The following is a 230,686-nucleotide window of genomic DNA, read 5'->3' on the forward strand; positions in this document are numbered from 1 at the left end:
AGCCAATCATGTGACTGACCTTTCAGCCTGGATTGAAGACGTAGAGAGTGTTTCAGTGAATGCTGATATTAAAGAGGTGCTTGAGAAATTTAAAAGACAGTCAGACCATTCAATATTACCTCTTGTAGATTGCCACAATGTGCCGGTTGGTATTCTAAGGGAGCAAGACTTCAAAGCTTATTTATATGACCAGTTTGGTTGGGACCTGCTTCATAATAAAAGTATTGGAAATTCTATGCAGCGATTCTGCGTTTCATGCCCTGTCACGGATGTGACTGTTCCAGTGCGGTCATTGCTTGAAATATATTCTCTCGCTGGAGAAGGGGGCGGGGTAGAGGGGGCTGACGGGCTTATCGTGACAGAAAACGGTAAGTATAAAGGGTTCTTAAAATCAGAGGCTTTACTCAGAATTTTCTCTTCCATCACTTTAGCGGAGGCTCGGGACCAAAATCCTCTCACGGGGCTTCCGGGTAACAATGTGATCAATGATCATATTGCAGACTTGCTTCTCACAGGGGAAAGCAGTTCAATTGTTTATTTTGATTTTAATGAATTCAAGCCTTTCAATGATGCTTATGGATTTCGTCAAGGTGACCGTGTCATTATACTATTTTCTGAGCTCTTAAGAAAAAGATTTGGGGCACAGGATGATGTCTTTATTGGCCATGTGGGCGGTGATGATTTCTTTCTCGGTTTCAGAAGAAGGCGCGCACAGGCAATCAAGAATGAAATTCAATTCATTATGGATGATTTCAAAGCTGCCATCGAAAGCTTCTATCAAGAAGAGGATCGAAAGCGTGGAAAGATTGTTATGGAAGATCGCCACGGACAAGTTAGAGAATTTGATCTCTTGAATACTGCGGCAGCTATCGTGGAGTTGGATAGTGAGACCGGCGAGAGTTTTGACTCCCTAAGCCGGAAAATCGTTGAAGCGAAAAATCAGTCAAAAAAGAGAAGAGGTCAAGTCTTCTTGCATGAAGTAAATTCCCCAGAAAACAAACTTGAATTCACGCGCGCTTAACCTAAAGTCACAGCCTAAATCGAGATTCTTTAAGAATCCCCTTTCCCCCTCTTGCACTTGCGAAAACCATGTGCTAGAGGGTGGCTGCGCTTGATGTTCCGTCCATCAAGTGTTTACTTATGTGTACAACGCAGAAAGTAAGGGCTGACGGAGAATTTATTGAGCGATGAACCGAAAAGAATCGCTTATGCTTAGGCAAGAAAAATCGGTTCATTTATGGTTTAAAACCTCTAGTAGACATATGAATGCGATCCCAGCATTTTTATATGTCGCGAGAAAAGGATTACGGCGTGGCATCAAATAAAGCCATCGTGTCAGGTATTTCTGGTCGTTATGCACTAGCACTGTTTGAGCTTGCTCTTGAAGCGAAAGCGCTAGAGGCAACAGAATCTGATCTTGTTTCTCTGAGTAATCTTTATAGTGAGAGCGCAGACTTGCGTGATCTTATCCTATCTCCAGTGTATTCCCGTGATGATGTAGCAAAAGGTGTTTCTGCAGTTGCAGAGAAGGCTGGTCTTTCTGATCTCGTTCAGAAATTCCTCGGTACTCTTGCTATGAACGGGCGTACAAATGTGCTGGAAAACATTATCCGTGATTTTGGTCTTTTGATGGCTGAGCACCGCGGAGAAGTGAAGGCTGAGGTCATTAGTGCTGCTGAGCTGACAAAAACTCAGGTTAATGAAATCAAAAAGAAACTTAAATCGGCTGTTGGGCAAAAAGTGGAAGTTGACGCGCGCGTTGACGAAAGCTTGCTTGGCGGTCTCATTGTCAAGGTAGGCTCTCAAATGATTGATAGTTCTATTAAGACTAAACTCGACAACATCAAGGTCGCTATGAAAGGGGTTCAGTGATGGATATCCGTGCGGCGGAAATTTCCAAGGTCCTAAAGGATCAGATCGCTGGCTTTGGCAACGAAGCAGAAGTATCAGAAGTCGGTACAGTGCTGTCAGTAGGTGACGGTATTGCCCGTGTGTATGGCTTGGACAATGTGCAGGCTGGTGAAATGGTTGAATTTCCAGGTGGTATTAAGGGCATGGCTCTTAACTTGGAAACAGACAACGTTGGTGTGGTGATTTTCGGTTCTGACCGTGGTATCCGTGAAGGAGACACAGTCAAGAGAACTGGCACCATTGTGGACGTTCCTGTTGGTAAAGGTTTGCTTGGTCGCGTTGTTGACGCGCTAGGTAACCCAATTGACGGTAAAGGCCCGCTAGAAGACGTTAAGCGTCAGCGTGTTGAGGTTAAAGCCCCTGGCATTATCCCTCGTCAATCAGTCCATGAGCCAATGATGTCAGGTCTAAAAGCTGTTGACGCTCTTGTTCCTGTTGGTCGTGGTCAGCGTGAGTTGATCATTGGTGACCGTCAGACAGGTAAGACTGCAGTTGCCATTGACACATTTATTAACCAAAAGGCAACCAACGATGCCGCAGCGTCTGAAGGTGAGAAATTATTCTGCATCTACGTAGCAGTTGGTCAGAAGCGTTCTACAGTTGCTCAGATCGTTAAAGCTCTTGAAGAAAATGGTGCTCTAGAATACTCAATCGTTGTCGCAGCGACAGCGTCTGAGCCTGCGCCTCTTCAATTCCTTGCGCCGTATACAGGCACAGCAATGGGTGAGTTCTTCCGTGACGGCGGCATGCATGCTGTTATCGTTCATGATGATCTTTCTAAGCAAGCTGTTGCTTATCGTCAGATGTCACTCTTGCTTCGTCGCCCTCCAGGACGTGAAGCGTATCCGGGTGATGTATTCTATCTTCATAGTCGTCTTCTTGAGCGTGCTGCGAAGATGTCTGATGCGAATGGCTCTGGTTCTTTGACAGCTCTGCCTATTATTGAAACACAAGCGGGCGATGTATCTGCATACATCCCAACAAACGTGATTTCGATTACAGATGGTCAGATCTTCCTTGAGACAGATTTGTTCTATAAAGGTATTCGTCCTGCGATTAACGTTGGTCTTTCAGTATCTCGTGTGGGATCTGCAGCTCAGGTTAAAGCGATGAAACAGGTTGCTGGCTCTATTAAACTTGAGCTTGCTCAGTACCGCGAGATGGAAGCCTTTGCTCAGTTTGGCTCTGATCTAGATGCCGCGACACAGCAGCTGCTGAACCGTGGTGCTCGTTTGACTGAACTTCTAAAGCAGGCTCAGTACAGCCCGCTGACAATGGAAGAGCAAGTTGTCTCAATTTTTGCTGGTGTGAAGGGATATCTTGATGGTATCGCAGTAACAGATGTCAACCGTTTTGAAGAAGCTTTCCTTGCGGAAATGCGGTCAAAACATGCTGACGTTCTGACAGCTGTTCGCACTGAGAAGAAATTGTCTGATGACCTTCAATCTCAGTTGAAATCAATCCTGGAAGGCTTTGCGAAGTCGTTCAGTTAACCGATCAACGGGTAAGGAAAGGGACTAGATATGCCTAGCCTTAAAGACCTTAAAATCCGGATCAATTCCGTCAAGTCGACGCAGAAGATCACCAAAGCTAAGAAAATGGTGGCCGCGTCCAAACTGCGCCGTGCGCAAGAAGCAGCTGAAGCTGCGCGTCCGTATGCAGAGAAGATGGAAAAAGTACTTACAGGGCTTGGTCAAGCTGTTGCTGATCAGCCCGGTGCTTCTCCTCTTCTAGTTGGAACAGGCAAGGACGATGTTGAATTGGTAGTTGTTGGATCCTCAGAGCGTGGTCTCTGTGGTGCTTTCAACGCCAATATCGTCAAAGCTGCTAAAGCGCATATTAATGAGCGTTTGAATGCAGGTAAAACCATTAAAATTCTTTGCGTTGGTAAGAAGGGTCATACCCTGCTGAAGCGTGATTTTGGTGAGTATATCATCGATTTAAAAGACTTGTCCTCTGTGAAAAAGATTGGTTTTGCAAATGCGCAGCCGATCGCAGCTGATATTCTTGCCATGTATGAACGTGGTGAGTTTGATGTTGCGACACTGTTCTATAGTAAATTCCAGTCTGCTCTTGTTCAGATTCCAACCAAGCAACAGCTTATTCCTGCGCCGATGCCAGAAGTGGCAAACGACGAAGAGGTCGCTGATGAACTTGGTGGGGCAATCTATGATTATGAGCCAGGCGAAGCGGAAATTCTGGAAGATTTGTTGCCACGAAATGTGGCGGTCCAGATTTATCGTGGTCTCCTAGAAAACGCTGCTTCTGAGCAGGGTGCTTCTATGACTGCGATGGACAACGCAACACGTAACGCAGGTGAACTGATTGACAAATTGACACTGGTTTATAACCGGACACGTCAGGCTGTTATTACCAGCGAATTGATTGAAATTATCTCTGGCGCTGAAGCGCTGTAAGCTAAGGAGTGTAGCACATGGCTAACACAGGCCGCATTAGTCAGATTATTGGTGCCGTTGTCGACGTACAATTCGACGACAACTTGCCAGAAATTCTGACTGCACTTGAAACTGACAACAATGGTCAGCGTCTCGTGCTTGAAGTTGCCCAGCACTTGGGTGAAAACACAGTACGCACTATCGCGATGGACTCGACTGATGGTCTTGTTCGTGGTGTAGAAGTACAAAACACAAACGCACCGATCTCTGTTCCTGTAGGACCTGAGACACTTGGTCGTATTTTGAACGTGATTGGTGAGCCAATTGACGAGCGTGGCCCTGTCAACGCGAAGCAAACAGCTCCAATTCACGCCGAAGCGCCTGAGTTCGCAGATCAGTCTACAGAGCAGGAAATGCTTGTTACAGGTATTAAAGTGGTAGATCTTTTAGCGCCCTATTCAAAAGGTGGTAAGATTGGTCTCTTTGGTGGTGCCGGTGTAGGTAAAACCGTACTGATTATGGAACTTATTAACAACATTGCGAAGGGTCATGGTGGTTTCTCTGTCTTCGCTGGTGTTGGTGAGCGTACGCGTGAGGGTAATGACCTTTACCATGAGATGATCGAATCAAATGTGATCAATCTTGAGGGTGAAAGTAAAGCTGCTCTTGTATATGGTCAGATGAATGAGCCTCCTGGTGCGCGTGCACGTGTTGCTCTGACAGGCTTGACTCTTGCGGAATATTTCCGTGATCAAGAAGGCCAGGACGTTCTTTTCTTCGTGGATAACATTTTCCGCTTTACACAGGCGGGTGCTGAGGTATCAGCGCTTCTTGGACGTATTCCTTCTGCTGTGGGTTACCAGCCTACACTTGCAACCGATATGGGTTCATTGCAGGAGCGTATTACCACAACGAAGAAGGGTTCGATTACATCTGTACAGGCTGTTTACGTTCCTGCTGATGACTTGACTGACCCTGCGCCAGCTTCGTCATTTGCTCACCTTGATGCTACAACAGTATTGAACCGTGCAATTGCTGAAAAAGGGATTTACCCTGCGGTTGATCCTTTGGATAGTACATCTCGTATTCTTGATCCACGTGTTCTTGGTGATGAGCACTATGAAGTTGCTCGTTCTGTTCAGGAGCTTCTCCAGAAATATAAATCACTCCAAGATATTATTGCTATTCTTGGTATGGATGAGCTTTCTGAGGAAGATAAGCTGGTGGTTGCACGTGCCCGTAAAGTTGAGCGTTTCTTGTCTCAGCCTTTCCACGTTGCTGAGATCTTTACAGGGACACCTGGTGAACTAGTAAGCATCGAAGACACTGTAAAAGGCTTTAAAGCAATTGTGGCTGGTGAATATGATCACCTTCCAGAAGCTGCTTTCTACCTAGTGGGTAACATTGATCAGGTTCTTGCTAAAGCTGAAAAGCTTGCTGCAGAAGCTGCCTAAGGTAAGGGACGGACATCATGACTGATACATTGCGCCTTGAAATTGTGTCGCCAGAGCGTCTTTTAAAAGACACAACAGCTGCACAGGTAGTGGTGCCAGGAACTGACGGTGATTTCGCTGTTCTCCCTGCCCATGCGCCTATGATGTCCACCATTCGTCCTGGTGTTATTGAAATCTTCGCTGATGAAGCAGGGGACGCAGAGCGTCTGTTTGTTAAAGGCGGCCTTGCTCAAGTAAGCCCTGAAGGACTTACTCTGCTTGCTGAAGAAACAATTGATCTCGGTTCTGTTGATTCTTCTGACTTGGCACAGAAAATCGCTGCCGTTCGTGAAGACATTGAAGACGCAAAAGACGATGTAGAAAAGGCTGGATTCGAGAAGGATCTTGATTGGATGCTGGCTCTACAGGATGTGGTGGCTTCATAAAGCCGACCTGAACATATAAAGATAAAGGCCCTGCTCTTAATTGTGCGGGGCCTTTTCTATTTTAAGCTAAGAGCTCTTCTAGGTTCGTGAGACCGCCCATCCAGCCTTCGTGGTGCGCTTGACATCCATCGCTGAAGGAGCCTTGAACGAGGTCTAGTCGAGTGCCATTTTCAACAGCAGTAAATTTTAAATTTACAGTGGTTTCCTGACCACGTTGTCCATCCTCAAGCCACGCCCATGTGAATTCTAACTCAATTGGACTGTTTATTTTGGTATAAACACCAGAGACTGTAAATTCTTCACCCTCATCATTCACCATCATTGTTTTCCATTTTCCGCCCAGCTTAGCATCTAACTCGCACAGTGGAACGGTCATGGAAGCAGGGCCCCACCATTGTTTCATTAATGAAGGTGTTATAAAGGCTTCGAATACACGGGCCGGTGATACTTTGAAGACTTTTGTAATTTCTAATACAGGGGTTGTTGTTAAATCGATCGCATTCATTATTCGTTCCTCGCTTATTATGTAACTCGGGTTAATCTTTTTTTGTCTCTTGTTGAATAAGAAGATTTTCTAAGCGGTCAAAGCTAGACCGCCAAAATTCTCCATATGTTTCCAGCCAGTCAATGGCTGTTTTTAAGTTCTTTCCGTTAATTGAACAGTAGATGGTTTGGGCGTTTCTTTCGCGGTGTATTAGCTCTGCCTTTTCTAACACCTTAAGGTGTCTTGATATCGCTGGAGCACTCATACTATGAGGGGCTGCAAGAGAGGCCACAGTATGCTTTCCGGACTGTAACTGCTCGAGAATAGCGCGTCTCGTTGGATCAGCTAGAGCTGAAAAGGTTGCTGAAAGTCTATCCATGTGCGTCTCTTCTATTTAACCAAATACTTAATTAACGTATGAGTTAAATAGAAGGCATCTGTATAAAAGTCAACTACTATTGTTTGAAAAGAAGTATTTATTTATAGTGTACAACACCGATAATGTGAGCTAACTCGCCTGAGTGATCATCTGCAATTGGTAGACCAATGGTATGATATGTGTCATATGCATCATGGTGGGCTTCAAGCTTATCATAGGTGACTAGGACAGGCTTTTTATGTTCAATAATACAGGCGATACGTTGATTGAAAACGTCAGCACCCGCCATGAGACGTACGGGTTTTCCAGAATTATCACGCTGATGAATTTCAGTGATGAATGTGCCATGTAAACGCATGATATGGTCACCGGACTCTAAATCAAGTGTTATCAGGTAAATTTTATCTAAGTAGGAGACGTGGTCGGAAGGGTTTATTTCTGATTTTCGTGGGAATTTTCCATTCTTCCTGAATAAAGTATGCCACCATCTATAGAGCGCCAGCCCATCTTCAAATGGGATATCTGCCTCTGAAAAATTCATGGTTGTCGCCCGCGGCATCATAAGTGATTTCCAATTGTAGTATTCAGATCATTTATAAAATAATGGTCACGATGAATACTAGGAACATCTCTCCCCACCGTCCGATATCAGAATAATGATTAAACTTAAAATACCTCAAGAAGGCAAGTAATTTCCGAATTGTTTACAGACGGAAAGATAGATCTCTCGCTTAAAGGGGACAATATCTTTTATGAGCCTCTGAGGAGATGTCCAGCGCCACGCAGAAAACTCTGGATGGGGTTGGTCTATCGTAATCAATGAATCAGCTGCATCCAATCGATAAAGAAACCAGCGTTGCTTTTGTCCGCGAAATTTTCCTTTCCAAACTTTACCAGAAAGAACAAGCTCTTGTGGAAGATCGTAGGTCAGCCAATCTTTGGTTTGGTCGACGAGAGTGACATGTTCGGCTGCTATGCCAGTCTCTTCTTCGAGTTCTCTGGTAGCTGCACTCAAAGGGGTTTCATCTGGATCGATACCCCCTTGCGGCATTTGCCAAGCCCCAGGGGTGTCTATGCGCTCTCCTACCCAAATCTTACCGTCTGCATTGATAAGCATAACACCGACGCAAGGACGGTAGGGTAGATGGCTGGTTGATGAAGCGTTGTCCATGAGGGAAAATAACTTTTACAAAGGCTGTTTAGATGCGATGGCTGAGACAGGTACGAGCAGGATGCCTTTGGCCCTCAATTCTTTCGCCCACGCAGAAACTTGACGCATCGTGACAAGCTTGCTGGAGCCGACTCCTAACGCAAAACCATTTGTCAGGGCTCTTTCTTCTAAATTGCGGAGCTTTGTTCTAATTTCGACAGGGTTTTTATCATTATCAATTTCGATGTCTCTATAAGCCATTGGCACTTGTTCAGTCGCTGCTAGATTTGGCCCTTGTGTATAATTGGTTGTCTTAAGATCCAGATACATCAACCCTCTTTTTTTGAGCTCATCGATTATGGGCCTCATGGCATTTCGCTGAGACGTGAATCGCGATCCATGTGTGCTCATAATGCCTACATACCCGCTCATCTGCGACATAACAACACGCATGTTTCTCATATTATCTGCGGTGCTGTTTCCTGTAGTGAGGGCCAGATTTCCAGCGTCAGATTTTTCTGGGTCAAGTGGTTCCATTGGCAATTCGATGAAAACTTCATGCCCTTGTTCGCGGGCCAGTTCTGCCCATCTTGAGAGATCACTGGCATAGGGTGTAAAAGAAAGGCTGACTTCTTTAGGTAATTCATTGATTGCGTATGTTATATCTCGTTGGCGCATACCCAATCGGTTAATCACAAGAGCAACTTTTGGAACATTGAGGGCTGAAGGTTGAACTTCAGCAGCATAGACATCAAAAGGACGTCTTCCATCTTCTGCGATCTTAGGCAGCAGGCTTCCGTCTTCATCTTCTTCTAAAAGTTCTGAGACAGCCTTAACGGCAAGTTTAGGCTTGGGTTTTTCTTTACTTGCGGCTTCAGCGTTTTTTACAGCCTCAGCGTCGTAACTCATTTCGGCCCAGAAATAAATACCACCAAATATCAAAAAACTAGTAACCCATGCAAAGAGTATTATGCGTAGAGAAGACATGCTTATCCTTTGTTGTCAGATGACAGAATATCCCTAGAGTACTCTAGGAGACCCTATTTATTCAAGGATTTCTTCTGCTCAACATTTTTATCGGGCAGTTCAGCTTTGGCAACAGTTTGCTCAGGGGCTGGCTCATAGAGGCCTTTTAAGAGTCGAATAGCATATTTCAACTGTATGTCTTCTTGTGCAGGCTCAATCTTAGCATCTTTATCAAAGGTCATTTCTTCTAACTCGCCAGAGCGGTCATAGGCATCTGAATCATTTGAAATTGTATTTCTTAGATCAGCTTCACGGCGCATTTTATATCGCTGTTCTGCTGGGAAGAGAACTTCAATGTCAGGCTCGATACCGCGCCCTTGAATGCTGTTGCCACTCGGTGTGTAATAGCGTGCAGTCGTTAGTCTCAAAGCGCGATTAAAGATTTTATACTGACTCTGTACTGTGCCTTTCCCAAAGCTTCTATCTCCCAGGATAATAGCTCTGCGATGATCTTGAAGGGCGCCGGCAACGATTTCACTGGCAGAAGCACTTCCAGCATTTGTGAGGACAACCATTGGAAGGCCATTCACCAAATCACCTTCAACGGGATCACAGTATTTTCCTGGCATGCAATAGCCACTGTAATCGGCAAACCACGTTTCATTGTCTGTGCGGTGTCGCCCGCGGGTTGAGACAATCTCACCCTGTTCGAGAAAAGTATCAGATACTTTAATGGCTTGAGATAATAAACCTCCGGGATTATTGCGGAGATCTAGGACAACGCCTTGCATTTTATCGCCGAGTTCAGCATGAAGTGCATCAATTGATTTCTTCAGGCTAGGCCATGTCTGCATATTGAAAGTTGAAATGCGAATATAGCCGATCGTATCGTCTTCAACTCTGTGGCGAGCACTGCGTATTTTGATATTGTCACGAACAATCTTTACATCAAAGGGGTCCTCTACACCTACACGAACAATCGTAATATTAATAGGTTCACCCACGGCGCCGCGCATTTTACTAATGGCATAATCAAGCCCTTTCCCCAAAATGTCTTCACCGTTAATATGTGTGATATAATCATTTGATTTAATGCCAGCACGCTGTGCAGGCGTGTCATCAATAGGGGAAACAACTTTTACCACATCTTTTTCTTCAGACACTTCTATGCCTAAGCCGCCGTATTCACCACGGACTTGCATTTGGACATTCTTAAGGTTATCCATATTGATATAATTTGAATGGGGATCCAAAGATTTAAGCATGGCTTGAATGGCAGATTCTAAAGCTTTTTTGTCATCGATATCAGCGTCGACATAATCTTCACGCATATGCTTTAGAACCCGAATAAGAACATCAAGCTCTGTGTAGAGTTCTTCACCTTTAAGCCGTTTACCATCTGCCTGGAGGGGGCTTGCCAGCATGGTGGTTCCCAAAGTCGCAGCGATTAATGCAGATTTTATAAGTGTAAATGGCTTTTTAAGTGTCATCATATCTTTCCCGTCATCTATTGGCAGTAGAGCCTGTCTTTTATGGACTCTCTTTATACACTTCTATCATGGCATGAAGGGGGCAGGCCTTCCACTCTAAAATGTATATATTCAGTCTTTCGTTTATTCTGATGAGGAAAAAATCATTTTATTGGAAGACAACAGTCCGTTTTCCGGAAAGTAATACTCGTCTTTCCGCATGCCAGCGTACAGCACGGTTCAACGCAATGGATTCGGTATCTCGTCCAATATTCATAAATTCTTCAACAGAAACAGAGTGATCAACGCGCTCAATGGATTGCTCAATAATTGGACCTTCATCTAAATCTGTTGTGACATAATGTGCCGTCGCTCCAATAATTTTCACCCCTTTTTCATGGGCTTGGCTATAGGGTTTTGCCCCTTTGAAACTGGGAAGGAAAGAGTGGTGGATATTGATGGCTTTTCCATTGAACTCAGCGCACATTTCTTTCGATAAGATTTGCATATAGCGAGCAAGTATTAAGAGCTCAGCCTCTGAATTTTCAACGATCGCTCGAATTTGAGCTTCTTGTTCTTGTTTTTTCCCTTTTTCCATTGGCACGTAGTGGAAAGGAATATCTGCCCATTCTACAAAACTTCTCCAAGTCTCATGGTTAGAAACCACAGCACATATTTCGATGGGCAGAGCTCCAGACTGTGTTCTTAGGATGAGATCTTGTAGACAGTGCCCAAATTTGGAGACAGCAATCACAACCTTCATTGGATGACTGACATCATAGACATTCAAAGTGCCCTTGAATTTCTTTTCAAGGTATTTCCCTTTTTCGCGCCATTCATCTATGGTTTTTACAGTACCAAGTTCCTTAAATGAAAACCTAAGAAGCGCTTCTCCCGTTTGGGTTTCTGTATGATGATTTGCCTCTGTAATGTTCACATTTTCCTGAGCAAGAAAAGTTGAAATTTCTGCAACGAGTCCTGAACTATCTGGACAGGTGAAAGTGATGACGCGGTTTGTATCGAGGGTTTGCATATACCTAAGCCTATATTTGTTTAATTACTTTTTAACCATGGAAGAGGGTTGAAGGGGCCATCCTTTCCTCTTAGTTCGAAATAGAGTTGACTGGTGCGACTTGCCCCCCCAGCGACTTGCCCTACAGGTTCGCCAAGCAATACCCATTGATTGAGGGCGGTATAGAGCGTGCTAATGCCGGCCAACAGGCCGTGATAGCCATCTTTATGAGCGATTATAACAAGCTGTCCATATTCTCTGAAAGGGCCAGCATAGACTACGCGCCCTTCAAAGGGTGAAATTACCTGTGAACCAGATCTGACACTAAGGCGAATCCCTTTCGCCCTTCCCACGCCGTCCCGTTGCCCGTATTTTAAAATCAGCTTACCATAAGAAGGATAGGGCATCTTTCCTCGAAGAGATCTGAAGCTGACACCAGACGGTGTAGGGGCAACTGTTTGCGGTTGAACAGCGGGGTTATTTTGTCGCCGCTCTGCCGCCGCTCGAGCTTCCGAAGCACGTTTTAGACGGGCTTGTCTCGCTTGGAATCGTTTACTCTCTTCTTCTAATTTTTGCAATAAATCGCGGGTGTCACGGCTGCTTCTCACAAGTCTTGATATGCGCAAGCTTTCGCCTCTTGCTGCAGCGCGTGCGTCTGTTTCTTCAATCTCTCGTCGTGCGACTAAATTTTTTAATATCACTTGTTGTTGGGCAAGGTCAGATAAGTTTGTTTTTAATGAAAATCGCTTGTCAGAAAGCTCAGTATACAGATCCGCCAGATAGCTAATATCACGTTTTAAGGCAGCAGCTTTAATATCAATATGAGGCAATAGTGTTGAGAGTAGTGAAGCAGATCGAGCCGTATCTAAGGCCTCTCCAGGTTTTAGCAGACTTGCCGCAGCCGGGCGTCTTCCCATACGTTGGAGTGCAGCAATCAATTCAACCATACTGTCTTTATTGTTTAACAGCTCATCTCTCTTTTCGTTGGTCAATTCTTGTAACTTTCCAATGCGACTGTCTAATAGGAAAATACTTTGTTCTGTGCTTTGCAATTTCCGACCAATGGAGACCATTTGAACTTGCAGAGATTGCCGTTCCTTTAAGGCTTCTGCGGCCTTCTGCTCCAGTTGTTTTTTGCTGGCTTCTCGTTTGTCTATCTCAGTTTCTAGCTTCTTGAGTTGTTCTTTGGTCTGCGATGCATCCTGTACGTCTTTTGCCAAAGCTTCAGCGTGAGCTTGGAGAGGCGCCGTCAACGCCTGCGTAAAGATCAATGTTGAAACCAGGGAAGCTTTCAATTTCTGCGATCGTGATATGGGAGGGGAATGAACCATCATACGTTATGCCAGTAAGGAAGTCCCAGTCATATCTTTAGGTTGCTCAATGCCGACTAATTCTAAAATTGTGGGTGCAATGTCAGAAAGCGCACCGTCCTGAAGATTTCTATCAAGCCCTAGAGCGACAAGCGGTACGTCGAAACTCGTATGGGCAGTATGAGGGGCACCCGTCTCTTGGTTTTTCATGAGCTCCACATTGCCATGATCTGCGGTGATGAGCAATTGGCCGCCGGCTGCTGTGACAGCTTCTTCAACGCGACCCAAGCTTTTGTCAACAGCCTCAACGGCTGCGATTGCAGCACTTAATACACCTGTATGACCAACCATATCAGGGTTGGCATAGTTGACAATGATCGTACTATACTTCCCACTTGAAATGGCTTTCACTAAATTGTCAGTTAATTCAGGTGCGGACATTTCTGGTTGGAGATCATAGGTCGCGACATCTGGAGAGGGGATTAAAATCCGATCTTCGCCGTTGAAAATATCTTCTTTACCCCCGTTGAAGAAGAAGGTTACATGGGCATATTTTTCTGTTTCTGCAATGCGGAGTTGCTTCATACCTGCATTTGAAATGATTTCACCTAGGCTATTATTGATTTCTGGGCTCGGAAAAACAGTCGTCATGAATTGAGCTAAGTGGCTTGAATATTCTACCATGCCAGTTCGAGAAACGAGAGTTGATGCAATAGAATCTAAAGGAAAGCCATTAAAGTCCGGATCGACAAAGCAAGCTAAAATTTCACGCGCTCTATCGGCACGGAAGTTGGCCATCAGCAGGCCGTCGCCAGGCTTCATCCCTTCATAATCACCTATAACTGTGGCAGGGACAAATTCATCGAATTTTTCTTCTGCATAGGCTTTCTCAAGTGCTTCTGATGCTGAGGCGGCAGTTGCTTGCCCTTTTGCTTCTGCAATAGCACGATAGGCTGTTTCGACACGATCCCATCGCTCATCCCGATCCATGGCATAATAGCGCCCTGTCATTGTTGCGATTGAGATCTCTTCTAAAGCATGAATTGCTTCTTCAAAGCGAGAGAGAAAGTCAGAGGCACTCTTTGGCGGGGTGTCTCTGCCATCCAGAAAAGCATGGATGGCAACTGGAATGCCTGCATCGCTGAAAATTTTCGCCAGAGCGACTATATGGTCTTGATGACTATGCACACCGCCAGGCGATAACAGACCCATCAGGTGGCATGTGCCGCCTGAAGTTTTTAGTGCATGAATATGCGCTTGAATTTCTTCCTCATGCACTAACATATTATTTGAAATAGAGTCATCAATTCGAGGCAGATCTTGTAGAACAACACGGCCAGACCCAATATTCATATGCCCGACTTCGCTATTGCCCATCTGTCCTTCAGGAAGTCCCACAGCAAGCCCACTAGTTTTAAGCCAGCACCGATTGCCCTGTTCCCAGAATTTGGTGTAGTTTGGTAGGGTCGCCAGCTTAATAGCATTATCAACGCTGTCTTCTCTATATCCCCATCCATCAAGAATGCATAATACTACAGGTGCGTTACTCATTGTCATTTTCTAAACTCTCGTTTTATATATGGATTAATCTCTGTGATAAGGGTGTCCAGCCCCTATGGACCATATGCGGTAAATTTGCTCGGCGAGCATAACCCGCAAAAGCATATGAGGCCACGTATTTTTTCCTAATGAGAGCAAAAGATTTGCTTTCTTCCGGACAGTCTCATCAAGGCCGTCAGCACCACCAATGATGAATGTTAGCTGATTAAATCCTTGTAGATGGATGCTATCAATTTTTTCAGCAAGAGACCGGCTGGAATAATCTTTGCCTCTTTCATCGAGTACGATCACAGCAGAGCCGTCTGGAATGGCTGCCAGTAATTTTTCTGCTTCCTCTTTTTTTCTAAGGTCTGGGGTTGCGGCAGGTTTCTTTATCTCAAACTCTTGGACGTCAACTTTCCAAGGTAAGCGGGATATATACTCCTGAAAGAGTGTATATTCAGGGCCTCTGCCCATTTTTCCAAATGCTAAAAGTTTAATGCGCAAAAGACACCAGCCATCCCAAAAGGGAATAGATTGTAATGTATATGTTTAGCCCTATAAAAAAGCCTGCTACTGCAGGCTTTTATCAATTTAAAGGCTGTGCTTCTTCTTCATCGGTATCGCTCGCCCAAAGCTTATCGAGATTATAGAATTCTCTAACTTCTGGGCGGAACAGGTGAACGATGATGTCTCCTGTGTCTACAAGAACCCAATCTGCTTGATCCAAGCCTTCTACGCGTGCACCAGTGATACCAGCTTCTTTCAAGGCCTTCATTAAATAATCAGTGAGAGCCGCGACTTGACGATTTGATCGCCCAGAAGCAATAACCATATAGTCTGCGATTCCGCTTTTCCCTGAAAGATTGATAGGAACGATTTCTTCAGCTTTGTTAGAATCAAGGGTCGATGTAATCGTCTCAAGAAGGTCCGATAGCGCGATCTGCGCGACGGGTGCTGTGCTGACTGTGTCAGTCTGAGATGCTGTCTGCAACGAAGTCTCCTTTAAGTGTTGCATTACGGGGAGTATTCCCCTTCAAGAGCCACTCACTTTATTGCCCGAGTGCTCTAATGACCCCACCAGTCGCATTTTAACTGTTGACGGATCATAGATGCCGATGATGCATTTCTCACAAGAGGTACAAAACACCAGCTGGGCGCGATGCTCTTTGTCACATCTTTAGGCTTTTGTCGATCTTTATAAAATTCACGAGTCAGTCTATTGTGACGCCCAGCCATAGAATAGCCTGTTCTATCAAAAATCGCAATGGGAAGAATGTGAACAATATCGCGCCACTGAGCCCATAAATGAAAAATTTCTGCATTATCAGCCCCCATAATCCAGACGAAGGAAGATTTAGGAAAGCGTTTTCGGATTTCTTTGACCGTATCCACAGAATAGCGTGTTTTCAAAGCTTTCTCTAACCCAAGTACTTTGATTCGGGGCGCTGTGAAAAATTGAGAACAGACTTCTAATCGCCGGTCAAAGGGGGCCATATCCTTAGAAGCTTCTTTTAAAGGATTGCCTGGGCTCACTAGAATCCATACTTCATCAAGGTCAAGTTTTTGCAAGGCGCTTTTTGCGATATGAAGGTGACCGCTATGTGGAGGATTAAAACTCCCTCCGTAAAGGCCAATTTTTTTTCCTTGAGCGCTGAGTGAAAGTCCCGCTAAATTCATATGCCCTTTTTGAGTAGGGATCATAGGCGTAGCTGGCCTTGACCTAGGACACGATATTTGAAAGTTGTAAGTTGTTCGCATCCTACAGGTCCGCGTGCATGAATGCGGCCTGTCGCGATGCCGATTTCAGCACCCATGCCAAATTCTCCTCCATCGGCAAACTGCGTAGAGGCGTTATGCATGACAATGGCACTATCCACATCACGTAGGAAGCGATCAGCATTTTCTTGAGTTTCTGTAATGATGCAATCTGTATGATGGCTGCTGTGAAGACTGATAAAGTCAAGAGCCCTATCCATATTTGAGACAGTTCTAACTGCAACGATTGTATCTAGATATTCTGTGTCCCAATCATCGTTTGTTGCCAACTCTGCATAAGGGATATGTGCCATCACAGAGGTTCCACCTCGAATTCTGCAGCCGGCCTTTTTGAGTTCTGAACAAATATGCTTCATCATCTCAATTTCATCTTGATGGATGAGAACAGTTTCAACGGCTCCACAAACTCCAGGGCGTCGCATTTTAGAATTGACGATTATTTCTGCTGCGCGGTCCTGATCGGCTCCTTTGTCCACATAGATATGATTAACCCCTTCTAAATGGGCAAAGACTGGAACACGGGCTTCTTCTTGGACACGGGAGACAAGTGATTTGCCGCCGCGGGGGACTATGACATCAATTTTGCCACTGGCTTTCAGCATATGGCCCACAGCCTCACGGTCTGTCATCGGGACAAGTTGGGCAATAAATTTGGGCAGCCCTGCATGATCAAATCCATCAAGCATGGCTGTAAGAATGGCTTTGTTTGAATGAAGGCACTCACTGCCCCCGCGCAAGATGACAGCGTTTCCAGCTTTTAAGCAAAGGGCTGCTGCATCGGCGGTCACATTAGGTCGACTTTCATAAATCACACCAACTACCCCTAGCGGCGTTCTAACCCGTTGGATATCTAATCCATTTGGGCGGGACCATTGGTCCATGATTTGTCCCACAGGATCTTCAAGTCTGGTGATGGCTTCCAAGCCCTGTGCCATGGCATCTATTCGGTCCTGATCCAAGTAGAGGCGATCGAGCATCGAACTTGAAAGCCCTTTCTCTGCGCCTGTTTGCATATCTTGCAGGTTGGCTTCAAGGATGAGATGGGCATTGTGCCGCAGTGACTTAGCAGCCTCTAGCAGGGCTTTGTTTTTGAGGTCTGCAGAACAAACTGCCAGGCCTTTAGCCGCAATGACTGCTTGATCGCAGAGCCTATCTATCGTTTGTTTTATCAATTCATCCATTAGAAGAGTACCAAATCATCTCTGTGTATAAGGGTAGATCTGACAGAGGCTCCTAAGATTTTAGAGATTGCTTCACTGCTCGACCCAATTATTTTTTGTGCGTCAACACTATCAAAATTTGCTAAACCTTGTCCAATTAAATGGCCAGTTTCTCCCATAATGCCAACTAAATCACCACGATTAAACTGACCGTCAGCACGAACGACACCCACAGGGAGAAGACTTGCCCCTTTTGTGAGAGCGTTGGCAGCACCAGTGTCAATATGTACAAACCCTCGGGGCGTTTGCATAGTAGACAACCATTGCTTGCGGAGTGCAAGAGGTGTCTGACTAGCAGGAAATAAAGTTGCGCGGCCTGTTGCTATCATTTGGGAGAGGGGATGAGGTTCCGTGCCACGAGCAATAGCAAGAGAACAGCCGGCCTTGGTGGCCATTTTTGCGGCCATGATCTTGGTCGTCATTCCGCCAGTCCCGACGGATGAATTTGTGCTGACGGCAGGGCCTGCCATTTTTTCAATCTCTTCAGTAATTTCAGGCACGCACTCGATAAAATGTGCCTGAGAATCAAGTTTTGGATTGGCTGTATAAAGACCGTCAATATCAGAAAGCAGGACGACGAGGTCCGCCTTGGCTAGGCTGCCAACACGGGCTGCGAGACGATCATTATCTCCAAACCGAATTTCACTGGTTGCAACGGTATCATTTTCATTGATGACAGGGATAATGCGCCGACTAAGAAGGGCCTCAACAGTGCCGCGCGCATTTAAATGGCGAGGCCTGTCTTCTAAGTCATCTAACGTCAACAGCATTTGTGCTACAGTAATGCCAAAAGGTGCAAAGGCATCAGCATATGATTGGGCGAGAAGAACTTGTCCAATGGCTGCAGAGGCTTGTGCTTCTTCAAGTTTGTTGGGGCGCCCGAACAGACCTAGGTCTTTTTTCCCTAGCGCAATAGAACCACTGGAAACGATGAGAATATCGATCCCTTTTTGACGGAGTTCATTGATATCTTGTGCAAGAGAATTAAGCCAATCCTGCTTGATTTGGCCGGAATCCGGGTCAACGAGGAGGGCAGAGCCGATCTTTATAATCAGTCTGTTGCAAGTCTCTTTACTGAGTGTCTTAAGATCTTGCATAAATCCTCGCTATACTGGTGACCAATCACCGTCATCCTCATGTACGTCATCTGGAAGTTGCTCTAAGTCAGCTTGATCACCCAGTCGACGTGCTGTAATATCATTCTTAACAATTTTCCATAGTGCGCCTAGTGTTTCCTCAACACCTTCTCCTGTAACGCCAGAGAGAACAACTATGGGATGGGGACAGACTTCTTTAAGAAGTTCAAGCTTTTCTTCGATGTCTTCTTCTATCGTCGCGTCGCATTTATTCAGGCCCACAATCATAGGACGGTCTTTAAGTTCCTCAGCATAGGCCTCTAACTCATTCATGATTGTTGTGTATGCATCCACGACATCATCTTGAACGGCATCTATCAGGTGCAGGAGAACACCGCATCGTTCAACATGTCCAAGAAAGCGATGGCCTAGGCCAACACCTTCGCTTGCTCCTTCAATTAAACCAGGGATATCTGCGATCACGAACTCATTGCCTTTAAAACCAACGACGCCTAATTGGGGCGCAATGGTCGTGAAGGGGTAATCAGCAATTTTTGGCTTAGCCCGGGTAACCGCAGAGAGGAAAGTTGATTTCCCTGCATTTGGTAGACCAAGAAGGCCCGCATCTGCAATTAATTTAAGACGCAAGACAATATAGAGCTCTTCGCCTTCGCCCCCCTTGGTCGCTGTTCGCGGGGCTTGGTTTGTCGCTGATTTGAAATTTGTATTGCCCAAACCGCCTTCACCGCCTTCAGCAATGACGACTTCCTGATCCAATTTAGTTAAATCCGCCAAGAGAAATTCTTGGTCTTCGTCCCAGACTTGGGTGCCAATGGGAACTTCCATGATTAGGTCTTCACCATACCGGCCTGTCATGTTTCTTCCAGAGCCATCAATGCCGCGCTGAGCCTTGTAGTGACGTTTATAACGATAATCAACGAGAGTATTGAGGCCTTGAACAGCGCGAATGATTACATGAGCACCACGGCCACCATCACCGCCGTTTGGGCCACCAAATTCTACAAATTTCTCCCGGCGAAAGGAGACACATCCATTCCCACCAGGGCCTGATTTAACAAATACTCTTGTTTGATCTACGAACTTCATCGTTCTTTCCTTATATTTTCTGCGCGCCTTCTAGCAGATCAAGAGCGGAAGGGGAAGGGAAGGTTCGCAGAAAACGCCCTTTTTATCGAATTACAAGGTTTATTTCTGTTGGTTCAGTATCTAAAGAGCTGAGAAGGCTTAAAGCATCCAGTCGGCTGCCTTCCAAGTCAATATCACCAGAGATCATTTCGCCGAGGAATTCCTTTTCTCCACTAAGTATTTGATCAAAAAGACTGCGGTTCATGATGAGGCTTGCAGTCGCAGAAGAATCTTCTCCAGAGCGAATATCAAGAATTTGGTTTCTAAGATGGAGAGTGAATGTCTCATTTCTATCGGGAAAGCGGAATTGTATCTTAATATCTTTTCCTTCTGCCTTCTCGCCGTCCACATTATAGCGCAAGAGATTGAGCAACCGAATTGAATCGATGAATTTGGGAGAGAACATGGATTGTAGATGTTTCTGAAAGGCGATGCTGTCGACTTTATTTTCTAATTCCAGGGCGCCGGTCAGATAAAAACCTTGCCAATTGGTATTAATCGTTTGACGCGCCATTACCCGGAAAGACCAAGCCTTCAGGCGGCGTGCATCAATGTCGTCATGATCAATTCGGATGAGATGGGTCGTGAGCTCGGCTACCCACTGTGGGTCATTTGTATCTTTTGCGGCTAAAGCTGCTGCTAAGATTGCCTCTCTGCCGCCCATCATTTTGACATAGCGCCTAGACCTCTCTACGCGAGGTGTCGGATTAAGCGTTGCTGGATCCCCGTCGAACCAGCTGATGTACCCAGTGAAATAATTCCGTACACTATGTTTTACTGTGCCGTAAAACTCTTTTGTATAAGGATAAAGTTGCAAGCTTTCAGGCAGTGCCGGTAAGGCTTCTGCCAATTCTTCTTGTGTGTAGCCTTTGTTGATGAGGCGAATGGCTTGATCGTGGGTCCATTGAATGGCATCCCTGTAGGTGCGAATGACTGTTTCGATCTCGTCTGCGCCTTCAACAATATTGCCGTGACTTGGCACCATGATTTTAGGTTCGAAAGCACGGATTCTATCGAGCGCGGTTATCCATTTGTTCGCATCTCTTGGTTTTGTGCCTCGTAAACTATGAAGGTTAGGAAAACTAGGCCCTTGCATCTCATCACCAGAGAATATTACGCCGTGATCTTCCATATAGACAGCAATATGAGAGCCCGCCTCACCGCCCGTTGGAAAGAGGATGAAATTTTCTCCAGCTAACTCAACCTTACTCTCTTTTGTGATGACGCGTGTCGTTGGAAGAAATCCAGTCTTCCCGCTTTGGACTTTGCCGGAGAGGCCAATGCGATACGCCTTCGTCTCTTCCTCATCATAAAGGGACATGCCGTACATATAATAAGCCCGCATGCCCATAATACGTCCGACAACATTATTCTCGTCTTGCATTTCTTCATTTAAGTGCTCAGATCCAATGATCGCCATATTTGGGTCAGCAATTTCCAAGAAAGAAGCTGCCCCGCCTGTGTGATCAATATGATGGTGCGTATAAATGAGAGCCTTAACAGGTTTATCAAATTTGGATTTGATATCATCTACAACTTTTTTAGAATCATTGAGGGAAAGGCCTGTATCAATAATGATTAAACCCTCTTTCCCATCAATCAATATTATATTGGGTAAATTGCCATTCACATTACGGTAGGACCATATCGGTAGATCGGTTACTTTTTGTAGAACCTCTTCCCCTTTTAGAGCGGGGTCAGAAACAAGCGGGCGATCGATTGGAATAGGAGCAGGGCCCTTTTCTTCACAGCCAACTAAAAGCAAAGCAAATGTTAGTAATACTATTCCGCGCATGAGTCCATTCCTCCTGAATTGAAGGTTCACTATACTGAGTGAAATCTCGTGATCAAGGATGAACTTACTGGTTTGAAGGTGTTCTTATTTTAGCAGGGGTAAGCCCTGCACAGTGAAAAGTAAATTGAGTTCATTTTTTGCATGGGCGTGAAAATGGGAATTTAGCTCATCCAAAAATTTCTGATTATTGGGTGTGTTCTTACAAACAATCGTTAGGCTAGCGGCAACATTTGGGGTGCTGGCATCATAGGGAGGAAGTTGCATGCCTAATTGTTTGAAGACAATCGCTATATCGGGGATTGTACCAGAGACATAATCAACTCTTTTAGAAATTAACATGCGGGCCTTACTGGTTTCATCAGAGGCTGAGATAAAAGTGATATTTCTGTCAGCCCAGACTTTCGGCATATTAGAGCCGATAGGAACAGCAATGCGCTTTCCTGAGAAATCCGAGAATTTATTCACAGGCTCTTCGCCGTACTGACTGAAGAAATAAGCGGCAACTTTGTTTAAGGTTGGTCCATGCAGGTAGTTAGACGGGGCTTGGTTGTAATGTGATTTTACAAGATTTGGACTAAAGGGATAGATGCAGCTTTCCTTGTCTTTACTAAATGTAGCGATCGCTCTTTTATGCGGCAGAATGGAATAGTCAAGAGTGCTGTCCAATTCGCGGGTAACGATGTTGAAGATTGCATTATACAGCCCTGTTCCATCTTCACTCAGAGTTAAGCCCCATGCCGTTCCATAAACTGTAATTCTATCTTCAGTTTGTTGTCCTTCAGTTTGCCTCTCGTCAGCCAGCACATTAAGAAATGAGGCAAGAACAAGGGCTATCAGAAGTATAACACCTGACAGTGATCCGAGAGTGTATGGTTTATTGATATGCATTTAAGTCAATACAATCCATTAATCGAAAAAGGGAACAAGCAGTTATTCCGCTTGTTCCCTAAAAATTTCTATTACAAAGCTTGATTACTCAGCAGCTTCGTTGGCAATCTTGTCAATTGAAACGAATTGTTTCTTGTTTTTGCCTTTGTAGAATTTAACGTTTCCATCAACCAGTGCAAATAGAGTGTGATCTTTACCCATTCCAACATTTTCACCAGCATAGAATTTTGTTCCACGCTGACGAACAATGATGTTACCAGGAACAACAAGTTCACCACCATATTTTTTGACACCTAAGCGGCGACCTTCAGAGTCGCGACCGTTACGGGAACTACCACCAGCTTTTTTGTGAGCCATTTGATTTCTCCTTTAAACCTTCTTACGAACTCTAATTACGCAGCAATTTTAGTCACACGTAGCACAGTAATGAGCTGACGATGACCTTTTTTACGGCGATAGTTGTGACGACGTTTCTTTTTGAAAACAGTAACTTTGTCGCCCTTGATTTGATCAAGAATTTCAGCTGTTACTTTTGCACCTTTCACAAGGGGCGATCCAACTTTTACGCCAGACTCATCACCAACCATCAGAATATCTTTAAATGTGATTGAGGAACCATTGTCGCCTTCAAGTTTTTCAACTTTAAGAACGTCACCCTCGTTAACACGGTATTGCTTACCGCCAGTTTTAACAATTGCGAACATTGTTTTGTCCTTTACTAGTGCCGCAAATAACCGGGTGAGGTCATACCCTATATCATCAAGATAACCTGATGATGCCTCACACTTTAGGCGGTTTCCGCTGGCTGTTACACCAGTGCTTTTTATAAAGCACAAAAGCAGCATACAGGTGGGCTCATGCTCATCTGTGTTGCTGTTCTTGCGCGTGTTATACAGAGATTCGATTTAGAGTCAACTGAAAAGCAGTGTTTCACTGGGGTTTGGCAATCTTCCTGCTTGATAGTTAGGCTGCTTTCAGTCAGAGTGAGGTCGATTTTTAGGAGGGCCTATGTCAGATCAGAAAGAGAAACTTGAACGAGAGGAATTGCTTCCTGTACCGGCAGCAAAACCAAAAGGAAAAGCTGTTTGGGCAATTGGCCTTATATTAATAGTTCTTTATGCTTTGTTGCCCGATCAAGGCTCTGAACCGCTTGTTTCACTTCTGATAGAGCCAGCAAAAAGCACATCGGAGATTGGTACAGCCTCTGATTATAGCCGCCTGAAAGGGGTGAAGCATATTTTGTCTCTTGATCTAAGACTTGGTCAAGGCGTTACCGTGTATGATGCCTTGGAAAAAGGCGAGGGACACTTGGCACGCACACCGTATATTTTGAGTATGTCTGCTTATTCCTCTCAAGCTCTTGAAATATCTTTAAAGGAGGGGGCTTCTGCGAGAGATGGACAATCATCAAAGGGATCTCAACTTTTTAATCATACCTATACAGACTTGAATTCCAATGCGGTTGGTGTCTACAAAAGTATGAAAGCTACGCTCTATTCTATTTTAGAGCTTACCCCTCACTCTTATAAACTCTTACCTGAAAACGAGCTGTTATGGGATGGGTATTTTCTAGCAAAAGGAACACAGGACTGTACCGCTGTTATCCCTCTGCTTGATCATATACTCAAAACAGAAGAGAGTTTCATTCTTGGATGGTATGATTTGGCAAAATGTCTGGAAAGGGTTGGGGAGTCGCAGAAAGCTCGGATTTCATATATGCAGAGCGTCTCTCTAGATCCAAAAATATCTAAACTATTGCCTGATTGGGTTTTACAGGTAAAGTGAGTGTGAAATTTTAATAGGAAGTATCAATGTCTATAAAGCGCTTAATCAAACTAACCTTCGTTAGCCTATTTGCTCTAACACCTTTGGCTTCATCTGTCGTCTCCGCACAGGAGACAAAAGCAGCGAAGAAAAAAATCGAAGTTCCATTGCACGATTATCTTAATCGATTCCACCCAGTAATGGCCAGAAAAGGCATGGTCGTCGCACAAGAAAAACATGCGACAGAGGCTGGATACGCCATGATAGCTCAAGGGGGAAATGCCATAGATGCAGCAGTGGCAACAGGATTTGCCCTTGCCGTGACTTATCCACAAGCTGGTAACATCGGTGGGGGAGGCTTTTTGCTGGCATATATTGCCAAGGAAGACAAGGTCATCGCCCTTGATTTTCGCGAAATGGCCCCAGGCAGCGCCCATAGAGATATGTTCCTCAAGGAGGACGGGAGTGTAGATCGCAGGAAGGCGATGTTTTCCGCTCATTCAAGTGGGGTGCCAGGAACTGTAAAAGGCTTAATTCAGGCCCATAAGAAATATGGATCTTTGCCCTTGCAGACAGTGATGGGCCCGGCTATCAAACTGGCGGAAGAAGGCTTTTTAATGCCCTGGGGTATTGCTTCTTCTATTGCGGGACGGATGAAACGTTTAAGTGCGGATAAAGATACAGCTCGCTATTTCTTTAAAGCGGATGGGTCTGCCTACGAGGCTGGAGAACTGTTTGTTCAAAAGGATTTGGCAAAGACCCTTCAATCTATAGCGGATAAGGGAGCAGACGGGTTTTATCGCGGCTGGGTCGCTGATAAGATCGTTGAGAAGATGAAAGAAACAGGGGGAATTATCTCTCATGAGGATTTGAAAAATTATAAAGCAGTGGAACGAACAGCTGTGAGAAGTCCATACAGGGGCTATGAAGTCGTTTCCATGCCGCCGCCTTCGTCTGGCGGCGTTCACATTGTCCAAATGATGAATGTATTAGAAGGGTATGACTTGAGGTCCTTCGGTCATAATAGTGCTGATTATATCCATACAGTTACAGAGGCAATGAAGCACGCCTATGCAGATAGAAGCGAATATCTCGGGGACCCTGATTATTGGGATGTGCCTGTGGAGAAATTAACGAGCAAAGCTTATGCAGCTCAAATTCGTGCTAAGATCATGAGCGAGAAAGCAACACCTTCACAGGATATTAAGCCAGGCATGCATATGGTTGCTGAAAGTCCTCAAACGACACATCTTTCTAGTATGGATGCTGCTGGTAATGCTGTTTCTCTAACCTACACTCTGAACTTCTCATATGGCAACGGTATGTCTGTTGGGGGTGCAGGGTTTTTGTTGAACAATGAAATGGATGACTTTTCGGCAAAACCGGGTGTACCAAATGGTTTTGGCCTCTTGGGGGGCGAAGCCAATGCCATTGCTGCAGGGAAACGGCCCTTGTCTTCAATGACACCCACAATGGTCCTTAAAGAGGGTAAGCCTTTCTTTGTTACTGGAAGCCCGGGAGGCAGCCGTATTATTAATGCTGTGCTCCAGACAATTTTGAATACAACTGACTTTAATATGGGGGCAGCTTCAGCGGTGTCTGTTCCGCGTTTCCACCATCAATGGATGCCGGACGAAATTCTAGTCGAGAGCGGGATCTCCATAGATACAATCCGTATTCTGCAGTCGCGTGGCCAAAATATAGATCCTTATAAAAAAGGCGGTTGGCGCACAATCGGTGCAGTGCAGGCCATCATGAGAACACCGGATGGTCTCATGCACGGGGCTGCTGATCCAAGACGTCAGGGTGCCATTGCCATCGGTGAATAACGTCCCTAGAATTCAAGATTACATCTCAAACAAGAAAAGGGCTGCCCGTGGCAGCCCTTTAATTTTTTCTATGCTGAAAGGATTATTCAGCCGGCGCATCACCAGATTTTTTAGTCAGTGTGGCGGCTTCCTTGCCTTCACGCCACGGTGCCATGAACCATGCTTTAAAGCGCTGGATGTCAACACCGATTGAACACATTGCAGGAACAAGCATTAAGGTTACAAAGAAAGCGATCAAAACACCGAAAGCTAAGGAAATAACAACCGGCTTAAGAAAGGCAGCCTGGATTGATTTCTCAGCCATCATAGGCATGAGCCCCACACAGGTGGTTACTGTTGTCAGCATAATAGGGCGGAAACGTACAACCCCTGCTTCAACAATCGCTTCTCTTGCTTCCATGCCGCGATCTTTCAATCTGTTATAATAGTCAACAAGGACCAGATTGTCGTTCACCACAACGCCCGCAGCTGCAGCAATTCCAAAGTAGCTGAAGAGCGCCATCGCATCACCCATAACAAAGTGACCTAACACAGCGCCAATATAGGCGAATGGAATGGCAACTAAGATCAAAATAGGCTGGCTATAGGATTTAAAGGCGATCGCAAGAAGCATATACATGCCAAACAGCACAAGAGTGTATAAACCTTGGATCTCCTCGAAGAACTTACGCTCTCCTTCAGCGTTGCCGATAGCCCCACGCTTAAGACCTGGGTATTTAGCTTCCATGTCAGGCCAGAAGTTTTCATTCATATCTTTCATGATAGTTTGACGTTCTTCTGTCTTCAAACTTGCGGTTACGATAGCAGCACGATCACGGTCCCAGTGAAGAATACGGCTGATGCCTTGCTGGAATTTAAGATCGACAATTGCTGTAAGAGGCACTTCGGACCCATTTGGTGTACGGATGCGGAAGTTTTCTAAACTCTCCATGTTCCGACGGCTTTCAAGGGGATAGCGAACATAGACGCGCACATCAGTGCCCTCACGTGGCAGCCGCTGAACTTCCTCACCGAAATAGGCTTGACGAACTTGGCGGGAAACATCAGTTAGTGTCAGGCCTAATTTCTGAGCACCTGGAAGAAGTTCCATGCTCATCTCTTGCCCGGCAGACTGAAGATTGTTTCTTACGTCGAAGGCTTCGTCAAATGTTCTAAGTTTGTCTTCAACCTCATTCACAATAGAGTTAAGAAGGTCAAGGTCATTATGACGAACTGCAAATTGAACACTTGGGCTGCTGTTATTAAATGTATAGTTTACATTCACTTCTTCAGCCTCAGGAATTTCACCAATCAATTCACGTAGACGCAGTGAAATTTCTTTTGCTGATTTCTCGCCTCTTAGCTCAGGAGGGGATAGTTTAATCAACGCAAGAACACTGTCACGACGAGATCGTGTATACCAGTTTTCGATCAGTTCAATATCTGCTGATTCAGCTTTCGCCTCATCAATAAGTTGTTTCTCAGCATCTTGTACTTTTTTCAGAATGCGCAGTGATGTCTCATAAGTCGTCCCTTGCGGGAAATCAATATTCACACTGATCTGATCAGATTCGATCTCAGGCATGAAACCAAACTTTACATAACCCATTGTCTGCAAGGAGAATGTTGTAACGAAAAGTCCAATGAATGAGAGTAGGACAAGATAGCGTTTGCGAACAACCCAATTACCGATTCTGCGGTAGACTGTGTTTGCGAAATTGATGATAGAGTCAGCAATTTTTTTCTGAACACGATCAAATGCATTCTTATTTTCACGGGGTTTCATTTTTGAAAGGTGAGCTGGCAAAATCAGCAGCGATTCAATCAAAGAGAAAGCAAGAGCAAGAATAACGACCCATGTAATATGACGGGTGAATTCACTTGTTTCTCCAGTAATGAAGATCCACGGTAAAAAGGCAAGAATAGTTGTTAAAACCGCAAAGATAACTGGTTTCGCAACAAGTTGAGTGCCAAGGATAGCAGCAGAAAGACCGCCGCCGGTAGAGGAACTTTCGTGGTGAATGCTTTCACCGACGACAATCGCATCATCCACGACAATACCAAGCACCAGCAAGAAGGCAAAAGTGGAAATCATATTGAGCGAAACACCTACTGCATCCATAAGGACGAAAGCACCGAAATAGGCTGTGGCAATTCCTGTACAAACCCAGAATGCGACTTTCGGGCGCAGAGTGAGAAGAAGGACAATCATCACTAGACCAAGACCAGCGAATGCTGCACTCGATATTGTTTCAATACGGCCTTCGAAGGTTTCAGCAGCATCATCCCATAATGTTAGCTTTGCACCAGCAGGAAGGGTTTTGCTACGCTCTTTAATCCATTCTTTGACACCATTCGACGCTGTAACGACATCCATGATCTCTGTGGTCATAACCTGAATGAGAACCGCTGGGTCACCGTTCATGGTTGCAAGAATAGGATTGTCTTCAAAACCATCGATTACAGTGGCGACATCACCAACGCGAATTGTTGCGCCAGAATCTGTTTGACGAATAATGATGTCACTGAAAGCGGACTTTGTATTCGCCATATTGCGAGTGATCATTCTCAACTCACCAGCATTCGTACGAATTGTACCAGACGACAAGTTCACTGAAGAGGAACGGATCGCAGACGCCACTTGAGAGAAAGTCAGGTTATAACGACGCAGAGCATCTTCACTGACTTCGATAGAGACTTCTTCTTGACGTGTACCAAAAAGACCCACTTTAGAAATGGCAGGAAGATTAGCCACTTCGCGGCGCATCACTTGCCCAAGGCGGGTCAGTTCTTTTTCACTTAAGTCACCATGCAGGCCAATACGAATAAACTCTTGACTATTTTCCCAGCGCGAGACCCTAGGAGGCTCCATATCGCGAGGGAAAGAAGAGATACTATCAATGCGGCTTTTCACCTCATTCATGGTAGTCTCAAAAACTTCTGAGTTCCGTACATCACCGCGAACATAAATTCCGGCAAAGCCCTCACTAGACTCTGAGCGGATCCAGTCCACGTTATCTAAATCAGAGAGGCGCTCTTCAATTTTAGAAACAATTTGTTCCTCAATCTCTTTCGGAGAAGCCCCAGGCCAGAAAGCGTTAATCGCTAGGCCAGTGAAGTTTACTTTAGGGTCAATCTCGCGTTCAAGCTTATTGTACCCAACGATACCTGCGACGATAATAAATAGCATCAACAGGTTGGCAGCAACAGTATTGCGTGCCCACCATGCAATTAATCCATTCATGATTAGCTCCCCTTAGCGTGCAAGATTTTCAGATGAAGTATCTGTTTCGCTGGCATAAGTTTTTACCTTCATGCCATTCACAACTTTCTGAACGCTTGAAACAACAACACGGTCACCAATGTTCACACCGCTTTCCACATAAAGTTGTTTGCTATCTGTCGCAAGAACGTTGACTTGACGGCTTTCCAGCTTGTCTTCTGCATTAACAATGAAGACACGGTCGGTGCCGCGAAGAGCGACGCGAGGCATAACGAGCGCTTGAACGCTGTTTACATTTTGAATCTCAGCTTTAACAAAAAGACCAACAGCAAGAGGCATTTTTGCAGCTGAAGCAGCTTTAGTATAGGGGTCTCTTACTTCTGCAACAGCATACATCAAGCGTGTGTTTTGATCGACTGCAGCGTGAGTTCGGATGATTTTCCCTTCCCACTTACGAAGTGATCCAGCAATAGACGCTGAGAATGTCACAGTCGGTTCGCTTCCCTTTTCAGCAATAAAACCAATAGAAAGACCCAGTTCAGCCATTTGCGTATCAGTTAAAGCCAATTGAACTTCAACAACGTCTGTCGCAAAGACACGACCAAGGCGGGTGCCGGCGTTTACAAACTGACCAAGGTCAGCAAGTTTTTCACGCACGCGACCGTCGTAAGGCAAAGTGATTTTTGTACGAGACAGGTTAAGCTCTGCATTTTCTAAGTCTGCTTTTGCGGCAAGAAGCTTTGCTTCTGCTTCAGCAACTTGAGGCTTGTTCAGTGCGAGATCTGTAGGCTTGCTGCCGTCCTTCACCCATTCTTTCCACTGTTTTGCTTTAATTTTAGCATCGGCAAGCTGTCTTTGAAGACGCACCTCAGCTTCGGCTACTCGGGCTTGGGCACTTGTTACTGCCAACTTATAGTCACGATCATCAATTTGAATAAGTGTCTCGCCTGCTTTAAAGGCACCGCCAGCGCCAAAAGAATCAGAAACTTTTACGATCCGTCCTGCGACTTGTGGGATCAGATCAACTTCTGTGCGGGCACGAACTTCCCCTTGAGCTTGAACGGCGAAGTTTACGTCTCTTTGCACAACTGTATCAACGGCGAGTGAAATTAGACGGGCTTCAACTTCATTCTTTTGTGGCTGGGGCTTGTTTGCACCTAGAATAGATATGATGATGAAAAAAAATGCTAGTACGCCTATAGGCGCAAGAATACGGATGAGCTTCCTCACTGTATTATCCTCTTCGTGTCGTTTTCGCCGATTATTCGGCTTATTATTTTTATATGATCACTTCTTTGGTGATCGGTTTATAACTTTTGTATAATCTATATCAAACGCCCTGTCACGTAGAATCCCTCTCATTATAGTGATGAACTGTGATTTTGCGATAAACTGTTCCAAATATGCGACAAAATGATTTGCATATGAAGGGATCCGTTCACGGGGCTTGGCTTAAACTTGACTCTCTCAAGGGAGCATGACAGACATAGACTTATGTTTAGGAGTTCAGATTAAATGTCTAAAGACATGTTGGTGTTTAAACTATCATCAATGTTTAATCTATCGGATAAGCCAGTCCTTGTGTTTCATGAGAGTAGCGTGGTTTTTGCGAATGATGCTCTCTTGTCTTATCTAGGGGAAAAACCGAGTCAGTTGTTTGGGCAATCAGCTCAAATTCTGCATAATTATCTTAAAAAAGAAGATCACGATAGACTGTCAAATTTCATGGGGGAGGAAAGCGATATTCCCCAAGAAGGATTGTTATCATTCCTTAATAAGTCAGGAACTTACATTGAATTTTCAGTCTCGATGCTCTCGATAGATATAGAACAACACCCGTTGAAGATACTTACGTTGGATGAAGAAAAAAATGAAACTTTCTCGACTCAGGACCTTTTAGGATCTAACAGCCTATTCAAACAAGTCTTTAAACTTTCCCCAGACCCTATTGTGATCACGCGTTTAGGCACAGGGGAAATGGTTGATGGCAATTCAGCCTTTTGGAACTTAATTGGTCCAGGCCAAGAGGGCTTAACCAGTATGTTTGATCTATGGGCCGATGATACGGCAGGCCGTATGATGCATCATGAATTGGTTAACAAATCATCTATATATAATATGCCAGCTACATTAAAAACACGGGGTGGCATATATAGAGAACTTAGGTTTTTTGCTGAGAAAATCCATGTGGAGCATGAAGAGCTTGTTTTGATCATCGCACGAGATGTTACGGATGAATTGGACAGAGAGCGCGAATTAGAAAAAAATAAAGAGTTTGCTGAAATTGCTAGTCGAAGTAAGTCAGAGTTTTTGGCGAATATGAGCCACGAACTAAGAACGCCTTTAAATGCCATCATAGGGTTCTCAGAAATTCTGCAAGGGGAAATATTTGGCCCTCTTGGACAGGAAAAATACAAAGAATATGCCGATGACATCTTTACAAGTGGTCAGCACCTTCAGGACATCGTGAACGATATTTTGGACCTCTCGAAAATTGAAGCGGGCCGCCTAGAGACAGACCTTAAAGTCATTGATCCAACGGAAGGGATCAATCAATGTCTCCGTCTGATACAGGCAAAGACAGATAATAGTGAAATTCGCATTGAAAGTGCCTTTAACCAAAATATTTTCCTCCGAACTGACGAGCGGCTTCTCAAGCAAATTGTTCTGAATATTCTCTCAAATGCAGTGAAATTCACACAAGAAGGCGGCCAGATTGTACTTTCTTTGCAGGAAGGACTAGACGGCACTGCAACACTGGCAGTTGCTGATACTGGAATTGGTATGTCCCCAGAGGAAATTCGTCAGGCTATTCAACCTTTCGGGCAGGTGGATAGTTCCTATACACGCAAGATGCAGGGGACTGGTCTGGGATTGCCACTTGTCAAGGCGATTGCTGAGAAATTGGGAGCTCGGTTTCTTTTGGACAGCGCAAAAGATCAAGGTACTCAAGTGAGAATAATTTGGCCTGCCGCTTATGTAGAACAAGCAGATACAGTAGATCTTAGTATCGACACTCTATAAAGAGAAAGGCCCTGAAGAACAGGGCCTGATGTCATTTAATTTTTTGCAGCATACTCTTCTGTTTGTTTCCAAACTCGTAGAATGTTGCCGGATAATATTTTCCCAATATCCTCTTCTGTGTAGCCACGTTCCAGCAAGCCCTTTACAAGGTTAGGATAACTTGCAGCATCTTTCAGGCCTGTGGGCAATGTGTTTCCAACCCCGTCATAATCGGAGCCAAGACCAACTCCATCAACGGTCCCAGTGACTTTTACGACATGGTCAATATGGTTGAGAACATCACTGATGTCTGCAAATGGATATGGATTTTCACTAGTCCAATTTTTTATGAATTCTTTTCTAAGCTCATCGGAGTCTTCTGATCCAGCTACTTGAAGGGAGGCTTCATAAGCTGCTGTGCCTCTTGAGCGATAGGTGTTTGCATCTTCTGTTAAAAAAGCTGAGCCATAATTAATCATAATCAGGCCACCAGTTTCGACGAGTTTTTTAATCATTTCGTCACTCATATTGCGCTCAAAACCCGGTGTGAAATGACGGGCACTGGAATGAGTTGCTATGACAGGGACTTTTGACAATTCTACCGCACGGTAAAAGGCTTTATCAGAGACATGACTGATATCAACCATAATTCCCATGCGATTCATATGGCCAATGAGATTTTCGCCAAACTGACTCAAGCCTGTCTCATATTGGCGCTCTTTGTCATAGCTACTGTCTGAAATATGATTGGTTTTACTATGGGCAAGCGTAATATAGCGAATGCCCCTTTCATAAAATTTCTCAAGATTTTCAAGACTGTTATTGATAGGAGATCCATTTTCCATGCCAAGCGGTAGGGCAATTTTGCCTTCTTTAAAAGCTTTCTCAGCCTCAGCGACGGTTTTGACAACTGTAAATTTATTGGGAGCGACTTTTGCCATTTTTTCTACGATATCAATCATTTTATGGGCATGATCTGTTGAAGCTTGACTATCCCCAAGATTGGCGGGCGTATAGATTGACATAAAGGGGACATTCAATCCCCCCTGTTGAGCCCGTGGGAAATCGAAGTCCCCCTTTTCTGTTGCAAGATGAACGTCTTCCCAGCCATCATTGAGTCGATAAGGCACATCTATATGTGTATCAACGATCAAGACATTCTGGGCAATCCGATTGGCTTTTTCATCAAGAGTTTCTTGTTTTGTATCACAGGCCGTCAAAGAGAAGGCGATGAGTAAGGTTGCCGTTAAGCGATTGAATTTTTCCATGATCTAGTGATCCCCTATTATTGCTAAATTTGGTTTAGCAAGGGAAGAGGGTAGTTACAAGCCTAGCTCACAAAAAAGAGTGTCCCATGATAAGTTAAGAAAGACATTACATAAGCTAGTCCAAACATATATCCCATCATGATTAAGGGCCACTTCCAGCCATTTGTTTCCCTGCGGACAACAGCAATTGTAGATATGCACTGCGGGGCATAAACAAACCAAACAAGAAAAGAGAGCGCTGTTGCAAGAGACCATTTTTGCGCTAAAACATCTCTTAACTGTGTAGCAATCATATCTTCACTGCCACTCAAGCTATAGACTGTTCCAAGAGCAGCGACGGCCACCTCTCGGGCTGCCATGCCAGGAATGAGCGCAATTGACATTTCCCAGTTGAAGCCGATTGGTGCAAAGATCACTTCTAACCATGATCCGAGTATGCCGATGAAACTATAGTGGATTGCAGGGCCAGAGGCTCCTTCGGGAGCCAGTGGATAAAGGGAGAGTACCCAGAGAATGATGGTCGAATAGAAAATGATAGTCCCGGCACGGTGCAAGAATAATTTTGCGCGCTCATAGAGGCCTGTCATGATAAATCTGAGGTTTGGCATTTGATATTTTGGCAGTTCCATCATGAACGTCTTCATGCGGTTTTCCGTCATAACACGTTTCATAACATAAGCCACGATAAGGGCTGAGAGAATGCCTAAAAGATAGAGTGCGAACATCACAATGCCCTGAAAATTGAAGGGACCGATTGATGATGCAGGAATGAAGGCTCCTATCAGAAGCTGATAAACCGGCAATCTGGCTGAGCATGCCATCAGTGGAGCGATCATGATTGTTGCAAGACGATCTCGTTCATTACTAATGGTGCGTGCTGCCATGATGCCAGGAATGGCACATGCAAAACTTGATAAGAGGGGAATAAAGGCACGCCCATTTAAACCAACTGTGGCCATTAATTTGTCCATAAGAAAGGCTGCTCTAGCCATATAGCCCGTGCTTTCTAAAATAAGGATAAATAGGAAAAGAATAATGATTTGAGGTAAGAAAACAATCACTGCGCCAACCCCAGCCAGAAGGGCGTCTATAAGGATGCTTTTCACCCATCCATCAGCCAGACTTTCCTCGGCAATAGTCTGCAAGGTAGCGATTGCTTCCTCAATGAGGTCCATTGGCAGAGCGGCCCAGCTAAAGACAGCTTGGAACATAAAAAATAGAATGCTCAATAGAATGAACAAGCCAGCTCCTTTATGAAGAAGAAGGGCGTCAAGATTCCGTGTTAGTGTATGTTGAATGCCTTGATTAATGAGAGATTGCTTTGCTGTGATCGTTGCTTTTTGCTGAAGTTCTTTTGTTGATAAGCGGGTGTTATTTGGGGTGTTATGGTCTACCTGCAAGGCACCGAATGCAGCATCGCAAAGGGCTTGGAGGCCCTTTTTTCTAACGGCGACTGTTTCAATGACAGGAAGGCCTACCAGTTCAGATAATTTTTTGAGGTCAATTTCAATCTGATCTCTTGCGGCCAAATCAGCCATATTCAAAGCCATAACCATTGGAATACCAAGTTGCTTGACCTCGAAAGCAAAGCGTAAATTTTGTTGAAGGTTTGTCGCGTCTACAGTCAGGATTAGAGCATCGGGCTTAGCTTCGCCACTTTGCTCTCCTAAGAGGACACTGCGTGTAACCGCTTCATCTTGACTTCTTGGACTGAGGCTATAAGTCCCGGGCAAATCAATAAGACTGATGTCATCATGTCCTGGAAGTGGCCCTGTGCGGCGTTCCACCGTAGCCCCAGGATAGTTGGCTACTTTTTGCTTTAGGCCGGTTAAGGCGTTAAAGAGCGCCGATTTTCCGCAATTCGGATTACCAATAATAGCAATGGTTTTCATCTGGCGATCCTTTATTTTGAAACAGCTATAATAATATGAGAAGCGTCTTTACGCCTTAAAGCTATGGTCATCTGTTCAACCTGGACGACCATAGGGTCACGACCAAACAAACTTTCATTAATGACTTCCACCCTGAAATCTTCTGAAAAACCGATTTCTCTCAGCCTCTCAGTGATTTCATGGTCATTAGAAAACTCTTTGATCACGCCTTTATCTCCGGGTGAGAGTGTATCGAGAGAGTGTAGGGATGTCTGTACCATGTGAAGCCCATTTGCAATTCATTCTTAATAACGAAAGAGGTAGCACGCTTTAGGAAGCATGGCAAGGCAGACTGTTTCAATAATTGATGAGATTGAGCCATAAAAAAAGGCCCCTTAAAGGAGCCTTTGAGAAAATCTAAGAGAGAAGGTTAGCTAATCGCCATTGCCATCTCATAGGTGTTGTTGCTCATCGTTTGTGATCCAGAATATTGCAAGACAGCCTGAGTTCTATTGGTGACGCCAAGGACTTTAAAAATTGCGTGCATATGTGCTTTGACAGTGCCTTCAGCGATTTCGAGGCGCGCTGCGATTTCCTTGTTCGGTAATCCATCTGCAGCCATCGCCAAAATCTGACGCTGGCGGAAAGAAAGACGTGATAAATCTGAGGCGCTGCGTTTAATTTGACGTCCTTCAGGTAAGGCTGCCGCTTTAATGGCGGAAACAAGGTTTGACTTTGGCAAGTCGCTTTGCTGCGCCGAGTATGAGGGCTGGGACACATTCATGATGCGTCTAATTGTTGCCATGGTTTGATGTACGCTGGCATCTCTTGGAAGCATTTCGCAGAGTCCATCACCGTGGAGCAGGGAAGCAGGCTTCTCTCGATTAAAGAAAGACAGGATGGCTGCATTCGGGAAAAGGCGTCTGGCTAGATGTAACCACTTTTGACCATCTGTTCCAAGCTGATGCGGTGTCAAAAGGATGAGGTCAATGTCGCTCTCTTGAGCCGTTTTTGACAGAAATTCCTGTTCGCTATTGGCAGTAATGATGTTGCTGAAAGGTGTTGACATGTTCACAACTTCTTTCAGTGTTAAACGGAATAGTTCCTGTGTTTCTATAATGAGGGCTTTCATAGATAATCTCGCTGCGATTGTTATTTTATTATGTGCCTTTTTGGCGCTTAGTTTATTTATTCCTAAACTATAGACATTCTGATTAAAACTTTTAGTGGTCTGCGATTAATGGAGTGCCTTTTGCGATAAACTGATTGGTCAGGAAATCTTGGCCATAGTGGCAACTTCTGAGTTAGACGGTTTTTAAGGAGTAAAACTTCTTGACCTAGCTTTCCGTTCGTTGCTAAGTGAACGGAGAGGGTAATACATTCCTGCTGGCAGAATGTGTCATGTCGGCGTCTCGTATTTCTAATCTTTAAAATGGATACGACACTCACTTCCTTTATTAAAAGCGAAGACTGTACAAATACATTGGACTGGATATCAAAGCAGCACGACTTGATGGTGCAAACAGTTCAAGAATGGTCTCTTATCAATAGCGGTAGCCGAAATTTAAGCGGCCTAGAGAAAATGACGCAGATAGTTGCTGACTTTGCAAGACCTCTAGGCGCTGACATTGACTATATTTCCCTTGAGGATACAGAGGTGGTCAATGATAGAGGCGAAGCAATAGGGTTTCAGAACGCACCTATCTTAAGGCTTCGTAAGAGGCCAAAAGCTAATCGAAGATTATTGCTAACAGGGCATCTGGATACTGTTTTTCCTGTTGAAAGTGATTTTCAATCGCCGACATGGCTCAATGACTCACTCCTTAATGGTCCAGGGGTTGCTGACATGAAGGGTGGCATTATTGTCATGTTGATGGCTTTGATGGCCCTAGAAAAGTCCCCTTTTGCAGAGCGGATTGGATGGGAGATCTTACTTTCTCCTGATGAAGAGACAGGCTCTCTTGCCTCGGCGCCTGTGTTGATGCAAAGAGCGAAAGCAGCAGATATGGGATTGACCTATGAGCCTGCAATGCCTGATGGCACGATGGCTGGCGAGCGTAAAGGCAGTGGCAATTTTACATGCGTTGTTTTCGGTAAAGAAGCTCATGCTGGCCGTGCCTTTTACGAAGGCCGAAACGCGGTCGTTGCTCTTGGGGATCTGATAGGGAAATTAGCTGCCTTGTCTGGCCAACGCGAAGGTCTTACAGTTAACCCTGCTGTCATCCAAGGAGGAACCGCTGCGAATGTAGTACCGGATTTGGCTCAATGTAAATTTAACGTTAGGTTGGAAAGGGTGGAAGATCAGCAGTGGTTTGAAACGGCTCTTGAAAATATGATCGACACAGCCAACAAGCAAGACGGGATAACAGTAAAATTATATGGCGGAATAAACCGCCCGCCCAAAGTTATTACTGCAGAAAACCAGCTTATGATGGATTTAATTGCGGCCTGCGGGGCTGAGCTTGGTCAGTCGATTCAGTATATTCCTACGGGGGGGTGCTGTGAAGGCAATAACCTTGCTGCTGCCGGGCTGCCAAATGTTGATACTTTAGGGGTGATAGGGGGGTATATTCATAGTGATCAGGAATATGTAGACGTGACCTCTTTTGTACCGCGAGTGCAGTTGTCAGCTTGTATTATGATGGCTTTTGCAGAGGGGTATTTTAATGATGTGCTCAGAAAAGGAGGGAAGTCATGATTGTAGTGAGGCCTGTTGAGGATCGCGACTTAGAAGGGCTGCTTGCTTTAGCTGCAAGCACAGGGACAGGGCTCACCACCTTGCCGCACGATGCTGACGCACTTAAATATAAAATAGAACAGTCTAACCTAGCTTTCGATAGTATGACTCCTTTGGATGGAAAGCATGCATACCTCTTTGTCCTTGAGGATTGTGAGAATGGGGTTATTGCTGGGACAAGCGCCATTGTGGCAGGTGTAGGGTTGGACCGGCCATTCTATAGCTACCGCTTGCTTCATTTAACACAAGTATCTACGGAACCTCAGATGCGGACTGATATGGAACTTCTACAGCTTTCCAATGATTATGTTGGCGCGACCGAGGTTGCAACACTATTCTTGAGTGAGGCGTATCGGCGTGACCAGCTTGGTAAATTGCTGTCAAAGGCGCGTTATCTTTTCATGGCAGCACATTTAGATCGATTTAGCGATAAAGTTATTTCTGAAATTCGAGGCTGGGTTGATGAAAAAGGCAATTCACCGTTTTGGGAAGCCATTGGGCGCCATTTTTTTGGTATGGATTTTAAAACAGCCGATGAAATAAATGGTATGGGCAATAGTCAGTTTATTGCAGATTTAATGCCTAAATTTCCAATCTACACTGCTTTATTATCTAGGGAAGCACGAGATGTCATCGGAACGCCTCATGAAAGTGCGACACCCGCTATACGGCTTTTAGAAAAAGAAGGGTTTAGATTTTCAGGTGCTGTGGATATTTTTGACGCGGGCCCCGCTCTGGAAGCGCATAAACGCGGAATTTATACTGTGCGAAAGTCAGAGCGAAGATCTTTTGCAGGTGCCATAGAAGGGAGTGTTTCTAAGGCAGATCATCTGGTGTCAAATGAAAGCCTTAAAGATTTCCGAGTTGTGTTGTCTAATGTTGCGGACACAGATAGTGGCTTATGGTTGCCAGAAGAAAGTGCTGTCGCATTACGGATAAAAAGAGATGATGTGGCTTTTGTCGCTCCGCTTCACATAGAAGAATAAAGAGTAAGGAATAAAGATGTTATTTATTGATGGGCATTGGATCGAAGGGCGCGGGATCGATATGAGCTCCCATAGCCCGCATAACGGTACGCAACTTTGGACTGGAGCGTCAGCAACTGACAATCAGGTGAATGCAGCTTTAGAGGCGGCGACTGAAGCCTTTCAAGTCTGGTCATTCCAAAGCTTTGAAGCACGTTTAGAGATAGCTCGTGCTTATGCGGGTATCTTGAAAGAGAATAAAGATAAGTTGACAGAACTGATCTCTATGGAAGCTGGAAAGACCGGTTGGGATGCCGCTGGAGAAGCTACAGCTATGATCAACAAGGTTGAGATCTCTGTCACGGCCTATCAGGAAAGAACAGGATCGAAGGAAGCCGTGAACGGAACGCTTAGATCCAAACTTTCACATCGCCCTTATGGTGTCATGGCTGTTTTTGGTCCCTATAATTTTCCTGGCCATTTACCAAATGGGCATATTGTTCCTGCCTTGTTGGCAGGCAATACAATTGTATTTAAACCGAGTGAACTGACACCTGCTGTTGCAGAGTTCATGGTGAGCTGTTGGGAGAAAGCTGGGCTGCCTCACGGTGTTCTAAACCTTGTGCATGGCGGCAAGGAAACAGGTGTTGCCCTGACGTCTAGCCCTCTCATCCAAGGGGTTCTTTTCACGGGAAGTGCTCAAACAGGTATTGCGATTAATAAATCGCTCGCCGGACGTCCTGAAGTAATTTCAGCATTAGAGATGGGGGGTAATAATCCCTTGATCGTGCACAAAGTCGATGATCTGGAAGCCGCAGCAACGCTGACAATATTATCGGCCTATATTTCAAGTGGTCAGCGGTGTACATGTGCTCGGCGTTTGATTGTACCTGAAGGCCCTGAAGGTGATGCTTTCATTGCGACACTCGCTAATATGATCGATCGGATTCATGTTGATCAAGTTACGAGTGATGAGACGGCTTTTATGGGGCCTGTCATTACCAAAGAAGCCGCAGATCATGTTCTTAAAGAACAGGAGCGGTTGATTGCAAAGGGGGGCGCCGTTATTAGGAAGTCTGAGCGCCTCTCAGCTCTTGGTGACGCCTTCCTTTCACCTGGACTTATTGATGTATCTGTTGCAACGGATGTCCCAGATGAAGAGATTTTTGGGCCGCTGCTTCAACTGACACGCGTTTCGGATTTTGATGAAGCTATTAAAACTGCCAATCGGACAAAATACGGACTCGCATCAGGATTAATTTCTGATGACAGAGATCTTTACGAGTATTTTTACCCACGCGCTCAGGCTGGTATTGTGAATTGGAACCAGCAATTAACTGGAGCAGCATCTACAGCTCCCTTCGGTGGATTAGGCCATAGCGGAAATCATCGTCCAAGTGCTTATTATGCCGCAGATTACTGTGCATACGGCGTTGCTACAATTGAACAGGCAGAGGGTAAAGTGGTGGTCGCCTCAGCACCCTTGGGGTTGAAGGATAAGTAAATGACAGTGCATGAAGTGAATTTCGATGGCCTGATTGGGCCGACTCATAACTATGCTGGTTTAAGTTATGGCAACCTTGCCGCGACGGGCAATAAAGGGAATATATCAAATCCTCTTGAGGGTGTTCTTCAAGGGATTGATAAAATGATGCATGTACGCTCTTTAGGGTTGGTGCAAGGATTATTTCCTCCTGTGGATCGTCCAAGCTTACGTGTGTTAAGAGAACTCGGATTTAAGGGCAGTGATGAAGAGATGTTAGTATCCGCTTGGACTACATCTCCTGAACTGGTGCTAAACTTAATGAGTGCGAGCAGTATGTGGACAGCAAATGCTGCGACTGTGACACCTTTTTCGGATAGTGAAGACGGACGGACTCACTTTACTGCTGCGAATTTAGCCGCCATGTATCATCGCTCGACAGAACATCCAACAACGGCACGAATGCTGAAGACAATTTTCTCAGATGAGAGCCGGTTTGTGCACCATACTCCCTTACCAGGAGGAACCCACATGGGCGATGAGGGGGCTGCCAACCATAATAGATTTTGTGCTGATTACGGGGAAGAAGGCCTCTCTCTCTATATTTACGGTCGCCGTGCCTTTGAGAATACGAGAGATTTAACATTCCCAGGGCGTCAAACTCTAGAAGCTTCAGAGGCGGTTGCCCGACAGCACGGTGCTAAGCAAGCTCTTTTCTATAGGCAAAGTGCAGCAGCGATTAATGCAGGAGCCTTTCATAATGATGTCGTGGCCGTCTGTAACAAGAATGTATTCTTCTTTCATGAAGAAGCTTTTGAAGATAAAGCAGGATTGCTGACTGCTGTGCAAAAGTCCTTCCCTGATCTTGAAATTGAATTTGTTGAGGTGCCGACAGCACAGGTTTCACTGAATGATGCAGTGAAAAGTTATTTGTTTAATTCCCAGCTAATTTGCGAAGCGGGAGCAGAAAAGATGACACTGATCGCGCCATCTGAATCTGCAGAAACATCCTCGGTGAAGGCGTATTTAGAAGAGTTACTCGATCAAGGCGGCCCTATAGGGAAAGTGGATTTTATGGATGTCCGTCAGAGTATGCGCAATGGAGGAGGGCCAGCATGCCTCCGGCAGCGTGTTGTCCTAAGTGATGAAGATTTAGCCTCAATGACGGGGCGAGTGATTATGGATGATCAGCTAGCGCATGATTTGAGGGCTTGGGCGAGACGCCATTATAGAGATCAACTGGACCCCAAAGATTTGGGAGATCCTCTGCTTATGCGAGAGAGTTTTACGGCTCTTGATGAGTTAACATCTCTTCTTGAACTCGGTACTCTTTATGATTTTCAGCGCTAACAATCCCTAAGATCGCAACCCAGTAACTGATTTGTTATTTTGCCCGTTCTGTGAACTGTCCTATCTATATAGAGAGTTAGGAGATAGTGAATGTTGATCAAGTCGCGTGAAAGCTGGATGCTTAGTGAAAATGATGTCACCGATAAAGATATTTATCTTAATCGTAGAAGTTTTATGAAAATGTCAGGGGCTGCCGCACTGGCAGGAACTATTGCATCACACGCGCAGGCAGTTGACCGCGATATTGCTGGGTATAAAAAGGATCCATCGTCTTTAAGCTCTGAATTGACGTCCTATGAGGCTGTGACGGGCTATAACAATTTTTATGAATTCGGCATGGGCAAGGACGATCCTGCTAAATATGCGCATAAGCTTACAACAGACCCTTGGACAGTAAAAGTCTCGGGCCTTGCTGAAAAAACGGGCACATATGCGCTTGAGGATCTTATCGATTTTAAAGCTGTTGAAGAGCGTATATACCGATTGCGCTGCGTAGAAGCTTGGTCAATGGTGGTGCCATGGATTGGCATACCTCTTAAGGACATTATTAAAAAACTAGAACCGAAATCCGAAGCGAGATATGTCGCGTTCAAAACCTTGAAACGCAAAAGCGAAATGCGGGGACTGCGTTGGCCTGTCTTAGATTGGCCCTATCAAGAAGGGCTGCGGCTGGACGAAGCGATGAATCCTCTCACTTTGATGGCAGTCGGCTTGTATGGGGACTTACTGCCAAACCAAAACGGCGCACCCTTGCGTCTTGTTGTGCCTTGGAAATATGGGTTCAAATCCATTAAATCAGTAGTGAATATTGATTTTACCCGCCGGGAACCAATGACCAGTTGGAAACGGTCAGCACCTCGGGAGTATGGATTTTATTCTAATGTCAATCCAGAGGTCGATCATCCTAGATGGTCTCAATCGACTGAGCGCCGTATTGGAGAATGGGGACGCAGAGATACTTTAATGTTTAATGGCTATGAAGAGCAAGTTGCTGAAATGTATACCGGTATGGATTTGAAGAAATATTTCTGATGATTCCTTCTTATCAATTTAGGCTTATTGTTAAACCCCTACTTTTCTTCGCTATGGCCTGGCCAGGAGTGTGGGTCATTTTGCAGTGGCGCTATGCGCGCCGCGGTCTGTCTCATGAACTCGGCTTTAACCCAGTAGAATATATTCATCACTATACGGGAGACTGGGCCATTTACTTTTTATTGATTGGATTGGCCATCTCGCCGCTTTCTCGTATCAAGCAGATGCGGCAGTTGATCTCTATGAGGCGAATGGTGGGCCTGTTTGCTGCCTTTTATGTTGTCTTACATATATTAGGATATCTTTGGCTTGATTTACGGTTTGATATGCGAGATTTTTTGCAAGATATTTTAAAGAGGAATTATATCACCGTCGGGGTGATCGCATTTTTGATGCTGATACCTCTGGTCCTGACCAGTACAAAATTTGCCATGAGAGGCATGGGAGCTCGAGCATGGAAGAGACTTCATACTCTTGTGTATTGGATTACAGGACTCGCGCTTATGCATTTCTTTATGATGAGAAAAGGCTTCCAACTAGAGCCGCTCATATTCATCGGGATTTACCTGATTCTCATGAGCTTTCGTTGGAAGCCAAATTGGTTGAAACTCTTATTTAAGAGTAAAATTGCTTAAGCTTTCTCAAATTTTGACTGGTCGAGATCAAATTTCAGAGTAACGCCGTCACATTGGTTTTCAACTTTATTAGCAGCCTTCTCCAAGCGTTTCGCCATCAGAAGTAAATCAAGAATTGATTTATCCATGATCATCTCGCCCACAACCTCACCTTGATCTTTGATAGCAAAGGTCATGAGGGTCATCAGAAATTTATAATCTTTTCCCTTGAGTTCTTGCTTGAGACCATTCAGGACGCACTTGCACTCAGCAGGATCATTGTCCTTTTCTTCAAGGCAGGCCTTCATTAGATCTTTTTCGGTTTGTTCAATGGATTGCTCGCTTAGAATTTTATCATCAAGGGCGCTGGCGCCTGAGAAGGCAGGCATGACAAGACTTAAAGCGACAACTACAGCTGTCAGTGTTTTTTTCATGGGTGGTTTCCCTCGCTATTGAACCTATGGTTCTTATTGTTGTGTCGTCGTGCTGTCGTTTCTTATGGTTGCATCCGCTTTAAAATCATTGCATTGGCAATAACGGACATGACAGTCACTCCTTTAGAGTTAAATACTTCAGTCTTAAATTTCAAGAGGCCAATGTTTTTTCGGGACTTACTTTCTCGCTTATCAATACATTCTTGTCTGACTGTGAGAATGTCGCCAGGCATGACGGGCTTTAGCCATTTTAATTCATCAAGACCAGGGGATCCCATGCTGGCAAAGCCTTCTTCCATCATATGTTGCACAAGCATCGACATCATCATTGATCCTGTATGCCACCCGCTGGCGCAGAGCCCTCCAAAAACAGATTGCTTAGCTATTTCTTCATTGATATGAAAGGGTTGCGGGTCATATTTTGTTGCAAAATCAACAACTTCTTCCTTGGTGACCTCATAGGATCCAAAATCGGATTGATCTCCTATCGTAATGTCTTCGTAAAAAATTTTAAACACAATGCCTCCTGTCCTTGGTCTGGACATAATCTTAAGTACTCTTGACATAAAGGCAAATATTATTAACTCAGGATCTATGATGAAATTTTTTTTGATACTCGCATTGCTACTTACGAATGCTGCCGCTTCGGCACAAGATACATCCTTTTCAGCGACCTATGATGTGTATTGGAAAGGCTTTCGGGTTTTTTCTAGTGATATCAAATCAGAAATTAAAGGCGAACACTATCATGCGGCAGCAAGTTTTTACCCACGCGGAATGGCCAAAATCTTTGTTAACGGGCGCAGTGATGTTTCTTCTAAAGGTTTGATTAATGAAAGAGGTGCCATTACAGCGAGAGAATATAAAGTGAATGGGAAGTGGGGCGGCGATATCAGTGAACGTCATATCCTATTTGATGAGAATGGTAGAGTTCAATCTGTCCAGCTCAATTTGCCGGAGGATTGGAGTGAATATCCTTTACAGCCTATTCCGGATGAATTTAACCGTGGACCAGACCCCATGTCTATGTTGGTGGCAGTGCTAAGAGATCCTTGGCAGAAACATGGTTTTGGACCCCTTGATGAACTGACCCCCTATGACATTGATGTGATTGATGGTCGCGGGGTGATGAAATATTCGATGAAATGTCAGGCAGAATCCACAGATCTGAAGATACGAAAGAGCAGAAGTCCTTACGGTGGTGAAACAATTGAATGCTCTATTGCTTTTAAGCAGATGGCAGGCTTTATAGATGAATCGCAACTTGAGGGCAAAAAGCTTAAGAAATATCTCAAGCGAAAAAAGAAAGCGGAAAAAGCCAAGGCAAAGCGCGAGGCGCGCCTTAAAAAAGGCAAAAAAGTTGAAAAAGACGAAATTTTAATTTGGTTTCAGAAATTTGATGATATGAATATCTATCTTCCAATCCGTGCTGAAGCTAAAGGTAGTCGCGGCAACGCAAAAATCTATCTTGCCAAAATGGAAGAGATAACTGAAACAATAACGGCCAGATAATATTGGCTTAAGAGGCCATAATGGGTAAAAAATTATCACAATCGTTGAAAGAAGCAGGTGCAGCACTCATCGGTAGAAATCCGGACTATAGTTGGAAAGATACTGCAGATACTGTTATGTCCAATACAACAGAAAGCCTGAAAGGCCTAGGCTCAGGAACCCTGACAGGGACGGCTGAAAAATTTAATGAGATAGCGCCTTATTTAGCGCGTGCTGGCTTTTCTGTCATAGAGATTGAGGTGGGAATCGGCCTCAGCCCTAAAGTGACGACCCATCTCCAAATGGAAGAAAATATCTCTGATGAAGAGAAACAGTTATTGTTGATTGAAGTTGCTGAAAAGAAGCTTGTTTCGACTGTATTGTCCTCTCTTTTCAAAGCTGTAGAAGCGAGAGAAAAACTCAAATTTAAGAAGTTTCATTTTACCCATTTGGAATTAGAACTCTCCATTTTGCCGAGTGTGATGCTTAAGTTTCGGCCAGATCAATCAAATGCCCTGCCGGATGATGCAGAAGATCCCTTACTAATAGAAAAAGACTAGACAGTAGGAATAAGACGACTGTCTAGCCTAAGGTAATTTTGGTTCATCTATGTAGGTAATCGCTTTGATTGTTCGGTGAAGTTACGCATGGTTTGTCTAATTTGATCTGTAAGGGCGTCTTTTTGAAGGCGCCACTGCCATTGTCCTTCTGCAGTTCCTGGGATGTTCATTCGCCCTTCCGTGCCTTGACCCAACAAGTCTTGCATCTGGAAGATCACCATGTTGGAATTTGATTTTACAGCAACATCGATCATTGCCCAGTGCTGGCCATAAGCCTCTAGAATTTTGGTGTCCATAATGGCACGAAACCAATTTCTATACCGCTGGCTTTCTTCTTCTGTTTTGCCAGGATCACAGTCCTTATTAAGCCAACCAAGTCCGGTATCATTGTCATGGGTTCCGATGTAGCATACAGAGCCTTTTGGATAGTGCCGTGGATGACGGTCCCCTTGGAAATCGCCTTCTTCAGACAAGAAGTTCAGGACCTTCATGCCAAAAATATCAAAACTGTCTCTGAGATCTATCACATCAGGGGTGATATGACCGAGATCCTCGGCAATCAGGGGTAAGTCTTGCCCAAATTCATCACGTAAGGCATTAAATAAGGCATGGCCTGGTGCTTTAATCCATTCGCCGTCAATCGCCGTTGGACAAGAGGCTGGAATGGACCAGTAAGCGGCGAAAGCACGAAAGTGATCTACACGCACAAAATCCATAAGTTCAACGGCTCTGGCAATGCGGTGTTTCCACCAGCCAAATTTATCTTTTTCCATGGCATCCCAGTTGTATATAGGATTGCCCCATCGCTGTCCTTCATGGCAGAAATTATCTGGGGGACATCCCGCGATGTGTGTTGGTTCTCCAGTTTCTCTGTCAAGAAGAAAGTCTGCTTGAGAACTCCAGACATCGGCACTGTCTTGAGCCACATAGATTGGCACATCTCCAAAGATTTCTATGCCCCGCTCGTTGGCATATTTGCGTAAGTCTTGCCAGTAATGTTCGAACAGGAACTGCCCCGCCTTAATTAGTAGAATTTTTTCTATGTGAGCATCTCGCGCTTCTTGGATCGCTTGAGTATCAAAGCGCGCAAGGGCTTTTGGCCAGTCAGTCCAAGATTTGTTATATTTCTCTTTCAAGACGGCATAAAGGGCATAATCATCTAACCAAACTGAATCGTGTTTCTTGCAGTATTGAGCAAAGTCACTTAACCATTCAGGCTTACTGCCATTCAGGAAATTTTGACAGGCCTTGCGCAACACTGGGGTTCGAACGGTAACAATTTTATCATAATCCATGATTTCGTCGGATAACTGATCGAGATTTTCTAAATCCGTTTTGTCCAATAGTCCGTCTTTAACGAGGTCATTAAAAGATACCAAGAGTTCAAAATTTGCAAAAGTGGAACTGGCAGAATACGGGCATCCTAATCCATTTGGTGGATTTATAGGGAGAATTTGCCAAATTGATTGGCCCATCTCGACCATTTGATCTATGAATTGCCGTGCAACGACCCCCATCGTGCCAACGCCGTGAGCGCTAGGAAGGGAGGTGATATGCATTAGAATTCCACTGGATCTTTTATGAGGCATTTAACAGTCCTTTATGCTTGCTCAAAACAGTTCTATACTTTTACGTTTCGTCTCATAGCTTTCGTCTTATTCGCCGCGTTCTCTGCGCACTTCTGCTGGAGCGATGAAGAGAACGACAAGAGCGGCTATTGCCCAGGATGCGGCACCAATAACCAAAGCCATGATTGGCTCCTCGGTGAATAATGCATTCAAGATAAATGCGAGAATTGAGGCGGCTAAAATTTGTGGGATGACAATGAAGAAATTAAATATGCCCATATAGAGCCCCATCTTGCTTGTTGGAAGCACACCAGCAAGGATTGTATAGGGGAGGGCGAGAATGGACGACCATGCAAAGCCAACGCCGATCATGGGCACCCAGAGCCATGTTGGATCTTTTATGACAAAGAAACCAGCAAATCCTGCAGCACCCAGAAGCAGATTAAAAGCATGTGTCTTCCGTAGACCCATTTTCATAACCAAGAGCGGGATGATAAAGGCTGCTACAGCTGCTGCAGCATTTCTAACAGAGTGCAGTAACCCAACCCAGTTAGCACCCTCATTGTAGATTGGGTTTGTAGTATCCACTATGCCATTCAATATCTCTACACCGTAGTGATAGCTTGTGACACCGGGGGTCATATAAATCCACATGGAGAAGAGAGCGAACCAACTGAAAAACTGCACGAGAGCAAGTTGACGCATTGTGAGCGGCATAGCCATCATATCATGCATAATTTCATAAAAAGCTGACTCTATTTTCTTTCGTTTTTGAAGCCAGCTGCAAAAAACCAGAAGAAGGGCAAAAATGATAATTCCATCGGCGAGGATGTGAAGCTCTTTAGCAAGACCTTGTGTAGCAATGATATAGCCAAGTCCTAGGCCAATGAACAGAAGTGTTCCCCAAATAAGAATACCACCAAAATTCGCTGTCTTTTTTGTATCCTTACGACCTGTGTCCATAGCTTCTCGTTCAGCTTGCTCAAACGATGCCATATCTTCTGGGCTATATTCGGTGCTTTTAAAGACTGTCCACATGACAGCAATAAAAAGGACGGCAGACCCGAAATAAAAACTATATTTCACATTGTCTGGGACGACACCAGTTGCTGCCGTAGCACTGACATCAAGCCAGTTAGTAAAAATCCAAGGCAACGCTGCTGCAACAATTGCGCCTGTACCAATGAAGAATGACTGCATAGCATAACCAGTAGCACGCTGTTTTTCTGGCAACTTGTCGCCAACGAAAGCACGGAACGGTTCCATTGCGATATTAAAGCTGGCATCCATGATCCACAACATTCCGGCAGCGATCCATAGACTCGGACTGTTTGGCATGATGATTAAGGCGATTGAGCTGAGAATAGCTCCCCAAAAGAAGTAAGGCCGGCGACGCCCCATCTTGGTCCATGTACGATCGCTCATATAGCCAATAATTGGTTGGACCAAGAGGCCTGTTAAAGGTGCGGCCACCCATAAAATAGGCAGCGTATCCATATCTGCATTTAAGGTCTGAAAGATACGGCTCACATTGCCGATTTGTAATTCGAATCCAAATTGGATCCCTAAGAAACCAAAACACATATTCCAAATTTGCCAGAAAGACAGTTCAGGCCGTTGCTTAGCTGATTGGGATGTTCCCTTTAGATCCTGTTGATCACTCATTTTTTTCTCCCTCAAACCCTGGGGTCATTCTTGTGTTGCTTTCCTCAGGTGGATATGGTTCTCATTGTGAGAAAAGTACAAATCTTTCGAGGCACCTCAAGGCTTAAAGGAACTTGTAATTGGTTTAAGGGATGAATCAAGGAAAATTAATGCAAAAAATTATACAAAAATTCACTAATCCCATCTATTATAATGCTATTAATGCAACAATTATTATACAACATTCATAAATATCAGTGATTTAACGGTTGTAAAATTATGCAATAATATATAAATATTGTTATGCAAATTATGAAAAATATTTTAGGGACCCTGTCTTATGCCAAATAAAATTACCCGTTTAGAGGATTTAGCACATCTTGCAGGTGTCTCAACTGCGACTGTTTCTCGGGCGCTGAATGATAGTCCGAAGGTGAATCAGGAAACAAAACGTCGGGTCTGGCGACTTGCCCAAGAGCATGATTATAATTTTAGACCAAATATGCCAGCGATAATGAGCGGATCAGACAGTACGATTGCTATTGTTATCCCCATGCACCCTGGGCGTGATGGTAAGACCAGTGACCCGTTTTACATGGAGCTTATCGGCGGTGTGGCAGAGGCTGCTCGCGAGGTGGATTGTGATATTGTTATTTCACACTTTGCCCCTAAAAATTATGATGATTTGACCCACCTTGTAGAAACAAGCCGATCAGAGGGGATTATTTTCCTTGGGCAATCATTTTTACATGAGCGTTTTAATCGCTTAGCAAAGCAGGATGGTCGCTTTGTCGTTTGGGGCGCTAATTTACCTGGACAGCAATATTGTTCTGTGGGGTCTGATAATATCAGAGGAGGAGAGAAGGCTGTGTCGCATTTGTTGCGCCTTGGCCGTCGAAAAATTGTCTTCCTCGGGGATGTGGAAGCCCCTGAATTTTATCAGCGGTATCAGGGCTATCTCAGGGCGATGGAAAAGGCAGATTTAGATATTGATGATCGACTAATCTCAAGTGCACATTTGCAGCCTGAAAGTGCTGAATCGTCCGTCGATGCGATGATTGCAAGCGGGTATGAATTTGATGCAATTTTTGCAGCATCGGATCTTATAGCATTTGGCGCAATTGCTGCGCTAAATAGGGCTGGCATGCGTGTGCCTGAGGATGTGGCGGTCGTTGGTTATGATAATATTGTCATGGGGCAATATTCTAATCCACCCTTGACCACCATTTCTCAGGATATGATGAAGGCGGGGCGCATTTTAGTATCGAAATTATTGAATTCAAGAAGCAATAAAGAATTGCTTTCTGAACGGTTGCCAACAGAATTGATTGTCCGCTCTTCCTGTGGGGCTTAATCGCCTAACCCGTAATCTCGTGTGACTGTGGAAATCCGTGTTTTGTAGGCGCGGTACCAAGTTTTCCGACCTGCTTTTTGTGCAGCTTGGTGATCTGCATTGGCCTTCCAGTTTTTGATGGCGTCTTCGTCTCTCCAGTAACTAACCGTGATGCCAAATCCTGTTTCATCCCTTACACTTTCGATTCCAAGATATCCATCCTGTTTGCTAGCAAGAGCTACCATTTCATCGGCTGTTTGTGCATAGCCTTTCTCATCGACTTCTTCGCGTTGATTTGAAAATATGACGGCGATGTAGGGTGGTCTTGGTGTAGGAGAGATGGACATAGTGATCATTCTTTCTTAATGAGGGCGGGCTTTGCTGTATCCTGCGAAGCTGCTTAGCATTTATCAAAGGAGTATAGGGGATAAAATGTGGGCTGAAAAATCCTTTCTCTTAGGTCGATGGTTTATTGCGCTTGAATATGGCAAAGCTCTCCCCTAGATATAAAGAAAGGGCTCGTCATAGAGTTCGAAAATTGGGTAGATATGAAAAAAATTGTCATTACAGCTGTTCTAACGTCCGTTCTGATGGGGTGTGCACCTACACCACCAAAATCTGTCACCAATAGTTGTGTCATGCTCGACGATAAATCAAGTTGGTATAAGTCTTTAAAAAAAGTACGAAAAGAATATGGAACACCAATCCATGTCCTACTTGCCATGATGCGTCAGGAATCATCCTTTAAACATAATGCTAAAACTCCTAGAAAATATATCCTAGGCTTTATCCCCTGGGGTCGGCAATCTACGGCCTATGGATATGCTCAAGTAAAAGACATGACTTGGGATTGGTATCAACAGCGTACAGGAAGAAAGAGTGCGGATCGTGATGATTTTTACGATGCTGTACGATTTATGGGATGGTATTCGACTGTAAGTCAGCGAACCTTAGGTATTTCTAAATGGGACGCTTATAATCAGTATTTAGCCTACCATGAAGGCCATGGGGGATGGAAAAGAAAATCATTTAATAAAAAACCATGGCTTCTTAAAGTCGCACGTAAAGTTGAAGGCTATGCCCAGACATATGCTGTACAACTTAAGGGGTGTGAAGATGACTTGGATAGTGGGTGGTGGCCATTCTAAGGAAAAAAAAGGACTGATGAATCAGCCCTTTTAAAAAAATTAAATCAAGTTTTCTGACCCTTTCGTCGTTCCAAAATTTTCTTAACTTTTTTTGCTTCATAGCTGCTGTTAACTTTCTCAGCTGCACGAGAAAGCGCTTGGTTGATTTTGTCATTCCGAGGGGCTTTGGAGGCGATCGCGGCCAGTGTCCGAGACAATTCAGAATCGCTCTTCATTTGATCAAGAGCTTCAATCATTAGAAGCCAGGATGTTGATGTCATGCCCCCAGAGTTAATGATGGCCATACACGCTTGTCTGAATTCATAATCACTATTGAGAGTTTCTAAGAGGACGATTGCCTTTTCAGTTGCGCGGTCAGATTTATCTTTACGGTCGGCAATCGCCTCGATGATATGCCGCATTTCGTAATCGCTGCTGACTTTATCAATGGTCATATCTAGAAGGCGAAGTAAGTTTTTATCGCTAATTTTTTTCTGGTTTAGTGCGCTCATGAAAAGCTGTCTCATTTCATAGTCACTTTCAATGGTTTCCATCAGTTCAATGAGAATGGCAAAGCTATTATCATCTAGTGCCTTCTTTGTGACGAGCGGCGTTATCATCTGACGCATCTCATAGTCGCTTTCAATTTTCTTAGCGGCTTTTAGGACATCTGGTAAACTGCCTTTTGGAAGGTCATAGTTGGTTAAAAGCATGCCGAAAGTTTGACGCATTTCGTAATCGCTCTCAATTTTCGATAAGACTTTAATGAGACCTCTTACGTCCTTTGATTTTAACTTTCTCGCCTCGAGAAGGGCTCTGGTATATTTTCTCAAAGCATAGTCAGTTATTTGTTCCATTTCAGCTAAGACAGCTTTAACACCGCCTTTTTTAAGGTAATTTTGGACACGGTTTTCAGCGTTTAACCCTGTTCTACGCAGCACCTTTGTTAGGGTTTCTTTTAACCACTCTTTATCCTCATTTGTCATGAGGCGTTTATCGCCATCATAACGGAACTGGGTAAGGATTTCCCCGTCTTTCATGGTGAATTTAATGCTTCTTTCAAGGTCGTCATCTTCCTCGATTAACCGAAAATATCCGTCTTCAGCTACTTTTGTTATTGTGCTATCATCAGTGGCAATTTCAAACTGTCCATCCCATTTGACCCGTATTTCATAGTCATCTTCTGACCAATTCAAGTTGCCTCTTGGGTGCTTTTTATCACCGCTCATGCTCATACTGACACTGGCTCTGTCAGAGAGGGTAGATTTTTGGGCTTTTGGTGCTTTTGGCGCTTCTGGTGCTTTTGGCGCTTCTGGTGCTTTTTGCGCTTCTGGTGCTTTTGGTGCTTTTGGTGCTTTTGGCGCTTCTGGTGATTTTGGCGCTTTTGGTGCTTTTGGTTCTTTTGGTGCTTTTGGGGCGCTCTGTCCATCCTCAGTTTGGCCCGAATGGGTGACTACTGATTTTGGCTCAATCTTTGCCGCTAAGCCGAAGGTTGGCATTGACATGGATGTGGCGATTAGACCTGCAACCATGCTGATTTTAATGAAAGAGGATGTGTTTTTAAAGTCGCTATCGTTCGCAGCAAGCAGTCTTTCCACTCTTGCTTTTAGTTTTGATTTGTCTTTAGCCATTGCTAGACCCCACTGTGGTTGTTTTCTATTTGTTATTTTTTTGGCACAGGTAAAAAGGGCTTCAGCAACAGATTTCGGGTTGTCACTATGGCTGGAGGCCCACTCGTCGGCTGCTAATTCCGCGAGATCTGCCAGCCGCTTTTGTGCCAATGAAAAAAGCGGTTGCAGGAAGAAAAGCCTTGATAAGGCGTGTAAGATGAGAAGGATAATTGGATCATTACGCTTTAAATGGGCAACTTCATGCCCAATGAGACCCTTAAGTTCATGTGTGCTGATTGCCTCTTCTAAAGCCCAAGCGGGGAGAACAATCTCACCAGAAGGGAGGCAAAGCGGACTATCAATAGAGGAAGTCCATGTAAGATAGGGCGTGCGTTTAATATTTGCTCGCTCACATATTGTAAATAAAATTGCAAAAGCGCGGTGCTCTGGTCTGACACGTTCGCGTTTGCCTAGAGATTTGATCGCTAAGCCATACGTCAAGATCAAACTTAAGAGGCCAAGGCCCGCAAGCACAGAGGGAAGAACTAAAAACCTAGGGAAAGCAATTGTAGATTTCGAGGATGCAGAGCCAGATGATAAAGGGTCTTGGTTGCCTTGAGGTGAGAGGGTGCTATCGCGCTCGGCCTGTTCTTTTATTCTTAAAATATCTGGCCCTGCATCTAGAGTGAAATCCTTTGGGATATTGAGTTTTTGTGCCGTGAAGTCGTCTTGAGGGAGGATCCATTCGCCTATTTTAGAACTGGCAGATGTTGTTAGGGTTACTTCCTTTGCATATTCACTGCTTATTGGGATTAAAAGTGTGAAAGAGGCTATAATGGCTGCTTTCCAAGCGGTGTCTGCTAAGTCACGATTTTTTAACAGGCCCACTTTTTCGATCACTAGAACCAGGCAGAAAATGAGAGTGCTGCCTCCTAAAAACCGAGCAAGAAGAAGAAAAAGTTCCACAGAGTCGAAAGGATAGGTCATTTGGGATCCCCTTTCTTCAGCATATCTTCAATGTCGGAGAGATCTTCTTTGCCAATTTCCCCTTCCTGAAGAAGGTGTGCAAGAAGGGCCTTTGGGTCCCCTTTAAATAAATTCGTAACTAAGCCTGATACCATTGATTTTTTCACATCACTCTGTGCGATTAGAGGCGTGAAGATTTTTTCTCTTCCAAGGGTCTCAGAAGAGAGGATGTTTTTCTTCTCAAGTCGCGAGAGGACTGTTCCGACAGTCGTCAAAGCCCAGTTTTCATGACAAAGGGCCTGTTGGACATCCCTTGTGCTTTTTGGGCCGAGTTCCCATAGAACTTGCATAATGGCGTATTGTTGATCACTTAATTTAACAGATCCTGACATTTTTCTTCCTTAAAGGCTCGAAAACTACATGTGTAGTACAAAGTAATACTACAAGTGTAGTTAAAGTCAAGTTTCTAATTTTTTTGACCTTGCATTAGTTAGTTTGGGTGCGGTTATTCCGAGGTAAGAGGGCTATAATACTTGGACCTTGACAGTGGAGGTATCAAGGTAAGTCAGGGGCTCTGGATAACTCCATCGAGCATTAGTTTTTATTTCTTTTTATGCCAGAAGTTCTATGACTAACTAATCTACCTGTGGCTTTTGTGTAACCCTTGTAGGTTCTTTTGCCTTTCTACGAGAGCAAATCTCTAATTTTCCTTGTTTTTTTAAGATGTTGCATTAAGTTTTTTGATGAAGCCACTCACGAGGGGGAGAGGCCCAACATAGTATATACACTCATGTTTTTACACCACAGATGTGTGAGAACTATTATGTCTATTTAGGAGGAGCTAAAATGAGGGATACGATAAAAGAGACGATTGCGAAAGCATCTGTATCGACAGCTATGCTTTTAACTTTGGCTGTTACTGGCGCTCATGGTGCAATCGCACAGGACAGTGACGAAAAGAAAAAAGGATCTGCAGCCAGCATTCTGGAAGAAATTGAAGTTTATGGAACAAAGAGATCATCTGCAGAGAAAGCGCAAGATGTTGCAGCTCAAATCTCAGCATATGGATCTGATAAACTTGAAGCGATGAAAGTGGTACGCCTGACAGACTTAAGTATGTCTACGCCTTCAGTAACACTTGATGATATTGGGACCGTTCCAGGGACTGCGAATTACTCAATCCGTGGCATGGGGGTTAACAGCTCTATCCCCACAGTCGAGCCCTCAGTTGCTCTTTTTGTGAACGGCGCTTATGTGGGTGCAGGTCAAGGCGCAATCCTGTCCATGGTTGATATGGAATCGGTTGAAATCCATAAAGGACCTCAAGGAGTTCTTTTCGGTCGGAACGTGACGGGTGGGGCGCTACTCCTTAGAACAGCGCGTCCAACAGATGATTTCTCTGTTAAAGGGAGTTTTGGCCTTGAAACAGGGTTGATGAAAACAACTCGTTTTGCTGTGTCCGGCGCTTTGTCAGATAGCTTGTCAGCGCGCATGGCTTTTTACATGAATGATGATAATGGGTATTTTAATAATGATACTCTAGGTTTTGATATAGGCCGTGAATTTACATGGGTGATGCGTCCAACAATCACATTTAAACCCAGTGATGACTTTGACCTTACTGTCATCTATGAGCATGGTGAAACAGAAGGCGACGGCCCAGTAGATCAATTCGCTCAGGGCGGCAATACACGAGAGCCGTTTGATACGCTTACGACACGCCAGGATTTTGCAGGTAAGATTGATCTTAGATGGGATCAACTGACAGTCGAAGCCAACATGGCAATCGGCGAAGGGACACTGACAAACATATTCTCATACCGTGAAGTGGATCAAGATTCCCGTAGTGACATTGATGGATCTCACTTGTGGCTGTTTCACTCTACATCAGGTAATGACTCGGATATTCTTTCTAATGAGCTTCGCTATAACACAAGGGTGAATGATACCTGGGAAGTCACAGCGGGTGTCTACTACTCAACAAGTGACTTAGACTATGATGAAGGTCGATCTTTGTTCCAGGATGCTTCCCTGAATTTCTTTGCTAGAATTGGCGCTATTCCTCGGGTTGAATACGGCGGTGGCGGTGTTCAGTCTGCCAAAAACTGGGGTATCTTTGTTAATAACTATGTTGATGTGAACGAAGATCTGACATTACAATTCGGTGGACGCTACAGTTGGAATGAAAAAGAAGGTGTTCTCAATCCTTTGACGACCTGTACCTTTGATTACACATGTTTCGTAGACATTGATTTGACATTCAAGTCAGACAATTTCTCCCCTAAAATTGGCTTGGACTATGACCTGTCTGATACAGCCAAAGTCTATACTCATTGGTCTCGGAGCTACCGAGCGGGTGGGTTCAATTTCCGGATGCCTCTTTCGCTGGTCCAGTCTAAACTCGCAGCAGGGCAGGATCTCGCCTTTGATGATGAGCGTGTTGACAATTTTGAGGTTGGATTTAAGTCTGACCTAATGGATCGTAAGCTTCGCCTGAACGGCGCAATCTATGTTAATTACCTCAGTGACATGCAGCGGGAAATTAACCTTCCAGATCCAAACGGCGGTGTTCTTCAAGATATCGAGAATACAGGGGATGCCCGCATCCTTGGTCTTGAATTTGATGCCATCGCTTTGGTTGGTGAGAATACAGCGCTGAATTTTGGTATCGGTTACATAGACGGGAAGTATACGGATATTATTTATGATCTAACAGGTGACGGCGTTGTAACAGATGCTGACCTTGATCTTGATATCCCACGTCTTGCAAAATGGACTCTGACAGCTGGAATTACACATGACGTTAATGTTGCAGATTATGGTGTTTTGACTTTGCGCGGGGAATATTCCTATCGCTCTAAGTCGGCTTATACAGACAATAATGCGGGGCTCTTTAATTCATATTCAATGATGAATGCGAGCGTTGATTTCGCTCCGAATGACGCAAACTGGAAAGTGTCTCTCTATGCCAAGAACTTGACAGACGAATCTGTTTTAGGCGGCATGACAGTGCTACCATTTGCAATTCCAGCCTTGGGACTTGATTACCCATACTTTGCTCCAATGGGCAAAGGACGCCGCTATGGTGCAGAAATCAGCTACTCCTTCTAAAAAGAAGAGCAGCCTTATAAAAGAAGGGCGGTCTTTTGGGCCGCCCTTTTTCGTCTATAAAGAAAGCATTCTAGGCTCGTATTATTTTAACCCCTTGAGGCCATTCAAGAATATATTGGCTATCATATCAGCAAGATCATCAGACGTCATAGGCCCCCCCGGCTTGAACCAGATATAGGTCCAATTCATCATGCCCAGCATCAGCATAGAGACAACAGTTTTACCCTTATGGGCTTCTAAGGGGGCCGGAGAGAGGTCATGGGCCAAGTCGGCAAACACTTGAACAACACTATTTTGTATGGAAACAACTTCTTCTTTTTGCCCTGCAGATAAATTAGAGAGTTCATTGATCAGGAGATGATGTTCAGCAACCGTATCCTGATAAATCTTTAAATAACGCCGAATGATGCGTTTCAGTTTTTTTTCAGCAGGAAGCGTATCGGCCAGTACCTCCTGAGCAAGTTTATCAAGCTCTTTCACGTGATCAATCATACTATGATAGAGAATGTCCTGCTTCGAAGAAAAATAATGATAGATGAGCGATTTAGACATGTCGCATTGTGCTGCGATCGTATTCACAGAAGCTTTATGATAGCCTTCATCTGCAAAAACCTTTGCAGCCGTGCGAAGGATCTTTTCTTTTCTCTCATCGTAATTTGCGGCTTGCGGTCGTGCCATAATTCTATCCCTTTTACCCTTCCTAGATATGGAGGAACTCGCTCAAGAATCCCCTTTGGAATACCCTATAAAATATAATTCATTGACTGACCGGTCAATTAATGGGTATTCTCTGAGTGTAGTAAGGGAGATATTTTATGAATTTGTCAAGTTTCGCATACGGAAAATGGATTTCACCAGAGACACAGGGCACTGCAATTAAAGATGCGTCGACAGGGGAAGTTCTTGCAACTGTCTCAAGTGATGGACTTGATTTTAAGGCAATGCTCGAATTTGGTCGAGAGCACGGCGGTCCTGCGTTGCAACAGATGACCTTTCATGAAAGAGCTCTTCTTTTGAAAGAACTTGCCCTTTACCTATCAAAATTTAAGGATGAGCTTTACGATATCTCTTATCAAACCGGCGCGACAAAAGCTGATACTTGGATTGATGTGGATGGCGGCATTCAGACCTTTTTTGTTTATTCTTCAAAAGGGCGCCGTGAGCTCCCAAACCAGCCGTGGTATGTTGACGGCGATGTGGAACAGCTCTCCCGGAACGGTAGCTTTATTGGGCAACATATCATGGTGCCTCGTCGCGGCGTTGCTTTGCATATTGACGCATATAATTTCCCTGTTTGGGGGATGATGGAAAAGCTTGCACCAACACTTTTGGCAGGGATGCCCGCTATTGTGAAGCCGGCTTCAAGTACAGCTCAGCTAACTGAGCAAGCTGTAAAAAGAATGATCGAAAGCGGTATTCTACCTGAGGGCGCTTTGCAGCTTATAAGCGGCCGTACAGGGGATTTGTTTGATCACCTGACCTGTCAAGATATCGTGACCTTCACAGGATCAGCTGCGACGGCTCACTATCTGCAAAATCACCCTGCTATCATTAAAAATGCTGTTCCTTTTGTAGCAGAGTGCGATAGTTTAAATTGTTCAATTCTGGGACCAGATGCTGTTGAAGGCTCTGAGGAATTCGATTTATTTGTGAAAGAAGTGGCGAGAGAAGTTACAACTAAGGCCGGCCAGAAATGTACTGCAATCAGGCGATCGATTGTCCCAAGAGGACAAGTTGAGGCTGTAAAGAAGGCGTTAGTGGATCGCTTGAAGAAAGTCACGGTCGGTGACCCCCGTGCAGAGGGGGTGCGTATGGGACCTTTGGCCTCCCTTGCACAACGGCAAGAGGTTGTTGAACGAGTGGCGGAGCTATCGAAAGAAGCTGAGATTGTTCTTGATGGGACGAAGCCGTTTGATGTGGTTGGTGCACACTTTGATAGCGGGGCTTTTGTAGGGCCTACAGTTTTGTGTTGTGATCAACCGCTTCAGTCAGGATTGATTCATGAGGTTGAAGCTTTTGGGCCTGTCACCACATTAATGCCTTATGACAGTTTGGACGAGGCAATTGAACTTGCCAATAAAGGAGAGGGTTCTCTTGTTGCTTCTCTCTTTACTTTTGATCCAGAGGTTGTTTTTAAAGTGACCATGGGTGTGGGCGCTTACCATGGGCGTTTAGTCGTGCTTGATCGTACCTCCGCTGGAGAAAGTACCGGACATGGTTCGCCGCTTCCTCATATGAAACACGGTGGTCCTGGGCGCGCTGGCGGCGGCGAAGAACAAGGGGGAATTCGTGCAGTAAAACACTACCTTCAACGCGTGGCAATCCAAGGGTCTCCCGATGTATTGACAACAGTTACAAACAGGTGGGCTGGCGGTACGGCAAATACAATGGATGCGCATCCCTTCCGTAAATCATTTGATGAAATAAAAATTGGTGACGCTTTATACACCAAACCGAGAGTTGTCACTCTTGAGGATGTTGAACATTTCGCAAATTTCACAGGCGATACTTTTTATGCACATATGGATGAGGAAGCTGCAACGGCCAATCCAATCTTCGGGGGCCGAGTGGCTCACGGCTACCTGCTTCTTTCATTTGCGGCTGGATTATTTGTAGATCCTGCCCCAGGCCCTGTTCTTGCTAATGTTGGGCTAGAGAACCTAAGATTTACAAAACCAGTTTACCCTGGCGACACAATGTATGTTCGCCTTGTTTGTATGCAGAGAACAGCTCGAGAAAATGAAGACTTCGGGGAAGTGCGCTGGGATGTTACTGTAACAAATCAGGACGACGAAGAGTGTGCGAACTATGAGTTGCTGACTCACAACACCCGTGTTCAATAAACGAAAGATAGCGACAAAATTGAAACTATTTCACTAAAGTAGGGTATTAATATCGCTATAGTGATCTATTTGTCACAAGCAGGAAGCTTTTCCCTTTTTTGTAGGGATATCATGATAAATTGAATATATTTTTTTAGTTTCTTCGAGCATTCTTTTGCCAGATTACGGTGTGTAATCAAAACTTAAGGAAGAAAAAATGAAAAAAAATATGCAAATGATGCTTAAATCAGCTTCAGCGATAGCTTTATTAGCTCACAGCGTACCTTTGATTGTCTCTGCCCAAGAGGAGCAATCTCTTGAAGAAATTACTGTAACAGCCACAAAAAGGGCCTCATCGATCAAAGATGTTCCATTCTCCATTAACGCGCAAACAGCGAATGACATTCGCCGTTCAGGAGCACAATCTCTCGAAGATCTTTCTCGAAATGTTGCGGGCTTGATGATCCAAAACTTGGGCCCTGGCCAAAGCCAAGTGGCTATTCGCGGTGTTTCTGCGGGTCAAGTTGTGCGCGACCAACCAGGCGTTAAAGAGCAAGTGGGTGTCTATCTTGATGAAAGCGTAATTTCTCTCTCTCTTTTTACACCAGATCTTGATTTTTATGATCTCAACAGAGTTGAAACATTGCGCGGCCCGCAAGGGACACTGTTTGGCTCAGGATCTATTGGCGGGACACTAAGATATATCACCAATCAGCCTTTATTGAATACAACAGAAGGAAGCATGGAAGTTGACATCAACAACATGAAGGATGGTGAAACGGGCGGGCATATTAAAGCGATGGCAAACTTGCCTCTGTCAGATAAAGCGGCGGTAAGACTCGTGGCTTATCATACCGAATATGCAGGCTATATCGATGCCATTCTTAATAAAAAAGGGGCGCGTAATAAAGACGTGAATGATGGCACAAGAACTGGCCTGAGAATGGCAATGAAGTTCGAAGCTTCTGAGGCGGTTTCTGTAACCCCGCGTGTTATTTATCAGAAGATAGATATGAATGGCTTTAACCGTCAGGAAGTCTTTAATCTCTATGCTAATGAATATACAACGCCTGCTTATGAGTATAAAGAACGCGAGCAGTTTAGAAAGTTGGAAGAAAAATTTGAAGATGAGACACTGATTGCGGATTTGCTCGTCGAAGCGGAATTCGATGGCTTTGATCTGACCTCTATCTCTAGCTATACGGACCGCAGCATTCTTGTAAGCCGTGATGCTTCTGGTTTAACGGGGTCTGTCTCTATCGACCTTGGTTTCCCTGCTGCGGGCGTTCGCCTGCCTTCGAATTTAAGGGATACAACAGAATTAGAGCAATTTACTCAAGAGATCAGATTATCTTCGAACGATGATGGACCTCTTCAGTGGATCGTGGGCGGCTATTATGCCAATACAGATCGCTTTTATGAGCAATACTTGCCTACGCCAGGGTATGATGCTGTGACCGATGCCACCTTAGGGGCTGGAACATCTGCAGGAGCAGGCGCAGGAGTAGCCCCCGCAGATTCACCGTATTTCTCACAACTTCCATACTCCTTAGAGCAGTTTGCCGGGTTTGGTGAGTTGACATATGATATGAATGACAAATTGCAGCTGACAGCTGGGGCGCGTTATTATGATTATAGCGAAGAACGCACGGCTACCATTGTTGGATTATTTGGGAGTGGCATTGTTGATCAAGAAGATCCAACAACGTCGAATGGATTAACAACACGCTTCATGGCCAGTTATGATATGAATGAAGATGTAACGTTAAATGCTCAAATCTCTAAAGGATTCCGTCTTGGCGGCGTTAATGATCCCCTTAATGTCGGTTTATGTGATGCAAGCGATTTGGATACTTTCGGTAATTTCCAAGCCTATGACGACGAAACTATGTGGAACTATGAAGCTGGTGTGAAAGTAAATAAAGGGTCTTTCTCATTTAACGCAGCTGCATACTATAATAAGATCAACAACCTTCAGGTCACACTGGATGCAGGATCTTGTTCCTCACGCGTGGTCTTTAACGTTGAAGATGCCACAACAAAAGGTATCGAAGCAGAGTTTAAAGCCGTTGTGTCTGACAACTTAGATGTAACTTTTGCCGGAAGTATTGTGGATGCTAAATTTGGCTCTGACGTCTATGCGGGTGGAAGTTTGATCATTGCTGATGAAGATCGTTTACCTTCAGTCCCGAAAGTAAATCTTGGGGCAACCTTCTATCTTCATTTCCCGGTAGACTATTTTGGGGGCAGTGAGCTGTTTATGACAAGTACGCTTCAGCATCGTGGGTCCGTCTATACACAGCCTGCGGATCAGCGGAACGGTGGTATAGCTACCTTTAACCATGGTCTAGCTTTTGCTGGTATGGATGGTAGCGAGTCTACAACGCTTGACTTGTTGCTTGGATCATACACGACGATCAATGTTTCTGTTGGAATTGCGACGGAAGAGTGGGAGCTTGTGGGGTATGTGAAAAACCTAACTGATACGAATGTTAATCTTTCCTTTGATCGGGAAAGAGGTGGTCGTGCTCGGCTTGGATACCGCACCAACGAGCCTGCAACAGCTGGTATTACCTATCGTCGTAAATTCTAAGGCGTGGTTTAATCTCAGAAAGGGCGGCTTTTTGCCGCCCTTTTTATATTCTTCTTGTTAATCGGCATTCACAGTCATACTTCTCACTGTTTTTCCCTGAACATCTTTTATATCAACAGACACAGTCATGGCGTCCCAATCAATGGACAGGAGACCAAAGTTCACGGGCCCATATAAAGTCCCAATCTGATGCTCTTTGTCCCATTCCTCCTGAATAGAGGTGAAACTATTGTATGATTTATTCAGGGAACTGGCTGTGACCTCAATCAAGGGTTTTTTCATGCCTGACGTCTTTTGGTATAGGCCGGCTACATGACGGTCGCCGGTAATAAGAAAAGTTCGGCCAGTCTTTATAGTATTGAGTGTTTCATATAGTTTTTTTCGCTCAAGAGGCATTGTCCGCCATGATTCCCAGCCATGCGAATTTGCGATAACTTGAATGGTTGAGACGATAATCCTGACATCTGCAGGCTTTTCAAGTTGGCGCTCAAACCAAGCCCATTGCTGATCGCCTAGCATAGTTTGATCAGGATCTTGACTTGGCACATACCGTTCTTTGCCAGGGCCAGGATTTTTAGCGTGCGTTAAGGGGCTTCTGAAATATCGGGTATCGAGCATAATGACCTGAACCTTTTTGCCGTCCTCTCCAAAAGTTTTTGAGTAATAAACACCTTCTCTCTCTCTGACTTTATGTGTTTGGGATACATTGAAAAAGTCGAGCATCTTATCTTTAGCAAGTTTTTTGAGTGGATATTCACTCCCTGCGTCATCTTTGCCAAAATCATGATCATCAAATGTTGCCATCATCGGAACCTGAGCCGCTACTTTTGAAAAAAGTTTATTTTCAGCCAGTTTTCCATAAGCAAAATCGAAATCTGAAGGTTTTGGGTCTGTAATCCACTTATCATTATTTATGTCAACATAGACATTGTCACCTGTGAAAAGAAAAAGGTCAGGCTTTGCTTCGTAAATTGACTGCCAGATTGGCATGGGCGATTCTTCATCATTGCAAGACCCGAAAGCAATCCGGCTAAGGTTTTGAGACTTCTTAGGCCATGGGGCCATTTTTGGCGTTTTAAAAGGAAAGGAAGGCCCACCCATTTGATTTTCAGACTCAGCATTCACTTGATAAGCTGGGAAGGTGATCATAGTGAGTGAGAGAGAAAAGAGAAAAATAGCTGGGATCATACTGCGCGTCATAGAAAATGTTCCTGTACTGTGTTACATGGGCTGTGGGTTTCTTAGCTTACATTGGTGATTTAATGCGTCAAAAGTCAAGGTAAGTTGTTTACCAAATATTCAGACCCTATCTCTATTATAGAGTATAGCTTTTCTTTTTGCAGGTTTTCTGCTAAACGGACGCACTTTATTAATTTTGACCAATTAGGGAACCCTGACCTGCACTCAGGGGCTGAAAGAGAACTAAAATGGCCACTGCTACGATTAATCCGTCTGATAGGTCGGAACTCCTCATGCCTGCGGGCAGCCTTGATAAACTTAAGACAGCTATCTTGTATGGTGCTGACGCTTGTTATTTGGGTACACCAGATATGAGTCTCAGAACAAAGTCGGCTTTCACGCTGACAGAAGTGTTAGAAGGGATCGAATTTGCCCATCAGTATGGCAAGAAAGTTTACCTCACACTGAATTTATTTTCTCACAATAAGGATATCGATAAATTACCTGAATTTGTTGAGACTGTAAAAAAAGTACAGCCTGATGGATTGATTGTGGCTGACCCAGGCGTGTTCATGTATGTGCGCGAACATGCTCCTGAACTTGAACTGCATGTCTCAACTCAAGCGAATGTCTGTTCTTTCCAGTCGGTAAAATTTTGGCAGGATCTGGGGGCTAAACTCGTGGTCCTTGGTAGAGAAGTCTCTTATGAAGAGCTCGCCGAAATAAGAGGGAAATGTCCTGATATCAAAATCGAAGCCTTTGTGCATGGGTCTATGTGCATGACCTATTCAGGTCGGTGTTTGCTCTCTAATTTTATGGTTGAACGCGGTGCAAACCAAGGTGCTTGTGCGAACAGCTGCCGTTGGAAATACAAAGTCCATATGCGCCTTAAGGATGGGACTGTTCAGGAATTGAAGCTTACAGAAGAGAATCTTGAACTCTTTGAATTTCTTCTAGAAGAAGAACATCGTCCTGGTGATTTCATGCCAATTGAGGAAAGCGATAAAGGCGCATATATTCTTAATTCTAAAGACTTATGCATTATGCCAAAGCTTGATGATTATCTAAAAATTGGTGTGGACAGTCTGAAAGTCGAAGGACGAGGAAAAAGCCCTTACTATGTTGCAATGGTAGCACGGGCATACCGTATGGCTGTTGACGATTGGTATGCAGATCCAGCCAATTGGAAGGCTGATCCCTATATGAAAGAGTTAAATACTGTGCCATCGCGCGGATATACGCTTGCTTTTCACGAAGGACGATTAACCAATTATGATCATGGTTATGAAGAAACCAGCACGATGGCTGACTATGAGATCGCTGGTATCGTCAGTGAAGTCAGAGATGATTGTTTAATACTTGATGGTAAAAATAAGCTTGAAGCGGGAGACGTGCTTGAATTCGTTTCTCCGTTCGATCGTGAAATTACTCTTCTCCGTATCTATGAATTTGAAGATGTTAGTCGCAGGGGAAAAGACGGCAGGGGTAAGATAACAGACGTTGTCCATGCTGGCGCTCAACCGAAAATTCGTATTCCGTTCAGCCTTTTTGACCGGGAAGATCGCGACCGCATTCAACAAGATTTTCCTCCTTTCACCATTGTGAGAAAAGAAAGAGCCCTCACTGAAGCACAGTGGGCGCGCCTTAAGTTAGACTTGGAAGCTCAGAAAATTCAAATGGGCAAAGGCAATAGTGATAAATATGATAAGAAGCGCGAAATTGTCCGCGTAACCATGGAAGAAGCGATCAAAGGCAAGTCCTTTAGGACACCGCGTCTCGGCAAAGAAGGATGCTGTGGTAAAGGATGTAATGGATGTTTGGTCTTCTGGCAGTCTGATGAATATGCCAAGGCTCGAGAGTTATTAGCTCAGAAAAAGCAAGGGGAAATGCTTCACAAACGCGGAAGACTTGAGACCGCAACAGATTATGTAGAAGCAACAGAGTCTGCGACAGTTACCGCAGCTGAGTAAAGTCTTGAACTCTTGATCGATCTGGTTAGACTATGATTTTAATGGGGCCATAAATTCATGAGAGACGATTGTATCTATGATTGAGATGTTAAAAATATTATCTGATGAAGATCAAATTCTATATAAAAAACGTCAAAAGAAAGCAAACAGTCGTTACTCCTTTGCCTCATCGATTACTCTGTTTTTAATCCTGCTAGTTGTAAGCTATCCACATTTATACACTGTCTTTATTGATGGGGCGTATCATAGGTATACCTCCTTTAGTTATGCGACGATATTCATTACCTATTTGTTCATTTATTTGGGCTTTAGCCTTCTATTCAAGTTTTATAGAGGAAGATATCTTCATGCGTTGAGTCAGCTGCTTATGCTGGCTGTACTCTCAATGACCTTTATTCTTGGTGTTATGGATGTTTTGAATGATCAAGGCACAATGGCCTTTGCCTTAGGCGCTTTATTTGTTGTGAGCGTATATTCAATGAGCATTCTCGGGGGGCTCATATTCTATACGCTTTATTTGGCTTTGTTTTACCTTGTTGTCTCTAGTCAAGGGCCGTTCAATTACTTCGCCGAATATATTGCACTGATTGGATTAACTCTTCTACTTTCTGTCGTGATGGAAGTGAACAGACAGCGTCAATTTCGAGATCGACTACTCATTAGAAAACAAGTCAGAGAATTACGTGAAAAAAATGATCAGCTAGAAGATGCCATGCAGCTGAAAGATAAGTTTATCTCTCAAATTAGCCATGATTTTAAAACGCCTCTGAATGCTATTCTCGGTTTTTCTGGGTTTTTAAAAGAGACGACAGTAAACAAGTTGGACTATGCTACCATCGAGGAATACGGACGCTATATAAATGATAGTGGTAATCACCTTTTAAGCTTAATAAATAATCTCCTTCTCCTCAATAAAAACAAGGCTGGGAAACTGAATCCCAAGATTTCAAAAGTTGAAATGACTGAGGTGATCAACCACTGCGTGTCCGTGGTGAATATACAAGCGACGGCTAAGTCACAAATTTTAGCAGTGAGAATATCAGATACCATACCTACTGTGCAGACGGATAAGCTCATGCTGTCTCAAATTCTGCTGAATATTGTCTCAAACGCTGTAAAATATACGCCAGATGGAGGAACCATTTATTTGTCGTGCGACCATCTTGGCGAACGCCTCGTCTTTAAATGTATGGATAGCGGTGTGGGTATGGATGATGAAGAAGTGAAACATGCCTTACAACCTTTCAATCAGATTGAAAGTCATCTCTCAGATGGATCAGAGGGCACGGGATTAGGGTTGCCAATCGTTGTGGAACTATGTGATTTGCTCGCTATTGATTTTACAGTTTATTCAAACAAGGATGAGGGAACAACCGTGACTTTGGAATTCCCGATTTAATCGGGAATTGTATCATTTGAGATAGTGGATGATGCCTTCTGCAGCAGCTTTACCCGTAGCCCAACATGCAGTTAAAAGATATCCTCCAGTAGGTGCATCCCAGTCAAGCATTTCTCCTGCAGCAAAACAGCCATCCAAGGATGTGATCATCCAGTTTTTATTCAGGGCCTCCATAGGCAGTCCGCCTGATGTACTGATGGCTTGGTCAAGGGGTTGGGGTCCGATTATATCGAGTGATAAGCTCTTTATGGTTTGAGCAAGAACAGTTGGATTGTTCATTTCTTCGGCGGCTAAAACCTCACGCAGAAGGGCCAGCTTAACACCTTTGATATTCACCCTTTTTCTTAAAAAATTGGACAGGCTCTCTTTCCCTCTGGGCTTTGAGAGTTGTTCCACTAGATGGGCATAAGATCGCTGAGGCGATAAATCAATCTGGAGGTTTTTTGTTTCAAGCAGGGCATTAGAAAGACTATAGATAGCGCTGCCCTCGATGCCTGATCGGGTGATGACAAATTCAGCTGAGGATCTTTGCGATCCTGAGCCAAGCTGACATGCTTTGACAGGTATTCCTGCCCATTTGTCAACCATGAAGGTGCTCCAGTTTACCTGGAAGCCACAGTTTGAGGGCCGAAATGGGTCGCACGGGACGGAATTTTTTTCCAATATTGTTGACCAGTTGCCATCACTGCCTAGACGCGCCCAGCTTCCCCCACCACAGGCAAATAAAATAACATCAGCTTGAACAGTACTTTCTTTACCCTGAGCTAGAATTGTGAGCGTCTTATCTTGGCTGAGGCCTGTGACTTTATGACGGGTTTTTATGGTGATGCCTCGTTCAGATAAATCTGTGAGCCAGGCACGCAGAAAAGGCGCTGTCTTCATAACTTCAGGAAATACTCTCCCCGAACTGCCTGTGAATGTCTTTAAGTCATAGCGATGAAATAACTCCATGGCTGAGGTATTGGGGAAGCCATTCAGCGCTTCTTTCAGCATATGAAGACGATTGCCTCTATATCTCTCGAGGAAAGAATTTTGAGGTTCACTGTGGGTTAAATTCAGGCCGCTTTTTCCAGCCATTAGAAATTTACGTCCAGCTGTCGGCATGGCTTCATAGAGCGTGATTGAGGCTTTATTCCCGTAGTGACGAGAGAGAATGTCAGCCGCCATAAGTCCTGCAGGGCCAGCGCCAATTATCGCAATTGTGTGTGACATCACCATCTACAAACCTTCATAGGATCGGGGAACGCGCGCCGTAACTTTCGTTAAAAGTTCATAGCCAATGGTATTATTCGCAGCTGCAATCTCGTTAACACAGATGTTTTTTCCCCACAGTTCTACTTTTGACCCAAGGCCAACATGATGTACATCCGTCACGTCAATTGTAATCATATCCATCGAAACATTCCCTACGATCGGAGCGCGTTGGTTATTTATCCATACCTCTGTACCTGCGTTGATCGCTCGGGGGTAACCATCGGCGTACCCAATAGCAAGTGTTGCAATTAGAGAAGGCCGCTGTGCTGACCAGTTCCTGCCATAGCCTACGCATTCACCAACAGCGATCTCCCTCAGGGCGATAACAGGGGCTTCCAAACTCATGACAGCCTTGAGCTGATCGCCTAGGGGATGGGAGGTCTCAAAAGGTGTGGCGCCATAGAGCATAATTCCCGCCCTGTTCCACGTTGCCCTTGATTGGGGCCACCCGAGAATTCCAGCACTATTGGCCATTGCAATGCCCAAATCATGACGTTCAGCAAGGGCCAGAATTTTGTTAATTTGACTTTGTGTATTGCTCTTGTCTAATTCATCACTGCAAGAAAAATGTGTGGTTAAACTCAACTCTTTAATGCGATCATTCTGCTTCAGTTCTGTGATAAGCGCGTCAGCCTCGTCGGGCATAAGACCAAGTCGGTGCATGCCAGTATCAACTTTAAGCGTAACATGTTCAAGTTCTGGGCCTTGATAGTTCCTTAATATGTCCACTTGATAAGGATGGTGAATGACCGTCCAAAAGCCGTTTAATCCGACACATTCAAGCTCTTCATCCGTGGTGAATCCCTCAAGGAGAAGAAGGGGTTTTAAAACGCCGTTTTCCATCAGGGACACGGCCTCATCCAAAAAGGCGACTGCAAAAGCATCGCAGATGGTGTTTAAAGCTTGAGCTGCTTGAACAGCCCCGTGTCCATACGCATCGGCTTTGATGACTCCGATGAGTAAACTCTCTGGTGCGGATTCTTTCGCTAATCGTGCATTATGCTGCATAGCGTCTAGATGGATCACTGCTTTTGTTGAACGCATGGCTATTCTCTTTTGAATCATAAGATATTATGTTGTAGATAGTTCTACCCAGAAGATAAAGTGTTATAGAGGCGAAATTTAATAAAAGGATAAGGCAATGTATCAAATTCAAACTCCCTACCTCTTGTTTTTAGGCGATGCTCCTGATCAATTGGCTGCTAAAACTGCGCGTGGCATTAACGATTGGCGCCCTGAAAAAGTTGTGGGCCAGATGAGCCTTGAGAATTGTAAGGCAGATCTAGGGCTACCAGAACTTGGTCTGCAGGAAGCATATGATAAAGGGGCTCGTACATTGGTGCTTGGGACAGCCAATCGCGGCGGGGTTATTTCTGCTGTTTGGATGGACGTTTTGAAAGAAGCCCTTCACATTGGATATGATATCGCCAACGGTCTTCATAATAAAGTCAATGATATCGTTGACGTTGCGGGTCTTGCGACACAACTGGATAAGAATATATATGATGTGCGTCACCCGACAGAACAGTTCCCTATCGGAACAGGTGAAAAGCGCAGTGGTAAACGCCTCTTGCCTGTGGGGACGGATTGCTCCTGTGGTAAAATGTACACCTCTCTTGCACTCGAGAAAGAGATGCTCTCTCGAGGTATGAATGCCACATTTAGAGCGACAGGGCAGACGGGCATTCTAGTCTCAGGTTCAGGGGCGTCCATTGACGCCGTTGTAGCAGATTTTATGGCTGGGGCAGTCGAAACCATCGCCCCAGCAAATGAGGATCCAAACCACTGGGATATTATCGAAGGACAGGGCAGTCTTGCTCACCCCTCTTATAGTGGTGTTACAATGGCCCTAATTCATGGTGGGCAACCTGACGCGATGGTTTTGTGCCATGAGCCTACGCGATCTCATATGCGCGGCCTCCCTCATCAGAAAGTACCAGCAATCAAAGAGGTGCTCAGCTTAGCAACGACCCTTGCTCAGATTGTCAATAATGATGCAAAATTTATTGGAATATGTGTGAATACCAGCCAAATGGTTGCACGAGACATTGAAGGCTATCTAAAAAAGCTTGAAGACGAGCATGGTCTGCCTGCGTGTGATCCCTATTCTCAAGGCACGGCTAAAATCGTAGACATGGTATCATGACCATTATCAAAGGCAGAGTGCAGGCAGACTCGTTCCAGATTGACGGGATTTTTCGAATTGCACGCGGATCCAAAACCGCAGCCGAAGTGGTCACTGTAACGTTGTCAGATGGGACTTATTCTGGCAGGGGGGAATGTGTGCCTTATGCGAGATACGGCGAGTCCTTGACATCCGTTTGTGAACAGATCCAAGCCATTTTAAAAGAAATTGAAGCCGGCCTCACAAGAGAGAAGTTGCAATCTGTCATGCCAGCGGGAGCGGCTAGAAATGCAGTGGATTGTGCTTTGTGGGATCTTGAAGCTAAACGAGAGGGCTCAAGAGTGTGGGAATTGCTTGGATTGCCTCAACCTGACGATTTGGTGACAGCCTATACGATCAGTTATGATGATCCTATTATCATGGAACAAAAGGCGAGAGACGCTGCCGCGAGGCCTCTTCTAAAAGTCAAATTGGCCTCATCGGATGATGTGCCCCGGATCGCTGCAGTTCGAAGAGGAGCACCGCAATCTGAGATTATGCTTGATGCAAATGAAGGATGGTCTGCTCAGGATTATGCTTCAATTATGCAAGGGCTTGAACCCTATAATATCCTTGCAATTGAACAGCCACTTCCTGCTTCGCATGATCAGGCGTTGAAATCTCTCCCACACCCAATCCCCTTAATCGCGGATGAGAGTGCCCATACCAGTGATCGCTTACCAGATCTCATTGGTCTTTATGACATGATTAATATTAAGCTGGATAAGACAGGGGGCTTAACGGAAGCTTTGAAGTTGAAACAAAAAGCAGAAGAGGCCGGTATGGACATTATGGTAGGGTGTATGGTTGGCTCTTCTCTTGCAATGGCCCCCGCCATGGTGCTGGCACATGACGCAAAGCTTGTTGACCTTGATGGACCTCTTTTGCTCTCTGAAGATCGAAACACCCCTCTCACTTTTGATGGGTCTCTCATGAAAACACCGTCTGTTGCACTTTGGGGGTAAATTCTAGTCCAGAGAGCTTTTATTTTGAGGGAATGCCTTTATACTTTATATCTACTAAGAATGTTTATGGAAGGAAGAGGAGTTGAGTATGGACGAAGAAGTTAAAGCAATGGGCGATAAAGCTCAGGAGTTGTATGATGCGGCCATGACCACTGTTACAACATACGGTCTCGATGTTGTTGCAGCTATTGTGACACTAATAATCGGTTTTTGGATTGCAAGACGGGTGCAGAATTTTGTAGCTGCGCTGCCTAAGAGGTCTGAGAAATTTGACCAGACAGTAGCGAATTTCTTAGCGTCCATAGCTCGGTATGCCGTTATTGCAGTGACTTTGCTCGCGGTTCTTGAGAGGTTTGGTGTTCAGACAACAAGTCTTGTTGCCTTACTGGGTGCCGCAGGTTTGGCAATTGGCCTCGCATTGCAGGGGACACTGTCAAATATCGCAGCAGGCGTGATGTTATTGATTTTCCGCCCATTCAAAGTCGGACAATTTGTTGATATTGCAGGCCATACGGGCGTGGTTAAGGAGATTAGCCTCTTCACCACAGACCTAGATACAGGGGATAATGTACGGATCATCATTCCTAATGGTTCTGTCTGGGGCAGCTCAATTCAGAATTTCAATTATCATAACACTCGTCGCATTCAACTTGTATACGGTATTGATTACGGGGATGATATTGATAAAGCCATAGAAATTATTTCGAGGGTCGTTAGTGCAGATGAGCGCAGTTTAAAAGATCCTGACAAAGTGGTCGCTGTAACGAACCTTGGAGACAGCAGTGTGGATATTATGGTGCGAGTTTGGTGTCAAAGTGGTGATTTTTGGGCGTTGCAGTGGGATTTGTTAAAGGCAGTGAAAGAAGCCTTTGATAAAGAAGGAATTAACATTCCTTATCCTACTACAACAGTCCTTAAGGCCGATTAAAGTTTAAAAGGAGAGGCATGCCTCTCCTTTTTTGATCATTCCCTTAAAGGGTCACTCTAAAGTCTCTAGAGCTTGTTTTATATAAATCTCTCTTAATCTTTTTGAGATAGGCCCTGGAGAGCCTTTACCGATTGAGGTGTGCTCAATTTCTACCACTGGAAAAACGAATGTACTTGCACTTGTGATAAAGGCTTCATCGGCTTCTTGCGCCTCTTGCGGAGTGAAGCTACGTTCAATCACCTTAAGCCCCACCTCTTCTGCAAGGGAGAGGACGGCTTTTCTCGTAATGCCGTGTAGAATATCGTTCGAGAGTTTTCTGGTGATGATCTGATCATCTTTCACAATATACGCATTGTTCGATGACCCTTCTGTGACAAGGCCGTCCATAACAAGCCATGCATCGTCTTTCTCTGCTTCACTGGCGGCTTGTTTTGCGAGAACCGGAGCCAACAGCTGAATGGTTTTGATGTCACGCCGCCCCCACCGTATGTCATCTACAAAAATTACTTTAATGCCCTTTTCGGCAGCAGGACTGTTCAGAAGAGATTTTGCCTGTGTGAACATCACAAGAGAAGGGTTTACATCCTTTGGGAAACCAAAATCCCTATCAGCGGCTCCGCGGGTTACCTGAAGATAGACAAGCCCCTCTTGCAATCCGTTGAGGGCAATCAATTTTTGCATGATCGCTGTAATTTCAGCACCTGACGCAGGGGCCTCCATCTTCAGTTCGTTAAGAGAACGCTCCAGGCGAAGAAGATGGGCAGTATTATCGACAAGTTTACCCTCAAGAACAGAAGAGACTTCATAGACGCCATCAGCAAAGACAAATCCTCTATCAAAAATTGATATTTTTGCATCTTCCTCTGGTAGAAAGTCTCCGTTTACATAGACAGTACGGCTCATTATGAATACTCCTGAAAAAGCTTACTTTGTGCCTTTATCTAATTGTTCAAGCATTAATTCAACTGCTTTTTTTAATTGCTCATCGTTGCCGCTTAAAACATCCTCCGGGCGAAGGTCTACACGGACATCAGGGTCTAGATGGTCATTCTCCATGATTGTTTTTCCGTCAGGTCCTAAGATTGCTAAGTTTGGTACACCAAAGATCACATCGCCAGAGACAGTACGTTCCCACCAGACATAACTGCAGGTTCCAGGGACTTGCTTACCAACTGTCTTTCCGACATTAATTCCGCTATAAGCGGCAGGGAAGCAGTGGCCGTCTGAATAATTCCCTTCATTCATGAGAAGGATAGATGGTTTTGTCCAGCGCGTAAGAGGCTCCCCCTGAGCTTTCATCCCAAAAGGCATATTCGTCATATAGCGTTTCCCAGTGAGAAAGACGATCAGATCATTGGTCAAGTCACCGCCGCGGTTCCATCGACTGTCGACGACGACTGCTTCTTTCGTGAAATGTTTGCCCATTAATTTGCTGTAAGTATTTCTATAGACGCTGTCAGCCATGAAGGGGAGGTGCACATAGGCCAGTCTGTTCCCTGAGAGTTTTTGAACCATTGCTTCCATACGGTCTACCCATCGCTCATAGCGCCAAGAAAATTCTGCTCCAAGAGAAACTGGTTTCATTACAATATCGCGTACTTCGGGTAGGGCTTCTCCGACAGCTGGTTTCTGAATAGTAAGTCGAACACGGTGTCCTGTTTTATTATTCAGAAGACCCCAAGGGTTTACATGGGCTGTTAGAACCGTGCCATTGATGGCGGTGATTGTATCATTCACACTGATGTTCAAGTCAGCTTTAGCCAGCGGTCCTTCAGCAAATATATGTTTAATAATAAGGCCTTTTGATTTGTCAGGGTCAAATAAAGCCCCAAGTGACGGTGTGCTATCTCCGCTGAGAGGCCCTCTGTAGCGTGCACCTGTGTGAGAAGCGTTTAATTCACCGAGCATTTCACTCATTAATTCTGCAAAGTCACGGTTGTTGTTGAGAGACTGGATTTTAGGGGCGTAGGCAGCCTTCATCAAATCCCAATTAGCCCCGTGAAGCGGCTTGACACTCTTCAGGAATTTATCCGCAACCTGTTGCCAAATATGCTCAAACATTTCAGCGCGCTCTTGAGCAGGGTGCAGCAAGAAAGTCGCTTGAACAGGGACAGCCTTTGGTTTTTTGCTTGAAAGGTTGACCATTGAGAGGCGGCCATTGGCCATCACGAGTAAAGACTTTCCATCAGAGCTTAATTCCATAGATGCGCTGCGAGCCTTGAGTGGGAGCATTATGGAAGTGCTGTTTTTCTTGAGATCGTGAGACCATAGATCATACCCATTCGCGCCGCGCATAAGATAGTATAGAACCGTTGCCTTCTTATTTAGAAGGGCAGAGCTGAGAGAACCAGAATGAATGGTCAGGCGGGCTTGGCGTTTCTCAAAATTCTCCCACTGGATATCTATCTTTGGCGTTTCCTCTTTTTCTGTATCTTCTTTCTTCTTATTGTCAGAGTTTGACTCTTTCTCCTTCATATCTTTTTCACGGTCTTCAGCCAGTTCAGTATCTTCTTTACTCGCTTTGAAAGCATCAAACGACTCTTGATCAAGGAATTGTGCAATTATGTCAAAATCAGCTCCGTGACTCCCATGGTCACGGCGGCCAAATCGAGCTGTAGCCCAAGTAATGATTGATCCACTCGAATGCCATCTTGGACTATATTCTGAGTAGCCAGATTGTGTTATGTCTGCCATGTCACCACTACCATCAGCCTTGACAAGAGCGATGTTTGGGAAAAAGAGACGTCCGTTATTTTGAACCTCAATCGCAATCCACTGGCTATCAGGTGACCAAGAGAAGTCAATGTTCCCATCTGTATAATGGAAGGTGTTTTCCCTCGGGATGACAGTCTTGATTTCTTTGGATTCATCATCGAAAATCATCAGAGTGTCTCGGTCTCCAATGAAAGCGACTTTCTTACCATCAGGCGATACAACAGGTCGGAAGGCATGACCTGGGCCGACCTCGTTTTCTGGACGATCAATCAGAACTCTTTCAGTTGTCCCCGTTGAGGCGAAAAAATATTTCTCCTCTTCAAAAGTTAAACGGCTCTCATAGATACGCCATTTTCCGCCTCGTTCTGAAGAGTAGAGCAGGGTTTTCCCGTCTTCGCCCCAGCTTAAGCTGCGCTCTTGGGCCCCAGTTTGTGTGATTCTGCGTGACGTGGCATAGTCGGTACTTGTCACATAAACATCACCACGAGCAATAAAGGCAATTTCTTTACCATTTGGCGAAAGCGCGAAACTTGACATCATTCCTGCGGCTGGAATTTTTACTTCTTCGCTTCCAGCGATGTCAGCAGCAATTTTAACGGAAACATATTTGGGCTTTCCGCCGTCTTTAAGGGTAAACAGACTGCCCAAGTGATCGTAGGCCATTAAGCCTGATTTTGAGCGGGATAAATTTCGCACGGCATGGTTTTCATGAGAGGACAAGCGCTTCTTTTTACCGTCTAAGTCTTGTTTCCAAATGTTAAAGGTGCCGTCCTTAGCACTCGTATAATAGAAATTTTTGCTGTTCTTCCCCCAAACAGGATCCTGATCCCCAACGGCTTCTTCTGTGAGGCGCTTGTGACTACCATCAGCCTTGCTGTAAAGCCAAATATCGCGGGTAAAGCTGCTTGTGTCATGTTTCCTGTAAGGGTCCTCAAGCCCTGTTTCTCCGCGGTAAAGAATATGACTATCGTCTTTGCTATATTTAGCATCGGAGGCCGGAGTTGTAAGGACCATGGTTGGCGCACCGCCAGAAACAGAGATTTCATAGAGTTCCGAAGCTCTGGTAAAGCCCATGACAGATTTTGGAGCATCTTGACGAGTGCTAGAAAAGAGTATTTTTTGATTATCTGAAGAGAAATCTGAAGGGATGTCATTGGCACTATGATGGGTTATGCGCTTTGCAGTACCTCCGTTCGCGGGCATGATGAAAACATCCATATTACCGAATCTATCACTGGCAAAGGCGATGCTTTTGCCGTCTTTTGACCAGACGGGGTGGCCATCCCATGCTTTATGTAATGTCATGGGGACGGCTGTCCCCCCTTTGCTTGCTACTTTGAAGATATCGCCTTTATATTGGAACAAGATTGACTTGCCATCTGGGGAAATAGCGGCGCCTCTATACCAGTCACTATTAGTGTCTGCACTCATGGTTGTTGTTGTCAGTATTGCAGCAAGTGATAGTGATGTTAGAATTTTCTTCATTTAGCCCTCCCAAAATTAGATAAAAACACCCTAAGTGTTTATTCACATCATAGCAAACCTATTTATAGGTAAGAGCGTGGACTGTTTTTTCTTGATGAGGGATATATTTATAGTAGCATGCGGTCTACCCCTTTTTCGCTGAGAGTTGTACCGCAATGACCGCACTATTATCTCTATATGTAAGAGAGATTGAAACGGAGACCCTCGATCTCACAGTCTTGTCAGAAGACGAAATGTCTCGCTTTGGCAGAATGAGTGCTGAATCAGGTGCCGCTTTTGCCCTAGGGAGAATGATTTTACGTCGGTCTCTCAGCAAAATTCTTAGATGCTCTGCAGAAAATGTCCCTTTGGTCAAACAAAAGGATGGGTCAGTGAGATTAGAAGGGGCCTTAGCCCCCGCCTTTTCGCTCTCTCACAGCGGTGCTTATGTTGCTGTTGCACTATGCGAACAATCTATGAAGTTAGGTCTTGATCTGGAAGATATGAAGCTTCAACGCGGGGATTTCAGAAAGATCAGCAACAGATACTTTAACAAATCAGAACAAAACTATTTGGCCAGCTGTGAAAACCCACGGAATTCTTTTTATCAGTTGTGGACGGCGAAAGAGGCACTGGTCAAATTGGATAGAGGCGCAATTGCGCAGTATTTAGGAGGGGCAGAACTTTGTGTAAAGGGCCACATCCTCCACTTGATCGGGGTTACGCCGAAAGGCACGGAAAACCCTATTTTGAAGTCAGACGTTATGGATGATTTGATTTGGACCATTGCTGCTGACAGACCTTTTGACGTGGTCTATAAATAAAAAGCCCCACTGCACTGCGCTGCACTGGGGCTGATGGTCGTCTGAAGAATAAAAAGATCTAGCTTTCTATATCTCCCATCATACTCTGGCAATAATTTTGCTCGCCAACACGTTCGATGAGGCTCAGCTGTGTTTCAAGCCAGTCAATATGCTCTTCTTCACTTTCAAGAATTTCTACACAGAGTTCACGGCTTGCAAAGTCTTCCACTTTTTCACAGTGTTTGATGGCTTCTTTCAAATCTACATGGGCGCGGTGTTCCATATCCAGGTCGCTTGAAAGCATTTCACTGACTGTTTCACCAATATTTAATTTCCCGAGATCCTGATAGTTTGGAATGCCTTGAAGGAATAGGATACGCTCTGTGAGTTTGTCAGCATGCTTCATCTCATCAATGCTTTCCTCAACTTCTTTATCGCCGAGTTTGTCGAGACCCCAATCCTTTAGGATCTTCCCGTGAAGGAAATATTGATTAATTGCGGTCAATTCATTGTACAAAATTTTGTTTAAGTGCTGAATAACACCTTTATCGCCCTTCATGGCTGTCTCCTATATTTGTTTGAAAAGAATATAGCCTGATCGGGTGAGTTTTTCAAGAGGGAATTTGGAAAAAGTCGTTTAAAATCAATAACTAATAATGATTATGAGAGTTAGTCTTAAAAGAGAGATCGTGAAGTGGGTCGGCCGACAGCTAGATAAGAATGCGGCTAAGAATGACTATAAGTTTCTCGAAAGAAGCAAAATGTAGGGCGTGCCTGAAAAAGTTATTTTTCAAGTTGAAATATGCTTAAAAGGGTAGGGGAGATTTTATTGTTTAGAATGGTGGGCTTGATGACCGCGGATCATATCTTTGATCTGACAAGTACATTTTCCGCACTGTGCTTTGCAATCATGAGATCGATAGACACGGGACACGCTATTTGCCCCGCTTTGAATTGCCGACTTTACATCTCTATCAGTAATACCATTACACAAACATACGTACATAGCTTCTTCATCCACTCTTAAAGAATCGCTTGATAGTGCGAATGATTATTAAGTACAATAGTGAGCCGAGACCGTCAAGCTATTAATAATGGTTCTTACTATTATTATTAACGAGTAAGACGGTCTGGCTAGAAAATAAAGAGATTACATCCCTTCACGTTTTGCTCGCCGCCAGAAATAGAGGGCAGCCATAACGACAACGATTGGCATCATGACACCAAATTCATCGACATAGAGGTGGGTTTCAGCCCCTTTCTGTGTGAGGGGTGTGAATATGCCTTGGATGAATAAGTTGTGACTGGCATGCAGGATCGCTGCAGGCCATAGGCTTTTTGATTTAAATGTGAGATAGGCATAAATAGGGCCCATCGCTGAAATGCTTACGGTGAAAAGTGCGAGTTGAAGATAAAAATTTCCTTCGCCGTTGTTGTAATCTGTAAAGAGGATTGCTGGCCAGTGCCACATACCCCAGATCAGGCCACTTAAAACAGCCAGTTGTCCAAAGGACATGACTTTTCGCATTTCCCAAATCATAAAGCCGCGCCAGCCAATCTCTTCACCCAGTGCTCGAGAGAGTGAAGCGATAACACCGAAACTCGCGAGCAACAGCACAAAAAAGAGAGTTGCAACGATATTTGTCTCTCCAGTCCCAATTACATTGCTGGACCAATCAGCGAGTGTCTTAGGGTTAGGAAAGCTACTGTCCCCTAGTTGAAAGAGCCAGATCGGGGCATAAATGAGTGTCCCATATACAATCGGCAACCACCATGCCATCCAGTTCCATTTCCATTCACCCCAGCCCCATGGCAGGTCGCTAATTTTTCGCTTGATAATGAGACAAGTGAGAAGAGCGGCAATCCCCGGTGCCCACATCACACCAGCCACAAGCATGCGTGACATTTGCCCCATATTGATCATCAATAAGTTATAGACGGCACTGAGACCGATCATGATAAGCATAAAAATTACGAGATTGCGCCAAGCTTCTTGGCGTTCAGTGCTATTATCTGTTGGTACATCAACCATAAAAAATCCCTCCCCAGAGTGAGGAGGGACTGTAACTGAGCTAGGACGGTTGGTCAAATTGGCTTATTCTACAGCCAGTTCTGTGCCGTTTACGTCAGCAACGGTAACACTGTCACCTTTTTTCTTATCAGGCCCTGTTGCGAGCCAGAGACTGTCACCGACTTTAACTTTTCCCTTGCCATTCTCAATAGGAACAACAACAGTCACTGTGCGACCAATCATACTATTGCCGCGTTGGTTCAGGGTCTCATTTTCAGAGGGGATATCGCCTTGTTCCTTAATAACACGGCGCCCGACCATCACAGAGGCGACGGCAAGGAGTGTGAAAATGAAAGTTTGCATCTCCCAACTTAAATCGCTGAGCACAAAAACTAGTCCTGCCATGGCACCTGCAGCGATACCAAGCCAAAGAAAAGCGATACCTGGCGCCAACATTTCCAAAAACAGAAAGAGGAAGAGGGCGACCAGCCACATCCAGTGAGTGAAACTTAATTCTAAAACAAGTTGTTCCATGGGGTCCATCCTCCTAAGTCCTTGGAATGCCGCTAGAGCTTGTCTCGGCTTTTTTGTCAGATCCTATATCTTTTAAGAGTTCCCCGATGCCACCTATTGATCCGATCACACTGCTGGCTTCAAGAGGCATAAAGACAAGTTTTTGATTGTTGCTCTCTGCAAATTTCCCTAGGGTTTCCACATATTTCTGGGCAACGAAATAGTTGATCGCTTGACTGTCGCCTGAAGAAATGGCGTCGTTGACCATGCGGGTTGCATTGGCCTCCGCTTCTGCTTCTCTTTCGCGGGCTTCAGCATCTCTAAAGGCCGCTTCTTTTCTGCCTTCAGCTTCCAGGATAGCAGCTTTCTTTTCGCCCTCTGCTCTTAGAATTTCAGATTGCCTCTGCCCTTCAGATTCCAGAATAGCTGCACGTTTGTCACGTTCTGATTTTAGCTGGCGCGCCATTGCATTGACGATATCCACGGGAGGTTCGATATCTTTCACTTCAACACGTGTCACTTTAACACCCCATGGATTGGTAGCCTCGTCAACGACAATCAGAAGTTTTCCGCTGATTTCATCTCGTTTTGAGAGAAGATCGTCCAGGTCCATGCCGCCGACAACTGTTCTCAAATTTGTTGTCGATAAATTCATTATAGCCAATTCTAGGTCGTTTACTTCATACGTGGCCATTGAGCTATCTAAGATTTGGAAGAAAACAACTCCGTCTATGCGGACCATTGCATTATCTTTGGTAATCACTTCTTGGGATGGAATGTCTAAAACACGTTCCATGACGTTAACCTTAGCGCCTATGCGATCAATGAAAGGAATAATAATATGAAAACCAGGCTTTAAGGTGCGGGTGAATTTACCCATCCGTTCAATAGTATATTCATAGCCCTGTGTTACAACGGTTGCAGCCATGAATATGGTAATGACCCCGACAAATAATAGGGTAAGTGCTAAGGCTGAAAAACCACCAAAATCCATAAAAACCTCCTCCTGATTTTATTATTTTTGCGTCCGAACTTAAGAAAGTTCAGATCTGTTATAAACTTTAGATGGGGATTGTGATGGTTTTTTTCAAGTCAAAGGAAAATATCTATAGGGAACAGATAAAAGAGAATGTTTTATTTTTTCTTATTGTAAAAGGCGGGATAGGCGCTTTGCATTAAGGCAATATCCTCTGGGGTGGACCAATATTCCATAATCTTTTGAAACTCTGGCTTTGTGCGATGTTCAGACAAAAGCTTATTGATCTCATGGATTGTTTTTTTTCCCCACTCAGATTTTGTACAAGCGACATACCCACTAACAAAGAGAGGGAGTTCTTTGATCGGCAGGCCAACTAAATCATGACTGCTCTGCTGCACTTCGTTGACATATTTTTGGATTGAGGGGTATTCAATGGTGTAATCAATGCGCTTCTTTTTCATCATCATAAAGATGCCTTCTACTGCGCCAGCCCCGTATCGATAAAAGATTTTCTCTTTATGTTGATCTAACACTTTATCTAAAAGCGGATGGAAGGCCCGCTGCGCGACTAAGCCAGCCTTTAGGGTATCAGAATGGGAGAGAAGATCTTCTAATGAGATACTGGCACCAAGTTTATAGCCGAGTATGTTTTCAATTCGAGCGATATTTTCTCTAACGAAGAAAAGCCGGTGGTGTGCATTGAGAATTGCAGGCATAGAAAAATAAAGAGATTCGGTACGTTTTGTATTTTTCAACATTACAGAACAGACAGGTCTGCCGTTTGTCATGTCATTCAATATACGTGAGATGTTAGCCTCATAACTCTCGTGACTGTATGTAGGAAGATGTTTTTCAAGGTAGCTAATAAATTGATCTACTGTGCCCCGACCTTTATGAGTTCCTCGAAGGATGAAAACAGGGGGGATATGGAATTTCCCCCAGATAATTGTATTGGTTTTCAGAGAAGTATCTGATGGCGATTGCTCAAAAGCCTTTCCATTTTGGGCTAGTCCCAAACAGAGACTAAGTCCAATAAAGGCAAGGAGAATATACTTACAACCACACATCATGAGGGAATCAGACCACTATTTCCTCGATTAATCAAGTCTTTTGTGCCGGGAGATGGTCCTATCATTTCAACCCCACAACAAGGTTTTTTCTTGTTTAAACAAAGTTTGGAGATAGCTATAGACGGATTCCACACGGGCAAGCGGTCTAACGTCTTCGTGAACAAGCATCCAAATATCCCTTTCTAAATAAATCTCTTCTGGAAAGAGTGCTGTAAGGCCGGAAATTTTATCTGCTATAAATGCAGGGAGAAGAGCAAAGCCAAGGCCGCTGGCGGCGGCTTGCGCTTGGCCCGTTACATTGGTACATCTGAAGATCACCTCAGGATTTGGAACGCGGTCTTCCAGTAGTTTTAATTCTGGATAAGATTGTAGATCGTTCACGTAGGCGATAAAGGGGTGCCCTTTAAGGTCATTGGATGTAATGATAGGGGCTTGTTTGGAAAGATAGCTATTGGCTGCATATAGTTTCAAACGATAGGAAGCTATTTTTGAAATGAGCATTTTCCCCTGTCTAGGGCGCGAGAGAGTTATTGCAATATCAGCTTCTCTCTTTGAAAGGGAGACTGTGCGTGATTCAGCGACGAGTTCGAGTTCAATTTTCGGATATCGGGCAAAAAAGCTATGCAGTCGTGGACTGATGAATTGACTGCCAATGCCTTCGGGCGTTGCTAGTCTTACCGTTCCTGACATGACCGTATCCTGACCGGCTATTTCTGCTTGAAGCGCCAGGCTTTCACTTTCCATTTTTTCAGCATAGGGCATGAGTTTTTCCCCAGCTTGAGTGAGAAGGTAGCCTTTTGGCAATCGAACAAAGAGTTGTTCTTCTAGTTCTTTTTCTAAGCTGGTAATGCGGCGCGAGACTGTTGTATGGTCTACACCTAATCGCTTAGCTGCGTTGTTGAGTTTACCTGTTCGTGCTACAGCCAAAAAAAACCTAAGATTATTCCAATTCATAAAGCTCGCCTCAATAGTTGTGTGCATATATGCAGAATAAGTATGCAAATTATCTTAATGACATGCATTAATGCAATACTATATAACATTTTCAAATACAATATTTCGATATTTAGGAGAATCCGTCATGTATGAAGTTCACCATTATGTTAACGGGACTGTTGTTCAAGGAAAGAGCAATCGTTTTGGCCCGATTTTCAATCCATCAATCGGAGAACAAATTGGCAAAGTTGCTCTAGCATCAAAGGAAGAAGTTGAAAATGTTATTGCAGCGGCAGAGGCTGCTCAACCTGCTTGGGCCGCCCAGTCTGTGGTGAGGAGGGCGCGCATTCTACAAAATCTTGTGACTATTCTTTACCGTGAGAAGGATAACCTTGCCAAGGCTCTGTCTCGTGAGCACGGCAAAGTCTTTTCCGATGCCCAAGGTGATGTACAACGCGGCCTTGAGGTTGCTGAATTTGCTGCTGGTATGCCGCATCTTCTGAAAGGCGAGTTTTCTCAGAATGTTGGCGGTAATATTGACATGTATAATGTGAGAAGCCCTCTTGGAGTTGTTGCAGGTATTACCCCCTTTAATTTTCCAGCGATGATTCCCCTTTGGATGAGCTGCATTGCAATCGCCACAGGCAATGCTTTCGTCATGAAGCCTTCAGAAAAAGATCCAAGTGTTCCAATGCTTTTAGCTGACTGTTGGAAAGAAGCCGGTTTACCAGACGGAATTTTTAATGTTGTACACGGCGATAAAGAAGCTGTTGATACAGTATGTACAGACCCGCGTGTCAAAGCGGTTTCCTTTGTTGGCTCTACCTCTATTGCTAAATATGTTTACGAAACAGCGAATGCTCACGGAAAGCGATGCCAAGCAATGGGCGGTGCCAAAAATCATATGGCTATTCTGCCTGATGCAGACTTGGAAAAGGTTGCGGATGCTCTTATCGGGTCAGCTTATGGGTCTGCGGGAGAGCGTTGTATGGCAATTTCTGTTGCTGTCTGTGTTGGCGACGATGTCGCTGATAAACTTGTCGGAATGCTTAAGCCACGCGTTGAGAGTTTGCATGTTGGCCATTCAATGGACCCTAAGGCTGAAATGGCTGCGCTGGTTACTTCTGAGCACCGCGCAAAAGTAAAAGGCTACCTGGATCTTGCAGAAGAAGAAGGAGCAACTCTCGTCGTTGATGGTCGCGGTTTTAAGATGACCGAAGAAGGTTTTGAGAATGGCTACTACCTTGGGGCTACATTAATTGATAATGTGACCGCAGAAATGAAGTCTTATAAAGATGAGATCTTTGGGCCGACTCTACAAATTGTCCGTGTAAATACACTTGAAGAAGCCATTGCGCTTCCGAGTCAGCATGAATATGGCAATGGTACATCAATATTTACAGCGAGTGGAAATGCGGCGCGAGAATATGCAAATCGTGTGGAAGTTGGTATGGTTGGTGTTAATGTGCCAATTCCTGTACCCCTTGCTTTCCATAGCTTTGGCGGCTGGAAAAATTCTGCGTTCGGTGATATTAACCAGCATGGAATGGAAGGTATTCGTTTTTACACAAAGACAAAAACAATCTCTCAACGTTGGTTAAATGACATTACTGCAGGCGCAGAATTTGCAATTCCGACTTTGAATAATTAAGCTACTAAGGGCGAGGAGGAATTCTCGCCTTATATTAATATCATTACACCCAGCGAGGAGGGAAGAATGAAGCTTAAAGCTATTCTACTAGGGACTGTTGCAGCTGTCACATTGTCAGCATGTACACCAGAAAATACAGAACAGACGAAAGACACACCCGTTGTAAAATCTGCTGTTTCTGATATTGAAATCCATATTCCATATAAAAAGTTCACTTTAGACAATGGTCTGCGTGTGATTGTGCATGAAGACCGGAAAGCTCCGATTGTGAATGTTTCTGTATGGTATCATGTGGGATCAAAGGATGAGCCAAAGGGCAAAACTGGTTTTGCTCATTTATTTGAGCATCTCATGTTTAATGGATCCGAAAATTATAACGATGAATATTTCAAGCCTTTTGAAGATGTCGGCGCTACTGAAATGAACGGAACAACTTGGTTTGACAGAACCAATTATTTTCAAAATGTTCCAACGCCGGCTCTTGATATGGCCTTGTGGATGGAAAGTGACCGGATGGGTCACTTGCTTGGTGCGGTCACTAAAGAGAAATTAGATAATCAACGCGGCGTTGTTCAGAATGAGAAGCGTCAAGGCGACAATGCGCCGTTTGGCAAGACAGAGTATCATCAGCTTGAGGGTATGTTTCCTTTGGGGCACCCTTACCGTCATAGCACCATAGGATCCATGGAAGATCTAGATGCAGCATCGCTAGAAGATGTAAAAATGTGGTTCAAAGAATATTACGGTGCCGCTAATACAGTGATTGTTTTAGCCGGTGATATTGATGAGGCAACTGCACGGGAGAAAGTGCAAAAATATTTTGGTGATATTCCAGCAGGCCCTGCTTTAAGAAAGCATAAACAGTGGGTACCGACCCATAGTCATAACACCATTGAACAAATTACAGATAAAGGAGCACCGAATACACGGATTAACCGTGCTTGGGCTATATCTGGTCGCACGAGCAAGGATGCGCAACTCATGCGCGTTGCAGCTAGTGTTCTTGGTGGAGGGAAAAATAGCCGCCTCTATCAAGCGCTTGTTTATAAGAACCAGCTTGCTTCTGATGTTTCTGTTTCTATGCAGCCTTTCGAACTAACCAGTTTGTTTGAAGTCCAAGTTGACATTAAGCCTGGAGTGGAGGCATCTGCAGTAGAAGAAATTTTAAATGCTGAGCTACAAAAATTTCTTGAAGAGGGGCCAACAGCAGAAGAAGTTGTCCGTTCCAAAACCAAAATTATTGCAGGCGCTGTTAGAGGTCTCGAGAAAATTGGTGGTTTTGGGGGTAAGGCGACAGCCCTTGCACAGGGAGAACTCTATGCGGGTACTCCGTCCTTTGCGACTGATAGTTTAAGGTGGATTGCTGTTACCACGCCTAAAGCAATTAAAGATATTGCAAATAAAGAGATTGGTGGTGGATATTATCAGCTGACGACTGTCCCTGAGAAGAAATATTCTGTGGCTTCTGAGGGGGCTGACCGCTCTGCGCTGCCGTCTGTTGGTAAAATGCCTTCTCTGGCATTCCCTGAGATTCAAGAAACGACCTTATCGAATGGCATGAAAGTGATGCTTGCTAAAAGATCGACTGTTCCTGTTGTGAATATGAGCTTACAGTTTGATGCTGGATATGCAGCAGATTTCGGTAACAAACTTGGAACAGCTAGCTTCACCTTAGCGATGCTTGATGAAGGGACTGCAACAAAAACAGCGCTGGAGATTTCAGCAGAAGCAGAATCTTTGGGAGCAAACATCAATAGCGGCTCTAACTTGGATATGACATCTGTTAGTCTTTCCACGTTGAAAGTTACGATGGATCAATCGCTTGCTCTTTATTCAGATGTGGTTAGAAACCCGAAATTCGATCAGACCGAGATGGATCGTCTTCGCAAGCGTTGGCTTGTTGGGATCACTCAGGAAAAAGCAAATCCTGTTCAACTTGGGCTGCGTACATTGCCAGGTCTTCTATACGGTGATAACCATGCATATTCCTTGCCCTACACAGGGTCCGGCACGGAAGAGTCGATTACTTCCCTCACACGGGAAGATATGATGGCTTTCCATTCTAATTGGCTACGTCCTGATAACGCAACAATGGTTGTTGTAGGGGATGTCACCATGGAAGAATTGAAACCTGCTCTTGAAAAAGCTTTCGGCGATTGGTCGGTTCCTGCGAGCCCTCTGCCAACAAAAAATGTGGCAAAAGTGGCAGAGCAAAGTAAAGGCCGAGTGATTATCATGGATAAGCCCGGCAGCCCTCAGTCTCTCGTTCTTGCGGGCCATCTTATTCCTGGAAAAGGAGATGCTGAAGCGTTGAACGTAGAAATGGCAAACGACATTCTCGGCGGTGAATTTACGGCGCGTGTCAATATGAATTTGCGCGAAGATAAAGGATGGGCCTACGGTGCTTACACCATTACATTCGATGCAAGAGGCGAGCGCATGTGGTTGGTTTATGCTCCTGTTCAAACCGATAAGACCAAAGACGCTTTGGCTGAACTCAAGAAAGAAATTATTGAGTATAAGACATCACGTCCAGCGACTGAAGCTGAACTTAATCGCTTTGTAACAAGTAAAATCAACAAACTGCCAGGCCAATATGAAGGTGGAGGTGCTGTATTAGGTTCTTTGACATCTAACCTTAGGTTTGGTCGTGCGATGGATTATGTAACGACGCTACCACAGCGGTATCAATCAATGGATATCAGCTCGATTAAAGCTGCCAGCCAGGCTTTTGATCCAAGCAAATTAGTTTGGTTGATTGTTGGGGATCGAGCGAAGATCGAAGCAGAAGTGAAAGCGCTTGGTTTTGGCGATGTTGAAATCTGGGATACGAACGGTAATAAACTGAACTAAATCCCAACACTATAGGTCTCAAAAATCTAGTGGCGCGCTGACAAGAGCTGGCGCGCCTCTTTGTATCATAGGAAGAGAATATGGATTTTAATCTGAATGAAGATCAACGTGCGATCCAGGACATGGCACGTCAATTTGCCGAAGACGTCTTTTATCCAAATGCTGCTGAGTGGGATGAAAAGAAGCTATGGCCTAGCGATGTTGTCAAGCAAGCTGGTGAACTTGGTTTTGGCTCGATTTATGTTTCTGAGGAAATGGGCGGATGTGCACTCTCTCGTGTTGAAAGCGCTCTTATTTTTGAACAGCTCTCAAAAGGGTGCCCTTCCACAGCAGCAATGATTTCCATTCATAATATGGCTACTTATATGATCGATAGTTTCGGAAATGAAACGGTTCGGAAAAAATATGTGCCAGCTCTTTCTACTCTTGAGACGTTGGCAAGTTATTGCCTAACGGAGCCTGGGGCTGGTTCTGATGCTGCGAGCATCAAGACAAAAGCCGAGAGAGATGGGGATGACTATATTTTGAACGGTACAAAGGCATTTATTTCTGGTGGTGGAGTATCGGATGTTTACGTAGTGATGGCCAAGACCAGTGATCAAGGCGCAGCAGGGATTAGCTGTTTCGTTGTAGAAAAGGACACGCCAGGCCTTTCGTTCGGCGCCCAGGAAAAGAAAATGGGCTGGCGCAGTCAACCAACTTCAATGGTGATGTTTGATGAGTGTAGGATCCCAGCTGAGAATTTAGTAGGCGATGAAGGTCAAGGCTTTAAAATTGCCATGCAGGGCTTAGACGGCGGCCGCTTAAACATTGCTGCCTGCTCCATTGGCGGAGCTCAACGTGCTCTGGATGAGGCTATCGTTTATACTAAAGAAAGGAAGCAATTTGGAAAAACAATTGCTGCTTTTCAAGCGACACAATTTAAGTTAGCGGACATGCAAACTGACTTAGAAGCGGCTCGCTTAATGCTTTATAGTGCTGCGCAAAAAGTCTCTAACAACACATCAGATGCAACCGCTTCAGCAGCTATGGCAAAGCGATTTGCTACAGATGTAGGCTTTGACATAGTTAACGATGCGCTGCAACTGCACGGTGGCTATGGTTATATTCAAGAATACCCTATAGAGCGCATCTTAAGAGACCTAAGAGTGCACCAAATTCTTGAGGGAACCAATGAAATTATGCGGGTCATTATTGGCCGCGATTTGCTGAAGGACTAGCTATGACAGATGAAGTCTTATTTTCTGTAAGAAATGGCATTGGGTTTATTACATTAAATCGCCCAAAAGCGTTGAATAGTCTAACGCATGTTATGGCAAAATCTATTTTAGATCAGCTGGCTTTATGGAAAAGTAACACTAGTGTAACTGCTGTGGTGGTCACAGGGACAGGCGACAAAGCTTTTTGCGCGGGCGGCGATGTTGTAAAAATTGTTCAAGACTATCATGCGGGTGGTACGGGATGGCGTGAATTTTTCAGAGATGAATATCTGATGAATATAGCAATCAATGAATTCCCCAAACCATACATTAGTTTTGTAGATGGGATTACCATGGGCGGCGGGGTTGGCGTATCTATTCCGGGCGAGTTCTGGGTGGCCTCTGAGAAAACAATGTTTGCTATGCCAGAAACGGGCATTGGTTTTTTTCCTGATGTTGGGGGCGGGTGGTTTTTACCAAGATTACCCGGTGCGGTAGGTAACTATTTAGGCCTCACTGGTGCTCGCTTGAAACAAGAAGATTTATACGCTCTAGGCCTGGCAACTCATGTTATCCCTTCAGAACATGTTGATGCAGTGATAGCTGCGCTCGAAAAAACAGAAATTACTGGTAGCGCTGATGTGCAAGAAATTCTAGAGGGCTTTCATCAAAGTCCTGACTCAGCGCCTATCGCAGCAGTGATGGATGATATAGACCATGTGTTTGACGGATTTACGGTAGAAGATATTCTTGCGGGACTACGCGAACTTGGGACTGATTGGGCACAGAAACAGCTATCAATTCTTGAAAGTAAATCCCCCCTAGCTTTGAAAGTGACATTCGAGCAGCTAAAGAGGGGAGCTGGGCTTTCTTCTTTCAGTGAGAATATGAAAATGGAATACCGCATGGTCGTCCGCTGGATGGCAAAGGGCAATTTCCATGAAGGGGTTCGTGCCCTTCTTATCGATAAAGACAACTTACCTGTTTGGTCTCCGGCAAACCTCAAAGATATCGAAGAAGAGGATGTTTATTCATTTTTCGAGTCATTTGATGCCCGTGATGATGAATTATTTTAAGGGAAGAAGGAAGAGAAATGACACAGACAATTGGATTTATTGGCCTTGGAAATATGGGGCTCCCCATGGCAAAAAACCTGTTAAAAGAAGGCTTTGCTGTGAGAGGGTTTGACCTTTCTGATGAAGCGCGAAACGGCCTTGAAGTAGCAGGCGGTTCAGCATTTACATCTGTTGCTGAAGCAGTGACCAATGTAGATGCTGTGGTAACAATGCTTCCCAATGGGGCCATTGTAAAAAATGTTTATCTAGGGAAAGAAGGTATTCTTGCCTCAATCGATGAGAAGACTTTACTTATAGATAGTTCCACCATTGATGTTCAATCTGCTCGCGATGTTATTGCGGCTGCAGATGAGAGAAATATTCAGATGATCGATGCACCAGTTTCCGGAGGAGTTGGGGGTGCAGCAGCTGGCACCTTAGCCTTTATGGTCGGAGGTAAGAAAGAGGCTTTTACGAGAGCTGAGGCTATTCTTGCGCCGATGGCAGGGAAAATTGTCCATGCAGGCGGTCCTGGAAATGGTCAGGCAGCAAAAATTTGTAATAACATGCTGTTGGCAATTACTATGATTGGCACTGGGGAAGCGTTCAATCTGGGCCGTGCTTTAGGGGTGGAAGATCAGGTCCTCTATGATATTATGTCTAATGCTTCTGGCCAAAGCTGGTCTTTAACGTCCTATTGTCCAGTTCCTGGGCCTGTCCCAACAAGTCCAGCAAATAATGCTTATCAGCCTGGATTTGCTACCGATCTCATGTTGAAGGATCTTGGTCTGGCTGTAGAAGCAATAGAGACAGCAGGTACAGAAACTCCCTTAGGCAAACATTCTCATGATTTGTATAAAGCTATGGCCGCAGATGGAAATGGCGGTGTCGATTTTTCAGGGATGATCAGCTATCTTGCAGATCAACAGAGCTAATATCTGAAATAAGCATTACTAAGCAAAGTCTTGAGTGAGCCATCACGGATCATATGATTAAGTTTTAGATTAAGCTTTTGAAATTGATTTTCTGCGTCTTTATGGCAAAGGAATTTCTCTTCAGATTTCCAGATAGGGCCTTGCCTTAAATCGAGAGGCGGCATGTTTTTATATGCCTCTTGATCTAAGGATAAGTCGGGCATGTTGACATAGCCTGCATGGATCCGCTTCTTTTTCAATAAATTCGCCAGTGATTTATAGGTTTTAATCTGCCGGATCGAATATTTCTCACCCACATACTCATAAAGTAAAGAGAAGCCAACTGTGCCCAATATTGGAAGAGAGTCATTATCAGCCAGCTCTAAGTCCGTTTTAATAATATAACCGGCGACTTGATTGAATGAGGTAGAGAGGAGAAACTTTGTTGGGTCCAGCTTGTAATTATCTATGAGATAATGGGAAGCAGGTGCGATACAGTCTGATTGTTTCCGAATAAATTCTTTATGGGCTCTTCTTTGAGAAGCTGTGCGCCATTCACCAATGATTTTTTCATCTTGCAGGTGTTTAAACAACTTTGCGTAAGCAGCATCTGCGTGGTCAGTAAGTTTGGGAAGATCAACAACAATGAGCCTAAGCCTTCTGTCATCCGCGAAAGTTTCTTCCGCACGACTTTCCATAAGACCGAAGAGAATGAGCATAAGGCTCGCAAGAAAATAGTGATATTGAATGATACGCATAAGGGTATTTTTACATTGAAATCGTTTAAGAAAGTTTAAAGTTCTTGATAGAATATGTTTTACAATGCCTGAAGCATAGATAATTCCCTTTATCGCCCATCTATTGATTTAGGAATGAGGGGCCGATGGTTGGAACATTATAAGCATTCCCCAATAGGGTAGACAAACTACCATTCTTGTGGCTTTGCGCAATGAAGGCGGAAATTTTGGCTATATTAACAGGCGCGTCTTTATGGCAGATAATCTGTTCTTTTCCTGTCCAAACTAAAGTACGCGCGGAGGTCATTTTACGGGTAAGAGCTGCTGCTTTAGGGATGTTGATAATGTCGGGATAAATGATATAGGCTGCATCCAATCGGTTCTTTTGAACCAATGTTAATAAGCGAAAATAATTTCGAATTGAAATTGCTTTATAGGTATCCTTTTGAATACCATATAGATTGCCGCTTCCAACAGTGCCAATGGTGGGCATATCCTTTGTCAGATTCGTCATATACTGAGTAGATCTATACAGATAGCCAGAAGCCTCATTGAAGGCGGTTGAGATTGTATAGTCTGTTTCATCAAGATCAAATTCATGAAAATGTTGCATGGATGTCGGGCCAAGGCAATGGGCCTTTTTATTCCAAAACATACGGCGTGCGCGGCGGATAGGAGCGACGACCCAAGATTTTAAGTGGCCTTCATTGACTAAGTGCTGAAAAAATTTGGCATAGGGTCCTTGTTGATCTTCGCCAATTAACCCTTCTAAATCGAGGATGACAAGGTCAGGAATGTCATCATCCGAGAAAGCTCGAGGAGAGGGAAGGCTATGTATCAGGATAATAAAAATGATCGTTAGTCTGAACATAAAGGACCTATAGTTATGGATAGTAGATCAAATATGGCTCAAAAATTTGTGGAATACTAGAAGAAAAAGTCTGCGGTATAAGGATCACTCTCTTACACCGCAGTTATTCGGTCGATGCTTTTGCAGACTTCATAAGCATTATGCTGCTGATTGAAAGCGTTTAACACGGCGCTGGCGACGGCGTGAATATTCGCCAGCAGTTACAGAATGGCCATTCAGTCTGGCATATGTATTTTTCTGAACAAGTTGTACAAACATTTATCTATCCTCATTTTATTATAATTTACTGTCGTTATTGTTAAGGTGTAGCCCGTTCTTTTATTCGACTGACTTACCCTTTAAATATACAGCTGACTTTCCGGTATGACAAGATCAGTCCATCGCAGATCACCCACAGATAACCGCAGAAAGACTGCGGTAAAACGTTCTGTCGTACATTTTACCGTTAGTCCTTTTCAGCACTGCGGCTGTCTTTAGAGGTTATTTCAGATGCTTCTTAAAGAATTTTTCCAGCTCAGTTAGAACTGTCATTCTTGCATTCACTGTATCCATATGATGACCGCCGTCTTCTATAAGCACAAAGGTAGATTTTTTCCTAAGCTTCTTACTCAGCTGTCTTGTCCACTGATAATTTATACGTGCGTCATCTTTCGATGAAATGAGAAGAACTGGGACTTGAATCTTCTTATATAAATGATAGGGCGAAACAGTTTTGTCATTGGCCCCTTCCAGTCCCATTGTTTTAATCCATGAACTACCGCCAATAAATTTTTTATCGTTTAATTTCATCTTGGGAATGTCCGTCACCCCGTTAATCGAGGCGGCACATTGATAGAGGGCTGAGTTTTGAATGATTCCCATTAGGGCTGCATAACCCCCATAAGAATATCCTGCGATGCATATTTTATCTTTTTGAGCAATTTTATTGTCAATAAGCCACTTGGTCGCATCGGTGACATCTTGCTGCATTAAGCCGCCCCACTGATTGTTCCCCATCCTTTGATAGCGATAGCCATATCCACTGGACCCTCTGAAATTTGGTTGAAGCACAGCATAACCTCGATTGGCCAAAAACTGAGCAGTAAATTCCCAGTGCGCTGTGTCCCTTGATTGAGGGCCCCCATGGGGAAAGACAATTGTTTTGAGATTTTCAGTTTTCCCTCTCGGTAAGGTGAGGAAAGCTGGGATGGAAGATCCGTCCGAGACAGGGATCATCACTTCTTTCACAGATGCCATCTCTTCAGGTTTGATGTCGGGCCGAATGGGGCTGATCATACTCAGGTGCTTTGCAGGGCGATTATAGTAATAATAGACCCCTGGTTGACGATCATTTGAGGCGAATAAAATATATATCTGTTGGCCTTGAACTTTATCAACAATGCGTATGTTGTCCATTTTTAAGGCTTTTTGAGCAATTTTTTGAATGCGATTGAACTCTTTATCAAAATATACATATTGATTGAAATCTGTGGTGTAGGCATAGCCTACAGGTTTTCTCGTATAGGGATGCATAAGGAGGCTGTCGGCATCAACTGAGTTATGTTCAAAAAGTGTTTCTGTAATTTGGCCGGTAGCGATGTTAATTTTATAGAGGCCGGTTGTATCATTTTTTACATGCCCTGACATATAAGCGTAGCTTGGGTCCTCATCGAAAACAATAAAGTCAAAACGCTCCAAATAGGTTTGTTTGCTAAGGTCAATCCAATTTCCATTGGGAAGACGAAGCTTAGAAATATATTTTCCCTTGAGGCGATCATATCCATATCCATAAGAGACCTCGTGGTCTGAATTAGTGGCCCAATATTGAATGCCCCTTACGCCATCATTTACGATGGTATAGGCACCCGTATTGATGTTAATTTTACGCACCTCATCTTGAGCATCAAAATCACCATCAAGGGCGAGCAAAATAAAATTCGGATCTTTCGGTAAGAGATCAATAATATCTGTTTGAAATTGAGCAGGCGGATATTTCTTCCTATTCGCGATCCAGCTCCCTTCGCCCTTTTCATCAGCTGGGCGAACAATCCATTTAGGGTTCTTCATATCATGATCGATAGCAAGAAGGCGTGTTTCTTGTCGCATGACACTGCTGCCTCTTACTTTGGTTGTCATTTCATAGCCGATTAGAAGCCGAGAATTGTTACCCCACCAAAAAATGGCGATATCCGATTTATCAATGGGAGGAACAATATTAAATTGGCCTGTTTCAATATTTCGAACGACGAGAGATTTGCGGCCTTTAATTACAGAAATATAAGCAAAATTTTTACCGTCAGGGGCTAGCTTAAGGTTAGAAACTGTTGGAAGTTTTGCAAAGCTGGCGAGAGGTAGTTCTTTTGCTAAAGTTGGAATAGAGAGAGAGGCTATAAAAATAAGAAATGCAAATATTTTAAAATTTATCATATAATCACCTATAAAAAATAAACTAATGTTAAATATATCGGATGTAATAATATACGCAAGAGTTGATTATATGAATATATATTCACTTAATTATAGAATAATATACCTATAAAGCGTAATATTAAAAGAAAGTTTCCGATGGGAAAGTCTATTTCTGCGCGGGATGGATGTATTTATTCTCAATGAGTTCATCCATAGCACCAGAGGTGATGAGAGCGTCTATTTCTTTTGAGAGAGCCACAACAGCCTCGCCTGCTTGCTTGTGACAAATTATCCGTTCGGCTCCTTGCCAAGCGGCTTCTCTAAAAGGCGAGAGCTTCAGAACAAGTTCATAAGCCTTGCCGTGCTCTAATATGTCAGGAAATGTGACAAGAGCGGCATCTAGGCTACCGTGATTAACCATGGATAACAGGCGAAAATAGTTTGGTATCCTAACGTGCTCAAAATGCTCTCTGGTCCATTGTCCTTCAGCCATGACGCCAATACTGCCAATCTTGGGAACAGATTTTGTCATGGCTTGTTGATCTGTAAAATAGAGGTAAGCAACAGCATTGTTAAAAGCGCTTGTCATTGTGAAGTTTTGAGGATCTAATCCTCGATCTGTTATAAAGTCCAGATCAACTGGAGCAATACAATCATATCCTTTTTCTAGAAAGATACGTTCTGCACGGCGTGTAGGCGCTACTGTCCAAGATGCAATCTTGTTCTTGCTTTGAAGGTAATTAAGAAAGCCAGAGTATGAGCCTGTCTTATTCTCATTCAATAAGGTTGGAATAGACAATACTATCAAGCTTGGCATCTCAGGTGCAGGCTCTTCGATGGCATCTAAGCCAGCATAGGCAAGCCCTGAAGGTAATGAGAAGAGGGTCACTAAGGCGATATACTGTCTGATTTTCAAAGCCATGATGCTGTCATGTTGTTATTAAAAGCAGAGTTTATCATTAAACTATGGAATTACAATTTATTAAATCGCTCATAATAAGAGGAGGACGATTTAGAAGCGGCAATGCTTTTTCTTGGTGAAAAACGCAATTAGCCCCTTGCCTAGAATGATCTAAGGGTCTAAAACACTTAGCATAAATCCCTCGAACCTCGAGGGGAGGCTAACAAGCGCTTTGGTTCCCAACACTCTGAAAAGCGCTCTTTTTTGAGGAATTGATAATGGCAAAAGTTGATCGCCCACTATCGCCCCACCTCCAAGTCTATAAATGGCGTGTCCATATGTTCACGTCTATCATGCACCGTGCTACTGGATCAGCTCTAGCAGTGGGTGCTCTCATTATGACCTGGTTTTTGGTGGCTTTGGCTGAAGGCTCTGCTGCCTTTGATACTTTCATGACGTGCATGTCGTCACCCCTTGGTAAACTTGTTTTGATTGGAATGACATTCGCGTTGATGCAGCATTTAGCATCTGGCATTCGCCACTTGATTATGGATACTGGCAAGCTCTATGAGCTTAAAGCCAACACATCCTCTGCCAATTTGACATATGTCTTTTCAATTCTGACCACAGCCTTGATTTGGTTGTTTGGTTATGGTTTGATTTAGGAGGTTGCGATGACAGATATGAAAGCACCACTTGCTAAAGTCCGCGGCCTTGGATCCGCAAAAAATGGGACGCATCATTGGTGGATGCACCGTGTAACTGCGCTGGCTAACATTCCCTTAGTGATTTTTGTTGTCATTTCCTTTATGGGAAATTTACATAAAGGATATGCTGATTGGGTTGCATGGTTGCAACAGCCTGTCGCTGCTGTGGTTATGGTTCTCTTCGTGGCAAACATTTGCTATCACATGCGTCTCGGTCTTCAGGTGTTGATCGAAGATTATGTGACAAATAAAACCAATAAAGTTGCCGCTATGATGGCTGTGTCTTTCGGTATAATACTGATGGCAGGCCTTGGCATTTTTTCAATTCTTAAAATTGCATTTGGAGGCTAATTCAATGTCAGCAAGCTATCCAATTACAGAACATACCTATGACGCCGTTGTTGTTGGTGCAGGGGGTTCTGGATTACGTGCGACTATGGGCTTAGCGGAGCAAGGCCTGAGAACTGCATGTATTACAAAAGTATTTCCAACTCGGTCCCATACTGTGGCTGCACAGGGCGGTATCGCTGCATCTCTTGGCAATATGCCAGGTGGTGATAAATGGGAATGGCATATGTTCGATACTGTCAAAGGGTCAGATTGGCTCGGTGATCAAGATGCTATTGAATATATGGTGAAGCAGGCACCTGAAGCCGTCTATGAGCTTGAGCATTACGGTGTTCCTTTCTCTCGAACAGAAGAAGGTAAGATTTACCAGCGTGCTTTCGGGGGGATGACAACTGATTTTGGCGAAGGCCCTGCAGCGCAGCGGACATGTGCTGCCTCAGATCGTACAGGTCATGCGATGCTTCACGCCATGTATCAGCAGTCTCTCAAATACGATAGCGATTTCTTCATTGAATATTTTGCTATTGATCTCATTATGGAAAACGGGGAATGCCGCGGTGTGATTGCCATGAATATGGAAGATGGATCGATTCACGCTTTCCGCAGTCATGCGACAGTTCTAGCAACAGGCGGTTACGGTCGTTCTTACTTTTCTGCGACCTCTGCTCATACCTGTACAGGTGATGGAGGCGGTATGGCCATGCGTGCTGGGATTGCTCTTCAGGACCTTGAATTTGTCCAGTTCCATCCAACTGGTATTTACGGCGCGGGTGTTCTGATTACTGAAGGGGCACGCGGTGAAGGCGGTATTTTACGTAACTCAGAAGGCGAGCGCTTTATGGAGCGCTATGCTCCATCGGCAAAAGATTTGGCCTCTCGCGACGTTGTGTCACGCTCGATGTCTAACGAAATTCGCGAAGGCCGGGGTGTTGGTACAGACGGCGATCATATTTTCTTGCACCTGGATCATCTTGATCCAGCAATTCTTGCGGATCGCCTGCCAGGCATTTCTGAATCAGCGAAAATTTTCGCAGGTGTTGACGTAACCAAAGAGCCAATACCAGTGATCCCTACAGTTCACTATAACATGGGCGGTATTCCAACGAACTATCACGGCGAAGTCATTAATCCGACATCTGACAATCCTGACAATACTGTCAATGGTCTGTTTGCCGTTGGTGAGGCAGCTTGTGTCTCTGTTCACGGTGCAAACCGTCTTGGGTCTAACTCTTTGATTGATCTTGTGGTCTTCGGCAGAGCTGTGGGTCTGCGTGTTCCTGAGCTTGTGAAAGCAGGGACTTCTCATAAAGCACTTCCAAAAGGCTATGAAGATATGGCCCTTGGACGGTTAGACGCTGCACGATATGCTGATGGTGCCATTTCTACAGCTGACCTTCGTTTAGAGATGCAACGGACAATGCAAACAAATTGTGCTGTATTCCGCACGGAAGAAGTTCTTTCTGAAGGCGTGAAGAAGATTGATGAGACTGCTGCTAAAATTGGTGACGTTAAAACATCGGATAGATCTCTTGTTTGGAATTCTGATCTCATTGAAACTCTAGAGCTTCAAAACCTTATGGGTCAAGCTGTGATGACGATGCACAGTGCTGCAAACCGTAAGGAATCTCGTGGGGCTCATATGCATGAGGATTACCCAGATCGGGATGACAAGGAATGGATGAAGCACACAGTGTCTTGGTTTGACGGCAAAGACGTTAAACTTGGATATCGCCCAGTTCATGAGTATACTCTCACTGAAGAGATTGAGTATATCAAACCTAAAGCTCGTGTATATTAAACCGGAATTGAAAGGATAATAAAATGGCTGAATTTTCGTTACCTAAAAATTCCAAAGTGAAAAAAGGTGCTGAGTTTAAAGCACCTGCTGGTGCGACAAATGTAAAGAAGTTCCATGTTTACAGATGGAATCCAGATGATGGGAAAAACCCACACATGGATACATACGAAGTCGATATGGACAGTTGTGGCCCTATGGTTCTAGACGCCTTGATCAAGATTAAGAATGAGATGGACAGTACACTTACTTTCCGCCGCTCTTGTCGTGAGGGTGTTTGTGGCTCCTGTGCGATGAATGTAGACGGTGAGAATGCACTTGCCTGTACAAAATCTATTGAAGAAGTGAAAGGCGATGTATCAATTACTCCGCTGCCCCACCAAGAAGTGATTAAAGACTTGGTGCCGGATCTCACAAATTTTTATGCTCAATATGCAAGCATTAAACCTTGGATGCAAACACAGTCAACGACCCCTACAAAAGAGAGACTTCAGTCTATTGAAGATCGTTCAAAGCTTGATGGTCTCTATGAGTGTATTCTGTGTGCCTGTTGTTCAACATCTTGCCCGTCTTACTGGTGGAATGGAGATAAATATTTAGGACCTGCTATTCTGCTGCAAGCCTATCGCTGGTTAATTGATAGCCGCGATGAAGCAACAGGGGATCGTCTAGACAATCTTGAAGACCCGTTCAGGTTATATCGATGTCATACGATTATGAATTGTTCTAACACATGTCCGAAAGGTCTTAACCCTGCGAAAGCCATTGCAGAAATTAAGAAGATGATGGTTGAACGCCAACATTAATCGGATACCGTATAAACCAAGAAAAAGGCTGGGATAATTCTCAGCCTTTTTCTTTTTACTGTGTTATGATTGTAGGGTTGTTTATGTGCAAATTGCATAAATATGAAGGGCGTGACAGAATTGATTATTTTTTACAAAGAATAAACTTATGCTATAGTCGTTACGGGGAAAGTAATGCGTGTAGTTATTTTATATTTAGTGGGTTTTTTCATTGTTGGTCTGGGGCCAGCCGTTGAAGGACGGGCAGCAGAACAGAAACCTGATGACCCCCAGGAGACAATACATGTTGCTGTAGGCTTGGCGACAGTTTATGCCCATGTGTTTGAAGAAATCCTGAGACAATCGAATGTACCTTTTGTCATGCAGAGGTATGATTATAAGCAAATTCGGAAAAACTTTATTGAGGGAAAGGTTGGCATGACTTGTTGCTCTCATCCGATTTGGCGTAACCGACCCGAAGAAGTTAAAATACAGCATTTCACCAAGCCTATTTTTTATGCCATCAATAGCTATGCCTATCATAAAGATATTGATCCAAGTGTCGCTACCTTTAGCAATGCTAATTTAACATTCGCTGCAATTATAGGGTGGACCTATACCGATGATATTAAAACAAAAAAGTGGAAATATTTTAAGTCAACAAAAGAGGCTACAGAATATGTTCATGATAACGAAAATGCTTTTACTGTCGTTAATAGGCAAGACTTTTTGAGGTTAGGCCTCGATCGAGAATTCGATGTGACGATCAGAGGAGTTTATGAGCGTAAAGCTATTCATATTCGGGTCCGAGATACTTATAAACACTATATTCCTCGGATGAATGAAGTCATCAAAAAGATGCGTAAAACCCTTCAGATTGAGAGGATTATTGCCTCTGAAATTAGGAAGCAACCTGAATAAAAAGAATTTTCTGTTTTCCTTGTTTTCTATCGTCGACAATAGAAAATCTATCATCGATCTCTGGCATTTCGCCACTGGCTACTTCCATAACGATGAGTGTCTTCTCTGAAATCCATCCTGATTCCTCTGCGGAATATAGTGCAGGGACAGCAAGGCCTTGATTATAAGGGGGGTCCATGAAAATCAAATCGTAGGGGGCTGTAGCTTTTGGCAAGCTTGTGGCGCTAGTCTTTAAGACCGACGTCACTTGATTAGCCTCTAGAAGTGAAATATTCTGGCTTAGATTTTCAGTATGCTTCCCGCTTTTTTCAACAAAAGTAACGAATGCTGCCCCCCTTGAGAGGGCTTCCAGACCCAGAGCGCCTGTGCCAGCAAAAAGGTCAGCAACACGAGCTTGATAGAGCTCAGGGTAGCGCGGATGCGCGAGCATAGAAAAAATTCGCTCCCGCATTCGGTCCGTGGTTGGTCTAACGCCTAAGCCTTCTGGAACGGCGAGTTTCCGTCCTTTGTATTTTCCGGATATTAACCGTAACATTACTCAGGTTTCTTTTTTTCAGTAGGTTTTGCTGTGCCGTGTCCTTTAAAATGACGGGCGCCGCGGCTTACAACATTTTCAGATTGCCGGCGTTGTTCAGCTTTGAATTTATTACGCCTTTTTTGGCCTGGCTTCACTTTGTTTTTCGGTTTTGCCTTTGCCCATTTGCTGGTGTCACGGTCTTTTTTGACCGGAGCAGCAACGGATCCCTTTTGTTGGTTGTAGAATTCAGGCAATAAATCGCGTAATTGTTTGTCAGTTACTTGAAGGCTGGCTTCCTTAGGAAGGGTGCTGAGTGTGAAAGGACCATATGATACACGAATAAGACGGTTCACTTCTAAGCCTAGGTGGTCCATAATTTTACGAACTTCGCGGTTTTTCCCTTCCGAGATTGTGATTTTTATCCATTTGTTTGAGCCTGACTTTTTACCGTCTTCGCCTGCGACACGCTCTTCCATAACCGCATGGATTGCCCCATAATGAATGCCGTCAATGGTGACGCCATTCTTCAATGCTTCTAACTTTTTGAGATCAACCCAACCATAAACTCTTACACGATATGTGCGTTCCATTTGATTATCAGGAAGTTCTAAATAACGGGCTAATTCACCATCGTTTGTTAGGAGCAAAAGGCCTTCAGTATTTAAATCCAAACGGCCTACAGAGATGACGCGCCCCATATGCGAGGGTAAATTATCAAATACTGTTGCTCTGCCTTCCGGGTCATAATAAGTACAGAGCGTCCCAACGCGTTTATGAAAACGCCAAAGTTTTGTTTCTGCTGGCGGAAGGACGGGCTTGTCGTCAACTTCTATGCCGTTGAGGCTATCAACAAGTGTTGCGGGGGTATCTAGAATTTTCCCGTGAAGTTTGACACGGCCATCTTCTATGAGCCTCTCTACGGCACGCCGTGAGGCTATGCCGGCACGGGCAAGCACTTTAGCGATGCGTTCTTGAGGCATTTCGTTTTTTTCAGACTCGGTCATAACAGTATCCTTTGGCGGCGCACCATAGTCCTATTCATCTCTTTTCGCAACAGAAGCTTGACGAGGCCCTTTAAATTCGCGACTGTGACAGAATGATACAGGATTTTCCATATATGGAACAGGCGCTTGAGCAAGCGCGCTTGGCAGAGCAAAGGGGCGAAGTGCCGATTGGTGCTGTTTTGGTTTCATCGACGGGTGACCTTCTTGCAGCAGATGGCAATAGAATAGTTGAACTGAAAGATCCTACGGCGCATGCAGAAATGAATGTCATTCGAAGTGCGAGTAAAATTCTTCAAAATGAACGCCTTGATGGCTGTGATCTCTACATTACTCTAGAACCTTGTGCCATGTGCGCTCAGGCCATCAGCCTTGCCCGCATAAGGCGGGTCTATTTTGCAGCAGATGATCCTAAAGGAGGCGGTGTTCATTACGGATCGCGAGTATTTAGTCATCCTACATGCCACCACAAACCAGAGGTCTATGATGGGATCAAAGCAGATGAAGCGCAGGCCCTTTTAAAAGACTTTTTTGCAAAGAAGAGAAAAGCAGAGTAAGCTCCCTAAAGGGAATAGGAGACAGTCGTGGAAGCAAAGTTCCTAGAAATATGGACACAGCTGCAATCATGGGTCAGTGATTATATTACGGGCTGGCATGCATTGATTGAAATTTCTGTCGTTATTCTTTCCTTATTACTGGGTCAGTTTGTCGCGAAATGGTTGAGATCAAAGATCAACCTTTTGGTTGAAGAATCAGATCGGCTTGCAAAAATAGAGCGCACTCTTGCTGTTCCAATCTTACAATCAGCTTTTGCTTTGATTTTGGTATGGACCGGCTATATCGGCCTAAAAACATACTATGAAAAATTAATCATCCTCGACATCACCACAAGCCTGCTGACAGCCTGGTTTGTGATCCGTCTGGTAGCAGGAGTAATTGCGAACCGCGAAATTGCTCGGATGGTCGCCCCCATAATTTGGATTGGTGCTGCGCTGAATATTCTAGGTCTTTTAGATCCTCTTCTTGAAGTACTGGAAGGGGCTAAAATTCCGCTCGGAGAAAGCAGCATTTCTGCTCTTGATGTGATTAGCGGTGTTTTCTCTCTTGCTTTATTTATGTGGGGCGCTCTTTTTGTTGCAAGCTTGCTTGAAAAGCGTTTGCGGTCCATGGCTTCTGTCCCGGCCTCTGCACGGGTTCTGATCACCAAAACCAGTCGCATTATCCTGATAATCATTGCTTTTCTTCTTGCTTTAAACGCGACAGGAATAGATCTTACTGCTCTGGCTGTTTTCGGTGGTGCCCTGGGTGTGGGCATCGGTTTTGGTCTTCAAAAAGTTGTCGGTAATTTTATTTCCGGACTTATTCTATTGATGGATCGCTCTATTAAGCCCGGGGATGTTGTTGAAACTGGGGGTACCTACGGTATAATTAGTAAACTCGCAGCACGCTATACGTCGGTCGTAACAAGAGATGGTACTGAATATCTCATCCCCAATGAGGATATGATCACACAGCCTGTCATTAATTGGTCGCATACAGATACATATGTTCGGCGGAAAATATCTGTCTTGATTGCCTATGAAGATGATCCACGGCAAGCCATGGACTTAATGATCGCCGCTGCTCTTGAAGATCCACGAGTTGTGAGGATAGAAAGTAAGAAGCCGCAATGCCGGCTCATGGATTTTGCTGATTCAGGGATACAAATTCAGTTGCGGTTTTGGATTACTGATGCCGAAAGCGGCGTTAATAATGTTGCCTCGAATGTCCGTCTAGCAATATGGGATAAATTTAAAGAGGCCGGGATTCATTTCCCTTATCCTCATCACGTCATAAAAATGGAAAAAGAAAGTAGTGAGTAATAACTTAAGGGTAGTTAGTAACAGGAGTTTCAATAGTCATTTCGCATTCACAATGGGAGGGAAAATACCATGAATATGAAAAAATACGCACTAGATGTTATCATCGCTTACATCGTTTTCTTCGCACTCTGGTCAGGCTATGGCATGGTTTTTATGGATAAGTTTGAGCCAATGATGGCCGTCATGCACCCGATGGGGCATATGAATCAAAATGTTGTCATCGTACTTCATCTCATCCAAACCTTAGCTATGCTTTGGATTTGGCATAATGGTGTGGGTTCGAACGATGTTAAAAAAGGAGTAATGTTCGGCGTCGTCTACGGCATTCTTATCGGCGCAACTGATATGATCTGGTTCTATGGATTGATTGAGTTACCTCAAGATCCTAAAACTGTTCAATTTGTAGGGCATGTCGTTATTTCAGCTGTAGTTGGGGCTGTCTTAGCTAAGCTCTACCAATCGCCTGATAAAGCAATTGACGATCTCTAAAAATATTTTTAACGAAAAGTAGAGGGGCTTTGGCCCCTTTTTTTATTCTTATTCAATGATTTTGTTTAGAATTTTTTTGATGGCATCGCCCTAGAGCTCTCTTCCAAATCTATAATAAATCTTCACTTTTCATTTTATTCGACTGCCATATATTAAAGATAGAAAAAAATTGAGAGAGGGCTTTATGGAAAAGTTTAAAAATTATGTGACGCACCTTGAATGCGGGTTAACAGGCCAGGCCGATTATTTGCCGGGTGAGATCCATGGCTTATCTCAAGCTGGGCGCCCATTATTGGTGCGATATGCCCTAAAAGCCATGAAGCATGAATTAAATAAGAATGATATCTGGGCACGGCCTGGTGGTTTTTGGAAGTGGCGTGAACTTTTACCGCTGATGAATACTGAAAACCTCTGTGCCTTAGGGGAGACGGACACCCCCTTGCAGCCTTGTCCTCGCCTTCAAAAAGATTTGAATGTAACCGGCGAGATTTTGATGAAAGATGAGGGGCGTTTACCAACGGGAAGCTTCAAAGCCAGAGGCTTGGGTGTTGCTGTAGCGATGGCGAAAGAGCTAGGTCTAAAGCGGTTAGCAATGCCAACAAATGGGAATGCAGGAGCAGCCTTAGCAGCCTATGCCACAAAAGCAGGACTTGAAAGTTACATTTTTGCCCCAGACGATACACCCGATATCAATATCCGTGAGATAAGTCTTCAAGGGGGTAAGGTCTGGAGAGTTAACGGGTTGATTAATGATTGTGGGAAGATTGTTTTTGATGGCAAGGAGAAAATGGGTTGGTTTGATCTTTCTACATTGAAGGAACCCTACAGAATTGAAGGTAAAAAGACCATGGGCCTAGAGCTTGCAGCACAACTGGGATGGTCAGTTCCTGACGCTATTTTTTACCCAACAGGGGGCGGTACAGGATTAATCGGTATGTGGAAGGCGTTTGATGAACTTGAAAAGTTAGGATGGATCGGATCAAAGCGGCCAAAAATGTTTGCAGTGCAGGCCACAGGGTGTGCGCCGATCGTAAAAGCATTTAATGACGGTACAAAGCATGCTGATTTATGGGAAGACGCGCATACCTATGCTGCGGGCATTCGTGTGCCTGTGGCAGTGGGTGATCACTTAATTTTAGAGGCTGTGCGAGAAAGCAAAGGGGCGGCTCTTGCAGTCTCTGATGAAGACATAGAAATAGCGCGACAACAAATCGGTCAGAGAGAAGGATTCTTAGTGTGTCCTGAAGGCGCAGCGACATTTGCTGCTTACAAAAGAGCTTTAAAAGACGGCAGGATCGATGGCGCTGATCAGGTTGTTCTGTTCAACTGTGGGAATGGATTGAAATATCCGATGGAAGAGCAAGCAGGAGTTCTTGATAGAAGACACCCAATTGACTATGATGCGCTTAAATAATGATGTGGAGGAATTTTTAATGAAAAAATATATAAGTGGTGCGCTTACGGCCTTACTAATGACAACAGCAGTACAAGCTGAAAAATTAGAGTATTTTCTAGAAAATGGGGTGACTTATGATCAATCCGTATTGAAGCCCGATGGATTTCTAGGGCATGGAATTGGGGAGCTTCCAACACGCCATGACGTTTTCGTTGATTACATTCGACGTGTAGCAGAGGCTAGTCCTCGTATGACAATTGAGACCATTGGATATAGTCATGAAAGGCGCCCAATTGTCACGCTCATAATAACAAGCCCAGAAAATCATAAACGTCTTGAAGAGATAAGAGCAAACCATTTACTCCGATCAAACCCTGAAACCGCTAAGCAAGCCAAAGATGACATGCCTGTCGTGACATGGCTAAACTATGGGGTCCACGGTGCCGAAGCCTCAGGAATGGAGGCTGCTTTGCCTTCGGTCTATCACCTTGCTGCCGCACAAGATGAAAAAACTAAGAAATCTTTAGAAGATAGCGTGATTGTCTTAACAGCTGTTTTCAATCCAGACGGTCATAGTCGACGTGCTGGATGGGTGCTTCAATATTCTTCGAAGAAAGTTAACACCAACGGGGCGCACGAAATTCACAATCATGCGTGGCCTGGCGGGCGAACAAACCATTACCTTTTCGATTTGAATAGACAGTGGTTACTTCAGACACAGCCTGAAAGTGTTGCATGGCTTAAACAATGGCATAAATGGAAGCCACAGGTGTCAAGCGATTTTCATGAGATGGGCCGTCAATCGACCTATTATTTCCACCCTGGAGTGCCTACTCGAAAATTCCCTCTCGTGCCTGATGAAGCTCGAGAAATAGCTTATGAAATAGCCGGATATCATGCACAAAAATTAGATGGGCATAAGGAATTATATTTCACCGAAGAAGGGTTTGATAATTTTTACGTAGGGAAAGGCTCTACATATCCTCAAGTGAATGGAGGGATTGGCTTTCTTTTCGAAGCAGGGGCGCAGATGGGCTTAGCCGTTGAAAGCCGCCAAGGTGTAAAGACTTATGCGCGGAATATACGGACTCAGTTTAGAACAACACTCTCGACTATTCATACTGCGGCTATGATGAAAGATAAACTGCATGACTATCAGGAGAATTTCTACCTTAATGCAGATCAAGAAGCGGCGAAAGATCCTATAAAGGGATATGTCTTCAAAGCTCCGAAAGATCCTGCTCGGATGGATATGTTCCTAACACTTCTAAAACGTCATAAGATAATGGCTTACTCTGTTCAGAAAAACGTCAAGGCTGAGGGCAAAATCTATGAGGCTGGTCACTCTTATATTGTACCTCTGCGCCAAAGCCAATATCGCATGATCAAATCCATGTTCGGCAAATTTACGAATTTCCCTGATAATGTGTTTTATGATGTATCTGGCTGGACAATGCCTCTTGCCTACGGATTAGAATTTGCAGAGGTTAAGAGTAGTCTAAGGTCTGTCATCGGCGAGCATGCTGAAAAAGCAAGTCAGAATGCTGCAGTGCCTGAAGTCGCGCCTTATGCTTATGTGTTCAGATGGTCAGATTATTATGCTCCGCGTGCGCTTAATAGAATTTTAGAAAAAGGCATCATGGCACGTGTGGCGAAAAATCCAATCCGTGTGAAAACAACAAAAGGTGTTGTCTCATTTGATCGCGGTGCGATTATCGTCTCAATGGATCGTCAGACCGTTTCAGATGCTGACATTCATGCCGCGATGGTTGAAGTTGCAGCGGAAGATAATTTAACAGTTCATTCGGCTACAAGTGGTCGTACACTTGATGCTGGTACAGATCTTGGGGGTCGAGACACTGTTTCTGATCTCTCTTTGCCAAAACCACTTCTTATTGTCGGGTCGGGAGTATCCGTTTATGATGCTGGTGAGGTTTGGCATCAGTTGGATCATCGTATGAAGATGAATGTTACCTTGGTGCGTCGTGATAATCTGCGCCGCGTGGATTGGCATGACTTCACTCATGTTATCCTTGTTGGTGGTCGTGGGACCAGCTCGCCTTTCACAAAACCTCAGGAAGCAGCTCTGAAAGATTGGATCCGCCAAGGCGGGACTGTTATTGCGCAGCGCGGCCATGCCCAGTGGGCAGCAAAAGAATTGCTTGGTCTTAAGCATAAAAAGTCCACAGAAAAGAAGGAAAATCGCCGACTAGCATATAGCGTTAAGGGGCAAGAAGATGCTAAACATGTTGTTGGAGGCGCTATTTTTAAAAGCGCTATAGATACAAGTCATCCTCTTGGATTTGGGCACGGTAACGGTGAAGTAAATTCGCACAGAAATACGGCTTATACACTGCCAGTACCGACGGATGCCTATGCGAAGGTCGCCGTTTATGCAAAAGCACCGTTGCAGTCAGGCTATACATCTGAAAAGCGTCTTAAGGAAATCGCCGGAACACCCATGATTGTTGCCCAACGTATGGGTGGTGGGTCTGTGATTTTATTTGCTGATAACCCAAACTTTAGAGCAACTTTCATTGGAACGAATAAGCTCTTTATGAATGCGCTATTCTTCTCGAAAGCTTTTGCAGCCGAAGGCCGCAGAGGTGAAGAAGGTCATAGCCATTAAAATTTTAATCAAATCTTGATTAATCCCCCTCTATCTCTCTACAATTGGTAGAGAGATAGAGTTTAGAGTGGATGTGTAATGCAGTATGATCATGATGACCAATTCCTAGAACAGCAAGTTTCCATTGAACTTGTGATGCTGCTTTTTAAAAATATGGGCAGAGCACTTTTCATCAATGGTGTTTTAGTCATTGTATGCTCCTTTTATTTTATTTCAGAGGGCTATGGCCCAATCGTTGTTGGTTGGGCGCTAGCAATGGCTGCAATTATCACTTTCAGGCTCATGACACGGATGATGTATCTGAACAGAGATGAGGATAATGATCTCTCGCGATGGGCTAAGCTTTATACGATTGGCACAGCCTTAATCGGTATTTATTGGGGGATCTCAATCTTTCTCTTTGGGAATGCCAACAATGATGTTCATACACTTTTAATTACAATCGTGATTGTCAGCGTCATCTCTGGTGGGTCTACGCTGGCAAGCTATTATAAGCCCTCTGCCAACATAATGTTGACTTTAGCTCTGCTCCCTGTTGCGGCCTATTTTTTGGTTATTCGCGATAGTCTTGGGGATACAATCATCGGCGTTTTTGCTCTTTTCTATCTAGTCATGATGCTATCCTTTGTAAAAACATTTAATGAATGGTTTGTCACATCTGCTATGCAGCGCTTGCGGAATGAAGCGCAGGCTGAAGCACTAGAACAAGCCATGGAGAAGGCCAAAAGAGCTCAGCAAACGCAATCTGATTTTCTTGCAAATGTAAGTCATGAAATTAGAACGCCGATGACAGGACTTTTGGGCACGCTTCAATTTATCAAAGATAAGCCGCATCACGCAAAAAATGAAGATTATGCTGACATTGCATATAAATCTGCAAAAACATTGCTTGAGTTAATGAATGATATTTTAGATATGTCAAAATTAAACTCGGGCAAATTTACCCTCACTCCAAGACAAGAGAGCCTTGCTTCGATAATTGATCAGCCAGTACAATTGCTCAAGTCTGTTGCAGAAGAAAAGCAAATTGATCTTATCTATGAAGGAAAAGTTGATCCTAATATTAGAGTGATGGTGGACGGTGGACGGGTACGGCAAATTTTGATGAATCTTATAGGCAATGCTATTAAATTCACTCAATTTGGCAGTGTGACAATCAAAACCGAAACAAAAATCACACAGGAAACGGTTCTTTTGACAGTCAATGTGATTGATACAGGTCTTGGCATTTCTAAAGCAGCGCAGGAAACATTATTCGATCGATTTACGCAAGTCGATAATAGTCAGTCGCGACGTCATGCTGGCACTGGCCTAGGGCTGACCATCTGTAGAGAGCTTGTCGAAATGATGCATGGGGATATCTATGTGATTTCGAAAGAGGGAGAAGGCAGTGATTTTTGCGTCTCCTTGAAAATGGATAGGGAAGAATTTGTTGAGAAAGCTGAACAGGATAGCAAAGATACAGTGCTTGAGGGTGTAGGCGCACATTCTTTAAATCTTCTTGTGGTGGATGACAATCCTATCAATGGGATGATTATTTCTAAAATGCTTACCGATACAGGGTGGAATCAAAAACATGTGGATAGTGGCTATTTAGCAATTGATGAAATGACAGAATTTTCAGAAAAATACGATGCGATTTTGATGGATATTCAAATGCCTCATATGGACGGCAAAGAAACCACAGCTCATATTCGGCAATTAAATTCACATAGCGCATCAATTCCAGTCATCGCTGTCACGGCTAATAGCTTTAATGACTTAGAGGGTGAGTTAGAGACAATGGATATGCAGGGATATGTGTCTAAGCCCATTGACCAGAAATTACTGATACAAGAAATTCAAGCCGCGTTATTGAAAGCCTAAGTCTCTTTAGCTTCTCTTCACTTCTATTCTGAGCCAGTCGATAAATTTTTGCACTTGAGGGCGCTGAAGATGTGTCTCTGGGCAGACGATATAGTGGGCAAAATTCACAGGCGTATCATGGGATAGAGGTCTAACTAAGCGTCCGGCTTTTATATCTTCTTCTGCTATGGCTGACCGTGCTAAAGCCACACCGCGGCCAGACATCGCGGCATCAACGGCCATGAAATTAGTATTTAAATGCAAGGCAGAGTGACCACTGTGGCCCTCTATGCCCGTTGCTTTTAGCCACATGGCCCAGCTAGGAGCACTAAAGTCTTCATTGAAGCTATCATCGTGGATTAGCGTGAACTTCATAAGATCTTCGGGGCTTTTTATCTGGTCTGCAATTTCTGGGCTACAGACAGGGAAGATTGTTTCCTTAAGAATTTCTTCTTCATAGAGACCCTCATAATTGCCGGCACCATATCGAATGGCTAAATCAACATCCTCTGATCTAAAGTCAGTTAAAGAGAGCGAGGCATCAATTCTAACAATAGAATCAGGATGCGTTTCATAGTAACTTGCCAATCGAGGGACAAGCCATTTTGAGGCAAAAGAGTGCGAGACAGAGATTTTAAGTTCGTTTGTCTCCTGGGCAGCTTGAATGGTTTCAACAGCCTGTTCAATTTTGGAAAAGGCTTCCTGAAGGGCAGGCAAAGCAAGCTGGGCTTGTTCTGTTAAAAGCAAAGCTCTGCTCGTTCTTTTGAACAGTTCAACACCTAACACTTCTTCGAGGGAACGAATTTGTTGACTGATTGCGGCTGGTGTCACAGAGAGCTCATTTGCAGCCTCTTTGAATGACAAATTTCTTGCCGCAGCGTCAAAAGCACGCAGGGCATTTAATGGGAGCAGTGACCGTTTCATAACTTTATCCAATTTTCTTGGAAAGAGAGTGCCTGATCAGTTTTGATTCATCAAGCGAATGTTTTCTGATAGGCTTAAATGAATACCACATTCTGTCTTTTCAGAGCCGGCCCAGCGACCTGATCGATCATCTTGGTCATTGGTAGGAAGATCTGTACACGTCATGCAGCCAATAGACTTGAAGCCATCGGCGACAAGGGGATGCTGCGGCAGACGATGGGTCTCTATATATTGGTCTATCTGTTCTTTCGTCCAGCCAGCCAGTGGATTAACTTTAACTTTGCCGTCTTCTTCTTGAACAGATGGGAGAGAAGATCGCTCTAGAGTTTGATAACGTTTTCGACCTGAAGCCCATGCTTTATAAGGAATGAGTGCCTCTCTAAAAGGGACAACCTTTCTTATGAAGCAACAGCGATTATGGTTTTCATTCCACAAAATACCATGAGGGTCTTCGCTTTTAACTTGCTCGGATTCTGGTGTGATTGTGATCACTTTTTGAAGCCCAAGCCGCTCTATAAGTGTATCTCTATAGCGCTTTGTTTCGCCGAAAAGTTTTCCTGTGTCTAAAAATAAGACAGGAATATTTTTGGCAACCTGAGATACAAGATGGAGCAATACTACGGATTCAGATCCAAAACTGCTAACCACAGCGAATTCATTGCCATACCGAGAAAAGCTTTCACTCAGAAGGACAAGAGACTGGCTCACATGATCAAGTTCACGCCCAGAATCTAACGATGGCAATGTAACTTCTTGAATGCTCATGATGCAATCCGATCACCTTCTTTTGTTGCTTCTTTTCCTACATGCCGTTTAAAAGGAACTGCTGTGTCTGTATTTCCAGGACTCGTCTGATAAAACAGTTTGTAGCGCTTTAAGCAGTTTATGAAAGCCTCTTCACGCTCAGGCTTATCCAAAACGACAGTGTCAAAGCCTGTACGAGCAATGTGCCACGCTTGGTCCGGGATAAGGGGTCCTGTGGCGCGTAATTCACCCTTATAGCCTTTTCTGCGAAATATAGCTGCTAGGCTAAATCCACGGCCATCTCCAAACGCTGGGAAGGCAATTTCGATAAGCTTGATACTTTCCAAGAGGGCGTCAAAAAGGTCTGGGTTTTCATCGCCCTTCACTCTGACACCAACAGGCGTGCCATTTTCTAAAGATGTTTGAAAAGCCTCGCTTGAAACCTCTTCTGCAGGGAAGAGTGTCGCGTCGCCGAGTTCGTTTTGTTCCGCATCATAGAGCGAGAACAATTGTGGCTCTATGCCTGATAGACTAATGATCATAGACTGCCTCCTTGAAAGGCTGTTCGCCAATACGGCGATATGTATCGAGGAATCGCTCTCCGTCATTACGGGAACGCAGGTAAACGTCAATGACGCGCTCAAGGGCATCAACTGTCCCATCTTCATCAAAGCCACGGCCAAGGATTTTTGCTTTGCTGGCATCTTCACCCCCACTTCCTCCAAGAAGAAGTTGATAGTTTTCAACGCCTTTTTTATCAACACCCAGAATGCCGATATGACCAGCATGGTGATGACCACAGCTATTGATACAGCCAGATATTTTCACTTTTAACTCACCAATATCTTGAAGACGTGCAATGTCATCAAAGCGTTTGGCTATCTTCTGAGATAGTGGAATTGATCGTGCATTTGCCAGCGAGCAATAGTCAAGGCCTGGGCAAACGATCATATCTGTCATAAGTCCAGCATTCGCTGTACTAAGGCCTGCTGCATCTAATTTTTTAAAGATGGTCGGTAGATCTCTCAGGGCGACATGGGGAAGGATTAGATTTTGTTCGTGGCTAACCCGTAATTCGTTCTGTGAATAGTCCTTTGAAAGATCTGCAACTAAACGCATCTGCTCGCTGGTGGCATCCCCTGCAATCCCTCCGTGAGGTTTCAGACTGATGGTTACAATGCGATGGCCATCCACTTTGTGGGCATCAATATTGCGATCCAGCCAGACTGAAAACAATGGATTGGCTTTAGCAAGAGCGGCAACCTCTTCATCATCTTCACTCAAAACTTCAAGGGTAGGCGGCAAGAAATAACGATAGAGACGTTCCAGTTCCGCTTTGGGCGCATCAATGTTAGATTTATCGAGAAGAGCATATTCTTTCTCGACAGCATCTTTGTAAGCATCAAGGCCCATTTCATGAACCAGAATTTTAATGCGAGCCTTATATTTGTTATCCCGACGGCCCGCTTGATTATACACTCGCAGCATGGCTTCAAGATAAGCGATCAGTTGATCTTCCGGAATAAAGTCACGGATGGTTTTAGCAATGAACGGCGACCGACCCATACCCCCACCAACATAGACCTCAAAGCCGCGCTCACCGCTCTCTTTAATGATAGCTTGTAAGGCGATATCGTGCCAGCGTAGTGCAGCTCTGTCGACGGTTGCTCCTGCCACAGCAATCTTAAATTTGCGAGGTAGAAAGCTGAATTCTGGATGAAATGTTGACCATTGACGGATAAGTTCGCCATGAGGACGAGTATCGAAGAGTTCGTCCTTTGCGGCTCCTGCAAAGTGATCAGTGGTCACGTTCCGAATGCAATTTCCAGAAGTCTGGATTGCATGCATTTCAACGCTTGCAAGATCGGCAAGAATATCGGGTGTTTCAACAAGTTTAGGCCAGTTATACTGGATGTTCTGTCTTGTTGTAAAATGCCCATAGCCCTTATCATATTTATCTGCAATATCCGCGAGGGTATGCAGTTGGGCGCTATTCAGAGTGCCATATGGAATAGCAACACGGAGCATATAAGCGTGTAGCTGTAGATAAAGTCCATTCATCAATCGCAGCGGTCTGAATTCTTCTTCAGTAAGTTCACCAGAGAGACGGCGGTTCACTTGATCTCTAAATTCTTCAACGCGCGCATTCACGAGGGCGTGGTCATAAGTGTCATAAGCATACATAACTCTGTCCTTACTTAAGCAGTGCCAGCTTGCTTGATGTCAGCAGCCTGATAGCCAAGATCAGGACGGACTGTAGGGCCCTGACTTTGAATTTTATATTTAATGTGGCTGGGCTCGAAAAAAGCGCCACCACCTGATAAGGCGGCATCAATCGGCTCAGGAGAGACAATGATATTTGCGTCCACTGATTTGACAGCTGTTTCAAGTAAAGCCTTAAGTTGCTCGGGGTTGTCAGCCTGAACAGCGTTGTTAAGAGTAACAGACCATCCACCAGCCTTGCTGAGGAAGACAACGCGTCCATCATCCAGACGGTTAGCTATTATGATTTGGGGGCCTTCTGATTTTTTTGCCATTGGACCTATCCTTTTATGCTGTCGCCACACGGGCTTGATTTATCTCTGTATGGATATTTTGTAGAGCCGCGGCTTCACTCACCACATCTCCAATGATTAGTAGAGCAGGACTTTTTACATCCTCTCTCTCGACCATGGTTGGAAGCTCTGAAAGGGTTGTGTAAAATTGACGCTCATTGGCGCGGGTTCCATTTTCTATGATAGCAACAGGCGTGGAGGATGAAACGCCGCCTTCTATGAGGCCTGAGGAAATTTCTGACGCTTTTTTGAGGCCCATGTATACAGCAAGCGTTTTACCCTCTCCAGCAAGGCTTTTCCAGTCCTGAGTACTGCCATCTTTTAAGGTGCCTGTGATTAAGGATACGCTCGCAGAATGGTTGCGATCTGTCAGAGGGATTTGCGTCTTAGAAGCTATCCCAGAGAGGGCAGTGATGCCTGGAATGATTTGGACAGGGATTGAGTGAGCCCGCAGCTCAGCAAGCTCTTCACCGGCGCGCGCAAATGTCAGAGGATCACCGCCTTTGAGGCGCACAACTGTCTTGCCAAGTAAAGCCTGTTCAACAAGGAGTTGATTAATCTTATCTTGACCAACGCCGTGATCTCCCTCTCTTTTACCAACAAAAATGATTTCAGCATCTCTGCGAGCAAGAGACAGAACGTCTTGAGACACAAGCCTGTCATAGTAAATTATGTCTGCTTGTTGTACAGCTCTGTGAGCTTTCAGTGTGAGAAGTTCTGGATCCCCAGGGCCCGCACCAACCAATTGCACAAGGCCTGTACGAGAAGAAGTTTCTGCTTTTTCATTAGCAAGTGTCAGAAGCTTACGGTGGACTTCATCATTTTTAAGGCCTGAGAATTCATCGGCCTTGTCGTAGACTTCATCCCAAAACTTACGACGCTCTTCTACAGTGTTGAAGATTGTTTTTAGCTTTCCACGGATGGACCCTGCAACAGATGATAGCGTTGAGAGCGAAGAGGGTAGGCTGCGCTCAAGCACGGCACGGATGCGACGGATGAAAACAGGGGCTGCGCCTCCAGAGGCTATTGCAATAGACACTTCACCTCGCTTCACAGCGGCAGGTGTGGTGAAATCTGAATCAGCTGGTTTGTCTACCACATTCACTGGTAATTTCCGTAAATTTGTCCAGGTCAGGATGCGTTCTTCCTCTAGGGGGTCGTTTTCTGCTATATAAACAAGTGTCTTGCCTAGGAGGTCGTCTGTCTTAAAGGCTCGGCTAAGCAGGTTTAATTGATCACCAAATAGATCTTGAAGGCCTGACTCTGCAACTACGTCAATCATCCCTTCACCAACCATGCAAACTTTAACACCTCTCTCAAGGAGAATAGAGGCTTTCGAAACGGCTGCAGAAGTTGCGCCGGCGATAAGGACATGCTGTTTGTCTGATCTTAAAAATAACGGGATGCTATTCATGGTCTTTTCCTATAGTTGAGGCATCAATGCTTTTCACTGAACCAGTCTTTTATTTAAGACGGTTGGATACAAGCCACAAACTATAAGATTTTACCTTGCTGTAAAGAAAAACTTTTCTAATAAAAAGAATATATTGGACATATAATGTTTATTAATTCTAATATATTTATATTACATAGTAATATTTTCTAATAAATCGCATTATTGAGAATTGTAAATTTATGAAGTGAGCTGAGTAAAAAAAATCCGCGATAGACACACTTTTTTGTGAACCGCGGATTTCGTTTCTATAAACCTAATTCAAATAATAAGAATCAGGTGATCTCAAGGTTTAGTCTTGCAATTTTTGCATGAGGTAGACTAACTGCAAGGCATCACTAAAGGCACGCTGCTTTAGATTCGAAGCCGCCGCATGCCCTCCTTCTGTATTCTCATAATATAGCACTGGCTTATCCATGCCAAACATCTTTGCTGCCATTTTACGGGCATGCCCTGGGTGAACACGATCATCTTTTGTAGATGTGTAGAAAAAGACTTCAGGGTAATCTTTGGCTGAATCCAGGTTTTGGTAAGGCGAGTATTTTTCAATATAAGCCCGTTCTTCTGGGATGTCAGGGTTGCCATATTCACCCATCCAGCTGGCACCGGCGAGCAATTTATGATAGCGCAGCATATCAAGTAGCGGCACGGCACAAATGACACCGTTATAAAGATCGGGGCGCTGCGTGATCATAGCCCCCATTAATAAGCCCCCATTAGAACCACCACGGACAGCTAAATGCTTTGGACTTGTTAAGCCTGAGTTTATCAGTGCCTCACTGACAGCGATAAAGTCATCAAAAGCGCCTTGTCTATTCTCCTTTAGTACAGATTGGTGCCAAGACGGGCCGTATTCTCCGCCGCCGCGAATGTTTGCGACGACATAAGCGCCGCCATTCTCAATCCACTGCATATTCAGGCCGCCCAGATAGCCAGGCTTTATAGAGATTTCAAAGCCGCCATAGCCATACTGTAGGGTTGGAGTTTTCCCATCCATTTTGGTGTCTTTGTGACGCACAACAAAGTAAGGCACTTTAGTCCCATCTTTGCTTGTCGTAAATTTTTGCTCTGTCACAAGGTCACGAGCATCAAAGCGAGCGGGAAGAGATTTAATAGCTTTAGTCTCACCAGCGGCATTGATATGATAAACGGTGTCTGGTTGTAGGAAGCTGTCATACCCAAGAAAGCCTTCATCTGTACTGTCATCATTTGATAGGATGCTGACGGTACCATTTGCTGGCAGGTTAATGTCTGAACTAATCCACTCTGCCTCTTTCATGTGGAGAGCGATAATTTTACCTTTAACGTTATCAAGTACATTGACAAGAATGCGATCTTTCCCGATAGAGGTGCCATCAATGCTAGCCCCTTCAGCAGGTGCATAAACAGTTGCAAGACTATTCTCAACAGTATCAGCAGCTGCATCAGAAACTTTTACGGAAACAAGGGTGCCGGCTTTTGCTGTTTTAGAGCCGACAATCCAGTCTTTCCGCATGCTTAGGATCATTGTATCTCCCATATAACCTGTAAGTTCAGCGTGTTCACTGATTGCAAGTTTAGTGAGTTTTCCCTCTACCATAACATTAAATTCACGTGTGAAAAATGAGGGCCCATGCAGAACGCCTACATAAGTGCCATCATGACGACGGCTTGCTGTAGGGAATGAAAAAGTATCTGTTTTTGGTGCTTCGAAGATCATTTCCGCTGTTGAAAGTTCTGTGCCCCGTTTCCATAGGCGCACTTGTCTAGGATAGCCACTATCATTCATTGTTTCTGGGCCAAAGTCAGTGGCAATCATCAAGGTGTCTTGATCATACCAAGCAAGATATTGTTTGCTTTCAGGGGATGAAAATCCACCTTCGACAAAGCTTTTTGTCTTCATGTCGAATTCACGAACAACGATGGCATCAGTGCCGCCCCTAGAAAGGCGAATAAGGCATCGACCTGTTTCACTATAGCAATCACGGCCTTTGTAAACCCAGTTTTCTTTTTCGTCCGCGGCTAGTTTGTCAAAATCTAAGATGGTTTCCCATGTGTCCTTCCCGGCATTATACTCTTCTAGGTCTATCATGCGCCATAAACCGCGAGTATTCTTGCTATCCCGCCACACATTATAAACTTTATCTCCGCGAATGCTGCCATAAGCAATTTTGTCTTTAGCATTATACACTTCTAAAGATCGTTCCATAAAGCCGTTAAAGCGAGAATCCTCTTTCAGGCGGGCATATGTTTCTGTATTTCTGTCTTCTACCCATGCAAGGGATTCTTTCCCTTCGACTTCTTCAAGCCAGAGATAGGGATCTTCCATATTGGTTTCCTTAGGTTTATTGTCACAAGCAGTTAAGCTTGCAGCCAACATCGCTGTCCCGATCAGCGTTTTTATTTTCTTCATGAATCTCTCCTCCCGTAGAAATAATATAATAGTAATTTTCTAGAAATTGTCTTTCATAGATCTTAACATACCAAAGACCTCGGCGTCACTGGCATATTTCATGTCTAGCTTCTCTCGAATAGCCGCGCTGTTTGGTCTAAGAAAAGGGTTGGTGGCCTTATCTAATCCAAGCAGGAATGGAACCGTTGGTTTGTTTTCAGTGCGCAAGCGATCCACGTCTACCATCCGGTTGATCAGGTCTGTATTTTCCGGTTCCACTGTTAGGGCAAAGCGACCATTAGATTGTGTATATTCATGTGCGCAGTAGATCACTGTCTCATCAGGTAAGTTAATAAACTTAGCAAAGCTGGACCACATTTGCTGCGGCGTCCCTTCAAATAAACGTCCACAACCCATGGCGAATAATGTATCTCCTATAAAGAGGGCTTTCGAATTCTCAAAATAAAAAGCGATATGACCAGACGTATGGCCAGGAACTTCAAAGATTTGTGCATGATGACTGCCAAGTGAGATTTTATCCCCTTCCTTGACGGTGCGATCAATGCCAGGAATACGTTCAGCATCTCCTTCAAAGCCAATGATTTCACAGCCTGTCTCAGCTTTCAATGCTTTGTTGGCACCAGTATGATCCCAGTGATGATGCGTATTTAAAATATGCGTCAAAGTCCAACCTTGTTTTTCGCATTCCTCAAGGACTGGGTCTTTTACGGCGGGATCTACGATGGCTGTTTGTAGGCTATGTTTGTCATGAATAAGGTATAAATAATTATCCTCCATGACAGGAATTTGAATTACCTCAAGCACGATTAATCCTTTTCTTTAACGGGTGTCTCTGGTCTGTATGGAAACCTCCAAACCCCTACTTTTAACTGGGCTCGGATGTCTTTTCCAAGCTCGCCTGTGGGGCAAATATCCCAGTCCCACTCATTTTCAGGTGGGCCAAGAAGAGCACCTTCTTCGAGCAGGTCTGCTGGGAGGGTTGCATAGGTTTCACTCTGGTCGCCCTGTTTTACGATTTTCTTATAGTCACTGATCAAGAGTGCAGGCGCTGGACCGTATTTAAGCATTTTGATGTGTTCTTCCACGATCATTCGCTGAATTATCAGGTCGTCTTCGTCTTGTGGCGGAAAATTTACAAAGGGTAAATAGATTTGTGAAAGCATATTGCAACTTACAATGAGGCCAGGGCGACGTCTCAATTTTGGCATGCTCGCTTGTTTTTTACTATCATCTATAAAACCTGTGACATCATATAAAATGTAATCAATATTTGAATAGGGCCGTATTCTGCCGCGAATGGCCGGAAGGTTAACAGCATCTAAAAGATAGCCCCCAGCTCTATGTCGAACGAGACTTGAGAGAGGGATGTCAATACATTCGCCGGCGCCAAGAACAAGAGCTGCTCTATTTTTAGGTGTCTCAGCCAGGGCTGACGTGATTGTAGATTTTGTCCGTTCAATGTGCGGTCGCCAATTTCTTTTGTGGCGCTCATAGCGCGCACGTATGGCGACCGCCTCATCAACTAAGCCTAATTTTTTTGCTCCGGGAATGCTTTTGGCGAAAAGGCTCGTAAGCCATTCACTGATCATAATTGCCTATACTTTCTGTCTTATTCATCGTCTTAAACGCGATTTTATCCTCTTAAAGATTATTTACCCTCTTTTGTGAGGGATGCAAAGATAAAATATGCAAGGAATGCGCCGACTAATTGACAGGCAATAAAAGCGATAACATCTTCAGGGGCGATGCCGGCAAAAGTATTTGAAAATGATCGGGCTATGGTCACGGCAGGATTAGCGAAACTCGTGCTTGATGTGAACCAGTAGCCAGCAGTAATATAGAGACCGACCATCATGGCCGTACTTTCTGGTTTGTATTTTACACTGCCAAGAATTGTAGCCAACAGTCCGAATGTCGCAACAAGTTCTCCGGTCCACTGACCAACGCCAGTGCGGGCTTTATACGACTCCTGAAGAATAGGAAGGTCGAACATAAGATGGGCGATGAGAACACCGCTGACGGCGGCTATGATTTGAACCACAATATAGGCCGCAGCTTCTTTTCTGGATAGCTCTCCGCGTGCTTTCATCACCAGCGTAACAGCAGGATTAAAATGTGCTCCAGAGATTGGGCCGAAGATTGTGATCAGAACCACAAGTATTGCACCCGTTGCAATGGTATTCCCAAGAAGAGCAATCGCATCATTGCCCTGAGCTAGAGCCTCACCCATTATGCCAGAACCAATGACTGTCATGAGTAAAAATAGGGTCCCAAGAAATTCTGCTGTTAATTTTTTTTGCATGTGAAGTCCCTTATAGAGTTACGTCGGCTACCGTGATTGCATTCAGAGCCTCAGCCCATGTTTCTCTTGGCATGCTCTCAAGCGGAAGCGCTATAATAGCTGAGAAGGTTTTAACTTGCGCTTCATATACTTTCGCAAAGGCCTGATCGCGAATGCTATCGGTTTCGCCAAAATCCGCAGGATCGGGGAAACCCATATGAATGCGTACAGGCTGTTCTCCATTCTTCAGGGGCCATATGGGACAAGTTTCACCAGCTGCATTGCCGCACACTGTTATCACGATATCCATTTTAGCGGCATGAGTGTCTGTGAACTCATCCCAGCTTTTGCTCCTGTATTCTGATGTATCAAATCCTTTGCTGTCTAAAAGGCGAAGAGCAGCAGGGTTAACTTTACCCGTGGGATTAGATCCAGCGCTATAAGCTGAAATTCTTCCATTGCCCAATTTATTTAGAAGGGCTTCCCCTAAGACAGAGCGTGCACTATTTCCAGTGCATAATACAAGAATATTTATTGACATAAATGTATCCTTTAATTGTGGTATGTGTCTTCAATAAACGAAAAAGCAGATTTCGTTAACAGTTTTATGACAAAAAGAGCTTCACCTGTAGACAAATTGAGGTATAAGGCCGATTATGAGCAGCGCTATGAGACATATGCCATTTAGAAAGATGCACGGACTTGGGAATGATTTTGTCATTTTCGATGCGCGCTCTTGCGAGTTCTCGATGAGCAACTGTAAAGCAAAGTCTCTTTGCCATCGCAAAAGAGGAATTGGCTGTGATCAATTAATCATTTTGCGTCAAAGTAAGACGGCTGATGTCTTCATGGAGATTTGGAATGCAGACGGAACACGTGTTGGGGCCTGTGGGAATGCGACACGGTGTATTGGACATCTCATCATAGAAGAAAAAGGGCAACGCCGCTGCACCATTGAAACGGATGCAGATATTCTAAAGGCAGAGAAGGCAAATGGTCTTATAAAAGTGACTATGGGCAAAGCTAAAATTTTAGCGCAGGATGTGCCTTTGGCAAAAGAGATGAATACACTTTCAGTGGATTTAGATTTGTATGGCTTGCCGGCAGCTGTTTGCACATCGATGGGCAATCCACATGTCACTTTCTTTATGGATTCAATTCCTGATGATCATTTTCTTGAGAAAATGGGCCCTAAAATTGAGACACACTCTCTGTTTCCTGAATATGTGAATGTCGCATTTGCTTTTTTGCAAGCGGATGGCAGTCTTCGTTTAAGAGTTTGGGAGCGAGGCGCTGGTGTGACCGAAGCCTGCGGTACTGCGGCTTGCGCAGCTGGCGTCGCCGCATATCGTCGACAAATAACCTCAAGACGTTCTGTCATAGAATTGGACGGGGGTCGGCTTGAGATTGAGTATCAAAGTGATGGGACTGTCATGATGACAGGGCCGATCGCTTATTCTTTCAACGGAGAGGTGATGATAAATGACTAAGTCTTCTCCGAAACGCGCAGAAGTGGTAACTTTTGGTTGTCGTTTGAACAGTTACGAATCCGAAGTGATGCAAAATCATGCGGACGCAGCTGGGCTGGAAGATGCTATCATCTTTAATACATGCGCAGTGACAGCAGAAGCAACACGACAGGCTAGACAATCCATTCGGAGAATGAAGCGGGAAAACCCTACAAAGACTGTGATAGTCACTGGCTGTGCAGCCCAAGTTGATCCTGAGCAATTTGCCCAAATGGATGAAGTTGATACAGTGATCGGGAATCACGAAAAGCTTGAGGCAAAAAGCTTTCTTAATTTAGATTTGAGCCAAGAAGAAAAAGTTCAGGTGAATGATATCTTCTCAGTGAAAGAGACTGCGGGTCATTTAATCGATGGAATGGCAGATCGAGCCCGGGCTTTTGTTCAGATTCAAAATGGCTGTGATCACCGTTGTACTTTTTGCATCATTCCTTACGGCCGTGGCAACAGTCGTTCTGTCCCCATGGGTGAGGTGGTTGATCAAATTAAGCGGCTTGTGGGACGCGGCTTTCAAGAAGTTGTTTTCACCGGTGTAGATATTACGAGCTACGGTGCAGACTTGCCCGGACAGCCTACCTTAGGGGTGTTGGTCCAGAAGATTATGGAATTCGTGCCGGACCTTCCCCGTCTCCGCATCTCAAGCATTGATAGTATTGAGGTGGATGAGCCTCTTTACGATGCATTAATCAGTGAACAAAGAGTGATGCCCCATCTGCATTTGTCCTTGCAAGCTGGCGACAATATGATTTTGAAACGGATGAAGCGACGCCATCTCAGAGAAGAGGCCATTGAATTTTGTACTCGCGTTAAAAAATACCGGCCAGATATGGTCTTCGGTGCTGATATTATTGCGGGCTTTCCGACTGAAACTGAAGAAATGTTTCTGAATAGTTTGAAGCTTGTGGAGGAATGTGACCTAACTTGGTTACATGTTTTCCCTTATTCTGAGCGCGATGGCACCCCTGCGGCGAGGATGCCACAACTGGAGAAAGCCATTCGTAAAGAACGCGCCTCAAGATTGCGGATGCTCGGCGAGCAACAAGTCCAAAAGCTATTTAAGGCGAGCGATGGACGAAGTGACAGAGTGCTAATCGAGAAAATTTCTGAAAGCGGTCTTGCTACAGGACATAGTGAACAATTTATTCCTGTGACTCTTGAACTTGGGGCCTATGCAGGCAATATAGCAGAAGGGCAGATTGTTGATGTCATCCTTTCTGCTCATAGTGACAAAATCATGAAAGCGACATTTAAAGGGTAGGCTATGGGCTGGTTCAGTAAAAATAAAGACAAAGACGAGTCTCAGGATCAGGTTGCAGAATCCCAGAAGGCCGACTTTAATGCGACCCCTGAGGAAGCGCCCCAAGAAAAGAAGAGCTGGTTCAAACGCCTGAAGGACGGGTTGAACCGTTCCTCAAGTGCTATTTCAGGGGGGATATCAAGTATTTTTACCCAGCGTAAGCTGGATAGTGAAACTCTTGAAGAATTAGAAGATCTGTTGATCGCCTCTGATCTTGGTGTGTCAACCGCGATGAAATTAACAGAGAGTCTTGCTGAAGGGCGGTTCGATAAAGAAATCACGGATGAAGAGGTGAAGGCATTTTTGGCGACTGAAATTGAGAAAATCCTTTCTCCAGTTGCACAGCCGCTATCACTTAACTCTGAAAACAAGCCTCACGTGATCTTAATGGCGGGCGTCAATGGGGCGGGCAAGACCACCACCATTGGCAAATTGGCAAAGAAATATCGGGATGAAGGCAAGTCTGTGATGCTGGCAGCAGGGGATACGTTTCGTGCAGCTGCCGTTGAACAGTTAACTGTATGGGGTGACCGCGTTGGGGTTCCTGTGATTACCAAGGAAATTGGCTCTGACGCTGCGGCGCTTGCCTATGAAGCTCTGGACCGTGCTATGGCAGAAGCTGTAGATGTTTTGTTGATTGATACAGCAGGCCGTCTTCAAAATAGAGAAGAATTGATGGCTGAACTGGCTAAAGTTGTCCGAGTCATCGGCAAGAAAATTGAGAATGCCCCTCACGATACAGTGATCGTCTTAGACGCAACTACAGGACAAAATGCAGTTCATCAAGTTGAAGTTTTCCAAAAGCTTGCTCAAATCAGTGGCATTGTGATGACAAAGTTGGATGGCTCAGCGCGCGGCGGTGTTCTTGTCGCTTGCGCAGATAAATTCGGATTGCCAGTGCATGCCATTGGCGTCGGTGAAGGCATCGAAGACCTCGATGCTTTTGATCCGAAGCAATTTGCTGAAGCCTTGGTTGGGATAGAGGGTTAGTCCTTTAGCCAGTCCGAGACTCGCCACCATCGATTACCAAATTTTTCTGCATAGCCCTCAATGCGAGCGCGAATGATGGCTTTTCCGTGATGAGTGGCATAGTGCATAGGGCCGCCGCGCCAGCGCGGAAATCCATAGCCGTTGCAATATACAACATCGATGTCACTAGAACGCGCTGCAATGCCTTCAGATAATATTTCGCTACCAGAACAAATTAGAGCGTCAATTGTTCTTTCTACGATTTCAGCCTCTGAGACGGCGCGCCTTTCAATGCCAAGTTCCTGAGAAATTTCGCTCAACATATTTTCGACCATCGCAGAGGGCGAGCCTTGACGATCAGCATAGTCGTAAAACCCTGCACCAGTCTTTTGTCCTTTGCGGTCCATTTCGACCAACCGATCATGCAAGAGAAAGGCTTTGGCTTCATATTGATCATCACTTAGGCTTTGTCGAGTAAAGTATCCGATATCCAATCCTGCCAGATCCGCAACAGCACAGGGGCCCATGGGCATACCATATTTGGTGAGGGCTTGATCGATTTGCCACGGCGTTGCACCCTCGATCATGAGAAGGCCGACTTCGCGCTGGTAGTGTTGGAACATTCGGTTGCCGATGAAGCCAAAACAAACCCCTGAAACCACACCGACTTTGCCAATTTTTTTGCAGAGTTGCAGAGCGGTATTCAATGTTTCAATAGAGGTTGCTTTGCCGCGGACAATCTCGAGCAATTTCATAATGTTGGCAGGGCTGAAAAAATGAAGGCCGATAACATTTTTTGGATTAGAGACAGACTCTGCAATTTCATTCACATCTAAATAACTTGTGTTTGTGGCAAGGATGCATGTCTTTTTAACAGCCTTATCTAACTCAGCAAAAATAAGCTTTTTAATGTCCATCTTCTCAAAGGCGGCTTCTATGACAAGATCAACATCAGATAAATCACCATAGTCGATACTGCCTTTTAACAGCGCAAGGCGACTGTCCTTCATGGCTTCGCTCAGCCGGCCTTTTTTGACTTGCTGTGCGTAATTCATTTCCACTCTATTTATTCCTGCTTTTAAGGCCTCTTCACTGACTTCTTTCAGAATGACAGGCATCCCTTTGTCTAAGAAAGCGATCGCTATGCCTGCTCCCATTGTGCCGGCCCCGATGATTGCAACTGATTTAATTGGATAGGCAGATGTTTCTCTTGGAACATCCTCAACTTTTAGGCTTTCTCTTTCGGCAAAAAACATGTGACGCTGAGCCGCAGATTGGGAGCTGTTTCGACACTCTATGAACAGTTCTCTTTCGCGTTTCATACCGTCCATGAAAGAGAGTGTACTTGCTGCTTCTACGGCATTGATGCAGGCTTGCGGTGCCTCAAAGCCCTTTTTACGCTTGCTAAGAAGTCTACGTGTGTCTTCGAAAAAAGTTTCAGAAGGGATGGCGGGCTTTTGGGCATAGGGCTTAGGAATTTCTTTCTCTTGAACAGAGTGAGCAAATTTAAGTGCAGCCTTTTTCAGAGCGCCTTCTACAACTGCATCAATTAACCCTAACGTAAGCGCTTTATCGGCTCTTATTGGTTTGCCTGAGGTGATGAGGTCAGTTGCGGCTTCTACGCCGATGAGGCGCGGTGTGCGCTGGGTTCCACCTGCGCCAGGGATTAAACCCAGATTGACTTCTGGTAATCCAAGTTGTGCACTTTCATCAGCAATCCGATAATGAGCTCCAAGTGCTATCTCTAGCCCCCCGCCCAGAGCGACGCCGTGGATGACAGCGATCACAGGCTTATTACAGGCTTCAATGTGATGACATACATCGGGAAGATGAGGTTCTTGCGGTGGTTTTCCAAACTCTTTGATATCCGCTCCTGCCATAAAGCTGCGTCCTGCGCAGTGAATGACGATTGATTTAACTCTCTCATCTTTTTGTGCAGCAGTAATGCCGTCGGCCAGTCCTTGTCGTACACTATGGCTTATGGCATTTACCGGCGGATTGTCGACCGTTAAAAAAGCTGTGAACTGTTCAACTGAATAGTGGACTGCAGACATAAATATTTCCTTATTTCCTTTATAACTCTAAATCCTATTATTGACTTTCCTGACCGCACGGTCAATAAATTATATAGAACGCGCATACGGGAGTGTATTATGACATATGAGACAATTTTGTTTGAACCAAAGAACGGTGTAGCCTGGGTCACCTTAAATAGACCTGAAAAACTCAACGCCGTAACGTCTAAAATGATCACAGAACTAAAAGATGTTTTTGATGTTATAGAGGCAGATGCCTCTCTGCGGGTGTTGTGTCTAACAGGGTCTGGCCGTGCCTTTTGTCCCGGGCAAGACTTGAATGATAGAATGGGCGGCGGAGATAGCCGTCCTGACCTCGGTGAAACAGTGGAGACTGGGTGGAATCCCCTGATGAGACGCTTGTATAAACTCTCAGTACCTACTCTTGCTGCTGTGAATGGAGTAGCCGCTGGGGCCGGGGCGAATTTGGCTCTTGCCTGTGATATTGTTGTTGCGCTGGACACAGCGAAATTTGTGCAGGTATATGCCAATCTAGGCCTTATTCCCGATGCAGGCGGAAGTTATATCCTACCCAAGCTTGTGGGATTAGCCCGTGCGCGCGAGCTTTGCATGACAGCCCGCCCAGTTATGGCCGAAGAGGCTGTCGAGATGGGAATGATTGCATATTCTAAGCCAGAATCTGAATTTATACTTTTTGTCACAGAGACAGTTGAGCGGATGGCAGAACAGCCAACCTTTGGTCTTGTCTCGACTCGGTATGCTCTCAATCAGTCCTATAGTAATGATTTGGACAGCCAGCTTGATCTAGAGAGGGATGTTATGCAGAAGTGTGGTTTTAGTGATGATTATGCTGAAGGAGTAAAAGCTTTTTTAGAAAAAAGACAGCCAGTTTTTAAAGGGCGATAATAATTAATTGACCAATTGGTCAATTAATTATATATTCACATCAACTTTGGGTAAAGATTTGGCCCAAACGAAGGGAGTGGCATATGTATGATACCGACTTAAGAACAGCAGAAGAGAAGGCGAAAGCTCAGCGAGGTCTCAAGCGAGATGACGCTGAAAATGAAGCACAATTTCAAGCACGTATTGACGCTGAAGAGTTTATTGAACCAAAAGACTGGATGCCTGAAGGCTATCGTAAAACTTTGGTGCGCCAGATGTCTCAGCACGCCCATAGTGAAATTGTCGGTATGCTCCCTGAAGGGAATTGGGTTACACGTGCCCCGACGTTGAAGCGCAAAATGATTTTGGTTGCTAAGATTCAAGATGAAGCAGGTCATGGGCTCTATATCTATAGCGGTGCAGAAACCTTAGGCACTTCTCGGGAACAAATGGTCGATGATTTGCACAGTGGAAAAGCAAAATATTCTACAATTTTCAATTATCCCACAATGACCTGGGCCGATGTAGGCGCTGTAGGATGGCTCGTCGATGGCGCAGCCATAACCAATCAAATTCCTCTTTGTCGCTGTTCTTATGGTCCTTATGCTCGTGCGATGATCCGGGTTTGTAAGGAAGAGAGCTTTCATCAAAGGCAAGGCTATGAAAGCTTATTGGCTATGGTGAAGGGCACAGACGCACAGAAAAAGATGGTGCAGGATGCCTTCGATCGTTTGTTTTGGCCATCCTTGATGATGTTTGGTCCGCCTGATAGTGATCAGCCACCTAGTCAAAATATGAAATGGAAGATTAAGCGCTTTACCAATGATGAGCTTAGACAACGGTTTGTGGACGCTACGATACCACAGGCAGAGTTCTTAGGATTGAAAATACCTGAAGGAGTCGTTTGGAATGAAGACACAAACCATTATGATTTTCCAGAGCTCGATTGGGATGAATTTTGGGCTGTTGTTAAAGGCGATGGCGTTTGTAATGACGATCGCCTGAATTCGAGACGTAAGGCAATTGATGAAGGCGCTTGGGTACGTGAAGCAGCCGAAGCCTATGCAGAGAAACAAAAAATACAGCAAGCGGCGGAGTAGAAAGATGAAAGATTGGGATTTATACGAAGTTTTTGTTCGCTCAAAACGCGGATTATCACACAAGCATTGTGGTAGTGTCCATGCTGCTGATGAAACCATGGCGATCGAGAATGCCCGTGATCTTTATACCCGCCGGAGCGAGGGCGAAAGTATATGGGTTGTGAAGGCGAAGGATATCACGGCAAGTGATCCTGCCGAAGGTGATGCGCTCTTCGGGCCCGCGCAAGATAAAGTCTATCGTCATCCAACCTTCTATGACATTCCTGATGAAGTTGGGAAGATGTAGTCATGAATAGTCCTTATTACACAGAAGAAAATCCACACTATCAATATGTTTTGGGGCTTGGTGATGACGCCCTTATTCTTGGTCAACGCTGGGCAGAATGGCTTTCTAAGGGGCCTAATTTGGAACTGGATATCGCCAGTTCAAATCTATCATTAGACTTATTCGGGCAAGCCGATCTTTGGCTTACATATGCCGCAGAACTTGAAGGTCAAGGCAAAGATTCTGATGACCTTGCCTTTCTTAGAGATACAGTTGACTTTCGCAATCACTGGCTAGTTGAACAACCAAATGGAGACTGGGGAATGACAACAGCTCGCATGGTAATGTTTAGCATTTATCAGTTTATTCGGTATGAGCGTTTGAGCAAATCTTCGGATGTCCGTATCGCTGAGATTGCATCCAAGGCTATTAAAGAAGTGACTTATCATAGACGCTTCTCTAGCGAATGGTGCATGCGATTAGGTCAGGGGACTGAAGAGAGTAATCGTCGGTTGCAAACTGGATTTAATGAGTTATGGCGTTTTGTTGCTGAATTGTTTGAAACACCAGCATGGGAACGCGCGCTTGCAGAGGATGGCCTTGCTGTTGCAAGTGAAGATCTTCGCGAAGAATGGGATCAAGCCATGCATGAAATCATGGATGCAGCCGGTGTTGTTCGGCCTGAGACGACAGGGCGGGTCATTGGCAGCCGACATAATGGCCATCACAGCGAACATTTGGGACATCTTTTGTGTGAGATGCAGTTCTTGCAAAAAAGCTACCCTAAATCAAGCGGTGCGGTTTGGTAATAATGGTTGATACAGGCTTGATTTGGAAACGTTTAGAAACTGTCATGGACCCAGAGGTGCCAGCACTATCAGTGTTGGATTTGGGGATTGTGAGAGATGTCAGGATCACACATGAAGGCCATGTGCAAGTCGATGTAACGCCCACTTATAGTGGATGTCCAGCGACAGAATTAATCCATACAATCATCCAGGCGGCTATCGAAACTTCAGGGTATCCCCAAGTTGCCATAAATTCTGTGCTATCTCCTGCTTGGACCACTGATTGGATCACTGAAGAGGGTAGGGCTAAGTTAAAAGACTATGGCATCGCCGCGCCTGTAGGAATGGCTTCCAGCGGGAAAGCTGTCCTCTTTGGGGCTTCCCCGATTGTGGAATGCCCGCAATGCGACAGCAATCACACAGAGTGTGTTAGCGAGTTTGGTTCGACGGCCTGTAAATCTATGTATCGGTGCAAGGATTGCCTTGAACCCTTTGAATATTTTAAGTGTATATAAAGCTCTCTAGGAAAATAGCATGTATCAAAAACATCCATTGAAAGTTGCTCATGTCATAAAAAATACACCAGAAACGGTGGTAGTAACCTTCCAGGTTCCGCCTCATTTGAAAGAAGCATATCGTTATGAGCAAGGGCAACATATTACACTTATTAAGTCTATTGATGGCTCTGAAATTCGCCGGTCTTATTCTATATGCTCAAGCGTTTCAGAAGAAGCCCTGACGGTGGCTATTCGAAAAGTGGAGGGGGGATTGTTTTCAACCTTTGCAAATGACCAGCTTGTTGCGGGGGACGAATTAGAGGTAATGACTCCTTCTGGTAAATTTAATGTAGACTTAAATCCTACTGAGCAGCGGACTTATGTGGCTTTCGCTGCAGGCAGTGGCATTACACCGATAATGTCGATTATTAAGACAACTCTTGAAATCGAGCCATGCGCGCGTTTTATGCTTTTTTATGGTAATAGAACGGGGCGAAGCACACTCTTTCGTGAGGAAATAGCACAACTTAAAAATCGATTTATTGATCGCTTCAGTTATTGGCATTTTCTTTCACAAGAAGATTTGGAAATCCCCTTCTTTCAAGGACGGTTAGATTCTCAGAAAATACGTGGAATATTTGGCCGCATGGTCGATATATCACAAGTGGACCATACCTTTGTCTGTGGACCCGAAGCAATGATTGACGCCGTTATAGAGGTGACGGCAGAAGCGGGTGTGCCGAGCATGCTGGTTCATCATGAAAAATTTCTATCTGAGGGACAAAAGCCAGCGGCACCAAAACGTGCGATGGCGACAGAAGGTCTTGCCAAGATTAACTTAATTATGGACGGGGATGAAAAATCAATCCGTGCAGATCATGAAGTCTCTATCTTAGATGCCGCCGTTGACGGTGGCCTGGATGCGCCTTTTGCCTGTAAAGGAGGGGTGTGTTGTACGTGCCGCGCCAAGGTCCTCAAGGGTGATGTTGAAATGGTCTTAAATCAAGGATTAGAGCCAGAGGAAGTCGCGGCAGGTTATGTCTTGACATGCCAATCATTTGCTGTTTCAGAAGAAGTGACACTTTCTTTCGACGAATAACTTTAAATCTCATCTGTGAAGTGCTAGAGTGTTTGTGATTGGGACGAGTTTTGCATGAGTGTGTCATGACAAGAATCGTATATCTATTCTTCTATCTTTTTGTTTTTGTTTCTGCATCAGTCAGTGCGGACCCTTTGGACGACTCGCGTTCTGTAAAGGTCTATACTTTGCTGGCACCGCCTATGGTGACTGCGGATGCTCGCAAACCTGGCTATGCCTTTGAGATTGTTACAGCAATGTTTCAAGAAGCTGGATTGACACCAGAAATTAGGCGATTGCCCTGGCGACGATCTCAAATGCTCTTGCAGCAAACGAAAGAGGGTTTGATCTTTCCTTTTACACGGACACCCAGTCGAGAAAGTGACTATGGTTGGGCAGTTAAAATCTATTCGAGTTCTACGCATTTCGTAACGTTGAATGATGAGAAAATGACTCCCAAACTGGCATTTCATAAGACGGTTGGTGTTCATAGCGGTACAAGCTGGGATAACTGGTTGGACGAGAATGGGTATAAGAATGTACGTAAATCCCCTAATGGCAATGATATGCTGCTGAATATGCTTCATAAAGGCAGAATAGATGCTTGGTATACGGAAGCAACAATTGCCCAAAATTCCCTCGCGAATTACCCTTTCCTAAAAGCAACATTGAGTGAGCCTGTTGAGACTTTTGATGTGTATTTGGCATCCCATCGATCAATGCCTAGCCCCCACGTTGAACGTCTTCAGCAGGCTCTCACTACCCTCATTAAAGATGGGCGTTATGCTAAAATTCTTGAGAAGTACGGCATGACAGGGAAATTAACGGCGCCCTAGTTACCAAAAATCTTTCTCGTCTGGAATACGTGTGAAGGCGATTTTTCCGCCTGCATATCCACCTGGTGGTTCCAGCCATGGGCCAAGACTGACACTGGTTTTTTGATATTTTTCATTTAAATGGTCAATGGCATGGGTGAGTTTACTCCACTTGTCGTGTTGAGGGTCAGACGGGGTGAAAATATCATGCTGGAGTGACCCTTTAGGATGTAGTTCATGTAAATAAACATATAGATTAGGGACCTTTACAGAGGCAGGGAGACTTTGCTCTGCTTTCTGCCACATGGTGGTGAGGGCTGCTAAGATTGTATGATCATCATCCACATAAGGAAGAATTTCTTCATCACTCCAGCGTGTGGGGCTTGTCTTAAGGCTTAGACCCACTTTTCGCGCTACATATCCTTCGCGTCGCATACGCCTTGCTGCCTTTACGAGCAATAAGCGGGCAGCATGGACGGCTTTGTCCATATGTCGCCAGTCAGGCGGTAAGACACGGCCATGGCCAAACATTCTTCGTTTTGTGGGCTCTCCAACCACATCGTAGCCATGCAGTTGATACCACATTCTCTCGCCTTCCACATTTCCCCATATGGCGCGTAATTGCTTAGGACTGGTATTCCAGAGTCCTCGGACAGTCCAAATCCCAGCTTTGTTGAGGCGGCGGACGTAGCCTTTGGCGATATAAGGGATGTCATCAAGTTCCAAGTTGAGAAGAGGGCCAGGTAGGTCTTGGGGCCGCAGGATCGTCAAGCCGTTTGGTTTATTCATGTCTGATGCTGTTTTAGCCAATAGACGGCTGGGTCCCATACCAATCGTGCAGGTGACAAAACAACCAATTTCTTGTCGTAAATCTTCTTTGATTTTTGCTGCGAGAGCCTCGGGATTTTTTTTGTCGCTTCGATCAAGTTTGCAGGTGACTTCGTCAATGGATCCGACGGAAAAGATCGGTATGGACTTGGTGATAGCTTTTTTGATTCGCAAGTGGTAATCCAAATACCGTCTTGGATCTTGGGGGATCAGTGTGATGTCAGGGCATAATTTATAAGCGTCAGGAATAGAGGTGCCGGTTTTAATCCCAAAGGCTTTCGCTTTGTAATTGGCAGCTATGACACATGTGCTTGTTGTTTCAGCAAAAGGAAGGACAGCAACCGGGCGCCCATGGAGGGCCGGGTTGTGTTGCTCTTCTACGCTGCCGAAAAAGCCATCGAAGTCGATATAGGCATAGGTAATGTCTGTTTCTTTTTGCATTGTCTCTCATCATCTCTTGGAGGGAGAGTGAGTATAAAATAAAAAGAACAAAACAAGAACATTGTAAAGAGTCAGCGTAGGGTTGTATTCTCTGTTATGGAGGTGAGGAGCAGCGACCTCTTAGAACAAATCAACGTCTTCATCATCAGCAATGGCATTATCAGCCTCCATAGAAGGAGGAGTATCTGAATTCTCTAATGAATTCCCACGCATGCTTGAAACAACAGCTTTTACCTGTTGGTCCAGTTGAGCGGAAAGTTGTTGAAGATCTGTAGCAGATTCTTCGACTGAGCTCATCGTTAAAGAATTTGCTTGGGCTGCAAGGCCAACAGAATCAATGCTTTCTGAAACAACAGTTGTCATATTAGCCGCAACGGCAGCAGATTGACCAATTTCGGCTGTAGCAGTAGATTGTTCTTGAATAGCCACCGAGATGGTACGAGAGATTTCATCCATGCTCGCAATTTGATCAGTGATTTGACGCACACTATTAGCACTCACTGAAATGGCATTTTGCATCTGATTGATTTGGTCTTCAATTTCATGAGTGGCACTTGCAGTTTGGTTTGCAAGGTTTTTAACTTCGCTGGCGACAACGGCAAATCCTTTGCCAGCCTCACCGGCACGGGCCGCCTCAATCGTCGCATTCAAAGCCAACAGATTGGTTTGTTCAGCAATATCGTTAATGAGTTTGATCACGTCGCTCACGTTGGCTGCAACACCGTCAAGTCTATTGACATTGTTCACGGCCTTGTCAGCGACATTGTTGGCTGAAATGGCAACTTCAGAGGCAGATTGAACTTGAATGGAAATTTCTTGGATAGAAGAAGCCATCTCTTCAGAGGCTGAAGCCACAGTCTGAACACTTTCTGTCGCCTGTAAGGAGTTTTCATTACTTTCTTTGGATTTTACAGCCGTATCCTCAGCAGATTCACGGACCATTTTGGCGGAACCTTTAAGCAATGTTGCTTTTTCATTTAAATTATTCACAATGACAGACAGCTGGTTTTCAAATTGATCGGCAAGACGTATGCGTTCTTGACGAATTTCTTCCTGGGCTTGGCGCTCACTCTCTTCTTTAAGTCGGACTTCCTCTTCCTGTCGATGCAGATCCATTTCAAGGCGCTCTTGTTCCAGCTGTCTTTCGCGGTCTGCTTGTTTTGCGGCCTCTTTACGCAGGTCTTTCGCTTGTTGGAGGTTTTCTTTTAGGGAAACGAGTGCCTCTGATAATTTTCCAAGCGTGGTTTGTGTACTATATGTTTTAATGTCCACTTCCAGATCTTCATCCGCAAGTGACTCTGCGGCGGCTGCCATCGTATTGACTTGGTTCATGAGGGATGAAGAGATTACAAAGGACAAAAGCAAGCCGATAAGAATGCTAATAGGGGATATGACCCAAATGAGAAGGAGGGTTGCTTCTTCATGCTCTGCGGTTTGGAGGATAGCGTTTTTTGTAAAACCCTCAATTTCGAAGAGAGCGTTTGCTAAGACATTGTCGAGATTGTCAGCGAGATCTTCAGCTTCTGCAATGATTTTTTCCTCAGGGAGATATCCTGTTTCGATAATATGTAGCTTAATTTCGCGGATATTTTGATCAAAAACCTTATGTTCTTTAGAGACGTCTTTAAAGATAGATAAAAGCTTTTTAAATTCTGTTTTTTCAACGTCTGAAGAAGCTTCATCGATGAAAGTTTCAAGCATTTTAATAGCTTTTGAAATTTCAGAATCCACTTTTTTACCATATTCTTCAAATTTCCGCATGTAGAGGGTAACATTTTCTGTCGTCCCTTCATGACGCTCTTGAGGAACAGCAAACCTTAGCGAGCGCTCAAACAAAATGGATTGCTCAAGTTGGTGGGTTGTTAATTCTGTGATAATCTCAGTCAGAGGCATGTCTCTATCGGAAATGCCTTCTAGCTCTGTCTTAATGCCCTGAAGGTTAAAGATTGTTATCATGGTCTGTATAATTAACAAGGTGATAACAACGGCGATAATTCCTAGAAGTTTGGCCCGAATGGTAAGTTTCGTTAACAAATTTTCTATCATGTAATTTTAACCTCAGCACAGATGGATCGACTTCCTTCTCAAGTAGTAGTTGAGATGATAAAATTGATCAGTTTCCCTTTAGATATAAATTATTATACAGTTCGTTTGTATGAAAGTGCTTTTATTGGAAATCTAAGGGTTTGTGCAATATGCTTATTGCCTTCGAAATTTCGTGTCTCATTTCCGAGCATTTTCAATAATTTTTTCTGTCTTTTCGGACCACAATTTGCCTTGTAATTGATTAATATTTCGTAAACTTGGATGATTATCTACAAATTCAACCACCTGATCCCACGGTGCTGTTTCAATTGATGGCCCCATCAACTCAAATAGAGTCGTTAGAAATTGATAGTCTTCAGGATAATCTACGACCCATCTGTTGGCGCTATGATAAGATTTATCCGCATGGTAAAAAGATGTCTTAAGGCCTTGTTTACGCTTCATCCAAAGGGTTACATGCTCTCGGTCATGACTATTCTCTGTTGAGTGGTGGCATTTTTTTAGAAGGTCAAATTTAAATAATTCACAATCTAATCCATGAGGAAAGTCTACCACGGCTCCGTAGTCAGATTTTTCGGCGATATATTTTGACACTAAGTCACCGCAAACCGCAGAGGACAGCAAAGGACAATCAGAAGTGATCCTCATAACATGATCTGCTAGGACTGAGCTTTGCTCTGCTTCATAAAGCGCCGCCTGATAGTAGCGATCAAGAACATCATTCTCACTGCCTTGATAGGCCAGAGCCCCTTCTTGTTTTGCAAGTGTCATGAGAGGTTTACTTGCGGGCTCGTCAGGCATGGCGACCACCACAGTTTCAACGCCGGGGATTGCTCTCGCTCGTTGGATTACATGGGCAAGTACTGGCCTGCTGCCGAGAGGTTTTAAAACTTTGTCAGGTAATCGAGACGATCCCCGACGCGCTTGGATGATACAAATAGTTTTTGAGGGTTCACTCATCAGTTTCCTCCAGATAAGCGCCGATATCGGTAAAGTTTAAAAAGAATTTTTCACATGTTTCAGCTCTTAATTTTGTCTCGCTGTGGATTTGCCAAAATGGAATGCCTAAGGCTTTAGCGGGGCCAGCATCGTTGATTGGATTGTCGCCTATGATTATGGCCTGGCTTGGCTTTAACCCAATCTCTTTAAGGGGGTAATCATAACTTTCTGGTGCGGGCTTTGGATGTTTGTAGCTCCAGGGATAATAAATATGATCAAAGATAAACTCAAGCTCGAGAGCTTTCACTTTATTCATTTGCATGACAGGTAACCCGTCCGTAACAAGAATAAGTGTAAAACTGACTTTAAGATGTTCCAGAAGTTCGTAAACACCGTCAAAAAGTGCAATGTCTGGTTCATGATTTCGGTACAGTTGGATTAACTGTTGAACAAGATGATTTGTAATTGAAACCTCGGCATAATTTAGGACACGATTAAAAGTCTGACCTCGGCCGTTTTTTGCAAGATCCTGAACCATAAAATCATACAATATTTCCTCAGACAACGTCGTCTGTTTTGCGAGGAATTGCGCGACAGCTTTAAACCCACTCAACACATAGGTTTTTTCTGCATAAAGGGTGTCGTCGAGATCTATAAGTAAGCCTTTTTTTCTCAAGATAAAAGTGCCCTTGCGGTTCTGTAAATGGCTGAATTGATTAGCTTTATCGAATAGTGCCTTGGATTGTTGATAGCGTCAATTGCCATTTCAGTTAGAATAGATGGATCAAAGAGATCACAGACACTGATCTCTTGAGCTCTTAGTGCAAGCGTGTTCATCTTCTGATCCTCAGCAACACGGGTCACAACCAGCTGGCAATTGGCAGCGAGGGCTTCTAAAACAGTGGCTCCAGCTCCTCCAAGATAGACTTTGCTGCGTTTTAGTAAGGCACTCATTTCTTGATTAATCTCTGTTTGAAGTGAGCGGGTTAAGGTCGGCCTTAGAGCTTTGGGCGAAGCAATCCGAATGCTATAGTCTTGGCTATAAGGCTCAAGAGCGATGGCAATTTGTTGAATATATTCCTCAACAGCTGATCCGCCAAAACTTATTAGGATATCAATATCTTTTTTTTCACTCCCTACGGCGAAAAACTCCTTTTCTACCAAATGGTATTTGGGACCGCCAAGAAGCCTTGGGTTCCCTAAATAGGAATAGTCCAATTGTTGGGCATAGATATTTGGATTGATGATGATATCTGGCATGAGACGACAATTTGCAATGTCATCGATCACCACGAGTTTCATCTGCTGAGGCAGTTTATCATAAAGAGACAATTGATACTCAGGACCTGCATCTACGATCGTCATTTCTGAAGAGGGCGACACCGTCTGCATCATAGGTATTTTATAGGCCAAAATCATCCGGCATGCCGTTTGACTGAACGGGGCGACGATCTGAACGGCTGCGCCTTCTTTTTGAAGAGCAGCGGCAAGAGCGATTGAGCGCCTCACGCGGCCAAGGCCACTTTTTTCAGAGGCCTCAATGATAAATTGAATGTTCATAATGAAGGAATGCCGCTTTCAGTTTCTTAGAGAGACTTATGTTTATACGTTATATTTTTGCCTTTTCTATGACTTTCTAATCCGTAAAATGTTTTAAAGTCTGTATCTGGTTTAAATTGTCCAAGCATCATGTCAATCAGATGCTTTGGACTGTCTAGCCCCCCAGTGACTGAAAGATAAGAGCACCCCCCAAATCGTGCATTCACTTCGATCAACAGAGGTCCTTTGTGAGGGTGATCAAAGATTTGCACCAAAGAGTGCCCCTTCAGACTTAAACTGTCAGCGCATTTCTTTGCCAAAGTTGCGATGTTTTGCTTATTAACAATGAGGGATTTTCTACTTTCACCTTTTTTGATTTTTAAGCGCTCTCTTACGATGACATGTAAGGCCTTGCCGTTCATGTCGGAAAGAATATCACAGCTATATTCTGGTGCCTCGATATAGGGCTGAATGATGCTATTCTCTAGGTCTGGAAATGCCTGTAACTCGGATAAATCATGAATGAGTTCTGCATGCTGACCAGCGGCGCCCGTTCTGTGTCTGACAAAGACTGGGAATTTCCTCACTTGATCAGGGGCTATTTTTTGGGCCACTGGCATATCATGATTGAGACAATGTTTGTAAAAAGCGAGTTTATCAATACAGGTTTCAACATGCTCTTTTGATGGCATTGGCAGGAATATCCCAGCTTCGTTGAGGTCCTCTTTGATCGAAGCAAAGAAGGCGAGCTCTCCATCCCGGGTGGGAATGATCATGCCAATATGATTTTCTTTGCAGGCTTGGAACAACGCTTGTTTATAATCAGGATCATTATCAGCGGGAAGCTGGATGAATTCATCCCCGTACTTCTGACCTTTGCACTCAGGGTTCATATCAGCAGTATATACCTTCAACCCTTTTCGCAGGGCAGATTTTTTAAAGAGGGTGATTAAGATCCATTTGTTAGAGGCACTTGTAATGAGTATATTTTTTTTCTGAGCCCAGCCCTCAATCATATGGTGCTCGAGCGGTGTCGCCCGTTTCAAATCTTTGGTGGCAGCCTTCCCAATGATTTGGGGAAGATATTTTGTGTGCATACCGCCTGAGGGACGCAGGCTTTTGACCGATGTGTGGGAGAAGAGGTCGCCTTTATTTATATCTTCAGTGATATAGAGGCTGCGTTTAAACCTTAGGGTGTCCACTTCGCTTTCAAAAGGCATAACTCTTGCCGCTCCGAGCGCTTTCCAGCTGCGATTGCATGCCTTGATTAATTTCTTGATTTTACTGGCTTGAAGGGAGAAAGCACTATCAATACTTTCCGTATCTTCATCCAGTCTGACATGTTTTTCAATGATGACAGAGCCTAATGCCACAGCAGCTGTCGGAATCGTTAAGCCTTCAGTATGATCAGAGAAACCCACAAGAATGTTAAACTTGTCAGCCAAGTGTTGAATGGATGCAAGATTGGCTTGTTTGGCGCGTGTTGGGTAATTGCTGATACAATGGAGTAAACAGACGTTTCGAACATTTAAATCAGCTAAAAAGGTTAAGCTCTCTTCTATTTCTTGTATAGAGGAAGCCCCAGTTGATAATATGATCGGTTTACCTGTTTTGGCAACAGTACGAAGAAGGTCAAAGTCTGACATTTCACAACTGGCGATCTTATAAGCCGGGCAGTCTAGGCTTTCTAGAAGGTCAACAGCAGATCTATCAAAGGGGGAGCTGATCGGAATCATCCCCAACTTGCGGGCGTGATTAAAAAGAGCTGGATGCCAATCGAAAGGGGTTTGTGCTTCTTTGTATAAATCATACAATTTGCGGTCTTTCCATAGCTCAGTCTGAACAACGAACTCTGGTCGATCACAGTCTAAAGTGATTGTACTGGCTTCATAGGTCTGGAACTTTACCATTTCTACACCCTGAGCAGCACATTGATCCAGCAGAGCTAAGGCTTGGGAAAGGGATCCGCCATGATTGCCTGAGAGTTCTGCTATAATCAGGGGCGGTGTATTTTGGGCTATGGTACGGCCAGCAATGGTTAGTGTTTTATTAAAAGATAGCATCTTTGTCCCCTTATTCCTCATTGACTATAAAAGTCATAAAAGCCATTGTCTATATATGTTGACGTCACTCTTCTTTTTGACAGAAGGATTTTAAGAAAAAATGTCACGAGAAAAATTTAAATAAAATCAACAGATTGCCGAATTTTCATGAATACTTATCCCATCACAACCGTTATTATTGCCCGCAATGCGGCCTCGACCATTGAGCGCTGCATAAAGTCAATTCGTGCAGCAGGGGAGGGGTGGCCAATTCTATTGGTGGATGATTTTTCGGAAGACTCTACAGTTGATCTCGCCGTTTCTGTCGCAGGTAAGAATATATCAGTGGTTAAGCCACAGGACCATATTGGAACAGGCAATGCGCGCCAGACTGGGCTTGAGGCAGTTAATACACCCTATGTGGTTTGGCTAGACGCTGATGATACTATGCGACAAGAGAGACTGGAACAGTTAAGAGCTGCTTTTATAGAAACAGAGGCTGATTGTATTATTCACGAAGTTCTTTTAATAGACGGGGTCACTGAGTCAGTTATTAAATCCCTGGATATTCCCGATTTTTTATTTGAACCCCATGGCATCGCTTGGCAGTGGGAGAGAAATTGGTTGCCTTATCTGGCTCCGGCAGTGCGTGTAGAGGTCGCCCGTCGGGCCGGATTTAATCGAACGCTGACGGCCTGTGAAGATTATGATCATTTTCTTCGGTTACTGAAGGAAGGGGTTAGACTTCTGCTTATTAAAGAGAAATTAGTCGATCACTATGCTTATCCTCAGTCTCTCTCTAGACAGTTACATCACCATAAAAGTCAGTTAAAAAAGATTTATACTCAGCCTCAAGTGCCGCGGATAGGGGCATTATGTGAGCCAGCCCAGCATTGGATTATGGCTTCTCGCGCTAGCTATAGTGAAAACTGGGAAGAGGTAAAGGATTATGTTAGTAATATCAGTCCAGATGAGGAGGAATTCGCTCCCCCCTACGGCCGATCTATAGGAAAATTAGGCATGTTTCTTCGGGGTGTCGTGTTTCTTCAAGAAGAGGCCTATAGCCAGGCTGAAAATGTTTATACGTCCCTGGTTGAGAAAACTATGGACCAAGCTGATTGTTGGTTGAATTTATCCTTTGCCTTGGCAGGCCAAAACCGCTGGGATGCCGCAGAAGCTGCTGTTCATAAAGCCTGCACTCTCTTTCCCAGTTATGCTGACGCTCAGAAATCACTGAGGGGGTGTGCGAGGAAGTCACTTTCAGATATGGTCTTTACATCGCATCCTCTTCGGACCTTTGAGACCCGCTCTGATTATTCCCCTTAAGAAAAGTTGGCTTTCTGATGAACATCTTGTAAGCTATTGTTAAATTTACTGAAACAAAGGCTGATTCAATCAGATAGAGGGTAGTCATTTGCGGAAATTCCTGACGAATATGAATACACCAAATCTAAAAGGAAAATCGATCCTCATTACAGGGGGGACAGGATCTTTTGGAAAAAGAATGATGCGCCGACTCATTCGCGATTTCAAACCAAGGCGTGTGGCCATCTATTCGCGGGGTGAGCACCCTCATATGGAAATAATGAGTGACCTCAGTCCAGAAGAAAAGAAGGTCTTTCGATCTTTTATTGGGGATGTGAGGGATGCAGAACGCTTGAGGATGGCGATGCGTGAAGTCGACTTGGTTATTCATGCCGCAGCTCTTAAACATGTCCCTATTGCCGAGTATAACCCCTTTGAATGTATTGGGACTAACATCATTGGTGCTGAGAATGTGGCGCGTGCAGCGATTGATAGTGGTGTTAAACAAGTGATAGCCTTATCAACTGATAAGGCCTGTGATCCTATCAATTTATATGGTGCTACTAAATTGGCTTCAGATAAAATCTTTGTAGCAGCGAATAGTTATGCGGGACAAAGCGGCACGAGAATGTGTGTTGTCAGATACGGCAATGTGGTTGGGTCGCAGGGGAGTGTGGTGCCCTTCTTTCAAAAGTTGGTCAATGAGGGTGCAACAGAAATTCCCATAACAGACAATCGGATGACACGGTTTTGGATTACCCTAGATCAAGCTGTAGATTTCGTCTTGTCTAGTATTGATTTAATGCGCGGCGGTGAGATTTTTGTCCCTAAAATCCCTAGTATGAATATTATTGATTTGGCAGAAGCTGTAGCTCCTGGTCTGCCACACAAGCATGTAGGGAAGCGACCTGGTGAAAAATTGCATGAGGTTATGATTTCAGAGCATGTCAGTCATAATGTGATCGATATGAATGATCGCTATGCCATCGAGCCAGAATGGTCTTTCTGGGAAAGAGAACCGTTCGATAAATCCAAATTTGAGCAAGTAGAAGATGAATTCCGCTATTCTAGTGACAACAACAAAGAATGGCTCTCGGTTGAGGATTTAAGAACCTTGGTAAAAGAAGGGTTATAGATGGTCAGCGAAACATCTGACATGAGCTTTCTTCCTTATGGCCGTCAAACTATTGAGGAGGATGATGTCAACGCTGTGATCAGTGTGTTGAAGAGTGACTTTCTCACAACGGGACCAGCCATTCCTGCCTTTGAAAAAAAATTAGAACAAACCGTTGGCGCAAGTCATGCCGTTCTATGTAATAGCGGTACAGCAGCCCTCCATCTTGCCTTTAAAGCAATTGGCCTCACTCAAGGTGATAAAGTGATCGTGCCGGCTCAAACATTTGTCGCCACAGCCAGCGCAGCAATGCATGAAGGGGCTGAGGTTATTTTATGTGATGTGGATCCATCTTCAGGGTTGATGACGGCAGAGTATGTAAAAGATGCCTTAAGAAAGACAGCAGGCCCAGTAAAAGCAATCTGTCCAGTTCTACTGAATGGCAGCTCCCAAGGGATTGATGAAGTTGTTGATCTTGCTAAATCTCAGGATATCACTGTCATTATTGACGCCTGTCATGCTCTTGGCGGCTATTATGACGAGGCCAGGATCAGAAGGATTGGAGGAAATCAAGCACATGTACTGACAGCTTTTTCATTTCATCCTGTAAAAACAATTGCGATGGGCGAAGGCGGAGCTGTGACAACGCATTCTGAAGACTTTGCTGAGTCCATGAGGTCCCTGCGTCATCACGGAATTCAAAGGGCAGATTTTAAAGGCAGTCTTACGCAGGATTACGGTGCGCCCTGGTATCATGAGTTTCACAGCACAGCATATAATTACCGTGCCAGTGATATGCAGGCAGCACTGGGGCTCTCCCAGCTGGCTAAACTGGATCGTTTTGTTGAAGGAAGGCGTCTATTGGTCGCCGAATATTGCACACACTTTGATGGAGACCCTATCATTACCCCAGTGGCGTCAATAGATGATAAGCATAGCGCTTGGCATTTGATGGCAGTTCATTTAAATTTTGATAAGATGAAGGTCGATAAAATTGAGGTTGTGAAAGCATTGAAAGAGAAAAATATCGGGACTCAAGTCCACTATATTCCGTTGCAGAGGCAGCCGCTTTTTGAAAGAAAAGACCAGCAGGCCTTAACGGGTGCCGATCGCTATTATCAGACGATCTTAAGTTTACCACTTTACCCTTCAATGACGAAAGAGGATGTCGCTTATGTGAGTGCGTCTCTTAAAGGAATTACTCAAAAAAGTTAAGCGGAAATATCAAGAACAATGCCTTTACCCTCGCTTTGAAGGTTCGGTTTGGCCTGCTGCCCAAATGAGCCTGATTCAGACCCTGAAGAGGGAGCGCTTTTTGGTGCTTCAATTTTCAAGCTCTGACCGCTTTGTGACATTGATGTCAATTTGGATTGTAAATCAAGAAGAACGCCACTTGAATTGGCATTTGCTGCAGAATCAATCATAATTTTACCCGTAACATTCTGGAGCAAAATGCTCCATACCCAAAATTGTTTACCCAAGATGAAGTTACATTGGGTAAGTTAACAATTCTATAATTTGATAAAATTTTAACGAATTTTTTTTTGAATTTTAAACACGTTCCACAATCATACAGCCAATGGAATAGCTTGCGCCGAACGAGCATATTAATCCTAGCTCACCCTCTTTAAAGTCTTGATGATATTTATCAAAGGCGATCATACACCCAGCACCAGCGGTATTTGCATATTCATCCAAGATAATGGGAGCTGTGTCTTGATCTTGATCAGTGCCTGTGAGTTTCTTCACCGCAAACGTATTCATGTTGACATTCGCTTGGTGAAGCCACATCCGGCGCATGTCAGCAACGCTATAATTATTGGAATCGAGGTGCTTTTGAACCATACCGATCACTAAGGGGAGTAATTCTTTAAAGACAGTGCGACCATTTTGCATGAAGCGTTGATCTTCATCCATGATCTTATGAGGCTCCATCAAAACTCGAGAGCCAAACATGGCAGCAATATTATAAGACAACTCAGTGAAGAGTTCCCTTGTCTTAATGCGAAATTGGACAGGTGCTTTGCTCTCTGCTTCGCGTTCTAAAACCATCGCAACACAGGCATCTCCGAAAATGAAATGACTATCACGGTCTGTGTAATTCATTGCTGGGGTAATATATTCGCAGGTTATAACAAGAGCTTTGTTGGCCATGCCTGATAACATGCTATCCATTGCTGTCGACATGCCAAATGTTGCACTTGAACAGCCCATTGCCATATCGAATGCATAGCCTTTGGTGCCCAGGTCTCTTTGGATTTCAACGGCGATGGACGGTACAAATCTTTCCCAGATTGAAGAGGAAAAGATGAGAAGGTCGATCTCATCGGGCGTGACCCCTGCTTTGTCCATTGCTTTTTTTGCAGCAGCGACAGCCATTTGTGAAGAAACCGAGGGATCTGATAGATCGGAACCCGCTAGATCCGATAATTCTGTCGCCATGACATCGGGATTAGTCGCGCCGCTCTTATTCATCATATAGCGTTGCTTCACCCCAGATGCTTTTTCTATAAATGCCGTGCTAGAATGTTGCTTAGCAGTCATTTCACCGCGGTCAATAGCATCAGCATTGGCAGCATTAAATTTATTGCAATAGTCATTATAGCTATCAACGAGTTCATCGTTGGTAATTGTATTCGGCGGTGTATAGACACCTGTGCCACTGATTACAATCTTTGTCATGTCGACCCCCGTCCCCTCAAATTGACCTTTATTTAATTTTCTCTACCATTAAGCTTCCAATGGAATAACCCGCGCCGAAGGAACAAATGAGGCCTTTATCCCCGACAGAGAGATCATCTCTGTGTAGGTGAAAGGCGATGATAGATCCTGCGCCAGCAGTATTCCCAAATGTATCAAGAACAAGCGGTGCCTCTTTATCATCTGGGTCCCTGCCAAGAAGTTTTTTCGCTGCATATAAATTCATATTTTTATTTGCTTGATGAAGCCACATGCGGGATAAATCAGAAATCTCTGAATTGGTTTCTTCAAGTTGCTCTTCGACATAGGCGGTTACAAGAGGCAACAGTTCTTTAAAGACTTTTCGGCCTTCTTGCATGAAGAACATATCAGCTCTTTGCATCACGTCTTCTGCATGGAGGCGTGATAAAGGTCCAAAGTGCGTACGAATGTTTGAAGAATATTGTGTGAAGGCTTTTGTGTGGAGCACTTTCCACTGGTCGTCTGACTGAGCAAGATCTGCCCGTTCAATGACGACGGCAACAGCTGCATCTCCGAAAATAAAATGACTGTCTCTATTCGTGTAATCAACCATGGAAGAAAAAATCTCTGGGTTAACCATGAGAACGCGCTCTGCACGGCCTGATTGGATGGCTTCGATGGCTGTAATAATACCAAAAGTTGCAGTGGAACAGGCCATGCTCATGTCCATAGCCGCCCCTTTTGCACCGAGATGATGTTGAACCTCGATCCCGATGGCTGGGAAAGCCCGTTGGAGTACGGCGGCAGAACAGATAACGTAATCGATATCACTGCCTTCAAGACCAGCATTCGCAAGGGCAATTTTTGCGGCTTCAATTGCCATTTCAGCTTGAATGCAAGGCTTTTCATCGTCTCCATGAATCGCGTCATCCAGGTTTTGGATCATAATATTTGGGTTGGTTACCCCTTTGCTATCCAGAACATGGCGGCTTTTAATGCCAGATGCTTTTTCAATGAATTCTGTACTAGAGTGGCTCTTTGCGGGCATAAGACCGGCGTCAATCGCCGTCTTGTTTTTCTCATTATAAATGTCTACATAAGCGTTGAACGCTTCAACCAATTCACCATTCGTGACTTGTTCATTTGGTGCATAGACACCTGTTCCTGAAATAACTACATCTACCATAAGCCCTAAACCTCAATATTTCGACATATTTGGGGCGCCTCATTAAGACGGTCCTCTGTCATAATTTTGCAATCTTATATATGCTTTTTCTCCCTGATACAAACAATCGATTAAAAAAATTGAGCTTTCCGCAAAAAGGCTCTATTGATCAGACTAATAAGAATGCGAGGATCACAAAAAATCATGTCTGTCTGGGGAAAAATTATTGGTGGAACAGCGGGCCTAGCGATCGGGGGCCCCATTGGAGCATTGATAGGAGTTGGCATTGGGGCTGCTGTCGATGCAAGTGCTGAGCGCCTTCTTGAAGACCCGCAGGCAAAACGCCGTGTCACCTTTACAATCGGGGTTATCGCATTGGCTGCTAAAATGGCAAAGGCTGATGGCCGTGTTACACGCGAGGAAGTAGATGCTTTCAAGGCTGTTTTTCATTTCGATCAGAGCGAGATGAAAAATGTTGGAAAAATATTCGATTTAGCCAGACAATCAACGGCCGGCTATGAAGCTTATGCAAAACAAATCGCGGGCCTAATGAAAGGCCATCCTTCAGCTCTAGAAGACCTTTTAGAGGCTCTTTTTTATATTGCCAAATCTGATGGGACAGTCCACCCAAAGGAGCTTGAATTTATTCGATCAGTTTCCTCGATTTTTGGTTTTGATGATAGCTGGTTCGAAGCACTGCAACAGCGTCATACAGGACAATCTAGTGATAATCCCTATGTGGTTTTAGGCGTTGATCACTCCATTTCGGATAAAGACCTAAAGAGTCATTACCGAAAATTGGTGAAAGAAAACCATCCAGATCGTTTGATTGCTGAAGGTGTGCCAAGTGAATTTATTGCTGTGGCAACGAGAAGGGTTGCGGAAATTAATGCAGCCTATGATACGATCAAACAAGAGCGCGGGTTAAAATCATGAAGATAAAACACATCCTCTTTGTGATTTTGTTGAATGCCATTTGGGGATGGAATTTTATTGCAGTAAAATACTCAGTCGCCGACTTTACGCCCTTCCTCTCAAACATGTTACGTTTCCTGTTGGCATTTGTTTTTATGCTGCCGTTCATCCGTCATTCCATTAAGGGGCATGTCCCGAGTGTCCTGCGGATTGCTTTAATGATGGGTGTTCTTCATTTTGGATGTTTGTATATCGCCACCAGCATGGCAGGGGGTGTCTCGGCCGTTGCAATTGCAGCACAACTCAATGTGCCTTTTGCGACGCTTTGTGCTGTTGTCATGTTGAAAGAGACGGTAGGTCTTACTCGAATTGTTGCGATCGCCGTGAGCTTTATCGGTGTTATCATTATGGGGTTTGACCCTCTTGTGTTTGATTATTTCGATGCTTTGCTTGTAATGACGCTAGGGGCCCTGACATTCGCAATTGCTAGCATATACATGCGTCAGCTCAGAGATATTCCGCCGATGACAATTCAGGCTTGGGTTGCCTTTGCGGGTATTTTTGGATCAATGGCCCTTACCCTACTATTTGAAGACAATCAGATAGAAAATGTATTGGCTGGGAGTAGCCCAGCATGGTGGGGTATTGTTTTTTCAGGCCTCTTGTCCACTGTTGTGGGGCACGGAGGCATGAATTACCTCTTGCAGAAATACGAAGTTAATGTGGTTGTTCCTTATTTGTTGCTGATGCCGTTTTTCGCGGTTTCAGCCAGTATAGTGATGCTTGGCGAAGTTCTTACGCCGCGCATGATTATCGGTGCAAGCTGTACCATTTTGGGGGTTGTAGTGATCACTTATAGAAATACTAGGAAAATGAAGAAGGCTCTTATTCCTGGAGAAGAGACATAAATGACACCTTTAGACATCAATTGGTTTCCCTCTCCAAGTTTTAATGAACGGCCAGAGCCCCGAGACCCTGACATGATTATACTTCATTATACTGGTATGGAATCTGGCGCCGCTGCACGGGAAAGGCTCTGTGATCCAAAAGTAGATGTATCAAGCCACTATCTCATTTGGGAACAAGGTCAAATTGACCAATTAATTCTAGATGACAAGCGTGCCTGGCACGCTGGAGTGTCATACTGGCAAGGCCGGGAGAACATCAACCACACATCCCTCGGTATAGAAATTGTCAATACGGGTGAAGAGCCCTTTCCTGAAAGGCAAATAGCATCTGTTATAGCTCTCTGTCAGTTTTTGCAGAAGAAATATACAATACCCGCACATCAAATAATTGGGCACAGTGATATCGCCCCAGGGAGGAAATTTGATCCAGGGCCTTTGTTTCCTTGGACTGTCCTTGCAGAGAAAGAAATTGGGATTATTGCCCAACCACTTACTGAGGAGGCACTAAACCAATTGTCTACTTTATCGGATGCTGATTTCCAAGCTATGCTTTCCACAATTGGATTTTCACTGAGGGATAAGGCTGCTGCCTTGCAAGCTTTTCAATTGCATTGGTGCCCGGAAGGGCAGCCCAAAGAATTCTGCGCTGCCACAAAAAAGGCACTATATTCTGTTTATACTCAGCTTCATCAAAGCAAGGATTGTTAAAATATATGAATAAGATCTCTCTCTTTATCACTGCCTCGTTGGTGTCCTTTTCAAGTGCCACAGCACAGGAAACCTCTGCAAGAAAGCAGCCACTTAATAAGGCGCATCAAATGAATCCTGCAGTGGAAGCTTGTCTAGAAAATCTCTCTCAAAATTGTGCGCTTACTGCCGCAGTGCAGACCGTATCAGAAGAGAGTCAGGCTATGGAACGGGCTAAAGTCCTACACGGTGTTGCACAAAGTATGATTGACATAGGCCAGATTGATCGAGCTAAGCTCGTCTTGACTATGGCCGAGGAGGCTGCGCGCTCCACACAGTTATCGATTGCCGTTCAAGTCGCTTTAAAAGAGGCAATTCCCTTACATGTGGCATTGGAAAATTTTGACTATGCTGAATCTTTGCTGTCAGACTTTACCGATTCATCCATTAAGGATACTCTTCTCACGGATATTGTTACGGGCAAAGCGACAGCAGGCATTTCCTTTGAGGGACTCACAGAGTATCGTGAGAAATTCAGTAATGCTCGTCGCTTCTTTTGGATAAAACTTAAACTGTTACAAGAATATACCATACCTGTTCCAGCTGAAGGCTTGAGTGACCTTAAGGCAGAAGTGCTCTCTGTTTCTGGGAGTGTTTCTAGTTATCGAGCTCGAGCAGCGCTGGCCTCAATTTTATGGAAAAACCAGAAACAAGAAGAAGCGCAGGTAATATTCGATCAATTGGATCAAGAATTTTTGACCTACTCAGGAGAAGCGGTCAAGGCACGCTTAGCAGCGGCGAAATTGACAGCGATGTATCATGCAGGCATTTCGGGACAGCCTTTAGACACCATGTTTGATTTCACCAAGCGCCAAGGCCATGCAATAAATTCTATGACTGAAAAGGGTTATTTTGCTGAGCAACTTGGCCCAATAGAAATGATCCTGGGAGAGGGAGCCTCTGCTGTATTTAGGGCGACATATTTTGATCAATTGATGGATCAAATTGAATATGTTCATAAGCTTGCGAAGCTCTCTACGACTTCAAACTATGCGATTAATCAAACAATCCAGTCGTTGCTTGTGGCTGTGAATAAGGTAGAAGATAGTTATGAGAGGGATGTTTATAGAATGAGGCTGATCCAATCTGCTCGCTCTCTCTCTGATAAAGACTTGATGATCATGATACTTAAGCAACTTGAAGATGATGATAATCAGGCAAAGGGATTGGCTCTTATGGCACCTCTGCTGTAGCAAAAGATGAAAGCCTTTCATAAAATTAATTTGACTTTATGTCTGGCCCAACTATTTTAGCCTCACTTTTTCGAAAGTTTCATTTAAAACTATAAGTCATGAGCCAGCGTTATGTCCGTCGTAAAGTCACTAGTGATATTCTCATTTGTATATTTTGTTTTATCCTCGTCTGCTTTTGCTCAAGATAAGACAGTCCCCGCGGTAAGGATGCAATCCGCGCCTACAATCGATGGTCTACTCAGCCCTGGTGAATGGAAAAATGCGGCTCTTATTTCGAAAGGCTTACATCAAATAAAACCCAGGGACGGGGCACGCCCCTCACACCCAACAGATATCTTTATCGGTTATGACAATGACTATCTCTATGTTGCGGCGCGTATGTATGACGATAACCCAGAAAAAATTGTCGCACGTCAGATGATCGAAGGGACTGGACTTGGCGGTGAAGATAGTTTTAAAATTATTCTAAGTCCGTTTAACAACAAGCAATCTGGATATTTTTTTAAAGCCAATGCGAACGGTGTTCGCGAAGATGCTTTATTTGAAGGTGCTAATCGCAAAAATTTCAATTGGGACGCTATTTGGCACGTACGCTCGTCCATTGATGAAAAAGGCTGGACTGCAGAATTTCGTATCCCTTTCAAGTCTCTGAATTTTAATCCCGACAATGCAAGTTGGGGTATTTCATTTGGACGGGATATTGGCAGGTTGAGCGAGTATAATGCCTGGACGTCCTACAATAGACAGATCGGCGTTGACACGGCTGGAGAATTACAAGGTGTTTCTGGAGTGAAGCAAGGGTTGGGCCTTGATATTGTCATGAGTGCAGCATCGAACCGTCAAAAGCTCTATAATACCACAAGCATTAACCCAGCAATTGTGGGTATGGATAGTGACTATCTAACGCAAGTTGAAGCGAGCGATTTTACTTTTGAACCAAGCATAGATGCGATCTACAAGATCACTCCCTCTCTTACCGCTGTATTGACATTGAATACTGATTTTTCAGCGACCGAAGTTGATGACCAGGTAGTCAATCTTTCTCGTTTCTCTGTCTTTTTGCCTGAGAAGAGAGACTTCTTTCTTCAAGACGCAGATCTTTTCAATTTTGGGAGCATTGGTCGTAATGGACGGCCTTTCTTCTCTCGTAGAATTGGTCTTGTGGAAGGAGAAGAGATGAAAATCAGAGTTGGGGGCAAACTAACAGGGCGCATCGGTCAGTGGAATGTTGGTATCCTTGATGTTTTGCAAGACAGCTATGTTGACGATGGAAATATGAATCTTTTTGTTGCACGTGTTCAAAGACGCATTTTTGAACAATCTTCTGTTGGTGCAATTTTTACTTATGGTGATCCGATTACAGGGAAAGGTGCCTATACAATCGGGACGGATTTTCTCTATCGAGATAATACCTTAGTTGATGGTAAAGTTTTTGAAGCGAACTTCTGGGGCCAGAAGACAACACATCCTGATGATGTGGCAGGGGCAAAAACAGAAGGATATGGTACAGAGATAGAACTGGGAGGATCCGATGGGTTTGATACTGGTCTAGAGTTTGTCCATCTAGGAGAAGATTTTAATCCAACCTTAGGGTATGTGAACCGCACAGGAATTGATCAATTTGAGATTTATGCGGGGTATAAATATCGCCCTAATAGTCGTTGGTTGAAGAAATATGAACCCCGCATCTGGCAGGGTAATTGGTGGAATACAACAGGGGGTTTGCAAACGCGGGATACTTTTATTCGTCCCGTGCATATAGAATTCACTTCAGATGATAAAATCCTCTTTGCGCATATTAAAACAAAAGACGTTTTATCAGAAAGTTTTGAGATCGTAGATGATGTCATTATACCTGCAGGCAGTTATAGTTTTTCTAAAAATAGATATGAATTTGATTCATCTAGTCGCCGTATGGCAGGTGTGCGTATTAGAGTAGAAGACGGTGATTATTATACTGGGACACGTAAAAATTATCATGCCAGTGCAAGAATTCAGCCCAATAAATTTATGAAGTTTACTGCAGGAATTACAGTGAATAAAATTACTTTGAACGAAGGCGCCTTTACGACCCGCCAGCTATTCTTCAATAGTAATATTGCCTTTTCCAGTAGCTTATCTTGGATTAGTCGTATCCAATATAATAACTTAAGTCGCGAGGCTGCCCTGAATAGTCGCCTTCGCTACAACCCTGAGCCGGGAAGAGATTTTTATCTGATTGTTAATCACGGATTAATTCGAGACCAAGAAACAGATCCAGATACAGGGGATGTGGTTCGAAATCGTTTCCGTTCAACCCGCAATAGAATTGGGCTTAAAGTTGGCTATACTTTAAGATTTTAATATCACTAAAGTTTAGGCTGTATCACTCTGTTATTTGTGATTTGGAGAGAAACTGTTAGGCTCCCTTTTACAGGGAGAATTACAGCATGTTCTTTAATTATTTGCTTACAGCATATCGCAATATTATTCGGGATTCATTATTTTCTGGCATTAATATCTTAGGACTATCTTTAGGATTTGCAGCCAGCTTGTTGATTTTTCTCTTTGTATGGTCAGAATTAAACTATGATACGTGGGTACCAAAAGCTGAGAAGCTTTACCGCATGGAGAGCACGTATATTCTCTCTGGCAGAGGGCCTCTTCCTACAACCACAGTGCCTGCAAAAGTCGCTCCTGGCATTGCCAAAGATTACCCGTCATATATTGAGCAAAGTACGCGCATTGCCCGACAACAAATTGGGGTGAAGCGGGAAGAGAAGCTGTTTAATGAGACGGTGAATTTCGTGGACTCAAATTTCTTCGAACTCTTTCCTCTTACCTTTTCTCAAGGTAACCGCCTCTCAATCTTTAATGATCCAAGTGCTGTTGCGCTGAGCCAAGAGATGGCAGAGAAATATTTTGGCAGCGAAAACCCTCTCGGGCAGGTAATGTCCATTCAAATCTCTGGGCAAACGAAAGACCTTCGTGTTGCGGGTGTGTTTAACGATTTACCAGAGAACAGTCATATGGACCTTGATGTGATAACCCTTTTGGATGAGGAGGCGCTGGAAGCTGGGTTTCCAGGGATTATGACCAATTGGTTTTTCCCAAGTACATTCACTTATTTCAAACTGAGGGAGGGAGCGAGTTTGAAGGATTTAATATCTCTTCTTCCTGAGTTTTCTGATAGAAATAATATTATTCCTCCTGTACCAAGTTATGCGAATATAAAGCCGAGAGAATATTTTCAACTTGTGCCCATAAATATAACGGATATTCATCTTGATCCGCGTGTTCCTTTTGATATGAAACCTCATGGCAGTATTTATACTCTTTACGCATTTTCGGGAATTGCTGTCATGTTGTTATTTATAGCCAGTGTTAACTTTGTTAATCTGGCGACGGCAAGGTCATTAAAGCGATCTAAAGAGGTGGCGCTTAGAAAAACGTTAGGTGCTCGGAGATCTCAATTGGTTACTCAGTTTATGCTAGAGGCTTTTTTAACCATAGCACTAGCCGCTCTTGTGGCCCTTTTCCTTGTTGAAATGTCGTTACCACTCTATAATGATATGCTTAATCTGGACTTGTCGCTGAAGACTGTATTAACCCCAATGGGGGTCGTTGGGATGGCAGGTTTTGTTATCGCTATGACAATTCTCTCTGGGGCATATCCAGCCTTTTATGTGTCAAAGGCCCGTCCTGGGGATGTTTTGCATTCAAATAAATCATCGGCGCATGGCAGCGTCTTACTACGGACAATTTTAGTTACGTTTCAATTTTCAATTTCTATTGCTCTCATCTCATCAACGGTTATTCTTTATCAACAAACTCGGTATGTTTTGGGCCTTAATCTAGGGTACGACACTGAGAATATTGGGGTCATGAATTTGCCGGCCAGTCCACAGGCTTTTGAGCTGGCTAAAAACCTACAAAATGATATTGAGCGTATAGACGGTGTCGAAAAGGTCGGTATTTCAGGGGGGGTTCCGGTGAATCCTGCTTTTGCCAGTTTTGCTGTCTTTTCTGATGCAATTGATAGCAGTGAAAGTACAAGCATGCAGTTTGTTGCTTCGGGTTTTGGCTTTATGGAGACCTTTGGCATCAAGCCCCTTGAAGGGCGTCTGTTCAGTAAAGATTTTGGACTCGATGAATTGCCTATTAAACCTGGACAGCAAGGTCAATTTAAAGGGACTGTGATCTTGAACAAGAGGGCGGTAGGCAAGGTGGGCTACACCACAGCGAAAGAGGCGGTGGGGCAAGTTTTACGTATTTCACAGCCAGACGGTGTTCAGACAGAAATGACAATTGTGGGTGTCATTCCAGACGTGCATTTTGGAGATGCTCGCCTTGAAACGCAACCCATGATTTTTTACAATTTGCCAACATTTATAGGGACGATCAGCTTCAAATTTAAGGGATCAAAAATGGATCAGGTGCGGACTGACGTTGAACAATTATGGCGAGAACGAATGCCAGACACGCCTCCAGCGCTACAGTTTGTTGAAGATATACAAGGGGCCCAATATGATGCAGATCGGCGTCAGGGTGCATTACTCACAGCCTTTTCAATCCTAACAATCCTTGTTGCAGGATTTGGCCTCTACGGCTTAGCTGCTTTCATGGCGGCAAGACGAACAAAAGAAGTCGGTATCAGAAAGGTCCTTGGCGCATCTGTTCTTGATATCATAGGCTTATTTGTATGGTCTATGTCTAAGCCTATTTTGTTGGCCAATATCATCGCTTGGCCCCTTGCTTGGTATTTTATGAATCAATGGCTGACCACTTTCACTTATCGCATTGAGATGACGGTTTTGCCCTTTATGCTCGCTGGTGTGTTGGTATCCCTGTTCGGTGTGCTGACAGTGGCAGGGCGCACTTTATCTGTTGCGCGCACCCACCCTAGTCATGCCTTAAGGACTGAGTAAACCTAGATTTTGAAGCGAAGTGGTGCGCCTTCTCCTGAGGGTGCGCTAACTTCATTCCGCCGGGTCAACCAGAGGAAGGCTGCTGGAGCAAAATAAAAGCTTACAATCATGGATAAAAACGTTCCTCCTGCCAGTGCAACAGCAAAGGGTGGCCAAAAGGATCCTCCAGCAAGAATGAGAGGCATAAACCCGCCCACTGTGGTCAGCGTCGTTGATAATATATGGCGCCCTGTTGACATGACAGCTTCGACAACTTCTTCTTTGCTTCCCGCGCGCGCCGCGTCTCGACCTCTTAATTCTGAGGTAATTACGATTGCGGCGTTGATAGAGAGGCCAATTAAACCCATTAAGCCAATAATCACAACGAAACTAATGGGATAGTCAAAGAACCAAAGGCTTAGGAAGCCAAGGCCTGCAGCTTGGACCGCCGCTAAAAGAGTAACAATTGCTAGTCTAAAGCTATTAAAGGTCAAAACAACTGCAATGAGCATCATTACAAGTAGAATGCCTACAGTTCCAAAAAGTTGACCAACTGCTTCACCGCGTTTTTCACTCTCACCGCCGAACTCGATACGATATCCAGGCGGTAGATCAATTTTTGCAGCGTCAATTCTCTTGCCTAATTCTTCAGTGATTGTTGCCGAGAGAACACCAAATTCAATGAAACCTTGAATGTTATTTATCCGCTCACCGTTGCGGCGATGGATGGTCCCCACCTTTGTCGTGAGGATCACGTCTCCAAGTGCAGAGAGGGGCACGTCTTTATAACTTTTATCCGCTTCCATCAGCACATTGCGTCCCTGAAGGTTCATGTTAGCGATGTTATCAATATCTGCACGCTTGTGACTGTCCAAAACCACCTTTAGAGGAACGCGCTGTGTTTCTTCGATGAGATGGGTCGCAATAATGCCACTAGAGAGACTGCGCAATTGTTGACTAACATCGCTCAGTGTTAGGCCCGTAACTGATACATCATCTTCTCTTGCTTTCACAAGGATTTGGGGACGCCCGGGGCGCATGCTTGTATAGGTATTGGTGACGTTATGAATCGTCGCCATTATGCTTCGGACTTTTTCCCCAATCCGCTCTAGTTCCGTTAAGTCGGGACCTACAACACGGACTTCCAAGGGCGCTTGCACTGGGGGGCCAGATCCAAGTTCCCTTACAGTGATGCGCAGGGCAGGGAACTGTTCAGTCAAGACTCTTTGGAAGTAGGGTACCATTTCTTCTACTTCTAAAAATGTCTCGAGTTTAACGATGGCTTCGGCGTATGATGGAATCCCCTTTTTGTTATCAATCATATTGTAAAATACTTTTGGGGACCCATCCCCAATTGTCCAATATACATCCTGAACTTTTGGGGTGTTTCGGACAACATCGTCTAAAAGCTTTACCTTTTGTTGTGTTTCATAAATGCTGGCATCCCCAGGTAAATTTACAACTATTCTAAATTGATTCCTGTCGCTAACCGGAAAAAATTGATCGGTTAAATTACCGGCGGCAATAAAACCACATATGGGAACTATCATGGCAACGATCACCGATTTTAGCGGGTTATTTACGGACCAGTTTAGCGAGGCACGAAATAGAGATGAGAGAAATTTTCCTTCTATGCCGTCGCGCCACCATATGCGTCCAGAGGTGACCTTGAAGTCATCTCTAGTTGAACCGCCTCTGATCACGCGACCTGCAAGGGCAGAGATGAGAGTAAAGGCAATGACATAGCTAGAGATGAGAGAGGCGATTACAGCGGCTGGAACACCCTTGAGGAAATCACCGGCTGCCCCTGGCATCAAGAGTAGAGGCAAGAAGGCAACAATTGTTGTTAAGGTTGAACCAAAGAGGGGAAGCCATAATTTCTTGACCGTTTTTGCGACAGCAATTGCACGACGTTCGCCCTTTAACAAGAGATGTTGAACTTCATCGGTAATCACAATGGCATTATCCACCATGATTCCAAGGGAAACAATCATGCCTATAATCAGCACTTGCTCAATGCGCATACCAAAAATATTAAGAATGGCAAGAGCAGAAAGCATTGTAAGCGGCAATATAGAGGCAGCAATCAACGAAGACCTTAACCCGAGACTAATAAAGAGAACGATCACAACCACAAGAGCGCCTACACCCAAGTTGTCCAGCAATCCGTCAATGCGCTCATTTGTGTAATCCGCTTGATCGTAAATTCTATCAATATGAATGCTTGCTGGAATGGTCTTCTGGAAATCGTCGATAATGATTTTTAACGATTCAGACCATTTATCAATACGAAAATTTTCAAGCATTCGTGCTGAAATCGTGATTCCAACATGACCATTGAGAAGAGACAAGGAAGAAGGTGGGTCTTGGTAAGTACGTTCAACAGTTGCCACATCCCCTAGACGCAAAGCCGCTCCTCGTTCGTCATATTGAAGCGGAATTCTTCTGATCCGGGCAAGGCTATCGAGAGCGCCGGCGACTTCAATTGTAAGGCGGCTATTTTGACTGCTTACAATGCCTGCAGACCCTCTAGAATCGCTGCCACGAATGCGGCCCACAACATCAGAAACTGTGAGGCCATGGGCGGCCAGTTCAGAATCGTCGATTGCAATACGGATTTCTTCCTGAGGTAACCCTTTGATGTCGACAAAGTCAGTCGGCTCCATATTTCTCAGGCGACTTTCTAATTCACTCGCAAGACGCCCCATGATGGCATAGTTAATAGGACTGTCTGCGTGCCATGTGAGCGCGATGACAGCAGAGTGAGCATAGATCTTCGTATCTGAAAAATCAGGAGGAATGATGCCATCAGGTAGATCAGTCACCTCGGCGACTTTATCGCGGAGTCGGGCTGTAATTGGCTTGGCATCTGTAACGCTATCCTCAAGCTCAATCGTGATCGCTGAAACGCCAGGATTAGAGACGGCGGTAATGGTTTTTACCTCAGCAATCTCGCGCATTTTACGCTCAATTTTTTCAGTGACTTCCGCCTCGACTTGCTCAGCATCGGCACCAGGATATAAGGTTGTTACATTGACCACTCGGCTTTGCATATGGGGATCTTCAAGCCTTGGCATAACTTGAATTGCATTCAGACCCGAAACAAGGATGAGCATGAGAATTAACCATATCATGCGCGGTTGGCTGTAGAGTGAGCCTTTCATACTATGCTCCTCTAATGTTTCTTGGATTGCTGGGAAGCAACCTCAGATTCAGGTAATACAGACGTCCGGCTTTTTACGATTTTTACCCGTTCGTTATGGGCCAGTTTGTCGATACCTCCCGCAACAATTTTATCCCCCTCAGAGAGAGTGCCTGACACAAAAGCTTTGCGGCCTGTGGTGTATAGTATTTGGACATTTTCGAAAGCTACATGACTTGAACCGTCTTCGGCAGTTTTGACTTTGTTGAGACGCCATAAGCCTCTCACATCGGCGGAGAGCGCACGCAGAGGCACCCATGCGCCCGTGGCGATTTTTTTATCCTTAATTAGCATCGTGACAAGATCTCCGTCACGAATTGCTCCCTCAGGAAGAGTGAATATGACCATCCGTGTTCGTGTTTGCCCTTCGATGACGGGAAGAATATTTCTGATGCTATGTCCCGTAATGTCACGCCTTTGTGGATTGAGGAGTCTGTATTCAGCTTTTTTTTCTAAAGCATCCGCAATGCCAGAAGAAACACCAATATGGCCTTCCAAATGACCTGTTTCCACGAGCGTTAAAACAGGCGTGCCAGCTCCAATTATGCGCCCTTCATCAGCCATGCGTTCCGTTATGACACCAGAGAAAGGGGCTTTGATTGTCATTTTCTCAATATCAATTTTGAGCGCTTCAATAGAGGCTGATAGGTTATTCAAGTCAGCAAGGGCTTGCAGCTGGTTGGCTGCGGCTTCATCCATTCTTTGAGCAGATAAGTGCCCTTGGGTGAAAGTCTTTTTAGTTCTACTCAATGTTTGGTTTGCAAGTTTGAGACGCGCTTCTGCTGCGTTTTTTTGCGCTTGTAAGCTGTTTAAATTTGCTTCTGCTCTTGCTGTATCTAGAAAAGCGAGAGGAAGGCCTTTAGATACACGACTGCCGATATCAACAGTTACTTTATTTAAGGTTCCATTCATCTCAAATCCTAGAGGGCTTGTTTTTCCTGCAAGAGCGCGCCCGGTAAATGACCGCCATTCCTCATAGCTATCTTGGAGTTGAATGGTCATAACTTCCACAGGTACGGGACGCCGTTGCTGCCCTTCTTGTGAAGAAGATGTTGATTTTGCCATAACAATAAAAGTTGTTGCAGAAGTAAAAATCGCAATAAAAGCTATCGAAATTGTTTTTTGTATTGTCTGTCTCATTGTACACTCTCGCTGACGCAGGGGGTATTCCCGTAACATTCTGGTCGTTTCATAGACGACTTTAATCTTGAATTACTGTCTATATAGTTAAACTAGACTGGACAGTCCAGTATTTAATTTGCAAAACTAGACTGAATTTGCATTATGGCAGAAGTTATCTGTTCATTTTTTGGGGGCTAAAGCATGGCTGAAGCAATGAAAATTATACGATCTACTGGATTAAACCTTAGCCGTGGCCAAACAGAAAAGTCACGCGGGCGTCCACGGAGTGCCTTGAAAAATCAGTCTATTTTAGATGCTGCCTCTGATTTATTCATGGAAAATGGGTTTGATGGTACAAGCATGGACGAAGTCGCTAAACGCGCAGGAGTGTCAAAACAAACTGTTTACAGTCATTTTTCTAATAAAGAAAAATTATTTTCTGCATCCATCACTTCAGTGATTAACCAATATTTTCCTGATTCTGTGTTTGAGGTCAGCGATGGTCATGAGGTTGAAAGCGATCTGAATCATCTCTGTGAAATTTTTCTTCACCTCTTCGTCTCTGAAGACGCCATCTGTATGTTCAGATTACTTGCGGCGGCTGCTAGCCTTGACGGTGAAAATAAATTGGCCACCTTATTTTGGGAAGCAGGTCCTGAGGTGATGCTTCAAAAACTGGCAGGATTTATGTCGCATTGGGGGAGTAAAGGGCAGTTGTCCATAAAGGATCCTGTTGTGGCAGCCAAAACGCTCATTTCGTTGATTAAGGGACATTATCACTTTCAGCTTGCAATTGGATTGATTAGTGATGTGACTGAGGACGAGATTAAAGAGCATGCGAAACTTTGCACAGAATTATTTCTAAAAATATACAAGGCTTAGAGGATGCAAGATCACTCCATGGTCAGTCTTCAGCAGGCTCTTGATACTATAGGTGAGCAAGTCAGGCAGACGGAAATCATTGATGTTACTGTAGAGAATAGTCTCGGTTACGTCCTTGCTGAAAATGTCGTCAGCTTAATCAATATTCCGCCGTTTGATAACAGTGCTATGGATGGATTTGCTTTGAAGTCTTCAGATGTGACGGAGCAGCGACGCCCGCTGAAAGTTTTGGGCATAATAGCAGCCGGTGATGTGCCCCTTATGAGGCCTTTTAATTCAGGCGAGTGTTATCAGATTATGACTGGGGCCCCAATTCCAGCAGGCTGTGACACAGTGGTCCCCGTTGAGCTATCGCAGATGGTAGAAGCCAGTGTCACTTTTTCTGAGGCCTATCCTGCCGGAAAACATATTAGACAAGAAGGCACAGATATTAAAGAGGGGGCGAGACTTTATGCGGCGGGGCGAAAAATTACGTCCCAGATGATTCAAGCACTTTGTTCCGTCGGTCAGTCAACTGTCAAAGTTTACACTAAGCCATCGGTTGTTTGGCTCTCTACAGGTGAAGAGTTAACAGATACCCCTGGAGACCTATTAGAGCCAGGGAAGATTTTTAATAGTTCTGGTCCCTACGGTGAGGCCGTACTGCCAGCCCTTGGTGCCGCTTTGAAATGGCGGAAAACCATCCCAGATGATCTTGATCTATTCCGTTCATATCTCGATAAAGCAGATGAGCAGTCGATAGATGTCATCATATCCACAGGGGCTGTTTCAGTGGGGGTGTATGATTTTGTCCGATCAGAATTAGAAGCAAAAGGGTGGGACATTCTTCTACACCGTGCAAAGGTTAAGCCCGGGAAACCAATTCTGTTTGCGAAATATACGAAAACAGGATCACAAACACGCTACTTTTTTGGATTGCCAGGTAATCCTGTGTCCTCGGCGATGGGGCTGAGAGTTTTTGTCACTCCTTTTCTACGTGCCATGCAGAATTTACCTGAGGAATGTGCCTCTCATGCTGTTCTCACTGCGCCGGCTAAGGCCAATAAAGGGCTGACTGTTTTTATGAAAGCTGTTGTCAAAATATCGCATGAAGGGCGCATGGAGATACAGCCTCTTGAGGGTCAATTATCATACCAAACAGGTGCCATGGGGGACATGAATGCTTGGCTTATTCACCCCGAAGGCAAAGACCTTATTGATGAGGGAGCTGTTGTGACCTATTTACCCTTTCTCCCAGATTAAAGGAAAGTAGAATGACACAAAATGATAAACCTTCCTTCCACTCAGTCGGAATGGCAGTCCTGACAGTTTCCGATACACGCACTGTTGAGACTGATAAGAGCGGCCAATATTTATGTGAGCAATTGCAAGACTTAGGTCATGCACTTATCGATTACCAAATACAGCCCGATGAGATTAATAAATTGCAAGCTGTTGTGAAGACCTGGGTTAACAATGAGGCGATCAGTGTCATTTTAATTACTGGAGGCACAGGCATTACCGGTCGTGATGTTACCCCAGAAGCGATAGAGCCGCTTCTTTCTAAGGCCATCCCTGGCTTTGGAGAGCTCTTCAGAGTCTTGAGCTATGAAACAATTGGGACGAGTACTATTCAGTCTCGAGCTTTTGCGGGTGTTGCTGAAGAAACTTTGGTTTTTGGGTTGCCTGGATCTACAGGGGCTTGCAAAGATGCTTGGACAGGGATCTTGGTCCATCAGTTGGATAATAGAACGAGGCCTTGTAACTTTATAGAGCTTCTTCCTCGACTTGGTGAAAGATAATATCAAAGATATTTAAAGAATCTTTCGGGATGTTGCAGTTTGCTTCCGGCCATTGATTTTGCTGGATTGTTTGTTGGTGACACTATAAAAATAAGGGTATCTAGGTCCCATATTTTGAAGGTCATTATGCTATGAAAGCACTTGTGAAAGCGAAATCCGAAGTCGGTTTGTGGATGGAGGATGTTCCTCTGCCCACTGTCGGTATTAATGATGTTTTGATTAAAGTAAAACGTACTGCTATCTGCGGTACAGACATGCATATCTATAATTGGGATGAATGGGCACAAAAAACCATTCCTGTGCCGATGGTGGTAGGTCATGAATTTGTCGGGGAAATTGTTGAAATAGGCTCAAATGTCAATGATTTTCAGATTGGGCAAATTGTCTCTGGTGAAGGACATGTGGTTTGCGGTCGCTGTCGTAATTGCATGGCTGGCCGCAGGCATCTCTGTGCAAATACTTCCGGTATTGGGGTGAATCGTTCTGGTGCTTTTGCTGAATATATTAGTCTTCCTATGTCAAATGTCTGGGTCCATAAAGAAGGTACAGATCTTGATGTGGCTTCTTTGTTTGACCCTTTTGGGAACGCAACACACACGGCGTTGCAGTGGGACTTATTGGGCGAAGATATCCTCATCACAGGCGCAGGTCCAATAGGCATTATGGCTGCAGCGGTTTGTAAGCATGCAGGTGCTCGCCATGTTGTTATCACGGATGTTGTAGATAATCGACTTCAGTTGGCTCAGAGGATGGGCGCAACTCATACTGTGAATGTGACGCGGGAAAAAATTGAAGACGTAGCAAAAACCATCGGCATGCATGAAGGTTTTGATGTGGGCTTGGAAATGTCTGGCAACCCGGTGGCTTTCAATGACATGATTAATAATATGGCGCACGGGGGCAAAATCTCAATTCTAGGTATTCCGTCCTCTGACACCTCTATTGAGTGGGATAAAGTTATCTTTAACATGCTTACGCTGAAGGGGATATACGGCCGAGAAATGTATGAGACTTGGTATAAAATGTCTGTGATGATTGATAGTGGATTGGACCTAAACCCTATCATAACGCACAGGCTTCCTGTGGATAAATTCCAAGAAGGGTTTGATGCAATGAATGATGGATCTGCGGCTAAAGTCGTCTTAAATTGGGAGCTATAAATGTACGGTAAAATTCAAGCACATCTGCAGGCTGAATTGCATGCAATCAAAGAAGCGGGAACCTATAAGAACGAACGCTTTATTACAACGCCTCAGGGCAGTACAGTACATGTTGAATCAGGCGAAACAGTAATCAATATGTGCGCCAACAATTATTTGGGTCTTGCCCAGCATCCAGAAGTGAAGCAAGCTGCCAAACAGGGGCTGGAAGATTGGGGATACGGCATGGCGTCTGTCCGTTTTATTTGCGGCACGCAGTCCCTGCATAAAGAACTTGAGGCTAAGCTATCTGACTTCCTAGGGTTTGAAGATACCATATTGTATCCGTCAGCATTTGACGCTAATGGAGGCTTGTTTGAAGTCCTGCTCGGCGCTGAAGATGCTGTGATATCGGACGAATTGAACCATGCCTCAATCATTGACGGTGTTCGTCTCTGTAAAGCCAAGAGATATCGTTATAAAAATAATAATATGGATGACCTTGAAGCTCAGCTGGTTGCAGCAGATGCTGCAGGCGCGCGCTTTAAGTTAATTACCACCGATGGTGTCTTTTCAATGGATGGGTATATTGCTCAGTTGGATAAAATTTGTGACCTTGCTGAAAAATATGATGCTCTTGTCCACTTTGATGATTGTCATGCCACAGGTTTCATTGGTGAGACGGGCCGTGGCACTCATGAACATTGCGGTGTCATGGACCGTGTGGATATTACAACGGGCACACTTGGCAAAGCTTTAGGCGGCGCTTCAGGGGGCTATACTTCGGCGAAGAAAGAAGTTGTCGATCTTCTGCGCCAAAGGTCCAGGCCGTATCTTTTTTCAAATACAGTCGCACCGCCAGTGGTTGCTGGCGCAATCAAAGCAATCGACATTGTGTCTCGTGATACAGCTGTGCTTGATAAACTCCGCGATAATACAGCCTATTTAAGACAAGGCTTAGAGACAGCAGGGTTTGATTTGCTTGAAGGAGAGCATGCGATTGTGCCTGTCATGTTGTATGAAGCAGCACTTGCCGGTCGCTTTGCTGATGAGATGCTCAAACGGGGGGTCTATGTTGTGGCATTTAGTTTCCCGGTTGTCCCAAAAGGAAAAGCACGTATTCGGACACAAATGTCTGCAGCGCTTTCTCGTGAAGAATTGGATAAAGCCATTGCTGCTTTCGTAGAAGTCAAGAATTTGCTTGATATCTAATCGTATTCTAGTTGTTCTTTTGAAGAGAAGCCTGTCCCTATGGATGGGCTTTTTTCATAAAAAAAAGGCCCGCGATACTCAAAACATCGGGCCTTAACTTTTAGGGGGAAATTAGGGGTCGGTTCCGAGGGGGAAGTGGGGGAGGGAGGGGGAGATCCTCGGAACCGACCTTTTGACGTTCACCGGGAAAGTTCCCGTCAAATTCTAATTAGTTGCGCTCTGTTGCGCTTGAGAACAATATAGGCATATTGCTGCACTGCGAGAACCCCTTTTTTTTACAATGTAGCTATGCGTTGGATGCATAGCTGTTAACTTTTGACAGCGCTGTCAAAAAAATTAATACAATATATATTACAATGACTTATATCATAAAATGTGCAAATATTCTCAATTTCACACTAAAAGAAGGTTAATAAAATAAGCCCCTATACTATCGCAGAGCTAGGGACAAAGAGAAAGCCAACTAAAAAAAGTATAAATTTTCTTTTCAAAAACAATGTTGCGAGAGGGCCCTTAATAACAGTAGTCTCTTATGAATTTCAGGGGAGACTATAATGCGTTTATTTGTTTTTATTCTAATCTTCATCTCTTTGACGGCATGTGACCAAAAAGAAGAACCTAATAATATATGGTCTACAGATGACCTACGTTTGGCGGTGGATCGAAAAGATACTAAAGCAGATGTTGTTTACTACCATCTAAACAATCCTGAGGACAAAGAGGCATTATTTTTGATTGGGCGCATGGGCGATGAAGCCACTTGCCAACAAATGGCCTCTCATTTGAAGAGCGAGAAAGCTGAGATTCGGGAAGCAGTTCTTTACGGTTTGACCAACTGCTGGACTGAAAGTGCTCGCCTTGCTCTCAGAGAATTTCCTTTAGAGAAGGCGTCCCCTAGTGAACGTCGATATTGGGCACAGGCTTTTGGTTATCATGCAAAAGAGGAAGATGTACCTCTTCTGATAGCTGCCTTTAAGAAACAGCCAGAAACTGAACTGCTTTACGGATTGATGCAGGCGATTGTCTATAGTCGGAAAAATGTTGGTGAGTTAGCTGAGATGCCTTGGGAAAGTGTCTTTGCCCTCATAGAATCTGATCAATCCATGGCTTTGTCCCTGTATTTCGTCAACCGTCTTCAGGCTATTGAAACAATTATCCCTTATAAATCAGCGAAAGATATCTATACCGCAGCGCAATCCCGTAAAAATAATGATGCTCAAATTCAAGCGTTAAGGCTGCTTTCTAATTATGAGGAAAGTCGCCCAATGTTTACCCAGATGTTGAAGGGGATTGATAGTTGCGAAAAAGGTGAAGAAACATCCCTAGATAGTCTCTACATGAGGCGTCGTTTAGCTGTTCTGCAATTCTCACCCAAATGGGAAGATGAGGCTTGGCTTGAAGCTATTAAAGATGTCCGTGCCGGTGCTTGTGATCAAGCAGCTTATCTGGCCGTAGTCTATAGTTTAAGCCGAGGCATAGAATTTGACTATGCTGCATACATCAACCATTCAGCGCCTAGTATCGCCTTCGAAGCTTACGCTAAAATTTACGATAAAACACCGCAAGCCGTCCAGGCCCAGCTTATTAAAATGCTAACAGGACCGCATTACTATAAAGCTTGGAAAGCACTAAACATTCTAGCACGTGAGGAAGCTGGGAGAGCTGTTGTTATGGACCATGTCAATGAGATAGAGATTGATGCTATTAAAACTGATGCAGAATATCGTTTAGCCATAGCAGAAATTCCAAATGATACCTCTCAGCGGCCCTCTCCCCGTATAATACAGCCTGAAGATGAGATCGTTGCACGTCTTGAAACTTCACAAGGGATTATTAAAATAAAGCTTCATTCTGAGAATGTTGCGGCGGTACATTTTAGAGATTTGATAAAAGCTGGCGGAATGGACGGCATGGTATGGCACCGAATTATCCCAAATTTTGTTGCTCAGGCAGGTCAGTCTGAAAGTTCAATTGCAAATGATTGGCACGCAATTCGCGACGAATGGGGCGGGCAGCATACGGTTGGATCTGTGGGCTTAGCCACTGCTGGCCGTGATACAGGCAGTGCACAGTTTTTCATTAATGTGAACTATAATCAGCACCTAGATGGTCGATATACAGTTTTTGGTGTTGTGGTTGAAGGGCTAGAAAACGCTTTCGCCATGATGGAAGGGGATATGATTGTGAAAGCAATCATAGAATAAAGACCTCAGGTGAACTCGCGATGTTTTTTCTAGAGAATATTTTGTTCAGCTCGAATTTGTTGAATGAGATAGTCTCTAAAGACGGCTAACCGTTTTGATCCTCGCAGCTCTGGAGGATAGCAGAAGTAACTCGGGAAAGTGAGGTCCTCTGTTTGGTCTTCTAGTACTCTTACAAGGTTTTTTCTGTTATGAGTTAGATAATCAGGTAAAGCAGCAATTCCTACACCCTGTTCTACAGCATTTAGGATGCCATAGAGATTGTTGATTTGCATTCTTGGGGCTCTAGGCTTGCCCGTTTTGCCCAGTGTTAGAGTATAATTTAGACGGTTTAAGGGTTCCCTGACAGTGTTTCCAAAGGCAATAATATCGTGATGATCAATCTCTTCTGGGGTCGACGGCATGCCATTTCTATCAAGATATTCAGGAGAGGCATAGATATGACTGTGGAAACTTGCAAGCGGTCTCTGGATGAGATCAGTCTGTTGGATTTCATGTAATCGGATAGCCACATCAGCTTCCCCAGCTGAAAGATCTAAATCTCTATCATCTAGAATAAGCTGAATATCAATTTCAGGATATTGTTCGAGAAAGCCTCTGATGTGATTGGTTAACCAGACTGCGCCAAATGTTACCATGGTCGTTACCCGCAGTGTTCCAAAAGGACGCCCTTTTGATTCTGCAAGATCACGCTGGGTTTCGTCAATTTTTTGTGTCATTTCTTGGGTGGTTTGAAAAAGCTGTTGTCCCTCTTGAGTGAGGACTAAGCCGCGTGCGTGACGCGTAAAGAGAGAAACATTCATAGCCTCTTCTAAAGCTTTAATCTGTCTAGAAATAGCAGATTGGCTGCTATTAAGGAGAGATCCTGCAGTCGTAAAACTGCCAGCTTCTGCGACAGTTTGAAAAATTCTAAGTTTATCCCAATCTAAAGGCATTGCTTTCTCCTCTCACTTTCAACAAATGCATAACAGAGAAGGGAAGCTATGACAATAATGCATGCCCTTATTGATGAATTTAACTTGAGTTATACGGGGCTTGTTATTAGTGTATCAGCAAGGATACCATCATGGATAATGAAGCAGTTTTAAAAACATATGCAAAGACCTTTAAGGAAAGTTTTCCTGCTGTGATGGCGGAGGCAGTTATGTGCTATGCGGTTGTTGCTGGTACACCAGATCCGCTCACAGTTGGACATGTGGGCGAGAAGGTTGGATTGACTGAACCTCAAGCTTATAAAGAGCTTGCATCGCTTTCAGCAGGGGCTGGTGTTGGGTTGGTTTCTTTCGTGAATATGGGGGATGGTCGTAATCAAGTAAAATTAACGCCCAAGGGGGCCCAGTTTAGAGATGTCCTACAACAGAAACTTGGCTTATAATATGCCCTAAAAATGTCGGAAATGACAGTATAGTGAAATGAAGATGAAACGACAGACTAAAGACGACTCGGCAGGAGTGAGAGTAATGATCAAAAAAATAACAAAAACAATCCTTGCAGTAGCTATATCTGTGCCATTATTTGCCGCTTCAACCCAGGCGCAAATCGACAATCGTGTGGTGCCAGAAAATCGCTCCCAGGTGCAACTTTCTTATGCGCCATTGGTGAATAATACAGCACCTGCAGTCGTTAATATTTATACGAAATCTGTAAAGCGTCAGCGTCGCTCGGCTCTCTTTGATGATCCAATATTCAAGCGTTTCTTTGGCAATAACAACAGCTTTGGTGTGCCTCAAGAACGGGTGCAACGGTCCCTAGGGTCAGGCGTTATCGTCAGGGCAAATGGCGTGATCGTCACCAACCATCATGTGATTAAAGGGGCAGATGAAATTACGGTCGTCTTAAATGACCGAAGAGAATTTGATGCTAAACTTGTCCTAGAAGATCCAAGAACTGACCTGGCGATCCTTCAAATTAATGCGGGAAGTGAAGAGCTTCAAAGTTTAGAGCTTCAGGACAGCGATGAAGTTCAAGTGGGTGATATTGTTCTCGCCATCGGAAACCCCTTTGGTATTGGTCAAACTGTCACAGGGGGGATTGTCTCTGCCACAGCAAGAACCCAACAAGGTATCAATGACCTTGGTTTTTTCATTCAGACTGATGCTGCCGTCAATCCAGGGAATTCTGGTGGGGCTCTTGTGGGCCTTGATGGCAAGTTGATGGGGATTAACACAGCTATCCTCAGTAGAACAGGCGCGTCGAATGGCATTGGCTTTGCTGTCCCCGCAAATATGGTTAATACAGTGATCCGTGCGGCCTTGAATGAAGGCCAGCTTGCGCGTCCGTGGCTTGGTGTGCAAGGCAAGACGCTGACTAATAATTTAGCGGCGGCTTTGGGACTTGACCGGCCCGGAGGTATTTTGGTCGATGATATATATCCAGGGTCTCCAGCCTCGAAAACTGACATTCAAGCTGGAGATGTTATTCTCGCTTTTGATGAAAAAGAAGTGTTGGATAAAGGCGCGTTGGATTTCAGGGTTGCAACAAAGAAAGATGGGGATATCAGTAAGCTTGTTATCTGGCGCGAAGGTCGAATTACCTATGCTGATGTTCAGCTTTCCATGCCCCCCGAAGATCCACCAATGAATATGCAAGAGCTGGATGGGCGACATCCTTTCCAAGGGGCAACAGTTTTAAATTTATCTCCTAAAACTAACGAAGAATTGCAAATTGATCTCTTTAAAAGAGGGGTAATGGTTGGCAAAGTGCGTAAGAATACACCGGCAACTTATTATGGACTGCTCAGAGCGGGCGATGTGATTCAAACAATAAATGGCCAACAAATTGATTTTGTCAAAAATCTACTGACAGCTCTTGAGAATCCTCCTAGGGAATTTGTTTATGATATTGTCAGGCGCGGGAATTTCCTTCGATGCGAAGTTCGAGTCACCACGAACAACCGCCTCTCTGGCCGTGGTTGTTACCAGCGGTAAGAATGGCAGATCTCTTTCAAGACGACGTCAATAATCAGCCTGAGGAATTAAACCGTCCTCTGGCTGATCGGTTACGTCCAAAAAGCCTAGAGGAGGTTGTTGGACAAGATCACCTCATAATGAATCACGGCGTCATCGCACGCATGATCGAGAGCGGATCTATCAGTTCGGTTGTCTTTTGGGGCCCGCCTGGCACTGGAAAAACGACAATTGCAAGGCTCTTAGCTGGTCATGGTGGTTTGGCTTTTGAACAAATATCTGCCATTTTTAGCGGCGTGAAAGAGTTGAAAGCTTGTTTTGAGAAAGCCAAAGTGCGTAAGTCTAATGGGCAGGGGACTTTATTGTTCGTAGACGAGATCCATCGATTTAACAAATCTCAACAAGATGGTTTTCTTCCCTATGTGGAAGATGGCACAATTATCTTAGTTGGGGCTACGACTGAAAACCCTTCCTTTGAGCTTAATAGCGCCTTGCTTTCTCGGATGCAGGTACTAACGCTTCAGCCTCATAGTTCGTCGTCTCTCTTCTCTCTAATAGCTCGAGCAGAAGCTGACCTTGGGTACGACCTTCCTTTAAATTCAGCAGCAAAAGAGATGTTGATTGATTTAGCTGATGGTGATGGCCGGTATCTTCTCAATTGTATTGAACTGCTTCATGAGTTGATCGGAGAGGATCAAGGAGAGGAAATAACCCCCCAGAGACTGGGTGCACTGCTAAATAAAAGAGCATTATCTTATGATAAAGATAGAGAAGAGCATTATAATCTGATTTCAGCTCTCCATAAATCAATCCGTGGTTCAGATGTTGATGCTGCTATGTATTGGGCGGCGCGCATGCTCACAGGAGGGGAAGATCCTTTGTATCTGTGTCGGCGGCTCATTAGGATGGCGAGTGAAGATATTGGCATGGCGGATCCTCATGCGATCACACAGGCGCTTGCAGCGAAGGAAACATATGAAATGCTTGGTTCACCCGAAGGGGAAGGACAAATTTTTCAGTGCATTGCCTACTTAGCCACGGCACCAAAATCAAACGCCGCTTACCTTGCTCATAAGGCAGCTATGGCAGCGGCACGAAAAACCGGAAGTTTAGTTCCGCCTCCGCATGCTGTGAATGCTCCGACAAAAACTATGAAAGATTTAGGGTACGGGGATGGTTATATATACGATCATGACACGCCTGAAGGCTATGCGGGGCAAAGCTATTTCCCTGAGAAGATGACGCGAGAAGAATTTTATCAACCTGTTGGTAGGGGATTTGAGCGCGATATTCAAAAGCGGATGGCATATTTTGCCAAAAGTCGAAAGGGCTGACCATGCGCCCCTACACACATTTTATTGGTGTTGACTGGTCTGGTGCTAAAGGTAAAAGCCATACAGGACTTGCTGTTGCCTGTTGTTCTCATAAAGGTGATATCACGGTACTGCCTCCAGCTCTGCTTCAAAAGCATTGGTCACGCTTTGATTTGGCGGCATCGATTATTCAGGCCTTTGATCTTGGTTCTGAGGCCCGTTTACTTATTGGTATTGATACTGCGTTTAGCTTACCCTATCTGGATTATGGTCACTATTTGCCGTCTTTGCAGGGACAGTCAGCGGTTGAGGTCTGGCAACATATTGAAGATATTTGCCCTTTAGACGACGATTATTATGCGGGAGGTTTTGTAGATAGATATAAGGACTTTTTGCATTTGCCTTATATAGGCAAGGGCGCGCATTACGAGCGTCGACTTAGAATGGCTGAGCGTTTATGCATCGAGCGTCGTATGGGGCCTTGCGAAAGCGTTTATCATCTCATCGGCCCTAGTCAGGTAGGGATGAGTGCTTTTTCTGTTATGCGGATGCTCAATTGGGTGAAAGGCACATGTTCTATATGGCCGTTTCTTACCCGAAATGAAAGCCAGGTCACTCTTGTTGAGATTTATGCCGCTTTATTTTCTCACATGGGGGGGCATAAAGGGAAAGTCCGGTCTTTTAAAGATCTAGATGCTATTCTTAGCAAGTTGGGAAGTACATTGAAGAGTGAAATCAACATTAACAATGACCATATGACAGATGCCATTATCACAGCAGCAGGACTACGGGCGATTGCTGCAGACGCTAAATACTGGAATCCCGCCTCTATGACTGCTAAAGTTGCAGAAACAGAAGGCTGGATCTTCGGAGTTCTATAGCATGAAGTTAATATTAGCGATTGGATTAGGGGGCGCTTTAGGGGCTGTATCACGTCATTATTTTGCTGCAGCCGTTATGCGACTTTTTGGGGGGCAATTCCCCTTTGGTATCATGATCACAAATATCCTTGGCTCTTTTTTGATGGGGGTCTTGATTTCTGTGCTTGCAGGGAAGTTTTCACTTAGCTCAGAGTGGCGTCATTTCATCACAGTTGGATTTCTTGGGGCGTTTACGACTTTTTCTACTTTTTCTATGGAAGCAGTCATGCTACTTGAACGCGGCGCCCTTTGGACAGCAGCACTCTATATTGTTGGGTCTGTGGTTTTGGCGATTATTGGTTTGATTTTGGGAATGCAGATTGGAAAAATCTTATGAGTGGTGTTCAACATGTTGTTGTGAAAGAAGAAGATGCAGGGATCCGCATTGATCGCTGGTTTCAGCGGCATTACCCAACCATTGGCTTTGGAAAAATTCAAAAACTGATGCGGAAGGGCTATATCCGACTGGATGGGAAGCGTGTGAAGGGTGCTGAGCGCATCGAAGAAGGTATGGAGATCCGTGTCCCTCCCTTTGGTACGGATGAGCATACCCCTAAACCAAAGCATCGAATGACCTTGACTGAAAATGATATTAAAGAAGTTAGAAGCTGGGTTTTATATAAAGACGAGCATATGATTGTAGTCAATAAACCTGCTGGCTTGCCTACTCAAGGGGGGACAGGGCAAACGCGCCACCTAGATGGATTGCTGGATGCCCTTAAATATGACAGCGAGAACCGCCCTAAACTTGTTCACCGGCTTGACAAAGACACATCGGGCGCTCTTGTTCTGGGGCGTACACCTCGGGCAACAGGATTGCTCACTAAAGCTTTTCAAACAAAACATACTGATAAACGCTATTGGGCCATTGTGATAGGCTGTCCAAAAATGCGAGAAGGGCGCATCAAAATGAAGATGGATAAACTGCCTGGAAAGCACGGCGAACGCATGGTGCCAACCGAAGAGGGGAAAAACTCCTTAACGGATTATGAAGTGGTTGATAACGCGCAAAAGGCGTCTGCCTGGTTGACGTTGAAACCCCATACTGGACGCACCCATCAGCTTCGCTTGCACTGTAGTGAAATTGGCCATCCAATTGTTGGCGATGGAAAATACGGCGGCAAAGAGAGTTATCTTTCTGGTGAAGTGTCTCGTAAATTGCACCTTCACGCCCGCTTTATCGATATTCCTCACCCTGAAACGCATGAACGTATTCGTATTGAAGCGCCCTTGCCGCCTCACATGAAGGCGACATTTAATATGCTTGGTTTTGAAGTGAGTGATTATGAGGATCCTTTTGATAGTGACAAGGAGTAGACTGAGTGAAGGATGACATGAACAAGTTGGTGATCTTTGATTGTGACGGCACCCTCGTTGACAGTCAGCATATGATTGTCTCAACCATGCATGATACATTCAGTGAGCTTAAAGTTTCTCGTGTCAGTGATCTGGCTGTGCGACGCATTATTGGGCTCTCTCTCGAAGAAGCTATCAGTGAATTGCAGCCTAGTTTTTCTCAGCAAGATGTGAAGGATGCGACCGCCCTCTATAAAAACCGCTTCTATGAAAAACGCCAAGCTGAGGGCTTTAAACCAGATCCCCTCTTTCCAGGGTGTAGAGAAGCCATGGAAGAGCTCAGCAACCGTGGGTATTTGCTTGCTGTAGCAACAGGAAATAGCCATCGCGGTATGCAACGAGTTATCGAACAACACGCTCTCAACGACTTTTTTGTCAGTGTTCAGACGGCAGACTTTCATCCCAGTAAGCCCCACCCTTCAATGATTAATACTGCCCTGAGTGATGCAGGATCACATAAAGATTTAGCGGTGATGATCGGGGATACTAAATTTGATACAATAATGGCAAGCAATGCTGGCTCGCAGTCTATAGGTGTTGCTTGGGGGTATCACGGCGGACAGGAATTGCTGGACACTGGAGCTAAACATCTTATTGAAGAGTATCATGAGCTGCCAGACCTAGTCGATAGGATGCTATAAATGACACAGAATTCTAAGGAAGATTTTAAACGTGAGCTTTACAAACCAAGACCGATATTTCTTGTCTTCTCATTGATGTTTATCATTTTAGCAATCCTTGTTTATGCCTATGATGATGTAATTCTTGGGGAAAGTGGAGGAGACGTTACGATGACGTATGTTCTCTCTCTGCTGGTTTGTGTTCTTCTGTCAGGGGCCATGCTCATGTGCTACCGCAATCCTAAACTGGGGAATAAAATTCTAGGGTATGATGCTCTTGATGATGCGAAGGTAGAACAAAAGGGGCCATCAGTTTTCTCAACTGGATTTAAATTTGAATCAGGCGCAGACGAAAAACGTATGGGCACCCAGAGAAAAAATAGTCGCGCAACCAGACGCAAATACGCAAAGATGACCCGCGAGATGCAAAAGAAAACTGTAGAAAGTAAAGAGTTGTAATGAAACGCTTCTATAAATCAGTTGCTGTGATTGAAAAAGAGAGTGGGTATTCGATTACCCTTGATCAGCGAAACTTGAAAACGCCCCTGAAGGCTAGTCTTGTGATGCCCACAAGGGCTCTGGCTGCTGCTGTAGCTGAAGAATGGGAAGCTCAGGAAGAGATCATCAATACTGAAGCGATGCCCCTCACCAAGTTGGCCAATACTGCAATTGATCGTGTCAACAGCAGGCGAGAAGATATCATTGATGAACTCTCTGCTTATTCTGGGACAGATCTTATTTGTTACTATGCTGAATACCCTGAAATGCTTGTTGAGCGCCAGAAGGATGCTTGGTCTCCCTATCATGGTTGGTTGCAAGAAACATATGGGGTCACCCTCAAAACCACGAGCGGCATAATTCATGTGACACAAGAGGCAGATGTTTTGTCTCGTCTAAAAGATGAGATGAAGACAATTGATAGTTTTCGCTTAACAGCCTTACATGGCTTTACCACTGGTCTTGGGTCATTCACCATGGGCCTGTCGATGATTAAAAATTCAGTCCCTCTGGATACTATTTGGCCTGCAGCTCTTGTGGATGAGCTTTTTCAAGAAGAGGAGTGGGGTGCTGATGAGGAAGCGGTAGAAACAAGAAAAAACCTGTATTTTGATATGCAATCAACAGAAAAATATTTAACGTATCTATAGTTTTTTAGAAACATAGCTTAGAATTAATCATCGAAAAAACTGTTTTTTCTATGATTTTTTTATAGAAAATAGAAAATAACACATTAAGTTTGCCTCAGAGTATATTCTGACAGTCGACATTTATTTGAGAAAGGTCCCCTCTGCAAATGAAAGAAATCCTTGAAAGGCTAGAAGCGAAGCGTGAAGAAGCGCGTTTAGGCGGTGGCCAAAAACGTATCGATGCACAGCATGCACGCGGAAAATTGACGGCACGCGAGCGCATCGAATTGCTAGTTGATGAAGGCAGCTTTGAAGAATTCGATATGTTTAAAGATCATCGCTGTACTGATTTTGGCATGGAAAAGACTAAATTTGCTGGTGACGGTGTCGTGATAGGTGCAGGGACCGTGAACGGTCGCCCGATCTATGTCTATTCTCAAGACTTTACAGTATTTGGGGGGTCTTTATCTGAAACTCATGCCGAAAAAATCCTCAAGATTATGGATATGGCTATGAAAGCAGGCGCACCTTGTATCGGCATTAATGATAGTGGGGGAGCGCGTATTCAAGAAGGTGTTGCGGCTCTTGGCGGTTATGCTGATGTCTTCCAACAGAATGTTTTAGCGTCAGGTGTTATTCCTCAGATTTCAATGGTAATGGGCCCTTGCGCTGGAGGCGCAGTCTATAGCCCTGCTATTACTGATTTTATATTCATGGTCAAAGACACGTCCTATATGTTTGTTACAGGGCCTGATGTTGTAAAAACTGTGACCAATGAAGTTGTCACTCAAGAAGAACTTGGGGGAGCTAAGACTCATACGACCAAATCAGGTGTGGCAGATAAAGCGTTTGAAAATGATGTACAAGCACTGGAGCAATTAAGACGATTGATTGACTTCTTACCGCTTAACAATAGATCTGGTGTGCCTGAAAGGCCAACATTTGATAAGCCGGACAGGGAAGAAATATCGCTCGACAATGTTATTCCCTCAAACCCTAACAAACCCTATGATATGCACGAGGTTATCAGTAAAGTGGTTGATGAGGGTGATTTCTTTGAAATTATGCCAGATCATGCAGCAAACATCCTAGTCGGATTTGCCCGAATGGATGGCAAGACAGTAGGCCTTGTCGCAAATCAACCAATGGTTCTGGCTGGATGCTTGGATATTGATAGCAGTAAAAAAGCAGCGCGGTTCGTCCGTTTCTGTGATGCCTTTAGCATTCCAATTGTCACATTTGTTGATGTCCCTGGTTTCTTACCTGGAACAGCTCAGGAATATGGTGGGATCATTAAACATGGTGCGAAGCTTCTTTATGCCTATGCAGAAGCAACTGTTCCAAAAATCACTGTCATTACCCGCAAAGCTTACGGCGGGGCCTATGACGTGATGGCTTCAAAACACCTTAGAGGGGATTTGAACTATGCGTGGCCTACAGCTGAAATCGCTGTAATGGGATCTAAAGGGGCTGTGGAAATTTTATACCGCAATGAGCGAGATGATCCCGAAAAAATCTCTGAGCGCACGAAAGAATATGAAGATCTCTTTGCAAATCCATTTGTCGCAGCCCAGCGTGGCTATCTGGATGATGTGATTATGCCTCACGGCACGCGTCGACGTTTGATCCACGGCCTAAGGCGTTTAGAGAATAAGCAGCTGGAAAATCCGTGGCGCAAGCATGGTAACATCCCACTGTAATTTGAAGGAATGATTGATGGCTAGACCGTTACCCAAAGATGTTGAATCTCAAATTAAAGGAGCAGCTCAAAGATCTGAGTCTTTGTCTTTTTTAATTGTAGGATTGATCTTGGGATCTGCTTTTGGCTTTGGTCTTGCCGCAGCAATCTTTTCAGATGATCACCAAGAAATTTCATTTCTTCTTGGCTTCGGTGTCGTTGGTATACTCTGGTGGATGTCCACAAGAGCGACACGAAAGTCCCAGGAAGAGCAAATCGAAAAATAAGAAAGAGGGTCCCTCATGTTTAAAAAGATCCTAATTGCCAACCGCGGTGAAATTGCCTGCCGTGTTATGAAAACAGCAAAAAAGATGGGCATTCAAACAGTAGCAGTCTACTCAGATGCAGATGCGGATGCACTTCATGTGCAGATGGCAGATGAAGCTGTCCATATTGGACCTGCGGCTGCAGCCGAAAGCTACTTAATTCCTGAGAAAATCCTTGAGGCTGCAAAGGCAACCGGTGCAGAAGCAATTCATCCTGGCTATGGATTTTTGAGCGAACGCGCCTCTTTCGTTGAAGCGGTTCAAGCTGCAGGCCTTTCTTTCATTGGCCCTGATCCTTATGCAATTACATCCATGGGCGACAAAATCACATCCAAAGAATTGGCGGCAAAAGCGGGCGTCTCTACAGTGCCTGGCCATATGGATATTATTCAAGATGCCGAGGAAGCTATGAAAATTTCTAAGGAAATTGGATATCCTGTTATGCTGAAGGCTTCTGCTGGTGGTGGCGGAAAAGGCATGCGCATTGCCTGGAATGATGAGGAGGCTGCTGAAGGCTATATTTCTGCTCAAAATGAAGCACGTTCTAGCTTTGGTGACGATCGTGTCTTTATTGAGAAATTTATTGAAGAACCACGGCATATTGAAATTCAGGTCCTTGGTGATAAGCATGGCAATGTCATTTATCTGGGCGAGAGAGAATGTTCAATTCAGCGCCGCCACCAAAAAGTAGTTGAAGAGGCCCCGTCCCCATTCTTGGACGAAAAAACACGCAAAGCGATGGGAGAAGAGTCTATTGCCCTCGCCAAGGCCGTTGATTATTGCAGTGCTGGAACGGTGGAATTCATTGTTGATAAGAACAGAAATTTCTATTTTTTAGAAATGAATACGCGGTTGCAGGTGGAGCATCCTGTGACGGAATTTATCACTGGTGTCGACCTTGTAGAGCAAATGTTGCGCGTGGCGAATGGCGAAAAGTTGAGCATGACACAAGAGGATGTCAAGTTGACGGGCTGGGCTGTTGAAAATCGTGTTTATGCAGAAGACCCGATTAGAGGTTTCTTACCCTCAATTGGGCGTTTAACAAAATATAAGGCCCCAAAAGAAACAGAGTCTGTTCGGGTTGATACAGGCGTTTATGAAGGCGCTGAAATTTCAATGTATTATGATCCGATGATCGCCAAACTGGTGACCTATGGGCATACCCGCAAGGAAGCCATTGACCTTCAACGTCAAGCTCTAGACCAATATTACATTCGCGGCATTAGTCACAATATGACGTTCTTGTCTGCACTGATGGCTCATCCAAGGTTTCAGAGTGGCAACATGACCACAAACTTTATTGCTGAAGAATACCCGGACGGTTTTGAAGGGGGCGCTTTAAGGTCAAATGTGAAAACTGCCATGATTGCTGCTGCGATGTTGATCCACGGAGTTTATAAATCAAGAGAAACACAGATTAAAGGCCAGGTGGAAGTTCGTGATGGCCCACAAGCCTATCGTTGGACAATTTCATTAGGTGAAGAGCAGAGCAAAGTGAGCATTATCCAGAATGATGATGGGATTTTTGTCGCTATCGATGATCGTAAAGTTACGATTGAGACAGATTGGGTGCCTGGCCAAGAAGTGATTGAGATTGTCGTGAATGGGGCAACTTATTTTATGGAAGTTGATATCACAGAAGCGGGCTATCTGCTAACCTCAGACGGTGTGAGCCAGCTTATACAAGTTCAAAGTCCCCGTGCAGCGGAGCTGACACATCATATGCCTGAAGTTATTGAAGCCGATATGAGCAAATACCTTCTTTGTCCGATGCCCGGCTTGATTATCTCTATTGATGTTGCAGAAGGGGAAGACGTGAAAGCTGGTCAGGCTTTGGCTGTTGTCGAGGCAATGAAAATGGAAAATATTCTGCGGGCTGAGAAGGATGCAACTGTAAAATCAATCAAAGCTGTTGCAGGGGATAGTTTGCAAGTTGATGAAGTTATTATTGAATTTGAGTAATTGGCTTGATTGACCTTTAAGACTTTATTAGCCTTCTTTATGATATGAGTGATTAACCGATCACAAGAGGCTATTAAGGTTGGAAGGGATAACCTATGAATAAATCAGTAAGAGTATGGATCTCTGGCAAAGTCCAGGGTGTTGGATACCGTGAATGGGCTAAAAAAGAGGCGGACAAATTGGGTCTCCATGGCTGGGTCAGAAATAGAAAGAGCGGCATGATCGAAAGCCTGCTTTATGGTCGCAGCCTTGATGTTGATACCCTTCTTGAATTGTATGAAGAGGGTCCCGAAGAAGCGGAAGTCACTGAAGTGGACGTGGACGAAGCTAAAGGTATGTGCCCAGCCTATTTTGAGATTAAACCTGAAGTCTAACAAGAAAGACGGGGAATAGATTTATTAAGACGGTTTATTTACCGTCTTTTTCTAATTCTGGGGCTTTCAACTGCTGGCCTGAAAGATTCTCACCATTCTGGTCGCCGCGTAAGTCTTTTGGTAAGGATTTTAGCTGTATTTGGGTTTCAGGGCCCAACACTTTATCAAAGACAATATCATCTCCGCGGCCACCACAGGCTGTGAGAGCGAAAAAGGCAGAGCTGATAAGAAGTAGTTTTTTCATCTTTGATATCCTTCGTAATTGATGGGCTGAACCTGCCGTATAAATAGGGCGAAATCAAGATAAATCTTGACCTATCCATAGGAAAAGAGTCATAGAGAGCATGCAGATGGCTGGATGACTGCCGCCGTGTTAAAGCGGGGAAGGAAAGTCCGGGCTCCACACAGACAGGGTGCTGGTTAATGGCCAGCGAGGGCGACCTTAGGGAAAGTGCCACAGAAAGGATACCGCCGGTATACGTATCGGTAAGGCTGAAAGGGTGCGGTAAGAGCGCACCGGGCTTCTGGCAACAGCGGCCGCATGGTAAACCCCACCCGGAGCAAAGCCAATAGGAACGACGCAGACTTTGATCTGCTGGTGAGTTTGTGCACTATAGTTCGGGTGGCTGCTTGAGCGTGCTGGTAACAGTCCGCCTAGAGGAATGGTCATCGAAGGTTGGGATTGGCCCGACTGGAACAGAACCCGGCTTATAGGCCATCTGCCCTTTTTCTTTTTTATACTCAAAAAAAAGCCCCCAGCAAAAGCGAGGGGCTTCAATTTTTTAAAGTGTCACAAGCTTAGAACTTGTAACGAACACCAAAGCGAATTTCCCAAAGTGATGGGCCAGAGCGACGGCTCTGTGGATCGCGGCGTACAAACTCATTAAAGTTATATACGTTATTTGTTGTATCGATACGAGCATCCACAATTGAAGTGTTACCGAAGTACCCACCGTGATACTGAACACCCCAGTCATCATTCAATAGGTTAGTAAAGTTTTCGATAACCATAAATGCAGAAAGCTTGTGGCCTTCAACAATTGTAGGAAGTTCTTGTTCGAACTTAAGATCAACCTTGCCCCACCAACGCGATGTATTCACGTTACGTGGTAGGATTTGACCCGCATATTCCATCAGTCCTTGATTTTCTAGGAAAGCAAAGAATGTTGTTGTGTTGAAATCTGGTCCAAAATTAACCAGTGGATCGTTCACACCTGTTGGAACATAAAGAAGGCTTCCGCGGTCAACACCATCACCAAATTCGTCGAATGAGCCATTAAATGCTCCGCCGCCGTCAAGGAATGTGAAGCCATATGGACGGCCAGACTGAACACTTGCAAAGACTGTTAGGCGCGTTGTGTTGTCATCCCAAAAGTCCTTCGCCCAAGAGAATTTCCCTGTAAAGCGGTGTTTGATTTCCCAGTTTGATGTCGCAGCTGAAAGATTGTTACGATCAGAGGCTGTAACACCAGAGAAGTTAGAGAAGGCAACAGCACTTGTCATTGGGTTAGCATCTGTCGCGTCTGTGTAAGCATAGCCTAAAGACCAGTCGATACCATTGTCATGTGATTTTCTTAAGTAACCAGACAAGACATAATGACGACCGCTGTCTTCAGAGTTTGTCAAGATGTAGTCACTATTGAACCAACGGTTACATCCAAATGGGTTGCTTCCAACGTCCGCAGCACAATCCGCATCAGCACGGTTCACTGAGAAGTAAAGAGGGCGACCATCTGGGGCTGTTCCGATTTGCTCAAGAGTTGAATCGATGATTGTTGCAGCATTGCGTGTCTTTGAATAAAGGAAATCAAAGCCGAAACGATAGTCATCACCAAACATGCCTGCATCAAAATCAATTGTTGTACCCAAAGCAAACTTGAGCTGTGTTGGAATTTTGAAATCAGGATCAATTGCGTTCACACCTGTGTTTGAAGAACCAGCTGCTACAAGGTCTTGTGCGCGTGCAGGAACGTCAGAGATAGGCAATCCACCATTTGCTGTAGGATCGTCAAACAATGTGAAGTTTGGATCATCGTCAAAATCGCGGAGCTGAATCTGAATGTTAGAAACACCATCGTTTGAATAGTTGTTAGACAACCAAACGTTAGGGTTACCACCAGAGAATAGACCGATGCCACCATGAACACTCATACGATCAGTCGCGTCCCAGTTAAAGCCAATACGCGGCAAGAAGATACCTCGGCCATCAAAGTTAGCAGAGTTTGAGAATCCGTTACGGGCAACGAAGTTCGCATTTTCTCTTGGAATATCTGCATTATCATACCAATCATACCGAACACCAGCAGTGATGTTTAGGTTTGAATCTGGAAGAGAGAACTCATCCTGAAGGTAGATTGTATTGATTGCATAACCCCAGTCAGCCGCAGCATCATTTGGGTTAAGAGTAGAAGCATTACCATAATAAACGCGTGACGGTGTACCATTTTCATAATCTTCTACGCTGTTGAAACGGTATTCACCATTTGAGTGCTGAAGGAAAAGGTTGAAAATGTCTGTGCTGAAACGCTCATAACCAAATGTGATGGCATGATCATCAAGCTGGTACGTTCCTGCGGCTTTGAAATTCCATGTTGTATATGCAAGATCGTTAGACTGACGACTATCGTCACCTCCGACATAGACATAGGTACCACGTGACGTTTCGATGCGCGCTTCACCAACGTCAGAACCAATCAAAGAATTCTGGCGGTTGTCAAGGTCAGCATGAGAAAGACGGATGTCTGTAGAAAAATTATCTGTCCAATCAGAAACCAAATGACCCGTGTATGAAAGAAGCTTCGCGCCGCGCTCATAATAGTGATTAGAAAGCTCTAGCTCGTTGTCGTCGTTATCAGATTGTGAGATCGAGAAGCCGTCATTATAGTTGAAAGTGAATGAGAAACGATGCTGGTCATTGATGTTCCAGTCGATCTTCGCTAGGAATTTCTCGTCTGTGAAGGGAAGAGATGATGGCAATGAACCTGCATCAAAACCATAAAGATCACGAGAAGCTGTGACGATACGATCAAGCTGGCTTTGTGTAACACCTTGAACTTCACGAGCAGCGCCAGAGCCTTCAACACCACGGTCAAAAAGTTGCGCGCCTTCTAGTTTTTCATAAGCAGCAAAGAAGAAAAGCTTGTCTTTAATGATTGGGCCACCAAAAGTTGCGCCGTAACGTTTCTCAGAATAGTCACCGTTATCAAACTGATCACCTTCGAGTGAGTTACCTCTGTAGCTATCTCCTGTGTAATCGAAGAAGGCAGAGCCTTTAAGAGTATTTGTTCCAGATTTTGTAACAGCGTTAACGTTACAAGATGTGAAAGAACCATACTCTACATTGAAAGGCGCCATTTCAACAGCAACCTGCTGGATACCACTAAACGGGAAAGGGATACGCTCTGTTGGGTAGCCGTTTGAGTTCAACCCAAAGTTATCATTCAAGCCAACACCGTCAACTGTTAGTGAGTTAAAGCGTGGGTTTGCGCCCGCACACTGAATAGCGTCACTGTTTGACTCGTCAATATAAACGCGAGGGTCAAGACGGATAATGTCTTTAATATCGCGGTTAATTGCTGGTGCGCCTTCAAGATCACTAAGATCGAAGACTGAATTTGGCCCCTGTGCAACATTTGCAGCCGAAAGACGCTCTGCAGTAATAACGATTTCTTCCATGGAAACATCAGCATTGTTTGAAAGTGAGATGTTTGCGCTATATGTCGAACCAAGTTGAAGATAGATGTTCTCTACCTTTTCGATACGGCCGCTTTCAGAAACAACAGCGATTGTGTAGGGACCACCAACAGGTAGATTTTTAAGGAAGATAGAACCAGAACTGTTTGCATTCACAGTTCTTGTTATGCCTGTCGCAGTATTTGTAATTGTTACTTTCGCCCCAGAAACAGCAACACCGTCTGCATTAGAAATGCTTGCCCGGATGTTTGATGTTGTTTCTTGCGCATAGACAGGACTAGCTAGTGAAATTGCTGCGAGAGCAACACCACCGCATAGCATAGTTTTAAATTGAGATTTCATTTCCTGAGCTCCAAGAATTTAATGAGTGACGTCACGATAACGCCTGTAAATTAATTGCTGATACACCGGGCCAATGATCTGAAATACCCCCTTAGAATGTATCAAGACACGGTCTTATAGCGTAATTTTTAAACTTTTGTTAATAGAATAAGACGGTTACATTGCATCGCAACAACATTGTTGAGAGGTGTTGTATTTCTGACACAAAATCAATACTGAATTCTGTGCCCTTGTTGCGCCACTGACGGTGGGGATGAGGGCTATTTATTATGTAATTAAAACAGTCCCTTAGGTGTATTCGGCAGAGAGTAACGGAGGGAGAAGGGCGGCATGATTAAAGTCGGTTTATGGGCGATTTTTTCAGGACGATGCGGCGGTTTTTCTAGGTTTTTTACGGTTTCTTTGGGAATTCTTTTTTGAAGGGATGAAAGAGAAATATTCATTTTGAAAAATGCTCGTATAACGGTCTTTAACGATTTGGAATTTAATAATTTTCTGAGGGTATTGCCGAAGTGATTCTAAATTTGCCCAAAAAGTTCCATAAAATACCATTTGCTACCAGAATATATCCGTAGTATACCATAGTTGTCTGGGTAGCGCCCGGAGTCGGTTGCACATTAGTTTTTCCGTCTGAGGAGCCTTGAGAGGTTTGGGGTGAAATTCAAAGTGTAAGCATGGGAATTAACAGGGGTTCGGAACAATGGCATTCTTCGTAGAAGAGGTGATTGGTAAAATTGATAGCAAGGGGAGGACGAGTCTTCCTGCGCCCTATCGCTCTGAACTCGAAGGATCTGAATTTTTCGGTATTGTTGTCTTTAAATCCCTGGAAGATAATTGTTACATCGGATCTGATATTGAATATCTCAAAAATTTATTCGACCGCGTTGCTGAAGAGCACGGCCCTTTTTCGCGGCAAATGAAGATTTTCCGGCGGGAAGTTGTCTCTAAGTCTAAAAGATTAAGTGTGGATGCGGATGGGCGGATTGTCATCCCTCAAGCCATTCGATCTCAGTTAGGAATTGATAAGCAGTTGGTTTACTCAGGCGGCGGTGATTTCTTTGAGATTTGGTCTGCTGAGAGTTTTGCGAAAGCTCATGACAGCGATGCTTCTGAAGCGCTAGAGGTCTTGAACGGCCTGCCTGCGCGAAAGCAATCCGTCACAATGAATGACCTGTTCGGCGGGGGGGATGCATGAGTGCAGCAGTGACCCCTCTCTCTCAATTGAATGATCCAGTTCATAAACCTGTGATGATTGATGAAGTGTTAGCGACAATGGCGCCTCAATGCGGTGATGTGATTGTTGACGGAACCTTTGGAGCGGGTGGTTACACTCGAGCTTTGTTAAAGGGGGCTGAGTGTCAGGTGTTTGGTGTTGACCGGGATCCTGACGCTATCCTGCGTGCGAAGGCATTAAAAGAGGCTTTTGGAAGTCGATTTGAAATTCTGAATGGATGTTTTGGTGATATGCAGGATCTTCTCGCTCATGTGGGTGTTGAGAAGGTGGATGGTATTGTTCTTGATATCGGAGTGTCTAGCTATCAACTTGATGAGGCGGAGCGCGGGTTTTCTTTTCGTAGCGACGGCCCGCTAGATATGCGCATGGGACAATCTGGTCAGTCTGCTGCGGACATCGTGAATACGTTGGAAGCGGATGAGTTGGCGAATATTCTCTATGACTTTGGTGAAGAGAAGAAATCGCGAAAGATAGCTGCAGCCATCGTGCGTTCGCGTGAGAGTGATGAGGGGCCCATAGAAACAACGCTACGTTTGGCAGACATTATTGCAGGGGCTGTTGGCTTTAGGCGGGTAAAGGGGAAGAAGCTCATTCATCCTGCTACACGAAGTTTTCAGGCGCTTAGAATTTATGTGAATGATGAGTTGGGCGAACTGCGCCGTGGATTGGCAGCAGCAGAAAGGCTGTTGAATCCGGGAGGGCGCTTAGTTGTTGTCAGCTTCCATTCATTAGAAGATCGCATTGTTAAGCAGTATATTGCAGAAAAAGCAGGGCGGGTACCTAGTGGATCTCGTCACATGCCGCATGTGGATCGCTCTGAACAGCCGACTTTTAAAGTGATAAAATCTAGTGGGTTGAAGCCTACAGCTGAGGAGGAAGCGTCAAATCCAAGGTCACGATCGGCACGCCTGCGCTATGCAGTCCGTACAGAGGCTTTATGTGCTTCTACTGGAGGGGGTGATGCGTAGTCTAGTGGCCACCTTTGTTGTGATTTTAGCTATTTTAGCGGGTGTGGCGGTAGTTTATATCCGCTTTGAAGTGAATGCAAAGACCGATGAGCTTGAGAAAATGGTTCAGCAAATTGAGGCGGATCGTCAGGCAGTTCATGTCCTGAAAACAGAAATTGCTTATTTGACATCTCCGATGAAGCTTCAGGATATGTCTCTACAATATTTGGCTATGATGCCTCCCAAGCCAGAGCAGATTTTAACGTCTATTTCCGATGTGCCCTTCCGCACAGAAGGGGTGTCCATCAGAGATGAAGGTGTGCCTGTGATCCAGAAACGGTACCGAAATAAACGGCAAAGGAGCGGGTTGTGACGACAGAAACTTTTAACCGCTCACTTGTTGATCCAGCGAAGCCTGTGTTAGGAGAGGGAGTCTCGGAAGGGCGCGTGGATGGTGGCCTTGATGGGAGTCAGAAATCTTCACTTATGGCGGCACGCTCGCGGGTAAGTTTTTTGATGGCAGGGTTCGTTGCGTTGAATGCTGTTTTTGCTGGGAAGCTTTTATATCTTGGATCAGAAAAAGGATTTCAAGCGCCAAAGCCGATTGCTCCTATTGTTGCTGAGGCTGGGCCAATTGTTGCAGAGAAGAAATTCTCCCGTAAAGATATTTTAGATCGAAATGGTGAAATTTTAGCAACTTCTCTGGAGGTGCAAAGTTTAGGCGTTAATCGCTCAAAAGTGAAAGACCCAGATCTATTGGCTGAGCAAGTCGTTGCGATTATACCAGAGATGGATCTGGCCCGTCTAAGGCAGAAGCTTTCAAGGAAAGCGGGCTTTATACGTCTTCATCAAAAATTAACACCAAAACAAGCATACGCAATCAATGCGCTGGGCAACCCGGCTCTCCGTCTGGATAGTAGGGAAGAGCGCATTTACCCGCAAGGTCGTCTCGGGGCTCACGTTCTGGGATTTGTCAACGTGGATGGTGACGGCCTCGCGGGCATAGAACACTTCATGAATGAACGTCTGTCAAATGGGAAGGTAGATGACGAATCGTCCGTGAAACTTTCTATCGATATGAATGTTCAGCATGCTTTAACGAACGAACTCTCTGAGGCTAAGAATGCTTTCAGGGCCCTTGGGGCTGCTGGGTTGATCATGGATGTTTCAACAGGCGAAATGTTAGCCTTGGCTTCATTGCCAGATTACGATCCAAACGTTGGGAGTAAAGCAACGGGCGAAGAGCGTAGAAATCGGGCGACGAAAAGCTTATATGAGCTCGGCTCGACAATGAAAACCTTCACTTTTGCGGCGGCTTTTGAAGATGGGTTGATCTCGATGAATGACAGATTTGATGCGACCAAGCCTATTCGTGTTGATGGTTTCACAATTAATGATGATCATCCTAAGGCGCGGGTTCTCTCTGTTCCAGAAGTCTTTATTTATTCTTCAAATATTGGCACGTCTAAGATTGCTGATCTTATAGGGTCTGATAAGCAAAAAGCTTTTTTAGATAAGCTTGGCCTTTTGGATCGTGCATCTTTGGAATTAACAGAAGTGTCTCGGCCTCTCTTGCCTCAGCGATGGTCGGATGCGACACGGGCGACGGTCTCATATGGTCATGGAATTTCTCTATCGCCTCTGCATTTGGTTGGTAGTATTTCCGCAATGATTAATGGGGGTGTTCTGCATCAACCCACACTGTTGAAGACATCTGAATTTGTAGCAGGGAAGCGCGTAATTAGTCGTGAAACAAGTGAAAAGATGCGTCAGCTTATGCGGTTGACTGTAAAGACTGGGACTGGGAAAAACGCTAATGCTAAAGGATATCGCGTCGCTGGAAAGACGGGCACGGCTCGAAAAGTCATAAAGGGCCAGTATAGTCGAAAACATACAGTGTCTTCATTTGTCGCTGCTTTTCCGATTGATGACCCCAAATATGTCGTATTTGTCCTTTTAGATGAGCCTAAGGGGTATCTGAACTCAGGGGGGATGGCAGCCGCGCCGGTGGTACAGCACGTGGTTCGGCGCATTGCACCAATATTGAATGTGGCGCCGATGAAGGAAGATGTCTCTCCTTATCAACGCCTATCATACTTGATTGAGAAAGAGGGTAAATAATAGTGACACGCTTAAGCGACCTACTTTCGATTACAGCTCCGCTGAAGGATTGTTCAGTGCGAGGTGTAACCGCAGACAGTCGTCAGGTTAAGGCTGATTTTATGTTTTTTGCCCTTCCTGGGGTCTCTTTTGATGGGCGTGATTTTATTCCTCAAGCTATAGCGGCCGGAGCGTCAACAATCCTAACAACTCGTGGGGCCAAATTACCGGAAGGGTGTCCTGTGCAGTTGATAGAGAGTGATGACCCAAGGGCTGATTACGCGCGGGTTGCAGCACGCTATTACAGCCCAGTACCAGATTTTCTTGTTGCAGTAACGGGAACGAATGGAAAAACATCAGTTGCTGACTTTACACGGCAAATCTGGAAGCGGCATGGCCTAATTTCGGGCAGTTTGGGAACTCTTGGTGTTCGGTCAGACCTCATTCAAACTCAAGGTGGTTTAACTACCCCAGACCCTATGCTTTTACACCAGTCGCTGAAACAATTAGCTGTTTCTGGTGTGACGCACTGTGCCCTAGAAGCATCGTCTCATGGTTTAGATCAAAGGCGGTTAGAGGGGGTGCACATTCAAGCTGCAGCTTTTACTAATTTAACTCGAGATCATCTAGATTATCATGCGAATGAGATGGCATATTTTAAAGCAAAAGAGCGCTTATTCACGGAAGTTATGACTGAAGAGGCGACGGCGGTCATCAATATTGATAGTCCCCACGGTCAATCCTTAGCTGAGAAGATGAAAAACGACGGGCGAGCTTTGCTGACCCTTGGTTATGCAGAGGGATCTGATGCTCAAATCCTCGCTGTCACTCCGCATGCAAGCGGGCTGGTTGCTCGCATTAAATACCAGGCTCACGAAGAGGATTACCGCATTCCCCTCATGGGATCTTTTCAGGCGGAGAACGCCTTAGCTGCAGCATTGCTAGCCTCAACTGCAGATATTGGAGTTCGGCAATGTTTGAAATCCATGGAAAGTTTAAGAGGAGTGTGTGGTCGGATGCAATATATCGGAGAAACAGCAAAAGGCGGTGCTGTTTATGTCGATTTTGCTCATACCCCCGATGGATTAAAGACAGTTCTTGAGGCCGCGTCAAAGCATGCAACCAATTCGCTAGATGTCTTGTTTGGGTGCGGCGGTGACCGAGATGCAGGAAAGCGCCCTATTATGGGTGAGATTGCAGGGAAGCTTGCAAATAGAATTTATGTGACGGACGACAATCCGCGTCATGAGGATGCTGCGGCCATTCGAAAGCAAGTTATGAAGGGGTGTGGCAAGGCTCAGGAAATAAGCGATCGTGGGGAGGCTATTCACCAGGCAGTAGAAGCCTTGAATGATGGTGACATCTTGATTCTGGCCGGAAAAGGGCATGAAGAAGGGCAAATCATCGGTGATGAAAAGATAGCCTTTTCAGATATCCATACGGCAAAAGAACTCTTAGCTGTAAAGGAGCTGCAATAAGTGATGTTTGATCCTGTTTGGACAGCTTTGGAAATATCACAGTCTCTCGGTATGCCCGTGCAGGATTTTAAGGCCTGTACTGGGGTTCAGATTGATAGCCGATCTATAGTGCCGGGTGATTTATTTGTTGCCCTGTCAGGGTGTGAAACAGATGGACATAATTTTGTTTCAAATGCTTTTGAAAGTGGCGCACATGCAGCCATTGTGAGTAGGCTTCCAAGTGATCTTGAACAATCAGACGAGCGTTTAATCTTTGTTGAAGATACGGGCGTTGCTTTGAATAGACTGGCTCACGCAGCTCGCGCTCGAGCGTCGGCTCGCTGTATTGCTGTAACAGGAAGTGCAGGAAAAACAAGTGTTGTGCAAGCTCTGAGAGCAGCTCTAGCAAGAGCTGGAGAGGCGCATTCAAGTATCAAAAGCTTTAATAATCATGTGGGTGTGCCCGTGTCGCTTGCCCGTATGCATGCTCAGTCAGAGTACGGGGTTTTTGAAGTCGGTATGTCAGCACAAGGTGAGATTGAACCGCTAGCTCAGTTAATTAAGCCCGATGTCTGTATTATTACCACAATTGGTGCAGCCCATTTAAAAGCCTTTGAGGATCGTGAGGCGATTGCGCGTGAGAAGGCTTCTATTTTTAAAGGGATGTCAGCAGGCGGGACCGCAATCATAGGTATGCAGCATGCCTACAGCGACCTTTTATGCACGCTTGCAAAAGCGCATGATCTGAAAGTTATTAAGGTTGGGTTTGATGATCAATGCGATGTAAGGCCCGTTAAAGTATATGAGCAGGCAACCTGTTCGTGCCTCTCCATAGGTCTTGCAGATAGACTCATTACCTTTAAGGTTAATCAACCGGGGCCAGAGTGGATCCTTAATGCGATGATGATACTCACAGCAGTTAATGCTGTAAAAGGGGATATTGCTGAGGCTGCACTTTCGCTGGCTTCTCTTGTACCTGAAAAGGGCAGGGGTCGATTGCATGAACTGATGTTTGAAAACGGCACAGTGACCCTGCAAGACGATAGCTATAATGCTAACCCTTTATCAATGAGGGCTGCACTTGGCAGGTTTGCCCGTCTCACAAAGGAAACGACGCAAAAATCCATCGCTGTTCTTGGGGATATGGCTGAACTTGGTCGGAATGAAGAAGCAGAACATTTGGCCCTTGTCCCCTATTTAAAGCAGACAGGGTTTGATCTGGCGTTAACCGTTGGGGATTATATGCCAAAAGCTTCAAAAGAGGCAGGAATAGAGACAATTAGCTGTAAAAATGTTGCAGAAATATCTGATGTTTTACAAACCAAATTAAGCGGGAATGAGCTAATTTACGTTAAGGGCTCAAATTCAACACATTTAACAAGAGTAGTTGATGACCTTATTAAACTTTCTCGCTATGAAGGGCACACAACAGCGCTTGGGCAAGGCGCTTAAAAAAGGGTAACACACATAACACAAAATCTGTGGACAAGCAGATCTGGAGAAGGGCATATGTTATATTATTTTTTAGCGGATCAGGAGGGCATTTTTAACCTGTTTCGTTATCTAACGTTTCGTACAGGTGGGGCTGTTCTGACGGCACTCGTAATTTGTTTTATTTTCGGGCCTAAAATTATTCGCGCGCTCAGAAGTAAGCAGAAAAAGGGCCAGCCTATTCGTGCGGACGGCCCTGAAAGTCACATTATCAATAAAGCCGGCACACCCACAATGGGCGGTTTTATGATTTTATTGGCACTTTCTGTCTCTACACTGCTTTGGGCAGATATCTCAAATCCCTATGTCTGGATTGTTCTTAGCGTCACCTTATCCTTCGGAGCCATTGGTTTCTACGACGACTATAAAAAAGTAACAAAACAAACGTCTGAAGGGTTGTCAGGTAAAGTGAAATTTGTCATCGAATGTGCGATTGCTGGTTTAGCTGGTTATGCCTTGATGGAATTATCGGATCCTTCTATTGGAGTGCCGGGTCTAAAAGACTTTACCCTTTCCATGCTGCCAATTCTTTATATTCCCTTCATTATGTTGGTGGTTGTCGGTGCGGCCAATTCTGTAAATTTAACAGATGGTCTAGACGGATTAGCAACGATGCCAGTTGTAATTGCGGCTTCGGCTTTTGGTCTGATTGCCTACATTGTTGGTAATACTGTTTTAAGCGGCTATCTTGGGGTGCCATATGTGGCAGGCTCTGGGGAACTCGCTGTTTTTTGTGGGGCACTTATTGGTGCTTGTTTAGGGTTTCTTTGGTTCAATGCCCCGCCCGCCATGGTATTCATGGGAGATACAGGCTCGCTTGCTCTTGGCGGTGCACTTGGTTCTATCGCCGCGGTGACAAAGCATGAGATTATTTTAGCTGTAATCGGTGGAATTTTTGTCCTTGAAACAGTCTCTGTGATTGTACAAGTGCTCTCCTTTAAACTTACGGGCAAGAGGGTCTTTAGAATGGCGCCAATACACCATCATTTTGAGCAAAAAGGGTGGGCCGAGCCGACAATTGTTATACGATTTTGGATTATTTCTTTGATTTTGGCCTTGGTGGGCCTTGCTAGCCTTAAGCTAAGATAAGGCAGGGTTTCTATGATCGTTCCAGTAACATATGAGGGAAAAAACGTTGCAGTATTTGGTCTGGCTCGGACTGGAATTACAGCCGTAAATGCCTTACGTGCAGCTGGGGCAAAAGTCTTCGCCTGGGATGATGATTCTGCTCGGTGTGCAGAAGTTGGCTCTGTTGCTCACAACCTTTATGCACTTGATTTTAAAGTTCTGGATTATTTGATGTTGGCACCGGGTGTGCCTCTCACACACCCAAAGCCCCACGCTCTTGTTGAAAAAGCTAAACGAGCAGGTGTGCCCATTATGGGTGATTTTGATTTGTTTGCCGCAGGACAAGCGACCTTGTCTGCTCATAAAACAGTTGCCATTACAGGCACTAATGGCAAATCAACCACAACAGCCCTTGTTACCCACATGATCAGGGAGGCAGGCATGCCTGTGGCGATGGGCGGCAATATAGGGACGGGGGTACTTTCCCTTCCGGCCTTGGAAAAAGGTGGTGTTTATGTTTTGGAAATGTCTTCTTATCAGATTGATCTAACTCACCATTTCAAGCCGGATATAGCAGTTTTATTGAATATCACCCCTGATCATCTTGATCGCCACGGTGATATGAGTGGGTATGTTCTCGCAAAGGCAAGGTTGTTTGAGTTATTGCATTCTGACGGGCTTGCTGTGATGTCACTGGATGATTCCTACTCTCAGAGTTTGGCTGTTACAGTGGGCGATAAAGACGGCCGGTTGAAGACGATTACAGTTGAAGAAAAAGAAATGAAAGACGGGATCAGAATTCTTGATGAGATATTATTTGAGGTGAAAAATAACCGCCCATGTGTGGTGGGGTCAGTCTCAAAATGTCAGATGTTAAAGGGTCACCACAACTGGCAAAACATGGCGACTGCCTATGCTATTGGACTTGAACTTGGTATTCGACCAGAGCAAATATTAGTCAGCTTCAGAACTTTTGCGGGCCTTTCACATCGCCAAGAATTCGTTGGCAAAATAAACGGCATCAGTTTTATTAATGATAGCAAAGCCACAAATCTTGTTTCTGCGCTGAAGGCTCTAGAAAGTTTTAAAAATATTCACTGGATTGCAGGAGGGCGCACAAAGGATGAAGAGTTAACTCTCTCTTCTGTTCCTTTTTCCCACCTTAAAGCGGGCTATTTCATTGGTGAAGCTGCGTCGTTCTTTGTTGGGGAATTCGATGACCTTTTTCCGGTTTCAAATCAAGAGTCACTTGATCAAGCCCTAAGGGCTGCGTTTGAACAGGCGGATAACGGGGATGTTATTTTGTTATCACCAGCCTGTAGTGCTTTTGATCAATTTAAAGATTTTGAAGAACGCGGTGCTTCTTTTAAATCAACGTTTCATGCCTTGAAAGAGGAGTATGCATCATGATTTCTTTTTCTCGCGCCGATAATAGCGTTGTTTCTCGTTGGTGGTTTGAGGTAGATCGGTGGATCCTTGTACTCATTCTAATGTTGTCAGGCATTGGCGTCTGGCTTACTTTTAGTGCCTCGACGTCGGTTGCTGAAAATATTGGGTTTACCAGTTTTCATTTTGCGACCCGCCAGATTGTCTTTTTGTCGCTAGGGCTTCTCGTCACAATTATCGTCTCTATGATGAGTGTTAAGATGATTCGAAGGTTGGCGATTATTGCCCTTCCACTTTGTATTGGTTTAATTGTTATTACACTGTTGATAGGGCCTGAAATTAAAGGGTCAACACGCTGGCTTCGGGTCGCTGGGTTTAGTTTGCAGCCATCAGAGTTTTTAAAACCAGTTTTCTTTATTTGTACTGCTTGGTTGCTTTCTTCAAAGTTTACGGACCAAGCGATGCCTGCAAAACGTTTGGCTACTTTCTTGTATCTCACCGTTGCAGCTCTCTTGATTATGCAACCAGATTTTGGTCAGACCTTTCTGATCGGCCTCGTTTTTCTTGGTCAGTTAATCATTGCAGGCCTGTCGCTGGCGTGGGTTGCTACTGCAGCGCTGGCTGGTATATCGGCACTGGTGATTGGTTATATCTTTGTGCCGCATGTGACAAAAAGAATTGATAAATTTGTGGATCCTACGTCTGGAGACAATTATCAAACACACAGAGCTTTAGAAGCTTTTAAAGAGGGTGGGCTCATTGGTAAAGGGCCTGGCGAAGGCACTGTGAAGATGAATTTGCCCGATGCTCATACAGACTATATTTTTGCCGTCATGGGCGAAGAATTTGGCGCCTTGGCTTGTATAGTTCTTCTTCTTCTAATCTCTGGGATAGTGCTTCGTGTTTTTGCACATTTAAGGCAGGAAGAGGATCCTTTCAAAATGCTTGCTCTCTCTGGTCTTGTGATGCAATTTGCTTTGCAGTCTTCAATTAATATTGCCGTAAATCTCAATCTTATTCCCTCTAAGGGAATGACTCTGCCTTTCGTGTCTTACGGTGGCTCTAGTATGCTCGCCCTAGCGGCTGGCATGGGTGTCATTCTAGCCTTTTCAAGAAGAAATCGGCATCTGACAGTGCAAGAAGAGAAGCGGGGCTGGGGCCGGCAAACATATCAGTTGGATCGAGGATATTAAGATGGGCGCTCATTCTAAGAACCGGTTGACAATTGTTCTCGCTGCTGGCGGTACAGGCGGTCATATGATACCTGCAGAAGCTGTCGCTGATGCCTTAAGCGCACGAGGGCACAATCTGATATTAGTGACGGATCCTAGGGGGGATGCCTATCCTGCGATTATGGATAATTATGAGCGGACTGTTTTGAAAACAAACGGTATGAGTGCAGGACTTCTTGGGAAGGTTAAAGGCGCTTTTTCTCTCGCTCGGGATACAATCGCCTGTCGGCAATTTTTGAAAAAAGTGAAAGCTGATGTTGTGATTGGGTTTGGAGGCTATCCCTCAATGCCAACAGTTGTGGCAGCAAAAAGTTGTGGTATTCCTTATATTTTGCATGAGCAAAACACAGTTCTTGGTCGGGTAAATAGATTGATGGCAAAATCTTCTGAGGCCATAGCGCTGGCCTATGAAAATACCTGGCGCATACCTGAAAATGTGGAGTATTTTGTCACAGGGAATCCTGTCAGAAAACAGGTGCTGGATAGTCTTTCCCATGGCTATTCGCTGCCAAGAAGTGGTGAGACATTTAATGTTCTAATCATGGGGGGATCACAAGGCGCTCACATTTTGTCTAAAGTCGTGCCAAACGCGATTGCCGCTCTAGTTGAAGCTGACCGTAAACGTCTGAAGGTAGTTCATCAAGCCCGCGTCGAAGATATAGAATTGGTTTCTAACATCTATGAACAAGCAGGGGTTTCTGCGACAGTTGAATCATATTTTGTTGATATTCCTCAACGTATGGCAACTAGTCAGTTGGTGATATCGCGGGCCGGCGCCTCCTCGTTGGCTGAAATATCTGTTCTAGGCCTACCAAGTTTTTTAGTCCCATTAAAAATTGCTATGGATGATCATCAGACAACCAATGCTGCAGTCTTATCAGAGGCAGGCGCTGCGGTCGTCTTCAGAGAGGAAGAGTTTACCGTGGAGAGCGTTAAAGAAAATATCACGCAGCTTCTGTCTGATGGATCGAAGAGATTGCAGGCGATGTCCAAAGCAGCCCAATCATGCGGTTCTGAACACAGTGCTCTAGTACTAGCGGATTTGATTGAGAAAGTATGTAAAAGATCATGAAAGAAGTTCCTTTTAAAATTGGTGTGGTGCACTTCATTGGAATCGGCGGTATCGGCATGTCTGGTATTGCCGAAGTGATGTTTAATCTTGGCTATACAATCCAAGGATCTGATGTCGCTGCAGGGCCGAATGTTGTTAGGCTTCAAGAGCTGGGTATTAAAGTCTTTGTAGGGCAAACCCCAGCCAATATTGAGATGGCTGATGTTGTAGTGGTTTCCACAGCTATTAAGGACAATAACCCTGAACTAAAGGCGGCCAGAGAGAGGGGGCTGCCAGTGGTGCGTCGAGCAGAAATGCTTGCGGAATTGATGCGGCTTAAATGGACTGTCTCTGTGGCAGGGACCCACGGAAAAACGACGACAACCAGTATGGTTGCAACTGTTTTAGAAGCGGCAGGCGTTGACCCTACAGTGATCAATGGTGGCATTATTAATGCTTATGGAACCAATGCACGAATGGGGGAAGGGGACTGGATGGTTGTTGAGGCTGATGAAAGTGATGGAACTTTTGTCAAATTGCCGGCAACAGTTGCAGTCGTGACCAATATGGATCCTGAACATTTGGATTTTTATGGCACCTTTGAAGCAGAGAAAGAAGCATTCAAAGCCTTCCTTGATCGTGTCCCTTTTTATGGAGCTGCGGTCCTCTGTATTGATCATCCCGAAGTGCAACGCCTTATGCCGGAAATTCAAAATCGACGCGTTATATCCTATGGGACAAGCCCTCAAGCTGCGGTGCGTGCGATTAATATAACACCAGAGCGCGGCGGGGTCACTTTTGATGTTGCCCTTGAAGAAACAAAAGATCGCAGATCGAGAGAGATCTCTCGGATACACTTACCCATGCCTGGGCTCCATAATGTACAAAATGCTCTGGCAGCAATTGCTGTTGGCCTGGAAATGGATAGCGATGATGAAACGCTGAGAGAAGCCTTTGCTAATTTTGCAGGGGTGAAAAGGCGCTTCACCCATGCAGGCATAGGGGGCGGCATAACGGTTATTGATGACTATGGCCATCACCCTGTAGAGATAGCAGCGGTCTTGAATGCAGCCCGGGAAAGCTTTGATCATAAGGTGATCGCAGTTATGCAACCTCACCGCTATTCTCGGTTATCAAGCCTTTTTGAAGAGTTTTGCACATGTTTCAATGACGCAGATACTGTGATTGTATCTCCTGTATTTGAAGCTGGAGAATCTCCTATCGAAGGGTTTAGCCGCGATGACTTAGCTGCAGGATTAAAACTACGAGGCCATAAATCAGTGGATGTCACTGAAGGAGATGAAGATCTAGCAGACGTAGTTTCTCGCTATGCGACAGAAGGGGACGCTGTCATTTGTTTAGGCGCAGGAACAATTACGAAATGGGCACATAATCTTCCTGATAAATTAGAGAGCATGAAATCGTCTTAGGAGCAAGACAATGAGTTTTTGTGAAATGAGCACAAACGCAGGACAGAAGATTAGGGAATCCCTGACAAATATAAAAGGACGCTTAACAGTAGGCGCTCCTCTGTTCAGGTTGAGCTGGTTTCGCACAGGAGGCCCTGCAGATCTGTTATTTGAACCTACAGATGAGAAGGACCTGGCTGGGTTTCTACGGCAATTGCCAAGTCACATTCCTGTGACTGTTATAGGTGTTGGATCCAACTTATTGGTTCGAGATTCTGGAGTTCGCGGTGTTGTCATAAGACTAGGAAGAGCTTTTTCTGATATTGAAGCACGCGGAGATTTGGTCAAGGCAGGCGGCGGAGCGATGGATGCTCACGTTGCCAAAGCAGCACAGAAGGCCGGCATTGGTGGGCTTGAATTTCTGATAGGTATTCCAGGTACCCTTGGCGGGGCCGTCTTTATGAATGCAGGGGCATATAATCAGGAATTGAGAGACTGCTTAATCCACGCGAGAGCTGTTGATCGATTGGGCGCACTTCATGAAATTGATCCGACACAGTATGAATTTTCTTATCGTTCGAGCGGCTTGCCTGAGGATTGGATTATCACCAGTGTAAACTTAAAAGGGACAATTGACGAGTGTGCAGACATTGAAAAAAAGATGACTCAGATTATGGCGACCCGCTCTGATAGCCAACCCATAGGGACACGGACTGGAGGATCAACATTTAAAAACCCTGATCCTCTCGTGTCGAATGATCGGAGCGCTTGGCAACTGATTGATGAGGCTGGCATGCGCGGGGCTCGGGTTGGGGATGCGCAGGTATCGGAAAAACATTGTAATTTCTTAATAAATCATGGGCATGCTTCAGCGAAGGACATTGAAGATCTCGGGAACTTAGTAAGAGAGTCAGTGCTTGAAAAGCTTGGTGTTGAGCTTCACTGGGAAATAAAAATCATTGGCGAAAAGGGCGGATACCATGACAACGCTTTATTATAAATATGGGCGCAGGTTTGTCTCTCTGTTACTGATACTCTCAGTGAGCAGTCTTGGGTTATTCTTTCATATGAATAAAGCCATGCTGAAAACTGAATGGATTAATTACACACGTGATATGGGACTGGTTTTAGAAAATGTTGCCATCACGGGGCATCACAAAACCACGAGAAGTCAAATCCAATCTGTTCTTGATATCGACCAAGGCATGCCACTTGTTTCTATGGATTTAGGTGCGATCAGAAAACGTATTGAAGAGCTGCCTTGGGTTGAACAAGTGGCCTTAAAGCGTCGCTATCCAAACACGCTTGATATCCAAATTCAAGAACGCATTCCTATGGCTTTATGGCAAAGTGAAGGGGTTGTTTCTTTGGTCGATGAAGCCGGGTTTATTTTAACCAGAAAAAATCTTGAGTCTTATACTGATTTACTGTTGATCGTCGGCGAAAATGCCCATAGAAATATTGCTGAAATCTCAAAGATTATTGAGAGCCAAGCGCATCTAAGTTCTTTTGTACGATCAGCAGTGCATGTTGGCAATCGCCGGTGGGACATTCACTTTATGAATGGCATGCGGCTTCGGTTGCCTGAGACGACAGATCAGCAAGAAGCTTTGAGTGCGATGGCACATTTTGCTGAGCTACAGAAAAGCTATGATGTGCTGTCACGAGAAATTTCTGTGATTGATTTAAGAAGTGATAAAGTCATTCTGAAATTAACCCCAAAGGGGAAGAGAATGATGCGTCGAGAGAATATTTATTCATAAGATAAACTGGGAATTAGGTTAAACATTATGGCAAGAAAAGCAGCACAGGACGGTTTAATGGGTGTATTGGATGTAGGCTCATCCAAGGTTGCCTGTCTTGTAGCGCGACGGCAAATGGACGGCAGTTATAAAGTTATAGGCGTTGGTAATACAGCCTCTAAGGGGGTCATCGCAGGCCAGATAACAGATATGGATTCTGTAGAGCAATCTATCAGGCAAGCTGTTGAAAAAGCAGAAAAAATGGCCGGAGAGCGATTGGATCTTTACACGCTTGCGCTGCATTGCGGTGATCCAGCAAGCGAAGTCTTAACGGTTGAAGTTGATGTGGATGGTCAGGTTGTCACTGAGGATGATATTGAAAGTGTCATGACTTTGGCACGTCAAAAGGCAACCATCGATGAAGATCGTGAAATTATTCATGCTTTTCCTGCTTTTTATATGATCGATGGCAATTTTGCCCCTAAGGCGCCCATTGGTATGTATGGTAAAAAATTGAGTGTTAACATGCACTTAATCACCGTGCTCGCAGCGCCATTAAGGAATATGGAATTATGCGTACGGAAAGCCAATATCGGCATTGATGGGATGATCGCGGGGCCGTATGTTTCAGGGCTCTCAACATTGTATGAGGACGAAATTGAAATGGGCGCTGCCTGTATTGATATTGGGGGAGGGACAACCACCGTTTCAATATTCATGCAGGGGACAATTGTCGATGTGAAGGTTTTGCCCATTGGCTGCAATAGTCTTACAGAGACGATAGCTCGAGAATTATTGACGCCAAGAGATAAAGCTGAGCGTCTCAAAAACTCTGAGGGCGGTGTCATTAGAGCCGCAATTGATGATCGTGTTGAGATAGATGTCCCTATTATTGGGGGTAAGTCGGATGACAGTGATGCGCGACGCATGTCGCGGAGCCATTTAACGTATCTCATGCAGAATCATTATGAGTTTCTTCTCAGAGAAGTCAAAAAGCACCTTGATGGAACAGGCTTTACGGAATCCCACGCTAAGCGGGTCATAATAACAGGCGGCGCGTCGAAAGCAGAAAGACTTGAGGATTTGGCAGGGTCAATTTTAGGGAAGAATGTACGAATAGCATCTCCAGCCTTAATGGCAGGGCTACCAATATCTGCTCAAAGTCCGATTTTTGCATGCTGTGCAGGACTTTTAGTATATAATGAACTGAAACCTGTTGATGTTACAGCAGATAGTGGGCGCAAAAAACGCTTACGTAAACCTGCTAGAGATGGGATGTTTGGTAAAATAGGATCCTGGATGAAAGGTAATTGGTAATACTTTCAGCCCTATACTTTGGGTAAAGGGCATCAGGTAAATGAAATCTCAGGGTGTTTTGGGCATAAGAAGTATCACCTTGAAAATGACAGAGGAGCTGGGCAATGGCGTTTGATTTTGAAAATACAGAGTTAACTGAGTTAACCCCTAAAATTGCAGTAATAGGTGTTGGGGGTGCAGGGTGCAATGCGGTCAATAATATGATTGCTGCTGATTTGCAGGGTGTGGATTTTATAGTGGCAAATACAGATGCACAGTCCTTAGCTGCCAGCAAATCTGAAAATAGAATTCAGTTAGGCGTAGAAATTACTCAAGGCCTTGGTGCCGGTGCGATGCCCAAGGTGGGGGCTGCTGCAGCAGAAGAAACAATCGAGACAATAGATAGTATGCTTGAGGGATGTCACATGGCTTTTGTGACTGCAGGTATGGGCGGGGGCACAGGAACTGGTGCTGCACCTGTTATCGCACGTCGGGCCCGTGAGAAAGGGATCCTAACAGTCGGTGTTTGTACGAAGCCATTCCAGTTCGAGGGCGGCCGACGGATGAAAGTTGCTGAAGCTGGCATGAAAGAGCTGGCAGAAAATGTTGATACATTAATTGTGATACCCAACCAAAATCTTTTTCATGTCGCTGATGCGAAAACGACTTTTGCAGACGCATTTAGAATGGCGGATGATGTTCTTCATTCAGGGGTTCGGAGCATCACTGATTTGATGGTAATGGATGGCCTGATCAACCTTGATTTTGCAGATGTGCGCACTGTAATGAATGAAATGGGTAAAGCCATGATGGGCACAGGAGAAGCAGAAGGGGAAGACCGTGCTATGGTTGCTGCCTCTAATGCGATCTCTAATCAGCTTCTCGAAGAAGCAAATCTACGCGGAGCACGCGGTGTAATTATCAATGTGACTGGCGGCATGGACATGACTTTATATGAGGTCGATGAGGCAGTTAATATGGTCAGAGAGCAAGTTGACCCAGATGCGTTAATTGTCTTCGGTTCGGCCTTTAACATGGATATGGAAGGTCGCCTTAGGGTATCGGTCGTTGCGACAGGCATAGATGGCAGCGGCGTCAGGCCTGCGCCTGTTCCTGTGCGCGAAGAAGATGAGGTAGCGGTTATTCAAGGGGCAGCAGATCTTAAAGAAGCGGTTCAGGATATGCCTGCTGCTGAAGATATTGAGGGATCAGAAGCTGAAGCGCCTTCCGCGCCTTCCCCAGAGACCGCAGTTGAAAAACGGTTAGAGGAAGAGCAAAAATCTGCCCAAGATGAACTTGAGGCCAAGGCTGTCGAAGCCGCAGTTGACGGGGCGTTTATTGCAGAGCAGCCCAAACATCCTAAAGCAGTATTGCAACCTGACCATGGCCAAAGAGCCAATGTTTTTCAGGAAGCAGCCTATGAAAACACAACCACTGAAATGCCAGAGGAAGAACAGGGAGTAGAGCAAGCGCCTCCTCAAGACACACCAATAGAAGGCACAGTGGAGGCTGAGCCAGAGCCTGCAAAACAGAGTTTGTTTAAAATGATGACTGCAGGCCTTAGGTCTTCACAACCGGCGAACGAATTTCGGGAAGAAGCGCAAGAACCAACTGTTCAAACACCTTCGCGAGTGCCAGGCGGTGACGCTCAATCTCTGGGCGGGGTTGATGCGGAAGATCGAACAGTGAAGAAAAAAGATCCAAGAGATCAGCTGGAAATCCCAAGCTTTCTCAAGAGGCAAGAAAATCAATAGAGTAAAAAAGGAGCCCTAGAGGCTCCTTTTTTTATTCACCCTTGCTATGGCGCCACTCTATATCAGGGAAGCTATCATGGCATTCACTTGCCCTGCTTCTGTCAGATGACAAATATGGCTGCCGCGCATTACCTGTGCCCAGTTCATTGTTGGCTGATAGCGTTCTAACTGTTTTCGATTATTTTGTTGCCGGGTACCAGAAATATAACTGATGGGCGCCTTTGCAGATTTAAAAGCGCGCTTTCCATCATAATCAATCATATGAGCCCAAATGGCTTCGGCTGCATGTTTGTCGGCATGCTTGGATTGAGCCAGTAATTCTGCCTTATAATGGGGGTCAGTATCTGGCATCAGAAAAAAATGATCACAAAGCTGCTTCATTTGAAATTCAATGCCTCGTTCTCGAATGTTGTCTAAGGTTAATCGCATATTTTGGCGAATTTGCTTCATCATTATGATAGGCGCTGAATCAATCAAAATGAGTTGCTGAGAAATTGACTGATCTTGCCAATTCATTTCTAAAGCAACTAAGGCCCCTAGACTGTGGCCAATAAGGATGGGTTTTTTAAGCTTAAGTTTTTCGCAAAATCCGTTTAAAACTTCGCCGTATATGGTCATGGTGAAGTCAATTTTAGGCTTTGAGCTTTTGCCAAAACCTGGCAAGTCAACGACAAGACATCGGTGCGATTTTTTAAACGCTTTCACTTGTTCTTCGAAGGACTTATGTGTGGCACACCAGCCATGAATGAAGAGCAGCGTCGGCCTGTCTGAGTGATCTTTCGGTCCCTCGTCTTGGTAGAAAATTTTTAGTCCATAGATTGATGCAAAAGCCATAGCAAGTCCGTAAATTTTGGAAACTTTAACGCTTAAAAGTATATAAACCCTTAATTAGAGTTCAAAATTAACCTGCGTCAACTGTCTCCCTTAATTCTTGCTTTCTCGCTCAATGGCTCTCCAGCCAATGTCATTTCTTGTAAATCCATTAGGCCAATCAATTTTAGAGACAGTTTCATAGGCTTGCTTTTGAGCATCAGTCACCGTTTTAGCCTGAGAGACAATATTAAGAACACGGCCGCCAGTTGCGATTATCTGTCCTTCTTGTCGTCGGGTACCAGCATGAAATACTTTTGCACCAGTTGCGGCCTCTGCTGTCTCAATGCCTTTAATTTCTGTGCCTTTTTCATAAGGGCCTGGATAGCCTTTTGCACACATGACTACATTCATAACCGCATGATCAGACCATGTGAACGAGTGATCTGATAAGGTACCATTAGCAGTCGCCAAAAGGGCAGGGACGATATCACTTGTCATGCGGGTCATTAAAACCTGACACTCTGGATCGCCGAACCGGCAATTATATTCAATGAGTTGTGGGCCTTTGGCTGTGATCATCAACCCAGCGAAGAAAACGCCTTTATAAGGATGGCCTTTGTCGCGCATCGCAGTAACGGTCGGGGTTATAATCTCATCAAGAACGCGCTTTTCCATAGCAGCATCCATGATGGCAGCGGGGGAGTATGCACCCATTCCGCCTGTGTTTGGTCCCGTATCACCTTCTCCAACAGCTTTGTGGTCTTGGGCAGAGATCATCGGCAATACTGACTGTCCGTCGCAGAGAACAAAGAAGCTTGCTTCTTCCCCTATGAGCATTTCTTCAACAACGACCTCAGCACCAGCTTCTCCGAAAGCCCCGCCAAAAATATCATCGAGAGCCGTCAGAGCTTCGTCTAATGAATCAGCGAGGATCACCCCTTTGCCAGCCGCTAGGCCGTCAGCTTTTATAACGATGGGTGCCCCTTGTGCAACGACATATGCCCGTGCATCTTCGATGTTATCAAACCGTCCATAGGCGGCCGTTGGGATCTTATACTCTGCGCAAATATCTTTAGTGAACCCTTTAGATCCTTCGAGCTGAGCTGCAGCGGCTGTCGGCCCAAATGCTGGAATGGAGGCAGAAGTTAGACTGTCGACTAAGCCTTCAACAAGAGGCTGTTCAGGACCGACAACGACAAGATCAATTCCCTTGTCTACACAAAATTTAATCACAGCTTCATGATCACTAGTGTTTAGGGTAACAAGTGTTGCGCACTCTCCCATGCCGCCATTTCCTGGAGCAGCATAGACAGTCTCAACAAGGGGACTCTGTGCAATTTTCCAACATAGAGAGTGTTCGCGACCGCCAGAACCTATCACTAGAATATTCATAAAAGTCTTTCCTTATGCCCATAAGCTTATCTTGAAATTTGCCCCTTTGTAGAGCATAAAGATCATAAAGAAAATAAAAAATAGGGTAATATCGAGTGGATCCGTCAGAAAATCATTCAAAGAGATCAAATGTCCCAGAGCTGACTGTCTCAGAATTGGCACGTGCGCTAAAATCTACCGTAGAGGATCGGTTTGGCTATGTGCGTCTTAGGGCCGAGTTGTCAGGTGTGAAAAGGGCTGCATCTGGTCATGTCTATATGGCATTAAAAGATGATCAAGCTGTCATTGACGGCGTGTGCTGGCGCGGTGTCGCAAGTAAACTCTCTTTTCGTCCAGAAGATGGCTTAGAGGTCATAGCATCAGGGAAGTTGACTACGTATCCGGCGCGATCAAAATATCAGATGGTTATTGAGAAAATGGAGCCAGCTGGTGAAGGTGCTCTTATGGCACTTTTAGAAGAGCGAAAGAAAAAACTTGCCGCGGAAGGGTTGTTTGCGAGTGAGCGGAAAAAGCCTATACCCTATTTACCTCAAACCATTGGCGTTGTGACCAGTCCAACAGGAGCTGTCATCAGGGATATCATTCACCGCTTGAATGATCGATTTCCTCGGCATGTCATTATATGGCCTGTTCTTGTTCAAGGAGAAGGGGCAGCTGATCAGGTTGCAACAGCGATCCAGGGCTTTAATGCATTGCCCTTAGATCAGAGTGGTCTTGTAAAGCGCCCGGATTTATTGATCATTGCCCGAGGCGGGGGATCAATCGAAGATCTATGGTCTTTTAATGAAGAGCAAGTTGTTCGGGCCATTTCTGCGAGTGACATACCGATCATTTCTGCTGTAGGGCACGAAACGGATACAACTTTATCGGACTATGCGGCTGATCTACGCGCTCCAACGCCGACAGGAGCTGCAGAGAAAGCTGTGCCCGTCAAAGCCGAACTTGAAGCAACAATCGCAGATTTAGGTCGCCGTCTTGATGCGCAAAAAGGGCGATTAATCTCTGATCGTATGGACCGATTATTAGGCATAGCCCGTGGCATGCCTGCCCCTCGGGATTTTCTAGGACTGCCCGGTCAACGTTTGGATGACTTGGGGGATCGTTTGCCTCGAGGATTAAGGGCTGTGACCCAAGAAAAATCTAGCATATTGAACCGCATTCTGGGCGGTCTCAGTCATGGCAGGTTAAAGCAATCTGGTGAGTATGCAAAGGGACAGTTTACACAAATTGATCAGCGACTATCACCAGCCTATGCAAGATCAATTGAGAAGCGAAATGATCGATTAACAGCGATATCTCGCATGCTCGAAAGTTTATCTCATAAAAGTGTTCTGCAGCGAGGGTTCGCAATGGTCTCTAGTGCTGAGGGGCATCTTATTACCAGTGTACAAGATCTGAAAGCTGACGAGCTTTTATCTTTAACATTTAAGGATGGATCAACAGATGTCGTTGTTTCTGATGCGGAAAGTCATGCAGTAATGCCAACCCAGAAAAAGCCCCCCCCTGTCAAACCAAAAGCAAAAAAGACGCAAAAGCAAGCCAAAGACGAGCGTCAAGGCAGTTTGCTTTAGCCTTGTCCTACTTTAGCCTAATTTTATTGATTGAGTGAACCTATGAGACTGATTTGTACATTTTTGATTCTTCTGACGTCAATGCCCCTACTGAGCGTTGAAGGGCATCAATTTCGTTTTGATGGAGACCTCAAGCAAGGAGGCCTCATAAAAGGGCAGGTAACGCCTGGCAGCAAAATTCTTTTTGATGGAAACCCCATTAAAGTCGGAGATAAGGGCCATTTTGTTCTCGGATTTGGGCGCGATTATAAAGCTGTAGCTTTTATAAAAGTATCCTATCCGGATGGAATGAGCTCTAAACATGAGTTGATGATTAGTCCAAGAGAGTTTGATATAGAAAGGGTCGATGGCCTACCGCCTAAAACAGTATCCCCACCAAAATCATGGCTTGCTCGCCGCAAGATTGAAAACGGACGTGTTAGAAAAGGGCGCAGTTTTAAGACTGATGAACTGTTCTGGTTTTGGGGGTTTAAAAAGCCCGCAGAAGGTCGGTTTTCTGGTTTTTATGGATCACAGCGCATTCTTAATGGTAAGCCAAGAAGCCCTCACTATGGTTTGGATATTGCAAATAAAACGGGTACACCTGTGACAGCACCTGCAAGCGGTGTGGTTCGGTTAGCAGCTTCTGATTTTCTCCTAGAAGGGGGCATTATTATCATTGATCATGGTTTTGGTGTTACTAGCACTCTCTTTCATTTGCATTCTGTGGATGTTAAGGAAGGGCAGTTTATAGAAAAAGGAAAAGCTATAGGGTCCATTGGTTCTACTGGTCGATCAAGTGGACCGCACGTGGATTGGCGACTGAATTGGGGGAATGTAAGACTAGATCCTGGCCTTGTTATCGGGCTAGATAAAACAAAATAAAAAAAGGACACGAGGAAATGAAAATAAAAAATGTAACACTGGGAGTGAGCTTGTTGATTGGCACTGTAGCCATGCCTGCAACAGCTCAAGACATCACTGTAGATGGATTACTTGGACTGGTTACTGATTACCGTGAAAATGGTGTGAGTTTAACGAGCAAAGATCCGGCGGCAATCGGTAATTTAAGATTAACCCATAAAAGCGGTCTTTACGGAGATATCTTTTTAGCCAGCATGGGGGATAGAAGCGGCGATGATGTGATTGTTGACAGTACTCTTGGCTACAGCTGGGACGGTGATGTCTATTCCTATAGTCTCGCCACGTCTCTTAAGTCTTATCACGGGGGGCCTGATGAAAGTCGCTTTTATCCAGAGATAAAAGCATCCATCAGTCGTGACTTTGGTATTTTCTATGTAAAAGGGGGACTGGAATATGCTTTTGACGGTCGTTGGTTTGCTCAGGATAACAATGCAATATATGGCTCAATCGATTTAGAACTGCCTGTCCCTAAAATGCCGGAATTAACTGTGGTGACGCATTTGGGATATGATATGATTGATGGGTATCAGAATGGATGGGATTGGCGTGTCGGTCTTTCAGCCTTCCATAAAGATTTTGAATTAACCTTAATGTATGATGACAGTTCGCTGAATATTCCAGACGCGAGCGGGACAGTCTCATTTGGTTTGAAATGGTATTTTTAAGAAAGAAAAAGCCTCCCTGTACTGGGGAGGCTTTCTAGTTTTAAACCACACTCTGGATTTTAAGCATTATATTCGGCGGCCATCTGCTCAATAAGATCTTTGACTGTAGGGCTATCTTCAATAAGAGCAATGCCTTGCCCCGCGCTGTAAATCGATTTCCATGCTTTTTTAGTGCCCCCGCCGCGAGAATTTTCCTGACTTGGAGCAAAATTCGGACTGTCTTTTAGAGGATCACCAGTTTCAGGGTCTAAGCCGGCCATCTCTAAGCTTTCTTTAATGAAATTTCCCCAAATTCCTGAGACTTTGTTGGTGTAGATAATATCGCTGCTGCCATTTTCATGGATTTGACGATGATAGTCTTCGTCCGCATTGGCTTCTTTTGTAGCGATGAAGCGGGTGCCCATATAAGCAAAGTCGGCCCCCAGTATTTCTGCAGCCTTTATGTGGGCACCGTTTGAAAGGGTGCCTGATAGGATGATGGATAATTCTGGGTAGGTTGCTCGGAGCTCTGGGATAAAGGCAAAAGGGTTGAGCTTGCCGGCATGACCGCCAGCGCCAGAACAGACAGCAATGATCCCGTCAACACCGGCTGATGCTGCTTTGCCGGCATGATACATATGGATTACATCGTGATAAACTTGCCCCCCGTAAGCATGTACCTTCTCTACAATATCTCCCGGATGTCCGACAGACGTTATAACCAGAGGAGGTTGGTGCTTGAGCACTAGTTCAATGTCTTCTTGTAACCGTGTATTGGATTTATGAACGATAAGATTAACGCCCCAGACAGCAGAGGGAGATTCTGGATTAGCCGCATCATAATCGGCTAGGTCTGCTTTGATTGTGGCCATCCATGTATCGAGGTCTTCGATGCTGCGTGCGTTTAACGTCGGAAAAGTACCAATGACACCGGCTTTGCATGTCGCCGTGACAAGCTCAAGCCCGGAAACAATAAACATCGGGGCTGCGATGACGGGTACTTTAAGGCCCTTTTGTAATGATGAGGCGATTGGCATAAATTCTCTCCCTGAACGATACAATTGTGTTGATAAGAGAGATTAATCTATTTTCAGGAGGGGGCAATAGCTATTTTACCGTGATGATAGTAAGTGATCTATTGATTAAGTTTTTTGTCTTTCCAATATTTGGTCCCTTGGAGCGTGGCTTGTAGAGAAAGGCCCGCTTCAGTCATGTGATAGACAGTCACGCTGTTGCCAATATCTATTGCTCCTGAAATTTCACCACCTTTATCTCCAGAGCGAGCAGAAGCATCTGCTTGGCCAGAAAAATCCCATCCTTTGTTCACAAAAGCATCAAAAGCTTCTCGGGTATGGAAGGCGAATACAGCTCTGAAGTCTTTCACGCCGACGCCTAATCCAACACCAGCAGTTCCCATTTTCATGAAGGTTTTTTGACCAGTTTCATTGTCGATGGCCACTCCTTTTCCGCCGCCCGCGCTGATCAGAAGCAAGTTGACCCCAAGATTAGAGAAAACTGCATATCCATAGGCATCTTCAACATAGGTTTTAGCATCACGTTTTTCTCTATAAAGACGGACAAGCACATCATCATGCATATGCATGATTTTTGTGCGCTTCTTCTCAGACTTTGTCCTGCCACTCTCTTGGGCGCTTGCAGAGAAAGTGTGAGGCATCAACAATGTGAATACTAATGTGACATAAAGACTTAATTTTATCATAGGTCATCTCCCAAAAATTGTGACGCTAGCTGAAGAATATGATCAAAAAGTGGTTTCGCTAATTTATGGCCATTTCGCCTCAGGTGGCAGTGACATCAAAATCGCCTCAACATTGCCATTTGTCTTCAGGCCAAAAGTCGTTCCTCTATCGTACACTAAATTAAATTCAGCATAATAGCCTCTATATTTTAACAGCTCTTCCCTTTCCTCAGTTGTCCATTCTTCATTCATATGCCGGCGGACAAGCTCAGGATATATGCTGTTAAAGGTTTTCCCAATGTCTTGAGTGAAGGCAAAATCATCTTCCCAAGTCCCTGTATTATGTTGATCATAAAAGATTCCGCCTTCTCCGCGGGCTCTTTTGCGATGCTTTATATAAAAATAGTCGTCACACCATTTCTTAAACTTAGGATAATAGTCTGGGTTGTGGGCATCGCATGCGGCCTTAAAGGCCTTATGGAAATCCGATGTGTCTTTTTTCACAGGTAACGCTGCGTTTAGATCAGCGCCGCCCCCAAACCAATGTTTTGTAGTCGCTATAAAGCGCGTGTTCATATGTACCGCAGGGACTTTAGGGTTGTTCATGTGGGCGACCAAAGAGATGCCAGTGGCAAAAAAACGAGGATCTTGGTCAGCACCTGGAATGTTTTTAGCAAATTCTGGTGTGAAAGTGCCGTGCACTGTAGAAACATTGACACCAACTTTCTCAAAAACACGTCCACCCCGCATGATGGACATTACACCGCCCCCACCGTGGCTGCCATCCGCTTGATCTTCTCTGTCCCATGGTGTTCGGTCAAACCGACCGGCAGGGCGATCAGAAAGAGGACCAGCGGCCTCTTTTTCGATCGCTTCAAAACTGGCGCAAATTTGATTTCTTAGCTCTTCAAACCACTCTTTGGTTCGGACTTTATAGCTTTCAAGATCAGACATAGTTTTCTTCTGCTTCATTGTTGTTGAATGGCTCAGGGCCTAGCCTATAACAGAATCCAATGCAAGGCCTATCAAGAATTAGTAGAAGGATTTATGAATCGCTTCCGGTGCAAGAAAACTCCCTGCGTTTGGCCTTCTCTTCTTCTGCATCAAGCCGGAGCATGAAAAATACAAGGTCTTGTGTTGAAGGTAATCCTAAGAGAGGCGGACGTCCTGTTTGATCAATGCTTGGCAGCCGTGCTTCAATTCTATCGGAAAGCCATTCTTCCTTCCATTCAGTCATTAAGGTTAGAGTTTCTGAAGATATTTCAGGCAGTTCACAGTCGGCACGCTTCATCATTTCTTTAATGATACTGATGTCTGATATATCTGCACCGCCTTGCCATAAGGCTTTATAGGCAATGTCGCGTAATCGTTTTGCTGCTGAAACATCAGTTCTGCCGATTTCAGCTAAAATGCACTGGATTACAGAGGTGTTAGGTCTAAAGCCTGGATTGTTGATGCGAATATCTGGAGCGCGCGGTTCTAACCTTATGAGTTCTTCTTTTAAGCGCACCATATCAAGAGGATCTACGCGAATAGAATCTGTCTCCGGAATATGTTCAATATAACGCCATTCTATCTCATCAATTGTGGATGCAAGGTTGTCTAAGCGCTCATTTAGTGCAAAGCAAAAAGGACAGTTAATGTCGATATAAATTTTATAACTTGTGCCTGCGCTCATTTATCTATTCTCGGTGCGTACGACCCTGATTCACTAAAACAGTTTTATAGGGTAAATGCAATGGAAAACATTGAATCTACTATAAAATTTATACTGAATACCCCTTAGTTTGGCGTAAGGCTTCACCGATTACCATCGCACCAGCTAGGGCAACATTGAGAGACCTCATGCCTGGGGCCATTGGGACATATAAGCGCTCGCTCGCTCTAGAATGAACAGTGTCCGGAACACCGGCCGACTCGCGGCCTAGTAAAAGAATATCATCTTGAGTAAAAGAGAAGTCAGGCAGAGGGCTGGCCCCTTTCGTCGTCAGTAGAACAAGCCTTTTATGGTTTTCATCCACCCAGTTACAAAAATCTGCAAAGTCATCATGGTGATACAGGTCAACATGATCAGCGTAATCCATGGCTGATCTGCGCAATGCCTTGATAGAAAAAGGAAAACCACAAGGTTCTATTACGTGTATACCAACATTCATGCAGGCGCCGAGACGCATCAGTGTACCTGTGTTCTGTGGGATGTCGGGTTCATAGAGTGCAATATGCAACATTCGACCATGGCTCCAAAAATCAGTCTAATAAGGTTTCTTCAATCGTTTCTTTCGCTTTCTATAGGCTATTTAAGGTCAAAAAACAGAAAAAACCCAAAAAAATATGCATTTTTCCAGATAAACTCTTGAACCTTTTTCTCTGACAGACTAAACCAATTTCCAATCACTGGGCGAAGTGCGCCTTGTGAATGTCGTCTAGCGTGATAAGATACAGATGTTATGCCTGTTGAAAAATCCATGTCTAGAAGGATTGTTTAAAGAGGTGTAATGACTTTTTAAGAGTTAACACCTATACAGTAAGCGTTGGTTGAGTGGAGAAAGCTTGGGGCTGGATCCTCAAACCTACAGGGAAGAATAGATGAGCACTAACGAGAATTCAAATGCACATGGAGACGGCGCAACTCGCCGTGATTTCCTTCATGTTGCTACGGCTGGTGTAGGCGCAGTTGGCGCAGCGGCAGCAGTATGGCCATTTATTGATCAAATGAACCCTGCTAAAGATACTTTAGCAGCTGGTTCTGTTGAGCTTGATTTGTCTGCAATTGGCGAAGGCGAGTCAGTCGTGATCAAATGGCGTGGTAAACCAGTCTTCGTTCGTCATCGTACCGCTGCAGAAATTGCACAAGCGAAAGCAGATGATAAGGCAGTTTTGGTTGATCCTGAAACAGATGAAGCCCGTATTACGGCTGGCCGCGAAAAATGGCTGGTGGTGATGGGTGTATGTACTCACCTTGGGTGTGTGCCTCTTGGTAGCCGTTCTGGTGATGATAAAGGCGAGTTTGGTGGCTGGTACTGCCCTTGTCACGGATCTCACTATGACACATCTGGTCGTATCCGTAAGGGTCCTGCACCGACAAACCTTGAAGTTCCGGGAGCTATTACCTTCCTGAGCGACACAAAAATCAAAATCGGTTAAGGGGAGTTTTACGATGGGATCTTTTCCTGGTCCGGCTTTCAAGCCACAAAATTCGGTAGTCGCATGGATTGACCAGCGCTTACCTATTTTCTCACTTGTTCATGGCGCCCTTGGCCCTGGCTATGGTGCTCCTCGAAACTTGAACTACATGTGGAACTTTGGGTCTCTTGCGGGTTTATGCCTGGTGATTCAATTGCTCACGGGTATTGTTCTTGCGATGCACTATACGCCGCATGTAGATATGGCCTTCGATAGCGTTGAGCGCATTATGCGTGATGTTAATAACGGTGCAATGATCCGTTACATGCATGCGAACGGTGCATCTTTTTTCTTCATTGCTGTTTATATCCATATCTTCCGTGGTCTTTACTATGGTTCATATAAGGCACCGCGCGAAATCTTGTGGATGCTTGGTGTGGTGATCATGCTTCTGATGATGGCAACTGCCTTCATGGGCTATGTGCTTCCATGGGGACAAATGTCATTCTGGGGTGCACAGGTTATTACAAATTTATTCTCTGCAATTCCAATTGTAGGTGAAGATATTGTAACGCTTCTTTGGGGTGGTTTCTCTGTTGATAATCCAACGTTGAACCGTTTCTTTAGCCTGCACTATCTCCTGCCATTTGTGATTGTTGGTGTTGTTATTCTTCACATTTGGGCATTGCATATTCCTGGGTCAAATAACCCTACAGGTGTTGATGTTAAGACAAAAGCTGACGTTATTCCATTCCATCCTTATTATACAATCAAGGATGTATTTGGAATTTTTGTCTTCCTCACAGTCTTCTGCCTCTTCCTCTTCTATGCACCAAATGCGATGGGACACCCAGATAATTACATCCCTGCGAATTCGATGGTTACGCCGTCTTCAATTGTTCCTGAATGGTATTTCTTGCCGTTCTACGCAATTTTGAGGTCTGTTACATTTGATATATTAATCATTGATGCAAAGCTTGGCGGCGTCCTTGCGATGTTTGCTTCCATTGGTGTGTTGTTCGTTCTTCCTTGGTTGGACGGCAGCAAAGTCCGCAGCATGAAATATCGTCCGACAACACGTATGTTCTTCGTGATCTTTTTGATCGACGTGGTTATCTTAACCTGGGTTGGTGCACAGAAACCTGATCTTGTGATCCTTGGATCTGAAGATGGATTTGCTCTTAGAGCGGTGCACTTGGGTCAGATTTCAACTGCCTATTATTTCGCTTACTTCTTGGTAATTACTCCGTTATTATCTCGTCGTGAAAAAACATTGCCTGTGCCTGAGAGCATTATGGCATCTGTAACTAAGTCTTAAGAGAAGGGATTTGAGAATGAAAAACTTGAAAAAACTCTCTATCGCTGCTTTCGCTGTTGCAGCTGCTGTCACTGGCGCAGTTTATGCAGCTGGCGATGCGAAGAAACCTCGTCAAGTTGATTGGTCTTTCAATGGGCCTCTTGGCAAATATGAGAGAGCATCTGCACAACGTGGCTTCCAAGTCTTCCGCGAAGTGTGTGCGGCTTGTCATGCATTGAAATATTTCAAATTCCGTAATCTAGAAGATATTGGCTATCCTGAAGCACAGATCAAAGCGATCGCTGCAGAATATACAATGTCTATTCCAGGTGAAGTGGATTCCTCAGGAGATCAGATTGAACGGTCTGGTTTACCTAAAGACGGTATTCCTTGGACATTTGATAATGAAGAGCAAGCGACAGCTGCAAACGGCGCTCTGCCACCTGACTTATCCTTGATCACAAAGGCTCGCCATGATGGTGCTAACTATCTTTACAGCCTTTTAACTGGCTATGATGGACAAACACCAGACGGTAAGTATAAGAACCCTTATTTCCCAGGCGGTGTTATTACAATGGCCCCTCCGATTATGGATGATTTGGTGGAATATGCTGATGGGACACCGGCTACAGCAGATCAGATTGCAAAAGATGTAACCATGTTCCTTGCCTATGTGGGAGAGCCTGGCCTTGAAGATCATAAAAAACGGGGTGTTCTTGTGATCCTCTTCTTGCTGGTTATGACTATTTTGTCTTACTTCTCAATGAAGAAGATTTGGGCGCCGGTTAAGCGTGGTGAAGATGTGATGCCTTCTTCTGAAGAATAAGTCCTTCTTTATAAAATTTGAAAGCCCTGCATTTTTGCGGGGCTTTTTTTATGCAGTTTCTCTTTGATTTTTATCGTTTCTATTGTCACACTCTGAAAAGGGAGTGAGGAGAGTCATTTGTTTGATTTTGATATGGAAGCCATTGACCGCGTTGTGATTTCAATGGACTCTACGATGCAGGGCATTTTAGCAGCGATTCTTATTTTTATGATGTTTAGTGTCGCCTTAGGATTGCGAGGATCTCATTTTACGCGCATCGTACAAGCACCAGGAGATGTGGTATCTGGATTACTGGTGCAAGTGATTGGATTGCCAGCGGTTACAATGGCGTTTATTCACCTTCTTCAACTGCCGGCTTCTATTGCTTTGGGTTTGATCATAGTTGCCAGTTGCCCTGGCGGTAATGTGTCTAATTTTTTCGCACGTATTAGTCATGCGAACGTTGCTTACTCTATTACCCTCACGGCACTGTCTGGTATATTTGCAGTGCTTATGATCCCGATCTCTGTGTTATTTTGGGGAGGCTTATACGAACCAATAGATCTTCTGTTAAAGGAGATAGATTTAGATCGCGGTCTGTTTTTCATCCGAATTTTTGCAATGCTTGGTTTCCCTTTATTTGTCGGAATGATGATTGCTCATAAGCACCCTGATTTCGCTGATAGGTTACAAAAGAAAGCGGTCCCTCTATCTGTTGTCCTGTTAGGTGTCTTAATCGTGATCACGGTCAGTCAAAACTCAGACTTACTTTTTAGTTTTGGCCCATCCATTTTGTCTGTTGTTGTTTTGCATAATATTGTAGCTTTTGCCCTTGGGGGCATAGCAGCCGCTTTGCTTATGAAAGAAAGAGGGAAGTTTAGAACGCTTATCTTCGAAGTAGGGCTGCAGAACACAGGCCTTGCTCTTGTAATACTTTTATCGGAATTTCAGGGACTCGGAGGAGCAGCGCTCATTACTGCTACATGGGGCATATGGCATATGGTCACTGGATTTGGGTTAGCTGGATTATTTAGATTACAGGATAAGAAGCATGACTGACATACTTATTAAAAATGGGATGATTATTGACGGGACAGGTCGTGAGGCTTTTGTTGCTGACATAGCTATTCAAAATGGCCTTATTTCTGCTATTGGGTCAGCTCTTGGTAAAGCGGATGAAATTATTGATGCTAAAGGGCAGATCGTTACACCTGGATTTGTGGATCTACACACCCATTATGATGGCCAGGTCAGCTGGGATGAAAAGCTTGAGCCGAGTGTTTATCACGGTGTCACTACAGTTGTTATGGGGAATTGCGGTGTTGGATTTGCCCCTGTGCACCCAGAAGATCATGAAAAACTGATCAGCTTGATGGAGGGAGTGGAAGAAATTCCTGGAGCAGCTCTTGCAGAAGGCCTTACATGGGAATGGAGCAGCTTTCCTGAATATCTTGATGCCATTGACACACCCCATACCATCGATTTTGCCGCCCATCTCTGTCATGACCCCCTGAGGGTTTATGTGATGCGCGACCGTGCGCTCTTTGATCAAGAAGCAACTGAGGAAGATATCTCGGCAATGCGCCTGTTAACAGAAGAAGCCTTGGCTGCAGGGGCTATAGGATTTTCAACAGGCCGCTCTGATGTACACAGATCCAGCGAGGGTGAGTGGACACCTTCAAGTGAAGCGACTGAGGAAGAATTGGCTGGCATTGGGGCAGCGCTCTCAAGTTCAACGCACGGCGTTCTACAAGCGGTGAATGATTTTGATTTGGAACGGGATGATCAAACAGCATTTGAACGTGAATGGGCCCTCCTTGAAAAATTTGCCCAGTCTTCAGAAGGTCGGCCTTTTAGCCTTTCACTGATGCAGCGGGATTTTGCACCTCAACAGTGGCAGCATATTCTGGAAAAAGCAGAAAAAGCCAAAGCCAAAGATATCGACATCCGATTGCAAGTGGCTCCGCGCGGCATTGGCGTAACCTTAGGGCTTAACTGTACGTTTCATCCATTTATGGGACATCCAAGTTATAAGAAAATTCATGATAAACCTTTAAGGGACCGTGTCACCTTGATGAAAGACCCGGCCTTTAAAGTCCAATTACTGAGTGAAACAATGGAGCCCCTTGCTGGGGATGGTACACCGATCCCGCCGCTCGCTGATAAACTCCTTCAGATGATTGATTTTATAAGTTGCAAAATGTTTTTACTGGATGAATACCCTGACTACGAACAAGGGCCTGAGAATTCTGTTTATAAGATGGCTGAAAGGGCAGGCGTGCCTCCTCTTGAAATGATCTATGATCTCATGCTTCAGGACGAAGGGCAGGCCTTCATTTATTTCCCAATTTATAACTATACGAATATGAATTACGATGCCTTAGAAGAGATGATGGCGCATCCTCAATCTCTTATGGGGTTAAGTGATGGCGGTGCTCATGTGGGCACGGTCTGCGATGCCAGTTTTCCAACTTATCTCTTGTCCCATTGGACACGAGATAGAACTCGTGGCAAAAAGATTTCTCTAGAAGAGGCAGTTAAGAGACTAACCAGTGAAAGTGCAGATTACATTGGGTTTCAGGATCGCGGTCGTCTAGAGGTGGGTAAGAAAGCAGATATTAATATCATTGACTATGATAAACTGCGTATTAAGCGCCCCACTATGGTGACAGATTTACCTGCAGGCGGTAAAAGGTTGATGCAAAAAGCCGAGGGTATGACCGCAACGCTTGTCGCCGGAAAAGTGATCTTGAAAGATGGATGCCTAACGGGTGAGTTGCCCGGACGTCTCGTACGCGGCGGCCAACTAAAAGGCAAGCTAGCAGCAGAATGATAAATTCTATAACTTAAAGTCTCTCTTTGAGAGCCTGAACCAGAGCATGAAAAATCCGGTCAAAAGAAAAAGAACGGCTGAAAAAGAAAATGCAAGTAAAAGTGGGTTATTGAAATTGTCGCGGGCTTCATAATCCATAATATGCAACATCCAGACAAAGTCAAAGAGGCGCCAAGTATCCGTACGCCAAGAGAGAACTTGTCCCGTTTGTGGTGAGATGTAGACATTTAGGTTGTCTGGCGTATTAAAACTGACCTGCCAAATAGGAAATGATCCTCGATACTCAAAATCAGGGGCTGCAGAGGAGAGCAGTTCAATGGTTTTTATGGGGGCAGATCCATTGAAATTCTCTGTCGCTATACGCTTAATCCACTCTTTTGAAAGCGGTGATAACGGGGCACCTGTATGAGCATGATAAAGCCTTGTCTGACCCTCGTGTCGTGTAATTCTATAAACCGGTACTTTATAAAACTCTTCATAGTTAACGCCCACGATCGTGCCCCAATCCGGAAGGTTTTGAATTGGAAACCTTGCGGGCTGTTTGAGGATTGCCTGTGGGAGATCAACTCTTAGGTGCTCGCCCCTAACATTTTCTATCTCTAGAAAACTCATTATAAAACCACCTGCGACCCATAGCAGAAGCTGGAGGCCGATAAGAAGGCCAAGAAGTTTGTGTATTCTAGAAATAGCGATATGAAGTCTTTGGCGTGTCATCGTAGTTAATTCTCAAAAATATGCCCTGCCAGCGATCACTAGCAGGGCATAAAGAGTTGCGCAAGAGGTGCTTTGTTATTTAGCGTCTAGCTTCTGCAATAACACCTCAACAGCTTTAGCAATTTGTTTGTCTTCCCCCTTTGCGGAAGAGACAGCATCATTGGCTACCTTATGGGTTGGTTCTAGTTGTTTGTTTTCCAAATAGTCTCCGGCCATGTTTTTAACGCCGACTTGTGGAATACCGAAGAATACGTCTCCTGATACAAGCAACTCCCACCAAACAGCTGTCATTGTTCCAGGGACTGGCATGCCAACTGTTTCCCCAATATTGAGTGCTGTATAGGCAAATGGGAAACCATAAGCATCGGAATAATTTCCTTCGCCCATTACGACGATAGATGGTTTTGTATATTGGTCTCCAGGGTCTCCGTTATACTGACGGCCTCTGACATGCATGGTCGAATAGTCTTTGCCAGCTAAGAGTTTTGCCAAGTCGTTATGTAGCCATCCTCCACCGTTCCAGCGCGTATCAACGATTGCGGCTTCTTTATCAAACCCATTCCCCATAAGATCTGAGTATACCTCGCGGAAGCTCGCATCATTCATAGAACGTACATGGACATAGGTGAGACGCCCGCCTGAAAGTTTCTTGACAAGATTGCGGCGATTTTTAACCCAACGATGATACATTAATTCATCTTCAGCTCTCTTGGCGATTGGACGGATCACTTCATCAAGTGTGTTGCCCTCTGAATCTACGAAGGTGAGGCGCGTTCTTTGTCCCGCTTTGTTATTCATTAAGGCATTAAAGTTCGTAGTACTGCTTAACAGTTTTCCGTCTACAGCTGTGAGCTTCATTCCAGTCTTCACTTTGGATTTAGCCTTGTCTAGTGGACTGCCTGATAAGATTTCGTCGACGGTTAACGCTCCTGCGGTATCTGTCATATCAAAGAGAATGCCAAGACTCGCCGTGGCATCTGAACCAGGCATACGTGCGCGGTAATACATGCCGGTATGAGAAGCGTTGAGTTCACCTAACATTTCTTCCATCATGCGTGCAAAATCTCTGTTGTTTGCAAGAGCAGGGAGTTTAACTTTATAATCCGCCTTCATCTGCGCCCAGTCTATACCGTGCATATTAGGGTTATAGAATTTATCTTGAACCTGTCGCCACACATGCTCAAACATATAAGCCCGTTCTTGGTCAGCTTTTAATTCCATGACCGGTGCAAGCGCAATTGGTTTAGGACGACCGCCAGAGATCGGAGCTTTCATTAATCGTCCATCAGCAAGCAAAAAGATTGATTTGTCATCTTTTGACAATTCCATTGAAACTGTACGAGCATTTAACGGTAGAATAAGCTTTGTGCCTCGCTCGCGTAATTTCTGCTCCCATAGATTAAAACCACCCTCAAACCGTGTTAGATAAAGAAGCTTGTCAGCTTTCTTAGTCATGGCATAATCTGTCATATTGCTAGAGTGGACAGTCAAGCGGACAGTACGGTCCGGAAGGTTGGTCAGATCAACAGTAAGAGGCTTCTCTTTTGCCTTGTCCTTCTTTTTGTCTTCTTTTTTATCAACTGATTTCGGAACAGTTTCTTTTTTTACGTCCTCTGAAACATCTTTTCCAGAATCTGTTTGGTCAGAATCAGCTTTGTCAGCTTTAGCTTTTTCAGCGGCTTTTTTCTTTTCTTCTTTGGCCTTTTTCTTGGCTTTTTCCTCTTTTTTCTTCCGCTCTTTCTCAAGCTCTTTCATGAGCTCATAGTCTTCTTTGCTCATGGTGAATTCGTCATAAGCATCTTGGGTTAAAAAGGTAGCGAATACATCAGAATCAGCACCCCAGCTCCCGTGATTGCGGCGCCCATATTTTAAGGATCCATATATAATTGATTGACCGTCTTTATTCCATTTTGGATAAAAAGAAGAATAGCCACTTTGTGACAGATCCACTGGCTCTGCACTTCCATCTGCTGGAAAAACACCAATCTTAGAATAGAAAAGGCGTCCTTTAGTAGCAAAGCTTGCAGTGAGCCACTTGCTATCAGATGCCCAGCTATAAGATATATCCCCATCCGCATAGCTATAGTTCCACTTGCCGTCGAGGGCTGTGACGATTTTCCCGCTCTCACGATCAACAACATTAATGGCATCTCTATTCGCTAGGAAGGCAACTTTCTTGCCGTCTGGAGAATAAGTAGGTTGGAAACTTTCGTTGTCTTTGTCTGCAAGGACTTTCTCTGTGAAACCTGTAGAAGCATAGAAATATTTTTCGCTTTCATCTTTGAGGCTGGCTTCAATAATTTTCCATTTGCCACCGCGCTCTGATGCATAAACGAGCGTTTTTCCGTCAGGGGCAAAACTTACACTGCGTTCTTGTTCAGGTGTGTTGGTGACACGCACAGTTGTTGCAAAATCAGTGCTTGTCACATAAACTTCACCGCGGGCAACAAAAGCAACTTCTTTTCCGTTCCCAGAAACGGAAAATTCACTCACATTTCTTGACACTGGTAAAGTGACATAATCATTGTTTTGGCCGTCGACTGCGATGGTGATCTTGACCTTTTTAGGGGATTTGCCGCGCAGGGTGTAGATATCACCGTGCTGTGTGAAGGCCATAGTTCCTTTAGAGGATATAGACAAGCCGCGAACAGGATGGGTTTCGAAATCTGTGATTTTTGATTTATTGCCATTGGATAAGTTCATAGACCAGACATTGAAATTGTTATGACCGTCTTCTGACAGATAATATGCTTTATTTGATCCAGACCAGACGGGTGAATGATCGGCTCCTTCGAATGTAGTAAGCTGAGTATGGCTGCCGTCTTCGCTATTATATAGCCAGATATCTCTTGCAAAAGCTGAGATGTCATGTTTACGAAGATCACTTTCTAAAGCTTTCTCATCTCGGTATAATATTTTTGTTCCGTCGCTATTCCATTGAGCTTCAGATGTGGCAGTTGTCAGTAGCTGAGATGGGGTGCCGCCCTTCGTAGAAACCTTGTATAATTCATTCAAACTGCCTCGCGGAAAAAGACTGCTCTCAACAGCATCTGTTCTAGTACTATTAAAGAGGATCATCCCGTTATTAAAATCAGTCGGTCTATCATTACTTGAATGATGTGTAAGGCGTTTGGCTTTGCCGCCTGACGCTGGCATTACAAAGATGTCTAAATTGCCGTGACGATCACTGGCAAAGGCAATTGATTTTCCGTCATCAGACCAGACGGGATGTCCTTCCCAGGCTGAATGCATGGTCAAGGGTGTGGCTGCGCCGCCTTTAGCTGCAACCTTAAATAAATTGCCTTTATAACTAAAGACAATCTCTTTGCCGTCTGGTGAAATGGCAGCATGTTGATACCAATCTCCTGAGACGTTTGATTGTGCAGCAAGGGGTAAAGTCATGCCCATCGTCATGACTGTAGATAGAATCCATCTCGATTTATTCATTATTTCCTCCCAAAAATATTTGCAATGAAACTATAGAAGGAAACGGTCTATTGCAAGAGTGTATATGGAGGCTATGCCTTTCGTTTACTAATCATTATTCCTTTTTTTTTACAGTAAGTTATGGCATTCTATGATGAAACAAGGATTAAACGATGCGGGAACTGGAATTGAGGCTAGCGCTTGTCTGTTACGGCGGTGCGTCCTTAGCTGTTTATATGAATGGTATTACAGCAGAACTCTTGAATGTAGTTCGTGGCTCGCGCAATCTATATCAAAATGATCATGAAAATATTGAGCGCGACTCCAATCATCCAACTGTTGAGCTCTACCGACAATTGCTTGAGGACTTGTCGCCAAATGTACAAATTCGTGTGATCGTCGATGTCATCTCAGGGGCTTCAGCTGGCGGTATTAACGGTGTCATGCTTGCTCGGGCTTTAGCCCATGACCTAGACTTTGCTCCTCTTAAGAAAATGTGGCTTGATCTTGGTGATGTTGAAGAATTGATGGATAGTAAGACGATTGCTGATAAGTGGTCTAAGCTTTTCATGGTGCCTATCATGCGTCTGTTTGGACGTAAAATGACCGGAAATGCTTTTGATGATCCGGAAATAAAACGGAAATTATTACGGTTTGTGCGGTCCAAATGGTTTAAGCCTCCCTTTTCGGGGGAAATCATGTTGGGTTGGATGCTTGAGGCTGCAAGAGATTTAGGAAAGAGCCAACAGTCGAAAGGTAGCCTTCTCCCGCGTGGGCACAGGCTTGATCTTTTCGTACCTGTAACTAATTTTTACGGCCAGAAGAAAACCATGCCCCTACATGATCCTTCGACGATTAGTGAGCCCCGTCATGCACTGACACTGAAATTTTCTCATATTCGTGGATACGGTGAGGATCACGGTCAGCATGCTCTGAGTGATGATAATATCGCGGCGTTAGGGTTTGCAGCACGCGCAACAAGCAGTTTCCCAGGAGCCTTCCCCTCTGTTAGTTTTAATGAACTAGAGGAAAAAATACATAAAATGGGACTGCGCTGGCGCTACCGTCAGAAGTTTCTTGCTCGGAACTTTCCAACGGATCATAAAAAATATGCTTTGCTCAAGAAGATGTCCTTTGTGGATGGTGGTGTAACAAACAATAAGCCTTTTGATAGTGCAATTAAAGCCATTGAGGGTCGCCCAGCGCATCGTCAGGTGGACCGCCGGATGATCTTTGTTGATCCTAGCCCTGAAACAGAGACAAGCTATCGAGATCAAATTCAGCCTGCACCTGGTTTTTTTAAAACGATTCTTGGATCGATGACAACCATCCCGCGGGCAGAGCCCATCTATAACGACTTACAAGATATAGAGGCGCATAACGAAAGAGTTTTAGAGAATAAAAAGCATTTATCAGCCATTTCATTCGACGCTCAAACATATACAGATCAATTTGTCACAAAAAGAAAATGTAAACATATTGACGTGGCATTATTGGCATCATGGCGTGAACAAAGCCATGAGAGTGCACATAAAATGGCAGGGATTAGCTATGGGCCTTATATAGAGATAAAGAAAAGGCAGATTCTTGATCTATTTACTCAGCTTTTAGCCGCCTTGTATAAGAAGCCCCTTTCAGAGATGAAGCCTGTTGTAACGGAGTGGGCAATTGAAAGTTTTTTAACACGATCTATTGGCGCGAAAGATGAGAATTTTGACGAAAAGAGTTATATGGAAGGTCTCATTTCTCTTTTCCGTTCTTTAGATTTACCTTATCGAATTCGGCGATTACGGTATGTGATCAAGCAGACCACTGAAATGATGTCCAATTCTCTGTCTGATGTTGACTATAAAACTTTGCAAAAAATTAAGGCTCTTTGTTATACTCATTTGGATGATTTGACACGGTATATGCATATCAGTGCATTCGAAGGTCTTGTGTTTGACCGCATAGACCCTATTAGCCATGCGGCAACAGTCATTAGTGATCATCTTGATCTTGAAAATAAAGATTTAGCCCTTGATGAAGCACTTGCGCCGATCCTTATGGAGTTCCAAGGTGAGGAAGGGCGGCTTGGGATTGTTCAAGCTTATATAGGTTTCACATTCTACGATGTGCTCTCCTTACCCTATCACAGAAATATTCATCACTCTGATCAAGCGGATATACGCGTTAATCGCATTAGCCCCCAGGATTGTCGGACAATTTTAGGTCATGAGTTTATTGGTCCACTCATGGGGACAGAGCTGTATAACTTTGGCGCCTTTTTCTCAAGACGAGCAAGAGAGAATGATTTTCTATGGGGGCGCATTCATGCGGCTTGCCGTATGCTAGATTTTGTGGTGAATGCGGCAAAACCTTTTGGATTGCCAGAAGGCTTTGATCCAGAATCTTATCGTAGAAATCTGTTGTTGGCAATTTTAGAGGAAGAGGAAAAAGAACTGACAACTATCTTGGATGTTATTAGTGCCTTGAAGGTGAAGTGGACAGGATGATCCTGTCTATCCTTTCAGAATGGATTTTTAGGGTTCGACCTCTAGGGCTTTGTATATTTTGCCTCTAGCTCTGATAGCGTCATCTTAATTTCTTGCCAGTTGAATGGCTTGCTAAAGCATCCATTCATCCCCACTTTAAAATAAGATTTTATATGATCATTTTCAGTGTTGGCAGTGAGTGCATAAATAGGTGTGTCAATATGATGAACCATAGAGCGTCTGATAATATCGACAGCTTGTACACCGTCTATCACAGGCATTTGAATGTCCATTAAAATGACGTCAAACATCTCTGTTTGGCAGATATCAATCGCTTCCTGTCCGTCATGGGCAAATGTGAGGTTAAGCCCCCATTTATTCTGCATGACTTTTTCAATGATAGTTCTATTCAGTGAAACGTCCTCAGCAACAAGAACTTTTAAGGCCTCAAGTTCAATCGGAGCTTCAACAGGTTTCTCACTCTGAATGGCTTCCTCTAAATTTAACTCAAGAGAGAAAGTCGATCCAACCCCTTCTTCAGACTCTACTGTGATTTTGGCTGCCATAAGGTTTGCTAAACGATCAGAAATGGCAAGGCCAAGACCTGTGCCGCCTTGTTTTCTGCGGAAAGTATCTTCTAATTGTTCAAAAGCAATAAAAAGATCTTCTCTTTTGTCTTGCGGAATGCCAATGCCAGAGTCTTTAACTTTAAATGTTACTTTTCGGTTATTCTCATCACTTTTAGATGCGATATGACTAGAGAGTTCTACGGCCCCTATATCTGTGAATTTTATGGCATTGGTGACAAAGTTATGCAGGATCTGTTTGATGCGAATGTCATCACCGATCATTAGAACATCAGGCCCCTTTGTCTGATTTCGAAAATCTAACTTTTTCTGATCTGCATTCGGCTTGTGCGTTTCAAAGACGTCTTTGACGATTTTACTAGGGGAAAATTCGGTGGGGATTAGTTTTACTCTATCAGATTCAAGGCGCGTCATCTCAAGAATGTCATTCACGATCGTCATGAGCAAACGATTGTTTTCATTACCAGCTTGAATGAGTTTCTGCGCTTCTTCTGGAAGGTCCATATCGACAAGTAATTCAAGAATGCCCATTATGCCCGTTACCGGGGTCTTGATTTCATGGGATACGACAGCGAGAAAATCACTCCTAGACTTAGCCTTTTCATTCGCCGTTTCAGCAGCCTCGCGGAGCGTATCAGAAATCGCACGATCATTTGAGATGTCTCTGAACATGCCAAACAAAAAGGGGACACCTTCAAATTCTTGATATTGTGCTTGCGACATAACGCGGGCTTTGGAGCCGTCCTCACAGACTAAGTCATATTCGAAGGAGAACCCTGCTTTGTTTTGGGCAGACCACTTAATGTGGTTATCTACTGCAATGCGATCAGCTTCGCTGTAGTAATTAATAGCGTCTTCCAAACTTGGAAGGCCTCTTTCCTTAGGTCTTTTGTGGATCGCATAAATTCCTTCTGACCAATAAACCTCTTCTGTTACTAAATTCAGATACCAACTGCCGTAATTCCCCATAACTTCATTGTGAATCTGTTGCATTTTTAAAAAGTCATTTTTATGGAGTGCCAATGTCAGCTTATCATTTTTTAAACTCAACTTGCGCTGACTAGATTTTAAGGATGATATCAGTGAAATAATTGAAGCATTAAGAGGGACAAAAATAAAGATAATTTCTATAAGAATAACGCCAATGGTTAGAATATAAGCAATTAACTCAAACCGAGAAAGGAAGGCTGCATCAGAATCAGCCGCCAGCTGAAATGCATCAACGACCGCGTTCAACTCAGTCAGAATTGGATCCAAAGCTGTGCGTCTCATCTCGATCAAGGGGAGATGACTTCCCGAAGGATTAGTCAAGACCATCTGAGCTTGATTTAGATAATGCGTAAGAGTGGTCTCAAAACTTCCTTGATCGCGAGACAGGTAAAACTCTTGAATTTCTTGTGGTAAACGCCCTTGCTCGCTAAGTGCCTTTGCTGAGACACTCAGAGCCTCATGATTAGCCTTAAAAGTAGAAAGAGCTTTTTCTAATGCAGTAGCCGCAGTTTTTTGTGTACTTAGATCAGCTTGTGAATGCGCGATCATCACTTGTTCACTATGAAGGAGGATTTGCTGACTGAGCATTCGTTGTTTGCCTGATGTATTAATCAAAGCGGCCCAGCCTGAAGATATGCCAATCGAATATTGAGCCGTTGCAAAAATTGCCGTAGCCAAGAAGAACAGAACGCTCAGGGCGATTGCATAGCGTACCCATATTCGGCCTGGTTTTAACTCATTTCTGCTCATTTAAATCCCATTCCCACGATGAAATAATCAGTTGTACAGCAATAACCTAGAAGGAAGGGATTGCTCCTGTCAATTTCAATTAAATTGCAACGACAAGTTCTTGCTATAAAGGCAGGCTTCTGCTAGAGACGAGGCATGACAATATATTCGTTCACAATAGGCATACGAATTATAGGCCCGGCGCTAGCATAGCGTTCCGGGATTTTGCTGTTTAGGTCTGAAAAGCCCCTAAAATGGCCATTTTACTTTTCCAAGAAATTTATAAGTACATACAGAAGTGCAGAATTACTGCCTTCCAAAAGGTTAGTTCAAATGAGCGAAGAAAATAAACGGGATTACCGCGATACAGTATTTCTCCCAAAAACAGATTTCCCCATGCGGGCAGGGTTGCCGAACAAAGAGCCTGGATGGCTCAAGCGCTGGGAAGAAGAAGGTCTCTATGAAAAGTTAAGAGAAGAGTCTAAAGGACGTGAGAAATTTATCCTTCATGATGGACCTCCTTATGCTAATGGCGATATTCATATTGGCCATGCAATGAATAAAACATTGAAGGATGTGATCGTCCGTAGTCAACAGATGCAAGGTAAGGATGCACCTTATGTGCCAGGTTGGGACTGTCATGGATTGCCGATTGAGTGGAAAATTGAAGAGAAATATCGCAAGAAAAAGAAGAATAAAGACGATGTAGATCCAATTGAATTCCGTAAAGAATGTCGCCAATTTGCTAGTCAATGGATCGGTGTTCAGCGTGAGCAATTTAAACGCCTTGGGATTTTCGGGGATTGGGAACGCCCCTATTTAACAATGGATTTTGATGCGGAAGCTACCATTGTTGAAGAACTTCTGAAATTTGCCAAGAATGGGTCCCTCTATAGAGGATCCAAGCCTGTTATGTGGTCACCTGTTGAAAAAACAGCCCTTGCTGAAGCTGAAGTTGAGTATCAGGATCATGTCTCAGTACAGATCGATGTAGCCTTTCCGCTTGCCTCAACTAACTGCGCTGCGATTGAAGGAGCCAAAGTTGTTATCTGGACAACCACACCCTGGACAATTCCAGCTAATCGTGCGGTCTGTTACGGCAATGATGTTGATTATGTCGTTATCGTTGCTGAGGACGTTTCAGAAGAATCGGTTTGTCAAGTAAAGGCAGCCTATGTTGTTGCGGAAGCTCTTCTCAATGAGTTCACAGCCCGCGCTGGGATTGTAAGTCACACTGTCTCAGACCGCATTAAAGGCAGCGAACTTGAAGGAACAATGCTTTACCATCCTTGGCAAGCCCATTCAGAGAGTGAAGGCAAATATGATTTTGATGTCCCAATGCTTGCTGGAGATCATGTCACAACAGAAGCTGGTACAGGTTTTGTTCATACAGCGCCTGGCCACGGCGATGATGATTATAAGGTCGCTCATGTTCAATATGGAATTGAAGTCCCGTTTACTGTCGATGAGAGCGGTTGCTATTACGACCATGTAGGCCTTGTTCCAGGCCGCCATGTCTACAAAGTTGCTGATGAAGTTTGTGAGTTATTACAGACAGTAGAAGGTCTTTGTTCCAAAGGGAAATTGAAACATAGCTATCCTCATTCTTGGCGCTCAAAAGCCCCTCTTATATTCAGAAACACTGCTCAGTGGTTTATTTCCATGGAGAAAACGGGTCTGCGGCAAACAGCGCTGAATGCGATTCAAAAGGATGTGTCCTGGTACCCAGCTATCTCACAAAATCGTATTGAAAGCATGGTCAAAGATCGTCCTGATTGGGTCATTTCAAGACAGCGGGCATGGGGTGTTCCTATCACAGTTTTTGTGCATAAAGAAACGGGCGAAGTGCTTGTGGATGAGTCTGTGAATGCTCGGATTGTGAAAGCAGTGAATGAGGGCGGCGCTGATGCATGGGTTGCTATTCCTGCGCAAGAATTCCTTGGATCGCAGTATAATGCCGATGATTATGAGCAAGTTCATGATATTTTGGATGTATGGTTTGATAGTGGTTCGACCCACGCTTTTGTTTGTGAAGGTCGCGAAGACCTTCAATCGCCTGCTGATTTATATCTTGAAGGGTCTGATCAACATAGAGGATGGTTCCAATCCTCTTTGCTGGAAAGTTGTGGAACACGCGGGTATGCTCCTTATAAAAACGTATTAACTCATGGTTTTACACAGGATAAAGATGGCCGGAAAATGTCCAAATCTTTGGGCAATGTGGTTAACCCTCAGAAGATAATTAATCAATATGGAGCAGATATTTTGCGCCTTTGGGTAGTCTCTGTGGATTATACAACAGATCAACGCATCGGAGATGAGATTATTAAAGGTAATGCAGACGCTTACCGTAAAATCAGGAATACCATGCGTTACCTTCTTGGAAACTTAGAGGGTTTTTCCAAGGAGGAACGCCTCCCTGTTTCTGAAATGCCTGAGCTAGAGCGTTATATTTTGCATCGCCTAAGTGAACTGGACCAATTTGTGAAGGACCGGACGCAGAAATTTGATTTCAATCCTGCTTTTCAAGCGCTCTTTCAATTCTGTACTGTGGATCTATCGACATTGTTCTTCGATATTCGCAAAGACACTCTTTATTGTGACGCACCTACAAGTCTTCGTCGTCGAGCAACCCGCACGGTTCTGGATGAATTGTTTAGTCGTCTCACAGCTTGGTTTGCCCCGATCCTTGTCTTTACAGCTGAAGAAGTGTGGCAGTCACGGTACAATAATGAAGCGGAAAGTGTTCACCTTCGTCAATGGCCAGAAACAAATGATGCATGGCTTGATGCAGATCTTGCTGCTAAATGGGATAAGATTCGTGATGTTAGACGGGTCGTGACAGGTGCACTTGAAATTGACCGTCGCGAAAAGCGTATTGGCTCAAGCTTACAAGCTGGTGTGACAGTCTATGTGAACGATCAGTCCCTAATAGATGCCTATAGAGATGTTGATCCTATGGAGGCCTTTATTACATCTGGCGCAGAATTTAGTCTAGAGGCCGCCCCTCAAGCGGCGTTCACCCTTTCTGATGTTGAAGGTGTTGCTGTTGTAACCAGTCTTGCCGACGGTGAGAAATGTGAACGATGTTGGATGGTTTTGCCTGAAGTTGCAGAGAATGGTGATACTTGCCACCGCTGTAAAGAGGCTGTCGAGGCTTTTGATGCAGCCTAGCTTCTTTAATAAAGGCCTTATTATTGCCATGCTTATTTTGATACTAGATCAAATCAGTAAGTGGTGGATCTTAAAAGTCTTTGAACTCCCCCTGAAAGGAAGTGTGGAATTGCTTCCTTTCTTAAATTTCACAATGGTGTGGAATAAAGGGATTTCCATGGGATTGATTACTCCTGATGGGGATTTAGGAAAGGGGCTACTAATTGTAGGCACAATTCTTATCATGGGGATCTTGTTGGTCTGGATGAGAAAGTCTGAAAGCAAACTAGAGGCGTATGCTCTGGCTGTGGTTTTTGGGGGGGCATTTGGGAATTTACTTGACCGCTTCTTTCATGGGGCCGTTGTGGATTTTGTCCATTTGCATGCTGGAGGATATAGCTTTTATGTTTTCAATGCAGCAGATGCTGCTATCAGTTTAGGGGTCATGGCCTTGTTGCTGGAAAGTTTTTTACCAGAAAAATTTGTTCAGCGCTTGCAGGGATCAAACAAAAGCACTAAAACAAAAAACGAAGAATAAATGAGCGAGTCTCAATCAGTGAAAGCTGAGAAAAAGAAAGTATCGGTATGAAAAAACTAGTGATGATCACAATTGTTGCCTTATCTCTGACGGCATGTAGCTCTGGCTCTAGAAATGCCCCAGATGAATTTCAAGTCGTGAGCAATAGTGCGTTGGTTGTCCCTCCTGGAATGACTTTAGCTCCGCCTAAACCTGGTAAGACTGAAAGCCGTGCGATTGCTCCTGCAGTTATTGCTAAGGAAGTTCTCTTCCCTAAGAAAAAGGATACTGTGAAAGACCCGGATCAGCCTAAAGGGGCTGAGCTTGATCTTCTCAGAAAACTCAATAGACTTGGGTTTGCAGATGTGCGGTCTAATGTTGGTCGCCCTGACGTTTTTGTAACGAAGAAAAAACTTCTCATCGCTGAAATTCTTGAGATGCCTGATGGGTCATATGCTCCGGATAATATTGTGGTGAAACGTAACTAGTTCATCTAAGAAATATTTTTTGAGAAGTCGCCTTTTGGCGGCTTTTTTATTTTATAGAATCTGCTAAGGTCGCTTCATGAACTCTATTCCAAAACAAGCGGGTATAATCCGAAAACTCAGTGAGCGCACGATCAATAGGATTGCTGCAGGTGAAGTTGTTGAAAGGCCTGCTAGCGCTATTAAAGAACTTGTGGAAAATGCTATTGATGCTGAGGCTACACAAATTGATATTGTGATGCGGGATGGTGGCAAAGAGCTGATCCAGATCACAGATAATGGACGCGGTATGTCTCCTGAGGAGCTTATCCTTGCGGTGGAGAGGCATGCAACCAGTAAATTATCAGATGAAAATTTAGTTGAAATTCATAGCCTTGGTTTTCGCGGTGAAGCTTTGGCTTCTATAGGTGCTGTTGCTCGGCTTTCAATTAAGTCAAAGGCTCGAGACAGCAAGTCCTCGGCTTGGCAGATTGTTGTTGAAGGCGGTCAAAGAGTAGAGCCTGAACCTGCGGCCTTGACCGAAGGGACAGTGATAGAAGTCAGGGACTTATTTTATGCTGTGCCTGCGCGATTGAAATTTTTAAAAACAGCAAGGACAGAATATGGTCAGGCAGCAGATATTATTAAGCGCCTTGCCATGGCCCATCCTACGATCGCTTTTACTTTGGGAGACGGGAATCGGACGACTTTTAGGGCAACGCCTGTTGGTGCTCTGGGCGGCGATGTGAGGCTTGAAAGACTGGGGACCATTCTTGGCCGTCAGTTTCAAGAAAATGCATTTGAAGTGGATGCTGAACGTGAAGGATTGAAACTCAAGGGATTTGCTGGGCTTCCTACTTATTCTCGGGGCAATGGAATGCAGCAATATCTTTTTGTGAACGGGCGGCCCGTAAAGGATAAGCTTTTAACAGGCGCTGTTAGAGGTGCGTACCGTGATTATCTTGCCAGAGATCGTCATCCGGTTCTCGCGCTTTTTCTAGACGTCCCAACGGACTTTGTTGATGTGAATGTTCATCCTGCAAAATCTGAAGTTAGATTTAGAGAGCCGGGATTGGTTCGGGGGTTGATTGTTTCATCTCTTCGGCATGGATTACAGGCTATGGGCCATCGGGCAAGCACGACAGTAGCGGGTGCAGCCCTCGGTGCTTTTAAGCCGGAAGACACCACTTCATTGCCTTGGCAAAAGCGTCAAGAGCGCCCCAGTCTGCCGTCTGGCTATCATGAGACAAACCGTGACATGCAAGCTCCTCTTGACCAACAAGGTTTTTACGAGTCCTCAGGGTATCAAAATTCTCAAGAGCAAGGTGCTTACGCCGCTCAGATGGGGTTTCAATCAGGCTTTGATCAGCAGCCTACAGCCAGAACCATAGACGACGAGGCCATTATGCAAGCCGTTACGTCGGTTGATCCCGAAAAAAGTGTACCCCATGATTTTCCTTTGGGCGTCGCTCGGGGGCAGGTTCATGCTACTTATATCGTTTCACAAACACCCGATGGTATAGTGATCGTAGATCAGCATGCTGCCCATGAGCGGCTTGTCTATGAGAAAATGAAAGTGACCATGAGTGAAGAAGGTGTCAAAAGACAAGCCCTCTTGCTTCCAGAAGTTGTTGAGCTTGAAGAAGGGCCTCAAACAAGACTGGTCGCTCGTCAAGGTGAGTTGGCAGAGTTAGGATTGATCCTAGAGCCTTTTGGTGACGGAGCTGTTGTTGTCCGAGAAGTGCCAGCACTTCTGGGAAAAATCGATATTAAGGGACTGGTGCAGGATTTGGCCGATGAATTGACAGAGCTTGATGAGGCCTTGAGCTTGAAAGAAAAACTAGAGGATGTTTGTGGAACCATGGCTTGTCATGGCAGTGTGCGTGCTGGGCGCCGCTTGACAGT

General features: G+C 44.5%; 197 protein-coding genes and 1 other RNA gene (2 of these 198 cut by a window edge). 111 read left to right on the forward strand and 87 right to left on the reverse strand.

Annotated features, from left to right (window positions below; translation table 11 throughout):
• The 6 genes from QGN29_RS07640 to QGN29_RS07665 form a co-directional block, all read left to right on the forward strand.
• Positions 1 to 1,021 carry the 3' portion of a GGDEF domain-containing protein gene (locus QGN29_RS07640; protein ID WP_310797257.1) on the forward strand. Its footprint begins 797 nt before the window's first position, so only the last 1,021 of its 1,818 coding nucleotides appear in the window; its start codon lies beyond the left edge, outside the window; its stop codon occupies positions 1,019 to 1,021.
• A gap of 266 nt (positions 1,022 to 1,287) precedes the next feature.
• Positions 1,288 to 1,872 (forward strand): F0F1 ATP synthase subunit delta, encoded by a 585-nt coding sequence (locus QGN29_RS07645; protein ID WP_375164694.1) that lies wholly within the window; start codon positions 1,288 to 1,290, stop codon positions 1,870 to 1,872.
• Entirely contained in the window at positions 1,872 to 3,404 is a 1,533-nt protein-coding gene (gene atpA / locus QGN29_RS07650) for a F0F1 ATP synthase subunit alpha (RefSeq protein ID WP_310797259.1), read from the forward strand. Before QGN29_RS07645 ends, atpA begins: the two co-directional genes overlap by 1 nt.
• A gap of 30 nt (positions 3,405 to 3,434) precedes the next feature.
• Positions 3,435 to 4,328: a F0F1 ATP synthase subunit gamma gene (locus tag QGN29_RS07655; RefSeq protein WP_310797260.1), complete on the forward strand. Its 894-nt coding sequence runs from the start codon at positions 3,435 to 3,437 to the stop codon at positions 4,326 to 4,328.
• Positions 4,329 to 4,345: 17 nt separating this feature from the next.
• Positions 4,346 to 5,761 (forward strand): F0F1 ATP synthase subunit beta, encoded by a 1,416-nt coding sequence (atpD, locus tag QGN29_RS07660; RefSeq protein WP_310797261.1) that lies wholly within the window; start codon positions 4,346 to 4,348, stop codon positions 5,759 to 5,761.
• A 17-nt stretch (positions 5,762 to 5,778) separates the two neighbouring features.
• Positions 5,779 to 6,186, forward strand: a complete 408-nt coding sequence (locus QGN29_RS07665; protein ID WP_310797262.1) for a F0F1 ATP synthase subunit epsilon — start codon at positions 5,779 to 5,781, stop codon at positions 6,184 to 6,186.
• 61 nt (positions 6,187 to 6,247) lie between these two features.
• Here QGN29_RS07665 and QGN29_RS07670 read toward each other — a convergent pair whose 3' ends face one another.
• The 19 genes from QGN29_RS07670 to rplU all read right to left on the reverse strand — a co-directional run bounded on the left by QGN29_RS07670 (position 6,248) and on the right by rplU (position 23,103).
• Entirely contained in the window at positions 6,248 to 6,691 is a 444-nt protein-coding gene (locus QGN29_RS07670; RefSeq protein ID WP_310797263.1) for an SRPBCC family protein, read from the reverse strand.
• Between the two features lie 31 nt (positions 6,692 to 6,722).
• The gene (locus QGN29_RS07675) at positions 6,723 to 7,049 is read right to left on the reverse strand and encodes an ArsR/SmtB family transcription factor (protein ID WP_310797264.1); all 327 of its coding nucleotides are present in this window, start codon (positions 7,047 to 7,049) and stop codon (positions 6,723 to 6,725) included.
• Between the two features lie 97 nt (positions 7,050 to 7,146).
• Positions 7,147 to 7,611 (reverse strand): PAS domain-containing protein, encoded by a 465-nt coding sequence (locus QGN29_RS07680; protein WP_310797265.1) that lies wholly within the window; start codon positions 7,609 to 7,611, stop codon positions 7,147 to 7,149.
• 114 nt (positions 7,612 to 7,725) lie between these two features.
• Positions 7,726 to 8,220, reverse strand: a complete 495-nt coding sequence (locus tag QGN29_RS07685) for an RNA pyrophosphohydrolase (protein ID WP_310797266.1) — start codon at positions 8,218 to 8,220, stop codon at positions 7,726 to 7,728.
• A gap of 15 nt (positions 8,221 to 8,235) precedes the next feature.
• Positions 8,236 to 9,186 (reverse strand): divergent polysaccharide deacetylase family protein, encoded by a 951-nt coding sequence (locus QGN29_RS07690; RefSeq protein WP_310797267.1) that lies wholly within the window; start codon positions 9,184 to 9,186, stop codon positions 8,236 to 8,238.
• 53 nt (positions 9,187 to 9,239) lie between these two features.
• Positions 9,240 to 10,658 (reverse strand): S41 family peptidase, encoded by a 1,419-nt coding sequence (locus tag QGN29_RS07695; RefSeq protein ID WP_310797268.1) that lies wholly within the window; start codon positions 10,656 to 10,658, stop codon positions 9,240 to 9,242.
• 145 nt (positions 10,659 to 10,803) lie between these two features.
• Positions 10,804 to 11,667, reverse strand: coding sequence for a formyltetrahydrofolate deformylase (gene purU, locus QGN29_RS07700; RefSeq protein WP_310797269.1), 864 nt, complete (start codon positions 11,665 to 11,667; stop codon positions 10,804 to 10,806).
• Positions 11,668 to 11,687: 20 nt separating this feature from the next.
• Complete coding sequence (locus QGN29_RS07705; protein ID WP_310797270.1) at positions 11,688 to 12,980, reverse strand: murein hydrolase activator EnvC family protein; 1,293 nt, start codon at positions 12,978 to 12,980, stop codon at positions 11,688 to 11,690.
• Positions 12,981 to 12,983: 3 nt separating this feature from the next.
• A complete protein-coding gene (gpmI, locus tag QGN29_RS07710; RefSeq protein ID WP_310797271.1) occupies positions 12,984 to 14,513 on the reverse strand; it encodes a 2,3-bisphosphoglycerate-independent phosphoglycerate mutase in 1,530 nt (509 codons plus the stop codon).
• A 27-nt stretch (positions 14,514 to 14,540) separates the two neighbouring features.
• Positions 14,541 to 15,002 carry a 23S rRNA (pseudouridine(1915)-N(3))-methyltransferase RlmH gene (gene rlmH, locus QGN29_RS07715; RefSeq protein ID WP_310797272.1) on the reverse strand — a complete coding sequence of 154 codons (462 nt, stop codon included), beginning with the start codon at positions 15,000 to 15,002 and terminating at the stop codon, positions 14,541 to 14,543.
• A gap of 82 nt (positions 15,003 to 15,084) precedes the next feature.
• Positions 15,085 to 15,489 (reverse strand): ribosome silencing factor, encoded by a 405-nt coding sequence (rsfS, locus tag QGN29_RS07720; protein ID WP_310797273.1) that lies wholly within the window; start codon positions 15,487 to 15,489, stop codon positions 15,085 to 15,087.
• 74 nt (positions 15,490 to 15,563) lie between these two features.
• Positions 15,564 to 16,175 carry a nicotinate (nicotinamide) nucleotide adenylyltransferase gene (gene nadD / locus QGN29_RS07725; protein WP_310797274.1) on the reverse strand — a complete coding sequence of 204 codons (612 nt, stop codon included), beginning with the start codon at positions 16,173 to 16,175 and terminating at the stop codon, positions 15,564 to 15,566.
• A gap of 20 nt (positions 16,176 to 16,195) precedes the next feature.
• Complete coding sequence (locus tag QGN29_RS07730; protein ID WP_310797275.1) at positions 16,196 to 17,455, reverse strand: glutamate-5-semialdehyde dehydrogenase; 1,260 nt, start codon at positions 17,453 to 17,455, stop codon at positions 16,196 to 16,198.
• Positions 17,455 to 18,591 (reverse strand): glutamate 5-kinase, encoded by a 1,137-nt coding sequence (gene proB / locus QGN29_RS07735; RefSeq protein WP_310797276.1) that lies wholly within the window; start codon positions 18,589 to 18,591, stop codon positions 17,455 to 17,457. Before proB ends, QGN29_RS07730 begins: the two co-directional genes overlap by 1 nt.
• 9 nt (positions 18,592 to 18,600) lie before the next feature.
• Positions 18,601 to 19,677, reverse strand: a complete 1,077-nt coding sequence (obgE, locus tag QGN29_RS07740; protein ID WP_310797277.1) for a GTPase ObgE — start codon at positions 19,675 to 19,677, stop codon at positions 18,601 to 18,603.
• A gap of 82 nt (positions 19,678 to 19,759) precedes the next feature.
• Positions 19,760 to 21,511, reverse strand: a complete 1,752-nt coding sequence (locus QGN29_RS07745) for an alkyl sulfatase dimerization domain-containing protein (protein WP_310797278.1) — start codon at positions 21,509 to 21,511, stop codon at positions 19,760 to 19,762.
• Between the two features lie 84 nt (positions 21,512 to 21,595).
• On the reverse strand, positions 21,596 to 22,399 hold the full coding sequence (locus QGN29_RS07750) for a transporter substrate-binding domain-containing protein (RefSeq protein WP_310797279.1): 804 nt from the start codon (positions 22,397 to 22,399) through the stop codon (positions 21,596 to 21,598).
• Between the two features lie 84 nt (positions 22,400 to 22,483).
• On the reverse strand, positions 22,484 to 22,756 hold the full coding sequence (gene rpmA / locus QGN29_RS07755) for a 50S ribosomal protein L27 (RefSeq protein WP_310797280.1): 273 nt from the start codon (positions 22,754 to 22,756) through the stop codon (positions 22,484 to 22,486).
• Positions 22,757 to 22,791: 35 nt separating this feature from the next.
• A complete protein-coding gene (gene rplU, locus QGN29_RS07760; RefSeq protein ID WP_310797281.1) occupies positions 22,792 to 23,103 on the reverse strand; it encodes a 50S ribosomal protein L21 in 312 nt (103 codons plus the stop codon).
• Positions 23,104 to 23,407: 304 nt separating this feature from the next.
• Between rplU and QGN29_RS07765 the strand changes: the two genes are divergently transcribed.
• Both QGN29_RS07765 and ggt read left to right on the forward strand, forming a co-directional pair.
• Complete coding sequence (locus QGN29_RS07765) at positions 23,408 to 24,184, forward strand: hypothetical protein (RefSeq protein ID WP_310797282.1); 777 nt, start codon at positions 23,408 to 23,410, stop codon at positions 24,182 to 24,184.
• 26 nt (positions 24,185 to 24,210) lie between these two features.
• The gene (gene ggt / locus QGN29_RS07770; protein WP_310797283.1) at positions 24,211 to 25,992 is read left to right on the forward strand and encodes a gamma-glutamyltransferase; all 1,782 of its coding nucleotides are present in this window, start codon (positions 24,211 to 24,213) and stop codon (positions 25,990 to 25,992) included.
• Between the two features lie 82 nt (positions 25,993 to 26,074).
• Here ggt and QGN29_RS07775 read toward each other — a convergent pair whose 3' ends face one another.
• Positions 26,075 to 29,215, reverse strand: coding sequence for an efflux RND transporter permease subunit (locus tag QGN29_RS07775; RefSeq protein WP_310797284.1), 3,141 nt, complete (start codon positions 29,213 to 29,215; stop codon positions 26,075 to 26,077).
• Between the two features lie 12 nt (positions 29,216 to 29,227).
• Positions 29,228 to 30,424 (reverse strand): efflux RND transporter periplasmic adaptor subunit, encoded by a 1,197-nt coding sequence (locus QGN29_RS07780; protein WP_310797285.1) that lies wholly within the window; start codon positions 30,422 to 30,424, stop codon positions 29,228 to 29,230.
• Positions 30,425 to 30,709: 285 nt separating this feature from the next.
• On the opposite strand from QGN29_RS07780, the gene QGN29_RS07785 reads away from it, so the two are divergent.
• Positions 30,710 to 32,218: a PAS domain-containing sensor histidine kinase gene (locus tag QGN29_RS07785; RefSeq protein WP_310797286.1), complete on the forward strand. Its 1,509-nt coding sequence runs from the start codon at positions 30,710 to 30,712 to the stop codon at positions 32,216 to 32,218.
• Positions 32,219 to 32,253: 35 nt separating this feature from the next.
• Here QGN29_RS07785 and QGN29_RS07790 read toward each other — a convergent pair whose 3' ends face one another.
• From QGN29_RS07790 to QGN29_RS07805, 4 genes are all read right to left on the reverse strand, one after another.
• On the reverse strand, positions 32,254 to 33,465 hold the full coding sequence (locus tag QGN29_RS07790) for a dipeptidase (RefSeq protein WP_310797287.1): 1,212 nt from the start codon (positions 33,463 to 33,465) through the stop codon (positions 32,254 to 32,256).
• A gap of 62 nt (positions 33,466 to 33,527) precedes the next feature.
• Positions 33,528 to 35,357 (reverse strand): ferrous iron transport protein B, encoded by a 1,830-nt coding sequence (gene feoB / locus QGN29_RS07795; RefSeq protein WP_310797288.1) that lies wholly within the window; start codon positions 35,355 to 35,357, stop codon positions 33,528 to 33,530.
• An 11-nt stretch (positions 35,358 to 35,368) separates the two neighbouring features.
• Positions 35,369 to 35,617 carry a FeoA family protein gene (locus QGN29_RS07800; RefSeq protein WP_310797289.1) on the reverse strand — a complete coding sequence of 83 codons (249 nt, stop codon included), beginning with the start codon at positions 35,615 to 35,617 and terminating at the stop codon, positions 35,369 to 35,371.
• A gap of 149 nt (positions 35,618 to 35,766) precedes the next feature.
• Positions 35,767 to 36,468, reverse strand: a complete 702-nt coding sequence (locus QGN29_RS07805) for a response regulator transcription factor (RefSeq protein WP_310797290.1) — start codon at positions 36,466 to 36,468, stop codon at positions 35,767 to 35,769.
• 300 nt (positions 36,469 to 36,768) lie between these two features.
• On the opposite strand from QGN29_RS07805, the gene QGN29_RS07810 reads away from it, so the two are divergent.
• The 6 genes from QGN29_RS07810 to msrQ all read left to right on the forward strand — a co-directional run bounded on the left by QGN29_RS07810 (position 36,769) and on the right by msrQ (position 43,538).
• Entirely contained in the window at positions 36,769 to 38,034 is a 1,266-nt protein-coding gene (locus QGN29_RS07810; protein WP_310797291.1) for a hydrolase, read from the forward strand.
• Positions 38,031 to 39,059 (forward strand): arginine N-succinyltransferase, encoded by a 1,029-nt coding sequence (gene astA / locus QGN29_RS07815; protein WP_310797292.1) that lies wholly within the window; start codon positions 38,031 to 38,033, stop codon positions 39,057 to 39,059. The genes QGN29_RS07810 and astA overlap by 4 nt, the downstream gene beginning before the upstream one ends.
• Before the next feature lie 16 nt (positions 39,060 to 39,075).
• Positions 39,076 to 40,542 carry a succinylglutamate-semialdehyde dehydrogenase gene (gene astD, locus QGN29_RS07820; protein ID WP_310797293.1) on the forward strand — a complete coding sequence of 489 codons (1,467 nt, stop codon included), beginning with the start codon at positions 39,076 to 39,078 and terminating at the stop codon, positions 40,540 to 40,542.
• Positions 40,543 to 41,871: an N-succinylarginine dihydrolase gene (gene astB / locus QGN29_RS07825; protein ID WP_310797294.1), complete on the forward strand. Its 1,329-nt coding sequence runs from the start codon at positions 40,543 to 40,545 to the stop codon at positions 41,869 to 41,871.
• Positions 41,872 to 41,961: 90 nt separating this feature from the next.
• Positions 41,962 to 42,903 carry a protein-methionine-sulfoxide reductase catalytic subunit MsrP gene (msrP, locus tag QGN29_RS07830; RefSeq protein ID WP_310797295.1) on the forward strand — a complete coding sequence of 314 codons (942 nt, stop codon included), beginning with the start codon at positions 41,962 to 41,964 and terminating at the stop codon, positions 42,901 to 42,903.
• A complete protein-coding gene (gene msrQ / locus QGN29_RS07835) occupies positions 42,903 to 43,538 on the forward strand; it encodes a protein-methionine-sulfoxide reductase heme-binding subunit MsrQ (protein ID WP_310797296.1) in 636 nt (211 codons plus the stop codon). Before msrP ends, msrQ begins: the two co-directional genes overlap by 1 nt.
• Here msrQ and QGN29_RS07840 read toward each other — a convergent pair.
• Together QGN29_RS07840 and QGN29_RS07845 are read right to left on the reverse strand one after the other, a co-directional pair.
• Positions 43,535 to 43,951: a hypothetical protein gene (locus QGN29_RS07840; RefSeq protein WP_310797297.1), complete on the reverse strand. Its 417-nt coding sequence runs from the start codon at positions 43,949 to 43,951 to the stop codon at positions 43,535 to 43,537. The two genes, msrQ and QGN29_RS07840, sit on opposite strands and share 4 nt — an antisense overlap.
• A gap of 62 nt (positions 43,952 to 44,013) precedes the next feature.
• A complete protein-coding gene (locus QGN29_RS07845; protein ID WP_310797298.1) occupies positions 44,014 to 44,469 on the reverse strand; it encodes a MaoC family dehydratase in 456 nt (151 codons plus the stop codon).
• Positions 44,470 to 44,548: 79 nt separating this feature from the next.
• Here QGN29_RS07845 and QGN29_RS07850 point away from each other — a divergent pair, with 79 nt between their 5' ends.
• Together QGN29_RS07850 and QGN29_RS07855 are read left to right on the forward strand one after the other, a co-directional pair.
• Entirely contained in the window at positions 44,549 to 45,463 is a 915-nt protein-coding gene (locus QGN29_RS07850) for a DUF3108 domain-containing protein (protein ID WP_310797299.1), read from the forward strand.
• A gap of 20 nt (positions 45,464 to 45,483) precedes the next feature.
• On the forward strand, positions 45,484 to 46,002 hold the full coding sequence (locus tag QGN29_RS07855) for a hypothetical protein (RefSeq protein WP_310797300.1): 519 nt from the start codon (positions 45,484 to 45,486) through the stop codon (positions 46,000 to 46,002).
• A gap of 47 nt (positions 46,003 to 46,049) precedes the next feature.
• Here QGN29_RS07855 and malQ read toward each other — a convergent pair whose 3' ends face one another.
• Positions 46,050 to 47,591 (reverse strand): 4-alpha-glucanotransferase, encoded by a 1,542-nt coding sequence (malQ, locus tag QGN29_RS07860; RefSeq protein ID WP_310797301.1) that lies wholly within the window; start codon positions 47,589 to 47,591, stop codon positions 46,050 to 46,052.
• Between the two features lie 66 nt (positions 47,592 to 47,657).
• Positions 47,658 to 49,235 carry an MFS transporter gene (locus QGN29_RS07865; RefSeq protein ID WP_310797302.1) on the reverse strand — a complete coding sequence of 526 codons (1,578 nt, stop codon included), beginning with the start codon at positions 49,233 to 49,235 and terminating at the stop codon, positions 47,658 to 47,660.
• Positions 49,236 to 49,554: 319 nt separating this feature from the next.
• Here QGN29_RS07865 and QGN29_RS07870 point away from each other — a divergent pair, with 319 nt between their 5' ends.
• Complete coding sequence (locus QGN29_RS07870; RefSeq protein ID WP_310797303.1) at positions 49,555 to 50,568, forward strand: LacI family DNA-binding transcriptional regulator; 1,014 nt, start codon at positions 49,555 to 49,557, stop codon at positions 50,566 to 50,568.
• On the opposite strand, the gene QGN29_RS07875 is transcribed toward QGN29_RS07870, so the two are convergent.
• Positions 50,565 to 50,894, reverse strand: a complete 330-nt coding sequence (locus QGN29_RS07875; protein ID WP_310797304.1) for an antibiotic biosynthesis monooxygenase family protein — start codon at positions 50,892 to 50,894, stop codon at positions 50,565 to 50,567. The genes QGN29_RS07870 and QGN29_RS07875 overlap by 4 nt on opposite strands.
• Positions 50,895 to 51,095: 201 nt before the next feature.
• Here QGN29_RS07875 and QGN29_RS07880 point away from each other — a divergent pair, with 201 nt between their 5' ends.
• The gene (locus tag QGN29_RS07880) at positions 51,096 to 51,695 is read left to right on the forward strand and encodes a transglycosylase SLT domain-containing protein (RefSeq protein ID WP_310797305.1); all 600 of its coding nucleotides are present in this window, start codon (positions 51,096 to 51,098) and stop codon (positions 51,693 to 51,695) included.
• A gap of 44 nt (positions 51,696 to 51,739) precedes the next feature.
• On the opposite strand, the gene QGN29_RS07885 is transcribed toward QGN29_RS07880, so the two are convergent.
• Together QGN29_RS07885 and QGN29_RS07890 are read right to left on the reverse strand one after the other, a co-directional pair.
• On the reverse strand, positions 51,740 to 54,271 hold the full coding sequence (locus QGN29_RS07885; protein ID WP_310797306.1) for a M56 family metallopeptidase: 2,532 nt from the start codon (positions 54,269 to 54,271) through the stop codon (positions 51,740 to 51,742).
• Positions 54,268 to 54,642 carry a BlaI/MecI/CopY family transcriptional regulator gene (locus tag QGN29_RS07890; RefSeq protein ID WP_310797307.1) on the reverse strand — a complete coding sequence of 125 codons (375 nt, stop codon included), beginning with the start codon at positions 54,640 to 54,642 and terminating at the stop codon, positions 54,268 to 54,270. The genes QGN29_RS07885 and QGN29_RS07890 overlap by 4 nt, the downstream gene beginning before the upstream one ends.
• Before the next feature lie 454 nt (positions 54,643 to 55,096).
• Here QGN29_RS07890 and QGN29_RS07895 point away from each other — a divergent pair, with 454 nt between their 5' ends.
• The gene (locus QGN29_RS07895; protein WP_310797308.1) at positions 55,097 to 57,361 is read left to right on the forward strand and encodes a TonB-dependent receptor; all 2,265 of its coding nucleotides are present in this window, start codon (positions 55,097 to 55,099) and stop codon (positions 57,359 to 57,361) included.
• Between the two features lie 81 nt (positions 57,362 to 57,442).
• On the opposite strand, the gene QGN29_RS07900 is transcribed toward QGN29_RS07895, so the two are convergent.
• Positions 57,443 to 58,039, reverse strand: a complete 597-nt coding sequence (locus tag QGN29_RS07900) for a TetR/AcrR family transcriptional regulator (RefSeq protein WP_310797309.1) — start codon at positions 58,037 to 58,039, stop codon at positions 57,443 to 57,445.
• Positions 58,040 to 58,176: 137 nt separating this feature from the next.
• On the opposite strand from QGN29_RS07900, the gene paaZ reads away from it, so the two are divergent.
• Positions 58,177 to 60,204 (forward strand): phenylacetic acid degradation bifunctional protein PaaZ, encoded by a 2,028-nt coding sequence (paaZ, locus tag QGN29_RS07905; protein WP_310797310.1) that lies wholly within the window; start codon positions 58,177 to 58,179, stop codon positions 60,202 to 60,204.
• A gap of 196 nt (positions 60,205 to 60,400) precedes the next feature.
• Positions 60,401 to 62,776: a TonB-dependent receptor gene (locus QGN29_RS07910; RefSeq protein WP_310797311.1), complete on the forward strand. Its 2,376-nt coding sequence runs from the start codon at positions 60,401 to 60,403 to the stop codon at positions 62,774 to 62,776.
• A gap of 57 nt (positions 62,777 to 62,833) precedes the next feature.
• On the opposite strand, the gene QGN29_RS07915 is transcribed toward QGN29_RS07910, so the two are convergent.
• Complete coding sequence (locus tag QGN29_RS07915) at positions 62,834 to 63,976, reverse strand: alkaline phosphatase D family protein (protein WP_310797312.1); 1,143 nt, start codon at positions 63,974 to 63,976, stop codon at positions 62,834 to 62,836.
• 227 nt (positions 63,977 to 64,203) lie between these two features.
• On the opposite strand from QGN29_RS07915, the gene QGN29_RS07920 reads away from it, so the two are divergent.
• Both QGN29_RS07920 and QGN29_RS07925 read left to right on the forward strand, forming a co-directional pair.
• Positions 64,204 to 65,925 (forward strand): U32 family peptidase, encoded by a 1,722-nt coding sequence (locus QGN29_RS07920; protein WP_310797313.1) that lies wholly within the window; start codon positions 64,204 to 64,206, stop codon positions 65,923 to 65,925.
• Between the two features lie 76 nt (positions 65,926 to 66,001).
• The gene (locus QGN29_RS07925) at positions 66,002 to 67,324 is read left to right on the forward strand and encodes a sensor histidine kinase (protein WP_310797314.1); all 1,323 of its coding nucleotides are present in this window, start codon (positions 66,002 to 66,004) and stop codon (positions 67,322 to 67,324) included.
• 12 nt (positions 67,325 to 67,336) lie between these two features.
• Here the strand turns inward: QGN29_RS07925 and QGN29_RS07930 are convergent, their stop codons facing one another.
• Both QGN29_RS07930 and alr read right to left on the reverse strand, forming a co-directional pair.
• Complete coding sequence (locus QGN29_RS07930; RefSeq protein WP_310797315.1) at positions 67,337 to 68,542, reverse strand: TIGR03862 family flavoprotein; 1,206 nt, start codon at positions 68,540 to 68,542, stop codon at positions 67,337 to 67,339.
• The gene (gene alr / locus QGN29_RS07935) at positions 68,543 to 69,622 is read right to left on the reverse strand and encodes an alanine racemase (protein ID WP_310797316.1); all 1,080 of its coding nucleotides are present in this window, start codon (positions 69,620 to 69,622) and stop codon (positions 68,543 to 68,545) included.
• A 97-nt stretch (positions 69,623 to 69,719) separates the two neighbouring features.
• Here alr and dgcN point away from each other — a divergent pair, with 97 nt between their 5' ends.
• The 3 genes from dgcN (at position 69,720) to QGN29_RS07950 (ending at position 72,635) form a co-directional block, all read left to right on the forward strand.
• Positions 69,720 to 70,724 (forward strand): N-acetyltransferase DgcN, encoded by a 1,005-nt coding sequence (gene dgcN, locus QGN29_RS07940; protein ID WP_310797317.1) that lies wholly within the window; start codon positions 69,720 to 69,722, stop codon positions 70,722 to 70,724.
• Positions 70,721 to 71,707, forward strand: coding sequence for an N-acetyl-D-Glu racemase DgcA (gene dgcA / locus QGN29_RS07945; protein WP_310797318.1), 987 nt, complete (start codon positions 70,721 to 70,723; stop codon positions 71,705 to 71,707). Before dgcN ends, dgcA begins: the two co-directional genes overlap by 4 nt.
• A gap of 88 nt (positions 71,708 to 71,795) precedes the next feature.
• The gene (locus tag QGN29_RS07950) at positions 71,796 to 72,635 is read left to right on the forward strand and encodes a mechanosensitive ion channel family protein (RefSeq protein ID WP_310797319.1); all 840 of its coding nucleotides are present in this window, start codon (positions 71,796 to 71,798) and stop codon (positions 72,633 to 72,635) included.
• Between the two features lie 51 nt (positions 72,636 to 72,686).
• On the opposite strand, the gene QGN29_RS07955 is transcribed toward QGN29_RS07950, so the two are convergent.
• Together QGN29_RS07955 and QGN29_RS07960 are read right to left on the reverse strand one after the other, a co-directional pair.
• On the reverse strand, positions 72,687 to 73,538 hold the full coding sequence (locus QGN29_RS07955; RefSeq protein ID WP_310797320.1) for a D-amino-acid transaminase: 852 nt from the start codon (positions 73,536 to 73,538) through the stop codon (positions 72,687 to 72,689).
• 21 nt (positions 73,539 to 73,559) lie between these two features.
• Complete coding sequence (locus QGN29_RS07960; protein WP_310797321.1) at positions 73,560 to 76,835, reverse strand: S41 family peptidase; 3,276 nt, start codon at positions 76,833 to 76,835, stop codon at positions 73,560 to 73,562.
• A gap of 155 nt (positions 76,836 to 76,990) precedes the next feature.
• Between QGN29_RS07960 and QGN29_RS07965 the strand changes: the two genes are divergently transcribed.
• Entirely contained in the window at positions 76,991 to 77,638 is a 648-nt protein-coding gene (locus tag QGN29_RS07965; RefSeq protein ID WP_310797322.1) for a 4'-phosphopantetheinyl transferase family protein, read from the forward strand.
• A gap of 58 nt (positions 77,639 to 77,696) precedes the next feature.
• Here the strand turns inward: QGN29_RS07965 and bfr are convergent, their stop codons facing one another.
• From bfr to QGN29_RS07995, 7 genes are all read right to left on the reverse strand, one after another.
• The gene (bfr, locus tag QGN29_RS07970; protein ID WP_310797323.1) at positions 77,697 to 78,176 is read right to left on the reverse strand and encodes a bacterioferritin; all 480 of its coding nucleotides are present in this window, start codon (positions 78,174 to 78,176) and stop codon (positions 77,697 to 77,699) included.
• A gap of 267 nt (positions 78,177 to 78,443) precedes the next feature.
• Positions 78,444 to 78,623: a (2Fe-2S)-binding protein gene (locus QGN29_RS14485; protein ID WP_375164594.1), complete on the reverse strand. Its 180-nt coding sequence runs from the start codon at positions 78,621 to 78,623 to the stop codon at positions 78,444 to 78,446.
• Between the two features lie 144 nt (positions 78,624 to 78,767).
• Positions 78,768 to 79,649 carry a CPBP family intramembrane glutamic endopeptidase gene (locus tag QGN29_RS07975; protein WP_310797324.1) on the reverse strand — a complete coding sequence of 294 codons (882 nt, stop codon included), beginning with the start codon at positions 79,647 to 79,649 and terminating at the stop codon, positions 78,768 to 78,770.
• 63 nt (positions 79,650 to 79,712) lie between these two features.
• Complete coding sequence (locus QGN29_RS07980; RefSeq protein WP_310797325.1) at positions 79,713 to 80,162, reverse strand: NfeD family protein; 450 nt, start codon at positions 80,160 to 80,162, stop codon at positions 79,713 to 79,715.
• A gap of 13 nt (positions 80,163 to 80,175) precedes the next feature.
• Positions 80,176 to 81,135 (reverse strand): SPFH domain-containing protein, encoded by a 960-nt coding sequence (locus tag QGN29_RS07985; RefSeq protein WP_310797326.1) that lies wholly within the window; start codon positions 81,133 to 81,135, stop codon positions 80,176 to 80,178.
• Between the two features lie 140 nt (positions 81,136 to 81,275).
• Positions 81,276 to 82,136 carry a TIGR02285 family protein gene (locus QGN29_RS07990; RefSeq protein ID WP_310797327.1) on the reverse strand — a complete coding sequence of 287 codons (861 nt, stop codon included), beginning with the start codon at positions 82,134 to 82,136 and terminating at the stop codon, positions 81,276 to 81,278.
• A gap of 120 nt (positions 82,137 to 82,256) precedes the next feature.
• A complete protein-coding gene (locus tag QGN29_RS07995; protein WP_310797328.1) occupies positions 82,257 to 83,144 on the reverse strand; it encodes a LysR family transcriptional regulator in 888 nt (295 codons plus the stop codon).
• Positions 83,145 to 83,271: 127 nt separating this feature from the next.
• Here QGN29_RS07995 and QGN29_RS08000 point away from each other — a divergent pair, with 127 nt between their 5' ends.
• From QGN29_RS08000 to mmsB, 5 genes are all read left to right on the forward strand, one after another.
• Entirely contained in the window at positions 83,272 to 84,777 is a 1,506-nt protein-coding gene (locus QGN29_RS08000) for a CoA-acylating methylmalonate-semialdehyde dehydrogenase (RefSeq protein WP_310797329.1), read from the forward strand.
• Positions 84,778 to 84,843: 66 nt separating this feature from the next.
• Positions 84,844 to 87,630, forward strand: coding sequence for a M16 family metallopeptidase (locus QGN29_RS08005; RefSeq protein WP_310797330.1), 2,787 nt, complete (start codon positions 84,844 to 84,846; stop codon positions 87,628 to 87,630).
• Positions 87,631 to 87,710: 80 nt separating this feature from the next.
• Complete coding sequence (locus QGN29_RS08010; RefSeq protein ID WP_310797331.1) at positions 87,711 to 88,850, forward strand: acyl-CoA dehydrogenase family protein; 1,140 nt, start codon at positions 87,711 to 87,713, stop codon at positions 88,848 to 88,850.
• A 2-nt stretch (positions 88,851 to 88,852) separates the two neighbouring features.
• Positions 88,853 to 89,905, forward strand: coding sequence for an enoyl-CoA hydratase/isomerase family protein (locus QGN29_RS08015; RefSeq protein ID WP_310797332.1), 1,053 nt, complete (start codon positions 88,853 to 88,855; stop codon positions 89,903 to 89,905).
• A gap of 17 nt (positions 89,906 to 89,922) precedes the next feature.
• Positions 89,923 to 90,819, forward strand: a complete 897-nt coding sequence (mmsB, locus tag QGN29_RS08020; protein ID WP_310797333.1) for a 3-hydroxyisobutyrate dehydrogenase — start codon at positions 89,923 to 89,925, stop codon at positions 90,817 to 90,819.
• Here mmsB and QGN29_RS08025 read toward each other — a convergent pair.
• The 4 genes from QGN29_RS08025 to QGN29_RS08040 all read right to left on the reverse strand — a co-directional run bounded on the left by QGN29_RS08025 (position 90,816) and on the right by QGN29_RS08040 (position 95,716).
• Complete coding sequence (locus tag QGN29_RS08025) at positions 90,816 to 91,556, reverse strand: hypothetical protein (protein WP_310797334.1); 741 nt, start codon at positions 91,554 to 91,556, stop codon at positions 90,816 to 90,818. The genes mmsB and QGN29_RS08025 overlap by 4 nt on opposite strands.
• A gap of 100 nt (positions 91,557 to 91,656) precedes the next feature.
• A complete protein-coding gene (locus tag QGN29_RS08030; protein WP_310797335.1) occupies positions 91,657 to 92,406 on the reverse strand; it encodes a hypothetical protein in 750 nt (249 codons plus the stop codon).
• A gap of 480 nt (positions 92,407 to 92,886) precedes the next feature.
• Positions 92,887 to 94,812, reverse strand: a complete 1,926-nt coding sequence (locus QGN29_RS08035; RefSeq protein ID WP_310797336.1) for an alpha/beta hydrolase family protein — start codon at positions 94,810 to 94,812, stop codon at positions 92,887 to 92,889.
• Positions 94,813 to 94,960: 148 nt separating this feature from the next.
• Complete coding sequence (locus QGN29_RS08040) at positions 94,961 to 95,716, reverse strand: hypothetical protein (RefSeq protein ID WP_310797337.1); 756 nt, start codon at positions 95,714 to 95,716, stop codon at positions 94,961 to 94,963.
• Positions 95,717 to 95,973: 257 nt separating this feature from the next.
• Between QGN29_RS08040 and sdhC the strand changes: the two genes are divergently transcribed.
• The 5 genes from sdhC to QGN29_RS08065 all read left to right on the forward strand — a co-directional run bounded on the left by sdhC (position 95,974) and on the right by QGN29_RS08065 (position 100,251).
• Positions 95,974 to 96,360 carry a succinate dehydrogenase, cytochrome b556 subunit gene (gene sdhC / locus QGN29_RS08045; protein ID WP_310797338.1) on the forward strand — a complete coding sequence of 129 codons (387 nt, stop codon included), beginning with the start codon at positions 95,974 to 95,976 and terminating at the stop codon, positions 96,358 to 96,360.
• Between the two features lie 9 nt (positions 96,361 to 96,369).
• Positions 96,370 to 96,753: a succinate dehydrogenase, hydrophobic membrane anchor protein gene (gene sdhD / locus QGN29_RS08050; protein ID WP_310797339.1), complete on the forward strand. Its 384-nt coding sequence runs from the start codon at positions 96,370 to 96,372 to the stop codon at positions 96,751 to 96,753.
• Positions 96,754 to 96,757: 4 nt separating this feature from the next.
• Positions 96,758 to 98,548, forward strand: a complete 1,791-nt coding sequence (gene sdhA, locus QGN29_RS08055; protein ID WP_310797340.1) for a succinate dehydrogenase flavoprotein subunit — start codon at positions 96,758 to 96,760, stop codon at positions 98,546 to 98,548.
• Between the two features lie 23 nt (positions 98,549 to 98,571).
• Positions 98,572 to 99,351: a succinate dehydrogenase iron-sulfur subunit gene (locus QGN29_RS08060; protein WP_310797341.1), complete on the forward strand. Its 780-nt coding sequence runs from the start codon at positions 98,572 to 98,574 to the stop codon at positions 99,349 to 99,351.
• Between the two features lie 174 nt (positions 99,352 to 99,525).
• The gene (locus QGN29_RS08065) at positions 99,526 to 100,251 is read left to right on the forward strand and encodes a hypothetical protein (RefSeq protein WP_310797342.1); all 726 of its coding nucleotides are present in this window, start codon (positions 99,526 to 99,528) and stop codon (positions 100,249 to 100,251) included.
• Here the strand turns inward: QGN29_RS08065 and rsmD are convergent.
• Positions 100,232 to 100,786, reverse strand: a complete 555-nt coding sequence (gene rsmD / locus QGN29_RS08070; RefSeq protein ID WP_310797343.1) for a 16S rRNA (guanine(966)-N(2))-methyltransferase RsmD — start codon at positions 100,784 to 100,786, stop codon at positions 100,232 to 100,234. The genes QGN29_RS08065 and rsmD overlap by 20 nt on opposite strands.
• The gene (locus QGN29_RS08075) at positions 100,786 to 101,772 is read right to left on the reverse strand and encodes a pseudouridine synthase (RefSeq protein ID WP_310797344.1); all 987 of its coding nucleotides are present in this window, start codon (positions 101,770 to 101,772) and stop codon (positions 100,786 to 100,788) included. Before QGN29_RS08075 ends, rsmD begins: the two co-directional genes overlap by 1 nt.
• A 113-nt stretch (positions 101,773 to 101,885) precedes the next feature.
• Here QGN29_RS08075 and QGN29_RS08080 point away from each other — a divergent pair, with 113 nt between their 5' ends.
• From QGN29_RS08080 to QGN29_RS08105, 6 genes are all read left to right on the forward strand, one after another.
• Positions 101,886 to 102,326, forward strand: a complete 441-nt coding sequence (locus QGN29_RS08080; protein WP_310797345.1) for a nucleoside deaminase — start codon at positions 101,886 to 101,888, stop codon at positions 102,324 to 102,326.
• Positions 102,327 to 102,353: 27 nt separating this feature from the next.
• Positions 102,354 to 103,631 carry a mechanosensitive ion channel family protein gene (locus QGN29_RS08085; protein ID WP_310797346.1) on the forward strand — a complete coding sequence of 426 codons (1,278 nt, stop codon included), beginning with the start codon at positions 102,354 to 102,356 and terminating at the stop codon, positions 103,629 to 103,631.
• Positions 103,632 to 103,706: 75 nt separating this feature from the next.
• Positions 103,707 to 104,120, forward strand: coding sequence for a hypothetical protein (locus QGN29_RS08090; protein WP_310797347.1), 414 nt, complete (start codon positions 103,707 to 103,709; stop codon positions 104,118 to 104,120).
• 184 nt (positions 104,121 to 104,304) lie between these two features.
• Positions 104,305 to 105,534, forward strand: a complete 1,230-nt coding sequence (locus QGN29_RS08095; protein WP_310797348.1) for a threonine synthase — start codon at positions 104,305 to 104,307, stop codon at positions 105,532 to 105,534.
• A 19-nt stretch (positions 105,535 to 105,553) separates the two neighbouring features.
• Entirely contained in the window at positions 105,554 to 108,145 is a 2,592-nt protein-coding gene (locus tag QGN29_RS08100; RefSeq protein WP_310797349.1) for a M14 family zinc carboxypeptidase, read from the forward strand.
• Positions 108,146 to 108,223: 78 nt separating this feature from the next.
• Positions 108,224 to 110,011 (forward strand): ATP-binding protein, encoded by a 1,788-nt coding sequence (locus tag QGN29_RS08105; protein ID WP_310797350.1) that lies wholly within the window; start codon positions 108,224 to 108,226, stop codon positions 110,009 to 110,011.
• A 6-nt stretch (positions 110,012 to 110,017) separates the two neighbouring features.
• Here the strand turns inward: QGN29_RS08105 and gcvA are convergent, their stop codons facing one another.
• The 11 genes from gcvA to QGN29_RS08160 all read right to left on the reverse strand — a co-directional run bounded on the left by gcvA (position 110,018) and on the right by QGN29_RS08160 (position 120,880).
• The gene (gene gcvA, locus QGN29_RS08110; protein WP_310797351.1) at positions 110,018 to 110,914 is read right to left on the reverse strand and encodes a transcriptional regulator GcvA; all 897 of its coding nucleotides are present in this window, start codon (positions 110,912 to 110,914) and stop codon (positions 110,018 to 110,020) included.
• Between the two features lie 36 nt (positions 110,915 to 110,950).
• The gene (locus QGN29_RS08115; protein WP_310797352.1) at positions 110,951 to 111,679 is read right to left on the reverse strand and encodes a phosphoadenylyl-sulfate reductase; all 729 of its coding nucleotides are present in this window, start codon (positions 111,677 to 111,679) and stop codon (positions 110,951 to 110,953) included.
• Complete coding sequence (locus QGN29_RS08120) at positions 111,676 to 112,200, reverse strand: DUF934 domain-containing protein (protein ID WP_310797353.1); 525 nt, start codon at positions 112,198 to 112,200, stop codon at positions 111,676 to 111,678. The genes QGN29_RS08115 and QGN29_RS08120 overlap by 4 nt, the downstream gene beginning before the upstream one ends.
• Entirely contained in the window at positions 112,190 to 113,842 is a 1,653-nt protein-coding gene (locus tag QGN29_RS08125; RefSeq protein ID WP_310797354.1) for a nitrite/sulfite reductase, read from the reverse strand. The genes QGN29_RS08120 and QGN29_RS08125 overlap by 11 nt, the downstream gene beginning before the upstream one ends.
• 14 nt (positions 113,843 to 113,856) lie before the next feature.
• A complete protein-coding gene (locus QGN29_RS08130; RefSeq protein WP_310797355.1) occupies positions 113,857 to 114,195 on the reverse strand; it encodes a DUF2849 domain-containing protein in 339 nt (112 codons plus the stop codon).
• A 13-nt stretch (positions 114,196 to 114,208) separates the two neighbouring features.
• Positions 114,209 to 115,627: a siroheme synthase CysG gene (cysG, locus tag QGN29_RS08135; protein ID WP_310797356.1), complete on the reverse strand. Its 1,419-nt coding sequence runs from the start codon at positions 115,625 to 115,627 to the stop codon at positions 114,209 to 114,211.
• Between the two features lie 331 nt (positions 115,628 to 115,958).
• Positions 115,959 to 118,058: a prolyl oligopeptidase family serine peptidase gene (locus QGN29_RS08140; protein WP_310797357.1), complete on the reverse strand. Its 2,100-nt coding sequence runs from the start codon at positions 118,056 to 118,058 to the stop codon at positions 115,959 to 115,961.
• Positions 118,059 to 118,097: 39 nt separating this feature from the next.
• On the reverse strand, positions 118,098 to 118,835 hold the full coding sequence (gene gloB / locus QGN29_RS08145; protein WP_375164695.1) for a hydroxyacylglutathione hydrolase: 738 nt from the start codon (positions 118,833 to 118,835) through the stop codon (positions 118,098 to 118,100).
• Positions 118,836 to 118,864: 29 nt separating this feature from the next.
• The gene (locus tag QGN29_RS08150; RefSeq protein WP_310797359.1) at positions 118,865 to 119,647 is read right to left on the reverse strand and encodes a hypothetical protein; all 783 of its coding nucleotides are present in this window, start codon (positions 119,645 to 119,647) and stop codon (positions 118,865 to 118,867) included.
• 59 nt (positions 119,648 to 119,706) lie between these two features.
• Positions 119,707 to 120,360 (reverse strand): aquaporin, encoded by a 654-nt coding sequence (locus QGN29_RS08155; RefSeq protein WP_310797360.1) that lies wholly within the window; start codon positions 120,358 to 120,360, stop codon positions 119,707 to 119,709.
• A gap of 10 nt (positions 120,361 to 120,370) precedes the next feature.
• Positions 120,371 to 120,880: an arsenate reductase ArsC gene (locus QGN29_RS08160; RefSeq protein ID WP_310797361.1), complete on the reverse strand. Its 510-nt coding sequence runs from the start codon at positions 120,878 to 120,880 to the stop codon at positions 120,371 to 120,373.
• A 151-nt stretch (positions 120,881 to 121,031) separates the two neighbouring features.
• On the opposite strand from QGN29_RS08160, the gene dapF reads away from it, so the two are divergent.
• Genes dapF through ftsY form a run of 3 tightly spaced genes read left to right on the forward strand, consistent with a single transcriptional unit; the run spans position 121,032 to position 124,152 of the window.
• On the forward strand, positions 121,032 to 121,829 hold the full coding sequence (gene dapF, locus QGN29_RS08165; protein WP_375164696.1) for a diaminopimelate epimerase: 798 nt from the start codon (positions 121,032 to 121,034) through the stop codon (positions 121,827 to 121,829).
• Positions 121,822 to 123,123, forward strand: coding sequence for a tRNA (N(6)-L-threonylcarbamoyladenosine(37)-C(2))-methylthiotransferase MtaB (mtaB, locus tag QGN29_RS08170; RefSeq protein ID WP_310797362.1), 1,302 nt, complete (start codon positions 121,822 to 121,824; stop codon positions 123,121 to 123,123). Before dapF ends, mtaB begins: the two co-directional genes overlap by 8 nt.
• A gap of 3 nt (positions 123,124 to 123,126) precedes the next feature.
• Positions 123,127 to 124,152: a signal recognition particle-docking protein FtsY gene (gene ftsY, locus QGN29_RS08175; RefSeq protein WP_310797363.1), complete on the forward strand. Its 1,026-nt coding sequence runs from the start codon at positions 123,127 to 123,129 to the stop codon at positions 124,150 to 124,152.
• Here ftsY and QGN29_RS08180 read toward each other — a convergent pair.
• Positions 124,149 to 126,185 carry a 3-hydroxyacyl-CoA dehydrogenase NAD-binding domain-containing protein gene (locus QGN29_RS08180; protein ID WP_310797364.1) on the reverse strand — a complete coding sequence of 679 codons (2,037 nt, stop codon included), beginning with the start codon at positions 126,183 to 126,185 and terminating at the stop codon, positions 124,149 to 124,151. The genes ftsY and QGN29_RS08180 overlap by 4 nt on opposite strands.
• A 99-nt stretch (positions 126,186 to 126,284) precedes the next feature.
• On the opposite strand from QGN29_RS08180, the gene QGN29_RS08185 reads away from it, so the two are divergent.
• From QGN29_RS08185 to QGN29_RS08215, 7 genes are all read left to right on the forward strand, one after another.
• Entirely contained in the window at positions 126,285 to 127,073 is a 789-nt protein-coding gene (locus tag QGN29_RS08185; RefSeq protein WP_310797365.1) for an enoyl-CoA hydratase-related protein, read from the forward strand.
• An 83-nt stretch (positions 127,074 to 127,156) separates the two neighbouring features.
• On the forward strand, positions 127,157 to 128,152 hold the full coding sequence (gene paaA, locus QGN29_RS08190) for a 1,2-phenylacetyl-CoA epoxidase subunit PaaA (RefSeq protein WP_310797366.1): 996 nt from the start codon (positions 127,157 to 127,159) through the stop codon (positions 128,150 to 128,152).
• Between the two features lie 4 nt (positions 128,153 to 128,156).
• A complete protein-coding gene (gene paaB, locus QGN29_RS08195; protein ID WP_310797367.1) occupies positions 128,157 to 128,438 on the forward strand; it encodes a 1,2-phenylacetyl-CoA epoxidase subunit PaaB in 282 nt (93 codons plus the stop codon).
• A 2-nt stretch (positions 128,439 to 128,440) separates the two neighbouring features.
• The gene (gene paaC, locus QGN29_RS08200; RefSeq protein ID WP_310797368.1) at positions 128,441 to 129,226 is read left to right on the forward strand and encodes a 1,2-phenylacetyl-CoA epoxidase subunit PaaC; all 786 of its coding nucleotides are present in this window, start codon (positions 128,441 to 128,443) and stop codon (positions 129,224 to 129,226) included.
• 2 nt (positions 129,227 to 129,228) lie between these two features.
• A complete protein-coding gene (paaD, locus tag QGN29_RS08205) occupies positions 129,229 to 129,720 on the forward strand; it encodes a 1,2-phenylacetyl-CoA epoxidase subunit PaaD (RefSeq protein WP_310800026.1) in 492 nt (163 codons plus the stop codon).
• A 19-nt stretch (positions 129,721 to 129,739) separates the two neighbouring features.
• Positions 129,740 to 130,801 carry a 1,2-phenylacetyl-CoA epoxidase subunit PaaE gene (paaE, locus tag QGN29_RS08210; RefSeq protein WP_310797369.1) on the forward strand — a complete coding sequence of 354 codons (1,062 nt, stop codon included), beginning with the start codon at positions 129,740 to 129,742 and terminating at the stop codon, positions 130,799 to 130,801.
• Between the two features lie 65 nt (positions 130,802 to 130,866).
• Positions 130,867 to 131,616, forward strand: coding sequence for a substrate-binding periplasmic protein (locus tag QGN29_RS08215; protein ID WP_310797370.1), 750 nt, complete (start codon positions 130,867 to 130,869; stop codon positions 131,614 to 131,616).
• On the opposite strand, the gene QGN29_RS08220 is transcribed toward QGN29_RS08215, so the two are convergent.
• The 6 genes from QGN29_RS08220 to pseI all read right to left on the reverse strand — a co-directional run bounded on the left by QGN29_RS08220 (position 131,617) and on the right by pseI (position 139,451).
• Positions 131,617 to 132,864 (reverse strand): Y-family DNA polymerase, encoded by a 1,248-nt coding sequence (locus QGN29_RS08220; protein ID WP_310797371.1) that lies wholly within the window; start codon positions 132,862 to 132,864, stop codon positions 131,617 to 131,619.
• A 120-nt stretch (positions 132,865 to 132,984) separates the two neighbouring features.
• Complete coding sequence (locus tag QGN29_RS08225) at positions 132,985 to 134,910, reverse strand: methyl-accepting chemotaxis protein (RefSeq protein WP_310797372.1); 1,926 nt, start codon at positions 134,908 to 134,910, stop codon at positions 132,985 to 132,987.
• A 177-nt stretch (positions 134,911 to 135,087) separates the two neighbouring features.
• Positions 135,088 to 135,870, reverse strand: coding sequence for a cytidylyltransferase domain-containing protein (locus tag QGN29_RS08230; protein WP_310797373.1), 783 nt, complete (start codon positions 135,868 to 135,870; stop codon positions 135,088 to 135,090).
• Entirely contained in the window at positions 135,863 to 136,525 is a 663-nt protein-coding gene (locus tag QGN29_RS08235; RefSeq protein WP_310797374.1) for an HAD family hydrolase, read from the reverse strand. Before QGN29_RS08235 ends, QGN29_RS08230 begins: the two co-directional genes overlap by 8 nt.
• Positions 136,522 to 137,409, reverse strand: coding sequence for a hypothetical protein (locus QGN29_RS08240; RefSeq protein ID WP_310797375.1), 888 nt, complete (start codon positions 137,407 to 137,409; stop codon positions 136,522 to 136,524). Before QGN29_RS08240 ends, QGN29_RS08235 begins: the two co-directional genes overlap by 4 nt.
• 26 nt (positions 137,410 to 137,435) lie before the next feature.
• Entirely contained in the window at positions 137,436 to 139,451 is a 2,016-nt protein-coding gene (gene pseI / locus QGN29_RS08245) for a pseudaminic acid synthase (RefSeq protein WP_310797376.1), read from the reverse strand.
• 147 nt (positions 139,452 to 139,598) lie between these two features.
• Between pseI and QGN29_RS08250 the strand changes: the two genes are divergently transcribed.
• From QGN29_RS08250 to pseC, 3 genes are all read left to right on the forward strand, one after another.
• Positions 139,599 to 140,756 (forward strand): glycosyltransferase family 2 protein, encoded by a 1,158-nt coding sequence (locus tag QGN29_RS08250; RefSeq protein WP_310797377.1) that lies wholly within the window; start codon positions 139,599 to 139,601, stop codon positions 140,754 to 140,756.
• Between the two features lie 109 nt (positions 140,757 to 140,865).
• On the forward strand, positions 140,866 to 141,870 hold the full coding sequence (gene pseB / locus QGN29_RS08255; protein ID WP_375164697.1) for a UDP-N-acetylglucosamine 4,6-dehydratase (inverting): 1,005 nt from the start codon (positions 140,866 to 140,868) through the stop codon (positions 141,868 to 141,870).
• A complete protein-coding gene (gene pseC, locus QGN29_RS08260) occupies positions 141,871 to 143,064 on the forward strand; it encodes a UDP-4-amino-4,6-dideoxy-N-acetyl-beta-L-altrosamine transaminase (RefSeq protein WP_310797379.1) in 1,194 nt (397 codons plus the stop codon).
• Here pseC and QGN29_RS08265 read toward each other — a convergent pair.
• The 3 genes from QGN29_RS08265 to QGN29_RS08275 form a co-directional block, all read right to left on the reverse strand.
• Positions 143,061 to 143,273 (reverse strand): hypothetical protein, encoded by a 213-nt coding sequence (locus tag QGN29_RS08265; protein ID WP_310797380.1) that lies wholly within the window; start codon positions 143,271 to 143,273, stop codon positions 143,061 to 143,063. The two genes, pseC and QGN29_RS08265, sit on opposite strands and share 4 nt — an antisense overlap.
• Positions 143,274 to 143,400: 127 nt before the next feature.
• A complete protein-coding gene (locus tag QGN29_RS08270) occupies positions 143,401 to 144,531 on the reverse strand; it encodes a beta-ketoacyl-ACP synthase III (RefSeq protein WP_310797381.1) in 1,131 nt (376 codons plus the stop codon).
• 28 nt (positions 144,532 to 144,559) lie between these two features.
• Positions 144,560 to 145,696, reverse strand: a complete 1,137-nt coding sequence (locus QGN29_RS08275) for a beta-ketoacyl-ACP synthase III (RefSeq protein WP_310797382.1) — start codon at positions 145,694 to 145,696, stop codon at positions 144,560 to 144,562.
• Positions 145,697 to 145,879: 183 nt separating this feature from the next.
• Here QGN29_RS08275 and QGN29_RS08280 point away from each other — a divergent pair, with 183 nt between their 5' ends.
• The 6 genes from QGN29_RS08280 (at position 145,880) to QGN29_RS08305 (ending at position 154,345) form a co-directional block, all read left to right on the forward strand.
• Positions 145,880 to 146,611, forward strand: a complete 732-nt coding sequence (locus QGN29_RS08280) for a TerB family tellurite resistance protein (protein WP_310797383.1) — start codon at positions 145,880 to 145,882, stop codon at positions 146,609 to 146,611.
• A complete protein-coding gene (locus tag QGN29_RS08285; protein WP_310797384.1) occupies positions 146,608 to 147,498 on the forward strand; it encodes a DMT family transporter in 891 nt (296 codons plus the stop codon). The genes QGN29_RS08280 and QGN29_RS08285 overlap by 4 nt, the downstream gene beginning before the upstream one ends.
• A complete protein-coding gene (locus QGN29_RS08290) occupies positions 147,499 to 148,206 on the forward strand; it encodes an N-acetylmuramoyl-L-alanine amidase (protein WP_310797385.1) in 708 nt (235 codons plus the stop codon). It begins immediately after the preceding gene.
• A gap of 5 nt (positions 148,207 to 148,211) precedes the next feature.
• The gene (locus QGN29_RS08295) at positions 148,212 to 149,438 is read left to right on the forward strand and encodes a hypothetical protein (protein WP_310797386.1); all 1,227 of its coding nucleotides are present in this window, start codon (positions 148,212 to 148,214) and stop codon (positions 149,436 to 149,438) included.
• A 111-nt stretch (positions 149,439 to 149,549) separates the two neighbouring features.
• Positions 149,550 to 151,781 carry a carbohydrate binding family 9 domain-containing protein gene (locus tag QGN29_RS08300; RefSeq protein WP_310797387.1) on the forward strand — a complete coding sequence of 744 codons (2,232 nt, stop codon included), beginning with the start codon at positions 149,550 to 149,552 and terminating at the stop codon, positions 151,779 to 151,781.
• An 86-nt stretch (positions 151,782 to 151,867) separates the two neighbouring features.
• Positions 151,868 to 154,345, forward strand: coding sequence for an ABC transporter permease (locus QGN29_RS08305; protein WP_310797388.1), 2,478 nt, complete (start codon positions 151,868 to 151,870; stop codon positions 154,343 to 154,345).
• Positions 154,346 to 154,347: 2 nt separating this feature from the next.
• Here the strand turns inward: QGN29_RS08305 and QGN29_RS08310 are convergent, their stop codons facing one another.
• Both QGN29_RS08310 and QGN29_RS08315 read right to left on the reverse strand, forming a co-directional pair.
• On the reverse strand, positions 154,348 to 157,488 hold the full coding sequence (locus tag QGN29_RS08310) for an efflux RND transporter permease subunit (protein ID WP_310797389.1): 3,141 nt from the start codon (positions 157,486 to 157,488) through the stop codon (positions 154,348 to 154,350).
• Positions 157,489 to 157,499: 11 nt separating this feature from the next.
• Complete coding sequence (locus QGN29_RS08315; protein WP_310797390.1) at positions 157,500 to 158,666, reverse strand: efflux RND transporter periplasmic adaptor subunit; 1,167 nt, start codon at positions 158,664 to 158,666, stop codon at positions 157,500 to 157,502.
• 183 nt (positions 158,667 to 158,849) lie between these two features.
• Between QGN29_RS08315 and QGN29_RS08320 the strand changes: the two genes are divergently transcribed.
• From QGN29_RS08320 to QGN29_RS08345, 6 genes are all read left to right on the forward strand, one after another.
• The gene (locus QGN29_RS08320) at positions 158,850 to 159,530 is read left to right on the forward strand and encodes a TetR/AcrR family transcriptional regulator (protein ID WP_310797391.1); all 681 of its coding nucleotides are present in this window, start codon (positions 158,850 to 158,852) and stop codon (positions 159,528 to 159,530) included.
• 3 nt (positions 159,531 to 159,533) lie between these two features.
• Entirely contained in the window at positions 159,534 to 160,772 is a 1,239-nt protein-coding gene (locus QGN29_RS08325) for a molybdopterin molybdotransferase MoeA (protein WP_310797392.1), read from the forward strand.
• An 11-nt stretch (positions 160,773 to 160,783) separates the two neighbouring features.
• Entirely contained in the window at positions 160,784 to 161,311 is a 528-nt protein-coding gene (gene moaB / locus QGN29_RS08330; RefSeq protein ID WP_310797393.1) for a molybdenum cofactor biosynthesis protein B, read from the forward strand.
• Positions 161,312 to 161,442: 131 nt separating this feature from the next.
• Positions 161,443 to 162,471, forward strand: coding sequence for an L-threonine 3-dehydrogenase (gene tdh / locus QGN29_RS08335; RefSeq protein WP_310797394.1), 1,029 nt, complete (start codon positions 161,443 to 161,445; stop codon positions 162,469 to 162,471).
• Positions 162,472 to 163,662: a glycine C-acetyltransferase gene (locus QGN29_RS08340; RefSeq protein WP_310797395.1), complete on the forward strand. Its 1,191-nt coding sequence runs from the start codon at positions 162,472 to 162,474 to the stop codon at positions 163,660 to 163,662. It abuts the gene before it with no gap.
• A 554-nt stretch (positions 163,663 to 164,216) separates the two neighbouring features.
• On the forward strand, positions 164,217 to 165,866 hold the full coding sequence (locus QGN29_RS08345; RefSeq protein ID WP_310797396.1) for a peptidylprolyl isomerase: 1,650 nt from the start codon (positions 164,217 to 164,219) through the stop codon (positions 165,864 to 165,866).
• Between the two features lie 29 nt (positions 165,867 to 165,895).
• Here the strand turns inward: QGN29_RS08345 and QGN29_RS08350 are convergent, their stop codons facing one another.
• Positions 165,896 to 166,798 (reverse strand): LysR family transcriptional regulator, encoded by a 903-nt coding sequence (locus QGN29_RS08350; protein ID WP_310797397.1) that lies wholly within the window; start codon positions 166,796 to 166,798, stop codon positions 165,896 to 165,898.
• Positions 166,799 to 166,929: 131 nt separating this feature from the next.
• Here QGN29_RS08350 and QGN29_RS08355 point away from each other — a divergent pair, with 131 nt between their 5' ends.
• The 13 genes from QGN29_RS08355 to QGN29_RS08415 all read left to right on the forward strand — a co-directional run bounded on the left by QGN29_RS08355 (position 166,930) and on the right by QGN29_RS08415 (position 178,445).
• Positions 166,930 to 167,238 (forward strand): hypothetical protein, encoded by a 309-nt coding sequence (locus QGN29_RS08355; RefSeq protein WP_310797398.1) that lies wholly within the window; start codon positions 166,930 to 166,932, stop codon positions 167,236 to 167,238.
• Positions 167,239 to 167,323: 85 nt separating this feature from the next.
• Positions 167,324 to 168,790, forward strand: a complete 1,467-nt coding sequence (locus QGN29_RS08360; protein WP_310797399.1) for a Do family serine endopeptidase — start codon at positions 167,324 to 167,326, stop codon at positions 168,788 to 168,790.
• A 2-nt stretch (positions 168,791 to 168,792) separates the two neighbouring features.
• Positions 168,793 to 170,103, forward strand: coding sequence for a replication-associated recombination protein A (locus tag QGN29_RS08365; protein ID WP_375164698.1), 1,311 nt, complete (start codon positions 168,793 to 168,795; stop codon positions 170,101 to 170,103).
• Positions 170,104 to 170,105: 2 nt separating this feature from the next.
• Positions 170,106 to 170,963: a hypothetical protein gene (locus QGN29_RS08370; RefSeq protein WP_310797401.1), complete on the forward strand. Its 858-nt coding sequence runs from the start codon at positions 170,106 to 170,108 to the stop codon at positions 170,961 to 170,963.
• A 1-nt stretch (position 170,964) separates the two neighbouring features.
• Positions 170,965 to 171,339: a fluoride efflux transporter CrcB gene (crcB, locus tag QGN29_RS08375; protein ID WP_310797402.1), complete on the forward strand. Its 375-nt coding sequence runs from the start codon at positions 170,965 to 170,967 to the stop codon at positions 171,337 to 171,339.
• Positions 171,336 to 172,319: an RluA family pseudouridine synthase gene (locus QGN29_RS08380; RefSeq protein WP_310797403.1), complete on the forward strand. Its 984-nt coding sequence runs from the start codon at positions 171,336 to 171,338 to the stop codon at positions 172,317 to 172,319. Before crcB ends, QGN29_RS08380 begins: the two co-directional genes overlap by 4 nt.
• A gap of 5 nt (positions 172,320 to 172,324) precedes the next feature.
• The gene (locus QGN29_RS08385; RefSeq protein WP_310797404.1) at positions 172,325 to 172,999 is read left to right on the forward strand and encodes an HAD-IA family hydrolase; all 675 of its coding nucleotides are present in this window, start codon (positions 172,325 to 172,327) and stop codon (positions 172,997 to 172,999) included.
• Positions 173,000 to 173,437 (forward strand): hypothetical protein, encoded by a 438-nt coding sequence (locus QGN29_RS08390; RefSeq protein WP_310797405.1) that lies wholly within the window; start codon positions 173,000 to 173,002, stop codon positions 173,435 to 173,437.
• Positions 173,437 to 174,126: an ATP12 family chaperone protein gene (locus QGN29_RS08395; protein ID WP_310797406.1), complete on the forward strand. Its 690-nt coding sequence runs from the start codon at positions 173,437 to 173,439 to the stop codon at positions 174,124 to 174,126. The genes QGN29_RS08390 and QGN29_RS08395 overlap by 1 nt, the downstream gene beginning before the upstream one ends.
• 146 nt (positions 174,127 to 174,272) lie before the next feature.
• Positions 174,273 to 175,805 (forward strand): acyl-CoA carboxylase subunit beta, encoded by a 1,533-nt coding sequence (locus QGN29_RS08400; protein ID WP_310797407.1) that lies wholly within the window; start codon positions 174,273 to 174,275, stop codon positions 175,803 to 175,805.
• Between the two features lie 16 nt (positions 175,806 to 175,821).
• A complete protein-coding gene (locus tag QGN29_RS08405; protein ID WP_310797408.1) occupies positions 175,822 to 176,070 on the forward strand; it encodes a hypothetical protein in 249 nt (82 codons plus the stop codon).
• Positions 176,071 to 176,085: 15 nt separating this feature from the next.
• On the forward strand, positions 176,086 to 178,071 hold the full coding sequence (locus QGN29_RS08410; protein WP_310797409.1) for an acetyl-CoA carboxylase biotin carboxylase subunit: 1,986 nt from the start codon (positions 176,086 to 176,088) through the stop codon (positions 178,069 to 178,071).
• 95 nt (positions 178,072 to 178,166) lie between these two features.
• Complete coding sequence (locus QGN29_RS08415) at positions 178,167 to 178,445, forward strand: acylphosphatase (RefSeq protein ID WP_310797410.1); 279 nt, start codon at positions 178,167 to 178,169, stop codon at positions 178,443 to 178,445.
• A 34-nt stretch (positions 178,446 to 178,479) separates the two neighbouring features.
• Here QGN29_RS08415 and QGN29_RS08420 read toward each other — a convergent pair whose 3' ends face one another.
• On the reverse strand, positions 178,480 to 178,689 hold the full coding sequence (locus QGN29_RS08420; RefSeq protein WP_310797411.1) for a hypothetical protein: 210 nt from the start codon (positions 178,687 to 178,689) through the stop codon (positions 178,480 to 178,482).
• 102 nt (positions 178,690 to 178,791) lie between these two features.
• Here QGN29_RS08420 and rnpB point away from each other — a divergent pair.
• An RNA gene (gene rnpB, locus QGN29_RS08425) (RNase P RNA component class A) lies at positions 178,792 to 179,172 on the forward strand.
• A gap of 71 nt (positions 179,173 to 179,243) precedes the next feature.
• On the opposite strand, the gene QGN29_RS08430 is transcribed toward rnpB, so the two are convergent.
• Positions 179,244 to 182,480 (reverse strand): TonB-dependent receptor, encoded by a 3,237-nt coding sequence (locus QGN29_RS08430; RefSeq protein WP_310797412.1) that lies wholly within the window; start codon positions 182,478 to 182,480, stop codon positions 179,244 to 179,246.
• Between the two features lie 700 nt (positions 182,481 to 183,180).
• On the opposite strand from QGN29_RS08430, the gene QGN29_RS08435 reads away from it, so the two are divergent.
• The 15 genes from QGN29_RS08435 to ftsZ all read left to right on the forward strand — a co-directional run bounded on the left by QGN29_RS08435 (position 183,181) and on the right by ftsZ (position 200,647).
• Positions 183,181 to 183,675, forward strand: coding sequence for a division/cell wall cluster transcriptional repressor MraZ (locus tag QGN29_RS08435; protein WP_310797413.1), 495 nt, complete (start codon positions 183,181 to 183,183; stop codon positions 183,673 to 183,675).
• Complete coding sequence (rsmH, locus tag QGN29_RS08440; protein ID WP_310797414.1) at positions 183,672 to 184,682, forward strand: 16S rRNA (cytosine(1402)-N(4))-methyltransferase RsmH; 1,011 nt, start codon at positions 183,672 to 183,674, stop codon at positions 184,680 to 184,682. Before QGN29_RS08435 ends, rsmH begins: the two co-directional genes overlap by 4 nt.
• Positions 184,675 to 185,034 carry a cell division protein FtsL gene (gene ftsL / locus QGN29_RS08445; protein ID WP_310797415.1) on the forward strand — a complete coding sequence of 120 codons (360 nt, stop codon included), beginning with the start codon at positions 184,675 to 184,677 and terminating at the stop codon, positions 185,032 to 185,034. The genes rsmH and ftsL overlap by 8 nt, the downstream gene beginning before the upstream one ends.
• Positions 185,031 to 186,782 (forward strand): peptidoglycan D,D-transpeptidase FtsI family protein, encoded by a 1,752-nt coding sequence (locus tag QGN29_RS08450; RefSeq protein ID WP_310797416.1) that lies wholly within the window; start codon positions 185,031 to 185,033, stop codon positions 186,780 to 186,782. The genes ftsL and QGN29_RS08450 overlap by 4 nt, the downstream gene beginning before the upstream one ends.
• Before the next feature lie 2 nt (positions 186,783 to 186,784).
• Positions 186,785 to 188,239, forward strand: coding sequence for a UDP-N-acetylmuramoyl-L-alanyl-D-glutamate--2,6-diaminopimelate ligase (locus tag QGN29_RS08455; protein ID WP_310797417.1), 1,455 nt, complete (start codon positions 186,785 to 186,787; stop codon positions 188,237 to 188,239).
• A 3-nt stretch (positions 188,240 to 188,242) separates the two neighbouring features.
• Entirely contained in the window at positions 188,243 to 189,670 is a 1,428-nt protein-coding gene (locus tag QGN29_RS08460) for a UDP-N-acetylmuramoyl-tripeptide--D-alanyl-D-alanine ligase (RefSeq protein WP_310797418.1), read from the forward strand.
• 57 nt (positions 189,671 to 189,727) lie between these two features.
• Positions 189,728 to 190,798 (forward strand): phospho-N-acetylmuramoyl-pentapeptide-transferase, encoded by a 1,071-nt coding sequence (gene mraY, locus QGN29_RS08465; RefSeq protein ID WP_310797419.1) that lies wholly within the window; start codon positions 189,728 to 189,730, stop codon positions 190,796 to 190,798.
• 12 nt (positions 190,799 to 190,810) lie between these two features.
• Positions 190,811 to 192,187 carry a UDP-N-acetylmuramoyl-L-alanine--D-glutamate ligase gene (gene murD / locus QGN29_RS08470; protein ID WP_310797420.1) on the forward strand — a complete coding sequence of 459 codons (1,377 nt, stop codon included), beginning with the start codon at positions 190,811 to 190,813 and terminating at the stop codon, positions 192,185 to 192,187.
• Complete coding sequence (gene ftsW, locus QGN29_RS08475; RefSeq protein WP_310797421.1) at positions 192,184 to 193,356, forward strand: putative lipid II flippase FtsW; 1,173 nt, start codon at positions 192,184 to 192,186, stop codon at positions 193,354 to 193,356. The genes murD and ftsW overlap by 4 nt, the downstream gene beginning before the upstream one ends.
• Position 193,357: 1 nt before the next feature.
• Positions 193,358 to 194,467: an undecaprenyldiphospho-muramoylpentapeptide beta-N-acetylglucosaminyltransferase gene (gene murG, locus QGN29_RS08480; RefSeq protein ID WP_310797422.1), complete on the forward strand. Its 1,110-nt coding sequence runs from the start codon at positions 193,358 to 193,360 to the stop codon at positions 194,465 to 194,467.
• Positions 194,464 to 195,876 (forward strand): UDP-N-acetylmuramate--L-alanine ligase, encoded by a 1,413-nt coding sequence (gene murC, locus QGN29_RS08485; protein ID WP_310797423.1) that lies wholly within the window; start codon positions 194,464 to 194,466, stop codon positions 195,874 to 195,876. Before murG ends, murC begins: the two co-directional genes overlap by 4 nt.
• A gap of 10 nt (positions 195,877 to 195,886) precedes the next feature.
• Complete coding sequence (murB, locus tag QGN29_RS08490) at positions 195,887 to 196,855, forward strand: UDP-N-acetylmuramate dehydrogenase (RefSeq protein WP_310797424.1); 969 nt, start codon at positions 195,887 to 195,889, stop codon at positions 196,853 to 196,855.
• Positions 196,836 to 197,618: a cell division protein FtsQ/DivIB gene (locus QGN29_RS08495; RefSeq protein WP_310797425.1), complete on the forward strand. Its 783-nt coding sequence runs from the start codon at positions 196,836 to 196,838 to the stop codon at positions 197,616 to 197,618. The genes murB and QGN29_RS08495 overlap by 20 nt, the downstream gene beginning before the upstream one ends.
• 27 nt (positions 197,619 to 197,645) lie before the next feature.
• Positions 197,646 to 198,914 (forward strand): cell division protein FtsA, encoded by a 1,269-nt coding sequence (ftsA, locus tag QGN29_RS08500; protein WP_310797426.1) that lies wholly within the window; start codon positions 197,646 to 197,648, stop codon positions 198,912 to 198,914.
• Between the two features lie 104 nt (positions 198,915 to 199,018).
• On the forward strand, positions 199,019 to 200,647 hold the full coding sequence (ftsZ, locus tag QGN29_RS08505; protein ID WP_310797427.1) for a cell division protein FtsZ: 1,629 nt from the start codon (positions 199,019 to 199,021) through the stop codon (positions 200,645 to 200,647).
• Between the two features lie 57 nt (positions 200,648 to 200,704).
• On the opposite strand, the gene QGN29_RS08510 is transcribed toward ftsZ, so the two are convergent.
• Complete coding sequence (locus QGN29_RS08510) at positions 200,705 to 201,481, reverse strand: alpha/beta fold hydrolase (RefSeq protein ID WP_310797428.1); 777 nt, start codon at positions 201,479 to 201,481, stop codon at positions 200,705 to 200,707.
• 90 nt (positions 201,482 to 201,571) lie between these two features.
• Entirely contained in the window at positions 201,572 to 202,852 is a 1,281-nt protein-coding gene (purD, locus tag QGN29_RS08515) for a phosphoribosylamine--glycine ligase (protein ID WP_310797429.1), read from the reverse strand.
• A gap of 95 nt (positions 202,853 to 202,947) precedes the next feature.
• On the opposite strand from purD, the gene xseA reads away from it, so the two are divergent.
• Genes xseA through QGN29_RS08530 form a run of 3 tightly spaced genes read left to right on the forward strand, consistent with a single transcriptional unit; the run spans position 202,948 to position 205,991 of the window.
• Positions 202,948 to 204,423 carry an exodeoxyribonuclease VII large subunit gene (gene xseA / locus QGN29_RS08520; RefSeq protein WP_310797430.1) on the forward strand — a complete coding sequence of 492 codons (1,476 nt, stop codon included), beginning with the start codon at positions 202,948 to 202,950 and terminating at the stop codon, positions 204,421 to 204,423.
• A gap of 42 nt (positions 204,424 to 204,465) precedes the next feature.
• Complete coding sequence (locus QGN29_RS08525) at positions 204,466 to 205,287, forward strand: M23 family metallopeptidase (protein ID WP_310797431.1); 822 nt, start codon at positions 204,466 to 204,468, stop codon at positions 205,285 to 205,287.
• 17 nt (positions 205,288 to 205,304) lie between these two features.
• On the forward strand, positions 205,305 to 205,991 hold the full coding sequence (locus QGN29_RS08530; RefSeq protein WP_310797432.1) for a TorF family putative porin: 687 nt from the start codon (positions 205,305 to 205,307) through the stop codon (positions 205,989 to 205,991).
• Between the two features lie 59 nt (positions 205,992 to 206,050).
• Here the strand turns inward: QGN29_RS08530 and QGN29_RS08535 are convergent, their stop codons facing one another.
• From QGN29_RS08535 to QGN29_RS08555, 5 genes are all read right to left on the reverse strand, one after another.
• Complete coding sequence (locus tag QGN29_RS08535) at positions 206,051 to 207,007, reverse strand: NAD(P)H-dependent flavin oxidoreductase (RefSeq protein ID WP_310797433.1); 957 nt, start codon at positions 207,005 to 207,007, stop codon at positions 206,051 to 206,053.
• A 98-nt stretch (positions 207,008 to 207,105) separates the two neighbouring features.
• Positions 207,106 to 207,690 carry a lipid-binding SYLF domain-containing protein gene (locus QGN29_RS08540; protein ID WP_310797434.1) on the reverse strand — a complete coding sequence of 195 codons (585 nt, stop codon included), beginning with the start codon at positions 207,688 to 207,690 and terminating at the stop codon, positions 207,106 to 207,108.
• A 63-nt stretch (positions 207,691 to 207,753) separates the two neighbouring features.
• On the reverse strand, positions 207,754 to 208,641 hold the full coding sequence (gene hemF, locus QGN29_RS08545) for an oxygen-dependent coproporphyrinogen oxidase (protein WP_375164597.1): 888 nt from the start codon (positions 208,639 to 208,641) through the stop codon (positions 207,754 to 207,756).
• Between the two features lie 73 nt (positions 208,642 to 208,714).
• The gene (locus QGN29_RS08550; RefSeq protein WP_310797436.1) at positions 208,715 to 209,347 is read right to left on the reverse strand and encodes a DsbA family protein; all 633 of its coding nucleotides are present in this window, start codon (positions 209,345 to 209,347) and stop codon (positions 208,715 to 208,717) included.
• 88 nt (positions 209,348 to 209,435) lie between these two features.
• A complete protein-coding gene (locus QGN29_RS08555) occupies positions 209,436 to 209,897 on the reverse strand; it encodes a tRNA (cytidine(34)-2'-O)-methyltransferase (protein WP_310797437.1) in 462 nt (153 codons plus the stop codon).
• Between the two features lie 358 nt (positions 209,898 to 210,255).
• Between QGN29_RS08555 and petA the strand changes: the two genes are divergently transcribed.
• The 5 genes from petA to QGN29_RS08580 all read left to right on the forward strand — a co-directional run bounded on the left by petA (position 210,256) and on the right by QGN29_RS08580 (position 215,727).
• Positions 210,256 to 210,813 (forward strand): ubiquinol-cytochrome c reductase iron-sulfur subunit, encoded by a 558-nt coding sequence (petA, locus tag QGN29_RS08560; protein WP_310797438.1) that lies wholly within the window; start codon positions 210,256 to 210,258, stop codon positions 210,811 to 210,813.
• Positions 210,814 to 210,826: 13 nt separating this feature from the next.
• On the forward strand, positions 210,827 to 212,110 hold the full coding sequence (locus QGN29_RS08565; RefSeq protein WP_310797439.1) for a cytochrome b: 1,284 nt from the start codon (positions 210,827 to 210,829) through the stop codon (positions 212,108 to 212,110).
• A 16-nt stretch (positions 212,111 to 212,126) separates the two neighbouring features.
• Positions 212,127 to 212,915: a cytochrome c1 gene (locus QGN29_RS08570; RefSeq protein WP_310797440.1), complete on the forward strand. Its 789-nt coding sequence runs from the start codon at positions 212,127 to 212,129 to the stop codon at positions 212,913 to 212,915.
• 117 nt (positions 212,916 to 213,032) lie between these two features.
• Entirely contained in the window at positions 213,033 to 213,953 is a 921-nt protein-coding gene (locus tag QGN29_RS08575; RefSeq protein ID WP_310797441.1) for a bile acid:sodium symporter family protein, read from the forward strand.
• Entirely contained in the window at positions 213,946 to 215,727 is a 1,782-nt protein-coding gene (locus QGN29_RS08580; RefSeq protein ID WP_310797442.1) for an N-acyl-D-amino-acid deacylase family protein, read from the forward strand. The genes QGN29_RS08575 and QGN29_RS08580 overlap by 8 nt, the downstream gene beginning before the upstream one ends.
• Positions 215,728 to 215,733: 6 nt before the next feature.
• On the opposite strand, the gene QGN29_RS08585 is transcribed toward QGN29_RS08580, so the two are convergent.
• Both QGN29_RS08585 and QGN29_RS08590 read right to left on the reverse strand, forming a co-directional pair.
• A complete protein-coding gene (locus QGN29_RS08585) occupies positions 215,734 to 216,441 on the reverse strand; it encodes a PepSY domain-containing protein (protein WP_310797443.1) in 708 nt (235 codons plus the stop codon).
• Between the two features lie 75 nt (positions 216,442 to 216,516).
• Complete coding sequence (locus QGN29_RS08590; RefSeq protein ID WP_310797444.1) at positions 216,517 to 219,888, reverse strand: S41 family peptidase; 3,372 nt, start codon at positions 219,886 to 219,888, stop codon at positions 216,517 to 216,519.
• 152 nt (positions 219,889 to 220,040) lie between these two features.
• Between QGN29_RS08590 and QGN29_RS08595 the strand changes: the two genes are divergently transcribed.
• Complete coding sequence (locus tag QGN29_RS08595; protein WP_310797445.1) at positions 220,041 to 222,362, forward strand: patatin-like protein; 2,322 nt, start codon at positions 220,041 to 220,043, stop codon at positions 222,360 to 222,362.
• A gap of 41 nt (positions 222,363 to 222,403) precedes the next feature.
• Here the strand turns inward: QGN29_RS08595 and QGN29_RS08600 are convergent, their stop codons facing one another.
• A complete protein-coding gene (locus QGN29_RS08600) occupies positions 222,404 to 224,668 on the reverse strand; it encodes an ATP-binding protein (protein ID WP_310797446.1) in 2,265 nt (754 codons plus the stop codon).
• Between the two features lie 312 nt (positions 224,669 to 224,980).
• Between QGN29_RS08600 and ileS the strand changes: the two genes are divergently transcribed.
• From ileS to mutL, 4 genes are all read left to right on the forward strand, one after another.
• Positions 224,981 to 227,821 (forward strand): isoleucine--tRNA ligase, encoded by a 2,841-nt coding sequence (ileS, locus tag QGN29_RS08605; protein ID WP_310797447.1) that lies wholly within the window; start codon positions 224,981 to 224,983, stop codon positions 227,819 to 227,821.
• A gap of 28 nt (positions 227,822 to 227,849) precedes the next feature.
• Positions 227,850 to 228,338: a signal peptidase II gene (gene lspA / locus QGN29_RS08610; protein WP_310800027.1), complete on the forward strand. Its 489-nt coding sequence runs from the start codon at positions 227,850 to 227,852 to the stop codon at positions 228,336 to 228,338.
• A 47-nt stretch (positions 228,339 to 228,385) separates the two neighbouring features.
• Positions 228,386 to 228,805 (forward strand): DUF3035 domain-containing protein, encoded by a 420-nt coding sequence (locus tag QGN29_RS08615; protein WP_310797448.1) that lies wholly within the window; start codon positions 228,386 to 228,388, stop codon positions 228,803 to 228,805.
• A 76-nt stretch (positions 228,806 to 228,881) separates the two neighbouring features.
• Positions 228,882 to 230,686, forward strand: partial view of a DNA mismatch repair endonuclease MutL gene (mutL, locus tag QGN29_RS08620; RefSeq protein ID WP_310797449.1) — the 5' portion only. It continues 127 nt past the right edge of the window; only the first 1,805 of its 1,932 coding nucleotides appear in the window; it begins with the start codon at positions 228,882 to 228,884; the stop codon falls past the right edge of the window.

Origin of the sequence: Temperatibacter marinus, from assembly GCF_031598375.1 — a bacterium.
Lineage (GTDB): Bacteria > Pseudomonadota > Alphaproteobacteria > Sphingomonadales > Kordiimonadaceae > Temperatibacter > Temperatibacter marinus.

Excerpts from the sequence above, each read along its gene's own strand:
- paaZ (WP_310797310.1), top strand. The coding sequence starts at position 58,177 with ATGAATTTGTCAAGTTTCGCATACGGAAAATGGATTTCACCAGAGACA.
- QGN29_RS07775 (WP_310797284.1), bottom strand. The coding sequence starts at position 29,215 with ATGAATGGATTAATTGCATGGTGGGCACGCAATACTGTTGCTGCCAAC.
- ftsW (WP_310797421.1), top strand. The coding sequence starts at position 192,184 with ATGATTTCTTTTTCTCGCGCCGATAATAGCGTTGTTTCTCGTTGGTGG.
- QGN29_RS08390 (WP_310797405.1), top strand. The coding sequence starts at position 173,000 with ATGACACAGAATTCTAAGGAAGATTTTAAACGTGAGCTTTACAAACCA.
- QGN29_RS07900 (WP_310797309.1), bottom strand. The coding sequence starts at position 58,039 with ATGGCACGACCGCAAGCCGCAAATTACGATGAGAGAAAAGAAAAGATC.
- QGN29_RS08295 (WP_310797386.1), top strand. The coding sequence starts at position 148,212 with ATGAATAAGATCTCTCTCTTTATCACTGCCTCGTTGGTGTCCTTTTCA.
- QGN29_RS07955 (WP_310797320.1), bottom strand. The coding sequence starts at position 73,538 with ATGAGCCGTACTGTCTATGTAAACGGAGACTTTCTACCAGAGGAAGAT.
- QGN29_RS08115 (WP_310797352.1), bottom strand. The coding sequence starts at position 111,679 with ATGAGCATTCAAGAAGTTACATTGCCATCGTTAGATTCTGGGCGTGAA.
- QGN29_RS07895 (WP_310797308.1), top strand. The coding sequence starts at position 55,097 with ATGAGGGATACGATAAAAGAGACGATTGCGAAAGCATCTGTATCGACA.
- QGN29_RS07670 (WP_310797263.1), bottom strand. The coding sequence starts at position 6,691 with ATGAATGCGATCGATTTAACAACAACCCCTGTATTAGAAATTACAAAA.
- QGN29_RS07675 (WP_310797264.1), bottom strand. The coding sequence starts at position 7,049 with ATGGATAGACTTTCAGCAACCTTTTCAGCTCTAGCTGATCCAACGAGA.
- QGN29_RS07840 (WP_310797297.1), bottom strand. The coding sequence starts at position 43,951 with ATGAAAAAAACACTGACAGCTGTAGTTGTCGCTTTAAGTCTTGTCATG.
- dgcN (WP_310797317.1), top strand. The coding sequence starts at position 69,720 with ATGTATCAAATTCAAACTCCCTACCTCTTGTTTTTAGGCGATGCTCCT.
- QGN29_RS08315 (WP_310797390.1), bottom strand. The coding sequence starts at position 158,666 with ATGAGACAGACAATACAAAAAACAATTTCGATAGCTTTTATTGCGATT.
- QGN29_RS07730 (WP_310797275.1), bottom strand. The coding sequence starts at position 17,455 with ATGGATGAATTGATAAAACAAACGATAGATAGGCTCTGCGATCAAGCA.
- QGN29_RS08130 (WP_310797355.1), bottom strand. The coding sequence starts at position 114,195 with ATGGCAAAAAAATCAGAAGGCCCCCAAATCATAATAGCTAACCGTCTG.
- murB (WP_310797424.1), top strand. The coding sequence starts at position 195,887 with ATGAGTTTTTGTGAAATGAGCACAAACGCAGGACAGAAGATTAGGGAA.
- QGN29_RS08000 (WP_310797329.1), top strand. The coding sequence starts at position 83,272 with ATGTATGAAGTTCACCATTATGTTAACGGGACTGTTGTTCAAGGAAAG.
- QGN29_RS07790 (WP_310797287.1), bottom strand. The coding sequence starts at position 33,465 with ATGGAAAAATTCAATCGCTTAACGGCAACCTTACTCATCGCCTTCTCT.
- QGN29_RS08540 (WP_310797434.1), bottom strand. The coding sequence starts at position 207,690 with ATGATAAAATTAAGTCTTTATGTCACATTAGTATTCACATTGTTGATG.
- QGN29_RS08120 (WP_310797353.1), bottom strand. The coding sequence starts at position 112,200 with ATGATCATTAGTCTATCAGGCATAGAGCCACAATTGTTCTCGCTCTAT.
- QGN29_RS07800 (WP_310797289.1), bottom strand. The coding sequence starts at position 35,617 with ATGGTACAGACATCCCTACACTCTCTCGATACACTCTCACCCGGAGAT.
- mraY (WP_310797419.1), top strand. The coding sequence starts at position 189,728 with ATGTTATATTATTTTTTAGCGGATCAGGAGGGCATTTTTAACCTGTTT.
- gpmI (WP_310797271.1), bottom strand. The coding sequence starts at position 14,513 with ATGACAATGAGTAACGCACCTGTAGTATTATGCATTCTTGATGGATGG.
- QGN29_RS08285 (WP_310797384.1), top strand. The coding sequence starts at position 146,608 with ATGAAGATAAAACACATCCTCTTTGTGATTTTGTTGAATGCCATTTGG.
- QGN29_RS08035 (WP_310797336.1), bottom strand. The coding sequence starts at position 94,812 with ATGATAAATTTTAAAATATTTGCATTTCTTATTTTTATAGCCTCTCTC.
- QGN29_RS08075 (WP_310797344.1), bottom strand. The coding sequence starts at position 101,772 with ATGACCGAGTCTGAAAAAAACGAAATGCCTCAAGAACGCATCGCTAAA.
- QGN29_RS08580 (WP_310797442.1), top strand. The coding sequence starts at position 213,946 with ATGACTGACATACTTATTAAAAATGGGATGATTATTGACGGGACAGGT.
- proB (WP_310797276.1), bottom strand. The coding sequence starts at position 18,591 with ATGCAAGATCTTAAGACACTCAGTAAAGAGACTTGCAACAGACTGATT.
- QGN29_RS07855 (WP_310797300.1), top strand. The coding sequence starts at position 45,484 with ATGGGTAAAAAATTATCACAATCGTTGAAAGAAGCAGGTGCAGCACTC.
- QGN29_RS08355 (WP_310797398.1), top strand. The coding sequence starts at position 166,930 with ATGGATAATGAAGCAGTTTTAAAAACATATGCAAAGACCTTTAAGGAA.
- QGN29_RS08360 (WP_310797399.1), top strand. The coding sequence starts at position 167,324 with ATGATCAAAAAAATAACAAAAACAATCCTTGCAGTAGCTATATCTGTG.
- QGN29_RS07870 (WP_310797303.1), top strand. The coding sequence starts at position 49,555 with ATGCCAAATAAAATTACCCGTTTAGAGGATTTAGCACATCTTGCAGGT.
- QGN29_RS07960 (WP_310797321.1), bottom strand. The coding sequence starts at position 76,835 with ATGAAGAAAATTCTAACATCACTATCACTTGCTGCAATACTGACAACA.
- rpmA (WP_310797280.1), bottom strand. The coding sequence starts at position 22,756 with ATGGCTCACAAAAAAGCTGGTGGTAGTTCCCGTAACGGTCGCGACTCT.
- QGN29_RS08080 (WP_310797345.1), top strand. The coding sequence starts at position 101,886 with ATGGAACAGGCGCTTGAGCAAGCGCGCTTGGCAGAGCAAAGGGGCGAA.
- mmsB (WP_310797333.1), top strand. The coding sequence starts at position 89,923 with ATGACACAGACAATTGGATTTATTGGCCTTGGAAATATGGGGCTCCCC.
- QGN29_RS08280 (WP_310797383.1), top strand. The coding sequence starts at position 145,880 with ATGTCTGTCTGGGGAAAAATTATTGGTGGAACAGCGGGCCTAGCGATC.
- moaB (WP_310797393.1), top strand. The coding sequence starts at position 160,784 with ATGACACAAAATGATAAACCTTCCTTCCACTCAGTCGGAATGGCAGTC.
- QGN29_RS07915 (WP_310797312.1), bottom strand. The coding sequence starts at position 63,976 with ATGACGCGCAGTATGATCCCAGCTATTTTTCTCTTTTCTCTCTCACTC.
- QGN29_RS08290 (WP_310797385.1), top strand. The coding sequence starts at position 147,499 with ATGACACCTTTAGACATCAATTGGTTTCCCTCTCCAAGTTTTAATGAA.
- QGN29_RS08215 (WP_310797370.1), top strand. The coding sequence starts at position 130,867 with ATGACAAGAATCGTATATCTATTCTTCTATCTTTTTGTTTTTGTTTCT.
- tdh (WP_310797394.1), top strand. The coding sequence starts at position 161,443 with ATGAAAGCACTTGTGAAAGCGAAATCCGAAGTCGGTTTGTGGATGGAG.
- QGN29_RS08590 (WP_310797444.1), bottom strand. The coding sequence starts at position 219,888 with ATGAATAAATCGAGATGGATTCTATCTACAGTCATGACGATGGGCATG.
- atpA (WP_310797259.1), top strand. The coding sequence starts at position 1,872 with ATGGATATCCGTGCGGCGGAAATTTCCAAGGTCCTAAAGGATCAGATC.
- QGN29_RS07850 (WP_310797299.1), top strand. The coding sequence starts at position 44,549 with ATGAAATTTTTTTTGATACTCGCATTGCTACTTACGAATGCTGCCGCT.
- QGN29_RS07695 (WP_310797268.1), bottom strand. The coding sequence starts at position 10,658 with ATGATGACACTTAAAAAGCCATTTACACTTATAAAATCTGCATTAATC.
- QGN29_RS08365 (WP_375164698.1), top strand. The coding sequence starts at position 168,793 with ATGGCAGATCTCTTTCAAGACGACGTCAATAATCAGCCTGAGGAATTA.
- QGN29_RS07765 (WP_310797282.1), top strand. The coding sequence starts at position 23,408 with ATGTCAGATCAGAAAGAGAAACTTGAACGAGAGGAATTGCTTCCTGTA.
- QGN29_RS08415 (WP_310797410.1), top strand. The coding sequence starts at position 178,167 with ATGAATAAATCAGTAAGAGTATGGATCTCTGGCAAAGTCCAGGGTGTT.
- QGN29_RS07930 (WP_310797315.1), bottom strand. The coding sequence starts at position 68,542 with ATGGTGATGTCACACACAATTGCGATAATTGGCGCTGGCCCTGCAGGA.
- rplU (WP_310797281.1), bottom strand. The coding sequence starts at position 23,103 with ATGTTCGCAATTGTTAAAACTGGCGGTAAGCAATACCGTGTTAACGAG.
- QGN29_RS08430 (WP_310797412.1), bottom strand. The coding sequence starts at position 182,480 with ATGAAATCTCAATTTAAAACTATGCTATGCGGTGGTGTTGCTCTCGCA.
- QGN29_RS08065 (WP_310797342.1), top strand. The coding sequence starts at position 99,526 with ATGCGTGTAGTTATTTTATATTTAGTGGGTTTTTTCATTGTTGGTCTG.
- QGN29_RS08435 (WP_310797413.1), top strand. The coding sequence starts at position 183,181 with ATGGCATTCTTCGTAGAAGAGGTGATTGGTAAAATTGATAGCAAGGGG.
- gcvA (WP_310797351.1), bottom strand. The coding sequence starts at position 110,914 with ATGAAACGGTCACTGCTCCCATTAAATGCCCTGCGTGCTTTTGACGCT.
- QGN29_RS08100 (WP_310797349.1), top strand. The coding sequence starts at position 105,554 with ATGAAAAAATATATAAGTGGTGCGCTTACGGCCTTACTAATGACAACA.
- paaA (WP_310797366.1), top strand. The coding sequence starts at position 127,157 with ATGTATGATACCGACTTAAGAACAGCAGAAGAGAAGGCGAAAGCTCAG.
- QGN29_RS08565 (WP_310797439.1), top strand. The coding sequence starts at position 210,827 with ATGGGATCTTTTCCTGGTCCGGCTTTCAAGCCACAAAATTCGGTAGTC.
- astB (WP_310797294.1), top strand. The coding sequence starts at position 40,543 with ATGACAGTGCATGAAGTGAATTTCGATGGCCTGATTGGGCCGACTCAT.
- QGN29_RS07980 (WP_310797325.1), bottom strand. The coding sequence starts at position 80,162 with ATGGAACAACTTGTTTTAGAATTAAGTTTCACTCACTGGATGTGGCTG.
- QGN29_RS08595 (WP_310797445.1), top strand. The coding sequence starts at position 220,041 with ATGCGGGAACTGGAATTGAGGCTAGCGCTTGTCTGTTACGGCGGTGCG.
- ftsY (WP_310797363.1), top strand. The coding sequence starts at position 123,127 with ATGGGCTGGTTCAGTAAAAATAAAGACAAAGACGAGTCTCAGGATCAG.
- QGN29_RS07985 (WP_310797326.1), bottom strand. The coding sequence starts at position 81,135 with ATGGATTTTGGTGGTTTTTCAGCCTTAGCACTTACCCTATTATTTGTC.
- astA (WP_310797292.1), top strand. The coding sequence starts at position 38,031 with ATGATTGTAGTGAGGCCTGTTGAGGATCGCGACTTAGAAGGGCTGCTT.
- feoB (WP_310797288.1), bottom strand. The coding sequence starts at position 35,357 with ATGAAAACCATTGCTATTATTGGTAATCCGAATTGCGGAAAATCGGCG.
- QGN29_RS08345 (WP_310797396.1), top strand. The coding sequence starts at position 164,217 with ATGCGTTTATTTGTTTTTATTCTAATCTTCATCTCTTTGACGGCATGT.
- QGN29_RS08495 (WP_310797425.1), top strand. The coding sequence starts at position 196,836 with ATGACAACGCTTTATTATAAATATGGGCGCAGGTTTGTCTCTCTGTTA.
- QGN29_RS08300 (WP_310797387.1), top strand. The coding sequence starts at position 149,550 with ATGTCCGTCGTAAAGTCACTAGTGATATTCTCATTTGTATATTTTGTT.
- QGN29_RS08370 (WP_310797401.1), top strand. The coding sequence starts at position 170,106 with ATGCGCCCCTACACACATTTTATTGGTGTTGACTGGTCTGGTGCTAAA.
- rsmD (WP_310797343.1), bottom strand. The coding sequence starts at position 100,786 with ATGTTACGGTTAATATCCGGAAAATACAAAGGACGGAAACTCGCCGTT.
- QGN29_RS07655 (WP_310797260.1), top strand. The coding sequence starts at position 3,435 with ATGCCTAGCCTTAAAGACCTTAAAATCCGGATCAATTCCGTCAAGTCG.
- QGN29_RS14485 (WP_375164594.1), bottom strand. The coding sequence starts at position 78,623 with ATGTACGTATGTTTGTGTAATGGTATTACTGATAGAGATGTAAAGTCG.
- QGN29_RS08125 (WP_310797354.1), bottom strand. The coding sequence starts at position 113,842 with ATGTATGCTTATGACACTTATGACCACGCCCTCGTGAATGCGCGCGTT.
- QGN29_RS08510 (WP_310797428.1), bottom strand. The coding sequence starts at position 201,481 with ATGGCTTTTGCATCAATCTATGGACTAAAAATTTTCTACCAAGACGAG.
- QGN29_RS07690 (WP_310797267.1), bottom strand. The coding sequence starts at position 9,186 with ATGTCTTCTCTACGCATAATACTCTTTGCATGGGTTACTAGTTTTTTG.
- QGN29_RS07925 (WP_310797314.1), top strand. The coding sequence starts at position 66,002 with ATGATTGAGATGTTAAAAATATTATCTGATGAAGATCAAATTCTATAT.
- QGN29_RS08230 (WP_310797373.1), bottom strand. The coding sequence starts at position 135,870 with ATGAGTGAACCCTCAAAAACTATTTGTATCATCCAAGCGCGTCGGGGA.
- QGN29_RS08140 (WP_310797357.1), bottom strand. The coding sequence starts at position 118,058 with ATGAAGAAAATAAAAACGCTGATCGGGACAGCGATGTTGGCTGCAAGC.
- QGN29_RS08030 (WP_310797335.1), bottom strand. The coding sequence starts at position 92,406 with ATGTTCAGACTAACGATCATTTTTATTATCCTGATACATAGCCTTCCC.
- QGN29_RS08265 (WP_310797380.1), bottom strand. The coding sequence starts at position 143,273 with ATGATTGATTCTGCAGCAAATGCCAATTCAAGTGGCGTTCTTCTTGAT.
- bfr (WP_310797323.1), bottom strand. The coding sequence starts at position 78,176 with ATGAAGGGCGATAAAGGTGTTATTCAGCACTTAAACAAAATTTTGTAC.
- QGN29_RS08555 (WP_310797437.1), bottom strand. The coding sequence starts at position 209,897 with ATGTTGCATATTGCACTCTATGAACCCGACATCCCACAGAACACAGGT.
- QGN29_RS08160 (WP_310797361.1), bottom strand. The coding sequence starts at position 120,880 with ATGTCAATAAATATTCTTGTATTATGCACTGGAAATAGTGCACGCTCT.
- pseB (WP_375164697.1), top strand. The coding sequence starts at position 140,866 with ATGAATACACCAAATCTAAAAGGAAAATCGATCCTCATTACAGGGGGG.
- QGN29_RS08270 (WP_310797381.1), bottom strand. The coding sequence starts at position 144,531 with ATGACAAAGATTGTAATCAGTGGCACAGGTGTCTATACACCGCCGAAT.
- QGN29_RS07880 (WP_310797305.1), top strand. The coding sequence starts at position 51,096 with ATGAAAAAAATTGTCATTACAGCTGTTCTAACGTCCGTTCTGATGGGG.
- QGN29_RS08585 (WP_310797443.1), bottom strand. The coding sequence starts at position 216,441 with ATGACACGCCAAAGACTTCATATCGCTATTTCTAGAATACACAAACTT.
- QGN29_RS08395 (WP_310797406.1), top strand. The coding sequence starts at position 173,437 with ATGAAACGCTTCTATAAATCAGTTGCTGTGATTGAAAAAGAGAGTGGG.
- QGN29_RS08010 (WP_310797331.1), top strand. The coding sequence starts at position 87,711 with ATGGATTTTAATCTGAATGAAGATCAACGTGCGATCCAGGACATGGCA.
- QGN29_RS08250 (WP_310797377.1), top strand. The coding sequence starts at position 139,599 with ATGAATACTTATCCCATCACAACCGTTATTATTGCCCGCAATGCGGCC.
- QGN29_RS08155 (WP_310797360.1), bottom strand. The coding sequence starts at position 120,360 with ATGCAAAAAAAATTAACAGCAGAATTTCTTGGGACCCTATTTTTACTC.
- QGN29_RS08535 (WP_310797433.1), bottom strand. The coding sequence starts at position 207,007 with ATGCCAATCGCCTCATCATTACAAAAGGGCCTTAAAGTACCCGTCATC.
- QGN29_RS08105 (WP_310797350.1), top strand. The coding sequence starts at position 108,224 with ATGCAGTATGATCATGATGACCAATTCCTAGAACAGCAAGTTTCCATT.
- msrP (WP_310797295.1), top strand. The coding sequence starts at position 41,962 with ATGTTGATCAAGTCGCGTGAAAGCTGGATGCTTAGTGAAAATGATGTC.
- QGN29_RS08525 (WP_310797431.1), top strand. The coding sequence starts at position 204,466 with ATGAGACTGATTTGTACATTTTTGATTCTTCTGACGTCAATGCCCCTA.
- QGN29_RS07810 (WP_310797291.1), top strand. The coding sequence starts at position 36,769 with ATGGATACGACACTCACTTCCTTTATTAAAAGCGAAGACTGTACAAAT.
- ftsZ (WP_310797427.1), top strand. The coding sequence starts at position 199,019 with ATGGCGTTTGATTTTGAAAATACAGAGTTAACTGAGTTAACCCCTAAA.
- QGN29_RS07645 (WP_375164694.1), top strand. The coding sequence starts at position 1,288 with ATGTCGCGAGAAAAGGATTACGGCGTGGCATCAAATAAAGCCATCGTG.
- QGN29_RS07865 (WP_310797302.1), bottom strand. The coding sequence starts at position 49,235 with ATGAGTGATCAACAGGATCTAAAGGGAACATCCCAATCAGCTAAGCAA.
- paaC (WP_310797368.1), top strand. The coding sequence starts at position 128,441 with ATGAATAGTCCTTATTACACAGAAGAAAATCCACACTATCAATATGTT.
- QGN29_RS08225 (WP_310797372.1), bottom strand. The coding sequence starts at position 134,910 with ATGATAGAAAATTTGTTAACGAAACTTACCATTCGGGCCAAACTTCTA.
- QGN29_RS08600 (WP_310797446.1), bottom strand. The coding sequence starts at position 224,668 with ATGAGCAGAAATGAGTTAAAACCAGGCCGAATATGGGTACGCTATGCA.
- murC (WP_310797423.1), top strand. The coding sequence starts at position 194,464 with ATGAAAGAAGTTCCTTTTAAAATTGGTGTGGTGCACTTCATTGGAATC.
- QGN29_RS07745 (WP_310797278.1), bottom strand. The coding sequence starts at position 21,511 with ATGCGCGGAATAGTATTACTAACATTTGCTTTGCTTTTAGTTGGCTGT.
- dgcA (WP_310797318.1), top strand. The coding sequence starts at position 70,721 with ATGACCATTATCAAAGGCAGAGTGCAGGCAGACTCGTTCCAGATTGAC.
- paaD (WP_310800026.1), top strand. The coding sequence starts at position 129,229 with ATGGTTGATACAGGCTTGATTTGGAAACGTTTAGAAACTGTCATGGAC.
- msrQ (WP_310797296.1), top strand. The coding sequence starts at position 42,903 with ATGATTCCTTCTTATCAATTTAGGCTTATTGTTAAACCCCTACTTTTC.
- QGN29_RS07805 (WP_310797290.1), bottom strand. The coding sequence starts at position 36,468 with ATGAAAGCCCTCATTATAGAAACACAGGAACTATTCCGTTTAACACTG.
- QGN29_RS08005 (WP_310797330.1), top strand. The coding sequence starts at position 84,844 with ATGAAGCTTAAAGCTATTCTACTAGGGACTGTTGCAGCTGTCACATTG.
- QGN29_RS08220 (WP_310797371.1), bottom strand. The coding sequence starts at position 132,864 with ATGCAAAAAGAAACAGACATTACCTATGCCTATATCGACTTCGATGGC.
- hemF (WP_375164597.1), bottom strand. The coding sequence starts at position 208,641 with ATGAAGCAGAAGAAAACTATGTCTGATCTTGAAAGCTATAAAGTCCGA.
- atpD (WP_310797261.1), top strand. The coding sequence starts at position 4,346 with ATGGCTAACACAGGCCGCATTAGTCAGATTATTGGTGCCGTTGTCGAC.
- cysG (WP_310797356.1), bottom strand. The coding sequence starts at position 115,627 with ATGAATAGCATCCCGTTATTTTTAAGATCAGACAAACAGCATGTCCTT.
- QGN29_RS08310 (WP_310797389.1), bottom strand. The coding sequence starts at position 157,488 with ATGAAAGGCTCACTCTACAGCCAACCGCGCATGATATGGTTAATTCTC.
- QGN29_RS08275 (WP_310797382.1), bottom strand. The coding sequence starts at position 145,696 with ATGGTAGATGTAGTTATTTCAGGAACAGGTGTCTATGCACCAAATGAA.
- QGN29_RS08305 (WP_310797388.1), top strand. The coding sequence starts at position 151,868 with ATGTTCTTTAATTATTTGCTTACAGCATATCGCAATATTATTCGGGAT.
- purD (WP_310797429.1), bottom strand. The coding sequence starts at position 202,852 with ATGAATATTCTAGTGATAGGTTCTGGCGGTCGCGAACACTCTCTATGT.
- QGN29_RS08090 (WP_310797347.1), top strand. The coding sequence starts at position 103,707 with ATGAAAAAATACGCACTAGATGTTATCATCGCTTACATCGTTTTCTTC.
- QGN29_RS07685 (WP_310797266.1), bottom strand. The coding sequence starts at position 8,220 with ATGGACAACGCTTCATCAACCAGCCATCTACCCTACCGTCCTTGCGTC.
- QGN29_RS08240 (WP_310797375.1), bottom strand. The coding sequence starts at position 137,409 with ATGAACATTCAATTTATCATTGAGGCCTCTGAAAAAAGTGGCCTTGGC.
- QGN29_RS08615 (WP_310797448.1), top strand. The coding sequence starts at position 228,386 with ATGAAAAAACTAGTGATGATCACAATTGTTGCCTTATCTCTGACGGCA.
- murG (WP_310797422.1), top strand. The coding sequence starts at position 193,358 with ATGGGCGCTCATTCTAAGAACCGGTTGACAATTGTTCTCGCTGCTGGC.
- QGN29_RS07995 (WP_310797328.1), bottom strand. The coding sequence starts at position 83,144 with ATGAATTGGAATAATCTTAGGTTTTTTTTGGCTGTAGCACGAACAGGT.
- QGN29_RS07975 (WP_310797324.1), bottom strand. The coding sequence starts at position 79,649 with ATGGTTGATGTACCAACAGATAATAGCACTGAACGCCAAGAAGCTTGG.
- QGN29_RS07875 (WP_310797304.1), bottom strand. The coding sequence starts at position 50,894 with ATGTCCATCTCTCCTACACCAAGACCACCCTACATCGCCGTCATATTT.
- ftsA (WP_310797426.1), top strand. The coding sequence starts at position 197,646 with ATGGCAAGAAAAGCAGCACAGGACGGTTTAATGGGTGTATTGGATGTA.
- ggt (WP_310797283.1), top strand. The coding sequence starts at position 24,211 with ATGTCTATAAAGCGCTTAATCAAACTAACCTTCGTTAGCCTATTTGCT.
- paaB (WP_310797367.1), top strand. The coding sequence starts at position 128,157 with ATGAAAGATTGGGATTTATACGAAGTTTTTGTTCGCTCAAAACGCGGA.
- pseI (WP_310797376.1), bottom strand. The coding sequence starts at position 139,451 with ATGCTATCTTTTAATAAAACACTAACCATTGCTGGCCGTACCATAGCC.
- QGN29_RS08530 (WP_310797432.1), top strand. The coding sequence starts at position 205,305 with ATGAAAATAAAAAATGTAACACTGGGAGTGAGCTTGTTGATTGGCACT.
- QGN29_RS08180 (WP_310797364.1), bottom strand. The coding sequence starts at position 126,185 with ATGTCTGCAGTCCACTATTCAGTTGAACAGTTCACAGCTTTTTTAACG.
- QGN29_RS07950 (WP_310797319.1), top strand. The coding sequence starts at position 71,796 with ATGGACGAAGAAGTTAAAGCAATGGGCGATAAAGCTCAGGAGTTGTAT.
- pseC (WP_310797379.1), top strand. The coding sequence starts at position 141,871 with ATGGTCAGCGAAACATCTGACATGAGCTTTCTTCCTTATGGCCGTCAA.
- obgE (WP_310797277.1), bottom strand. The coding sequence starts at position 19,677 with ATGAAGTTCGTAGATCAAACAAGAGTATTTGTTAAATCAGGCCCTGGT.
- QGN29_RS07750 (WP_310797279.1), bottom strand. The coding sequence starts at position 22,399 with ATGCATATCAATAAACCATACACTCTCGGATCACTGTCAGGTGTTATA.
- petA (WP_310797438.1), top strand. The coding sequence starts at position 210,256 with ATGAGCACTAACGAGAATTCAAATGCACATGGAGACGGCGCAACTCGC.
- QGN29_RS08150 (WP_310797359.1), bottom strand. The coding sequence starts at position 119,647 with ATGATCAGTGAATGGCTTACGAGCCTTTTCGCCAAAAGCATTCCCGGA.
- QGN29_RS08015 (WP_310797332.1), top strand. The coding sequence starts at position 88,853 with ATGACAGATGAAGTCTTATTTTCTGTAAGAAATGGCATTGGGTTTATT.
- QGN29_RS08060 (WP_310797341.1), top strand. The coding sequence starts at position 98,572 with ATGGCTGAATTTTCGTTACCTAAAAATTCCAAAGTGAAAAAAGGTGCT.
- paaE (WP_310797369.1), top strand. The coding sequence starts at position 129,740 with ATGTATCAAAAACATCCATTGAAAGTTGCTCATGTCATAAAAAATACA.
- QGN29_RS07965 (WP_310797322.1), top strand. The coding sequence starts at position 76,991 with ATGACCGCACTATTATCTCTATATGTAAGAGAGATTGAAACGGAGACC.
- QGN29_RS07705 (WP_310797270.1), bottom strand. The coding sequence starts at position 12,980 with ATGATGGTTCATTCCCCTCCCATATCACGATCGCAGAAATTGAAAGCT.
- rsmH (WP_310797414.1), top strand. The coding sequence starts at position 183,672 with ATGAGTGCAGCAGTGACCCCTCTCTCTCAATTGAATGATCCAGTTCAT.
- QGN29_RS08025 (WP_310797334.1), bottom strand. The coding sequence starts at position 91,556 with ATGCGTATCATTCAATATCACTATTTTCTTGCGAGCCTTATGCTCATT.
- nadD (WP_310797274.1), bottom strand. The coding sequence starts at position 16,175 with ATGAATTTAGCGGGACTTTCACTCAGCGCTCAAGGAAAAAAAATTGGC.
- alr (WP_310797316.1), bottom strand. The coding sequence starts at position 69,622 with ATGCGTTCAACAAAAGCAGTGATCCATCTAGACGCTATGCAGCATAAT.
- mtaB (WP_310797362.1), top strand. The coding sequence starts at position 121,822 with ATGACTAAGTCTTCTCCGAAACGCGCAGAAGTGGTAACTTTTGGTTGT.
- QGN29_RS08340 (WP_310797395.1), top strand. The coding sequence starts at position 162,472 with ATGTACGGTAAAATTCAAGCACATCTGCAGGCTGAATTGCATGCAATC.
- QGN29_RS08380 (WP_310797403.1), top strand. The coding sequence starts at position 171,336 with ATGAGTGGTGTTCAACATGTTGTTGTGAAAGAAGAAGATGCAGGGATC.
- sdhD (WP_310797339.1), top strand. The coding sequence starts at position 96,370 with ATGACAGATATGAAAGCACCACTTGCTAAAGTCCGCGGCCTTGGATCC.
- QGN29_RS07890 (WP_310797307.1), bottom strand. The coding sequence starts at position 54,642 with ATGTCAGGATCTGTTAAATTAAGTGATCAACAATACGCCATTATGCAA.
- QGN29_RS07785 (WP_310797286.1), top strand. The coding sequence starts at position 30,710 with ATGTCTAAAGACATGTTGGTGTTTAAACTATCATCAATGTTTAATCTA.
- QGN29_RS08400 (WP_310797407.1), top strand. The coding sequence starts at position 174,273 with ATGAAAGAAATCCTTGAAAGGCTAGAAGCGAAGCGTGAAGAAGCGCGT.
- QGN29_RS08420 (WP_310797411.1), bottom strand. The coding sequence starts at position 178,689 with ATGAAAAAACTACTTCTTATCAGCTCTGCCTTTTTCGCTCTCACAGCC.
- murD (WP_310797420.1), top strand. The coding sequence starts at position 190,811 with ATGATCGTTCCAGTAACATATGAGGGAAAAAACGTTGCAGTATTTGGT.
- astD (WP_310797293.1), top strand. The coding sequence starts at position 39,076 with ATGTTATTTATTGATGGGCATTGGATCGAAGGGCGCGGGATCGATATG.
- QGN29_RS08550 (WP_310797436.1), bottom strand. The coding sequence starts at position 209,347 with ATGAGCGCAGGCACAAGTTATAAAATTTATATCGACATTAACTGTCCT.
- QGN29_RS08095 (WP_310797348.1), top strand. The coding sequence starts at position 104,305 with ATGGAAAAGTTTAAAAATTATGTGACGCACCTTGAATGCGGGTTAACA.
- QGN29_RS08040 (WP_310797337.1), bottom strand. The coding sequence starts at position 95,716 with ATGGCTTTGAAAATCAGACAGTATATCGCCTTAGTGACCCTCTTCTCA.
- QGN29_RS08405 (WP_310797408.1), top strand. The coding sequence starts at position 175,822 with ATGGCTAGACCGTTACCCAAAGATGTTGAATCTCAAATTAAAGGAGCA.
- QGN29_RS07910 (WP_310797311.1), top strand. The coding sequence starts at position 60,401 with ATGAAAAAAAATATGCAAATGATGCTTAAATCAGCTTCAGCGATAGCT.
- QGN29_RS08570 (WP_310797440.1), top strand. The coding sequence starts at position 212,127 with ATGAAAAACTTGAAAAAACTCTCTATCGCTGCTTTCGCTGTTGCAGCT.
- QGN29_RS07665 (WP_310797262.1), top strand. The coding sequence starts at position 5,779 with ATGACTGATACATTGCGCCTTGAAATTGTGTCGCCAGAGCGTCTTTTA.
- sdhA (WP_310797340.1), top strand. The coding sequence starts at position 96,758 with ATGTCAGCAAGCTATCCAATTACAGAACATACCTATGACGCCGTTGTT.
- lspA (WP_310800027.1), top strand. The coding sequence starts at position 227,850 with ATGCTTATTTTGATACTAGATCAAATCAGTAAGTGGTGGATCTTAAAA.
- gloB (WP_375164695.1), bottom strand. The coding sequence starts at position 118,835 with ATGGAGGATAATTATTTATACCTTATTCATGACAAACATAGCCTACAA.
- crcB (WP_310797402.1), top strand. The coding sequence starts at position 170,965 with ATGAAGTTAATATTAGCGATTGGATTAGGGGGCGCTTTAGGGGCTGTA.
- purU (WP_310797269.1), bottom strand. The coding sequence starts at position 11,667 with ATGCAAACCCTCGATACAAACCGCGTCATCACTTTCACCTGTCCAGAT.
- dapF (WP_375164696.1), top strand. The coding sequence starts at position 121,032 with ATGCACGGACTTGGGAATGATTTTGTCATTTTCGATGCGCGCTCTTGC.
- QGN29_RS08325 (WP_310797392.1), top strand. The coding sequence starts at position 159,534 with ATGCAAGATCACTCCATGGTCAGTCTTCAGCAGGCTCTTGATACTATA.
- QGN29_RS07885 (WP_310797306.1), bottom strand. The coding sequence starts at position 54,271 with ATGACCTATCCTTTCGACTCTGTGGAACTTTTTCTTCTTCTTGCTCGG.
- QGN29_RS08410 (WP_310797409.1), top strand. The coding sequence starts at position 176,086 with ATGTTTAAAAAGATCCTAATTGCCAACCGCGGTGAAATTGCCTGCCGT.
- QGN29_RS08185 (WP_310797365.1), top strand. The coding sequence starts at position 126,285 with ATGACATATGAGACAATTTTGTTTGAACCAAAGAACGGTGTAGCCTGG.
- QGN29_RS07920 (WP_310797313.1), top strand. The coding sequence starts at position 64,204 with ATGGCCACTGCTACGATTAATCCGTCTGATAGGTCGGAACTCCTCATG.
- malQ (WP_310797301.1), bottom strand. The coding sequence starts at position 47,591 with ATGCCTCATAAAAGATCCAGTGGAATTCTAATGCATATCACCTCCCTT.
- QGN29_RS08320 (WP_310797391.1), top strand. The coding sequence starts at position 158,850 with ATGGCTGAAGCAATGAAAATTATACGATCTACTGGATTAAACCTTAGC.
- sdhC (WP_310797338.1), top strand. The coding sequence starts at position 95,974 with ATGGCAAAAGTTGATCGCCCACTATCGCCCCACCTCCAAGTCTATAAA.
- QGN29_RS08350 (WP_310797397.1), bottom strand. The coding sequence starts at position 166,798 with ATGCCTTTAGATTGGGATAAACTTAGAATTTTTCAAACTGTCGCAGAA.
- QGN29_RS07680 (WP_310797265.1), bottom strand. The coding sequence starts at position 7,611 with ATGATGCCGCGGGCGACAACCATGAATTTTTCAGAGGCAGATATCCCA.
- ftsL (WP_310797415.1), top strand. The coding sequence starts at position 184,675 with ATGCGTAGTCTAGTGGCCACCTTTGTTGTGATTTTAGCTATTTTAGCG.
- ileS (WP_310797447.1), top strand. The coding sequence starts at position 224,981 with ATGAGCGAAGAAAATAAACGGGATTACCGCGATACAGTATTTCTCCCA.
- QGN29_RS08460 (WP_310797418.1), top strand. The coding sequence starts at position 188,243 with ATGTTTGATCCTGTTTGGACAGCTTTGGAAATATCACAGTCTCTCGGT.